General features: G+C 68.5%; 232 protein-coding genes, 4 tRNA genes and 1 other RNA gene (2 of these 237 only partly in view). 121 read left to right on the forward strand and 116 right to left on the reverse strand.

Annotated features, from left to right (window positions below; all coding sequences use genetic code 11):
* The 4 genes from OG579_RS13550 to OG579_RS13565 form a co-directional block, all read right to left on the reverse strand.
* Positions 1 to 65, reverse strand: the beginning of a protein-coding gene (locus OG579_RS13550; protein WP_045821104.1) for a CPBP family intramembrane glutamic endopeptidase. Its footprint begins 649 nt before the window's first position; 65 of the gene's 714 nt are visible here — the first part of the coding sequence; its start codon is at positions 63 to 65; its stop codon lies beyond the left edge, outside the window.
* A 4-nt stretch (positions 66 to 69) separates the two neighbouring features.
* Complete coding sequence (locus tag OG579_RS13555; protein ID WP_045821105.1) at positions 70 to 1230, reverse strand: NAD(P)H-binding protein; 1161 nt, start codon at positions 1228 to 1230, stop codon at positions 70 to 72.
* A gap of 96 nt (positions 1231 to 1326) precedes the next feature.
* Positions 1327 to 2391, reverse strand: a complete 1065-nt coding sequence (locus OG579_RS13560) for a magnesium transporter CorA family protein (protein ID WP_045821106.1) — start codon at positions 2389 to 2391, stop codon at positions 1327 to 1329.
* Positions 2392 to 2399: 8 nt separating this feature from the next.
* Entirely contained in the window at positions 2400 to 3494 is a 1095-nt protein-coding gene (locus tag OG579_RS13565; protein ID WP_328856347.1) for a D-alanine--D-alanine ligase family protein, read from the reverse strand.
* A 103-nt stretch (positions 3495 to 3597) separates the two neighbouring features.
* Between OG579_RS13565 and OG579_RS13570 the strand changes: the two genes are divergently transcribed.
* Genes OG579_RS13570 through OG579_RS13580 form a run of 3 tightly spaced genes read left to right on the forward strand, consistent with a single transcriptional unit; the run spans position 3598 to position 7327 of the window.
* The gene (locus tag OG579_RS13570; protein ID WP_328856348.1) at positions 3598 to 4929 is read left to right on the forward strand and encodes a UDP-N-acetylmuramoyl-tripeptide--D-alanyl-D-alanine ligase; all 1332 of its coding nucleotides are present in this window, start codon (positions 3598 to 3600) and stop codon (positions 4927 to 4929) included.
* Positions 4930 to 4955: 26 nt separating this feature from the next.
* Complete coding sequence (locus tag OG579_RS13575; protein ID WP_408068823.1) at positions 4956 to 6080, forward strand: acyltransferase family protein; 1125 nt, start codon at positions 4956 to 4958, stop codon at positions 6078 to 6080.
* Complete coding sequence (locus OG579_RS13580) at positions 6077 to 7327, forward strand: hypothetical protein (protein WP_408068678.1); 1251 nt, start codon at positions 6077 to 6079, stop codon at positions 7325 to 7327. The genes OG579_RS13575 and OG579_RS13580 overlap by 4 nt, the downstream gene beginning before the upstream one ends.
* Before the next feature lie 176 nt (positions 7328 to 7503).
* On the opposite strand, the gene OG579_RS13585 is transcribed toward OG579_RS13580, so the two are convergent.
* Both OG579_RS13585 and OG579_RS13590 read right to left on the reverse strand, forming a co-directional pair.
* Complete coding sequence (locus OG579_RS13585; protein ID WP_328856349.1) at positions 7504 to 8892, reverse strand: alpha/beta hydrolase; 1389 nt, start codon at positions 8890 to 8892, stop codon at positions 7504 to 7506.
* Positions 8893 to 9000: 108 nt separating this feature from the next.
* Positions 9001 to 9435 carry an acyl-CoA thioesterase gene (locus OG579_RS13590; RefSeq protein ID WP_238981127.1) on the reverse strand — a complete coding sequence of 145 codons (435 nt, stop codon included), beginning with the start codon at positions 9433 to 9435 and terminating at the stop codon, positions 9001 to 9003.
* A 228-nt stretch (positions 9436 to 9663) separates the two neighbouring features.
* Here OG579_RS13590 and OG579_RS13595 point away from each other — a divergent pair, with 228 nt between their 5' ends.
* Entirely contained in the window at positions 9664 to 10632 is a 969-nt protein-coding gene (locus OG579_RS13595) for an alpha/beta hydrolase (protein WP_045821151.1), read from the forward strand.
* 16 nt (positions 10633 to 10648) lie between these two features.
* Here the strand turns inward: OG579_RS13595 and OG579_RS13600 are convergent, their stop codons facing one another.
* Positions 10649 to 11140, reverse strand: a complete 492-nt coding sequence (locus OG579_RS13600; protein WP_328856350.1) for a MarR family winged helix-turn-helix transcriptional regulator — start codon at positions 11138 to 11140, stop codon at positions 10649 to 10651.
* Positions 11141 to 11259: 119 nt separating this feature from the next.
* On the opposite strand from OG579_RS13600, the gene OG579_RS13605 reads away from it, so the two are divergent.
* The gene (locus OG579_RS13605; protein WP_328856351.1) at positions 11260 to 12210 is read left to right on the forward strand and encodes an NADP-dependent oxidoreductase; all 951 of its coding nucleotides are present in this window, start codon (positions 11260 to 11262) and stop codon (positions 12208 to 12210) included.
* Positions 12211 to 12215: 5 nt separating this feature from the next.
* On the opposite strand, the gene OG579_RS13610 is transcribed toward OG579_RS13605, so the two are convergent.
* On the reverse strand, positions 12216 to 12425 hold the full coding sequence (locus OG579_RS13610) for a hypothetical protein (protein WP_328856352.1): 210 nt from the start codon (positions 12423 to 12425) through the stop codon (positions 12216 to 12218).
* 58 nt (positions 12426 to 12483) lie between these two features.
* Positions 12484 to 13566 carry a histidinol-phosphate transaminase gene (gene hisC / locus OG579_RS13615; protein ID WP_328856353.1) on the reverse strand — a complete coding sequence of 361 codons (1083 nt, stop codon included), beginning with the start codon at positions 13564 to 13566 and terminating at the stop codon, positions 12484 to 12486.
* A 101-nt stretch (positions 13567 to 13667) separates the two neighbouring features.
* Between hisC and OG579_RS13620 the strand changes: the two genes are divergently transcribed.
* Positions 13668 to 13759: transfer RNA gene (locus OG579_RS13620), tRNA-Ser, on the forward strand.
* Between the two features lie 46 nt (positions 13760 to 13805).
* A tRNA-Arg gene (locus OG579_RS13625) sits at positions 13806 to 13881 on the forward strand.
* A 28-nt stretch (positions 13882 to 13909) separates the two neighbouring features.
* Here the strand turns inward: OG579_RS13625 and OG579_RS13630 are convergent.
* Both OG579_RS13630 and OG579_RS13635 read right to left on the reverse strand, forming a co-directional pair.
* On the reverse strand, positions 13910 to 14986 hold the full coding sequence (locus OG579_RS13630) for a tyrosine-type recombinase/integrase (RefSeq protein ID WP_328856354.1): 1077 nt from the start codon (positions 14984 to 14986) through the stop codon (positions 13910 to 13912).
* Positions 14987 to 15095: 109 nt separating this feature from the next.
* Complete coding sequence (locus tag OG579_RS13635; RefSeq protein WP_328856355.1) at positions 15096 to 15734, reverse strand: hypothetical protein; 639 nt, start codon at positions 15732 to 15734, stop codon at positions 15096 to 15098.
* 110 nt (positions 15735 to 15844) lie between these two features.
* Between OG579_RS13635 and OG579_RS13640 the strand changes: the two genes are divergently transcribed.
* The 14 genes from OG579_RS13640 to OG579_RS13705 all read left to right on the forward strand — a co-directional run bounded on the left by OG579_RS13640 (position 15845) and on the right by OG579_RS13705 (position 24141).
* On the forward strand, positions 15845 to 16042 hold the full coding sequence (locus tag OG579_RS13640) for a helix-turn-helix domain-containing protein (RefSeq protein ID WP_328856356.1): 198 nt from the start codon (positions 15845 to 15847) through the stop codon (positions 16040 to 16042).
* A 500-nt stretch (positions 16043 to 16542) separates the two neighbouring features.
* Entirely contained in the window at positions 16543 to 17058 is a 516-nt protein-coding gene (locus OG579_RS13645) for a hypothetical protein (protein WP_328856357.1), read from the forward strand.
* 84 nt (positions 17059 to 17142) lie between these two features.
* Entirely contained in the window at positions 17143 to 17562 is a 420-nt protein-coding gene (locus OG579_RS13650; RefSeq protein ID WP_328856358.1) for a helix-turn-helix domain-containing protein, read from the forward strand.
* Positions 17563 to 18002: 440 nt separating this feature from the next.
* Positions 18003 to 18380 carry a hypothetical protein gene (locus OG579_RS13655; RefSeq protein WP_328856359.1) on the forward strand — a complete coding sequence of 126 codons (378 nt, stop codon included), beginning with the start codon at positions 18003 to 18005 and terminating at the stop codon, positions 18378 to 18380.
* The gene (locus OG579_RS13660; RefSeq protein ID WP_328856360.1) at positions 18377 to 18742 is read left to right on the forward strand and encodes a WhiB family transcriptional regulator; all 366 of its coding nucleotides are present in this window, start codon (positions 18377 to 18379) and stop codon (positions 18740 to 18742) included. The genes OG579_RS13655 and OG579_RS13660 overlap by 4 nt, the downstream gene beginning before the upstream one ends.
* Entirely contained in the window at positions 18739 to 19017 is a 279-nt protein-coding gene (locus OG579_RS13665) for a hypothetical protein (protein WP_328856361.1), read from the forward strand. The genes OG579_RS13660 and OG579_RS13665 overlap by 4 nt, the downstream gene beginning before the upstream one ends.
* Positions 19014 to 19409, forward strand: a complete 396-nt coding sequence (locus tag OG579_RS13670; RefSeq protein ID WP_328856362.1) for a helix-turn-helix domain-containing protein — start codon at positions 19014 to 19016, stop codon at positions 19407 to 19409. Before OG579_RS13665 ends, OG579_RS13670 begins: the two co-directional genes overlap by 4 nt.
* A 6-nt stretch (positions 19410 to 19415) precedes the next feature.
* Positions 19416 to 20018 (forward strand): hypothetical protein, encoded by a 603-nt coding sequence (locus OG579_RS13675; protein ID WP_328856363.1) that lies wholly within the window; start codon positions 19416 to 19418, stop codon positions 20016 to 20018.
* Positions 20015 to 20401: a DUF2190 domain-containing protein gene (locus tag OG579_RS13680; protein WP_328856364.1), complete on the forward strand. Its 387-nt coding sequence runs from the start codon at positions 20015 to 20017 to the stop codon at positions 20399 to 20401. Before OG579_RS13675 ends, OG579_RS13680 begins: the two co-directional genes overlap by 4 nt.
* A gap of 12 nt (positions 20402 to 20413) precedes the next feature.
* Positions 20414 to 21304, forward strand: coding sequence for a major capsid protein (locus OG579_RS13685; RefSeq protein WP_328856365.1), 891 nt, complete (start codon positions 20414 to 20416; stop codon positions 21302 to 21304).
* Between the two features lie 17 nt (positions 21305 to 21321).
* Positions 21322 to 21813 (forward strand): phage protease, encoded by a 492-nt coding sequence (locus OG579_RS13690; RefSeq protein ID WP_328856366.1) that lies wholly within the window; start codon positions 21322 to 21324, stop codon positions 21811 to 21813.
* Between the two features lie 323 nt (positions 21814 to 22136).
* On the forward strand, positions 22137 to 22805 hold the full coding sequence (locus OG579_RS13695) for a hypothetical protein (protein ID WP_328856367.1): 669 nt from the start codon (positions 22137 to 22139) through the stop codon (positions 22803 to 22805).
* On the forward strand, positions 22774 to 23919 hold the full coding sequence (locus OG579_RS13700; protein WP_328856368.1) for an XRE family transcriptional regulator: 1146 nt from the start codon (positions 22774 to 22776) through the stop codon (positions 23917 to 23919). The genes OG579_RS13695 and OG579_RS13700 overlap by 32 nt, the downstream gene beginning before the upstream one ends.
* A 15-nt stretch (positions 23920 to 23934) precedes the next feature.
* Positions 23935 to 24141: a hypothetical protein gene (locus OG579_RS13705; RefSeq protein WP_328856369.1), complete on the forward strand. Its 207-nt coding sequence runs from the start codon at positions 23935 to 23937 to the stop codon at positions 24139 to 24141.
* A gap of 247 nt (positions 24142 to 24388) precedes the next feature.
* Here the strand turns inward: OG579_RS13705 and OG579_RS13710 are convergent, their stop codons facing one another.
* Positions 24389 to 25321: an aldo/keto reductase gene (locus OG579_RS13710; RefSeq protein WP_328856370.1), complete on the reverse strand. Its 933-nt coding sequence runs from the start codon at positions 25319 to 25321 to the stop codon at positions 24389 to 24391.
* Positions 25322 to 25340: 19 nt separating this feature from the next.
* On the reverse strand, positions 25341 to 26528 hold the full coding sequence (locus tag OG579_RS13715; RefSeq protein ID WP_328856371.1) for an FAD-dependent monooxygenase: 1188 nt from the start codon (positions 26526 to 26528) through the stop codon (positions 25341 to 25343).
* A gap of 101 nt (positions 26529 to 26629) precedes the next feature.
* Here OG579_RS13715 and OG579_RS13720 point away from each other — a divergent pair, with 101 nt between their 5' ends.
* Positions 26630 to 27199, forward strand: a complete 570-nt coding sequence (locus OG579_RS13720; RefSeq protein WP_328856372.1) for a TetR/AcrR family transcriptional regulator — start codon at positions 26630 to 26632, stop codon at positions 27197 to 27199.
* Positions 27200 to 27218: 19 nt separating this feature from the next.
* Here the strand turns inward: OG579_RS13720 and OG579_RS13725 are convergent, their stop codons facing one another.
* The 6 genes from OG579_RS13725 to OG579_RS13750 form a co-directional block, all read right to left on the reverse strand.
* A complete protein-coding gene (locus OG579_RS13725; RefSeq protein ID WP_328856373.1) occupies positions 27219 to 28448 on the reverse strand; it encodes a hypothetical protein in 1230 nt (409 codons plus the stop codon).
* Between the two features lie 81 nt (positions 28449 to 28529).
* Positions 28530 to 30575, reverse strand: coding sequence for a hypothetical protein (locus OG579_RS13730; protein WP_328856374.1), 2046 nt, complete (start codon positions 30573 to 30575; stop codon positions 28530 to 28532).
* Between the two features lie 41 nt (positions 30576 to 30616).
* Positions 30617 to 31858, reverse strand: a complete 1242-nt coding sequence (locus tag OG579_RS13735) for an ATP-grasp domain-containing protein (protein ID WP_328856375.1) — start codon at positions 31856 to 31858, stop codon at positions 30617 to 30619.
* A gap of 128 nt (positions 31859 to 31986) precedes the next feature.
* A complete protein-coding gene (locus tag OG579_RS13740) occupies positions 31987 to 32718 on the reverse strand; it encodes an NADPH-dependent F420 reductase (protein ID WP_328859243.1) in 732 nt (243 codons plus the stop codon).
* Positions 32719 to 32783: 65 nt separating this feature from the next.
* Positions 32784 to 33857, reverse strand: coding sequence for a hypothetical protein (locus tag OG579_RS13745; protein ID WP_328856376.1), 1074 nt, complete (start codon positions 33855 to 33857; stop codon positions 32784 to 32786).
* 73 nt (positions 33858 to 33930) lie between these two features.
* Positions 33931 to 35022 carry an SLAC1 family transporter gene (locus OG579_RS13750; protein ID WP_328856377.1) on the reverse strand — a complete coding sequence of 364 codons (1092 nt, stop codon included), beginning with the start codon at positions 35020 to 35022 and terminating at the stop codon, positions 33931 to 33933.
* Positions 35023 to 35127: 105 nt separating this feature from the next.
* On the opposite strand from OG579_RS13750, the gene OG579_RS13755 reads away from it, so the two are divergent.
* On the forward strand, positions 35128 to 36057 hold the full coding sequence (locus tag OG579_RS13755) for a LysR family transcriptional regulator (RefSeq protein WP_328856378.1): 930 nt from the start codon (positions 35128 to 35130) through the stop codon (positions 36055 to 36057).
* Here the strand turns inward: OG579_RS13755 and OG579_RS13760 are convergent.
* The 16 genes from OG579_RS13760 to OG579_RS13835 form a co-directional block, all read right to left on the reverse strand.
* A complete protein-coding gene (locus OG579_RS13760; RefSeq protein WP_328856379.1) occupies positions 36020 to 36646 on the reverse strand; it encodes a TetR/AcrR family transcriptional regulator in 627 nt (208 codons plus the stop codon). The genes OG579_RS13755 and OG579_RS13760 overlap by 38 nt on opposite strands.
* A gap of 99 nt (positions 36647 to 36745) precedes the next feature.
* Positions 36746 to 37081 carry a hypothetical protein gene (locus tag OG579_RS13765; RefSeq protein ID WP_328856380.1) on the reverse strand — a complete coding sequence of 112 codons (336 nt, stop codon included), beginning with the start codon at positions 37079 to 37081 and terminating at the stop codon, positions 36746 to 36748.
* Positions 37078 to 37395: a hypothetical protein gene (locus tag OG579_RS13770; protein WP_328856381.1), complete on the reverse strand. Its 318-nt coding sequence runs from the start codon at positions 37393 to 37395 to the stop codon at positions 37078 to 37080. The genes OG579_RS13765 and OG579_RS13770 overlap by 4 nt, the downstream gene beginning before the upstream one ends.
* Positions 37396 to 37580: 185 nt before the next feature.
* Positions 37581 to 38237: a TetR/AcrR family transcriptional regulator gene (locus OG579_RS13775; RefSeq protein WP_328856382.1), complete on the reverse strand. Its 657-nt coding sequence runs from the start codon at positions 38235 to 38237 to the stop codon at positions 37581 to 37583.
* Between the two features lie 90 nt (positions 38238 to 38327).
* On the reverse strand, positions 38328 to 39170 hold the full coding sequence (locus tag OG579_RS13780; protein ID WP_328856383.1) for an SDR family NAD(P)-dependent oxidoreductase: 843 nt from the start codon (positions 39168 to 39170) through the stop codon (positions 38328 to 38330).
* Between the two features lie 57 nt (positions 39171 to 39227).
* The gene (locus OG579_RS13785) at positions 39228 to 40367 is read right to left on the reverse strand and encodes a CaiB/BaiF CoA transferase family protein (protein ID WP_328856384.1); all 1140 of its coding nucleotides are present in this window, start codon (positions 40365 to 40367) and stop codon (positions 39228 to 39230) included.
* A complete protein-coding gene (locus OG579_RS13790; RefSeq protein WP_328856385.1) occupies positions 40364 to 41422 on the reverse strand; it encodes a phosphotransferase family protein in 1059 nt (352 codons plus the stop codon). Before OG579_RS13790 ends, OG579_RS13785 begins: the two co-directional genes overlap by 4 nt.
* Positions 41413 to 42168 (reverse strand): SDR family NAD(P)-dependent oxidoreductase, encoded by a 756-nt coding sequence (locus OG579_RS13795; RefSeq protein ID WP_328856386.1) that lies wholly within the window; start codon positions 42166 to 42168, stop codon positions 41413 to 41415. The genes OG579_RS13790 and OG579_RS13795 overlap by 10 nt, the downstream gene beginning before the upstream one ends.
* A complete protein-coding gene (locus tag OG579_RS13800) occupies positions 42165 to 43334 on the reverse strand; it encodes a 3-oxoacyl-ACP synthase III family protein (RefSeq protein ID WP_328856387.1) in 1170 nt (389 codons plus the stop codon). Before OG579_RS13800 ends, OG579_RS13795 begins: the two co-directional genes overlap by 4 nt.
* Before the next feature lie 77 nt (positions 43335 to 43411).
* A complete protein-coding gene (locus OG579_RS13805) occupies positions 43412 to 43621 on the reverse strand; it encodes a hypothetical protein (protein ID WP_328856388.1) in 210 nt (69 codons plus the stop codon).
* 170 nt (positions 43622 to 43791) lie between these two features.
* Positions 43792 to 44955: a GGDEF domain-containing protein gene (locus OG579_RS13810; RefSeq protein WP_328856389.1), complete on the reverse strand. Its 1164-nt coding sequence runs from the start codon at positions 44953 to 44955 to the stop codon at positions 43792 to 43794.
* 57 nt (positions 44956 to 45012) lie between these two features.
* Entirely contained in the window at positions 45013 to 46014 is a 1002-nt protein-coding gene (locus tag OG579_RS13815; protein WP_328856390.1) for an alpha/beta hydrolase, read from the reverse strand.
* A gap of 13 nt (positions 46015 to 46027) precedes the next feature.
* A complete protein-coding gene (locus tag OG579_RS13820) occupies positions 46028 to 46423 on the reverse strand; it encodes a hypothetical protein (RefSeq protein ID WP_328856391.1) in 396 nt (131 codons plus the stop codon).
* A gap of 105 nt (positions 46424 to 46528) precedes the next feature.
* Positions 46529 to 47845 carry a lipase family protein gene (locus OG579_RS13825; RefSeq protein ID WP_328856392.1) on the reverse strand — a complete coding sequence of 439 codons (1317 nt, stop codon included), beginning with the start codon at positions 47843 to 47845 and terminating at the stop codon, positions 46529 to 46531.
* A gap of 250 nt (positions 47846 to 48095) precedes the next feature.
* On the reverse strand, positions 48096 to 48830 hold the full coding sequence (locus OG579_RS13830) for a TetR/AcrR family transcriptional regulator (RefSeq protein WP_328856393.1): 735 nt from the start codon (positions 48828 to 48830) through the stop codon (positions 48096 to 48098).
* Entirely contained in the window at positions 48739 to 50475 is a 1737-nt protein-coding gene (locus OG579_RS13835) for a phytoene desaturase family protein (protein ID WP_328856394.1), read from the reverse strand. The genes OG579_RS13830 and OG579_RS13835 overlap by 92 nt, the downstream gene beginning before the upstream one ends.
* Before the next feature lie 77 nt (positions 50476 to 50552).
* On the opposite strand from OG579_RS13835, the gene OG579_RS13840 reads away from it, so the two are divergent.
* Positions 50553 to 51218, forward strand: a complete 666-nt coding sequence (locus tag OG579_RS13840; protein WP_328856395.1) for a TetR/AcrR family transcriptional regulator — start codon at positions 50553 to 50555, stop codon at positions 51216 to 51218.
* Positions 51219 to 51229: 11 nt separating this feature from the next.
* Here the strand turns inward: OG579_RS13840 and OG579_RS13845 are convergent, their stop codons facing one another.
* Positions 51230 to 52240, reverse strand: coding sequence for a poly(ethylene terephthalate) hydrolase family protein (locus OG579_RS13845; protein ID WP_328856396.1), 1011 nt, complete (start codon positions 52238 to 52240; stop codon positions 51230 to 51232).
* Between the two features lie 31 nt (positions 52241 to 52271).
* Complete coding sequence (locus OG579_RS13850; RefSeq protein WP_328856397.1) at positions 52272 to 53864, reverse strand: hypothetical protein; 1593 nt, start codon at positions 53862 to 53864, stop codon at positions 52272 to 52274.
* Between the two features lie 216 nt (positions 53865 to 54080).
* Here OG579_RS13850 and OG579_RS13855 point away from each other — a divergent pair, with 216 nt between their 5' ends.
* Positions 54081 to 54803: a TetR/AcrR family transcriptional regulator gene (locus OG579_RS13855; protein WP_328856398.1), complete on the forward strand. Its 723-nt coding sequence runs from the start codon at positions 54081 to 54083 to the stop codon at positions 54801 to 54803.
* Between the two features lie 12 nt (positions 54804 to 54815).
* On the opposite strand, the gene OG579_RS13860 is transcribed toward OG579_RS13855, so the two are convergent.
* On the reverse strand, positions 54816 to 55547 hold the full coding sequence (locus tag OG579_RS13860) for a YqjF family protein (RefSeq protein ID WP_328856399.1): 732 nt from the start codon (positions 55545 to 55547) through the stop codon (positions 54816 to 54818).
* 188 nt (positions 55548 to 55735) lie between these two features.
* On the opposite strand from OG579_RS13860, the gene OG579_RS13865 reads away from it, so the two are divergent.
* The 4 genes from OG579_RS13865 (at position 55736) to OG579_RS13880 (ending at position 60498) form a co-directional block, all read left to right on the forward strand.
* Positions 55736 to 57439 carry an FAD-dependent oxidoreductase gene (locus OG579_RS13865; RefSeq protein ID WP_328856400.1) on the forward strand — a complete coding sequence of 568 codons (1704 nt, stop codon included), beginning with the start codon at positions 55736 to 55738 and terminating at the stop codon, positions 57437 to 57439.
* 57 nt (positions 57440 to 57496) lie between these two features.
* Positions 57497 to 58915 carry an ATP-binding protein gene (locus OG579_RS13870; protein WP_328856401.1) on the forward strand — a complete coding sequence of 473 codons (1419 nt, stop codon included), beginning with the start codon at positions 57497 to 57499 and terminating at the stop codon, positions 58913 to 58915.
* Positions 58916 to 58924: 9 nt separating this feature from the next.
* Entirely contained in the window at positions 58925 to 59743 is an 819-nt protein-coding gene (locus OG579_RS13875; protein ID WP_328856402.1) for a class I SAM-dependent methyltransferase, read from the forward strand.
* 71 nt (positions 59744 to 59814) lie between these two features.
* The gene (locus tag OG579_RS13880) at positions 59815 to 60498 is read left to right on the forward strand and encodes a putative glycolipid-binding domain-containing protein (protein ID WP_408068679.1); all 684 of its coding nucleotides are present in this window, start codon (positions 59815 to 59817) and stop codon (positions 60496 to 60498) included.
* On the opposite strand, the gene OG579_RS13885 is transcribed toward OG579_RS13880, so the two are convergent.
* Positions 60471 to 61499: a prephenate dehydrogenase gene (locus OG579_RS13885; protein WP_328856403.1), complete on the reverse strand. Its 1029-nt coding sequence runs from the start codon at positions 61497 to 61499 to the stop codon at positions 60471 to 60473. The genes OG579_RS13880 and OG579_RS13885 overlap by 28 nt on opposite strands.
* A 104-nt stretch (positions 61500 to 61603) precedes the next feature.
* On the opposite strand from OG579_RS13885, the gene OG579_RS13890 reads away from it, so the two are divergent.
* From OG579_RS13890 to OG579_RS13910, 5 genes are all read left to right on the forward strand, one after another.
* The gene (locus tag OG579_RS13890) at positions 61604 to 62113 is read left to right on the forward strand and encodes a tRNA adenosine deaminase-associated protein (protein WP_045824805.1); all 510 of its coding nucleotides are present in this window, start codon (positions 61604 to 61606) and stop codon (positions 62111 to 62113) included.
* A gap of 37 nt (positions 62114 to 62150) precedes the next feature.
* A complete protein-coding gene (locus OG579_RS13895) occupies positions 62151 to 62612 on the forward strand; it encodes a nucleoside deaminase (RefSeq protein ID WP_328856404.1) in 462 nt (153 codons plus the stop codon).
* Positions 62613 to 62739: 127 nt separating this feature from the next.
* Positions 62740 to 62949 (forward strand): CsbD family protein, encoded by a 210-nt coding sequence (locus OG579_RS13900; protein ID WP_045824786.1) that lies wholly within the window; start codon positions 62740 to 62742, stop codon positions 62947 to 62949.
* Between the two features lie 71 nt (positions 62950 to 63020).
* Positions 63021 to 63111, forward strand: a tRNA-Ser gene (locus tag OG579_RS13905).
* A 68-nt stretch (positions 63112 to 63179) separates the two neighbouring features.
* Positions 63180 to 64574, forward strand: coding sequence for a wax ester/triacylglycerol synthase domain-containing protein (locus OG579_RS13910; RefSeq protein WP_328856405.1), 1395 nt, complete (start codon positions 63180 to 63182; stop codon positions 64572 to 64574).
* A 67-nt stretch (positions 64575 to 64641) separates the two neighbouring features.
* On the opposite strand, the gene OG579_RS13915 is transcribed toward OG579_RS13910, so the two are convergent.
* Complete coding sequence (locus tag OG579_RS13915; RefSeq protein WP_328856406.1) at positions 64642 to 65157, reverse strand: hypothetical protein; 516 nt, start codon at positions 65155 to 65157, stop codon at positions 64642 to 64644.
* Between the two features lie 128 nt (positions 65158 to 65285).
* Between OG579_RS13915 and OG579_RS13920 the strand changes: the two genes are divergently transcribed.
* The 4 genes from OG579_RS13920 (at position 65286) to tgt (ending at position 70252) form a co-directional block, all read left to right on the forward strand.
* A complete protein-coding gene (locus OG579_RS13920; protein ID WP_328856407.1) occupies positions 65286 to 65897 on the forward strand; it encodes a TetR/AcrR family transcriptional regulator in 612 nt (203 codons plus the stop codon).
* Positions 65898 to 65972: 75 nt separating this feature from the next.
* Positions 65973 to 68330: an MMPL family transporter gene (locus OG579_RS13925; protein ID WP_328856408.1), complete on the forward strand. Its 2358-nt coding sequence runs from the start codon at positions 65973 to 65975 to the stop codon at positions 68328 to 68330.
* Positions 68331 to 68440: 110 nt separating this feature from the next.
* A complete protein-coding gene (locus tag OG579_RS13930; protein ID WP_328856409.1) occupies positions 68441 to 68920 on the forward strand; it encodes a cupin domain-containing protein in 480 nt (159 codons plus the stop codon).
* Between the two features lie 42 nt (positions 68921 to 68962).
* Positions 68963 to 70252: a tRNA guanosine(34) transglycosylase Tgt gene (tgt, locus tag OG579_RS13935; protein ID WP_408068680.1), complete on the forward strand. Its 1290-nt coding sequence runs from the start codon at positions 68963 to 68965 to the stop codon at positions 70250 to 70252.
* A 31-nt stretch (positions 70253 to 70283) separates the two neighbouring features.
* Here the strand turns inward: tgt and OG579_RS13940 are convergent, their stop codons facing one another.
* From OG579_RS13940 to OG579_RS13955, 4 genes are all read right to left on the reverse strand, one after another.
* Positions 70284 to 71003 carry an RDD family protein gene (locus OG579_RS13940; RefSeq protein WP_328856410.1) on the reverse strand — a complete coding sequence of 240 codons (720 nt, stop codon included), beginning with the start codon at positions 71001 to 71003 and terminating at the stop codon, positions 70284 to 70286.
* A 131-nt stretch (positions 71004 to 71134) separates the two neighbouring features.
* The gene (gene gluQRS, locus OG579_RS13945) at positions 71135 to 72052 is read right to left on the reverse strand and encodes a tRNA glutamyl-Q(34) synthetase GluQRS (RefSeq protein WP_328856411.1); all 918 of its coding nucleotides are present in this window, start codon (positions 72050 to 72052) and stop codon (positions 71135 to 71137) included.
* Positions 72049 to 72465 (reverse strand): NUDIX hydrolase, encoded by a 417-nt coding sequence (locus tag OG579_RS13950; protein WP_328856412.1) that lies wholly within the window; start codon positions 72463 to 72465, stop codon positions 72049 to 72051. Before OG579_RS13950 ends, gluQRS begins: the two co-directional genes overlap by 4 nt.
* Positions 72466 to 72724: 259 nt before the next feature.
* Positions 72725 to 74206: a DUF222 domain-containing protein gene (locus tag OG579_RS13955; protein ID WP_328856413.1), complete on the reverse strand. Its 1482-nt coding sequence runs from the start codon at positions 74204 to 74206 to the stop codon at positions 72725 to 72727.
* Positions 74207 to 74588: 382 nt separating this feature from the next.
* Here OG579_RS13955 and OG579_RS13960 point away from each other — a divergent pair, with 382 nt between their 5' ends.
* Together OG579_RS13960 and OG579_RS13965 are read left to right on the forward strand one after the other, a co-directional pair.
* Positions 74589 to 75632: an ATP-dependent DNA ligase gene (locus tag OG579_RS13960; protein ID WP_328856414.1), complete on the forward strand. Its 1044-nt coding sequence runs from the start codon at positions 74589 to 74591 to the stop codon at positions 75630 to 75632.
* A complete protein-coding gene (locus OG579_RS13965; protein ID WP_328856415.1) occupies positions 75632 to 76711 on the forward strand; it encodes a DNA polymerase domain-containing protein in 1080 nt (359 codons plus the stop codon). Before OG579_RS13960 ends, OG579_RS13965 begins: the two co-directional genes overlap by 1 nt.
* Positions 76712 to 76719: 8 nt before the next feature.
* Here OG579_RS13965 and OG579_RS13970 read toward each other — a convergent pair whose 3' ends face one another.
* The 13 genes from OG579_RS13970 to OG579_RS14030 all read right to left on the reverse strand — a co-directional run bounded on the left by OG579_RS13970 (position 76720) and on the right by OG579_RS14030 (position 92504).
* Positions 76720 to 77316 (reverse strand): Rv1733c family protein, encoded by a 597-nt coding sequence (locus OG579_RS13970; protein ID WP_328856416.1) that lies wholly within the window; start codon positions 77314 to 77316, stop codon positions 76720 to 76722.
* 89 nt (positions 77317 to 77405) lie between these two features.
* Positions 77406 to 78686 (reverse strand): glycosyltransferase, encoded by a 1281-nt coding sequence (locus OG579_RS13975; RefSeq protein WP_328856417.1) that lies wholly within the window; start codon positions 78684 to 78686, stop codon positions 77406 to 77408.
* A gap of 45 nt (positions 78687 to 78731) precedes the next feature.
* The gene (locus OG579_RS13980) at positions 78732 to 79760 is read right to left on the reverse strand and encodes a poly(ethylene terephthalate) hydrolase family protein (protein WP_328856418.1); all 1029 of its coding nucleotides are present in this window, start codon (positions 79758 to 79760) and stop codon (positions 78732 to 78734) included.
* A 183-nt stretch (positions 79761 to 79943) separates the two neighbouring features.
* A complete protein-coding gene (locus OG579_RS13985) occupies positions 79944 to 80696 on the reverse strand; it encodes an isocitrate lyase/PEP mutase family protein (protein ID WP_328856419.1) in 753 nt (250 codons plus the stop codon).
* Positions 80697 to 80780: 84 nt separating this feature from the next.
* Positions 80781 to 81950: an acyl-CoA dehydrogenase family protein gene (locus OG579_RS13990; RefSeq protein ID WP_328859246.1), complete on the reverse strand. Its 1170-nt coding sequence runs from the start codon at positions 81948 to 81950 to the stop codon at positions 80781 to 80783.
* 2 nt (positions 81951 to 81952) lie between these two features.
* Positions 81953 to 84001: an acetyl/propionyl/methylcrotonyl-CoA carboxylase subunit alpha gene (locus OG579_RS13995; protein WP_328856420.1), complete on the reverse strand. Its 2049-nt coding sequence runs from the start codon at positions 83999 to 84001 to the stop codon at positions 81953 to 81955.
* Positions 84002 to 84005: 4 nt separating this feature from the next.
* Positions 84006 to 85631 carry a carboxyl transferase domain-containing protein gene (locus OG579_RS14000; RefSeq protein ID WP_328856421.1) on the reverse strand — a complete coding sequence of 542 codons (1626 nt, stop codon included), beginning with the start codon at positions 85629 to 85631 and terminating at the stop codon, positions 84006 to 84008.
* A gap of 102 nt (positions 85632 to 85733) precedes the next feature.
* Entirely contained in the window at positions 85734 to 86246 is a 513-nt protein-coding gene (locus OG579_RS14005; protein ID WP_328856422.1) for a DUF6764 family protein, read from the reverse strand.
* 141 nt (positions 86247 to 86387) lie between these two features.
* Entirely contained in the window at positions 86388 to 86957 is a 570-nt protein-coding gene (locus tag OG579_RS14010; protein WP_328856423.1) for an RNA polymerase sigma factor, read from the reverse strand.
* Between the two features lie 3 nt (positions 86958 to 86960).
* Positions 86961 to 87380 (reverse strand): hypothetical protein, encoded by a 420-nt coding sequence (locus OG579_RS14015; protein ID WP_328856424.1) that lies wholly within the window; start codon positions 87378 to 87380, stop codon positions 86961 to 86963.
* Positions 87377 to 89188: an Hsp70 family protein gene (locus OG579_RS14020; RefSeq protein ID WP_328856425.1), complete on the reverse strand. Its 1812-nt coding sequence runs from the start codon at positions 89186 to 89188 to the stop codon at positions 87377 to 87379. The genes OG579_RS14015 and OG579_RS14020 overlap by 4 nt, the downstream gene beginning before the upstream one ends.
* 59 nt (positions 89189 to 89247) lie before the next feature.
* A complete protein-coding gene (locus OG579_RS14025) occupies positions 89248 to 90693 on the reverse strand; it encodes a dynamin family protein (protein ID WP_328856426.1) in 1446 nt (481 codons plus the stop codon).
* Positions 90690 to 92504: a dynamin family protein gene (locus OG579_RS14030; RefSeq protein WP_328856427.1), complete on the reverse strand. Its 1815-nt coding sequence runs from the start codon at positions 92502 to 92504 to the stop codon at positions 90690 to 90692. The genes OG579_RS14025 and OG579_RS14030 overlap by 4 nt, the downstream gene beginning before the upstream one ends.
* A gap of 84 nt (positions 92505 to 92588) precedes the next feature.
* Between OG579_RS14030 and OG579_RS14035 the strand changes: the two genes are divergently transcribed.
* On the forward strand, positions 92589 to 93839 hold the full coding sequence (locus OG579_RS14035; RefSeq protein WP_328856428.1) for a DUF7373 family lipoprotein: 1251 nt from the start codon (positions 92589 to 92591) through the stop codon (positions 93837 to 93839).
* Positions 93840 to 93891: 52 nt separating this feature from the next.
* Here OG579_RS14035 and OG579_RS14040 read toward each other — a convergent pair whose 3' ends face one another.
* The gene (locus OG579_RS14040; RefSeq protein ID WP_328856429.1) at positions 93892 to 94761 is read right to left on the reverse strand and encodes a hypothetical protein; all 870 of its coding nucleotides are present in this window, start codon (positions 94759 to 94761) and stop codon (positions 93892 to 93894) included.
* A gap of 166 nt (positions 94762 to 94927) precedes the next feature.
* Between OG579_RS14040 and OG579_RS14045 the strand changes: the two genes are divergently transcribed.
* Positions 94928 to 95380, forward strand: coding sequence for a MaoC/PaaZ C-terminal domain-containing protein (locus tag OG579_RS14045; protein ID WP_328856430.1), 453 nt, complete (start codon positions 94928 to 94930; stop codon positions 95378 to 95380).
* On the opposite strand, the gene OG579_RS14050 is transcribed toward OG579_RS14045, so the two are convergent.
* Positions 95367 to 95903 (reverse strand): DinB family protein, encoded by a 537-nt coding sequence (locus tag OG579_RS14050; protein ID WP_328856431.1) that lies wholly within the window; start codon positions 95901 to 95903, stop codon positions 95367 to 95369. The genes OG579_RS14045 and OG579_RS14050 overlap by 14 nt on opposite strands.
* A gap of 91 nt (positions 95904 to 95994) precedes the next feature.
* Positions 95995 to 96609 (reverse strand): class I SAM-dependent methyltransferase, encoded by a 615-nt coding sequence (locus OG579_RS14055; protein WP_328856432.1) that lies wholly within the window; start codon positions 96607 to 96609, stop codon positions 95995 to 95997.
* Positions 96610 to 96652: 43 nt separating this feature from the next.
* Here OG579_RS14055 and OG579_RS14060 point away from each other — a divergent pair, with 43 nt between their 5' ends.
* Positions 96653 to 97024, forward strand: coding sequence for a winged helix-turn-helix transcriptional regulator (locus OG579_RS14060; protein WP_328856433.1), 372 nt, complete (start codon positions 96653 to 96655; stop codon positions 97022 to 97024).
* Positions 97025 to 97047: 23 nt separating this feature from the next.
* Here the strand turns inward: OG579_RS14060 and OG579_RS14065 are convergent, their stop codons facing one another.
* The 3 genes from OG579_RS14065 to OG579_RS14075 all read right to left on the reverse strand — a co-directional run bounded on the left by OG579_RS14065 (position 97048) and on the right by OG579_RS14075 (position 101309).
* Positions 97048 to 97314, reverse strand: coding sequence for a hypothetical protein (locus OG579_RS14065; protein WP_328856434.1), 267 nt, complete (start codon positions 97312 to 97314; stop codon positions 97048 to 97050).
* A gap of 90 nt (positions 97315 to 97404) precedes the next feature.
* Positions 97405 to 99900, reverse strand: a complete 2496-nt coding sequence (locus tag OG579_RS14070) for a polynucleotide kinase-phosphatase (protein ID WP_328856435.1) — start codon at positions 99898 to 99900, stop codon at positions 97405 to 97407.
* A complete protein-coding gene (locus OG579_RS14075; RefSeq protein ID WP_328856436.1) occupies positions 99897 to 101309 on the reverse strand; it encodes a 3' terminal RNA ribose 2'-O-methyltransferase Hen1 in 1413 nt (470 codons plus the stop codon). The genes OG579_RS14070 and OG579_RS14075 overlap by 4 nt, the downstream gene beginning before the upstream one ends.
* Before the next feature lie 68 nt (positions 101310 to 101377).
* Between OG579_RS14075 and OG579_RS14080 the strand changes: the two genes are divergently transcribed.
* Positions 101378 to 101782, forward strand: coding sequence for an NUDIX hydrolase (locus tag OG579_RS14080; protein WP_328856437.1), 405 nt, complete (start codon positions 101378 to 101380; stop codon positions 101780 to 101782).
* Between the two features lie 137 nt (positions 101783 to 101919).
* Positions 101920 to 102351, forward strand: coding sequence for a DUF3761 domain-containing protein (locus OG579_RS14085; protein WP_328856438.1), 432 nt, complete (start codon positions 101920 to 101922; stop codon positions 102349 to 102351).
* A gap of 23 nt (positions 102352 to 102374) precedes the next feature.
* On the opposite strand, the gene OG579_RS14090 is transcribed toward OG579_RS14085, so the two are convergent.
* Positions 102375 to 102463, reverse strand: a tRNA-Ser gene (locus tag OG579_RS14090).
* 96 nt (positions 102464 to 102559) lie between these two features.
* On the opposite strand from OG579_RS14090, the gene ffs reads away from it, so the two are divergent.
* The 5 genes from ffs to OG579_RS14115 all read left to right on the forward strand — a co-directional run bounded on the left by ffs (position 102560) and on the right by OG579_RS14115 (position 108928).
* Positions 102560 to 102654, forward strand: an RNA gene (gene ffs, locus OG579_RS14095) — signal recognition particle sRNA small type.
* 60 nt (positions 102655 to 102714) lie between these two features.
* Entirely contained in the window at positions 102715 to 104010 is a 1296-nt protein-coding gene (locus OG579_RS14100; protein WP_328856439.1) for an aminotransferase class I/II-fold pyridoxal phosphate-dependent enzyme, read from the forward strand.
* Position 104011: 1 nt separating this feature from the next.
* A complete protein-coding gene (locus OG579_RS14105) occupies positions 104012 to 105292 on the forward strand; it encodes a glycosyltransferase 87 family protein (RefSeq protein ID WP_328856440.1) in 1281 nt (426 codons plus the stop codon).
* Positions 105293 to 105386: 94 nt separating this feature from the next.
* On the forward strand, positions 105387 to 106712 hold the full coding sequence (locus tag OG579_RS14110; RefSeq protein ID WP_328856441.1) for a glycosyltransferase 87 family protein: 1326 nt from the start codon (positions 105387 to 105389) through the stop codon (positions 106710 to 106712).
* Positions 106713 to 106732: 20 nt separating this feature from the next.
* Positions 106733 to 108928, forward strand: coding sequence for a DNA polymerase III subunit gamma and tau (locus tag OG579_RS14115; protein ID WP_328856442.1), 2196 nt, complete (start codon positions 106733 to 106735; stop codon positions 108926 to 108928).
* A 180-nt stretch (positions 108929 to 109108) separates the two neighbouring features.
* Here OG579_RS14115 and OG579_RS14120 read toward each other — a convergent pair whose 3' ends face one another.
* Together OG579_RS14120 and OG579_RS14125 are read right to left on the reverse strand one after the other, a co-directional pair.
* Positions 109109 to 110374, reverse strand: a complete 1266-nt coding sequence (locus tag OG579_RS14120) for a class I SAM-dependent methyltransferase (RefSeq protein ID WP_328856443.1) — start codon at positions 110372 to 110374, stop codon at positions 109109 to 109111.
* 59 nt (positions 110375 to 110433) lie between these two features.
* The gene (locus OG579_RS14125; protein WP_328859247.1) at positions 110434 to 111855 is read right to left on the reverse strand and encodes an FAD-binding oxidoreductase; all 1422 of its coding nucleotides are present in this window, start codon (positions 111853 to 111855) and stop codon (positions 110434 to 110436) included.
* Positions 111856 to 112036: 181 nt separating this feature from the next.
* On the opposite strand from OG579_RS14125, the gene OG579_RS14130 reads away from it, so the two are divergent.
* The 7 genes from OG579_RS14130 (at position 112037) to OG579_RS14160 (ending at position 116019) form a co-directional block, all read left to right on the forward strand.
* Complete coding sequence (locus OG579_RS14130) at positions 112037 to 112540, forward strand: OsmC family protein (protein WP_045824704.1); 504 nt, start codon at positions 112037 to 112039, stop codon at positions 112538 to 112540.
* A gap of 67 nt (positions 112541 to 112607) precedes the next feature.
* Positions 112608 to 113048, forward strand: a complete 441-nt coding sequence (locus tag OG579_RS14135) for an SRPBCC family protein (protein WP_055785105.1) — start codon at positions 112608 to 112610, stop codon at positions 113046 to 113048.
* A 40-nt stretch (positions 113049 to 113088) separates the two neighbouring features.
* Positions 113089 to 114009 carry a pseudouridine synthase gene (locus OG579_RS14140; RefSeq protein WP_328856444.1) on the forward strand — a complete coding sequence of 307 codons (921 nt, stop codon included), beginning with the start codon at positions 113089 to 113091 and terminating at the stop codon, positions 114007 to 114009.
* 110 nt (positions 114010 to 114119) lie between these two features.
* On the forward strand, positions 114120 to 114455 hold the full coding sequence (locus tag OG579_RS14145) for a hypothetical protein (RefSeq protein ID WP_045824699.1): 336 nt from the start codon (positions 114120 to 114122) through the stop codon (positions 114453 to 114455).
* Positions 114456 to 114504: 49 nt separating this feature from the next.
* Positions 114505 to 114840, forward strand: coding sequence for a YbaB/EbfC family nucleoid-associated protein (locus tag OG579_RS14150; protein ID WP_045824761.1), 336 nt, complete (start codon positions 114505 to 114507; stop codon positions 114838 to 114840).
* 7 nt (positions 114841 to 114847) lie between these two features.
* On the forward strand, positions 114848 to 115459 hold the full coding sequence (gene recR / locus OG579_RS14155; RefSeq protein WP_328856445.1) for a recombination mediator RecR: 612 nt from the start codon (positions 114848 to 114850) through the stop codon (positions 115457 to 115459).
* Between the two features lie 8 nt (positions 115460 to 115467).
* On the forward strand, positions 115468 to 116019 hold the full coding sequence (locus tag OG579_RS14160; RefSeq protein ID WP_328856446.1) for a uridine kinase family protein: 552 nt from the start codon (positions 115468 to 115470) through the stop codon (positions 116017 to 116019).
* Between the two features lie 34 nt (positions 116020 to 116053).
* Here OG579_RS14160 and OG579_RS14165 read toward each other — a convergent pair whose 3' ends face one another.
* The 3 genes from OG579_RS14165 to OG579_RS14175 are packed head-to-tail and all read right to left on the reverse strand — an operon-like array spanning position 116054 to position 118960.
* Positions 116054 to 116779 (reverse strand): type 1 glutamine amidotransferase, encoded by a 726-nt coding sequence (locus OG579_RS14165; RefSeq protein WP_328856447.1) that lies wholly within the window; start codon positions 116777 to 116779, stop codon positions 116054 to 116056.
* Positions 116772 to 117938 carry a Mur ligase family protein gene (locus OG579_RS14170; protein WP_328856448.1) on the reverse strand — a complete coding sequence of 389 codons (1167 nt, stop codon included), beginning with the start codon at positions 117936 to 117938 and terminating at the stop codon, positions 116772 to 116774. Before OG579_RS14170 ends, OG579_RS14165 begins: the two co-directional genes overlap by 8 nt.
* Positions 117935 to 118960: an EamA family transporter gene (locus OG579_RS14175; protein ID WP_328856449.1), complete on the reverse strand. Its 1026-nt coding sequence runs from the start codon at positions 118958 to 118960 to the stop codon at positions 117935 to 117937. The genes OG579_RS14170 and OG579_RS14175 overlap by 4 nt, the downstream gene beginning before the upstream one ends.
* Before the next feature lie 73 nt (positions 118961 to 119033).
* On the opposite strand from OG579_RS14175, the gene OG579_RS14180 reads away from it, so the two are divergent.
* Positions 119034 to 119924 carry a LysR family transcriptional regulator gene (locus OG579_RS14180; protein ID WP_328856450.1) on the forward strand — a complete coding sequence of 297 codons (891 nt, stop codon included), beginning with the start codon at positions 119034 to 119036 and terminating at the stop codon, positions 119922 to 119924.
* A 76-nt stretch (positions 119925 to 120000) separates the two neighbouring features.
* Here OG579_RS14180 and OG579_RS14185 read toward each other — a convergent pair whose 3' ends face one another.
* The 6 genes from OG579_RS14185 to OG579_RS14210 form a co-directional block, all read right to left on the reverse strand.
* Positions 120001 to 120981 carry an NADPH:quinone reductase gene (locus OG579_RS14185; RefSeq protein ID WP_328856451.1) on the reverse strand — a complete coding sequence of 327 codons (981 nt, stop codon included), beginning with the start codon at positions 120979 to 120981 and terminating at the stop codon, positions 120001 to 120003.
* A 90-nt stretch (positions 120982 to 121071) separates the two neighbouring features.
* Positions 121072 to 122553, reverse strand: a complete 1482-nt coding sequence (locus OG579_RS14190) for a flavin-containing monooxygenase (RefSeq protein WP_328856452.1) — start codon at positions 122551 to 122553, stop codon at positions 121072 to 121074.
* A gap of 165 nt (positions 122554 to 122718) precedes the next feature.
* Entirely contained in the window at positions 122719 to 124581 is a 1863-nt protein-coding gene (gene leuA / locus OG579_RS14195) for a 2-isopropylmalate synthase (protein WP_328856453.1), read from the reverse strand.
* Between the two features lie 186 nt (positions 124582 to 124767).
* Positions 124768 to 126387 carry an FUSC family protein gene (locus OG579_RS14200; RefSeq protein ID WP_328856454.1) on the reverse strand — a complete coding sequence of 540 codons (1620 nt, stop codon included), beginning with the start codon at positions 126385 to 126387 and terminating at the stop codon, positions 124768 to 124770.
* Positions 126384 to 126944 (reverse strand): nitroreductase family protein, encoded by a 561-nt coding sequence (locus OG579_RS14205; protein ID WP_045824756.1) that lies wholly within the window; start codon positions 126942 to 126944, stop codon positions 126384 to 126386. Before OG579_RS14205 ends, OG579_RS14200 begins: the two co-directional genes overlap by 4 nt.
* Before the next feature lie 38 nt (positions 126945 to 126982).
* The gene (locus tag OG579_RS14210; protein WP_328856455.1) at positions 126983 to 128500 is read right to left on the reverse strand and encodes an MFS transporter; all 1518 of its coding nucleotides are present in this window, start codon (positions 128498 to 128500) and stop codon (positions 126983 to 126985) included.
* Between the two features lie 153 nt (positions 128501 to 128653).
* Here OG579_RS14210 and OG579_RS14215 point away from each other — a divergent pair, with 153 nt between their 5' ends.
* The 3 genes from OG579_RS14215 (at position 128654) to OG579_RS14225 (ending at position 130199) form a co-directional block, all read left to right on the forward strand.
* Positions 128654 to 129382 carry a TetR/AcrR family transcriptional regulator gene (locus tag OG579_RS14215; protein ID WP_328856456.1) on the forward strand — a complete coding sequence of 243 codons (729 nt, stop codon included), beginning with the start codon at positions 128654 to 128656 and terminating at the stop codon, positions 129380 to 129382.
* A 73-nt stretch (positions 129383 to 129455) separates the two neighbouring features.
* Complete coding sequence (locus OG579_RS14220) at positions 129456 to 129710, forward strand: hypothetical protein (protein WP_328856457.1); 255 nt, start codon at positions 129456 to 129458, stop codon at positions 129708 to 129710.
* An 84-nt stretch (positions 129711 to 129794) separates the two neighbouring features.
* Positions 129795 to 130199 carry an SRPBCC family protein gene (locus OG579_RS14225; protein WP_328856458.1) on the forward strand — a complete coding sequence of 135 codons (405 nt, stop codon included), beginning with the start codon at positions 129795 to 129797 and terminating at the stop codon, positions 130197 to 130199.
* A 29-nt stretch (positions 130200 to 130228) separates the two neighbouring features.
* Here the strand turns inward: OG579_RS14225 and OG579_RS14230 are convergent, their stop codons facing one another.
* Positions 130229 to 131581, reverse strand: a complete 1353-nt coding sequence (locus OG579_RS14230) for a hypothetical protein (protein WP_408068681.1) — start codon at positions 131579 to 131581, stop codon at positions 130229 to 130231.
* 138 nt (positions 131582 to 131719) lie between these two features.
* Here OG579_RS14230 and OG579_RS14235 point away from each other — a divergent pair, with 138 nt between their 5' ends.
* The 3 genes from OG579_RS14235 to OG579_RS14245 are packed head-to-tail and all read left to right on the forward strand — an operon-like array spanning position 131720 to position 134705.
* Positions 131720 to 132985 (forward strand): aspartate kinase, encoded by a 1266-nt coding sequence (locus OG579_RS14235; protein WP_045824686.1) that lies wholly within the window; start codon positions 131720 to 131722, stop codon positions 132983 to 132985.
* Positions 132986 to 133018: 33 nt separating this feature from the next.
* A complete protein-coding gene (locus tag OG579_RS14240; protein ID WP_328856459.1) occupies positions 133019 to 134041 on the forward strand; it encodes an aspartate-semialdehyde dehydrogenase in 1023 nt (340 codons plus the stop codon).
* Between the two features lie 25 nt (positions 134042 to 134066).
* Complete coding sequence (locus OG579_RS14245) at positions 134067 to 134705, forward strand: hypothetical protein (RefSeq protein WP_328856460.1); 639 nt, start codon at positions 134067 to 134069, stop codon at positions 134703 to 134705.
* An 11-nt stretch (positions 134706 to 134716) separates the two neighbouring features.
* Here OG579_RS14245 and OG579_RS14250 read toward each other — a convergent pair whose 3' ends face one another.
* Positions 134717 to 136018 carry an amidohydrolase family protein gene (locus OG579_RS14250; RefSeq protein WP_328856461.1) on the reverse strand — a complete coding sequence of 434 codons (1302 nt, stop codon included), beginning with the start codon at positions 136016 to 136018 and terminating at the stop codon, positions 134717 to 134719.
* Complete coding sequence (locus OG579_RS14255; RefSeq protein WP_328859249.1) at positions 136015 to 136986, reverse strand: isopenicillin N synthase family dioxygenase; 972 nt, start codon at positions 136984 to 136986, stop codon at positions 136015 to 136017. Before OG579_RS14255 ends, OG579_RS14250 begins: the two co-directional genes overlap by 4 nt.
* Positions 136987 to 137364: 378 nt before the next feature.
* Here OG579_RS14255 and OG579_RS14260 point away from each other — a divergent pair, with 378 nt between their 5' ends.
* The 4 genes from OG579_RS14260 (at position 137365) to crcB (ending at position 140235) form a co-directional block, all read left to right on the forward strand.
* Complete coding sequence (locus OG579_RS14260) at positions 137365 to 138840, forward strand: catalase (protein ID WP_328856462.1); 1476 nt, start codon at positions 137365 to 137367, stop codon at positions 138838 to 138840.
* A 119-nt stretch (positions 138841 to 138959) separates the two neighbouring features.
* Positions 138960 to 139391: an organic hydroperoxide resistance protein gene (locus OG579_RS14265; protein WP_045824682.1), complete on the forward strand. Its 432-nt coding sequence runs from the start codon at positions 138960 to 138962 to the stop codon at positions 139389 to 139391.
* A gap of 41 nt (positions 139392 to 139432) precedes the next feature.
* Complete coding sequence (locus tag OG579_RS14270; RefSeq protein ID WP_328856463.1) at positions 139433 to 139867, forward strand: fluoride efflux transporter FluC; 435 nt, start codon at positions 139433 to 139435, stop codon at positions 139865 to 139867.
* Positions 139864 to 140235, forward strand: coding sequence for a fluoride efflux transporter CrcB (gene crcB, locus OG579_RS14275; RefSeq protein WP_328856464.1), 372 nt, complete (start codon positions 139864 to 139866; stop codon positions 140233 to 140235). The genes OG579_RS14270 and crcB overlap by 4 nt, the downstream gene beginning before the upstream one ends.
* Positions 140236 to 140250: 15 nt before the next feature.
* Here the strand turns inward: crcB and OG579_RS14280 are convergent, their stop codons facing one another.
* Together OG579_RS14280 and OG579_RS14285 are read right to left on the reverse strand one after the other, a co-directional pair.
* On the reverse strand, positions 140251 to 140523 hold the full coding sequence (locus tag OG579_RS14280; protein WP_045824679.1) for a hypothetical protein: 273 nt from the start codon (positions 140521 to 140523) through the stop codon (positions 140251 to 140253).
* Complete coding sequence (locus tag OG579_RS14285; RefSeq protein ID WP_328856465.1) at positions 140520 to 140816, reverse strand: hypothetical protein; 297 nt, start codon at positions 140814 to 140816, stop codon at positions 140520 to 140522. Before OG579_RS14285 ends, OG579_RS14280 begins: the two co-directional genes overlap by 4 nt.
* A gap of 275 nt (positions 140817 to 141091) precedes the next feature.
* On the opposite strand from OG579_RS14285, the gene OG579_RS14290 reads away from it, so the two are divergent.
* On the forward strand, positions 141092 to 142456 hold the full coding sequence (locus OG579_RS14290) for an aminotransferase class I/II-fold pyridoxal phosphate-dependent enzyme (protein WP_328856466.1): 1365 nt from the start codon (positions 141092 to 141094) through the stop codon (positions 142454 to 142456).
* Here the strand turns inward: OG579_RS14290 and OG579_RS14295 are convergent, their stop codons facing one another.
* From OG579_RS14295 to OG579_RS14305, 3 genes are read right to left on the reverse strand one after another with little or no spacing between them, the layout of a single operon-like run.
* Positions 142457 to 143467 (reverse strand): LLM class flavin-dependent oxidoreductase, encoded by a 1011-nt coding sequence (locus OG579_RS14295; protein ID WP_328856467.1) that lies wholly within the window; start codon positions 143465 to 143467, stop codon positions 142457 to 142459.
* Positions 143464 to 144765, reverse strand: a complete 1302-nt coding sequence (locus OG579_RS14300; RefSeq protein ID WP_328856468.1) for an NtaA/DmoA family FMN-dependent monooxygenase — start codon at positions 144763 to 144765, stop codon at positions 143464 to 143466. Before OG579_RS14300 ends, OG579_RS14295 begins: the two co-directional genes overlap by 4 nt.
* Before the next feature lie 35 nt (positions 144766 to 144800).
* The gene (locus OG579_RS14305; protein ID WP_328856469.1) at positions 144801 to 145709 is read right to left on the reverse strand and encodes a sulfurtransferase; all 909 of its coding nucleotides are present in this window, start codon (positions 145707 to 145709) and stop codon (positions 144801 to 144803) included.
* Between the two features lie 179 nt (positions 145710 to 145888).
* On the opposite strand from OG579_RS14305, the gene OG579_RS14310 reads away from it, so the two are divergent.
* The 7 genes from OG579_RS14310 to OG579_RS14340 all read left to right on the forward strand — a co-directional run bounded on the left by OG579_RS14310 (position 145889) and on the right by OG579_RS14340 (position 153819).
* A complete protein-coding gene (locus OG579_RS14310) occupies positions 145889 to 146788 on the forward strand; it encodes a sulfurtransferase (protein WP_328856470.1) in 900 nt (299 codons plus the stop codon).
* Between the two features lie 101 nt (positions 146789 to 146889).
* Positions 146890 to 147801 carry an ABC transporter permease gene (locus OG579_RS14315; protein WP_328856471.1) on the forward strand — a complete coding sequence of 304 codons (912 nt, stop codon included), beginning with the start codon at positions 146890 to 146892 and terminating at the stop codon, positions 147799 to 147801.
* 47 nt (positions 147802 to 147848) lie between these two features.
* Entirely contained in the window at positions 147849 to 148652 is an 804-nt protein-coding gene (locus OG579_RS14320; RefSeq protein ID WP_328856472.1) for an ABC transporter permease, read from the forward strand.
* Positions 148649 to 150241, forward strand: coding sequence for an ABC transporter ATP-binding protein (locus OG579_RS14325; RefSeq protein WP_328856473.1), 1593 nt, complete (start codon positions 148649 to 148651; stop codon positions 150239 to 150241). The genes OG579_RS14320 and OG579_RS14325 overlap by 4 nt, the downstream gene beginning before the upstream one ends.
* A gap of 64 nt (positions 150242 to 150305) precedes the next feature.
* Positions 150306 to 152030: an ABC transporter substrate-binding protein gene (locus tag OG579_RS14330; RefSeq protein WP_328856474.1), complete on the forward strand. Its 1725-nt coding sequence runs from the start codon at positions 150306 to 150308 to the stop codon at positions 152028 to 152030.
* Positions 152031 to 152131: 101 nt separating this feature from the next.
* Entirely contained in the window at positions 152132 to 153121 is a 990-nt protein-coding gene (locus OG579_RS14335; protein WP_328856475.1) for a ScbA/BarX family gamma-butyrolactone biosynthesis protein, read from the forward strand.
* Entirely contained in the window at positions 153118 to 153819 is a 702-nt protein-coding gene (locus OG579_RS14340; protein WP_328856476.1) for an HAD family hydrolase, read from the forward strand. Before OG579_RS14335 ends, OG579_RS14340 begins: the two co-directional genes overlap by 4 nt.
* Before the next feature lie 15 nt (positions 153820 to 153834).
* Here the strand turns inward: OG579_RS14340 and OG579_RS14345 are convergent, their stop codons facing one another.
* Positions 153835 to 155277 (reverse strand): FAD-dependent monooxygenase, encoded by a 1443-nt coding sequence (locus OG579_RS14345; protein WP_328856477.1) that lies wholly within the window; start codon positions 155275 to 155277, stop codon positions 153835 to 153837.
* Positions 155278 to 155379: 102 nt separating this feature from the next.
* On the opposite strand from OG579_RS14345, the gene OG579_RS14350 reads away from it, so the two are divergent.
* Positions 155380 to 156753 (forward strand): MFS transporter, encoded by a 1374-nt coding sequence (locus OG579_RS14350; RefSeq protein WP_328856478.1) that lies wholly within the window; start codon positions 155380 to 155382, stop codon positions 156751 to 156753.
* Positions 156750 to 157967 carry a cytochrome P450 gene (locus OG579_RS14355; protein ID WP_328856479.1) on the forward strand — a complete coding sequence of 406 codons (1218 nt, stop codon included), beginning with the start codon at positions 156750 to 156752 and terminating at the stop codon, positions 157965 to 157967. The genes OG579_RS14350 and OG579_RS14355 overlap by 4 nt, the downstream gene beginning before the upstream one ends.
* 100 nt (positions 157968 to 158067) lie before the next feature.
* On the opposite strand, the gene OG579_RS14360 is transcribed toward OG579_RS14355, so the two are convergent.
* From OG579_RS14360 to OG579_RS14375, 4 genes are all read right to left on the reverse strand, one after another.
* A complete protein-coding gene (locus OG579_RS14360) occupies positions 158068 to 158403 on the reverse strand; it encodes an ArsR/SmtB family transcription factor (protein ID WP_328856480.1) in 336 nt (111 codons plus the stop codon).
* An 80-nt stretch (positions 158404 to 158483) separates the two neighbouring features.
* Positions 158484 to 159233 (reverse strand): AIM24 family protein, encoded by a 750-nt coding sequence (locus OG579_RS14365; RefSeq protein WP_328856481.1) that lies wholly within the window; start codon positions 159231 to 159233, stop codon positions 158484 to 158486.
* A gap of 10 nt (positions 159234 to 159243) precedes the next feature.
* On the reverse strand, positions 159244 to 159936 hold the full coding sequence (locus OG579_RS14370) for an AIM24 family protein (protein ID WP_328856482.1): 693 nt from the start codon (positions 159934 to 159936) through the stop codon (positions 159244 to 159246).
* Between the two features lie 5 nt (positions 159937 to 159941).
* Positions 159942 to 160565, reverse strand: a complete 624-nt coding sequence (locus tag OG579_RS14375; RefSeq protein WP_328856483.1) for an AIM24 family protein — start codon at positions 160563 to 160565, stop codon at positions 159942 to 159944.
* Between the two features lie 157 nt (positions 160566 to 160722).
* On the opposite strand from OG579_RS14375, the gene OG579_RS14380 reads away from it, so the two are divergent.
* Positions 160723 to 161265: a hypothetical protein gene (locus OG579_RS14380; protein WP_328856484.1), complete on the forward strand. Its 543-nt coding sequence runs from the start codon at positions 160723 to 160725 to the stop codon at positions 161263 to 161265.
* A gap of 19 nt (positions 161266 to 161284) precedes the next feature.
* On the opposite strand, the gene OG579_RS14385 is transcribed toward OG579_RS14380, so the two are convergent.
* Positions 161285 to 162247, reverse strand: a complete 963-nt coding sequence (locus OG579_RS14385; protein WP_328856485.1) for a GlxA family transcriptional regulator — start codon at positions 162245 to 162247, stop codon at positions 161285 to 161287.
* Positions 162248 to 162330: 83 nt separating this feature from the next.
* Here OG579_RS14385 and OG579_RS14390 point away from each other — a divergent pair, with 83 nt between their 5' ends.
* Positions 162331 to 162495 carry a hypothetical protein gene (locus tag OG579_RS14390; RefSeq protein ID WP_328856486.1) on the forward strand — a complete coding sequence of 55 codons (165 nt, stop codon included), beginning with the start codon at positions 162331 to 162333 and terminating at the stop codon, positions 162493 to 162495.
* Positions 162496 to 162593: 98 nt separating this feature from the next.
* On the opposite strand, the gene OG579_RS14395 is transcribed toward OG579_RS14390, so the two are convergent.
* The 3 genes from OG579_RS14395 to OG579_RS14405 all read right to left on the reverse strand — a co-directional run bounded on the left by OG579_RS14395 (position 162594) and on the right by OG579_RS14405 (position 164228).
* Positions 162594 to 163070, reverse strand: a complete 477-nt coding sequence (locus OG579_RS14395; RefSeq protein WP_328856487.1) for an NUDIX hydrolase — start codon at positions 163068 to 163070, stop codon at positions 162594 to 162596.
* Between the two features lie 12 nt (positions 163071 to 163082).
* Positions 163083 to 163499, reverse strand: a complete 417-nt coding sequence (locus tag OG579_RS14400; RefSeq protein WP_328856488.1) for a hypothetical protein — start codon at positions 163497 to 163499, stop codon at positions 163083 to 163085.
* A 78-nt stretch (positions 163500 to 163577) separates the two neighbouring features.
* Positions 163578 to 164228 carry a TetR/AcrR family transcriptional regulator gene (locus OG579_RS14405; protein WP_328856489.1) on the reverse strand — a complete coding sequence of 217 codons (651 nt, stop codon included), beginning with the start codon at positions 164226 to 164228 and terminating at the stop codon, positions 163578 to 163580.
* Between the two features lie 126 nt (positions 164229 to 164354).
* Here OG579_RS14405 and OG579_RS14410 point away from each other — a divergent pair, with 126 nt between their 5' ends.
* Positions 164355 to 165476 (forward strand): MBL fold metallo-hydrolase, encoded by a 1122-nt coding sequence (locus OG579_RS14410; protein WP_328856490.1) that lies wholly within the window; start codon positions 164355 to 164357, stop codon positions 165474 to 165476.
* Between the two features lie 9 nt (positions 165477 to 165485).
* Here OG579_RS14410 and OG579_RS14415 read toward each other — a convergent pair whose 3' ends face one another.
* Positions 165486 to 167093 carry a GMC oxidoreductase gene (locus OG579_RS14415; protein WP_328856491.1) on the reverse strand — a complete coding sequence of 536 codons (1608 nt, stop codon included), beginning with the start codon at positions 167091 to 167093 and terminating at the stop codon, positions 165486 to 165488.
* A 73-nt stretch (positions 167094 to 167166) separates the two neighbouring features.
* Entirely contained in the window at positions 167167 to 167709 is a 543-nt protein-coding gene (locus OG579_RS14420) for a TetR/AcrR family transcriptional regulator (protein WP_328856492.1), read from the reverse strand.
* Between the two features lie 183 nt (positions 167710 to 167892).
* On the opposite strand from OG579_RS14420, the gene OG579_RS14425 reads away from it, so the two are divergent.
* From OG579_RS14425 to OG579_RS14435, 3 genes are read left to right on the forward strand one after another with little or no spacing between them, the layout of a single operon-like run.
* Positions 167893 to 168147 carry a hypothetical protein gene (locus OG579_RS14425; RefSeq protein WP_045824669.1) on the forward strand — a complete coding sequence of 85 codons (255 nt, stop codon included), beginning with the start codon at positions 167893 to 167895 and terminating at the stop codon, positions 168145 to 168147.
* 13 nt (positions 168148 to 168160) lie between these two features.
* The gene (locus OG579_RS14430; RefSeq protein WP_328856493.1) at positions 168161 to 169378 is read left to right on the forward strand and encodes a cupin domain-containing protein; all 1218 of its coding nucleotides are present in this window, start codon (positions 168161 to 168163) and stop codon (positions 169376 to 169378) included.
* A 44-nt stretch (positions 169379 to 169422) separates the two neighbouring features.
* Positions 169423 to 170304 carry a sucrase ferredoxin gene (locus tag OG579_RS14435; RefSeq protein WP_045824751.1) on the forward strand — a complete coding sequence of 294 codons (882 nt, stop codon included), beginning with the start codon at positions 169423 to 169425 and terminating at the stop codon, positions 170302 to 170304.
* 24 nt (positions 170305 to 170328) lie between these two features.
* Here the strand turns inward: OG579_RS14435 and OG579_RS14440 are convergent, their stop codons facing one another.
* Positions 170329 to 171105, reverse strand: a complete 777-nt coding sequence (locus tag OG579_RS14440; RefSeq protein WP_328856494.1) for an alpha/beta fold hydrolase — start codon at positions 171103 to 171105, stop codon at positions 170329 to 170331.
* Positions 171098 to 172597, reverse strand: coding sequence for a bifunctional phosphatase PAP2/diacylglycerol kinase family protein (locus tag OG579_RS14445; RefSeq protein ID WP_328856495.1), 1500 nt, complete (start codon positions 172595 to 172597; stop codon positions 171098 to 171100). Before OG579_RS14445 ends, OG579_RS14440 begins: the two co-directional genes overlap by 8 nt.
* 351 nt (positions 172598 to 172948) lie before the next feature.
* Here OG579_RS14445 and OG579_RS14450 point away from each other — a divergent pair, with 351 nt between their 5' ends.
* From OG579_RS14450 to OG579_RS14480, 7 genes are all read left to right on the forward strand, one after another.
* Positions 172949 to 174046, forward strand: coding sequence for a ferredoxin reductase (locus OG579_RS14450; RefSeq protein WP_328856496.1), 1098 nt, complete (start codon positions 172949 to 172951; stop codon positions 174044 to 174046).
* A gap of 88 nt (positions 174047 to 174134) precedes the next feature.
* On the forward strand, positions 174135 to 175538 hold the full coding sequence (locus OG579_RS14455; protein WP_328856497.1) for a fatty acid desaturase family protein: 1404 nt from the start codon (positions 174135 to 174137) through the stop codon (positions 175536 to 175538).
* A gap of 247 nt (positions 175539 to 175785) precedes the next feature.
* Positions 175786 to 176709, forward strand: a complete 924-nt coding sequence (locus tag OG579_RS14460; protein ID WP_045824750.1) for an AurF N-oxygenase family protein — start codon at positions 175786 to 175788, stop codon at positions 176707 to 176709.
* Positions 176709 to 178289 (forward strand): 4Fe-4S binding protein, encoded by a 1581-nt coding sequence (locus OG579_RS14465; protein ID WP_328856498.1) that lies wholly within the window; start codon positions 176709 to 176711, stop codon positions 178287 to 178289. The genes OG579_RS14460 and OG579_RS14465 overlap by 1 nt, the downstream gene beginning before the upstream one ends.
* A gap of 148 nt (positions 178290 to 178437) precedes the next feature.
* A complete protein-coding gene (locus tag OG579_RS14470; RefSeq protein ID WP_160298562.1) occupies positions 178438 to 178575 on the forward strand; it encodes a hypothetical protein in 138 nt (45 codons plus the stop codon).
* 126 nt (positions 178576 to 178701) lie between these two features.
* Positions 178702 to 179172 carry a MarR family winged helix-turn-helix transcriptional regulator gene (locus OG579_RS14475; protein ID WP_328856499.1) on the forward strand — a complete coding sequence of 157 codons (471 nt, stop codon included), beginning with the start codon at positions 178702 to 178704 and terminating at the stop codon, positions 179170 to 179172.
* Entirely contained in the window at positions 179169 to 179615 is a 447-nt protein-coding gene (locus tag OG579_RS14480; protein ID WP_328856500.1) for a DUF5313 family protein, read from the forward strand. The genes OG579_RS14475 and OG579_RS14480 overlap by 4 nt, the downstream gene beginning before the upstream one ends.
* Before the next feature lie 2 nt (positions 179616 to 179617).
* Here the strand turns inward: OG579_RS14480 and OG579_RS14485 are convergent, their stop codons facing one another.
* Together OG579_RS14485 and OG579_RS14490 are read right to left on the reverse strand one after the other, a co-directional pair.
* Positions 179618 to 180154, reverse strand: coding sequence for an SRPBCC family protein (locus OG579_RS14485; RefSeq protein ID WP_328856501.1), 537 nt, complete (start codon positions 180152 to 180154; stop codon positions 179618 to 179620).
* 28 nt (positions 180155 to 180182) lie between these two features.
* The gene (locus OG579_RS14490) at positions 180183 to 181466 is read right to left on the reverse strand and encodes a diguanylate cyclase domain-containing protein (protein WP_328856502.1); all 1284 of its coding nucleotides are present in this window, start codon (positions 181464 to 181466) and stop codon (positions 180183 to 180185) included.
* Positions 181467 to 181704: 238 nt separating this feature from the next.
* Here OG579_RS14490 and OG579_RS14495 point away from each other — a divergent pair, with 238 nt between their 5' ends.
* Positions 181705 to 182883 (forward strand): beta-ketoacyl synthase N-terminal-like domain-containing protein, encoded by a 1179-nt coding sequence (locus tag OG579_RS14495; RefSeq protein WP_328856503.1) that lies wholly within the window; start codon positions 181705 to 181707, stop codon positions 182881 to 182883.
* 241 nt (positions 182884 to 183124) lie between these two features.
* On the forward strand, positions 183125 to 184282 hold the full coding sequence (locus OG579_RS14500; RefSeq protein WP_055785230.1) for an esterase/lipase family protein: 1158 nt from the start codon (positions 183125 to 183127) through the stop codon (positions 184280 to 184282).
* Positions 184283 to 184359: 77 nt separating this feature from the next.
* Here OG579_RS14500 and OG579_RS14505 read toward each other — a convergent pair whose 3' ends face one another.
* The 5 genes from OG579_RS14505 to OG579_RS14525 all read right to left on the reverse strand — a co-directional run bounded on the left by OG579_RS14505 (position 184360) and on the right by OG579_RS14525 (position 189223).
* The gene (locus OG579_RS14505) at positions 184360 to 185403 is read right to left on the reverse strand and encodes a glycine betaine ABC transporter substrate-binding protein (protein WP_328856504.1); all 1044 of its coding nucleotides are present in this window, start codon (positions 185401 to 185403) and stop codon (positions 184360 to 184362) included.
* Positions 185400 to 186137 carry an ABC transporter permease gene (locus OG579_RS14510; RefSeq protein ID WP_328856505.1) on the reverse strand — a complete coding sequence of 246 codons (738 nt, stop codon included), beginning with the start codon at positions 186135 to 186137 and terminating at the stop codon, positions 185400 to 185402. Before OG579_RS14510 ends, OG579_RS14505 begins: the two co-directional genes overlap by 4 nt.
* The gene (locus OG579_RS14515) at positions 186134 to 187351 is read right to left on the reverse strand and encodes an ABC transporter ATP-binding protein (RefSeq protein ID WP_328856506.1); all 1218 of its coding nucleotides are present in this window, start codon (positions 187349 to 187351) and stop codon (positions 186134 to 186136) included. Before OG579_RS14515 ends, OG579_RS14510 begins: the two co-directional genes overlap by 4 nt.
* Positions 187348 to 187998 (reverse strand): ABC transporter permease, encoded by a 651-nt coding sequence (locus tag OG579_RS14520; RefSeq protein ID WP_328856507.1) that lies wholly within the window; start codon positions 187996 to 187998, stop codon positions 187348 to 187350. The genes OG579_RS14515 and OG579_RS14520 overlap by 4 nt, the downstream gene beginning before the upstream one ends.
* 298 nt (positions 187999 to 188296) lie before the next feature.
* A complete protein-coding gene (locus OG579_RS14525) occupies positions 188297 to 189223 on the reverse strand; it encodes an alpha/beta hydrolase (protein ID WP_328856508.1) in 927 nt (308 codons plus the stop codon).
* 82 nt (positions 189224 to 189305) lie between these two features.
* Here OG579_RS14525 and OG579_RS14530 point away from each other — a divergent pair, with 82 nt between their 5' ends.
* Complete coding sequence (locus tag OG579_RS14530) at positions 189306 to 189836, forward strand: TetR/AcrR family transcriptional regulator (protein WP_328856509.1); 531 nt, start codon at positions 189306 to 189308, stop codon at positions 189834 to 189836.
* Here the strand turns inward: OG579_RS14530 and OG579_RS14535 are convergent.
* The 3 genes from OG579_RS14535 to OG579_RS14545 form a co-directional block, all read right to left on the reverse strand.
* The gene (locus OG579_RS14535) at positions 189826 to 190620 is read right to left on the reverse strand and encodes a UbiA family prenyltransferase (RefSeq protein WP_328856510.1); all 795 of its coding nucleotides are present in this window, start codon (positions 190618 to 190620) and stop codon (positions 189826 to 189828) included. The genes OG579_RS14530 and OG579_RS14535 overlap by 11 nt on opposite strands.
* A 73-nt stretch (positions 190621 to 190693) precedes the next feature.
* The gene (locus tag OG579_RS14540; RefSeq protein WP_328856511.1) at positions 190694 to 192157 is read right to left on the reverse strand and encodes a DUF222 domain-containing protein; all 1464 of its coding nucleotides are present in this window, start codon (positions 192155 to 192157) and stop codon (positions 190694 to 190696) included.
* 374 nt (positions 192158 to 192531) lie between these two features.
* Positions 192532 to 193764 carry a multidrug effflux MFS transporter gene (locus OG579_RS14545; RefSeq protein WP_328856512.1) on the reverse strand — a complete coding sequence of 411 codons (1233 nt, stop codon included), beginning with the start codon at positions 193762 to 193764 and terminating at the stop codon, positions 192532 to 192534.
* Positions 193765 to 193887: 123 nt separating this feature from the next.
* Here OG579_RS14545 and OG579_RS14550 point away from each other — a divergent pair, with 123 nt between their 5' ends.
* The 3 genes from OG579_RS14550 to OG579_RS14560 all read left to right on the forward strand — a co-directional run bounded on the left by OG579_RS14550 (position 193888) and on the right by OG579_RS14560 (position 195911).
* Positions 193888 to 194166 carry a YrhK family protein gene (locus OG579_RS14550; RefSeq protein ID WP_328856513.1) on the forward strand — a complete coding sequence of 93 codons (279 nt, stop codon included), beginning with the start codon at positions 193888 to 193890 and terminating at the stop codon, positions 194164 to 194166.
* Positions 194167 to 194286: 120 nt separating this feature from the next.
* On the forward strand, positions 194287 to 194694 hold the full coding sequence (locus OG579_RS14555; RefSeq protein WP_328856514.1) for a YciI family protein: 408 nt from the start codon (positions 194287 to 194289) through the stop codon (positions 194692 to 194694).
* A 53-nt stretch (positions 194695 to 194747) separates the two neighbouring features.
* Positions 194748 to 195911 (forward strand): RNA polymerase sigma factor, encoded by a 1164-nt coding sequence (locus OG579_RS14560; protein WP_328856515.1) that lies wholly within the window; start codon positions 194748 to 194750, stop codon positions 195909 to 195911.
* A gap of 11 nt (positions 195912 to 195922) precedes the next feature.
* Here the strand turns inward: OG579_RS14560 and OG579_RS14565 are convergent, their stop codons facing one another.
* Complete coding sequence (locus OG579_RS14565; RefSeq protein ID WP_328856516.1) at positions 195923 to 196159, reverse strand: hypothetical protein; 237 nt, start codon at positions 196157 to 196159, stop codon at positions 195923 to 195925.
* A 208-nt stretch (positions 196160 to 196367) separates the two neighbouring features.
* Between OG579_RS14565 and OG579_RS14570 the strand changes: the two genes are divergently transcribed.
* The 8 genes from OG579_RS14570 to OG579_RS14605 all read left to right on the forward strand — a co-directional run bounded on the left by OG579_RS14570 (position 196368) and on the right by OG579_RS14605 (position 201851).
* A complete protein-coding gene (locus tag OG579_RS14570; RefSeq protein WP_045824648.1) occupies positions 196368 to 196934 on the forward strand; it encodes an RNA polymerase sigma factor in 567 nt (188 codons plus the stop codon).
* Positions 196931 to 197416 (forward strand): hypothetical protein, encoded by a 486-nt coding sequence (locus OG579_RS14575; protein ID WP_328856517.1) that lies wholly within the window; start codon positions 196931 to 196933, stop codon positions 197414 to 197416. The genes OG579_RS14570 and OG579_RS14575 overlap by 4 nt, the downstream gene beginning before the upstream one ends.
* Positions 197413 to 198273: a GAF and ANTAR domain-containing protein gene (locus OG579_RS14580; protein ID WP_328856518.1), complete on the forward strand. Its 861-nt coding sequence runs from the start codon at positions 197413 to 197415 to the stop codon at positions 198271 to 198273. The genes OG579_RS14575 and OG579_RS14580 overlap by 4 nt, the downstream gene beginning before the upstream one ends.
* 95 nt (positions 198274 to 198368) lie before the next feature.
* Entirely contained in the window at positions 198369 to 198539 is a 171-nt protein-coding gene (locus OG579_RS14585; RefSeq protein WP_045824645.1) for a CsbD family protein, read from the forward strand.
* Between the two features lie 322 nt (positions 198540 to 198861).
* On the forward strand, positions 198862 to 199569 hold the full coding sequence (locus tag OG579_RS14590) for an aquaporin (protein ID WP_045824644.1): 708 nt from the start codon (positions 198862 to 198864) through the stop codon (positions 199567 to 199569).
* A gap of 43 nt (positions 199570 to 199612) precedes the next feature.
* Positions 199613 to 199864 carry a LapA family protein gene (locus tag OG579_RS14595; RefSeq protein ID WP_328856519.1) on the forward strand — a complete coding sequence of 84 codons (252 nt, stop codon included), beginning with the start codon at positions 199613 to 199615 and terminating at the stop codon, positions 199862 to 199864.
* A gap of 4 nt (positions 199865 to 199868) precedes the next feature.
* Positions 199869 to 200708 (forward strand): hypothetical protein, encoded by an 840-nt coding sequence (locus OG579_RS14600; protein WP_328856520.1) that lies wholly within the window; start codon positions 199869 to 199871, stop codon positions 200706 to 200708.
* 69 nt (positions 200709 to 200777) lie between these two features.
* Positions 200778 to 201851, forward strand: a complete 1074-nt coding sequence (locus OG579_RS14605; RefSeq protein WP_328856521.1) for an SDR family oxidoreductase — start codon at positions 200778 to 200780, stop codon at positions 201849 to 201851.
* Here OG579_RS14605 and OG579_RS14610 read toward each other — a convergent pair.
* Positions 201841 to 202500, reverse strand: a complete 660-nt coding sequence (locus tag OG579_RS14610) for a TetR/AcrR family transcriptional regulator (protein ID WP_328856522.1) — start codon at positions 202498 to 202500, stop codon at positions 201841 to 201843. The two genes, OG579_RS14605 and OG579_RS14610, sit on opposite strands and share 11 nt — an antisense overlap.
* Positions 202501 to 202571: 71 nt before the next feature.
* Between OG579_RS14610 and OG579_RS14615 the strand changes: the two genes are divergently transcribed.
* Both OG579_RS14615 and OG579_RS14620 read left to right on the forward strand, forming a co-directional pair.
* Positions 202572 to 204023, forward strand: coding sequence for an MFS transporter (locus tag OG579_RS14615; protein ID WP_328856523.1), 1452 nt, complete (start codon positions 202572 to 202574; stop codon positions 204021 to 204023).
* 95 nt (positions 204024 to 204118) lie between these two features.
* A complete protein-coding gene (locus OG579_RS14620; protein ID WP_328856524.1) occupies positions 204119 to 204532 on the forward strand; it encodes a VOC family protein in 414 nt (137 codons plus the stop codon).
* Positions 204533 to 204547: 15 nt separating this feature from the next.
* On the opposite strand, the gene OG579_RS14625 is transcribed toward OG579_RS14620, so the two are convergent.
* From OG579_RS14625 to OG579_RS14640, 4 genes are all read right to left on the reverse strand, one after another.
* Positions 204548 to 205531: an ornithine cyclodeaminase family protein gene (locus tag OG579_RS14625; RefSeq protein ID WP_328856525.1), complete on the reverse strand. Its 984-nt coding sequence runs from the start codon at positions 205529 to 205531 to the stop codon at positions 204548 to 204550.
* A gap of 2 nt (positions 205532 to 205533) precedes the next feature.
* Positions 205534 to 206451: an ABC transporter substrate-binding protein gene (locus OG579_RS14630; RefSeq protein ID WP_055785292.1), complete on the reverse strand. Its 918-nt coding sequence runs from the start codon at positions 206449 to 206451 to the stop codon at positions 205534 to 205536.
* Positions 206452 to 206520: 69 nt separating this feature from the next.
* Positions 206521 to 208005 (reverse strand): MFS transporter, encoded by a 1485-nt coding sequence (locus OG579_RS14635; protein WP_328856526.1) that lies wholly within the window; start codon positions 208003 to 208005, stop codon positions 206521 to 206523.
* Between the two features lie 175 nt (positions 208006 to 208180).
* Complete coding sequence (locus OG579_RS14640) at positions 208181 to 208810, reverse strand: GntR family transcriptional regulator (protein WP_328856527.1); 630 nt, start codon at positions 208808 to 208810, stop codon at positions 208181 to 208183.
* A gap of 130 nt (positions 208811 to 208940) precedes the next feature.
* Between OG579_RS14640 and OG579_RS14645 the strand changes: the two genes are divergently transcribed.
* The 5 genes from OG579_RS14645 to OG579_RS14665 all read left to right on the forward strand — a co-directional run bounded on the left by OG579_RS14645 (position 208941) and on the right by OG579_RS14665 (position 215183).
* The gene (locus OG579_RS14645; protein WP_328856528.1) at positions 208941 to 211475 is read left to right on the forward strand and encodes an alpha/beta fold hydrolase; all 2535 of its coding nucleotides are present in this window, start codon (positions 208941 to 208943) and stop codon (positions 211473 to 211475) included.
* Positions 211472 to 212425: an ABC transporter permease gene (locus OG579_RS14650; RefSeq protein ID WP_328856529.1), complete on the forward strand. Its 954-nt coding sequence runs from the start codon at positions 211472 to 211474 to the stop codon at positions 212423 to 212425. The genes OG579_RS14645 and OG579_RS14650 overlap by 4 nt, the downstream gene beginning before the upstream one ends.
* Positions 212426 to 212600: 175 nt before the next feature.
* The gene (locus tag OG579_RS14655; RefSeq protein ID WP_328856530.1) at positions 212601 to 213179 is read left to right on the forward strand and encodes a TetR/AcrR family transcriptional regulator; all 579 of its coding nucleotides are present in this window, start codon (positions 212601 to 212603) and stop codon (positions 213177 to 213179) included.
* Positions 213180 to 213181: 2 nt separating this feature from the next.
* Positions 213182 to 214354, forward strand: coding sequence for an NADH:flavin oxidoreductase (locus OG579_RS14660; RefSeq protein ID WP_328856531.1), 1173 nt, complete (start codon positions 213182 to 213184; stop codon positions 214352 to 214354).
* 7 nt (positions 214355 to 214361) lie between these two features.
* Positions 214362 to 215183, forward strand: a complete 822-nt coding sequence (locus OG579_RS14665; protein WP_328856532.1) for an SDR family NAD(P)-dependent oxidoreductase — start codon at positions 214362 to 214364, stop codon at positions 215181 to 215183.
* On the opposite strand, the gene OG579_RS14670 is transcribed toward OG579_RS14665, so the two are convergent.
* The gene (locus OG579_RS14670) at positions 215171 to 216022 is read right to left on the reverse strand and encodes a 3-hydroxybutyryl-CoA dehydrogenase (RefSeq protein WP_328856533.1); all 852 of its coding nucleotides are present in this window, start codon (positions 216020 to 216022) and stop codon (positions 215171 to 215173) included. The genes OG579_RS14665 and OG579_RS14670 overlap by 13 nt on opposite strands.
* Positions 216023 to 216235: 213 nt before the next feature.
* Between OG579_RS14670 and arr the strand changes: the two genes are divergently transcribed.
* A complete protein-coding gene (gene arr / locus OG579_RS14675; RefSeq protein ID WP_328856534.1) occupies positions 216236 to 216661 on the forward strand; it encodes an NAD(+)--rifampin ADP-ribosyltransferase in 426 nt (141 codons plus the stop codon).
* A gap of 33 nt (positions 216662 to 216694) precedes the next feature.
* Here arr and OG579_RS14680 read toward each other — a convergent pair whose 3' ends face one another.
* The gene (locus OG579_RS14680; protein WP_045824633.1) at positions 216695 to 216901 is read right to left on the reverse strand and encodes a three-helix bundle dimerization domain-containing protein; all 207 of its coding nucleotides are present in this window, start codon (positions 216899 to 216901) and stop codon (positions 216695 to 216697) included.
* A 116-nt stretch (positions 216902 to 217017) separates the two neighbouring features.
* Between OG579_RS14680 and OG579_RS14685 the strand changes: the two genes are divergently transcribed.
* The 5 genes from OG579_RS14685 to OG579_RS14705 all read left to right on the forward strand — a co-directional run bounded on the left by OG579_RS14685 (position 217018) and on the right by OG579_RS14705 (position 220935).
* Entirely contained in the window at positions 217018 to 217800 is a 783-nt protein-coding gene (locus OG579_RS14685) for a hypothetical protein (RefSeq protein ID WP_328856535.1), read from the forward strand.
* Positions 217797 to 218528, forward strand: a complete 732-nt coding sequence (locus OG579_RS14690; RefSeq protein ID WP_328856536.1) for a molybdopterin-dependent oxidoreductase — start codon at positions 217797 to 217799, stop codon at positions 218526 to 218528. The genes OG579_RS14685 and OG579_RS14690 overlap by 4 nt, the downstream gene beginning before the upstream one ends.
* Positions 218525 to 218989: a hypothetical protein gene (locus OG579_RS14695; protein WP_328856537.1), complete on the forward strand. Its 465-nt coding sequence runs from the start codon at positions 218525 to 218527 to the stop codon at positions 218987 to 218989. Before OG579_RS14690 ends, OG579_RS14695 begins: the two co-directional genes overlap by 4 nt.
* Before the next feature lie 419 nt (positions 218990 to 219408).
* Entirely contained in the window at positions 219409 to 220110 is a 702-nt protein-coding gene (locus OG579_RS14700; protein ID WP_328856538.1) for a hypothetical protein, read from the forward strand.
* Positions 220111 to 220218: 108 nt separating this feature from the next.
* Positions 220219 to 220935, forward strand: a complete 717-nt coding sequence (locus tag OG579_RS14705; RefSeq protein WP_328856539.1) for a GNAT family N-acetyltransferase — start codon at positions 220219 to 220221, stop codon at positions 220933 to 220935.
* Here OG579_RS14705 and OG579_RS14710 read toward each other — a convergent pair.
* Positions 220893 to 221642 (reverse strand): helix-turn-helix domain-containing protein, encoded by a 750-nt coding sequence (locus tag OG579_RS14710; RefSeq protein WP_328856540.1) that lies wholly within the window; start codon positions 221640 to 221642, stop codon positions 220893 to 220895. The genes OG579_RS14705 and OG579_RS14710 overlap by 43 nt on opposite strands.
* A 66-nt stretch (positions 221643 to 221708) precedes the next feature.
* Here OG579_RS14710 and OG579_RS14715 point away from each other — a divergent pair, with 66 nt between their 5' ends.
* Both OG579_RS14715 and OG579_RS14720 read left to right on the forward strand, forming a co-directional pair.
* On the forward strand, positions 221709 to 223172 hold the full coding sequence (locus OG579_RS14715) for a CoA transferase (protein ID WP_328856541.1): 1464 nt from the start codon (positions 221709 to 221711) through the stop codon (positions 223170 to 223172).
* Between the two features lie 94 nt (positions 223173 to 223266).
* Positions 223267 to 223845: an LGFP repeat-containing protein gene (locus OG579_RS14720; RefSeq protein ID WP_328856542.1), complete on the forward strand. Its 579-nt coding sequence runs from the start codon at positions 223267 to 223269 to the stop codon at positions 223843 to 223845.
* A gap of 93 nt (positions 223846 to 223938) precedes the next feature.
* Here the strand turns inward: OG579_RS14720 and OG579_RS14725 are convergent, their stop codons facing one another.
* Positions 223939 to 226263: a transketolase-like TK C-terminal-containing protein gene (locus tag OG579_RS14725; RefSeq protein WP_408068682.1), complete on the reverse strand. Its 2325-nt coding sequence runs from the start codon at positions 226261 to 226263 to the stop codon at positions 223939 to 223941.
* Between the two features lie 131 nt (positions 226264 to 226394).
* Between OG579_RS14725 and OG579_RS14730 the strand changes: the two genes are divergently transcribed.
* Positions 226395 to 226710 carry the 5' portion of an Lrp/AsnC family transcriptional regulator gene (locus OG579_RS14730; RefSeq protein ID WP_328856543.1) on the forward strand. It continues 170 nt past the right edge of the window, so the window shows 316 of its 486 coding nt (coding positions 1–316); its start codon is at positions 226395 to 226397; the stop codon falls past the right edge of the window.

Consider the following 226710-nt stretch of genomic DNA (forward strand, 5'->3'; position numbering starts at 1 on the left):
CTGGGCTCGCGGTGCAACACCGCGCCCCGCAGCTCGTCCCAACCCTGAGTGACCATCGTCGTCATCGTGTCACCGTCCTACGCGCGGCGCGATCTTGTGGAAGGACGACAGCGCGAGATCCACGCCGGTGCGGACCGCGCCGGCCGCCGTTCCGTTGGACAACACGAGACCGGCCCCGAGCTTCTCGACGTGGTCCCATCCGCCCGAGCCGATCAGGGTCGCCGCGACGCGACGCACCCGGAGCAGGTCGCCGCCGGCCCACACGGGGTCGGAGTCGGCCAGGTGGTGGATGTCGGTGAGCTTGTTGACCGGCAACGCCGGTCCGCTCTCCACGGATCGTTCGACCGCCTCGGTCACGGTGAGCAGACCGCCGGGCGGGTCGGGCACGATCGACCGGATGCGGTCCTCGGAGGCGTACATCGGGTAGTCCAGCGACGCGACGAGGTCGGCGGTCAGGCCGGTCGGGACGGGCACCAGCGAACTGCTGACGAGTGACGCCAGCCCGGTGCCGAATCCGCGCAGCGGCAACGGGATACGACGCCGGTGCGCCGCGGCCAGGTAGGCGAACAGCAGCTCGCGATAGCTCGACTTGTTGGCCCCGGCGACGTCGTAATCGCCGGCGGGCAGGGTGTCGGGATCGGCTGCGGCGACGAGGTAGTAGCAGATGTCGCGGACCGAGATCGGGTCCATCTTGTTGTCGGCCCAGGCCGGCAGCGGGATGACCGGCAGGCGGTCGGCGAGGTAGCGGACGAGCTCGAAGGAGGTCGACCCGGCGCCGACCACGACCGCCGCGCGCAGCCACACCAGTTCCGGACCGTCGTCGACGCGCAGATGATCGGCGACCTCGGCACGGCTCTCGAGGTGCTCGGAGAGCTTCTCGCCGTCGGGTACGAAACCGCCGAGGTAGACGATGCGCGAGACGCCGGCGTCGCGAGCGGCCTCGGCGACGTTGCGGGCCGACGCGTTGTCGGTGCTGCGGAAATCGGACTGACCGATCGCGTGGACGAGGTAGTAGACGACGTCGACGTGGCCGATGGCGCCGAAGGCGGTGGCCGCGGCGGTCCGGTCGGTGGCGTCGAGGGCGACCGGCAACACGTCGTCGTACCAGCCGAACGCGGCGAGGCCGTCGGGCTTACGGGACGCCGCGACCACCTCGTGCCCCGCGGAGAGCAGTTCGGTGATCAGTCGTGACCCCACGTAGCCGGTTGCACCGGTGACCAGTACTCGCATGCCTCCACGGTACGGACCGGTACGTCCGGATCCAGTGTGAGATACCGCTCCGCCTGAAGCGGAATGTTCGCGGTGAGGGTGGGGGTGACGTGCGGTTCAGAGCCAGTCGCGGCGTTTGAACAAGACGTAGAGGACCACCATCGCGGTGAGCAGCAGCACGACACTCGTGACGAAACCGGCGGTGTGCTCGAAACCGGGGAAGGGCACGTTCTGGCCGTAGAAACCGGTGATGGCCGTCGGCACGGCGATGATCGCCGCCCACCCGGTGAGCTTCTTCATCACCGTGTTCAGCCGCGCGTCCTGCAGCGACAGGTTCGTCTCGAACACGGTGGTCACCATGTCGCGCAGCGATTCGGTCCACTCCGTCGCCCGCAGCACGTGGTCGTAGAGGTCGGTGAACTCGGCGTCGAGCCGGTCGGACGAGCCGAGGGCGTCGCGCCGACGCTGGATCAGCGACACCACCTCCCGCATGGGCAGCACCACCCGGCGCAGCGCCACCAGGTTCTTGCGCAGCAGGTAGGTGCGACGTTGCAGCGATCGCGACCCCGTCGAGTCGTCGAACAACATGCTCTCGAGATCCTCGATCGCGTCGTCGAGTTGCTGCACGGCCTCGAAGTGACCGTCGACGACGACGTCGAGGAGTCCGTGCAGCAGCGACCCGACCCCGCGCTCGAGACCCCCGATCTCGTCCCACCGCGCCACCACGTCGTCCATGTCGAACACCGCCGAACGATCGTCGGCCGCGTCGCGTCCCGCGGTGAGACGGACGGTGATGAGCGCGTTGCCGACGAGGAACATCGAGATCCGTTGCACCTTCAGTGCGTTCTCGGCGAACTCGACGTCGAGCTCGGAGTCCGGCGCGGCGGCCGCGCCGTCGAACGCCACCGCGTACACGGTGATGAACGTGTGGTGCGCGTAGCCGGTGGCCTTGACCCGCTCCGAGGCCGCGAGGGCATCCTCGACCGCCCAGCGGTTGAGGTCGAGTTCATCGGCGAGCGCGCTCAGGGTCTCGTGGGACGGGTCGACGAGGTCGGCCCAGATCATGGTCGAGGGGTCGTCGATGCAGTCCGACACCTTCGCCAACTCGAAACCGTCGACGGGCTCGCCGTCGCGCCAGATCTGTCCGCGTACCTGCGGTCCGCTCGTACCGTTGTCGACCACGTGCGGCGTCAGTGGGAGGTCGAGAAACCGGACCGACGGCGGTGGCGGGCCAGCGCCAGGTCGACCAGTCGGTCGATGAGGTCCCGGTACGGCAGGTCGGTCGCCTCCCACATCTTCGGGTACATCGACGACGGCGTGAAACCGGGAATCGTGTTGACCTCGTTGAGAAGCCAGCCGCGCCCGTCCTCCTCGTAGAAGAAGTCGGCGCGCGCCATCCCCGAGCAGCGCATCGCGGTGAACGCGGAGACGGCCAGAGCGCGGACCTCCGCGATCTCGTCGTCGGTCAGCTTCGCCGGGATCTGCAGTCCCGCAGTGCCGTTGAGGTACTTGTCGGCATAGTCGTAGAACTCGGCACCGGGGAGCACCTCGCCGGGTAGCGATGCCTCGGGTGCTTCGTTGCCCAGCACCGCGACCTCGATCTCCCGTCCGGTGACGGCCTCCTCGAGGACGACGACCTCGTCGTAGGTCAACGCCAGATCGATCGCCGCGGTCAGCTCGGCGGCGTCGTGTGCCTTCGAGATCCCCACCGAGGAACCGAGATTGGCGGGCTTGACGAACAGCGGCGCGCGGAGTTCGGCGATCGCTCGGGCCTCGAGCTCGGCGCGGTCACCGACGCCGTCGCGGTACTCCAGCCACCGGCATTGCGGGATCCCCGCCTGCGCCGTGACGACCTTGGCCATCGCCTTGTCCATGCACACCGCCGACGACAGCACCCCGCTGCCGACGTAGGGCACACCGGCGAGTTCCAACATGCCCTGTACGGTCCCGTCCTCGCCGTGGGGTCCGTGCAGCAGCGGCAGCACGACCACCGGGAGATCGCCCTCGCTGACGGCGGCCAGCGGTTGCAGCGCCGTGCCGACCGGCTCGAGGTGATCGGGCAGCGCGCGCTGCTCGGCCATGGCGGCGATGGCGGCGTCGTTGCGGGTCCAGACCCCTTCGCGGGTGATCCCGATGGGAACGATGTCGAAGCGGTCGCGATCGGCGGCGGCGAGGACGTGCGCGGCCGTGACACACGACACGTCGTGTTCGGCCGAGACTCCGCCGAACAGGACCACCAGGCGGTGACGATCAGGCGATCCGCCGGTGGTGGCGGGGGTCAGCATGCCCTCACCATACGGTTGCCCACCCGTCGGTCGCGAGAGACGTGCCCGGCACCGGCGAACGGGTTCGGCAGGGGGCAGCGCTGCCGCGGAGTAGTTTCGATGCGTGCAATTCACAGCAACGGAGGTGGCCGCGGCGACCGGTGGTCGCCTGATCGGCCCCGACACGACGGTGTCGGGCGCAGGCATCGACTCGCGCACCATCACCGCCGGTCAGCTGTTCGTGCCCATCGTGGCCGCACGAGACGGCCACGAGTTCATCGGCACCGCGGTGGCCGCGGGTGCGAGCGTGACCCTGGCCTCGACCCCGGTCGACGTCCCGGGGGTGACCGTCGTCGAGGTCGACGACACCGCGACGGCGCTCGCCCGCCTCGGCACGGCGGCCCGTGACCGTGTCACCGGCCCTGTCATCGGCGTCACCGGGTCGGTCGGCAAGACCTCGACGAAGGACCTCCTGGCGCGCGTCCTGTCGACGGGTCTGCGGACCGCGGCCAACGAGCGCTCGTTCAACAACGAGCTCGGCCTGCCGCTGACCCTGTTCAACGCCCCCGATGACACCGAGGCCGTCGTGGTGGAGATGGGTGCGCGCGGCGTCGGCCACATCGCGACACTCTGCGAGATCGCCCATCCGACGATCGGGGTCGTGACCCGGGTCGACGGCGTGCATCTCGAACTGTTCGGCGACATCGCCTCGATCGTGCAGGCCAAGGGCGAGCTCATCGCGTCGCTCCCCGACGACGGTCTCGCCGTGCTCAACGCCGATCAGGCGGAGGTGGTGTCGATGGCGGCACGCACCTCGGCGCGGGTCATCGCCTACGGGTCGGCGCCCACCGCCGATGTCCGCGCCACCGACATCCGTGTCGACGCCGAACTCCGACCCACCTTCGTGCTGCACACCCCGTGGGGGTCGATCGAGGTGTCGATGCAGGCGCGCGGCCGTCACCAGGTCCACAACGCGCTCGCCGCGGCGGCGGTCGCCGGCGGGATCGGGCTCGGTGTCGATCGCATCGCCGAGGGCCTGTCGGGTGCGGCGATCTCCGGTCTGCGCATGGAACTGTCGCGCACCGACTCCGGTGTGCAGATCCTCAACGACTCCTACAACGCCAACCCGACGTCGATGGTCGCCGCACTGGAGGCGCTCGCCGGGCTGACGGGCAACCGCAAGCTCGCCGTCCTGGGTGTCATGGCCGAGCTCGGCGGCACCGCGCGCGCCGAGCACCTCGCGATCAGTGACCGCGCCGCCGAACTGGGGATCGACGTGATCGCCGTCGACGCGCCGGATTACGGTCCGCGCGCCACCCATGTCGCCGACATCGACGACGCCGTGCTGGCCCTCGGCGATCTCGGGGACGGGGACGCGGTCCTGGTGAAGGGCAGTCGGGTCGCCGCGCTCGAACGGGTGGCGCAGGCCCTGCTCACGACCACGGGCGCGCACTGAGCGAGACGGCGAACGCCACACCGGCGCTGCGCCTCTCGTCGTCGCTCACCGGGATCCGCGGTGTCGCGGCGCTTCTGGTGTGCGCCTCGCACGCGGCCTTCTGGACCGGCCACTACACCGACGACCTGCCGGGTCGGATCCTCGCGCGCCTCGAGATCGGCGTGCCGATCTTCTTCACGCTGTCGGGGTTCCTGCTGTTCCGCCCGTGGATCTCGGGTCTCGCCCAGGGCACCGGCTCACCGTCGCTGCGGCGCTACGCCGATCACCGGGTGCGCCGCATCCTGCCCGCCTACTGGGTCACCGTGCTCGTGGTCTACGCCGTCTACGCGTGGTTCCGCACCGACGACTCCGAGTTCGGCCGGGGCGTCGGCGGCCTGGTCCGCAACCTGACACTCACCCAGATCTACGGCTTCGGACACCTGCACACCGCACTCACGCAGATGTGGAGTCTCGCGGTGGAGGTCGTGTTCTACCTCGCGCTGCCCGCCATCGGGTGGGTGATCACCGCGATCGTCTGCCGCCGGCGGTGGCGCCCCGACCTGGTGCTGGTCAGCCTGGTGGCGCTGCTGACGATCTCGCCGCTGTGGGCGCTGGCGACCCACAGCGGGTCGGGCATCGATCCGACGGCGCGGCTGTGGCCACCGGCCTTCCTCAGCTGGTTCGTCGGTGGGATGATCCTGGCCGTCGCGGTGCAGGTGTCGGTGCGCGCCAACCCGACGCTCCTCGTGCTGATCGCCGTGCTGCTCTTCCAACTCAGCTGCGCCGGTTTCGCCGGCGAACCCACCATCACCCCGACGACGATGTCGGCCACCGTCATCAAGCTCATGCTCTACCTGGGCGCCGCGATGTGCCTCGTCGGCGCGCTCGTCCTCGGGCCACCGGGCTCGTGGATCGACCGCCTGCTGTCGCGGCCGATGATCGTGTGGCTCGGTGAGATCTCCTACGAGTTCTTCCTCACCCACCTCCTCGTGCTGGAGATCGTGATGGACATCCTCGACTACCGCACCTTCACCGGGTCGACGATCGGCGTGTTCGTGGTGACGACGGTCATCACCGCCCCGATCGCGTGGGCGCTGCATCGCGTGACGTCGGTCATCTGGCGTCGTCCCAGCGGTCGAGAGCGCGTCCGATCCGTACCATCGACGGTGTGACCAGCCCCGATCGCGACACCCCGGACCGGCCCGAGGCCGCTCGTGCCGCCACCCCCGGGGTCGACGCCGCCGCGATCCGACGCTGGTGCGAGCGCTCGATCATCCCGGGCCCGCATCCCGAACTGTCCGACTCCGCCGCCGTCATCATCGCCTCCGGTCACCTCACCGAACCCGCCCGGGCGATCATGACCCGCCGCATGTCCTCCGGTCTCCCGATCCCCACGGCGCAGGCCGTTCTCGGGGACGGTCGCGGCGGCTTCGGTGAACTGCGCCGGATGCACCGCACCGTCAACGCCATCGAGGCCCAGCTCGGCAACCCGATGATCCCGGGCATGGTGGCGCCGGTGCTGCGGAGTCGTCGCAACACGTTCGTGCGTCGGCTCGACGACGCCCGCAAATCTCTCGTCAACGGCAAGGGCATCTTCTCGACCAGCATCCGTGGGATCCGGCGCGAACGCCGCGAGGGTGTCCACCTCGAACTCGCCGACCGCGAGCGATTGTTCCTGGGACTCACCTACACCCCGACACCCAACGTCGATTCCGGCGGCTACGTCCGTCGCGCCGGAACCGCCGCGATCGACCGGGTCGCCGGGATGGTCGGATCCGCCGCTGCGCGAGCAGGACTCGAGCGCGGCCATCGATGGGTCGCCGAGCTCGTCGGGGACACCGACACCTTCACCACCTCCGACGACGCCCGCTTCGTCGACGGCTACGAGACGATCCTGTTCGCCGCCGGTTCGTTCTACGACCGGGTGATGCATTGTCCGGCATGGCATTCCGAACACTTCGAGATCCAGCGCACCGCTGTCGACCTGCACGCCGAACTCGCCGACATCGCCGCCGACGTGATCGCATTGCGCACCATCCGCATCGATCTCGACGCCAGTCGGCGCGCGGCCGGGTTCGACGCCGACTTCACCTCGCACATCGACGGACGCGAGGGCGCGCTGCGGCCGGTGTGGGGTGAACTCGTCGAGCGGGTCGCCGCACTGGCGTCGGTGGCCGAGGTGGTCGAGTCGGCGGCGGTGGAGCTGCGGGTGCTCGCGGAGTTCGCGCACACGGCCACCATCGACGACCGCATCGACCGTCTCGTCGCCCGCTCGGGTGACCGGGAGATCTCCGTCGACAACACCAAGCGACTCACCGAGCAGGTGCGCTCCGGCGAGGAACAGCTGCGCATCTACCGGGACGTGTTGCAGGGCAACATCCTCCGCCTGTCCTCGACCGAGGGGCCCAAGCCCCGCTGACCCTCGGGCACCCCACCCCGTCAGTTGGGCACGTAACTCCCTCAGTTGGGCACGTAACTCCCGCAGTTGGGCACGTAACTCCCGCAGTTGGGCAGTTGGCCGAGCACGTGGGGCGCGGGTGCCCAACTGCGGTCGTTACGTGCCCAACTGCGGTCGTTACGTGCCCAACTGGCGTGTCAGGAGGCCTCGACACCGATCTGGTGGGAGATCCACGGCAGGGTGTCCTGGAGCGCGCCCGCGGCGAACTGCCATGAGTGCCGGCCGGGCCGGGTGTCGATGGTGCAGGTGATGTCGACCTCGCGGTTGTCGGCGCACAACGTCGCCGCGGCCTGCGACTGATCGTTGGTCCCCCCGTCACCGCGCCCGCCGAGACCGGCACCCGCGCCGCCCTGCTGCCCACCGGGGGCATGCTTCCCGCCGCCGTGGAACGCGTGGTTGCCGCGCCACCGCGGCATCCCTTTCTGGTCGGCCTCCTCGTACCGTGCCGAGACCCCGACGTACGGCCCGTGACGCGCCATCACCGTCGTCGGGTCGAACGACGCTGCCGCCGAGGCATTCCCGCCGAACAGTCGCTGCACGCTCTGGGCCGCGGTGCCCGCCACAGGCGCCGCGTCACCCGCGATGTCGACATAGCTCGAGAAGAGATCGGGGTGCATCACGGTCAGATCGACCGAGCACGTACCGCCCATCGACCATCCGACGATGCCCCACTGCGCCGCCGTCGACGCGGTGTGGAACTGCGAGATCACGGCCGGGCGGACCTCGTCGGTCAGATGGGTCGCGACGTTGCCGCGTGGACCGTTCACACACTCGGTGTCGTTGTTGAACGAGCCCCCGGCGTCGACGAACGCGAGCACCGGTGCCTCACCGCCGTGCTTCGCCGCGTAGGTGTCGGCGATCGAGATGGCGTCGCCGGTGCGGATCCAGTCCGACGGGGTGTTGAACTCGCCGGCGATCATCATCACCACGGGCAAGGCGGGCGGAGTCGCTCCGCGGAACCACGCGGGCGGCAGGTAGACGTACTCGGTGCGATGCGCGAAGTGGCTGATCGAGTCGGTGGTCGTCATCGGGACGACCGCACCCTTCGTGCGCGCGGTGGAGCGCAGTGACGGCAGGGCGGACGCCGACACCTGATCGGGCAGGGGTCCGGCGGTGATCGCACCCCAGGCGGCCGACAGCGTCGGGTAGTAGCCCACCCACTGGTTGAGGATGACCGAGGTCGTGAGGACGGTCAGCAGCACCGCCACCAGCGTCACGCCACGTCGCCACCACCGCGCGGTCGTGAAACCCAGGACGAGTACCGCGAGCGCACCGATACTCAGGCCCACCCACACCCACAGCTGCCAGGGGGCGGGGTCGGTCGCGAGGCCCTCGGAGTCGAAATAGAGGTGCACGGCCCACGCGCCGCCCACGGCAACGACGACGGCGATCGGGAACCAGAGGAGGCGCCAGCGGCGGGTCCTCCATCCGACGGCGACGACGAGGACGACGGCGGCGAGAATCTGCAGCGTGAGCGGGAACCACCCGTCGAGCAGGGACACACCCTGGTGTGGCGACACAGGCACGACACCGATTGTGCCCGCGTAATCGGTTGCGGGACTGTGAGTTTCCTGGGAACCGAAAGCGGACGGAACGGCGGAAAACGGACGAAGCGGCGAGTGTGGAGCAGGTGTTCAGGCGGGCCGCGACCACGCCGACAGGTGGCCCTTCTCCTCGCTGGTGAGGCGTCGCAGGGTGTGGTTCTCGATGTCGACGACGGCCATCTGCGTCGTGGCGGTGCACGCCGGTGCGGAGCCGGCGGGGTTCGCCGCCGCGCGGATCTCGTAGCCGATCTCGAAGTCGACCGACCGGTACCGGTCGATCCACATCCCGATGCGCAACGGACCGTCCCGATGCGTGAGGCGGCGATGGAACCGGACGCCGACGGTCACGATCATCGCGCTGGTGATCAGGGGTCGGTACTCCGCGCCCGCGCTGAGAAGCCACGCCACCCGCGCCTCCTCCATCAGGGTGACCAGGCGGGCGTCGTTGATCGCGCCCGTGCTGTCGGCGTCGGACCACCGGACCCCGACCGTGGCCTCGAAGGCGAACGCGTCGGGTTCGAGCACGGTGGGCGCCTCCGTTGCGTCGTGGTGGCCCAATCGTGACCGACCTGAAGTATGCCGATCCACGATAGATCGCTGTTCGGCGTCGGATCGCTCGGTACTCTCGCTGTAGTGAAGTGCGGCTCGAGGTCGCGTCGGGGGAGGTGATCGGCCGTGAGGGGTTCTCAGATGTCACGACATGGTGTGGGTGTGCGTGCTCGGGGGTTGCTCCGTGCCGCCGCCCCGATCCTGATGGCGGCCGGACTGCTCGCGGGGTCCGGCGTGCTCGTCGGGCCGATCGCGTCCGCGGCCCCCGCTGCGCCCGCCCCGACCGTGGCGACCCTCGACACCGTCACCAAGGTCACGCCCCGGCATCTCGACCTCACCGTCGATTCCCCGGCCATGCGCGGCAAGGTCAGCGTCTCGGTGCTGCTGCCCCGCGACACGTCGGTCTCGCGGTCGACGGTCTACATGCTCGACGGTGCCGGCGCGACCGGCGCGGTCAGCGACTGGATCACCAAGGGCAACGCGGTGAAGTTCTTCGAGGACAAGAACGTCAACGTGGTGCTGCCGTCGGGCGGCAAGGGCTCGTTCTACACCGATTGGGACCGCAAGGACCCCGTGGTCGGCCAGCCGATGTGGGAGACGTTCCTGACCGAGGAGCTCCCCCCGCTGATCGACCGGTACTACAACGGCAACGGCCGCAACGCGATCGTCGGTCTGTCGATGGGCGGCCAGGCCGCCCTCGCCCTCACCTTCCGCCACCCGAACCTCTACACCGGTGCCGCGTCGCTCAGCGGCTGCCCGCCGGTCAGCGGCCTGCTCAACGAGGCCTACGTCCGCGCCACGGTCGCACGCGACGGCGGCGACGCCACCAACATGTGGGGCCCGATCCAGGGGCCGAACTGGGCCGCACACGATCCGAGCCTGCACCTCGACAAGTTGCGCGGGAAGAACCTCTACATCTCGGCCGGGTCGGGGGCCATCGGACCGCTCGACTTCACCGCCCCGCTCGATCCGGGGATGTCGCGCCAGCAGCAGCTGTTCGCCGCATCGGGCCTCGAGAGCGGCGCCTACCGGTGCTCGCTGGAGTTCGCGGTCACCCTGCGCGCCAACAACGTCCCCGCGACGGAGAGCTTCCCGCTGATCGGCACCCACTCCTGGGCGTATTGGTCGCGTGACCTGCCCGAACTGTGGCCCACCATCGCCCGGGGGCTCTAGCCCGACGCACTCCCGCTCATCGTCGACGCGCGGCCGATCGTGGCGGCGCGGAGCGCATGTGCGCCCGCACGGGCGACAGCAACGCGGCCAACGCCTCCGGGGCGTCGGTCGACATCGGTCCGAAGAGCTGATCCCGCAGCACCGCGGTGTGCCCGGGGAGCACCGCGGCCAGGCGGTCGCGGCCACTCTCGGTGATGGTCACCGTGACTCCTCGTTCGTCGTCGGCCGAGGGTGCGCGGGTGACCAGGCCCGCCTTCTCCAGCAGTCCCGCCTGGTAGGTCAACCCGCTGCGGCTGTACACGACGCCGTCGGCGAGATCGGTCATCCGTTCGCTGCCCGTCGGTGAGTTCAGCCCCAGGCGTGCCAGGAGCTGGAACTGCACGTAGCTGAGGTCGCCCGCGTCGCGGAGCTGCTGCTCCACCGCGTGTCGGAGCAGGCCGGCCACATCCATCAGCGCGAAGTAGGCCTCCAGCTGGGTCCGGTCGAGAGGTGCGGGGTGGTCGGACATGGATCGACCCTACGACGTGCTTCGCATTCGAAACACTTGCTTCGAATTCGTACTAGGTCTACCGTTCTCGATGTGCTTCGAATTCGCAGCACATCGAGAACGTCAGAGAGGTCGAGACCATGAAGGCACTGCGATTCCACGAGTACGGGAGCCCCGACACCCTGCGGTACGAGGAGGTCGACCGGCCGGAGCCCGCCGAGGGCCAGGTGCGGATCCGCGTCGCCGCGACGTCGTTCAACAGCGTCGACGGCACCATCCGTGCGGGCGCCATGCAGGGGCCGATCCCGGTCGACCTCCCGCAAGTTCCCGGCCTCGACGTCGCCGGTGTCGTCGACGCCCTCGGGGACGGCGCGGACCGGTTCGCCGTCGGTGACCGGGTGATCGGGTTCCTGCCGTTCGCCCCCGACGGTGCATCGGCCGAGTACGTCGTCGCCGCGGTCGACGGGCTCACGCCCGCGCCGACGTCCATCCCTCTCGCCGACGCGGCCGCACTCCCGCTGGTGAGTCTCACGGCCTGGCAGGCACTGTTCGAGCACGCCGGACTACGTGCGGGACAACGGATCCTGGTCAACGGAGCCGGTGGCGCTGTCGGCGGCTATGCGGTGCAGTTGGCTGCCGCCGCCGGCGCACACGTCATCGCCACCGCGGGTCCGTCGAGCCGTGCGCGGGTCACGGCCGCCGGCGCCCACGAGATCGTCGACCACACCGCGACCGATCTGCTCGACGCGGTGACCGAGCCGGTCGATGTCCTGCTGAACCTGGCGGCGATCGACCCCGACCGTCTCACCGCGCTCGCCGCCCTGGTCGGTGACGGCGGTGTCGTGGTCAACACGACCGTGTGGATGCCCGCCCCGGCCGATGCCGCCCGCGGTGTCCGAGGCGTCGACATGTACGTGCGCAGCGACGCCGCACAGCTGGCCGAGCTCGCCACCCGGGTCGATCGGGGTGAACTGACCGTCGATGTCGCAGAACGGGTCTCGCTCACGGGAGTGATCGACGTCCACGCCCGCGCGGCGCGGGGTCAGATCTCCGGCAAGATCGTCGTGGTCGTCGACGACACGGTCGGGTGAGGCGGTCAGCGGGCGTCGCGGCGGGTGGCCAGCAGGTGGACCGCGACGCCGACGATCGGCACGAGCCAGATCAGGGCGAGTCGCTGTCGTCGCGGTCGCGATGCCACCTCGCGACTCACGAGATCGAACGTGACGTAGACGGCCATCGCGATCCACGCCAGCGTCACCGCCGCGAGCGCGAGCCAGCCGGCGACCTCGAGGTAGTGCGGGAACATGTTGCACCCGCGGGTCCGCGCACACTGGGCGAACCCGAGGCCGTCGGCGCGGGGTGCGTCAGCGATGCTCGCCCGCCCTGCGCTCGCGAGCCCAGTTCTCGGCGAACGCGAGGAACACGTCGGTCTCGGCCGCCTCGGTGACCGTGACCCGCACACCGTCGCCGGCGAACGGGCGGATCACGACGCCGTGGTCGATGCTCGCGGCGGCGAAATCGAGGGCATCGGCGCCCAGGTCGATCCACACGAAGTTCGCCTGAGAGTCGGCGACCCGGTAGCCGAGGTCGCGCAGACAAGTGGTCACGCGGTCACGCTCGGCGACGACCGCCTCGGTCCGGGCGAGCAACTCGTCGTCGGCGGCCAGGCAGGCGACGGCCGCGGCCTGCGCGAGCGTGTTGACGCTGAACGGCACGTGCACGCGACGGAGGCCGTCGATGACGGTCGGGTCGGCGATCGCGTACCCGACGCGCAGGCCCGCCAGCCCGTAGGCCTTCGAGAAGGTCCGCAGGACGACCAGATTCGGGTAGCGGCGGTGCAGCTCGATCGCGTCGTAGCTCTGCGCCTGCGAGGGCTGCACGTACTCGATGTAGGCCTCGTCGAGGGCGACCACGATCTCCGGCGGCACGCGGTCGAGGAAGTCGACCAGGTCGTCGGCGGTGACGATGGTGCCGGTCGGGTTGTTGGGGTTGCAGACGAAGATCAGGCGGGTGCGCTCGGTGATCGCCTCGGCCATCGCGGCGAGGTCGTAGGTGTGGTCCCCGGTGAGCGGGATCTGGACCGGTGTCGCGCCGGCGACACGGGTCGCGAGCGGATAGGTCTCGAACGACCGCCAGCCGAACAGCACCTCGTCGCCGGGTGTCGTGGTGATGGTGATGAGGTTCTGGCACAGGCTGACCGAGCCGCAGCCGGTCTGGATGTTGTCGGGCGTCACACCCAGCTTCTTGGCGAGGGCCTCGGTGAGCTCGACCATCCCGTTGTCGGGATAGCGGTTGAGCGAGGCTGCGGCGTCGGCGATGGCCGCGGCGACGCTGGGCAGCGGCCCGAAGGTGACCTCGTTGCTCGCGAGCTTGACCGATCCGGGGAAGGTCTTGCCCGGCACGTACGCGGGCACGGTGGCCAGATCGGGACGGATTCGTGGTGTCACGTGCTCAAATCTAGGCGGCATATCGCCACGTCACCAACCGGTTTGCTCCGCAAGTCAACCCGTGTGTAACCTTTGCGTTCGGCAGTTCGCAAGGACTCGCTGGAGGCGTGCCAGAGCGGCCGAATGGGATTCACTGCTAATGAATTGTCCCGCTAAAACGGGACCGGAGGTTCAAATCCTCTCGCCTCCGCCACGGCATCGGCCCCTCGCGGGGCCGGACCGCCACAACTGAAAAGCACGCGCCCGTAGCTCAACGGATAGAGCACTTGACTACGGATCAAGAGGTTAGGGGTTCGAATCCCTTCGGGCGCACCATCATTGCAGGTAATCGGCACTTTCCGCCTCACGCGGAAGGTGCCGATTCTCGTTGGCCCACCCGAAACCCACCCGAAACCGGTGCGAGCGCGTCGAGCGCCGATCGGAGATCGGGCGCCTGGGCCGCGCGCTCGACGTAGTGCTCGCGAGTGACGCGGCTGCCAGAGTGCCCGAGCTGGGCGGCCGCTGCCTCGATGTCGACCTCGCGCTCGATCGTTGTCGCGGTCGTCTTCCGCAAGGTGTGCGGCGTGACCCACTCGAACTCGTCACCCCGGGCGTCGCGCAGCTGTCGGCGGACGTTGTGCGTCGAGCGCACGCCCCCGGTGCGGGAGGGGAACAGCAGGTCGTCGTCGGTCGGGATGTCGCGCGCGATCTGCCGGCGAATGGCGACCGCGGCGAAGTGGGGGAGCACCACCGTCCGGTGCGACGTCGATGTCTTACCGAAGGCCTGGCGATGGCTGCCCACCACGGTCCCGGTGAACGTCAGGGTCGGCGGCGACGCCGCGAGGTCAACGTCACCACGACGGATCGCTAGCACCTCGCCGATGCGGCCACCGGTGCCGAGCATGACGTCGAACAGGTCGGGCATGTCCGCCGAACGCGGCGGGCCGAAGTGGTTTCCACCCGACCACGCGGCCACGTTCTGCCGAAGCTGCGCGAGCTCGGCGAGATCGAGCGCCCGGACCGGCACGCGCTCCCCGCGTGGTGTCGTCCGAGACGTCGTATCGCGCACCGGGTTGCCCTTGATCGCGTCGTGGCGCGCGGCAAGTCCCAGCATCGCGCTGAGACACACACGGCACCGCTTCGCGATCGCCACGCCGTCGACACTGGCAAGGAACCGCTCCAACGTCCCCACGGAGGTCTCACGTACCCGGACGCCACCGAGGGCCGGCCGGATGTGTCGGTCGACCGCCGACCGGTACAGCGAGATCGTCTGGTCCGTGTGCCGCCCGCCGGCATCAAGAGACGACAGCCATAGGTCTGCCACGGCTGCCAGAGTCGTGTCGGGCGTGATCTCGTCGGCGGCTCCCGCGCGCGACCGATCTCGAAGCGCGGTGACGAGCTTCCGCTCGGCGGCCGCGCCAGTGCGGTCGAAACGCTCCACGGTGCGGGTGACGCCATCGAAGTCGCGGTACTTCGCTCGAGCGCGCCACTGGCCGGCGCCGAGCTCGGCTCGGGTCACCCTGCCCCAGGTGCCCAGGGGGAGCGGCGGCCTAGGCATCGTCGGGTCCCGCTCCAAGGTCGAAGAGCGCGGCCGTATCAGCGTCGAAACGGCTCTGCCAGGCGTCGTGCAACTCGCGCAATTCTCGCTCCCTCGGCGAGCCGGGTGTGAGTGATTCGAGACGCGTGCGTGCCGCGTTGATGGCCCGCGCCGCAGCGTCGATGCGCTCGCGCAACTCGAAGATCGTTCGCGCGCGCACGACGGGTTCCGCGTTGGCGGCGAAGACGTCGCGCTGTCGTCCCCACTCCCGAAAGTGTTCCAGCCCGTCCTGACCGACGATTCGAGTTCCCGGCCGCTCTGCGAGAACGTCCTCGCCCGAGATCCACCGCAGCGCAACGACAGAGCGGACGGCCTGTCTGGGCAAGATCTCGACGTCCCCGTCGGGCAGGTCGGCAACTAGCAGCCCGACCGGAGGGACTTCTAGGGCGGCGGCCAGAAGAAGAAGGTCGGTAACGGGCAACGCTTTTCGCTTCCCGGTCTCAAGCTCCGAGATGGTGGCCTTCGAGATCCGGCGCCCGAGTGCATATGTGCGGTCCGACAACCACTGCACCGACCGGGGCTCCCTCGCTTGCCTGACGGCCCGTCCGACACGTGCGGTGAGCGTGTCCGCCCACGAGACGTCGTTCGACATGGCGATCAACCTACAAGTTCTTGACCGGAATAGCGATCGTCAGATAGAACTGATCGCAGCGCCGATCAATATCGGCGATTCGATCGAGAATACGAACAGTAGGGCACAACATGACGCCAGATGAGATCGCTGCACTCGGGGTATCGACGGACCTAACCACCGCGGCCCAGGCTCTCGGGATCGGCAAGAGCACGGCATACGCCGCCGCTCGGAGTGGAACGTTCCCCGTCCGAGTTCTTCGGGTGGGCTCGCGTTATGTCGTGCCCACGGCCGACCTTCGCGCTGCTCTGGGTATCGGCGCGGCGTAATGGCCGACGATGCGGCGCTGGAGTCGCACACAGACGCCGGCCTCGGCGCCGAGGGGCCCGCGATCCACCGCTTCACCCGCGCCGTCGAGCGAGCCAAGGCCTGCGCCCTGGCCGATCACCACGCCGGCCGGTGCGCCAACAGCGAGTGGTCGTGCTCGCACTGTGAGGCCGAAGACCTGCGCGGTGATCAAAGAAAACCCCCGGTGCCGGGTGCAACCGGCCCGAGGGCGATGTCAGTTCCAACCAGTTGAAGAGGAAAGAGACAAGCAAATGATATCCACACACACCGACAACCCACCAGCGCTGGCAGTCCGCGGTGTCCGCCAGGCGGATATCAGCTGTGGCGCGGCCGATGGGGTCGATCAGACCTACCCCATCGTTGAGGCGTTGTTGAATGACGACCTCCGACGCGACATCGTCCTCGACCGCCTCGCTGGCGTCCGGCCGGAGTGCCTGGGTGATCTGCTCGAGCTGGCCGACCGCGTGATCGAGGTGGTGGCATGAATCGCAGCGAAGAAGGGGCCGCGCCGTCGGTGCGGATCGTGGGCGCAACCAATGAGCAGCTGATCGACAGCCTTCCAGCGCTGGGTGAGGAACGGAGTTACACAGTCACCGCAACGTGTCTCGGACACCGCACGACTGAAATCGATGGCGCGGAGGCCGTAGTCGCCGACATGCGGCAGACGTCCGTTGTCGAGAAGCCCTCTCAGTCGTCGTCACCGGTCCCGGGAAGCAACCACCGATGCGGGTTCGGTTGGTGTCTCACGACTGACCCGAACGACCCGGAGCATTGGTGGTGCAGCGAGCCCACAGACGCGACGCTGTCGTCGCGCTACGCGGCAAATCAGGCCTGTGCCGGCGTCGCCGCCACCGTCGGCGACGAAGTCGCGGTATGGGTTCAGCTGACCGGCGGAGTGAAACCCGTCGACGTGGACATCTACATGACGGTGGCCGAGGCGGCCCAGTTCGCCGAGGCGTTTGCAACGGCGCTTGCGCAGGCCCGTGAGGTTGCCTGAATCCTGTGACCGATCAACTGTTTCGCAGAGACCCGGCGCGCACCTTCGCGCGCCGGGTCTCGGTGGCGTCCGGACAGTGCGCCGATGTCTGACGCGGATGCCGTGGCCGCCGCGGAGTGCTCGTCGCCGCGCATTCTCCTGGCTGCTGCGCGATTCGAGTGGGAGCGCGTGGTGCGTGCGGCTGACCTACCTACGTCGGTGAAGTGCATTGCGCTGATTCTCGCGACGTATGCGAGCAAGGACGGCGAGAATGTCCGGCCGTCGGTGGCGACGGTCGCAGACCACATGCGCACCAGTGAGCGCACGGTCAATCGCGCCATGGTGACCCTGCGAGAGGCCGGTCTCATCGAGCGCGTCCGCCGCGGCAACCGATGGGCAGATTCGTCGGCACACCGGACGGATCTGCACCGCCTCACGATCCCGGAGGGCGTGTTATTCATGCCGGAATTGATCGAGCGATCAACGCCCGAGCATGCAAGTCCAGGTGACATCCGTGTCGTTTAGACAAGCGCTCCCTGGCCAATCTCCAAGCGACAGCAGTGTCGTCCAGACTTCCTCGCTGCCCTCAAGTCCAAACGACATCTGTGACAGTCCAAGCGACATCTGTGACATGTCTAAGCGACATTTTCGGCAAGTCCAAGCGACACCGGTGTCGCGCAACCAGAACAGATCAACCACAGATCAGCTGACCAGACCATCGTGGTTGCGTTCAAACGCAACTCACGACCGCGCGTGCGAGCGTCCCAGGAGTACCCCATGACTCGACGGTTGGATCGGACGGGCGAACCCGTTTCTGACGACGAGGGTGCGCGTCCGGTGCACGACCCTCGGTGCAACGGCGGGTGGCTCACGCCCGCCGACTCCACCGCGCCACTTCCGTGCCTGCAGTGCAAGCCGCACCTCCGACGGCTGGCCGATGTCAACGACTTCGGGAAGGGGCGATGATGGCCCGCACGAACCGCGAAACTCGCCCAGGCGACGACGAGCTCCGGTTTCTCGATCCGACGACTCGCCGCCCGCTCGACGACGTCGGGCTCCCCGGGTCCGATCTCGCCGAGACCGTCGACGCCGACGGCTCGGTCGTGTTGTGGATCGTCGACCGCGACCGGATCTACGACCGCGGCGTCGACCTCGGCGACGAACAACCGCCGCACGACCTCACCGGCGCGCTACCGGCGCCGTGGCGGTCCGGGAGCGCCCCGAAACCCACTGCGCCGGTCTGTGGGGCGCCCACGGCCACGGGCAAGGCGTGCGGGATCCGAGTCGCGGGCGGCGCCCGCTGCCACCACCATCGAGCCGCCGCGCCGAAAGAGTCCCGATGACACCGCAGAATGCCAACGCTGACTGGATCTCACTGCTCGCCCGCATTTTCGACGAGCTGCCCGCGTTGCCCGGAGCGGCGTGCGCCGGCCGACCGGATCTATTCGACCCCGCCGACACTCGAGAGACCGCCGAGTCCGTCGCCAGCCGATACCGCGCCGCCGCCGCGGTCTGCGCGTCATGTCCCGCGCTGACGCAGTGCCGCGCCTGGGCAGACTCGCTGAATCGACACCGCCGACCTGCCGGCGTCGTCGGCGGCCGCATCCCGGACCCAGGTCCGCCAGCAGGTCGTCGACCAACCCGAGAAACCTTTTCAGGGTCAACCGTGAAAAGTCCGGCGGCCGACGAGGGAGCTGTGGCATGACTGACTCCGACCAGACCCCCGGTCCACTCCGGTCGACTGGACGTGCGGCGCGCGTTGAGGCCGCCTTCATCCGTCAGGTGATCGCGGCCCGGGAGGCCGACGCCCTCGCACACCGGGAGGCGATCTGCGATCTCGTGGCAGAGGACCCGACGTTCGCCGACATCGCCGGCCTCGTCTGGTCGGTGGTCGGCGATCTGCCAACTCGAGCCAATGACGAGCCGGAGGCGCTGCGCGAACGACTGGTGAAGCTGTACGTGGCGGGGGAGGAGCGGTGAGCGAGCGCGTGTCGGGCGTGCTGCTCGACGACAGCGACGTCCGCACGACTCACCAGGCCCTGCAGGTGTTCTCAACGCTCCTCGAGCAGAACGGTCAGCGTCCCACGGCCCGATTGACAGCTCTGATCGCCAAATATGGCGCGTACGCCAGTCAGATAGGCCCAAACGCCAGTCGAAACGCCAGAAATGTTGCTCAACAGCCGGATTCGGTCAACTCTGAGGCCTATGCAGTCATCGACACGGCCGAAGCGGCCCGGATCCTCGGTATCTCGCCGAATGGTGTCCGCGACCGTGCGCGCCGGGGCTCGATACCGGCTCGACGTGCCGGCGGCCGGTGGATATATCCAGCCGCGACCATCATCGACCTCGCCGAGCGTCGCAATGGGCGGTAGGTGAGCATGACCGACCTTAAGACCATCCGCGGTGTCGAGATCTTGAAGACCGGCACCTGGGATGCCTCGACGGGGCCGTGGACCGTCACCCGTGAACAGCTGCGCTCAGCGGTCGACGCCCACGCTGCCGGGGTGATCCGACGCCCGGTCATCAAACTGGGCCACGACGACCCACGGTTCGACGGCGGACCATCGTTCGGCTACCTCGACAACCTCCGCCTCGCCGACGGCGGGAAGACGCTCGTCGCCGACATGTGCTCGGTCCCGGCGTGGTTGGCCAAGGCGATTCCGTCGCACTACCCCGACAGGTCAGTCGAAGGCATGCAAGACCTCAAGACTCTGTACCCCGATCGGAAGATCGACGCACACGCCGACGTCAAAGACACCCAGGGAACGACTTGGCCGCTGGTCATCACGGGTGTCGCGCTGCTCGGCGCAACCGCGCCAGCAGTCACGACACTCGAGTCCCTCCAGCAGCTCGTCGCCGCCAAGAGCGTCACCATCGCCGCATCGTTCGGCACCACCACAACCGGACGGCCCCGCGACCGCGCAGTCACCGTCGCGGCGGCTCGTCGCCGCCGCACATACCGAAAGGTCACCCTCACATGAGCACCGTCATCACGACCAACGTCGGGGTCTACGCCCCCGGCGCCGACGTCACCGCCCAGGCGGCAACCCCCGTCGTCGCCCGCACCTTCGTCGCGATCGTCGCCGACCGACCCGCCGGCGGCAACATCCAGGTGGGACCCGCCGCCGCGGCCGGGCGCACCTGCGGAGTCGCACGCAACGACGCCACGGCCGGCGGACTCACCGTCCTCGCCCGCGGCAACTCCCGCGTCGTCCGAGTGACGACATCCGGAGCGGTCGCCGCATTCGCAGAGGTCCAGGTCGGCACCGGCGGAACCGCGATCACCAAGACCAGCGGCGTCGCCGTCGGCTACGCCCTCACATCCGCCGCGTCGGGCACCGACGCCGAGATCAGCCTCTACTGACAGGAGCACGACATGCCCACCAGCGCACTGCTACCCACCCTCAGTGGCCGCAACCTCACCGTCGACGCCGCACTCAAGCAGCCATCGGTCATCCGCAACCGCATCGCGAAACTCGCTGACGCGCAGATCATTCTGGACAAGCTCTACCACGGCCTCGGCGGCCAGGTGCAAGGCGGCGGGATCCTCTACTCGGTGGTCAAGGCCAGCGACTTCTACACCTCCGACGTCGAGCAGCGCGCACCCGGCGGCGAATACAAGGTCGTCGAAGGTGTCGACCCCGACCCCAAGCTCGCGACCGTCGCCGACTGGGGCGGCCGTTTCCAGGTGACCGACGAGCAGCGCACCCGCAACGACGTGTCCTACCTCGACCAGCAGACGACCCAGCTCGCCAACACCATCACGCGCAAGCTCGACGTGGCCGCCATCGCCAACGTCGAGGCGGCGATCGCGGCCGACGCGGCCAACGCGGTCACCGGCCACAACTGGTCGACCACGGTCACCGTCGGCCCGCTCGACCAGATCACCCCGTCGGCGTCGCGACCCACCGCCGACATCTCCGCCGCGCAGCTCGCCGCGGACCTCCAGGAACTCGGCGTGCACCACAACCTGCTCGTCGTCCACCCCAACCAGGCCCACGCGCTGCGCACCGCCTACGGCGACAACCTCGACAACATGCTCACCTCGGCCGGCGTCGAGCTGTTCTCCAACCCGCGGATGACCGCAGGCGTCGCCTACGTCTGCGAGAAGGGCGAGGTCGGCACCGTCGGCTTCGAAGTCGCACTGACCGTCGAGAGCTACCCCGACCGCTCGACCCGCTCAACGTGGGTGCAGGCCTTCGCCGTTCCCGCCTTCGCCGTCGAGCGCCCGTTCGCCCTCAAGCGCCTCTCCGGCCTCGCCGGCTGACCGAAAGGACTCACACCATGCCTCTCACCCTCACCGACGACCAGAGCGCGCAGCTACTCGACCTGATCGGCCTGCCCGCCGACACCACCGACGTCGACACCATCCTGGCGACCGTCACCGACCTCGTAGCGGCCGAACAGGGCGCAACCGACGGCCAGAACGACCAGAAACCGTCCACCGTGGCCGCTGCAGCCCGCAGGATCGGCCTCGAGACCGTCGACACCGACACCTTGGCGTCGCTACGCTCCCAGGCGGCCGAAGCGGGCACCCTCAAGGCCGCCGCGGCGCGCCGCGGCGTCGAGCAGAGCGTCGACTCCGCGATCAAGGCCGGCAAAATCCCGCCATCGCGACGCGATCACTGGGTCGGACTGGTCACCGCCGACGCCGAACTCGGCAAGGTTCTCGCCAGCATGCCCGACAACGTCGTCCCCCTCGTCGAGATCGGCCACGGCCTCAACTCCAACGGCACGCAGCCCGACGAGCAGGACGACGCGGGCTGGTTCCGCTGAGACTGTCGACGACAGCAGCGTGAGCGCGCGCGGACCACGGTGAGGCTTTGCCCCTTTCCCCTGACCGTCCGGTCCGACGCCGCGCCACCGTCGTCGACGGGGACCCCGGTGCCGGCGTCGGCACCCAGCGCCGGGGTCCCCACCCCCGCCCGAATTCATAGAGGGGGGCCGCCCCCGAAGTGACCTGCCTGGTCACTTCTTTTTTTCGAGGGGGCCGCGTTTTTCTCGACAATTGGGCGCGCCGAGCGTCGGTTTGACCTCGTGATGTTCCGGTTTCATGCAAGAATATGAGGGCACCTATTCGCAGACCCCGAAAGCAGCACATGACCCTCGCCGATCCCGATCACGGACCCGTCATCATCCCGCCGGAAGAAGCGGAGGAGTACCTGGCGAAGATGGACATCTCCGTCTCCGACATTCTGGCCGCGATCGAGAACGGCGAGACGGCTGCCGGCAACATCACCAACTTTCACCCGGTGACCGCCGCGGGTCTCGTCCGGTGGATCGAGGTTGTTGGCCGACTTCGCGAGGGCTTGGCAGAACACGGATCGTGGACCGAGAGCAACCCTCGGAACCGGCCGGTCTCGAAGCACACGAAATACGGATACTCGCTGTCGCCGATCGGCGGGAACGAAGCCACCGGCGTCATCGACCACCCCAGCGGGCCGCTCGCGGCTCGCAAGAAGGGGGTGGCGACAGCCGAGGCGGTGAATGCCGGCCACCAGGCGCTGATCCGAGTCGAAACGCTGCGACCGAACACAAAGTCGACCCCGGGAACTCGTCCGCCGAGCGGTAGCTGGTTCCTGCTCTATCACCGAGCCGAAGGGGAGGCGCGGCTGGAAGTTTCGCTGCCGATAGGGTTCGAGGGTGGCCAGTTCACCGGCTGGCAGGTGCGCGTGATCCTGGACAGCTGGAAGCCGCGGGACGTGACTCGTAATCCGCTCGACGTGGGAGGCCAGGATGTCGACTTCCAGGTCGACGAGGTTGGATAACGGCTACCTGTCGCCGGAACGAATCCAGGTTGCGCGGATGCGGCGGGGCTGGACAAAGACTGAGCTTGCTCACGAGTTGAAGGTCACGCCTCGGACCATCACCAAGTACGAGACCGAAGGTGCGCCAACGCGATCGGCCGAAGCGCTCGGTCGGGCACTGGGCTTTCCCACCGGATACTTCGCGCGGGAGCAGACCACGTCGTTCGACGTCGCGGAGGTGAACTTTCGGGCAGCTCGAAAGGCATCGGGACGCCAGCGACAGGCGGCCGTCGCGGCCGGGATTTCCGGGGTCGAGATCGACCACTGGATTTCGGAACGCTTCGCCCTGCCGCCGATCGACCTGCCGATGCTGGTCGGAGAACGCCCGAGAGGCGCCGCTCGACTGCTGCGGGGAATCTGGGGCTTGGGGACCAAACCGCTTCCCAACCTCGTGCAACTGGCCGAGTCGCGTGGCGTCAGGGTGTACAGCCTGCCCCCGTTCGCCGACGCGGTCGATGCGTACTCCATCTGGTCGGGGGGCGTGCCGTACGTGTTCCTGGCACGCCACAAAACGCCGGAGCGCACCCGCTTCGACCTCGCCCACGAACTTGGGCACCTGGTGCTTCACGAGAGCGAGCCCGCGGACACGACGGCCCAGGAGCGCGAAGCCGACGAGTTCGCGTCCGAGTTTCTGATGCCGGCGGCCAGTGTCGTCGAGTACCTGCCGCGCAACCCGACGCTGGCCCAGCTGATGGCGGTCCGGGACACGTTCAAGGTGTCAGCGATGGCAATCGCGTTTGCTGCAAATCGGGCAGGCCGGTACACCGAATGGGCCTACCGCCAGACGTGCATCGAGTTGTCGCAGCGTGGCTATCGATCAGGCGAGCCGGGAGGTATGCGTCACCACGAGATGTCGCGGGTCTTCCCTCAGGTGCTCAGCAGTGGTCGCAGTTCGGCGGTCACGGCCCAGATGATTGCCGAGGCCCTGGACCTCCCACTGGCGGACCTCCACGCCTTGACGTTCGGTGCGGAATTGAGACCCGCGCAGGAACTGGAGGCGATCGCGTCCGTTCCGCAGCCCCGTCAGGCGCCGCCCGACCAGGCCGACGGCCACCGCCACCTGCGCGCTCTCTAGACATCTGGGGGAACGGTGAAGCGCTACGTAATCGACGTCGTTCGAGACGGGGATCTCTTTGTGATCCGCGTCCCCGAGCTCGACGGCACGCATGGACTCGTGGGCGAAGCGATCACCCAGGCCCGCCGCGTCGGCGACGTCGAGATGGAGGCCCGCGACTACATCTGCACGGTGACGGGCGAGGAGCCATCACGGGTAACGATCCGCGAACGGCTCGTCTGATCGATCGATGGCCCACCTTTTACCCACCCGAAATGGCTGGAATGAAGTGGTCGACGCCGGACTATGGGATACGCCCGCGTGCCGTTGACCTGGTAGAACGGTTGATTTTACAACTGGACGGAATCGCGGACACGTCCCTACTAACTCAAGAGGTTAGGGGTTCGAATCCCTTCGGGCGCACTCTCACGATGAACCCGCCGACGCACTCAGCGTCGGCGGGTTCGTTCGTCTCCGGGCGCTCGCGCGGTCAGGGGAGTGTGTGTCCGGCCGCGCGGAAGATCCGGTACCACTCCTCGCGCGTGAGGACGATGTCCGAACCGGCGGCGGCCTCCGACACACGGCTCGGAGTGGTGGTGCCGAGCACCACCTGGATGGTCGCCGGATGCCGCGTGAGCCAGGCCGTAGCGATGCCGGTCGGTGTCACACCGTGCTCGGCCGCGAGGTCGTCGAGGACATCGTTGAGTTCCGGATAGTTCTCACGGTCGCCGACGAACACCCCGCGTCCGGCCACGCCGGACTGGAACGGCGACCACGCCTGCAGCGTGATGCCGTGGACGCGGGAGAAGTCGAGCAGCCCGTTGTCGCGACTCACCGACTGCTCGAGGTCTCCGATGTTCGCCGCGACGCCGGCGGCGATCAGAGGCGCGTGGGTGACGCTCACCTGGACCTGGTTCACCACGAGGGGCTGGGTCACCGCTGTCCGGAGGAGCTCGATCTGGCCCGGCGTGTGATTGGAGACGCCGAACGCGCGCACCTTGCCCGCCGCCTGCAGGGTGTCGAAGGCGGCGGCGACCTCCTCGGGCTCCACGAGGGTGTCGGGGCGATGCAGGAGCAACAGGTCGAGGTGGTCGGTGCGCAGCGCGTCGAGGGACTCGTCGACGGTGTCGAGGATGTGGCGCGTCGAGAAGTCGTAGAACCCGTCGCGGATGCCGACCTTGCTCTGCAGCAGCACACGTTCGCGCTGTGCGGCCGTGAACGACACCGCCGCGCCGAACCTGCGCTCGCATGCGTGCCGCTCGCTGCCGTAGATGTCGGCGTGGTCGAAGACGGTGACACCGTCGTCGAGCGCCGCCTCGACCAGAGTGCGGATCTCCTCGTCGTCGAGGGACTCGATGCGCATCAGTCCGAGGACGATGCGCGATGCGGGCTGGGGAACGGTGGCGATGTCGACGTACTTCATGCCTCCACTATCGGCGCCGTCACCGTCGCGCGGTGGCCGATCCTGGTCCTGCTGCGGCGATGGCCTGCTCGGCGACGTTCTCCGCGTCGTGGGTGTTGATGTCGATGCGGGCGACGATGGCTCCGATCCGCTCGGCCTGTTCGAGACCGGACAGCCCGGTCGACCGATAGGTGCGACCCGCCTCGCGGGCGCTCTCGCGGACCAGTCGGGTGCGATCGCGTCGCAGATCCTCGTAGACCCGCAATCGCTCCGGGACGTCGCTTGCAGCGCAGTCGCGCAGGACGACGACGAGTGTCGCCGCGTCCTCGATGGCCTGATTCGCGCCCTGTCCCAGATGCGGGGTGACCGCGTGCGCGGAATCGCCCAGGAGTGCGATCCGATCGGTGGACCATCGCGCGAGGGGTTCGCGGTCGTAGATCCCCCAGCGGAACGTCGTGTCCATCGCGGCGATGATGTCGAGCACGCGCTGATCCCATCCGGCGTAGGAGGCGGCGAGTTCATCGACGTCACCGGGCGCAGTCCAGGACTCGGCGACGTCAAGGTTGCTCGGCGCGAAGGCCACCACGTTCAGCAGTGAACCGGCCGAGACGGGGTAGACGAGGAAGCTGCGCTGCGGGCCGAGCCACATGGAGCACGTGTTCATGTCGATGATGTGCTCGACGCGCTCGGCCGGGATGAGCGCCCGGTAGGCCATCACGCCCTCGCTGACGGGCTCTGCGGGCGCACTCACCAGTCCCTGCAGGCGGGAGTGGATGCCGTCCGCTCCGATCACCAGGTCGGCCTCGGCCACGGTGCCGTCGGCGAACTCCACCGCGACACCGTCGCCGTGCTCGGTGACCGCGGCGACCTCGTGGCCCAGCCGGAGCGCATCGGCCGGAAGGGCCTCGGACAGCACCCGTTGAAAGTCGCCCCGATGCAGGAACAGGGTGTGCTCGGGGTCGCCGAACGACAGCTCCGACGGCTCGCCAGCGATCGGCTGACCCTTCCAGGTGCGAAACGCGTACTGCGAGAACCTGCCCGCGACATCCCTGAGCCGCTCGCCGAGACCGAGACCGTCCAGGATCCGAGAACCGTTGGTGGCGATGGACACGCCGGCACCGAGCGCTCTCAGTTCCGACGCCTGCTCGTACACGACGGCGTCGATCCCCTCGGCGCGCAGTGCGATGGCCGTGCTCAGTCCTCCGATGCCGGCTCCGACAACCGCCACGCGGAGTGTTGGGTCTCGTCTCACGATCTGACCTCCTCGATGATATCTGTACCGATCGGCACATCTTTGACGGTAGGCGTACCGATCGATACATTCAAGCAATGCCCCGAATGCCCGATCTGGACAAGCGCGCCGCACTGCTCCGATCGGTCGTGGCCTATCTGGAGGACAACGGGGTGAGCGACCTGTCGTTGGCGCCGATGGCCGAGGCGCTGGGTACGAGCAAGCGAATGCTGTTGTACTACTTCGGGGATCGTGGCGGGCTGCTCGCGCAGGCGTTGGACGCGGCTCGCCCCGACGCGGGCGGTATCTTCGCCGACGTCACCACCGACGCCGAGTTCGTCGACGCCGCGAGGACGCTGTGGCGCGCCATCTCGCGGGGCGAGCAACGCCGCAGCGTCACGGTGATGCTGCAGGTGCTCAGTCTGGCGAGCACCGATCCCGACACCTACCAGCAGTACGCGCGCATGACGGTCGAGGTGATGCTGGACCCGATCACCGCGGCGTTGACATCGCTGGGACATCCACGCAGTGATGCGAGAGCCCGTGCGACGCTGGTCGTCTCCGGGTTGCGGGGACTCTGCCAGGACGTTCTCGTGACCGGACAGCGCGCCCGCATCGACGCGGCCGCCGAACTCGTCATCGCCGCCGCCGTCGCCGCGCCGCGGTGAGGGTCGCAGTCGTCGGGGCTCACCGGGTCAGGTAGACGCCCCACCCCGACGGGGTGATCGGGGTGTAGCACAGGCGGGCTCCGGTCTCGCGACAGCTCGTCAGGCCGGACAGGTCGGCGGGATCGGGATGGGCCGACAGGTAGAGCGCGGCCAGCACACCCAGGATCCCGAGTATCAGGCAGCCGACGGCGACGCCCCGACCGGCTCGACCACCGGATCGACTGGCGGCGGCGGCGAGCAGGACGATCACGATCGCCACGGGTGTCACGAGATGACGCTGTCCCGCGAGCGCGCCGGACACGAAGATCGTGCCGTAGGCGTAGCACGCGGCCCCGGTCAGCGCCAGCAGCGAGAACCAGGGGGCGACCGCATCCCACCGCAGCACCGCCATGGTCACGACGAACGCCGCCACCAGCCACACGGAGGTGACGACGGTCGGCAGCAGCGGTCCGCCGTCGGGGTGGAACAGACTGCTGAACCCGAAGAGCCAGCCACCCGCGACGCGTTCGACCACCGCACGCACGGCGAGCTCCACCGACCCGCCGCCCGGGGTTGTCCGCGACGACGACGCGTAGATGATGGCCTGTATCACCGCTCCGGCGATCGCCACCGCGGCGACGACCGCGGACTGCGCCGATCGACCCACACGCCACCACCGGTGGATGATCACCGGGAGCAGGAGCACGACGACCGGGCCGCTCGTCGCCAAGAGGGCGACGACGACGACCTCGACCACCCGGCCCACCTGCGAGGCCGGATCGTCGCACAGGGCGATGAGGAACAGGCCCACGCCGCCCACGAAGATCAGGTTGGCGATGTTGCCGTAGACCTCGCTGAGGACAGGGGACACGCACAACAGGACGAACGCGACCGCACGGGCCCGTGGGGTCGGCAACAGCCACGAGAGTCGTTCGGAGAGCACGATCGAGAACAGTCCGAGCGCCACGACCACGGCGGTGACCGCGTACAGCAGCGGGACGACCGTGAAGGGCAGGGGCGCATACAGCAGCGCGATCAGTCGAGGGATCACATGCAGGTAACCCGCATAGGGCGTGAGCAGGACGTCGAGACCACCACGGCTGATCTGTTCGGAGAAGAACTGCGCCCCGTCCTCGGCCCAGAACGCCGGGTGGACGATGCGGGCGATCCCTCGCCCCACGAACAGGACCACGCCCGCGAGGACGAGCATCTGCGCCGCACGCCCGGTGCGGACGGTGTCGTGACGGCTACCGGTGTCGATCGCGTGCATGACCGACGTCTACCCGAACCGATGCGCCGACACCGGTATTCGTCGCAGATTCATGCGATCAGAGGGCGCCCGACCGCGGTGTCATGAGCCCGATCGGGACCGGTCGGGCATGCGATCGGCACCCCAGCTGCGTTCGATGAAGCCGACGATGCGGTCGATGTCCTCGCTGGGCACGTTGTGCGGCTCACCGTTCTCCAGCGGATCGGCGTGGAAGATGTAGAGCCGCGAGGCGAACTGGTCGAACGGGAGCGATCCCTCGCCGTGGCGCTCGCCGTTGCCCGCGGTGCCCACCACGACACCGTCGCCCCAGTCCTGGCCGCTGTCGTTGTTGGGGTTGAAGAAGTACACCCGCATCACGCCGTCCGGGTCGGCCGCCACGCGCAGGATGGTGATCGCATGCCAGCCCACGTAGCGGGCGGCGCTGTCGGTCACCGCGACCCCCGCCGGCTGCGGGTGGATCAGCGGCTGATCACCGTTGTAGGCCGGGTGGTACGAGGCGTGGAACTGCCGCAGGAACCCGTCGAGGTCGGTGAGCTTGCCGGTCTCGACGTCGACGTCGATGTGGAAGTCGCGTGCCGACCACCAGCCGTGGAACTCCGGGTTCACCCAGCGGTGCGGGTCGCCCGGCCGTCCCGCGCACTGGCGGACCATCTCGGCGTAGATGCGGTCGAGGTAGGGAACCAGCAGCAGCGACACGGGGTCGAGGTCGATGGGGTCGCTCGTGGCCACGCCGCTCACGCTGTCGGTCGACGACAGTGCCTTGCCCTCGAAGTGCATGACGATCTCGTCGTCGCGGGCGGCCCACACCACCATCTGCAGCAGGTAGTCGGGATCGTTGTAGGCCCACATCGACAGGGCACGCGCCGACTGACAGGTCGGGTTGTCGCCCTGCCCGACACCGAGCGGTTGGCCCAGCATCGACAACAGCCCGCCGAGCAGGCGCGCCTCGGGACTCGGGGTCGAGCCGAACGCCGCGTGCAGTCGCTCGGATGCCTTGTCCGACAGCGTCAGTGCTATCTGGCGCCATAGCGACGGCACGATCGGCGGCTGGTGCAGGATGCCGCGGTCGAGCATCAGTGCGAGCCCGTAGAGGCACTGTGCGGTCTCGGGATGCACGGCCTCGATGATCAGCCGCGACACCAGTTCGGGGTACCGCTGCAGCGAGGTGCGCCCCACCTCCGACAACCCCAACGCCTCGGGCAGGAGGTGGGCGTTGTTCTCGGTGAGGTGGCGCACGAGGGTGGCGTGGTACGGCGACACCAGCCCGGTGTCGTGCATGGCCCGCGCGAAACCGCCTGCCTCGAACTGCAATCCACCCGCGTCCATCACCTCCAGGCGCGAGCGGTAGACCTCGACACCGGGGTCCTCGCGACACGCGTCGGTGGTGCCGAACAGCGCGGTGATCAACCGGTCGAGCCCCTGTCCGGACGCCCCGAGATCGACCGAGGGGTCGTCGCGGTAGATCGCGATGCGGGTGACGATCGCCTTCACCTGGTCGACCTGGATGGGGCGTTGGCGCAGGATCCGCCAGATCTCGTCGACGAGTTCGTCGAGCACGCTGTCGTAGCCGATCTGCTCGGCGACATAACCGAACAGATCGCGGATGACGTACGCCGTCTTGCCCAGGCGGACGCGCTCGGCCTCCGACGGCGGCGTGAACAGCACCTCGAGGTTCATCGCCAGCACCTGCGACAGGAACCGCTTCGCGTCGTCGGGATCGATGGCGGGATGGGTGTGTTCACCCGCTGCGATCGCCACCAGGCGCAGCTCACTTGTCGCCTCGAGGGTGACGATGTCGTCCTGCCCGCTGCGCAGGCTGGTGCCCACGAACCCCGGGACGAGGATGTCGGGGTGGGCCCAGTCGGTGCCCGCGAACAGTCCGGCGTCGTCGAGCGCGCCGGCCCGCTCGCGGATGGCCGCGCAGCCGCCTTTCTGGCCGAGCACCCGGTGGACCGCGTCCAGGACACGGCGAACCTTGGTGTTCTTGGTGAACTCCGGGGCGTCGCGCAGCGCGGCGGTCGCATGGTCGAGTTGCGCGAGCCGCGAGGTCAGAGCCGGGTCGACCACCGGTGCCGAGGCGTCGTCGGAGCCTGACCCGTCACCGGCGGTGCCGGGATCGGGGTCCATCGACTGAGTCGGTCCGCTGTGGTCGTTCCCGAGTTCCTGCCTCACACGTAGAAGTCCAGTTCTTCCTGTTGTTTGAGCAGGTCCCGCATCCGGTACGGGTCCTCACCGAAGAAGTACAGCAGACCCCAGTGCGTCCCGAACGCGGTGCGCTTGGTGACGGTCTCCTCCAGGGGCGGAGCGAGATCGTTCGTCTCGTAGTAGTCGTCCTCGGCGGTGACCTCGGGGATCTGCAGGTTGCTTACCACGCGACGTCGCGGATACACACCGAAACACCCGGCGACACCGCTCGCGTCGACGACCTCCTTCGGGAAGAACGCGTCGATCTCCTCCTCGGTGGTCTTCGGGTCGAACGCGAGAGCAAGCCCCTGGTAGGCGTTGAAGCCGTAGGCCCGCTCGAGCAGCTCGAACACCTTGAAGCCCGGCGGCCGGTAGGCGACCTCGCCGAAGTACATCTCGCCGTCGCTGGTCACGAAGTACTCCGGGTGCACGAAACCGAACTCGATGTCGAAGGTCTTGATGAGCTTCTCGATCTGCGCGGTGATCGCGGGCCGGTACTTCTCGAGCTCCGGGGTGGCCGGCACGAACACCGAGTACCCCAGCGTCACGTACTCGGAGATGTTGAGGAACTTGATCTTGCCGTTGTGGATCCACGCCTCGACCGCGAACTCCCAGCCGTCGAGGTGGGATTCCATCAGCACCGGGAACTCCTCGTCCGGGATGGAGTCGACCTCGTCGGGGGTACGGATCACGCGGTGCCCCAGGCAGCCTGCCTTGTCGAACGCCTTGAGGTGGATCGGGTCGTTCGGGTCGCCGTCGAGTTTGAGCAGCGTCTGGTTCACACGTCGGAGGAAGCGGATCACGTCCTCACGGTCGTGGGCCTCCTCGAAGATGCCGACCCGGATACCGCCGAGCTGTGCGCGGCGCTTCATCAAGGCCTTGTCGCGCAACAACATCGCCTGGCCGAACAGGCGGGGGTTGTTCAGCAGAACGGAATTGATGGCGCCCGCCCACTCGACGGTCTCCTCGTAGAGCGGGATCGCGACGTCGACGCCCATGTCGCGCAACGTCTCGGCGATCTCGAGTGAGCGGTCGTTCAGTCGCTCGAAGTTCCAGGGCAGGAACGGGATGTCGTGGGTGGTGCAGTACTCCTGCGCCCATTCGGGGGCGACGACGACGTATCGGCGATCGAATGCCTCGAGGGCTTCGACGGCGGCGAGACTCCATCCGAGGAGTGCCACGTACCCCTTCTCGGGGTCTTTCGGCAGCTTCGCGGGCTGCGACATAGAGATCCTTCCTTCGCGTTGAACGGTCGGAGATGATCGACGTCAACGGTACAGATGCGCTCCCGCCGTCCCTCGGGCCCACCTCGATGACGGTGGACCGCGCTCCAACCATGCTGTACGACAGTCGGTTACGTCGCCTTCCACTCGTCGGTGCGCTCGGGGTTCGCCTCGGCGAGCGCCTTGCGTGCGTCGTCGGGGCCGAAGTCCTTGCCGTAGACCGGCTGGCCGGGCTGTTGACGCCACGAATCGGCGATGCTGCCCGCGTCGACGGGGTCGAATCCGAGATCGTCCACGAGGTCGGACACGATCTTCTTCGCATCGGCGTCGTCACCGGCGATGGGCAGGGCGATGCGGCCATCGGTGCCTGCGGGCACACCCTTCGAGCCCAGGTGCTTCCAGTAGATGCCGTTGAACACCTTCACCACCGGTTCGCCGATCTGCTCGGCCACCCAGGCGCTCTCGGTCTGGCCGTCCTCGATCGCGGCGATCAGCCCGTCGCGCTGCTGCGGGTAGTAGTTGTTCGTCTCGATGATCGGCGCACCCGGCTTGCGGGCGGAGAACAGGTCATCGGCCAGATCGGGCACGTTCTTCTGCGGGATCGACAGGATCACCAGGTCGGCGTCCTCGGCGGCGTCGCGTGCCCACACCGCGTGGGCACCGGTCTCCTCGGCCAGCTCGGTGAGGGCCTGCTGATCAGGGGCGTGGGGGTCGCGGGAGTTGGACACCGAGACCTGATGTCCCAGGTCACGCAGTCGGCGGGTGAGTGTTCCCCCGATGAATCCTGCGCCGATGATGCCGATCTTCATGTGTCTTCTCCTCGGTCTGCGGTGCCGGGCTCGCGCCGGGCTCGGAAGGTGCAGCCACCGCGCGGTCCGCGATATTCCGGACCGACCGTCCGATGATCGACGGCCACGGGGAGATGTGATCAGTCACCCAGACGGGTCAGCGTGGTGCGCCGGGACACCGATCCGGTACATCCGGTGAGGTAGGTGGTGGTGCCCGGTCCGCTCACCGAGGTGAAGGGACGAGGCGCGTTCGCCGGTGGGACGACACGTTCGGAGGCGCGGGCGACAGCGGTGGCACCGTTCGTACACGTGACCGGAACTCCGGTGGTGGTGCGCTCGAATCCGCGTGAGCGGTACGACAGGGCGGAGAGGTACTGACCGCCGGTCGAGTACAGGGCGATGATGCAGCGGCTGCCGTCGCGGAGACAGACCGGCGCGAGCCTCGCCTCACCGCTCGTCGGCGGGAAGCGGCGGGCGAGGCTCGCCGGACGCGCCGAGACCGTTGTCTGCGCCACCTCGTAGCGGCCCCGCAGGCCTGCGCCCGGGATGTCGGTGCGAGCCGCGACGACCGGCGTTCGCGGCAACGGAGCAGTCCCTGCGGGAAGGTCACCGACGCGGTGCAGACGGATCCGGGAACGGACGAGTTGCGCGCAGCTGCCGCCCTGGTAGGTGTCGACGATTCCGTCGAGGTCGGTGATCTGCTGTGCCGATGACGACGCCGTCGCGCGGAACTCGCTCTGCTGCATACCCACCCACGGCTCGGTCACCGCCGCCGACGTGCCTGCGGGCGTGCAGGTGCGGGTGACGGTCTCGGTGACGCGACTCCACTCGTCGCCCTCGTGGACGAACACCATCCGCCGACGGTTGAGGTTGCTCGCCGAGGGCGCGGTCGCGGCGGCGACGGTGACGCAGCCGTCGCCGGGACCGTCACACCGGGTCTGCACGATCCAGCGTCGCGTGGTCGGTTGGGCTTCGGGCTCGCCCGCGGCGGGACGCCGACCGTTGATCCGGTAGGTGGTGAGGAGCGTCTCGTAGACGCCGCTGAATCCGGCCGGGTTGCTCGGGGTGGTCGACGAGCTGCTCGCTGCGGCGGCATCGGGCGCAGAGGGCGCCGCGGCGTCGCCGCATCCGGCCAGGCCGATGACGCCGGCGCAGATGACGAGCAGGGTCAGTGCCCGTGCCGCGGTTCGGGGACGTCTCGCGGCGATCGGCACGTGGCGACTCTATGGGCCGGTGGGGATCCGGCGCGCGGGAACCCGTGCTTATGCGGTCGGTCGAACGACGATGTCAGGCCGCTGCGGGCAGATCACCGCGCATCACGGCGGCCCCGGTGCGGGTCGCGACCACCGCCCACGCGACGAACAGAGCCGCGAACCCGGCGACCGCGATGCCGTCGACAGCGACGGAGCCGGTGGCCTTCCCGAGCGCACTCGCACCGGTGACGCAGGTGCCGATCGGGAAGGTGAAGCTCCACCACGTCATCGAGAAGGGGAGTCCGCGCCGCGCCGCGCGTGCGGTGACCGTGATCGCGACGGCGATGGTGGCGGCGGCCAGACCGGCGAAGACGATTCCGACGCCGACCCCGAGGGAGTGCAGACCGGTGCTGCCGCTCGCCGCACCGAGGGCGACCGAGGCGGTGATCGACTGGCCCATCATGCCGAGCGGGATCCACGCGGTCGGCGCTGCGCCACCCACGGGCGCCCCGGTACGCAGCATGCGACGGAACACGGCCACGGCGGTGGCGCCGCCGGCGACCAGCGCGGTGGCGAACATGACGGCAGCGGTCGCGAGGATCAGGTGGGCGACGGCGTCGTTCGCGATGTGTGTGGCGAGGAGCGCGCCGGTCGAGGCCGAGACCGTCGGCGCGACCACCGACATCATCCGCGTCGGCGCAGCCGGACCTCCCCGGTCGGGGCGGCGCAGCGAGCCGACACCGACGACGATCAGCGTCACGACGCCCACTGCGGTCCCCGCCGCCCACAGCGCGGCGTCGGTGAGGAGCGCGGTGGTCGCTCCGACGATCGGTGCGGCGTAGAGGAGCGTTCCCGCGCCGACGGTCATCGCCGCCATGGCCGGAGCCCCGTAGAAGTGCGCCATGGTCGCGTGACGGGCGTAGGCGCGCGCGGCGTCGCGATGGCGGTGCCAATGCAGTGCGAACGCGACCGTGACGGCGACGAACACCAGGACCGACGCCGCCCACAGCGCGGTCCCGAGCAGCCGGAGGCCGTGACCGCCGACGGGCAGCTGCGCGGCCGCCACCGCGACGATGCCGGTACCCATCACGGTCGTGAACCAGTTGGGGGTGATGTGTGCGAGCCGTGCCGTGGTCGGCGCAGGCGCAGTCGGGGATGCGGTGCGCGTGGTCATCGATGCGGTCATGTCCTCACGATCGCCGAGCACGGTGTTCGCGGGTAGACGTCACGATCTTGTAGGGCTACAAGCGCAGGTTGTAACCCCTCGCTCGGGGTTGTAGCGTCGGCGCTCATGGTGGTGCCCGTGCACGTCCCGGAGTTGGCGACACTCGACGTCCTCGTCACCGTCGCCCGCGCCGGCAGCATGAACGCCGCCGCCGGGAAACTCGGGATGAGTCAGCAGGCGGTGAGCGCACGTGTGCACGCGGCCGAACGCGAGACCGGGATGGCGGTGTTCCGCCGCTCGGCCACCGGCGTGGAGCCGACCACCGAGGGTGTCGTGATCCTCGAATGGGCCGCGGCCGTCCTTGATCAGGCCCAACGGTTCTCGGCCGGCGTCGACAGCCTGCTGGGGCAACGCTCGGCGACCCTGACCGTCGCGGCGTCGATGACGATTGCCGAATACCTCATGCCCGAATGGGTGGTGGCACTGCGCGATGCGCATCCCGAGGTGAAGGTCCGTGTGTGGCCCATGAACAGCACGGAGGTGCGCGCCCGGGTGGTGGCCGGGGAGTGCGCCGTGGGTTTCGTGGAGGACGGCGGCGTGCAGGGTGGCGTGACGGCGCGTGTCGTCGACCACGACGAGCTCCTCCTCGTGGTGCCATCGGACCACGCCTGGGCGCGTAAGGGGCGTGTCGCTCCGTCGACCGTGGCGCGAACGGCGTTGGTGCAGCGCGAATCCGGCTCGGGGACCCGGGTGGTGTTCACCGACGCGATGACCGCCGCCGGACACCCACCGGCAGAACCGATGCTCGAACTCAACTCGGTGTCGGCGGTACGGGCGGCCATGCTCAGCGCGGGGTCGCCTGCGGTGCTGTCGTCGCTGTCGGTGCGCGACGACCTCCGGCGCGGCACGCTCGCCGCCGTCGCCATCGACGGGGTCACGATGCCGCGACAGCTTCGAGCGATCTGGGATCGCGATCGCGGGTTACGCGGTCCCGCACGCGATCTCGTCGATCACGCCATCAAGGGCAGAGGTGTGTACCCGACGCCGACTTCTTAGACGATGACGCTGGCCCACTCGGACCCCGTACGTCGCCGAATGTGACACCGAGGTAGGCGATCATCGCCGCGGTGTAGAGGCCGTCATCGGAATGCTCCACCGCGGTGGTCATCGCGATCGACTCGAGCTCGGCCATCGCGCCTCTTGCGGTGCGCCGGGTCTCGGTGGAATGACCACTCGCGTGAAGGCCTGCCGACACGATTCGACTCATCGCCGACCGCGACCGGTGGAAGGGGACGCCGTAAATCCCGGATCGGGCGGCCTCGATGTGTAGCTCGTGTCGTACGAGGACGTGAGAACGATCCGCGAAGACGGCGCGTAAGCCCGCCTCGATTCCCCGTCGACCGGTGGTTGTCACCCGCTCCGCCAGCGTCTCGACTCGACTGACATGGGCGTCGAACGCCTCCTCGATCAGCCCGGCCCGCCCCGCGAAATAGTAGGAGATCAGCGGTATCGACAGGCCCGCCTCCCGGGCCACACCGCGCACGGTGACCGCGTTCGCGCCGTCCCGGGCGATTAATCGTTGCGCTGCGCCCAGCAAAGTCTCGCGACCCTGGCCGCGGGGCGCTCTCTTGCTGTCAATGGTCACGGTCCGCCTCGTGATCGAAAGGGTGGGGTGCGGCCTGCGACCGCGTAGCTGGTGACGTCGTGCCCACGAAGGGAAATGCCTTCTGCGAAGTGGCCGACGCTATTCGGCGTCGGGTGGGACGAGTTGATCGGTGTCGGCGAACACCAGGGCACCCTCGACGGTCTGGACGGCCCACCGCCGCGCGGGCTCAGATATGGTCGTGTCGTTGGCAGTGACGGCGTGCGCGCGGAAGTCACCGAAGTCGTGCACCACCACGCCCGGGACCGCACGGTCGGAGCCGGGGTGCACGATGACGTCCACACCGACCGCAGGTGCCCACGCGCCCGCGTCGGCCGTCTGCGGTTCGGCCGCGTCGGGTTCGGACCCCGCGGGTTCAGACTTGTCGGCCGGCGCCGGTTCGGTGCCGGCTGACGGGGTGTTGTTCTCGCCGATCATCGTGGTGACTCAGCGGCGTTAGCGGGCCACGGCATGCGCATCATTCGTCGGGCCTCGGCCAGGATCCGGGTTTGCTCGTCCGAGGAGAGTGCGGTGGCCCGCACCGCTTCACGGTCGGCTGCAGCGCTCCTGAGTTGGTGTCCGAATTGAGCCGGGGTCAAACCGAAGGTCACGAATATCTCGTAGCTGTCCGCGCCGCCGTAGGGCAGCCAACGTAGAGCGAATCGCAGGGTCTCGATCGCGGAGACGCTCTCGCCGCCCTCATGGGTGGTCATCGAGTGGGTCGAAGCCAACGATCCCGGTCGTTGCTGCATCTTCTACTCCTTGCCGGGCGTCGCCGTCGGGGGTGTGAGGTGGGTGGCGATGAGCCGGTTTCCTCCACCTCACCGGGCAGGTCGTTGTTCGCGCGAGATCCCACAGCAGTAACGGTCGTGATCAAGATCCCGACACCACTCTAACTTAGACGCCCCCGTTTCACATTGCGGGAGAGTGGTGGCGACTAGCGGTGACGGAGATGCCGCGCGGGATCGACGAACCCGGCGATCATCGCCTGCAGGACGTCCACGAGAGTGGACACCGGGGGCCGTGGTGAGCAATACAGCCACTCGCGTGCCATCGAGTCGATCGCGCCGATGATCGCGGTGGCGGCCATACCGGGGGCGCCGGGAAGCGCGCCCGGCCCGTTCAGCACGGCGATGATGCGTTCGATCACCGGCACCCATGTCGCACGCCGTTCCCTGCAGTGGGCCTCGACCCGTTCGCTCACACCGAAGATCTCCACGTACGACAAACGCACGCGCGACGGGCTGCTCATAATCGCATCGAGGTAGGCGGAGAACAGGTCTGCGCCGGAGGATCGTGCACCCGGTGTCATCTCGGACAGTTGTCGGCGGACGGCATCCTCGGCACTCTGTTGGACGGAGTCGTAGGCCGCGATGAGTGCGTCCTCCCGGTTCGCGAACTCCTCGTAGAACTGCCGCCGCGACAAGCCTGCCGTAGCGCAGATCGAGGTTACCGAGGCGTTGCTGTAGCCGCCGCTGGTGCCGAACACGTCGATCGCCGCGGCGACGAACCGTTCACGGCGTTCGGCGCGCCGGTCGGACACCTTTACCCCGCCATAGGTCCGCCCGTTGGGTGCTGTCGCGTCGTCGGTCACCGTGACAGTGTCCATGACGCCGGCCGTCGAGTGGCGACATGCTGCCGGCCACGCCGTCAGGGCTGTGCGCGCGGGCTCATCCGGACTCGTTCACCGCGACGTCGGCGCTGTTCCGGGGTCGGTACGGACGAGCCGCCGCATCGCAGGGTGATGGATCACCGCTCGTCCGTACAGTGACGACGATCCGCGGCTGCCGAGCAGAACAGCGCCCATCCACGAGGGCGCGAACACCGATGAACTCCGTCGTTCGATACCTCGTACGATCGCCCCGCCCGCTTCGCCAACCGGCACGGGACGTCGCACGCGAGCGGGCAGCGAGTCCCAGACGTCGCCGACGTGGCCGATTGCCGAATGGGCCATCGGGGTGTCGATGACACCGAAGTACGCGACCCCGACATCGACGCCGGTGGCGGACAGTTCCAGCCGCAGGCTCCGTGCGAAACCGTCTACGGCGTGCTTGCTGGCGACGTACGAGGCGATCATCGGGGTGGGGACGAGGCCCGCCAGCGACGACACGCACAGGGCGTACCCGTTGGTTTCGTGGAGGTGTGGCAGCGCCGCGTGGATGGTGTGAAAGACGCCGGCGACGTTGACATCGAGCAATCGGCGGAACTGGGCGGACGTGGTCTCGGCGACCGATGTGGCCGGGTCCATCACGCCGGCATTGGCGACGACCGCGTCGAGACGGCCGAACGTGCGGGCGGCCGAGTCCAGCGCGTCGGTGGTCGCGTCCGGGTCTGTCACGTCGGCGACGTGGCAGTATGCCGCGGCGCCGAGTTCGGTCGCCAGGGTCTCGACGTTGCCTGGTACGCGATCAATGAGGGCGACCCGTGCGCCGCGGGCGACGAGCCTGCGCGCCACGTCTGCGCCGATGCCCTGTCCTGCGCCGGTGATGCCGACGACGGAACCGTCGATTCGATGAGATTTGAACATGTCATTCCCTTGTTTGGTCGTGGTGGTGCCCGCTTCGACACCACCGGGTCGTTCTCGTCAGAGGTCGGTGGGCCACCCGTGGGCGAACTCGTCGTTGTGCTCGCCGATCGCGGGCGCGTGACGGCGAAGCGGGAACGTGACACCGTCGATGAGCGGAGCGGCGTCGAGGTAGGTGAAGGGGCCGGCAACGGGATGGACGTCCTCGCCGAACACGTGTCGGTGCAGCAACTGTGGGTCGTCGACCAGTTGCTGCCATTCGGTATGGGCAGGCCCGATCGACAGGCGGTGGTCGATCGCGAGATCCAACCACTCGTCCTGTGTCCGCGACCGGAAGCACCGGGTGAGAACCGATCTCAGGGCCTCGTCGTCGGGTGGGGGGTCGAGGAGCGCGTTCAGTGAGCAGAACGTGTTCCACTGGCCGTCGTCGAGGGCGGCGAAAGCCACCGCCTTGCCGTCGGACGTCTCGTAGACGTTGTACCGGGCGCCGGCTGTGCCGCCGTCGAGGGCGGGCAGGCCCACGTCGTCGCCGAACCGGTGGCGGTTCGCGGCGTAAACCACCGGCAGGACCGAATGCGAGAGGAGTGCGTCGGCGCCCGCGGCATCGATGACGCACCCGCCGCCACCCCGTGTGTGGCGAGCCCAGAGGGCCGCAAGCGCGGTGAGTGCCACCTGGCCACCGAGGGCGGCCGCGCTGTCACCGCCGCGGCCCGACACCGATGCGCCCGCCGGAGGGGCGGATTCGTCCACCGACAGTGCACCGGCGTGCGCACTCATGTGCAGACCGTGCGCGGGGATGACGGCGTAGGGGCCAGTGGCCCCGAATCCGCTGACGCGACAGTGGATCAGGTGAGGGTTGCAGCAACGCAACGCCTCTGGCGTGAGCCCGGCACGTGCGAGCGTTCGCGGAGCGTTGCCGTCGATGAGGATGTCGGCGGCTGAAATGATGTCCAGCGCCTGACGCAGGCAGGAGGGATCGAACAGGTCGATCGCCACCGACCTCTTGTTGCGATTCATCTGGAGATGGGCGGGGCTGTATCCGGGCTGAATCTGACCTAGGACCCACCTCAGCAGATCTCCTCGGGGTGGTTCAAGCTTGACGACGTCCGCGCCGAGGTCGGCGAGCTTCATGCCGACGGCCGCACCGGCGAGCAGCGGGGCCGACTCGACGACCTTGACCCCAGCTAGCGGCGGTATCATCCGGCGTCCGTCAATCGCAGGCCGTGGGCCACAACCGTGTCCACGAGACGCGCGAACCCCTGTGCTCGATCGTGCTGTCCCTGTCTGTGAGCACGGGCCACGCGAACCTCTACTGCCAGAGCCAGACGAGCCATCCCAAGACCCTGAAAGAAGGGGAGGTCCCTACACGAGCGCCCGGTGATCGCTTGATAGGCATCATCGATGAAGTCACGCGGCGGAAGTGCACGGAGGCTGTCGGGATCACCGGCGCCGAGCGCGAAGGCGGCAAGCAACGGGTCCATGTCGGCGGTTGCCCAACGAGCGCTCAGATATCCGAGGTCGACCATCGTGGCCCCGACGGTCGCGGTTTCCCAGTCCAGGACACACGACACGGTCGGGGTGCGCTCGTCGTGGATCATGACGTTCATCGCCGAGTAGTCACCGTGCATCAGGCCGCAGTGCCACCGCGCCGGGCGGTGGTCGGACAGGGTTGCCAACAGCCGTGTCAGGTGGTCGACGTCGCGTACCGAATGGTGGTCGAGCATGGCCCGCCCCTTCTCGAACTGCCGGTCGAGGAACTCGGCGGCGGACGCGCGGGGTCGGTCGAGAACTGGTGCGGTGACCGCGGTGTCGTGGATGTCGGCCAGGGTTTCGACGAGCGACCAGGCCAGCTTCTCCCCGCTACCGGGGTTTGTGATGGCGGCGGGCAACGGCCCCACGAGGGTGTGACCGTGGACCCAGTCACAGACGAGGAGGTCACGGTCGATGGGGCAGCCCGGCGACGCGGCGCACAATACCGGCGACGGATGGGGGACGGGACTCCCCGACAGTCCCTGAAGCACAGAGAATTCGCGCGACAGGTCGTATCCGCCGGACGAATCACGTAGGGGTGCCACGCGCATCGCCCAGACGTGAGAGGACGTACGCACCCGGAACACCAGATGACTGTTCCCCGCCTGCTGAGGGTAGGGCGCGATGGTCAGCGGGCCAGAATGCGGTGGAAGCGCACCGTCGAGCCAATCGGCGAGCTCCGTGAGTTCGGCGTCAGACAGTGTGCGGGCCGGAGTCATCGACATTGGAAACCGCCGTCGAGCCGGACGGTCTGACCCGTCATCCAGCCAGCCTGCTCCGAGAGTAGATAGCTCACCTGGGCGGCGACATCCTCTGCGCGACCGGTCCGGCCCACCGCCGACTGCATCGCGTAGAGATCGCGGACCCCGGCATCGGTCACGGCCGCTGCCGCCGGGGTGTCGACAAGGCCCAATTGCACAGTGTTGCAGGTAATCCCTCGGTGTCCGAGCTCCCGAGAGGCTGTTCTGATCAGTGCCTCGGCTGCTGCCTTGCTCGCGGCGTAGGCGCCCGATCCCGGTAGTCCCAGCACGGAGTTCACCGACGACAGTGCGACGATCCGGCCGTCGTCGACCATGTGTCGGCCGCACTGATCGATCAGCCGCAGCAGAGCGTGGGTGTTGACATCGAACGATCGCAGATAGTCGGAGTGCAGATCATCCGCCAGCCTGCCCACGCGCGCGAAAGTGAAGTGGGCAGCACAATGCACGAGACCGGCCATCGGTGTCGGGATCGTGGCCCGCGCGTGCTCGACAACGAATTCCGCGGAGCCGGGGTCGGCCAGGTCGGCCGCGACGACGGTTGTCTGTGCGCCCAGCTCCTGGCATTCGCGCGCAGTCTCGGCTGCGCGGGCGTCGCGGGTGCGGACGACCAGCGTGACGTCCCACCCCGTGCCTGCCACGCGGCGACAGATCTCCGCGCCGAGGGTCCCGGACGCGCCGGTGACCAGTACGTGGCGTCTTTCACTTCTCACGTCCACCTCATCACCACCACGGCACCGTTGAGCCCGGCACCCGCGGTCACCAGAACGACGATGTCCCCCGAGGTGAGTTCGTCGGCAGACATTCCGACCCCGATGGGGAGCGATGCCGATGCGGTGTTGCCCACATGGCGTCCCGATATCGGTACCTGTTCCGGTGACAGTCCCAGAATCGACGCCAGCCCCTCGACCATTCGCACGTTGCCCTGGTGCACGAACAGGCGATCGACGTCGGCGATGTGAAGTCCGGCATCGGCCAGGGTCTGCTCGATGAATGCCGGTAGTCGTGTCGCGAAGAGGTTCGCGACCTCCTGTCCCCGCATCTGTAGCGGTTCGACCGCGGTCGAGCCCTGGATCGTCCGGTCGGTGTACAGGGAGCTGGTCAACTCGCTGTGGGTGAACATTTGCCACGCCAAGATCCCGTGGCCCGTCGGAACGGGTCCCAGGAGAAACGCCCCGGCACCGTCACCGAACAGTGGAGCAATGCGCTTGTCGTGTCGGTCGGCGTAAAAGGCCGCGCGGTTGGCGCCGATCACAAGCGTGGTGTCGGCGAAACCCGCCCGTGAGTAACTGAGTCCCGTGATCATGCCCTGCGCGAACCCGGCGCAGGCGCCGTCGACACTCAACGCGGGTGTGAGCCCGAAATGGAGTGCGGCGTGGACGTCGAAGGCGGGGGCGGGAACAACCCTGTCGCCTCCCGTGACGGCAACGATCAGCAGACCCGGTTGGAACGAACGGCCTGACCGCACAGACGCATCGTCGAGCGCCTGCGCGCCTGCGGTCGCCGCCATGTCGGCGACCGTGTCCGACGATGGCAGTCGCCGACGCTCGACGACCCCGATTCTCCGTTCGATCCAATCGACATCGGCTCCGCAATCAGCCGCGATCTCGGCGTTGGACACGATCGTGTCGGGCAGACACATCCCCACACCGAGGACCCCGTACCCACCAAGACCGCTCGCCCCCCCGGTGCGCGCAGTGGCTTCCACGACATCGACGTCGGTTTGCTGTGTAGTCATATCTGTTGTGTCCCAATTCGTTCGGGGACCATTGGTCCGTTGACGTTGAGCCGCGCTGACGCTCGGTGGGTCCCCTGCGGGATCGTGATCGACAGATGAGAGGCGGCTTGGGCGCGTCGTCGACCAGGCGACGTCTTTCAAGTGAGACTGTAGCGACTCACTTTGCACTCCGTGACGGAAACCGGTATTTCCGCGTACCGGAAGCGTGAGTCTGGTTGTCAGTCGACGTAGGTCCCTTCGATCTGCCGCCAGTGGAGGTCGATGTCCGATTCGTCGACGCCGTGCGCGGCGAGATACCCGCGGTGTAGATGACGTGCCTGCTCGTACGTGTCGGGCCGGATGGCTGCCATCGCCACGACGACGGCGTTGAGAACGGCTGCGCGGCTGGTCGTGTCGGCCGTAGGTCGGGTCGGTGGTGACATCGTCATCGTGCTCCTGACGGCCGTCCGGCCGGGCGCCGTACGGATCGATCGTGAATACGCGCTCGCGCGCACGTGGAAGCCCGCCGGGTGATGACAGACTTGCCGGACAGGTGCCCGGGAGATCTGAGACTAGCTCGTTTATCTTTGATGCGCCGGGCGGCGACACCGGCTCGACGTCACAGGCTCGTCATCACCGATCGCGATACCGTGTTCCCGCCCGACTGCTTCGCTACGTAAAGCGCGCGGTCGGCGTGGTGCAGGATCTGGGAGAGTTGGTGGCCGAGAGTGTGCGGATCGAGGAGGTGTCGAGGAACCGTCACCGTGCCCACACTGGCAGTGACCCCCCACGGCGCGCCGATCCGATGGACGGCGGTGCGGATCTCCTCTCCCACATCCGGTATGCGCGGGGTGGACAACAGCGCAGCCACGGCATATTCGTCGCCGCCGAGTCGGCAGTGCAGATCTGCGGAGGCGCTGCGTCGGACGGCTGTGGCCACGTCGCTCAGCAGGCGATCACCGGCGAGGTGACCGTGCCGGTCGTTCACCGCTTTGAAGGAGTCGAGATCGAAGACGGTCACCGCGACGATGTCGCGGTCGGCCGAAGAGTTGATGAGCTCGGCGCGAAACGCCTCCGTGAGTCCGCGTCGGTTGAGGAGGCGGGTGAGCGGATCGATGGAAGCCTCGGCGGCGTCGGTGCGGAGCAGCCACAGACCGATGTGCGACGCGACCGGGATGGCGATGAGGATCGTCATCGCCATCGCGCCCTTCGCGATCACGAGGGCGACATCCGGCTGTGGTCCTGTCACCAGAGGGAGCAGCACCGCTGCGCACGCCGCCACCGACCACGTCGCATGGACAGCGATCACGGCCGGTCCGTGGAAGAACGTCACGTACAGGCCCGGGATGAGCATCATCAGCGTTCCGCTCAGTCCCGCGAGCGGGTTGGCATCGACGTAGGCTGCGGCCGCGAGGCCGATGTCGGCGCAGCCCACGAAGGCCAGGGACATTCGCTGCGACAACCAGGCCCAGAAGGCCCATCGCACGGCCCACATGGCCGCGAGGCAGGCTGAGGTGGCCGTGACACACGTGCCCGCTGCGGTGTCGGGGCCGGCCGGCGACACCAGCATGGCAATCGCGGAGATCGCCATCGAGGCGGCGAACGCCGCGATCAGGAGCCTGACGACCGTTGCCAAACCGCGCTTCTCGAGAAAAGTACGCATCCAGAGGTGGTCGACGGGAGCTGTCCACCATCGCCCCGCGAGATCGATCAGCCGGCATATACCCGCTCCGAATGTCGGCGTTCGTGCTCCGCCCGCTCCGACAGCGTCGGGGGGCGACACGTGCGCCTCGTGGGCGCACGCATCGTGCACATGTCCGTCTTGATGGAGCATCGACGGTCACCCGATGGACGTCGGCAGGGTCCGTTCGAGGAATGCGACGTAGTCGGCGGATGCGCGCCGAAAGGCCTCGCCGAGATAGATCTCGAAATGTCCTACGGGGTAGCGCCGGATAGTCGCCCGCGGTGCAGTGGCAGCGAAGGCGAGAGTGGGACCGGGAGGCGCGACGGAGTCCTTGTCGCACACCGCGAAGAAGATGGGTGACGTCACCGCCGCCGCGGCTGCTCCAGGGGTGTAGAAGGGGATTCGCGCCGCGATCCGGGCGGGAACCGCGTTGACGAACGCGACGCCGGGTGGAACGAGAGCGAAGTATCCGCGTTTGACGTCGGGGGCGTTCATGAGAGCGACGTCTCCGGGATCGCCTGCCAGTGGGATCATCACCGGCTTCGCGGAAGATCCGGTGGCGGCGAGGTCTTGCGCGGCCAGTGCGCCGGCACCCACGGCGGCGGCGCCGAGGGTCAATGTCGATGCGGCGCCGGTGGTGAACGGACACTGGCTGATGACCGCGGCGATCCGCCGGTCGGACTTCGCCACCTCCAGGACGTGCCCACCGGAGAAGCTCGTGCCGAACACCGCAATCCGATCAGGGTCGACGTCGGGTAGCTGTCGGGCGTACCCGATCGCCGCATGCCAGTCGCCGAGCTGCCGATCGATGTCGAGGAGTTGGCGGGGTGTTCCGCCACTGGCACCGAAATGACGGTAATCAAATGCCAGCGCAACGTAGCCGGCTTCGGCGAATCGCTGTGCGTAGGCGTCGAGCCGCATCTCCTTGAGACATCCGAGGCCGTGCCCGAGAACCACCGCGGGTCCCCGCCGGCGGATCGGACCGGCTGGACGGTACAGCCACGCCGCGCAGCGGTCACCCCCCGACGCGAAGGTGACGTCGACTCGCGTCACCGAGCCCGACGCCCGAGGCAGCGCGAATCCCGTTGCGGAGGTCGACAGCACGGCGGCAGAAGCACCGATACCGGTGAGGAATGTCCGGCGGGACACCGAGAACATGGCGGGCTCCGTCCTACAGTTCGTTTGTGCGTGGATGTACCGCTTCTCGTCGCGACACCGTGGCGCGATTCGATGGCGCCCCGCCGGCCTCCGGCCATCGCTGAGCGGCTACCGCGCCCATGCTGGACGCCCCCAACGCGACCGACAACCCGATCGCTGCGGTCACCGGGGACAATTCCTTGCGCGCCGTCGCAACGAGGACAGCGATCGCATCGGCAATGTCCACCGCAGAATTGATCAGGAGCAGTCGCCGTGGATTCTCGAAGTCATCGATGGTGAACAGCTGATGAGCGAGGACGGCGTTCCGGATACCGAACATGCGAAACGTGGTGCTCGATGCGCTGTCGACCACGGGAATTCGGAATGCCCGCAGTGCGCGCTCCGGTGCGAGGATTGCCGCGGCGGCCATGGCCGTGCGTCCGATCACCAGCGCTCGGAGCGCGATCGGCACGGGTCGGTTCGGCGTCGGGATGCTCATGCTGTTCTCCGTGATCTCATGGGTTGAAGGTTGTGATCAGCCGGTCAGGCCGAACATCGCACGCACAGACTGCTCGAGCGTGCGCAACGTCGAGCCTGGTGAGGTCGTCACCAGACTGGGGACTGTCGCGATGTCGCACACAGAGGTTCGCGGCGGGCTGGCGGAGCGGGATTGCCGATCCAGCCAGTCCAGACTCGCAGGCAGACCGGTGAGAGCTGTCGTGACGTGGAGGCCCAGGGCCTCCCGGCGCTCGGTGATCTGCGCTCCTCGAGCGCACTCGGAGGTGATGTACCGATCGACGCCTGAAACAGGGACCACCTCATCGGCCACAGCGTGATAAATGAAGCGGGGCACCGTGGTCGGATCGCCGCCGAGTTGTGCCTGCTGGCGCGCGGAGCGGATGACAGGGTCTCGCCAGACCGTTCGGAACGGTCGGTTGAAGAGGGGGCCATATGACTGGCCGATCGAGAGGAGTGTGTTCGACACGGCACACCCACGGGACAGGCGAGCGAACGCGGCACGACCCGCAGGGGTGAGGTAGCGATCGAGTCGCTCCGACAGCCGGGGATAGGAATGTCGAAGGCCGGCGATGACGAAGAGTCCAATCCCCGCCTCGAGCGAGCCGTCGAGATGCTCCGGCACGGCTCCGATGTCGACCGGGGTGCCCCCCATCGCGGCACCGACGAGATTGATCTCAGGTGCGTAGCGAGGCTGGACCTGCGCCGCCCAACCCGTCGCCAGGGCGCCGCCCGAGTACCCAGCAACCCCCACGGCGGAGCTCGATGACAGTCCCGTGGGGGAGAATCGCGTGGCCGCACGGATTCCGTCGAGGACGGCGTACCCCGGCTCGCGTGGCGCTGTGAACCTCGAGTTCTGACCCTCGTGGTCGGGGATGGCAACAGTCCATCCACGGTTCAGGGCGGCCGCTACCAACACCAACGATGCCGACGCCGGGAGCACGCCGTCGAGATCGGCTCCGGTGGAGAGGTTTCGCGATGGTGCGCACTGGGGCGCGGTCGCATCCTCGAACAGTTGGTAGGACAGGAGCCTCGATGTCGAGCGGCTCGGCGGAGGCGCGAGAACCGTGGTTACCGTGGCCGTGGGTCGGCCGCTTTCGTCAGATGTGCGGTAGAGCAACTGCCACGCGCGCACCCCGATCGGGAGAGGAAGTCCGATGGTCGCGACGGTGGTCGCCCGAAACTTGAGGACTGTCCCGGGGGCTGTCGTCTCGAACCCGGCGGGTGGGGAGTAGAAGCTGGGTGACGGCGGCGAGGCTTCTGCTGCGGCCTGGGTCGCCACGAGCCCGCCGAACACCACTGCGAAAGTCGCGATGAGCGTTGTCAGCTGCGTCACCGCGCGACGCAGGCCCCGCCTGACGGGCACGCTGGCTGTGGGAGGCGGCGTGCGTCGATGCGCTGCTGTCGGCTGATGGTCCCGGTATCGAGTCATCGTGTCATCCCGTCTTTGTCATCTTTGTGTTCGGTTGGCTCGTGCTCGAGGTGATCGAGTGCTGTCATAAGCTGGCCTCGGAGAGTGGGCCAATCTGTTTGCAGTGGCGCGCATCCCGGAATGGAACCGAGAATCACCGATCCACGCACAGCGGCTATGGCGGCGGCGACGAGTCCTGCGAATCCGGGGGCCCGTGCGAAGTCGGGCAGTAGGAGTCGACACCCTGGATCGCACTCGCCAGGGCGAGATCGATCGCCGGCCTCACGGTGTGCGCCAGATTCTCGTCGGTTCGCGCAGCGACGAGCAGGTCGATGACGGCGTAGGACAGCGGATGGTTGTGGGCCTCCCAGATCCGGTCGAGAAGGACGAGCGCGGTCTCGCGTTGGCTCATCGTCGCAATCGGTGTGGACAGGGCGTGCGTGGTCACCCGCTCGAACAATTGCCCGACCGCCGCGGTGACCAGGGCCGCCTTCGACGGAAAGTGGTGCTGCTGGGCGCCGAGGCTCAACCCGGCTCGCTCGCACACTCCGCGCCTGGTCAGCGAGGCGTAACCCGTTTCGACGAGAGTCGCGAAGGCGGCGTCCATGAGGGCGTTTCGGGTTGACGAGGTGCGCTCCGCCTGAGTGCGGGAACCACGACTCACTGCATCGGTAGAACAGGTTCTCAACCAAAAAAAGTGCGTTTGACTTGTAAACTCTGGGACCGCCCATGTCCGATCGTTCTCAGTCGCGGTCGCTGGGGTGCAGCAGGGCTGTAAGCCAGGGCACGACGACGTCGACACGGCTGATGCCGGGGCTTCAGTGACTGGCACGGAGGGCGTCGGCGCTGACCGACGATACGTCGATCTTCTCGCCTCGGTGGATGGACGCGCCCGCGCGGACCTCGGCATTCAGATCTCTACCGACGATGATCCCCGCCGCGATCTGACCACTGACCATCGCGCCCTGGGTCGCGGGGCCAGATGGCGTGCTGGTGCCGACGAGATAGAGCCCTTGTATGGATGTGGCGGGGCCTGGTCGCATGGGTCCCATCTGCGTCGGTGTGTAGGCGAGACCGAAGGGCGCTCCTCCCGTGTTGCCGACATAGCGTTCCTGCGTGGCGGGCGTGCCCAGTTCCGAGATCAGCACCCGCGACGACGATCCCGGGATCGCCTGTTCCATTCGCTCGAGCATCCCGTCGAGGACTATCTCCTTGACGCGCTGGTACTGCTTGTTTCGCTTGTATTCGCGATCGGCCACGTCGTAGCCGTCGAACCCCCAGAGGTCGGGACGGTACGGCGCCAGCGTCTGTACCTCGACTGTTCCGTGGCCGAGCGGCGCAGCCCGTCGGTAGTCGGGATCGCGTCGAGATGACGACTGGACGAACATCGGTTGCGAGCGGGCGAAGTCTCGCGCCCAGGCCTCGCCATCGCGGTGGCCTTTACCTCCGGCCGTTCGCTCGCCGAACCGCTTCAAGGACATGAGCGAGTCGGCGACGCTGAGGTCGGGTATCGCGAAGTAGTTGGTGTTCGGGATGTCGGACAGATCCATCGCGACGCCGAAGAACCCGTTGATCAGCGGTTTCGACATGGTCCACGATCGCGATCTCAGTCGGAGTCGCCTCGACAGGTTCTCGGTCCCGACCAGGTCTCGGAAGGTCCGCACCGGGTCGAGGTCGGAGACCACTATCGGCGCATCGAGATGCCGCCCTCCCGTGAGCTCGACGCCAATCACCGAGCCCCCTTCCGTGCGGATACGGGCGACTGTGGTGTTCGTGCTGATCTCGCCGCCGTTGGCACGGATGACGGCGGCGAAACCGGCTGCGAGCGTCTGACCGCCGCCGCGTGGGTAATATGCGCCGCCCCCCACGTAGTTCTGAAGGAAGATCGCGTGCCCAAGGGTGCTCAGGGTCTCCGGCGTCGATGCCAACGCGCCGTTCTGCACCGACATCGCCAAGATCGTGCGCGGACTCAGCCCGCACCTCACGAGAAGCGCCACATACGGGAGGAAGGCGTACGGTGCGGCCCAGCCGGCGCGGCCCATGGCGGCTGCGAACCGTCCATACGACTGAGTGTCCCTGGTTCGGTCGAGTGACTCTCCTAGCTTGCGGAGGACGCCCACCGCGCGCCGTATACCGGCGCGGTCCTCGGGAAAGGCGCCCTCCAGATTGATCAGGTATCGGTCCCAGTCCGCGGGTGTTCGAACCTCGAGTCCCGGCGCGATGACGGTGTCGAAGCGTGTGGGATCGAGGGGTAGCCAGCCGATCGCCTCGTCGAGACCCAGCCCACGAAGGAGTCGCGGTACCTCGCCTTCGGGACCACAATCGCCGACATAGTGCACACCGCAGTCGAATTCCCATTCGTTGTCGCGGCGGAAGACATGGGAGCTGCCCCCGAGGATTGAGTACCTTTCCACGAGGAGCGTCTTGTGTCCGAGCGCTGCGAGGTGGGCTGCGGCGCTGCAACCGCCCAGGCCCCCTCCGACGACGATCGCGTCGAACGATCGGTTGCCTCCGGCTCCGTGCGCGCGGACCGAAATCACGTCATCGTGCGGCATAAACCCACCTAATCGTCGTTGAACTATCCTCAAACTTGAATCAAGTTCATAGTTGAAGTCGCTGCTATTGTGTCCGCATGCCGACCACCCGTCAACCCTCCGAACGCATGGTGAGACGCCGAGAGCGCACGCGGACGCTGATCCTCGATCGGGCCGAGGAACGGTTCACCGACAGCTACGCGGCCGTGCGCGTCGACGAGATCGCCGCTGCGGCAGATGTGTCCGTCGGATCCATCTACACCCACTTCGGCAACAAGGACGGTCTGTTTCTCGCGGTAGCCGAACGTGCGCTCGACCAGATCATCGAGCGGTTGGCGGTCGCCTACGAGGAAGCCGCCACCCCGCTTGACCAGATGATCCGAACCGGTGAGGTGTGTCTGGACCTGCTCCTCGAGCGTCCGTTCCTCATCCGGTTCATGATGGGTGAGGCGATGAGCGCCGTGAACACCGAAGTCCAGGAGCGGATCCGACAACGCGTGTTCGTCATGTACGACGGCTTCGCCGATATCATCAGGCGCGCGGTAGCCGAGGGTGAGATCTTCGCGGTCGATCCGGACCTCCTCGCCCGATATCTCGTCGGTTCGTGGAACGGCGTTCTCGCCCTGACAGTGATCGAGCCGGACGTCTTGGTCTCGAACGCAGAGACGTTGCGCAAGATGATCTCTCAGGCGACACGAATCCTCGTCGCAGGCCTGGTGCGTCCCGACGACCCGCGAGTTCTCTGGTCTGGCGAGTATCACTGACCGAACTGCTGCTAGCGGAGTGCGGTCGACGCGCGGTTGCGCAATGCGTACTGCAAGCCGGGATCGTGACCGAGCCCCCATCGCGGTCCGATGAAGGCGCGTCCGGCGACCGGGTCATCGCGCAACGTATGGTCGAACCACCCGAGCATGATCGGCGCCAATGGATTGTGGGCCGGGTCGTCGACCGGGGTCACGTGTCCGGTCCCGCGCGCACACAGCAGGTAGGCGGGCAACCGGGTGTTCATCTCGAACTGTGTCCACCGCACCCAGAGATAGTGCGGCACCACGAAATCGTTGTAACCACTGAGGTACAGGGTCGGCACCTGGGCGAGTGCGCCGATCGCGAGTGGTCCGGGTTCGACCGCCAGTGCACTGCGCACGACGAGAGCCGGATCGATCTGCTTCCAGACGTTCGCGGGCAGACTCGTGGCCTGTTGTGTGGCCTGACCGCCCGCGGAGTGTCCTGCCACGGCGACGCGCCCGAGGTCGACGCGTCCGTGAAGCGGGTTCCGTCGATCGGCGTTTGCCCGCGAAACGGCCGATGCGGCCATGAACGGTAGGTATCCCAGCGAATTGATGTAGTCGTAGGACACCGCAACCACGTATCCATTGCTGGCCAGCATCTTGGCGGTTCGGTCGTAATTGCCCGGCTCGGAGAGGATACCTCCGGTCCAGAGGATGACCGGCAGCTTCTCGAAGCGAGGCGCGTCGGCCGGGTAGTACAGCGCGACACCGGACGGGGCTTCTAGGCCGCCGGGAAAGGTGCGCGAACAGGTGAGATCGGAGTGGTTGTTGCCGATGCCGATCGCAATCCCGTTGCTGATCAAACCGTAGAGCGAGGTGCACGCACCCACATCGAGGGTCTGCGCGGTTCGGTACGGACCGGTGAGGGACGACCCGGTCGATGCGCTGACGGCCGGGGTCGGCGGTGTGGGTGCGGCAGACGCGACACCGGCGGTGAGGCCGAGTGCGAGGAGGAACACGGTGACGGTGGTGACCACGGTGGGACGGACGTTGCGCATGGCAACCTTTCGACGGGAATGGACGCGTTTGTCAGATCGGCAGTGTGGGACGACCGATGTGTTCGGCGGACATCGTCTCGAGTGCGTTGAGGGCGTTCGAGAACGTCGCGATCTGTCCGGCCATCAGGTTCTTGTCGAGCTTCGAGATCGCGCCGTCGGCCGGTGCCGCAGTGAGGTAGGACTGCGACGGGATCAGTGACATCGTCGCGATACCACTCTTGTAGAACGGCGCCCCTTCGCCGAAGTACAAGGCGGGCAATGGGTCGCAGGTCACGGTGCGGACGTTGGTGGTTCCTCTCGCGCTGTTCAGGTAGACCGAGCGGACCGCGGGTGTGGTGCAGTAGCACCAGCCGACCTCGTTGCGGCCGGTCGGCGCATATCGCACGTGTCGATCGTCATCGAGCCATTCGCGACACCCGAGGTGCTCGAGGGTGAGTGCGGCGACTGCTTTCTTGTGACCATGTCTGCCGTCCCACAATTCCGGATGCATCGCCATCCACCTGCTCGAGGCCTGCATGGTCCCGACCCCGTTGCCCACCTCGGTCTCGAACTGCGGGAGCTGGAAGTGGCCGGTGACGAACACGAAAACGAGCGTCCTGCGGCGTCGGCTCTGGGGGATCCTGGCGAACTGGGCGGCCAGTGAGAGCACCCCGATCCCGCCGTTCTCCTCGGCGACGTTGGGACCGTCGGTATGGGTGTTGATGATGACCGACTCCGTCGGATGTGTCCCGGGGAGCACCGCGTAGACGGTCTCTGTGCTCGCAGCCATCGCATGCCGTGCATGCATCACCAGTTTTGCTCGAGCGCCCCGGCGGGCGTCCGCGCGTACCTGCTCGGCGACACCCGGTCCCACCCACAAGGCGGGACATCCCTGGTAACCGGTGGTGAACGGTGCGTACTGATCGGCGGCGAGAGCTTCGCTGACACCGGTTCGGATGCAGATCACGCCGCGAACCCCCGCTGCCGCCGCGCCGGTGAGAGATGGGGCACCCACGGTGTCCGACACGCTGGGTAGGTAGGCGAGCGGGTTCGGCGCAGCCGAGTTCGCGGGATAGCGCCCCGAAGCGAGGTAACCGACCGTGATCGGCAACGGGAGGACCGGCACCTCGACGACCGCGATCTTTCCGCGGGCAGGTGACCATGCACCGAAGTGCCCGAGGACACCGAGGTAATGGAGGTCGCCGGTGATTCCCTCCGGGCCGGTGATGCCGGAGTAGGGAAAGTAGAACGCCACCGGTACGGGTCGGCCTGCGATCGAGAGTTCCCATCTGATGGGATCCCAACGGTCGAAGGTCAATCGATCATGTGCTGCCGAGAGGCCGATCCGGTCGAGGTCGTCAGCGATGGAGTCGATGAACTGCTGGTGCGCCGGGTTGCCGGTGAGACGAGGCCCCCGATCGGCCAGCTGCAGATTGCGTTCCCAGATATCCTCGGAGGTGAAGGCTCCGGCCCTGCGGTTGGGCGCGGCGCCTGCGATCCCCACTCGGCCGGACACCGCTGCCGCCGTCAGGCCTGCCCCGGTTGCCTGCAACAGGCGTCGCCGGCTGAGGACGCCGTGGTGGGGCGCCTCCACCGGCGGTGTCGACATCGACCGTTCGTGCATTCGCTTCAACTTCTCCCCCATCGCGGAACCGTTCGGCCTAACCCGTCACACCTGTGTCGCGGGTCACGTGCGTGGGCCGAATGTAAACCGTTCACACATCGGAATACAAGCCCGTACTTTTATCGACCCGACCCGACCCGACCTGCATGCGCGGCGGAGCCTGCGGTTCCTGGCATGCTGGTCGGCGTGGTCGGACAGCTCAGGAGACGACCCCGTACTCGTTGACGGAGGCAGTGCGTGGCCGTTCGTGGCATGGAGCCCGTTGGTGAACTGTCGGAGACACTTATGGCGACACCGGACGTCCGGATTCTTCCGGGGGTGTTCTTCGATCCACCCGGTTCATTGCCCAGGGGTCGGCATAACGTGCCGCGTGAGGTCGTCGCGGCCGCCCAGCGCGAACGGCTGATGATCGCCATCACCGAACTGATGGCCAGACAGGGGTACGGCGACGTCACCGTGACCGATGTGGTGCAGCGGGCGAAGGTGTCGCGGTCTGTCTTCTACGGATTCTTCGAGGACAAGCAGGCCTGCGCGCTGGCGAGTTACGACCGATTCATCGGTGTCCTGCTCGACAGTCTCGCCGGAGAACTCGATGCTGATCAGAACCTGCCCGAGTTCGTCGCCGCCGGGCTGCGCGCCTATCTTCGCCCGATCGGACGCGATCCGGTCGTGGGTCGTGCCTTTCAGGTGGAGATCGACGCGATGGGGGAACCCGCTCGACGTCGTCGGCGAGAGTCGTTGCAGCTCTTCGCTGATGCGCTCGCGACCCACCATGCCCGGATCGCCGTCACGGATCCGACCACCGAATGTCTCCCGCCGTCGGCATATCTCGGTGTGGTCTACGCAGTTCGCCAGCTGACCTCCGACGCGCTCGAAGTCGGGCAGACCGCAGGTTTGCTCGACCTGGTTCCCGAACTGTCCCAATGGATGTTGCGCATGCTGACCCGCGCGCCCGCGTGAGTATGCGTGGGTTTAGTCGGCGCGTGACGGTCGCCCGAACCGGGTGCGGACACCGGGCGAGTACAGCGCGCGCAGAGGTGCGCCGGCGGGCATGACCCCCGACGCGTCGAGCAGGTCGTCGTCGAGCTCGACGACCTCCGCGCCACGCAACGGCCATGCGTCGTGCTCGTTCGGTACCCACCAGGTGTGTCCGGCGACGCGTGTGTGTGCACCCCACCGCGCGGTGAGCCACGTCTCGAGGTCGGTCGGCGTCACCTCGTCCCCGACGTCGATGGTGAGTCGGCTGCGCAGACCACGCCGCGGCCACCGACGGGTGCTGTCGTAGGTGATGCGGTCACCGTCGCGGGTCATCCGCATCTTCGCCCAGGTGTAGGGGATGCCGAGCCCGACGCGGGTGGCGGGGACCACCGCGAGCCGTTCGGTCTCGAGCGATCGGAACAGGACGCCGTGCCGGCCGGCGTCGTCGACCGAGTACAGCCGGATGTTGGTCTCCAGGAACGACCCCAGATACGGGACGGGTGGTGTCGACGGGCCCAGCGCGATGGAGTTCATCACGAACGGCACCAGGGCCACCCAGGTCACGCCGTCGAACACGTCGGGACGGGTGCCCTCGGGGAACAGGTGGGCCACGTTCTCCGGTGCCACCGGCCAGTGCACGAAGGTGAGATCGTCCCACCGCTGATCGAGGAACACCGGTCGCCGGAGGTCGGGCGCGGTCACCGGGTAGCCCTCGAGCGTGCTCATGAATCCATCGTGGCACGCCCCCGGCAGACGCCCGATGTGCGTTCGGCCACCCTGCGACCACCGTGTTCGCCCTGCGCGAAGACCGGTCCGTGGCGTCCCATCACGCCCCGGATCGGCGCACAATGAGCGTCGTCGCGTCGCACGCGGTGTCGAGTGTGCGGCGGCCATCGACCCTCGAGAGGTCACCAGTGTCTGTTCCCGTCCCGAACGCCGCGCCCGCCAGGGCCGCCGATGCCAGCCAGGCGAAGCCGTCCATCCTGACCGTGGACGACGACCCGTCGGTGTCGCGTGCCGTCGCGCGGGATCTCCGTCGCCGCTACGGCGAGCGCTACCGCATCATCCGCGCCGAGTCGCCGGAGTCGGCACTGGAGGCGTTGCGGGAGATGACGTTGCGCGGCGAGGCGGTCGCACTGATCCTCGCCGACTACCGGATGCCGATGATGAGCGGCATCGAGTTCCTCGAGCAGGCGATGGACCTGTTCCCCATGGCGCGGCGGGTGCTGCTGACCGCCTACGCCGACACCGGCGCGGCGATCGACGCGATCAACCTCGTCGATCTCGACCACTATCTGCTCAAGCCGTGGGATCCGCCGGAGGAGAAGCTCTACCCGGTCGTCGATGCGCTCCTCGAGGCCTGGTCCACGACCGAGAACCGCCCCGCCACCGACACCCGCGTGATCGGACACCGATGGGATCCGCGGTCGTCGGAGGTGCGGGAGTTCCTGGCGCGCAACCAGTTGTCCTACCGGTGGTTCATGGCCGACGAGCCCGAGGGGGCCCGGTTGCTCAGTGCGGCCGGACTCGACGACACCGCGCTGCCGACGGTGATCTGCGCCGACGGGACCGCGCTGGTCACCCCGACCGACTCCGAACTCGCCGCACATCTGGGCCTGCAGACCGCTCCGTCGGGGGAGTTCTACGACCTGGTGGTCGTCGGCGGCGGACCCGCTGGGCTCGGCGCCGCGCTGTACGGCGCGTCCGAGGGCCTGCGGACGGTTCTCGTCGAGCGCACCGCGACCGGTGGCCAGGCCGGCCAGAGCTCACGCATCGAGAACTACCTCGGCTTCCCCGACGGGGTGTCGGGGGCGCAGCTCGCCGACCGGGCACGTCGGCAGGCGACCCGATTCGGGGCCGAGCTCATCACCACCCGCGACGTGGTGGCCCTGGAGACCAACGGATCCGCGCGCACCGTTCGCTTCGACGATGGCACGAGCGTCGACGCCCACACCGTGATCCTCGCGACCGGCGTCTCCTACCGGCAGCACGACGCCGACGGACTCGAGGCACTCACCGGCCGCGGCGTCTACTACGGGTCGGCGGTGACCGAGGCGGCACGCTGCGCCGATCAGGACGTCTACATCGTCGGCGGCGCCAACTCGGCCGGGCAGGGCGCGCTGTTCCTCGCTCGCAGCGCGCGGTCGGTGACCATCGTGGTGCGCGCGCCGTCGTTGGCGGCGTCGATGTCGCACTACCTCGTCGCGCAGATCGAGAAGACCCCCAACGTCCACGTGCGCACCTGCACCGAGGTCGTCGGGGTCGACGGGACCGACCACCTCGAGTCGATCCGGTTGCGCGACAACACCACCGGCGACGTCGAGTCGGTCGACGCCGGGTTCCTGTTCCTGTTCATCGGGGCCGCCCCGCGTACCGACTGGCTCGGCGGCCTGCTCGCGCGTGATCAGCACGGGTTCATCCTCTCCGGTCCCGACCTCCTCGACAGCGGGGCCGGACAGTGGCCGCTCGACCGCATGCCCCACCACCTCGAGACCAGCGTGCCCGGGGTCTACGCCGCCGGCGACGTGCGCTCGCAGTCGGCCAAGCGCGTCGCCTCGGCGGTGGGCGAGGGGGCGATGGCCGTCATGCTCGTGCACCGCTACATCGCCAACCCCTGACCCGCGCCGGCCCCGTCCCACCCGAACCCGACACCCTCTCGAAGAAATCAGACGACCATGACACCCACCACGTGCAGTCCCGACGAACTGCGGACGCTCTTCCTGTTCGAGAAACTCGATCAGTCACAGCTCGAGACCCTGTGCGAGAACGGTCATGTCGAGCTCCTCGAGCCGGGTCCGGTGTACGCCGAGGGGGACGACGCCACGTGCTTCTACGTGCTCATCTCCGGTGAGATGGTGATGAGCAAGCTGTCCGGTGGTGAGGACATCGAGATCAGTCGCACCTCGCAGCCGGGCGTGTATTCCGGTGCGTGGCAGGCATATCTGGGTGAGCGAGCGGCGCAGACGTACCCGGCGTCGGCGCGGGTACTCGTGCCGTCGCGATTCTTCGTCCTCGACGCCGACGTGTTCGGCCGGCTGGTCCGCGAGTGGTTCCCGATGGCCGTCCACCTGCTGGAGGGACTCTTCTTCGGCAACCAGAACTCGCGACAGATCATGGATCAGCGGGAGCGGCTCCTCGCGCTCGGCTCGCTGTCGGCGGGTCTGACCCACGAGCTCAACAACCCCGCCGCGGCCGCCGTCCGTGCGACGGCGAGCCTGCGGGACCGGGTGTCGCACATGCGCCGCAAGCTCGGCATGATCGCCTCGGGCACCTACGACCACGAGACGATGGCCAGTCTCATCCGGTTGCAGGACGAGGCGGCCGAGCTCGTCGCCAAGGCGCCGACGCTCTCGCCGATGGAGGCCGCCGACCGCGAGGACGAGCTCGCCGACTGGTTCGACGCCCGCGGCGTGGCCGGTGGCTGGGATCTCGCGCCGACCTTCGTCGCCGCCGGGATGGACGTCGCCTGGCTGGACAAGGTCCGTGCGGGCGTCGACGACGACGGCCTCCTCGAGAGCGCGATCCGGTGGCTGAACTACACCATCGAGACCGAACTGCTGATGAACGAGATCGCCGACTCCACCACCCGGGTGTCGACCCTGGTCGACGCGGCGAAGCAGTACTCGCAGATGGATCGCGCCCCCTACCAGCGGGCCGACCTGCGCGAGCTGCTCGACAGCACCCTGGTGATGCTGGGGCGCAAGATCGGTGACCTCACGGTCGTCAAGGAGTACGACCCCACGCTCCCGGCGATCCCGATGTACGCCGCGGAGCTCAACCAGGTGTGGACCAACCTCATCGACAACGCGGTGGCCGCCATGGACGGTGCGGGCACCCTCACCGTCCGTACGCGACGCGAGGGCGACACCGCGCTCGTCCAGATCGGTGACACCGGGCCGGGCATCGCCGCCGACATCCGCGACCGCATCTTCGAACCGTTCTTCACCACCAAGCCGGTGGGGCAGGGCACCGGGCTCGGTCTCGACATCTCCTGGCGGATCGTGGTGAAGAAGCACAAGGGCAGCCTGCGGGTGGAATCGGAGCCCGGTGCCACCACGTTCGAGGTGCGCATACCGATCGAACCGCGCGACTAGGGTGGGTCCATGGCGGCCGACGGTGGTACCGGTGACGGGGCAACACAGCAGATGTGGGCGCGGGGACGGTACGAGGCGGTCGGCGAACGGATAGCCGGTGTCGCCGCCGAACTCGTCGCGACGGTCGACGATCTCCGTCCGCTGCAGGGCCGCGACGTCATCGACCTCGCATGTGGCACCGGTTCGGTCGCGCTGGCCGCCGCACGTGTCGGGGCCCGCGTCACCGGCGTGGACATCACCGCCGATCTCCTCGGCCTGGCCGCGGCGAAAGCTGATGTCGCGCAATCGGAACCGATCACCTGGGTGCGTGCCGACGCCTCGGCGACGGGGCTGCCCGACGACTCCGCCGACGTGATCCTGTCGAGCATGGGCATCATCTTCGTGGAGCCCGAGTCGCAGGTCGCCGAGATCGCCCGCCTGCTCCGCGCCGACGGCACACTCGGTTTCACCTCGTGGGTACGTGCCGCGCACAACCCCTTCTACGACCCCATCGTGTCGGTGCTCGGTCGGCCGCGTCCCGCGGGAGCCGACCACTCGCCCGACGACTGGGGCGTGCCCGACACCATCCACGCCCGGCTCGCGGGCGACTTCGACACCGTCGAGATCGACCATCGCGTCCACACGTGGCGCTTCGGCACCCTCGAGACCGCGTTGCACTTCATCTCCGAGGAGTCGCCGATGCATGTCGATGTGCTGCACCGGGTCAGCGAGATGCAGCACGACCGGTTGATGTCGGCGTTCGAGGTGGCTCTCGCGCCCCACACCGACGCCGACGGCGCCATCGCCTTCGACTCGCCCTACGTGGTGGTCACCGCCCGTCGCCGCTGAGTGCGCGGCCCGGCGCGATGGGTTCGGCCGACGGTTGTTCGTGAGCGGCCTCGGTCGCCTACCGTAGAGGCGTGAGTTCTCCACAGGTTTCCCCGACATCGGGATCCGCGCCTGCAGCCCCGGGTGCGACCGACCGCGATGTGCCCGTGCACGACGCCCAGCGTGACGTGACCGAGGTGTCGTCGTCCGCCGACGACTTCAAGAAGGTCTTCACCTGGCGCGGCGTCGACGCGACCCGGCTCGAGCAGGTCCGCGTACAGGTGACCGGTCTGCGCGTGAAGGCCTTCGGACAGGTCATCGGCGCGGCCACCGACACCCACGAGGCGTTCTCGGCGACCTACGACCTGCTCACCAACGACGCGGGTGTCACCCGACGGCTGTCGGTGCACCTGGCCAGGGCGGGCGGCGAGACGCAGATCTCGATCACCCGCGACGGCGAGAACAACTGGTTGGTGCAGACCCCGCAGGGCACCGAGCGCAGCGACTTCGGTGGAGCGCAGGACGTCGATCTGGTGCTGAGCCCGTTCTTCAACGCCCTGCCGATCCGCCGCCTCGACCTGCATCGCAACCCGACGCAGATCCAGGTCCCGGTCGTCTACCTCTACCTCCCCGAGGGCTCGGTCGCCCCGGCGACGGTGAGCTACGACTCGTCCGCCGACGGGATCGCCGTGCAGTCACCGGTGGGTTCGTCGTCCATCACCACCGACGACAGCGGTTTCGTCCGGGACTACGAGGGACTCGCCGAGCGGATCTGAGTCCGCGACTCGGTGGTCCACACGCGGCCGAGGTGGGCCTGACGGCGTAGTTCCGCCGCCCATCCCGACTCGCCCACCGTCACGCCCGTGATCGGCTGCGCCGGTGCCGAGGTCATCGCCTCCCAGCGGGTGCGGACGCGGTGACCGTCGGCGACGACGAGTTCGACCGAACCGGTGTCGCGCAGGTCGTCGCGTGCACGGGTCAGGCGGTCGAGGGCCTCGTCCATCGCGCCCAACAGCGCTGTCGTGTTGGCCTCGAGCATCGCCCGCTGCAACGGCACCGCGGTACCCGCGACCCGCGTGCCGTCGCGGAAGCTGCCCGCGGCCAGGCGCAGGGCGAGTTGTCCGTCGCCCCCGGCGACCGCCGCGGTGATCGCCGCGGTCACGTGCGGCAGATGCGAGATCGCCGCGACGACACGGTCGTGTTCGTCGGTCTCCACCGGGACCACGACCGCTCCCACCGACAGGGCGAGGTCGGCGACGGCGGTCCAGATGGACGGGTCGACGCCGTCGTCGGCCGCGACCACCCAGCTCGCCCCGGCGAACAGCCCGGGGTCGGTGGCCGCCCAGCCCGACTGCGACGTACCGGCCATCGGGTGCCCACCGACCCATCGCGTCGACAGCCCGGCTCGCGACACCGACTGTGCCACGGCCTGTTTGACGCTGATCACATCGGTGATCGCGCACTCCGGCGCCCATCGTGCGATGGCGTCGAGAACCGGGTCGACCGCGGTCACCGGCACCGCGACCACGATCAGCGCGTCGGTCGCGGCGGCGCGGCGCAGCGTGCGTTCGAGGTCGTCGTCGGCGTCATATCCCGCCGCGGTGGCCTCGGCGACCGTCGCCGTGGATCGGTTGTGGCCGAACGCGGTGCGCCCCGAGTCGGCCACCGCCCGCAGCAGCGAGCCGCCGATGAGGCCGAGGCCCAGCACGCACAGAGGTGCGGTGGCCCTCGACGTGTCCGGGGATGCGGCGGTGCGCGATGGGGTGTCGGCCGACATGCCCTCAGCGTGGCACATCGTGTCGCACCTGCGGAAAGAGTCCTGCAGGTGCCGCCAGGGCCATCGCTTGGGATAACTCCGACGGTGCGACTACGGTGTCGCACATGGCTGCTGCGAGTTCGGACGATCTGGATGGTTTCGCCGTCGCAGTGGTTCGCGAAGAGGGCAAGTGGACCGTCTCCGCGATGGACAACGCAGCGCTGAGCAGCCTCGATGACGCCGAGAAATCGCTCAAGCAGATGCGCAGCGCCGGAGCGGTCTTCGGTCTGCTCGATGTCGACGACGAGTTCTTCGTGGTGATCCGGCCGGCCCCGTCGGGTTCGCGGTTGCTGGTCTCCGACGCGACCGCCGCCATCGACTACGACATCGCCGCCGACGTCCTCGACGCCATCAACATCGACGTCCCCGACATCGATTCCGACGACCTCGACGACGTCGAGCCGTGGGAGGAGGGCGACCTCGGGGTGCTCGCCGACCTCGGTCTGCCGGACTCGGTGATGAGCGTGATCGTCGGGGACACCGACCTCTACGCCGACGAGCAGATCGGGATGATCGCCGCACGTCTCGGCTTCGCCGACGAACTCGGTCGGGTCCTCGACAAGCTCGGCCACTGACCCGACGCGGAGCCCACGCGATGAGGCCGACCGATCCATGACACCGAGCGATGCGGACCTGATGGCCGTGGCGCTGGAGGCTGCGACATCGTCGGGTGTGGACGACGTCCCGGTGGGGGCCGTCGTGTTCGATGCCGATCTGCGCGAGATCGCCCGCAGTGGCAACGTCCGGGAACGGGACGGTGACCCGACCGCCCACGCCGAGATCCGCGCGCTGCAGGCTGCGGCGGCCGTCCACGGGGACGGATGGCGACTCGAGGACTGCACCCTGGTCGTCACCCTCGAACCCTGCGTGATGTGTGCCGGTGCGATCACCTCGGCGCGGATCGGCCGACTCGTCTTCGGTGCCTGGGAACCGAAGACCGGCGCGGTGGGCTCGCTCTGGGATCTCGTCCGCGATCGACGCCTCACCCACCGACCGCAGGTCCGGGCGGGTGTCCGCGAAGCCGAGTGCGCCGCGCTGCTCCACGAGTTCTTCCGGGCGCACCGATCCGGGTGATCGCATCATGGCCGCGTCGCGAACGGCGTGGCACGGTGGAGGAGGGTCGCGCGTCGACCCCGAGGGTTGTGGCGGTAGGAGAACCGCCGAAGCAGAGGCCCCCGCACGCTCGACGAAGGGATGAACCATGGGCATCACCGACGACGCCAAGAACAAGGCCGAAGAACTCAAGGGACGCGGCAAGGAAGCCGCCGGCAGCGTGACCGGCGACGACGAGCTGAAGGCCGAGGGCAAGGGCGACCAGGCCTCCGCCGACACCAAGCAGAAGATCGCCGACGCCGCCGATGCGGTCAAGGGCAAGATCGACGACGTCAAGGACAAGCTCACCGGCAAGTGACCCCGCCGGCACTGCATGGCCCCTGAGCAGCGGATTTAGGCTCACCGGGGTCCTGCGGTAGTGTCTTCGGCGGTGGCGTGTCCGAGCGGCCGAAGGTGCAGCACTCGAAATGCTGTGTGCGGTAACCCCGTACCGGGGGTTCAAATCCCCCCGCCACCGCCACCAGATCCCCCGTTCGCGCGATGCGCGGGCGGGGGATTTGTCGTGAGGGGCCGCCGTATGGTGGTTCGATGGCGGTTGTTGTAGATCCTAAAGATTCACTTTTCTGGTTTGGAACCTCCGATGCGATGCCCACGGACCAGTACTTCCTGCTCGCCTTCGCGACTGCAGGACCTGCCGCCGCTCCCGCGTGGGAGGACCTGGTCGAGGTCATCGCCGGTCGGTCCGCCGCGATCCCTGCGCTGAACAAGCGGCTCGCCGAGAGTCCGGCCGGCATCGACTATCCGCGGTGGGTGCACCACGCCGCCGACATGGGCGAGTGCGTGCACCGGCTCGTCGACGAGGGCTCGACGTCCTCGACACCGGAGGCGACCCGTCAGTGGTCGACATGTGTCGACCGGGTCGAGGAACTCCTCGCGTCGACCCTGGACGCGACCCGCACCCCGTGGCAGCTCCACATCGCCCCCGACGTCGTCGGCGTGCCGGACGTCGACGGTCGCGCCACGATCGTGTTCGTGCGGTTCAGCCACGTGTTGACCGATGGACTCGGCGGCGCCGCGTTGTTGCGAGCCCTCTTCGGTCGGACGCCGAACCCCGCGGACGCCGAGGTCGCCGCCGCCTCCGAGCCCCACGAACCCGGCGCGGTGGGGTGGCGACTGCGTGACTTCGGCCGGGCGTTGGGGCGTCTCGTGCGTCTGCCGTCGGCACTGGTGGCGACCGCCGTCGCGGGACGCCGTTCGGCGCGACCGTCGGACGGGGCGGATCGACCGACCGCGCCCTTGCGCCGCGCATCGATCAACACCTGCGGTGCCGGGGTTCGCGATGTGACCGTTCTACCGATCCCTCGCCGCATCTCGGCGTCGCAACGGTTCACGGTCACCCAGATCGCGTTGTGCGCCGCGTCGCTCGCCACCGAACGCCTGCTGATCCGCCGCGGCGAGGCGCCCGATTCCCTCGCCGCCGCTGTGCCGGTCGCGGTGCGTGAGAGCGTGCAGTGGGTGGGGGCCAACAGATTTGCCACGGCGGTGGTCGGACTCGGGGTCGCATCGTCCACGGCGCTCGATCGCGCCGAGACGATCCGGTCGTCGCTCGCCACCGAACGCCGACGCCTGGTCAGCCGTGACGCCATCACGATGATGCGGCTCGTCGAATCCGTTCCCAGGCCGATTCTCTCGAGGTATCTACGTCGCGGACCCGGGATGCGGACGGAATTCGTCCCCGCACACATGTCGGTGACGAGTGTGAACTGCGGTGTCGCCGACATGGAGTTGTCGGGAGGGCCGGCGGTCATGGTGGCCGGATTCCCGTGTCTGTCGCCCGACATCGGTATCGGCCTCGGCATCTACGGACTGGGGACCACGGTGACCCTCGGGGTGCTCACGTCACCCGACGCGGTGCCCGATGCCGACGAGTACGCGGATCTGCTGCGGGCAGCACTCGACGAACTGGCAGTGACCATCGCCTGACGTGGCGGTCGGCTCGCGCGGAACCTCCCGGATCTGATGCCCCGCAGCTGACGCCCCAGAACAGACGTCACTGGGGGATGAAGCCGAACGACGATTCGCCGCGGGTGCAGCGGGCGAGGACACCGGTGGTCTGCGACGGGCCGCAGGACCAGCCGTCGACGGTGCGGTTGCGCCCGGTGGAGATCGTCGGGCCGTAGGCGCGGGCGACCGGCATCACGGTGGCGCAGTCGACCGAACCGCCCGGGAAGATCACGACCCGCAACGCGCCCTCGGGTCCGTTGGCGGTGTCGCACCGCGTGCCGGAGATGGACGGCGCCGCCTTCGACGGCGGGACAGAGGTGGCCGCGGGCAGTCGGGGGCCGGGGACCGCCGCCGCGCTCGGATCGGTGGTGGTGGGCGCGTCCGGGTCGACCGCTGCTCCCGAGGCGTCTGATCCCGAGGTGGCCGCCCCCGAGGGGTTCGGCGCCGCGGCCGTCGAGGAGCTGTCGGCGGTGGTGTCGCCGGAGTCGCCGCACGCGGCGAGACCCAGGGTGGCGGTCGCGACGGCGATCATGACGGCCGCCCGGACTCGATGCATCAGCATGGTTGTCACCGTATCGAACGGCGTGGGTGCGACCCCGGTCACTTCTCGGCGGCGCAGTGACCGATCACGCAAAAGTGCGTACGTCGGAAAAATTGCAGAATTACGCAAGTTCGGTCATGATCGACGGCATGACCTCGGGACTTCGGGAGACGAAGAAGGCGGCGACGCGGCAGGCGCTCGCCGTCGCCGTGCTGCGTCTGTCAGAGGCGGAGGGTTTCGACAGCGTCTCGGTGGAGGCGGTCGCCGCCGAGGTCGGCGTCTCGCCGCGCACGTTCCACAACTACTTCGCGGGCAAGGAAGACGCGCTGCGTTTCTACCTGAGCGAGGTCATCGATCGGATCTTCACCGCGCTGGAGGCGCGTCCCGGAGACGAGGGGTTCTGGGACTCGGCCGCTGCGGCGTTCATCGAGGTGATCTGCGACCGCGACGGCGACGCCCGGGCGCTCGCGCACCTGATGACCCTGATGGACACCGAACCGTCCATCGCGATGAAGAAGAGCCGTGACGGCGGGATCGACCCGATCGTCGCGCGGTTCGAGGCGCTGTGCGAGCAGCGGTCCATCGGCCCCGGTGGACTGACCTACGCACGACTCGTCCTGGGGTGCGCCGCGGTCGGTATCCGTGTCGCCCTCGAGGACCACCTCGACGGCGAGGTGGCGCCGGAGGCGCTGCGCGCGACGCTGCAGCGCACCTTCGAACAGATCCGCACCGGGATGGCCGCGCCGCTACCCGATCCCTGATTCCTCGAGCACCGACCAGGACGCCCGAAACCGACTCACCACCAACGACATCCGTCGTCGAACAGGAAAGAATCCATGGCCACATACTTGTACCGCATCGGCAAGTGGGCGTTCACGAACAAATTCAAGGTCATCGGCATCTGGATGCTGATCCTGGTCGGCATGGGCGTGGCGGGATCGACTCTCGCCGGCCCGTCGAGTTCGAGCTTCTCCATCCCCGGCATCCCGTCGGAGAAGGCTCAGGACAGCCTGGTCTCGAGCTTCCCCGAGAAGCCGAAGTTCTCGCAGGACATCAGCATCAAGTACGTGCTGAAGGCGCCGGAGGGCAAGACCCTGCTGGACTACCAGCCCGCCATCGACGCGATGGTCACCTCGATGAAGCAGTTCGACGGCGTCAAGGCGCCCGACTCCATCGTCAACCCCTTCAGCCCCGAGGCGTTCGGGACGCCGAGCGATCCGGGCAAGGTGGTCCAGACCTCCGTCGACTTCCAGAAGGACACCTTCGGCAAGTCCGACGCGCAGGCGCGAGCCGACGCCGCCGCATCGTCGCCGATCAACGCGAACGCGACCGTGGCGCAGCTCGGCGCCTCCTACACCGCGACCCAGGCGACCGACGTCTCCGCCAAGGCGCATGACCAGCAGACCGCCGTCGCCGACGCGGCCCGCAACGCCGGCCTGACCGTCGAGATGAGCGGCACCGCGCTGCCGCAGCCGGCCATCGGTGTCACCTCCGAGCTCATCGGTGTCGGCGTGGCCGTCGTCGTCCTCATCATCACGTTCGGGTCGTTCGTGGCGTGGGGCATGCCGATCCTGACCGCTCTGGTCGGACTCGTCATCGGCCTCATGGGCGTCAGCGCCGCGTCGGGATTCTTCAGCCTCAGCGAGGAGACCCCGATTCTCGCGACGATGATCGGCCTCGCGGTCGGCATCGACTACGCGCTGTTCATCGTCTCCCGCTATCGACACGAGCTCCTGCAGTCGAAGACCCGAGCCGAGGCCGCGGGACGCGCGGTCGGCACGGCGGGATCGGCGGTCGTGTTCGCCGGCTTGACGGTGATCATCGCCCTGTCGGCGCTGTCGATCGTCAACATCCCGTTCCTCACCGCCATGGGCCTCGCGGCCGCGGTCACGGTGCTCGTCGCCGTCCTCGTCGCGCTCACCCTGTTGCCCGCGGTGCTCGGATTGTTCGGGGGCAAGGCGTTCGCCGGCTCCATCGGGTTCCTCAACGCACCCGACACGCGTGCGTCGGCGGGCTCGACCACGCCGCGCGTGTCGAACGGTTCGCGGTTCGTCAACCAGATCGTGAAGCACCCGGCCGTGGCCCTCGTGCTCGGTGTCGTGGTCCTCGGTGTGATCGCCGCGCCGATGGTCGGTCTGAAGCTGGCGCTGCCCAACGACGGCACCTCCGATCCGTCGACGTCGCCCCGCAAGGCCTACGACCTCGTGGCCGAGGGCTTCGGTCCCGGCCAGAACGGTCCGCTGGTCGTGGTGGCGAACGCCTCGGGGGTGTCGGATCCGAACGCCCGCAACGCCGCGTTCAACAATGTCGTCACGAAGATCAAGCAGCTGCCCGACGTGAAGACCGCGCTGGTGAGCCCCGGCGATGTGAACAAGGCCGGCGATGCCGCGGTGATCACGGTGCTGCCCAACAGCGGCCCGAGCTCGAGCGACACCCAGCAGTTGGTGAAGGACCTGCGGTCGGCGGAGTCGGGCATCACCCGGGCCGACGGTGTCACCTACGGGGTGACCGGTCAGACCGCCATCGAAAGTGATGTGTCCGACCGACTCTCGCAGTCGCTCATCCCGTATCTCGCGGTGGTCGTGGGTCTCGCCTTCATCCTGCTGATGCTGGTGTTCCGCTCGATCCTGGTCCCGCTCACCGCGGCGCTCGGATTCCTGCTCAGCATCATCGCCACCTTCGGCGCCACGGTCGCCATCTTCCAGAACGGCGACCTGGGACTCATCGGCAACCCGCAACCGATCGTGAGCTTCCTGCCGATCTTCCTCATCGGCATCGTGTTCGGCCTCGCGATGGACTATCAGGTGTTCCTGGTGACCCGGATGCGCGAGGAGTACGTCCACGGCGCCTCGGCGAGGGACGCGATCAAGAAGGGCTTCGGTCACAGCGCCCGGGTGGTCGCCGCGGCGGCGACGATCATGATCTCGGTGTTCGCGGCCTTCATGCTGCAGGACAACTCGCTGATCAAGTCGATGGGCTTCGCCCTCGCCGCAGCGGTCTTCTTCGACGCCTTCATCATCCGCATGATCGTCATCCCGGCCGCGCTCGCGCTGCTCGGTGACAAGGCGTGGTGGCTGCCGAAGTGGCTCGACCGAATCCTGCCGAATGTCGATGTCGAAGGCGAGAAGCTGGGCGAGTACCTCGCCCAGACGACACCGGACGGCGGCCGGCACCGCGAGAAGGTCGGCGTCTGACCCCAGACGTGGACATGCCCTCGCGGTGAGCTCGGGGGACGGCGACGATGGCAGCGAGAAATCGCGGCGATCGTCGCCGTTGTCGTCGCCGCGGCGTCTAGTCTGGCCCGATGACAGTGACCCGCATCACATCGGTGTCCCGCCGGCTCGGCATCGCGGCGGCCGCCGCCCTGGTCGCACTCGCCGTTCCCGTCACCACCGCGCACGCCACACCCAGTTCGGGCATCAGTGCAGTCGAACTGGCCCGGGCCGACATCCCCGCCGGCCTCCTGCCGTTCATCACCGGGCCGGGGAAGGCGACGGTCCGCGAGATCACGATCGCGCCGGGCGGCACCACGGGATGGCACTTCCACGACGGTCGACTGATCGGGATCGTCAAACAGGGCACGCTCACCCACCCGGGAGCCGACTGCAAGCCGGTCGTCTACCGCCAGGGCCAGCTGATCGTCGAACCCGAGGGCGAGAAGAACACCCACGTGGGGCGCAACCTGACGTCGTCGCCGGTGGTGCTCGACGTGCTGTACCTGCTGCCCGCGGGCAAGCCCTTCTTCGAGGACGCCCCCGCGCCCCCGTGTGACGCCCCGCGGTAGGAGGAGGTACGCGGCTGTGTCGGTCTGGGATGATCGGGAGTCGTGACCGACCCCGACACCCCCGATCCCGACACCACCGACCGCAGCGCCACCACCCCCGACCACAGCTTCGTGTTCGGCACGGAGCTCGCGGGGACCCTCGGTCGCACCGGGGTCATCCGCACCCCGCACGGTGACATCCGCACGCCGGCGTTCATCCCGGTCGGCACCAAGGCGACGGTGAAGACCGTGGTGCCCGAGGCCGTGGCCGATCTCGGTGCGCAGGCGGTGCTGGCCAACGCGTATCACCTCTATCTGCAGCCGGGACCCGAGATCGTGGACGCCGCAGGTGGATTGGGTCGGTTCATGAACTGGCCCGGTCCCACCTACACCGACAGTGGCGGGTTCCAGGTGATGTCGCTGGGCGTGGGGTTCAAGAAGGTCATCTCGATGGAGGTGCGGGAGACCGAGAACGACGACGTCATCGCGCCGGGCAAGGAGCGACTCGCCCGCGTCGACGACGACGGCGTCACCTTCAAATCCCATCTCGACGGCACCACCCATCGGTTCAGTCCGGAGGTGTCGATGCAGATCCAGCACCAGCTGGGTGCCGACATCATCTTCGCCTTCGACGAGCTGACCACGCTGATGAACACCCGCGCGTACCAGGTGGATTCACTCGAACGCACCCGCCTGTGGGCCATCCGATGCCTCGATGAACACAACCGCCTGACCCGCGAACGGCACGACCGGCCGCTGCAGTCGCTGTGGGGCGTGGTGCAGGGCGCGCAGTACGAGGACCTGCGGCGCGCGGCAGCGCGCGGACTGATGGAGGCGAGCCGACGAGACCAGGATTCCGGAGGACGCGGTTTCGGCGGATACGGCATCGGAGGAGCGCTGGAGAAGGAGAATCTGGGACAGATCGTCGGGTGGGTCAACGACGAACTGCCCAGGGACACGGCCAAACACCTCTTGGGGATCAGCGAACCCGACGACATCTTCACCGCCATCGAGAACGGCATCGACACCTTCGACTGTGTGTCGCCGTCGCGGGTGGCGCGCAACGGGGCGATCTACTCGTTCGACGGTCGCTACAACATCACCAACAGCCGCTTCCGCGCCGACTTCTCGCCGATGGAACCCGAACTGGAGAACTATTCGACGCAGTACAGCCGCGCCTACATCCACCACCTGTTCAAGGCCAAGGAGGGACTGGCCTCGACGCTGTGCACCATCCACAACGAGCATTTCATCGTCACGCTGGTGGACCGCGCGCGCCAGGCCATCGAGGACGGCAACTACATCGAGTACCGCGACGCGTTCCTGGCGCGCTATTACGCGGGCAGTCGGTGAGACTGCCCGCGTGACAGCGGCGTTCGAATGATCAGACGCGCACGACGCGGGTGCCGCCCGCGAACTTGTCGTGCAGTCCCTGCTTGTTGGGGTCGTTGCTGATGGTCACGCCGATGGCGATGACCAGACCCAGCGTCACCAGTCCGACGAGCGCGGGCAGGATGAAGAGGAAGTTCAGCAGCGCGGTCAGCACCGAGAGCAGCATCCAGATGTTGCGCTTGAACGCGACCTCCTGGGTCGGGATGTTGCCGTCGGGTCCGACGGTGCGCAGCTTCAACAACTGCTTGCCGAGGGTCGCGCCCTTCCGGGACTCGAAGTACGTGAAGTACAGGATCGCCGCGAAGCTGAGGATCACCGACACGATGTAGTACACGGCGTTACCCGCGACGACGCCGACGATGCCCTCGACGATGGCGACCGGGATCGCGACGATGATGCCGTCGATGATGCGCGCACCCAGGCGGACACCGGCCCCGGCCGGTTGGCCCGAGGTCGAGTAGATGCCCTGCTCGCCGTACTGCTGCTGGCCCACCGGCGGCGGGGGCGGGTACTGCCCGGGCGGCGGGTACGAACCCTCGGCGCCACCCTTGGACAGGTCAGGAGCCGGGTACTGCGGTTGGCCGTACTGGGGCTGACCGTATTGCGGCTGGCCGTACTGAGGTTGTCCGTACTGGGGTTGCCCGGGTTGGGGCGACCCGTACTGAGGATCCTGACCCTCCGGATTCTGGCCCGGGTACTGGGGTCCGGTCATGTGACGTCCTCTCGTTTCGGCGCGTGCCGGGGTGTGGTCCGCGTGGCCGCCAGTCTAAATCAGAACCAATCGGACACCGAGGAAATCACCGACGACGAGGAGGTTCGCGATCGCACGTCGATGATCGTCGATCACCAGAGATCGTCGGGATCGAGAATCCACGGGCCGTTCGGGAGGCGTGCAGGATCGAATCGGCGGAGAACGTCGTTCGCGGTGAGGTTTTCGCCGACGGTCCCGAGGTTCAGCGACGACGCCAGCAACGACAGCAGCCGTGTGTCGTCGACGCCGACCATGGCGAGGTCGGCGCGTGTGACGGCGCCGTCACGCTTGGCCAGGCGCGACCCGGAGGTGTTGAGCACGAGGGGCACGTGCGCGTACTGCGGGACGGGCACCCCGATCAGTGTGGCGAGGTAGGCCTGCCGTGGGGCCGAGGTCAGCAGGTCGTCGGCGCGGACCACCTGGTCGACCCCTTCGGCGCCGTCGTCGATCACGACGGCGAGGTTGTAGGCGGCGGTCCCGTCGCCGCGTCGGAGGACGAAGTCGTCGACGGCGCCGGTGAACTCGCCACAGAGGGTGTCGGTGATCGTGAAAGAATCTGTGTCGCTTTTCAATCGGATGGCCGGATCCCGTCCCGCGGCGCGTCGGGCGGCGCGGTCCGCCTCGCCGAGGTCACGGCAGGTGCCGGGATAGGAACCCGGCGGGGCGTGGGGTGCGGTGGTCGCGGCGTGGATCTCGCGGCGGCTGCAGAAGCACTCGAACGTCCGGCCGGCGGCGGTCAGGTCGTCGATCACGGCGTCGTAGATGTGGGTGCGTCGCGACTGCACGGTCGGCTCGTCGTCCCACTCGATCCCGAGTGCGCAGAGGTCGCCGAGTTGGGCGTCGGCGACGCCGTCGCGGGAACGCTCGTCGAGGTCCTCGATGCGGAGGACGAAGCGGCGCTCGGTGCTGCGGGCGAACAACCACGCGAGCAGCGCCGTGCGGAGGTTTCCGATGTGGAGATCGCCCGAGGGTGACGGCGCGTATCGGCCCGCTCCGGGTGTCTGGATCATCGTGCGACTCGGTGGACGAGCTCGGCGGGCACGAGACGGGCGGAGGTGTCAGTGGGGTGCCACCAGAACGCGATCTCGTGGGGGGCGTCGAGGATCGGGAAGCGATCGCGGTCGACGGGGGCATCGTGGAGCTCGGTGTCGAAGACGAACACGATCTCGTGGCCGGTCTCGCCGTCGGCGGTGAAGAGGTTCTCGAAGACCTCGAGGAGTGTCGCGGACGCGACGGTGACGCCGAGCTCTTCGGCGATCTCCCGGTCGAGTGCGGCGCGCGCGGACTCGCCGAACTCGATGCCGCCGCCGAGTGGGCGGACCCGCGGGTCGTCGGTTCCGATCCCGTGGCCGGTGACAAGGAGGGCGCCGTCGGATGGTCGCCGGATCAATGCCAGCACGATCGGCCGGATCGAGTTCGCCATGACATCGAGCCTAACCGCGCCGCCGACCGCGCCAACTGTCTGGAAAAACGTACGGTCGCGGAAGTCGAGGCTGAGTGTGTGGAAAGTCCAGTCGAGTGTGCTGACCGCGTCGCGTGAGTCGACAGTCCAGTCGGGTGGTTGGGCTGAGTGTGTGGAAAGTTCAGTCGAGTGTGCTCGCCGCCTCGCGTGAGTCGACAGTCGTACAGCGCACACTCGACGACGACTTTCCGCACAGTCAGCGGCGGTAGAACGCAACCAGCTACGAGGCAGCGAGGTACAGCGGAGCCCGCGGCCAGGTGAGGTCGAAGCTCCGAGCCGGCGGCGGTTCACTCCGCTCGGGGCACGGTGGATCGCCTTCTCGGGAATGTCGTTGTAGCAGTTCGTCGATCCGGTGCAACTGATTGGCGCGAAGCTTCTCCGGTGGGTCGGTGTTACGACGCCACCCGTAGCGGCCCTTGTCGGGGCCGTCGGTGATCTTCTCGGTCGACCATTGATGGGACTCGGATCCGACAGCCCGATTGTGGCGGCCACAGGCGGGTGCCATGTGCGGCGAGTCGGTGAGTCCTCCATCGGCCCAATCAGCCTCCGCGTGGTGCATTTCGGTGAGCGCGAACGGAGTCGTGCAGTCGTCTTTGCTGCATCCCTTGTACTGCGAGAAGGCCATCAACCGTTGCGCTTGCGACGCGAGCCGGCGGCCGCGGCCGAAGAACAAGGGTTCACCGGTGACATCGCTGAAGACGGCGAGGTGGGGTTGTGCATCGGCAGCGAGTTTGATCACGTCGCTGATCGGGAGGTCGGAACCGGCGGCGGTGCGTGCGAAGCCTGCATGCTCACGGAGTTGTGCGTCGGTGATGGACACGATGATCTGGGGCGGCAACCCTCGATGCGACCCACCTAGGAGGCCACCGTTGACGGCGGCATCGAGCAGGGCGGTGAAGGCGTCGTGGTTGCGTTGGCTCTGGCTGCGGTAGTCCCGGTCAGCTGCGTCTTTGAGCAGTTCCGGGTCGGCATCGCCGTGATCACCCTTCGGTGACTGGTCGTCGTCGGGATTGTTCATCCCGGGCGCGGCCCACTTGGCGAGCACGACGTCGAACAGGGCCCGCGTGATCGGATCGAGTGTGGCGGTGAGTGTCGACATCAACTGGCTGTCTTGGCAGCCGAGGTTCAGTTTCCGGTTGCGTGCGCGATCGCGGTCGTCGGTGAGAATGCCGTCCGGATCAAGATGCGCCAGGATCCGCACGCCGGCAGCGGTGATCTCTTTGGGCGTGAGTGTGGTTGCGAATTCGGCCAGGACTTCCTCTGCCCGCGCCCGCTGTTCCACGCCGACGGCCGAGGGGATCTTCTTCATCACGTCGAGAACCGCGTGGACGTGGTCGAGCCCGATCGTTCCGGCGGCCAACTCGCGAGCGGTGTTCGGGCAGACCGGCGGCAGTTCCTCGCCGGTCATCGCGTGCATCGGTTCCAGCGCCTGGACCGCCTGCAACCGTTTCTTGGGATGCGTGATCCGTAGTTTGGTCTGCAGGAACTCGGTGACGGTCACGCATCCCACGGTCCGGTGGGCGTCGCGGTCGGAGACCTCGAGGATGCGCTGGTTGCCGATGGATTCCATTCGGCGGATGGTGTGTTCGTGGCGGATCGCCAGCTCGGCGACGGTCTCCCCGTCGCACGCTGTGGAGTCGGATGCAGCGATCTTGTTCAAGATCTGTTCCAGGGCAGCGTAATCCGCTACGAGATCGCTCACGGTGACGCTCCTCCCCAGGTGTGACTGTACGTCTATTCTAGCACGCGTGTTCGAAGGGTGGGAGGTTGATTATCGTGAATAGTGTTGAACGTGAGCGCATTTCGGGTGGGTGGTTGAGTTCTACTGCCGCTGACGGTGCGGAAGCCGACCGTCGAGTGTGCGTTGTTTCGTCGTCGTCTCGCGTGACGCTGTCAGCACACTCGACGACCGTTTCCACACAGTCAGCACGAGCGGCACACTCGACGGCCGTTTCCACGCGGTCAGCATCTCTGGCGCGCGTCGCGTAGTCGGCATCCTCGGCTCGCGGCGCGCTGTCAGCGCACTCACCACCTACTGGCGCCTTCTGCAGCGTCGGGGGTGGGGAGGGTGAGACCATGGGGTCGTGGACCTTCCCGTCATGCCACCCGTCGCGCCGATGCTGGCCAAGGCGGTCACCGCGGTGCCCGCTCAGCCCGACGACGGCATCGCCTGGTCGCACGAGCCCAAGTGGGACGGGTTCCGGGCTCTGATCTTTCGCGACGGCGACGAGGTGGTGATGGGCTCCCGCAGCGGGAAGGACCTCGCCCGCTACTTCCCCGAACTCGTCGAGGCGGCCCGCGCCGAACTCCCGAATCGGGTCGTCGTCGACGGTGAGATCGGTGTGCAGGCCGAGATCGGCGGCGTCCGCCGGCTCGACTGGGACTCGCTGAGTCAACGCATCCACCCCGCCGATTCGCGGGTGCAGATGCTCGCCGACACCACCCCGGCGATGTTCATCGGATTCGACGCCCTCGCCCTCGGCGACCGCGACCTCACCGGCGAACCCTTCCGGGTGCGGCGCGATGCGCTCACCGAGGCGATACCGGGTGCGGGGCTCCTCCGGGTCAGCCGCGTGACCACCGATTCGCAGACCGCGATCGACTGGTTCAGCGCCTTCGAGGGCGCCGGACTCGACGGGGTCGTCAGCAAACGCATCGAGGGTGCCTACGTCGGCGGTAAGCGCGAGATGCTGAAGGTCAAGCACAAACGCACGGCCGACTGCGTGGTCATCGGCTACCGGGTTCACAAGAGCGGCACCGGCGTCGGATCGATGTTGCTCGGTCTCTACCAGGACGGGCAGCTGCGCAGCGTCGGCGGATCGAGTGCGTTCACCGACGCCAAACGCATCGAGCTGCAGGAGCAGTTCGAGCCCATGCGGCTCGACCCGGACCACACCGCGCGGGGCGAGCCGAACCGCTGGAACTCCGCCGGCACGGGCGAGTGGATCCCGATCCGCCCCGAGCTGGTGGTCGAGGTCGGCTACGACCAGATGGAGAAGGAGCGGTTTCGTCACACCGTGAAATTCCAGCGGTGGCGACCCGACCGCGACCCCGAGAGCTGCGGGTACGACCAGCTCGAGGTCCCGCTCACCTATGACCTGCACGATGTGCTGGAAGGGTCCGACTGATGGCGAAGACTCCTGCGGCGATGGTGGCCGTCGGCGACCGCGAGGTGCGCGTCTCGAGCCCCGACCGCGTCGTCTACGAGGCGACCGATCGCACTCCCGACATCAGCAAACTCGAGGTGTGCGAGTACTTCGCCACCGTCGGCGACGCCCTCATGGCGGCCATCGGCGAACGACCGACCGCCATGGAACGGTGGCCCGACGGGTGGCGTGAAGGCATGCGCCTGGCCACGGGCCCGCAGGATCGCGAGGGCGACGGTTTCTATCAGAAGCGACTTCCCAAGGGTGCACCCGATTTCGTCGACACCGTGTCGATCGCGTTCCCGAGCGGACGCAAGGCCGACGAGCTCTGCCCCACCGAGCCCGCGTCGTTGGTGTGGGCGGCCCAGATGGGCGCCCTGACCTTTCACCCCTGGCCGGTGCGCCGCCCCGACGTGGACCATCCCGACGAACTCCGCATCGATCTCGATCCGCAGCCGGGCACGTCGTTCTCCGACGCCCAGCGGGTCGCCGATGTGCTGAGGGAGCTGCTGGCCGAACACGGTCTGCGGGGCTTCCCCAAGACCAGCGGTAACCGGGGCGTCCACATCTACGTACGCATCGAGCCGCGGTGGACCTTCGACGAGGTACGCCACGCGGCGATCGGACTGGGCCGCGAACTCGAGCGCCGCGACGACGGTGTGACGACCGCATGGTGGAAGGAGGAACGCGGCACCCGCCTGTTCCTCGACTACAACCAGAACCTGCGCGATCGGACCATCGCCAGTGCATGGAGCCTGCGGGCGCAGCCCGGGGCGCCGGTGAGCACACCGGTCACCTGGGAGCGGCTCGCCGAGGTCACCGACCCGAGGGACTTCAATCTCACGACCGTCCCCGACTACCTGGCCGACGGCGATCCGTGGTCGGAGATCGACTCCCAGGCGTACTCGATCGAGCCCCTGCTCGAACTGTGGGAGACGTTGCCCGGCGGCGAACTCAATTTCCCGCCGGACTACCCCAAGCAGAAGGGCGAGCCCCCGCGGGTGCAGCCGAGCAAGAAGGTGGAGTCGCACTGGGACTCCGACGGCAACAGGCTGGAGTGACGCCGCGATCACTCCGGGGCGAAGAACCTCGCGATGGCGTTGTCCCACATGATTTCCCGCTTCCGGTCGCAATGCGTGCGGATCCAGTTCTGCAACGCCAGCAGCGTCGCGATCACCAGGCCGATGAGCACGATCACCACGGCGACCGCCGTCACGCCGGCGTCGGCGCGCAACGGCATCGGGGGCGTGGGGCGACCGTCCTGATCGACGGTGAGCAGCAATGAGCTGCCGGCGGCGGTGCCGGGCGGGACGGTGATGACACCGGATTTCGCGGCGCCCTTGTAGGTCCAGTGCGCGGGCACCTTGTTCGACTCGTCGGATCCGATGGTCGAGGTGATCGGGGTGACCGCCGCTGAACTGAGGTCGGTCGTCGCACTCACGGTGTCGATGCGCTTCTGCGGCGGGTCGTCCTGGTGCGAACTCCAGATGAGGATGCCGGGCACGATCGCCAGCGGCAGCAGGATCATGCCGACGAGGACCAGCAGCCGGTGCATCCGGCGTTCGGTGATGTCGATCTCGCGCTCGAGCGGGTTCGCGCCACGGTGGTGCCGGGCGTTCGCGCGGCGCATCGCACGCCGGGCGTCGGATCGCCGCTCACCGGACATCGGTCGCTCCTGGGTCGGGGTCGTGCGCTCGTGGGGATTCGCGCCTGTGGTCGCCGGATGATCCGGGCGGCCACAACCGCAGTTGCCGTTCACAGCATATTCGACGCGGTGGTCCCCGCGGATGTGGTCGGTTCAGCCCGGGTGAAAACCGTCCCGACCGATCCGGTGCCGCTGTGCAGCGTCTTCTCGATGCATGTCGCGGCGCGATCGGCCGATCCCTGTGCCGGTGCGATGGCGGCGATCCGTCGAGCCCGGTCACCGCACCCGAGGGCGGTCGACACCGCATCGCGGAGAGATCGAGCCGTCATGCTGCGTGGGTCGATGCGGATCCCCGAACCGGCCGCGTCCACCCGTGCGGCGACATCGCGCTGATCGCGTCCGAACGGCGCGATCACCATCGGGATGCCGCGAGCCAGTGCCTTCTGCGTGATGCCCATCCCGCCGTGACTGATCACCACCGATGCCCGGTCGAGTACCTGTTCGTGGGGCAGGAAACGCACCACGGTGGCGTCGGGTCCGGCGACGAACTGATCGGGGTCGAGCGCGCCGGTGGTGACGACCGCGTGCATCCCGGTCCCGGCGAGGGCCTCGAGCGCGGTGGTGGCCAGCGTCTGGTCGGCCTGCAGCTCGGTGGAGCACGTCACCAGGGCGATGGGGCCGTCGATCGCGTCGATGCGGGGGTCTCGGTTGCCGGGCGGGGCCCACAGCGATGGTCCGACCATCGTCACGGTGGGAGGCCAGTCGACGCGAGGGCGCTCGAGGGGCGCGCCGCACAGGCTCAGGACCAGAGGCGCCCGACGGATGACCCCGTCGCAGTGTCGGAGCTCGGGGAGGCCGAACCCGCGTCGTGCGCGGTTGAACTTCCGTCGGAAGGTGAGATCCCAGATGCTCTGCGCCGCACGGGCGATGACCGCGTCCCGCAGGTGCGGTAGTCGTCCGTCGCGAGGCGTGAGCCCCAACCCGATCGGCGGCCCGTCGGTGGTGAACAGCGGTAGGAAGGTCGCGCTCCAGATGGCCCACGGAAGGCCCGACGCCTCGGCCGCGCACTGGGCGCCGGTGGCCACCACGTCGGTGAGGATCATGTCGGGGTGATGGTCGGCCACAGCGGCGGTGAGGTGGGTGAACTCGGCGTCGATCCGCGACAGCAGTCGGTCGGTCAGCGAGTTCGGTGTCCGCGTGTCGTCGCCCCGCCAGTCGCCCGGTAGCGCCTCGTCGATCTCGGGCGGCAGCGGCGAGGCCGACAGTCCCAGGCCGCGCAGCATCGGCACCTCGTCGGCGATGGTGATCATGTGGATGTCGTGCCCGCGGTCGCGGAGCTCCAGAAGCGTCTCGACGATCGGGTACATCACGCCGCGTGCGGGCGAGGTCATGACCAGGATGCGGGGCAAGGTGTGTCCTCCGGTCGGCGGGGATGGTCAGCGTGTGCAGGCCAGTGAGCGCGCCGCGGCGTTGCGAACGGACACGGCGAGAACAGGATCGGTGAGAACCGGAGGGTCGGCGCCGACGAAGGCACGGCAGTAGGTGCCGCTGCCCGCGACGAACTCCAGGAACGCCAACCCGATACGGGTCAGCGGGTAGTCGGCCACCGGATCGACCGCGGCGAGGTGGGGAGCGCCGCGCGCCACGGTGAACCACGTCGGCGCGGTCAGGCGATCGACGATGACGGGGCGCAGCAGGTTCGGCGACGCGGTGCGGTCGTCGGTGCCGGTGGTGATCAGCGTCGGTGTGCGCGATGGTCCGGGCAGGGTGTAGATGTCGGGCGCCATCGCGAGGACCCCGACCACCCGGACGCCGGGCGGGACGGTGAGAGGGAGGCGATCGGTGACGACCTGCGGAGGGGGAGACGCGATGAGGCTCGCGGACTCGAGCGCCTTGGTGGCACCGGCGGAATGGCCGGCGAGGATGACCCGTGACGGGTCGATCCGGCCGTACAGCGGCGAGCGAGGGTCGTTGGCGGCGGCGAGCGCACGCCGGATGCCGGTGAACACGCTCTCGGGGGCGATCTCCCGGGCGTTGTAGGCCACCGCGACGACGAACCCGTGACTCGCCCAGTGGGTCACCATACGGACGAAGTAACCGGGGTTGGCGCCGCTGCCGCCGACGAACACGACGAGCGGGCGGCGACCGGGCGCACCGTCGGGTGCGTAGACGTCGACACCGTTGTCGGGGCCGGAGCCGATCGGTGCGGCGGAGGTACACAGCAGAGGCGCCCGGGCTCCCTGGTCGCGGACGCTGCGGATCTGCTCGGCGGCACCGGGACCTCGGCAGGGAGCAACCTGCGCGGTCGTGGTTACCCGGAAGGGCCCGGGTTCGGACAGATCAGGGGTGGCGCCGACCGAGGATTGCGCGACCGCGGGCTGCGCCGAACTGACCCCCGGTACGGCGGTGGCCACCATGGCGGCAGCAGCGAACACAGCCAGTACCGACGCAACGATTCTGATCACGCGAATCCCCGAGATTCTTTGATGAACTGAACAGCGACTTTCGCGAAAGACTACGGTCGCTCGTCCGGTCGGGGTATTCGAGAGGTGGCGGAACGGCTGTCAGAAAAGCCACACGGTCTCCGACGCGCGGAAACGGCAGGCGCGTGTTACCACGCCTGCCGTTTCCACGTCATCGACGGACGATCACTTCCAGCGAGCGAGGATCTCGTTCGAGCGCTCGGCGAGAACCGCCTGCCAGATCGGACCGAAGCTGACGCGACCCACGCCGAGTCCGGCGAGCGTCGCCTTGTCGCTGTTCACCGGGTGGCCGATGGCGTTGACCGGCAGCGGCAGCTCGGAGGTCAGACGCTTCTGGACGTCGTCGCTGTGGAAGCCGACCGGATACAGCACGTCGGCGCCGGCCTCGGCGGCCAGCTTCAGGCGGGAGATCGCGCGGTCCACGCGGTCGGACTCGTCGCCGATCTCCTTCACGAACAGATCGGTGCGGGCGTTGATGACGACATGGACGTCGGTCGCATCCGACGCCGCTCGCAGAGCGCCGACGAAATCAGCGTGCTCCTGCGCGTCGCGCAGTCGACCGCCCTCGCTGTGCACGGTGTCCTCGATGTTGAGGCCCACGGCCCCGGCGTCGATGAGTCCCTCGATCAGACGCTTCGGATCCTCGCCGTAGCCCGATTCGATGTCGACCGAGATCGGCACGTCGACCGCGGCGGTGATCTGCTTGATGCGGGTCAGCACCTCGTCGAAGGTGAGTCCCTCGTTGTCGGACTTGCCGATCGAGTCGGAGATCGGGTGGCTGCCCACGGTCAGCGCGGTGAAGCCGGCCGAGACGGCGAGGTTCGCGGTCCAGGCGTCCCACACGGTCGGCAGGATCACCGGGTCACCGGGCTTGTGCAGTTCGAGAAGTGTCGTGGCCTTGCTGCTCAGATTCGTCATGCCAACGTCAACGTCGTCGCTCCGTGCCTATTTCCGGTCGTCCCACGATGTGAGAACGACCGTTCTCCCGCTCCGGCGTGCTCCCTACAGACCGAGACTGCGGGCGATGAGCATCAGCTGTACCTCGGTGGTGCCCTCACCGATCTCGAGGATCTTGCTGTCGCGGTAGTGACGGGCGACGGTGTACTCGTTCATGTAGCCGTAGCCGCCGTGCACCTGGGTGCCGTCGCGCGAGTTGTCCATCGCGGCCTCCGAGGCGACCATCTTCGCGATCGACGCCTGGGTCTTGAACGGCTTGCCGGCCAGCATCAACGCGGCGGCGTCGTAGTAGGCGGTGCGCGCCGCGTAGGCGCGTGCCTCCATGCGGGCGATGGTGAACGCGATCGACTGGTTGTCGCCGATGGGTCGCCCGAACGCCGACCGTTCCTTCGCGTACCGCACACACTCGTCGACACACCCCTGCGCGACCCCGACGGCCAGCGCCGCGATGGCGATACGACCCTCGTCGAGGATGCGGAGGAAGTTGGCATAGCCGCGGCCCTGCTCGCCGAGCAGGTTGGTGCGCGGCACCCGCACGTCGTCGAAGGTGAGCGGGTGGGTGTCCGAGGCGTTCCACCCGACCTTGTCGTACGACGGGCCCGCGGTGAAGCCGGCCGACGACGTGGGAACGATGATCGACGAGATCTGCTTGTGGCCGGCGGCGTCGACCCCGGTGACCGCGGCCACGGTGACGAGCTCGGTGATGTCGGTGCCGGAGTTGGTGATGAACTGCTTGGAGCCGTTGATGACCCACTCGTCGCCGTCGAGGACGGCGGTGGTCTTCGTCGCGCCTGCGTCACTGCCGCCGCCCGCCTCGGTGAGGCCGAACGCGCCGAGTGCCTGCCCACTCGTCAAGCGCGGCAACCACTCCTGCTTCTGTTCCTCGGTCCCGAAGCTGTAGATCGGCATGGCGCCCAACGAGACGCCGGCCTCCAGGGTGATGGCGACGCTCTGGTCGACCTTCCCGAGCTCCTCGAGTGCGAGGCACAACGCGAAGTAGTCGCCGCCCATGCCGCCGTACTCCTCGGGGAACGGCAGGCCGAACAGGCCCATCTCCGCCATCCCCGCGACGACCTCGTACGGAAACGATCGCTCCGCATCGTGTTTCGCCGACACCGGGGCCACCACCGACCGGGCGAAGTCGGCCACCGTCGCCTTGAGGTCGCGATAGTCCTCCGGCAGGTTCGCCGTCGAGATCGATTCCGAGCTGGTCATGGTCATGCTGTTTCCCCTGGTGTCGTTCCCGTGGATGTCTCGGTGTCGGTGGGTGTCTCGGTGTCGGTCGGGATCACGCGGGCGAGGAGTTCGCCCACTCCCACCTGATCGCCGACCGCGGCCGACAGTTCGACCCGACCGTCGAGCGGTGCGCTCAGTGCGTGTTCCATCTTCATGGCCTCGACGATGACGACCACCGTCCCCGCGGTCACCTCGTCACCGTCGGCGACGCCGACCGCGATGACCGACCCCGGCATGGGGCTCCGGAGGTCGGCGTCGGTCGCCGCGTCGGTGCCGGCGCGTGTGGCGCCCGCCGGGATCTGCGACACCGACCACGTGCCCCCGGTGCGGTACACCCAGATGTCGTTGCCGCGCTGAGCAACTCGATAGCGTCGCCGCGTGCCGTCGGTGGTGATCACGACACCCTCGTCGGTCACGGCGACCGATACGTGCAGCGCGGCGGCGTCGTCGAGCGAGACCCGCGCGTCGTCGGGTGTCCCGGTCACCGACACCACCCGGATGTCGGGCCCGGCCTGTAGGCGGACGACGGTCGCCGCGGCGGGTCGTGAGGCCCGCCAGCCCGTGGGTCGTGACCACGGACCGGAGTCGGCGTCGCGCCAGCGTGCCGCCCATCCGGCGACGGCGGCGGCGATGACCGCGTCGTCGGGGATGACGGGAGCGACGATGGTCTCGACGAGTCGGTCGAGGAAGCCGGTGTCGAGGCGGCCGGCGAGCACGTCGTCCTCGGCGAGAACGGTGCGCAGGAAGTCGATGTTGGTGCCCACACCGAGCACCCCGGTCGCGGCCAACGCGGTGTCGAGCCGCGCGAGGGCGGAGGCGCGGTCGGGCCCGTGGGCGATCACCTTCGACAGCATCGGGTCGTAGTGACTGCTGACCACGGTGCCGGTGACGAGGCCGGAATCGACGCGGATGCCGGTGCCCCGGGGCTCGACCAGGTCGATCACCGTGCCGCCGGTCGGGATGAAGCCGCGCGCGGGGTCCTCGGCGTAGACGCGGGCCTCGATCGCGTGTCCGGTCATCGTCACGTCGTCCTGCGCGATGGCGAGCTTCTCGCCCCGGGCGACGCGGATCTGCCACTCCACCAGATCGATCCCGGTCACCAGTTCGGTCACCGGATGCTCGACCTGCAGCCGTGTGTTCATCTCCATGAAAAAGAACTCGTCGGGTCGGTCGGCGGAGACGATGAACTCGACCGTCCCGGCGCCCCGGTAACCGACGCTGCGCGCGGTGTCGCAGGCGGCGGCCCCGATGCGTGCTCGGGTCGCCTCGTCGAGCAGGGGCGAGGGAGCCTCCTCGATCACCTTCTGGTGACGACGCTGCAGGCTGCATTCCCGCTCGCCGAGGTGGATGACACCACCGTGGGCGTCGGCGAGTACCTGCACCTCGATGTGCCTCGGCGACAACACGAATCGCTCGAGGAACAGGGTGTCGTCGCCGAAGGACGAGGCGGCCTCGCGGCGGGCACCGGCGAGCGCGGCGGGAAGGGCCGACGGTTCGGTGACGACGCGCATCCCCTTGCCGCCGCCACCGGCCGACGGTTTGACGAGCACCGGATAGCCGATGTCGCGTGCGGCCTCCACGAGGTCGTCGTCGGTGAGTCCGGGGCGGGCGATGCCGGGGACGACGGGGACGTCGTGGGCCGAGACGGTGTTCTTGGCGGTGATCTTGTCGCTCATCACCGTCATGGCCTCGGGCGTCGGGCCGATGAAGACGATGCCGGCCGCCTCGCAGGCGGTCGCGAACGCGCTGTTCTCCGACAGGAATCCGTACCCCGGGTGGATGGCGTCGGCGCCGGTGGCGACGGCCGCGGCGATCACCTTGTCGATGTCGAGGTAACTCTCGCGGGCGGGGGCGGGACCGATGCCGACGGCGTCGTCGGCGACCGTGACGTGCAGGGCGTCGGCGTCGGCGTCGCTGAACACGGCGATGGAGCGGATACCCATCGCGCGCAGGGTCCGCATCACGCGCACGGCGATCTCGCCGCGGTTGGCGACGAGCACCGAGGAGATCGGGATCACGTTGTCTGTCATGAGGTCACATCCGGAAGACGCCGTAGGAGACCGGTTCCAGGGGTGCGTTCGCGCACGCCGCCAGGGCCAGTCCGAGGATGCTGCGGGTGTCGGCGGGGTCGATGATCCCGTCGTCCCACAACCGGGCGGTGGAGTAATACGGGTTGCCCTGGTGCTCGTACTGCTCGCGGATCGGCGCTTTGAAGGCCTCGACCTCCTCGTCGGACCACGGCTTTCCGGCGGCATCGAGTTGGTCACCGCGCACCGTCGACAGCACCGATGCCGCCTGCTCGCCACCCATCACCGAGATGCGCGCGTTCGGCCACATCCAGAGAAAGCGTGGGGAATACGCCCGCCCGCACATCGAGTAGTTGCCCGCACCGTAGGACCCGCCGATGACGACGGTGAGCTTCGGGACGCGGGCGCAGGCGACGGCGGTGACCATCTTCGCGCCGTGCTTGGCGATACCGCCGGCCTCGTAGTCGCGTCCCACCATGAACCCGGAGATGTTCTGCAGGAACAGCAGGGGGATGCTCCGCTTGTCGCACAGCTCGATGAAATGCGCGCCCTTCATGGCCGATTCGCCGAACAACACCCCGTTGTTGGCGACGATGCCCACGGGATGGCCCTCGATGTGGGCGAAGCCGGTGACGAGGGTGGTGCCGTAACCGGCCTTGAACTCGTCGAACTCGCCTGTCGTGGAATCGGTCCCGTCCGCTTCGGCGCCGACGTCGACTAGCCGCGAGATCACCTCGCGCACGTCGTAGGGGGTGCGCAGATCCGTGGGGACGACGTCGTACAGGTCGTGCTGATCGGTTGCGGCGGGGCGGGGTTCGCGCACCGGCCAGGGGGACTCGCTCCGTGGGCCCAGTGTGGAGACGATGCGTCGGACCCGGTGCAGCGCGTCGGCGTCGTCGTCGGCGAGATGATCGGTCACCCCCGACACCGTCGAGTGCAGCACCCCACCACCGAGTTCCTCGGCCGTGACGACCTCGCCGGTCGCGGCCTTCACCAGCGGCGGGCCGCCGAGGAAGATCGTGCCCTGATCGCGGACGATCACGCATTCGTCGCTCATGGCGGGCACATACGCACCGCCGGCGGTGCACGAGCCGAGAACGGCTGCGATCTGCGCGATCCCGCGCGCGCTCATCGTCGCCTGGTTGAAGAAGATGCGGCCGAAATGTTCGCGGTCGGGGAACACCTCGTCCTGCTTCGGGAGGAAGGCGCCGCCGGAGTCGACGAGGTAGATGCACGGGAGGTTGTTGTGCAGGGCCACCTCCTGCGCGCGGAGGTGCTTCTTCACGCTCATCGGGTAGTAGGTGCCGCCCTTGACCGTGGCGTCGTTGGCCACGATGACGCATTCCCGGCCCGACACCCGGCCGATGCCGGTGATGACCCCGGCGCCGGGGCACTCGTCGTGGCCGGCGGCGTCGAGATAGATCCCGGTACCGGCCAGGGCGGACAGCTCGAGGAAGGGGCTGCCGGGATCGAGCAGGGTGTCGACGCGATCGCGGGGGAGCAGCTTGCCGCGTGCGACGTGTCGTTCACGCGACGAGGCCGACCCGCCGAACGCGGCTGCGGCCACGCGCTCGGACAGGTCGGCCACGAGGCTCTCGTGATCGGCCCGGTTACGCGCTCGATCGAACACCATCAGCAGACACTCCGGGGGCAACTGGGTTAATGACGACTAACTCAGTTCGGAGGGTACGGCGCGGTGACGGCGGTGTCCAGTACGCAACCGGGTTCGATCGGGTCAGCGATTGCCGAGCGGGATCTCGCCGTTGCCCAGGTTCAGGCATCCCGAGAACGTCTGGAAGTCGCCCGCGAACCCGATCCCGCCGGTGCAGGTCGCTCCCGAGCGGCCGGTGACCGTGACGGTCGCCCCCGGGCCGGCGATGCCGATGGCGAGACCGGGCTTGATGCCGGTCAGGTTCGTGACGGCGCCGGGTCCGCTCGCGATGGCCGCGGGAGCGGCGAAGTTCTGGGCCTGCGAGGTGGCCTTGCCACCGCCGAGACCGATGGCCAACGACAGCCCGTTCCGACCACCGTCGGCGCTCGCCGCGCCCTGGGTGTCGCCGATGGCGGCCGACGTCCCGGTGACCGTCGAGGTCGCGGTGCAGTTCGGGGTGGTCGCGGTCTGACCGGGCAGCGCCGGGCAGGCCAGCGGCGCCGCGGCAGCCGGTGCCGCGCCGAGAGCGATGCCCGCGCCGGCGAGCAGGGTGAAGGCGCCGAGAGCGCTGACGCGGCGGATGGATGTGGTCGACATGAGTCCTCCTTCGATGGCGGTCCCACCGATGGTCACCACCCCCGGAAACGTGTACGACGCGCCATCGTGTCGATTCGGTCACGGGACGGTCACGCCGCGGTGTCGAGCCCCCTGGTCAATTCCGCGCCGCCGGGAAGGACGTCATTCGGAGGCGAGGTCGTATCCGCGCAGGGTGGTGGCGAGCTGACTGCGTGCGCGATTGAGTCGCGATTTCACCGTCTGCACGCCGACGCCGGTGTGTTCGGCGATGTCGGCGTAGCTGAGATCGCCGAACTCCCGCAGCACGAGCGCGGTGCGGAAGTCGTCGGGCAGCTCGGCGAGAGCCGACCGGAGCTGGTCCCGCTCGGCGACGTGCTCGTCGAAACGCGACGCGGTGTCATCGGTGAGGACGACCGGCTGATCGGTGTCGGTGAAGTCGACGGTGTCGGTGCGCGGCTTGCGTCGACGCACGACGGCAAGTGCGCAATTCGCGGTGACCCGGTGCAGCCAGGTGGTGAACTTCGCCTCGCCGCGGAATCGATCGAGGTGTTGCCACGTCGAGATCAGCGTCTCCTGGAAGGCGTCCTCGGCGTCGTGGTTGTTGCCGGTGACGTTGAGGCACACCGCCCATACCCGGTTGCGGTGCAACGACATGAGTTCGCCGAATGCCTGCTGGTCGCCGCCGCGCGCACGCAACAGCAGTTCTGGCTCGGCCGCTCCGGAACCGGTCATCCGCTACACGTGCCAGTCGCTGCCGTGCGATCCCGGATCGTGCGAACCGGGATCGTGTCCACCGTCGTGGCCGGAGTCGTCGTGGCCCCTGTCGTCGTGGCCCCAGTCGCCGTGCCCACCGTCCTCGTGACCGGGATCCAGATGCACGTGATCGGCGTCGTGGGACGCCGTGTCGTGCGGGTAGGCCTCGTGATGGGCGGCGTGATCGGTGACGACGGCGTCGTCGGTGTCGGGAACGGTGCCGTGGTCGTCCATGATCGGCACGTTCGCCGCGTCGACGGGAGGGGTGTCGGGGTCCAGCGCCACTGCCAGCGCCGTCGTCCAGAGGTGTTCGGGCACCGCGTAATCGGCGTCTGGATCCAGTCCGAGGGCCGTCAACACCGACTGCCCGTCGTCCGCGTCGGGTCCGAGTTCCTCGGTCATGAGATCAACTCCGATCGGGTCAGGAAGGTCTTCGCCTCGTTCGTGCCCACGACCCCGCTGATGAAGGCTCGGATGTAGGAACTCGAACTGGCATAGGTGATCTCGGCGGTGCTGCCGGGCGCCTGCTGGATGCCGGCCGCCGCGGTGCGCGCGGTGTTCTCCACCACGGTGCTGGTGCCGCCGGTGTCTCCCCGCCGGATCCGGACCACGTCGGTGCGGGCCTGGGTGCGGTCGGCGGAGACGGTGATGCGAGCACCCGTGGTGAGCAGGCCGGTCACCAGACCGCTGTCGGTGGATATCGCGCACGTGATCTGCGGGATCCCCGACGGTCCATCGGTCGCCTGCTCGCATCCGGTCAGCGCGCTCGCCAGCTTGTCGGGCAGCCGCGCCACGATCCCCTCCGGTGTGGTCTCGCGCAGTCCGGTCATCGCGACCGATCCCGTCGAATCGGCCGCTGCGTTCGGCGCGGAATCGTCGGAGCCGCCCGAGGTGAGGACGACGACGACCGCGACGACGGCCGCCACCATCACCAGCGCACCGCCGGCCAGCAGCGCGCGCCGGCCGCGGCGCGGGGATGCACTGGCCGGCGCCACGGTGCGACCCGATGTCGGCGTCGGCCGGGTCGCGGCCGTGTCGGGGCTGATCGCAGCGGTGGGGCCGGTGGGAACCGCTTTCCACTGCGACATGAGCTCTGCGGCGTCGGGGAGCACGGTCTGCCGGGGGCGATCGGCGATGACCGCGGCGAGAGCGCCCTGCGCAACCACGGTCTTGGGATCGTCGAGGGTGGCGACGGGGCCCAGGGTCTGCAGGGTGCGCTGCACGAGCGGGATGCGTGATGTGCCGCCGGTGAGGTAGAGCGCGGTCAGCTGGTCACGCGATCGGATGCCGGCGTCGTTGAGCACGGCGCGCGTGAGTGCCGCGGCCGCGTCCAACGGGGCGGCGATGAGCTCGTCGAACTCGTCCCGGGTGATCTGCAGGGTCTCGTGGAATCCGCCTCCGGCGGCGGTGATGGTGGCCGACGGCGCCTCGGACAGCAGTTCTTTGGCACGACGGATCGACTCGTCGAGCTGGTGACGGACACCCGCCGGGGCCGTGCGCCGGAGATAGTGCGCCAGATCGGGATTGCGTGCCTCGAGTTGGTGGTCGACCCATCGCCGTATCAGTGCGTCGAAGTTCTTGCCGCCCAACCCGTTGTCGCCCCGTGCGGCGATCACCGAGAACCCGCCGTCGGTGTCGCGCACGAGGACCGCGACGTCGAGGGTGCCGCCGCCGAAGTCGAAGACCGCGATCGTGGCACCCACGTTGAGATCGGTACCGCGTGCGTAATGCGCTGCGGCGGCGCGGGGCTCGGAGATGGTCGTGATGGCCGCGGGGTTCATCCCGGCCCAACCCGCGGCGTCGAGGAGCACGCGGACCTGCGCCGGCGACCATGCCTCGGGGTGGGTGAGCACCAGGTGCGCCGGCATCCGCCCCGCGTGGGCGGCGGCGGCGCGCGAGAACACGGTGCGCAACACCGCGCCGATGGGCAGTGAGGTCCCGATCAGATGCCCGTTGACCGCAATCGACTCCTGGCCCACCAGTCGTTTCGGGGCGGGGATGAAGGCGGCCGGGTTGCGCTGGGCCTCGTTGACGGCGTGATCGCCCACCGCGATGCGGTCCGGCGCGTCGACGAACACCCCCGACGACATCAGGTTGCCCGCGTGCGACAGCGCCAGCGACTCGATCGCGCCGCTCACCGCGGCGGAGTGCGCCGCGGCGGTGTTCGACGTGCCGAAGTCGACGCTGAGGATCCACTCCGCCGATGCCATGGAGGGATCATCCCCGACCGGTCGACTCCACGTCACCCCGCCGTCGGACCACGGCGCCGTCACGGTGCCAACCGCCCGGTCGCAGCGAGCGCGGAGTAGGCCCGCACCACGTCGACCACAGCGGCGTCCTCCGCTGCGGTCGCGGTCGACAGGGCGTGGGCCTGCGTGTCGGCGAGCCGGATTCGCGCCCGCTCGCGCACCTGATCGAGGGTGGCGTCGAGAGGAAGTCCGACGCACTGGGCCCCGGTGCGGCCGGTCAACAGTGTGCGGAGGTCGTCGGCGATCGCGGCGAACGGGTCGGCGGCGAGCAGTCGCTGCAGATCGGCGAGCAGCGCGACCCGCAGCATCGACGGATCGCTACGGACCCCGTAGGCAATGGCGCGGATGTGGTCGCGCGCCGGATGGCTGTAGGCCAGTGCATCGATGCGATCGAGCACCCGGCGGGCGCGGTTCAGCGACGCGAACTCGCCCAGCGATGTGCGCAGGACCTGCTGCAGCAGCGTGATCCCGGAACGCGCGACCAGCCATTCGTTGAGGGCGGCGGCACCCCGCGCAGCGACCGTCCGACCGTTGATCACCCCGTACTCGCCGAGCAGGTCGAGCAGTCGATCGCGGGTCGCGGCGTCGATGACGCCGGGCGCGTCGGACTCGAGGTGGTCGACGAGGTCGAGGGGTCCCCACGACGCCAGCGACGCGAGCGCCCGCGCGTCGGCCTCCACCAACGCGCCGGTGTGACTCGTCTGCGCCATCAGGCCCGAGATCGGCACCACCGTCGAGACGGTGTCGGCCAGCTGTCGTGCCAGGGTGCGTGCGTGGTCGGTGGCGTGCTCGAGCGGGTCGCGCCGACCCAGCGCGCCTTCGCCGAATCCGTCGGCACGCGACAGCACGCCGAGAGTGTTCAGCGGCGAGAGCGGCAGTTGTCGCAGGAACGCCAATTCGTCTGCGCGAGGCGCGGAGTCGAACAGGAAGACCGCGGCGTCGGCATCGACCGACGCCGTCCGTGTCTGTTCGAACCCGTCGATGAGAACGCGGCGGGTCGCGGTCTCGTTGCCCGTGGTGAGTGTCGCGAGCCCGGGGGTGTCGATGAACGTGAGGTCGCGGATCGCCGCCGACGGCAGCCACCGATGAAGGTAGGCGATCTGCTCATCGGGTAGGGGGAGTCCGGCGGGGGAGGTCGGCGTCCCGCTGTCCAAGGCGACGGGGTGTCGTGCCCCGTCGAGGGCGACGACCTCCGCGCGTGAGGGTGCGCCGTCGGAGTAGATGGTCACCACCCGGGTGGCCTCGAGTGCCGCGGTCTCTGCGACGGGCGCACCGATGAGGGCGTTGACGAGGGTGGACTTGCCGGCCTTGAGCCGCCCGACGACGACCAGCCGCGGAGGGGCCCACAGCGTCGCGCCGATCTGGTTGGCGTGGGCCACGAGGTCGCCACCGAGGCCGGCGAGCGCCCGCAGTCCGTTGTCGAGCGCGACGTGGACCGGATCGGGATGGGGCGCAGGAGCATTCACGGCGTCACCTGCACGGACACGCGGGCGAGCATCGACTCCGTCTCGGCCAACCGCTTGGCGATGACCGAGCGGTTGGTGTCGAGGCGGGCGAGGTCCTTCTCGCGACGTGTCGCATCGGAGGTGGCGGCGTCGCGCGCGACACCGATCTGCCGTTGGAGGTCCTCGATCGCGGTGCGCAGGTGCTCGCGGTACCGGATCACGATCTCCGGCCGGGCCTGGGCGATGGCGAGCTCGAGGAGTCGGGCGGTGACGGTCTTGGTGGTGGCCAACGTCTCCCGCAGCCACGACAGCAGGTTCGTCTTGCCGGTGCGCATCGCACGGAAGCCGAGATTGACTCCCACCCAGACGGTTCCGACGATCGCACCCACGCCGAGCGCGGTGGACAGGCCGATCACCCCGCCGATCATCGACGAGCCCATGATGCCCATGTTGAGAAGCGTCGGGTCGAACAGGCCGTGACGACGGCTGCCCACCGGCTGGGCCTCGATGCGCGGACCCTGCAGCGATTCGACGATGCGGCCGCAGATCTGCTCCCACACCACGTCGGAGTCGAACCGGGGCGCGACGATCGTGGAGTAGAGCTGTTCGAGGAACTGCGCCATGGTGACCGCGAGCGCGCGCTCGAGCTCGTCCTGCATGTCGGCGGTGAACTTCTGCGGGCTGCGCCGCAACACCTCCATCCCGCTCTTGTTGATGCGGGTGGTCCAGCGCGCGCGGATCTCGTCGAGACGCCGATCGCTGTCGTCGATGGCCTGCTGTCGCAGCTGGGTGAGGTCACGGGCGAGGTACTGCTCCCATTCCCGACTGCGGTCCTTGAGCGTCTCGAGGGCGTCGAGTTGTGCGGTGAGGTCGGGGAGCGTGGTCCCGCGGCCGGCGACCGCGGCGTACTCGGCGTCGACGCGACGCGCGACGGCGAGCAGTCCTTCCCTGGTGGTACGCAACGCATCTGCGGCGGGAAGCCCCTGTGCCGCGTCGAGGCGGTGCATGATCTCAGCCCGCAGATCGATGATGCCCGAGGTCATCTCGGCGCGGTCACGCTCTCCACCGGGTGGCAGATCGGCGGCGAGCACCGCGCGCAGGCTCGACACCCCGATGACGGGTATGTCGCGCTGCAGATGCGTGGTGAGCAGCCGCCGGTTGTCGGCGACGATGGCCTTCCAGCGTCGAATGTTCTTGTCGGTCTTGGTCACCGCGACCACGAGGGCGTCGACCGAGGCGCCGGCCTCCCGGATGAAGTCCATCTCCGGCGCGGTCAGCGGACTCGACGCGTCGCACACGATCACCACCACGCACGCCTGCTGGGCGCTCTGGACCGCCAGCGCGGCCATCGCCGGGTCGAGACCGCCGACGCCGGGGGTGTCGACGATGGTGACCCCGGGCATCGCGGTCTCGGTGACGGGGATGCTCGCGCGGGTGGGTAGCGACTCGACGTGTGGATCACGCACCTGACGCCCACCGACGGTCACCCAGTCGGGGAGGGCGGTCAGCGGGATCTGCTCCGAGCGGTCGGGGAACAGCAGGGTCGCGGTGCCGTCGAGGGGCGGGTCGTCGGTGGGGGCGACACCGATAGCCACCGTGGTCGTGACGTCGACACCCACCGGTGACAGGTCACGCCGGCCGACCAGCGCGTTGACCAGCGAACTCTTGCCGCGCTTGACCTCTCCGACGACCACCACGGTGCGGGCCTGGCCGTCACGAGCGGCCTTACGCGCCGCGAGGTCGGCGACGTCGTCCATCTTGTATGCGCGCAGCACCGTTGCCGCGGCGGCGAGCACCGAGTCGGTCTGTGCGCGCAGGTCAGAAGGTGTCACCTGCGTCGATCGTGCATCTGTATCGCTCATGACCACGTTTCCGAATCTGGTTAACTGGGCCCGATCCCAGCAGGAGGAGACCACATGCGGTCGAGAGTAGTTCTCGCCGGCGCTGCCGCCGTACTCATCGCGACCACGGTGACGGGGTGCGCCACCTCCGTCGACGGACAGGCCACCCCCGCCTCGCAGACGCTGTCGCCGGGCGAGGTCGATCTCGCCGCTCTCGACCCGGGCAGCTATCAGACGACCCCGTCGCCGGCCTTCGGCATGGCCACCGGTGCTCAGATCGTCGAGTACGAGGGCCAGCGCATGGCGGAGTTCGTCTACACGCCCTCGGAGATCGATCCCGAGTTCACCGACGTCAAGAACCCGACGTCGATCATCCGCAGTCGCGCGAACCTCACCAACGTGGTGGGGCGCGACGCCGCGTTCGTCCCCGCGAACGACCGTCTGGTGGCCGGATTCGTCACCTCGGCCGGCACCCCGCAGCTGCGGCTGAGCGATCCGACCCGCGGGATGCAGCTGATGGTGGTGCGCTACACCGATTCCGCGACGGCGGCGGGCGCGGCGCGGTCGATGTTCGACGCCATGGTGCGACAGAACAAGTCGATCCCCGTGCCGCTGGCCGGTCTGGCCACCACTCTGGCGGCACGTACCGACGCCGGCGGAAGTGCCGCGGTACCCATCGCGCCGACGCTCGCGACCTTCACGCCCTTCAAGGACTATGTGATCTACGCCTGGGCCAGTGCTCCCGCGGGACAGGAGAAGCGGAGTGAGGACACCGTGCGAACGGTGCTCACCCGCGAACCGGGTCTGCTGAACGGTTTCCCCGCCACCCCCACGAAGGCGCAGAACGGGGGGAAGCCGGTCGAGGTCGCTGTCGATCAAGATCAGATCCTTCTCTATGCACTGCCGAACAAGGATGCGAACGCGGTCAACGGATCTGACCGTGCGGTCTACGGACCGCGGGGGATGGCGCACATCGCGTCGTCCCCGTCGACGATGCTTTCGACGCTCACCGCGGCGCAGTCGACACACAATGCGGTGTGGGACACCACGGTCTACCGCGCCGCGACCGGGACCGGTGCGACGTCGATCATGAACGACCTGGTGAACGCCGATGTCCAGAACGGGGCGACCAAGGTCGACTCCCCGAAGGGCCTGCCCATCGCTTCGTGCGTTTCGCGCGACACCGACACCGGCCAGGAGAACTCGTGTTTCGTGACGGTGGGGCGGTATGTCGGCGAGGCCGACGATCGTGATCCGACCGCAGTCGCGCAGAAGATCTCCGCCCAGTACCTCATCCTCACCCGGGCCGATCAGACCGCCAACTGATCGATCCGGGCCGGGTGGCAGAGCAGCCGCCCTGCCACCCGGCCATCCGCTCTCAGTGCCCGTGGTACGAGGAGTCCGAGGCGGAGTGCGACGACGACGGGTCCTCGATGAAGGGCACCGAGGTGTGCATCGCGCTCGTCGAGTCGACGTGGCCGTCGTAGTCGGAGTCGACCTCGCAGGTGTCGAGCGTTCCGTCGTGGTCGGTGTCGCGCATCAGCATGTCGATCCGACCGTCGTGGTTGGTGTCGAACGCCATCACGTCGACCTTGCCGTCGTGATCGGTGTCCTTCTGACCCATGTCGATCTTGCCGTCACCGTCGGTGTCGGCCAACATCACGTCGGCGCCGTGGGAATCGGTGCTCCAGCGCATCCCCGACGTCGCCGACGCACCGGTTGAGGACGAGTCCGACCCGTAGCTGTCGCTGCCGGCCGATCCCGAGTGGACCGACCCGTAGGTGTCGCTGCTGCTGCTCGAGGAGCTGTCGTCGTCGGAGTAGCGGCTCGACGAGCTGGTACCCGAGTAGGGGCTGGTCGACTCGCTGCTCGACGAGCTGCCGTAGGTCGAGGAGCTGTCGGTGGTGGACGAGCTGCCGTAGGTCGAGGTGCTGTCCGAGGAGGGCGTGCTCGCCGAGGAGCCGGAGAACGAGTGTGCGGTGGCCGCACCCGACGGGGTCCCGGTGGCGTCGGCGTAACCGTCGTGGTCGGTGTCGATCGAGCGGGCGTCGTAGCGTCCGTCGCCGTTCGTGTCGGTGTCGGTGACGTCGGAACGTCCGTCGCCGTTGTTGTCGACGAGGCGGACATCGGCGCGGCCGTCGAAGTCGGTGTCCTTCTCCTCTACGTCGGCGCGGCCGTCTCCGTCGGTGTCGACGAGGTAGACGTCGTTGGTGCCGTCGTGGTTCGTGTCGCTCTGGCTGACCTTCATGGTGGTTCTCCTCGATGCTCGTTGTGGCTGTTCTTGTCGGTCACAGCATTGGATGCGGCGGGATCACGGGAAAGTTCCCGACAATCGAAAAGTTTTTTCGCGACCTCGTGACCTGCGGTGACCGGCCCGATGATCGGCGCCAGCGGCCACTTGGCAGTATCGGGACATGACGGAGCTCATCCACGCCGACGAACTCGAGGTCGGCTCGGTGTGGCCGTTGGGGAGTTACACCCCGACCGAGGCCGAGATCATCGAGTTCGCGCGTCAGTGGGATCCGCAGCGGTTCCACACCGATCCGGCCTACGCGGCCGCCCACTTCTTCGGGGGCATCATCGCCAGCGGTATCCACACGATGGCGATCTTCCAGCGGCTCGCGGTGCCGGCTGTTTTCGATCGATGGGCCACGATCGCGGGCCGAGGGATGGAGGACGTCCGGTTGCTGCGGCCGGTGCGGCCGGACGAGGAGTTGACGGGATCGATCACGGTCGACGCCGTCGACCTGCACCGGCCCGACCGGGCGACGGTGTCGCTGACCGGCCGGCTCGACTCACCCGACGGCGCGGTGCTCACCATGGCGCTGGAGATCGCCGCCCGCCGACGGGCGGCTACCGACGGTTGACGCGTTCGCCGGTGACGTCGACGAGGTGATGCACCGGGTCGTGGATGAAGTACCGCGCGAGGGTCTCGACGGTGAACACGCTGCCGTCACTGCGCCGACCGGTGCGCATGCGCGCGGTGGGGGGCACCGCCCGGAAGTCCCGCGCGAGAGCGAGGCCGGCGTCACGCAGTTCGGCGAGGACCACGGCGGGATCCTGCTCGCCGTACCTCTCGGCGATCGCCGTCGCATCCTGATCCCAGTTGTCGAACAGTGGATCGGTCTGCGCGAGCATCATGTCGAGACGAACGCCGAATATCCGGAAGACGTCGCGGACATGCGCCGCGTACTCCAGGGGCGACCACGTGTGGTCGTCCGGGCGCAGCGCGGGATCGGCGACGTCGAGCGCCCGTGGCCATCGGTCGACGTTGTCCTCGGTGAGGTCGGCGACGGTGTCGAACTCGATCCGTGAGGCGTCGAGACCGCAGGCCGGACAGGCCCTCTCCAGCACCCAGGTCCAGTTCGCGGTGTCGGGCACGATCGGCATGACCGAACGGTAGCGAGGTCCCGGTCGTACCGCCGGTCTCGCTACCGGCTTTGGCGCGAATTGTGCGGAGAGCGGCAGGATCTCGGTGCTGTCACCCGGCGTCGCGGCGGCAGGCGATGACGGCTCCGTGCGGCCGCTGCCCGGCGGCCTCCCGGACATGGGTCTCGATCACGTCGAATCCCGCCTCCGCCAGCAGGTCGGCGAGCCATGAGACGGGCCACCGGTACGCGGTGATCACCGTGTGGGCGAACGGCTCGACCACCGTGTCAGCCGCGAAGTGTCCGATCAGCAGGCCTCCGCCGGGTGCGATCACGCGTCCGAGCTCGGTCAGGGTCCGTCGCACCGCGGCGGGATCGAGATGGATCAGGGAGTACCAGGCGAACACGGCCCCGATCGACGCCGCCGGGAGCTCGAGGGATTCGAGGTCGCCCTGGGCGACATCGAGGTGCGGGTGGTGCGCTCGCGCATGCTCGACGAACTCCGTCACCGGGTCGACACCACTGACGTCGCAACCACTTTCGTGGAGGAAACCCGTCCACTGACCGGGGCCACAACCGACGTCGAGCACCCGGCCTGACGTCGACGACGCCCACAGGCGCACCAGTTCGCGATCGAGTGGGTGGGTCGCAGCGATCGATCCGAACCGATGGATGTACTCGCCTGCCCAGTGCGCGTACGCGATACGAGTCGACTCGGTGTCACCCACCGTTCGACCGTACCGCCAGGGTTGTCGACCTAGGCTGGTCGACATGCGACGAGCCGATGCCACCCCGCGGCCCGGTCGCCCGGTGCGCGGATCCACCAGCGGCCGCCCGATCATGGCGCTCCTCGATCTCCTGGGGCGTCGGGCGACGCTGGGGATCCTGTGGGCGCTCGCCGAGGGGCCCGCGTCGTTCCGGGCACTCCAGGAGCGCGCCGGTGGGGTCGCCGCGAGCACGCTGAACGCGCGGCTGGCCGAACTGCGCGACGTGGGACTCGTCGAACGGACCGATGCGGGGTATGCGCTCACCGACGACGCGAGCGCGCTCATCGAGGCGGGTGCCCCGTTGGTGGGGTGGGCCGACGACTGGGCCGCGCGCATCACCGACCGGACGGCTTGTCCCGACGGCGAATCACGATGAGACGAGACGAGAACGAACAGATCTCAGCGTGACCGGACGGCCTGGGCGCCGAGGAACGCGACGTACGCGCCGAGTCCGACCCATCCGAACGTACGTGTCGCGGGGATCGCGATCGCCGTCCCGACCACGGTCTCGGTGATGCCGTTGCGGGTGATCCAGGTGTCGGTGTCATCGGGGAAGGCCTGCGCGGTGATGCCGGCGAAAGCCTGCGGCACGATGAAGTGGGCCACGCCGGTGGCCGCGAGGCCTGCGCCGACGACGGTGGCGGCGGTGACGGGTCGATCCGACATGGCAGAACTCCTCGGGTGGTGGCGACGGTGTCCGGAGTGCCAGTCAATCGCACGGCCGCTCTCGAATCAAGAGCGGCCGTTCCCCAGGTCTCACAGCCGCGGGTCGACGGGCTCCGATTCCATGGCGAGGAGTCCGAACACGCACTGGTGGATGCGCCACAGCGGCTCGCCCTCGGTGGCGCGGCGCAGGGCCTCGAGCCCGAGGGCGTACTCGCGCAGGGCCATCGACCGCTTCTGTCCGAGGTTGCGTCGGCGCAGCCCCTCGAGCGTGGACGGGGTGGTGTAGTCGGCGCCGTAGATGATGCGCAGGTACTCACGGCCGCGCACCTTCAGTCCCGGCTGCACGAGGCCCTTCGGTCCGCGCCCGACATTGGCGAGCGGCTTGACCACCATCCCCTCACCGCCGGCACCGGTGAGCTCCTCCCACCACGCGATGCCCTGCGCCCGCGACGACGCGTCACCGGTGTCCACCACGCAGCGACGCGTCGTGCGGAACAGCTCCGGCGCGGCGTCGACGAGACGGTCGGCGATCGCGAGATGCCAACCGTGGTCGCGGGTCTCGTAGGTGGCGCCGTCGCTCGCGAGGACCTGGAAGGGTGCGATCGCGATCCCCAGCGGCGAGTCGATCGGCGCGACGTGGCGGCGGTAGGCGTCGACGAACCGGTCGGCGTCGGCGGCACGTGACCGCGTCCGCGTCAGCAGGTCGCTCACCGCGAGACCCCGATCGGCCGCCGTCTGGAGGACGGAGACGGCGGCGGGCAGCGCCGTCGTCGCCGCGGCACCGACGCGGGCGTACTGGTCGCGGACCAGTGCCTCGGCCTTCACCGTCCACGGCAGGATCTCGGTGTCGATCAGCAGCCACGTGGCACCGAGCTCGGCGAACACCCCGGCCATCTCGGCCGCACGTGCGACCGCCGCGAGAACCGCGGCCTGGGTGTCGGTGTCGAAGAACGCGCGACCGGTACGGGTGTGGATGACGCCCGTGCCGTCGACCGACACCCGCACCACCGCCCGCGATCCCATGTGCTTCTCCTCGCAGATCACCTGCGACACCGCGTTCTTCGCGAAGAAGTCGAACGCCTCGTCGGGGTGTTCCAGCAGTCCGTCACGCGACGAGCTGTCGACCGGTGACATCGTCGGCGGCAGGTACACGAGTTCCGACGGTGCGACGGCGAAGCGGCTCATCACCTCCAACGCGCCGGCCGCGTTCTCCGCGCGCAGCGAGATCCGACCCATGTACGCGGTGTCGATGACCCGCGGGCCGAGGACGTCGGTGAGCGCCAGCACCTGTGGGTCCCGTTCGGGAGGGGCAGGCGGCCGCACCGGCTCGTAGTAGGTGGCGGCCGCGGGCACCGAGACGACCTCCCGTTCGGGATAGCGCAGCGCCGTGAGGCTGCCGCCGAACACGCAGCCGGTGTCGAGGCACAGGGTGTTGTTCACCCACTCGGTGGTCGGAACCGGTGTGTGGCCGTAGAGAACCGTCGCCGCGCCGCGGTAGTCGTCGGCCCACGGGTAACGGACGGGCAGTCCGAACTCGTCGGTCTCACCGCTGGTGTCGCCGTACAGCGCGAAGGCGCGCACCCGACCCGACGCGCGTCCGTGGTATTTCTCCTTCAGGCCGGCGTGGGCGACGACGAGTCGACCCCCGTCGAGGACATAGTGCGCCACGAGACCGTCGCAGAACTCCCGGACCGCGGCGGTGAACTCGGCCCCGGCGGCCGACAGCTCGTCGAGTGTTCCCTGCAGCCCGTGGCTCGGGGCCACATCCTTGCGGCTCAGCGCGCGAACGAGTTTGGCCTCGTGGTTGCCCGACACGCACAGTGCGTTGCCCGACGCGACCATCCCCATCGCCAGGCGGAGCACGCCCACCGAGTCGGGACCGCGGTCGACGAGATCACCGACGAACACCACGCGGCGCCGGTCGGTGTGGGAGGCGTCGACCGGCTGACCGTCGGCGTCCTCGATGACGATGTATCCCAGGCGCATCAACAGCTCTCGTAGTTCGCCGAGGCAGCCGTGGACGTCGCCGATCACGTCGAACGGCCCGTGGTCGTCACTGCGGTCGTTGAACAGCCGCGTCCGTGTGAACGACACCTGCGCCACGGCCTCGACGGAATCGAGCACGTGGACCGTGCGGAACCCCTCACGCTTGAGGCTGCGCAGCGAGCGGCGCAGCTGGTCGTGCTGTCGCTTCACCACGTGCGACCCGAAGGTCCGGTCCGGGCGTGATGCGTTGCGCTCGACGGCGAGCGACACCGGGAGGTCGAGGACGATCGCGACCGGGAGCACGTCGTGTTCTTTCGCCAGCGCCAGCAGGGACTTCCGCGACGACGCCTGTACATTCGTCGCGTCGATCACGGTGAGCAGCCCACGGCTCAGGCGCTTTCCGGCGATGTACTCCAGCACGTCGAAGGCGTCGCCGGTGGCGCCCTGGTCGTTGGCGTCGTCGGAGACCATCGCGCGACAGTCGTCGCTCGATATGACCTCGGTGGTCGCGAAGTGCTCGGCGGCGAAGGTCGACTTGCCCGACCCGCTGGTGCCGATGAGGAGAATCAGGGACAGACGCGGTATGGCCAACTCGGTCATGACGCATCCTCCAGTTGCTCGCGAACTCGGAAAACAGCCATCTGCGTGGGCGATCCGACGATCTCGTCCACCTCGCCCACCGTCTGGAGACCCACCGAGTAGCCGTACCGTTCGGCCGTTGCCGCAGTCCATGCGGCGAACTCCGCGCGCGTCCACTCGAACCGGTGGTCGGTGTGACGGAACGCGCCGGGTGCCAGCCCGGGATAGCGGACGTTGTACTCGGCGTTGGGCGTGGTGACCACGACCGCGCGCGGCCGCATCGCCCCGAACACGGCTGCCTCGACGGTCGGGAGTCGTTCGATGTCGATGTGTTCGATCACCTCCATCAGCACCGCGACGTCCATTCCCTCGAGTCGGTCGTCGGTGTACATCAGCGACGACAGCAGTAGTTGCAGTCGCTCCGACTGCCGTTCGGTCATGCGATCGGTGTGCAACCGGGTGGCGGCGGTCGACAGTGCCGAATCCGACACCTCTGTGCCGACCACCGACGTCACGCCACGAATCTCGAGCAGCGACGCCAGCAATGCACCCTGACCGCACCCGAGGTCGACCACCGAAGAAGGCTGTAGCTCCCGCACCGCCTGCAGGACCGAGTCGTGCCGGTCACGTACCAGCGGCCGGACGGTGGTGACCACCTCCTCGGCGACCGCATCGTCGGCCGGTCGGTCGTCGAGTTCGACGAGTCGTTGTATGGCAGCCTCTTTCAGCCCGCGCTGCCGCGCGAGATAGCGGTGCGTGATGAGGTCCCGTTCGGGATGCGTGGCCAACCACGAGCCGCCCGTGCGGATCAGCTTGTCGATCTCTCTCTCTCCGACCCAGTAGTGCTTCGCGTCGTCGAGGACGGGTAGCAGGACATACAGGTGCCCCAGAGCATCGGTCAGGCGCTGGGTTCCATGAAGGGTGAGCGACACGAACGGCGCAGCGCCCCACTCGGGTCGGGTGGCGTCGAGCACGACCGGGGTCGCGGCCACCGTCCACCCCAACGGGGCGAACAGCCGTTGCACCAGTTCGGGATCCCCCGGAACCGCGGGCAGGGTGATCTCGAGATCGGCGGCGCGGTCCACGAGCTGCTCGTGGCCGGGACACCGTCCGTTCAGCGCCGACCGGAACACCTTTCCCATGGCGACGGCGAGCAGCGACGACGCCACGTACGGGCGGTCGTTGATGTACTGCCCGAGGGCGAAACCGTCTCGTGCGCCGGAGCGCCCGCGGACGAGTGCGACGGGATCGACCTCGAGCAGCAACGCGACGGTGCAGATGTCCTCGGTGACCTCGGGGTAGAAGACCTGCGCTGTCCCGCCGTAGACGTCGAACGACTGCACCCGGTCGGGGTGCTTGTGCAGCAGAAAACCGATGTCACTCGGGACATCGAACGCCGGGGAGCGTCGCGCCGAGATGGTCAAGAACATCGGGCCAGTGTGCCGCACCGGACTGCTCGGCCACCTCCGGTTTTCGGCGCCCGAACTAGTCTCACGATGTGACGGAGCGGCTGATCGTGGTGAGTGCGGTGGTGATCCGCGACGTCGAGGGGCGGGTGCTGACCGTCCGCAAGCGCGGGACGTCGCGGTTCATGCTGCCGGGCGGCAAACCCGAGCCCGGGGAGTCGGCGGCGCAGGCCGCGATCCGCGAGGTGCACGAGGAGGTCGGTGCCGTCCTCGATCCGGCGCAGCTCACGTCTCTCGGCGTCCACGCGACCCCCGCCGCCAACGAGGACGGGTACACCCTGCGCGCATCGGTCTTCGAACATCCCTGGCTGGACATCCCCGGGGCGGCCGCGGAGATCGACGAGGTGCGCTGGTTGGCGCCGGTCGAGGGAGACCGCCCCGACATCGCGCCGCTGCTCACCCAGGCGGTGTTCCCGCTGCTCTCGCGTGGCGCCTGATCGTCCTCGCCGTACACAACCATCACCGGTGATCATCGGTGGGTGCGTGGTGTCCGCGCCGCCCGGTATCGGTGATGGTTGTGTCGGTGTAGGCCGATCGGATGAGTTCGGCGCGTCTCGAAGTGGTCGGTCGAACCATGTCTGAGAATCGCGTGATGCGGACGATGACGATGCGGCGCGTGATCGCGGCGACTGCTGCCACGGGGGCGCTGACGCTGGCGATGTTCACCGGGTCGATGGCGACCGGCGGGGCCGTCGCCCAGGCCGATCCCGGGCCCGTGCACACCGTGAGCGACGGTTGTGGATCGGGCTATTACGAGAACTCCCGAGGGTCCTGTATCCCCGAACCCGATTCCACGCCGACCGGTATCCGCTGCAAAGACGGGACCTACAGCCACGCCGCGACGCGGCAGGGTGCGTGCTCGAACCACGGCGGGATCGACAACGGATCGGGTGCGGGCGCAGCGGGCGGCGACCCGACCGCGATCATTCTCGGCAGTTTCGCGATCGGTGGACTCGCGCTGGGCAGTGCAGCCCTCGGGCCACTTCTCCTGTTCGGGAGCAGCTGACGCGCGGTGTACGTGTCGATCGATGGCGGAGGATAGGGGATTCGAACCCCTGAGGGCTGTTAACCCAACCCGCGTTCCAGGCGAGCGCCATAGGCCACTAGGCGAATCCTCCAGTGCTGCGATAGTAGCCGCGGCGGGGATGACCACCAAAAAGGCCCTGGTCGTGGCAAGGGTTGGAGTCGCCGCCACCCCACCGTCTACACTCGACCTCGGATCCCGCGCGGCGTGCATCCTGTGAACTCCCCCAGGGCCGGAAGGCAGCAAGGGTCAACGGGCTCTCTCGGGTGCGCGGGATCCTCTTTTTATGTGTCCACCACGGCGCGGTGGTGTCGGACCTGAAGAGATCGTCTGCGAAAGGCCAGCGTGAACTACCACTCGATGAGTGCCGCCGAACTGGGTTCCACCCGCGACGAGCTGGCCGGACTCTACGAGACGCTGCAGGCCGCGGGGCTGAAACTCGATCTCACCCGGGGCAAACCGTCGCCCGATCAGCTCGACCTCTCCAACGGACTGCTGTCGCTGCCGGGTGACACCCACACCGACCCCTCGGGCACCGACTGTCGCAACTACGGCGGTACCGCCGGTCTGCCCGGTCTGCGGGAGATCTTCGGCGAACTGTTGGCCGTGCCGTCGAAGCAGCTGATCGCGGCGAACAACTCGAGCCTCGAGATCATGTACGACCTGACCGTGTTCGCGATGCTGCACGGCACCCCCGATTCGGACGGTCCCTGGGGTCGCGACCCGGTGAAATTCCTGTGCCCCGCGCCCGGATACGACCGGCACTTCGCCATCTGCGAGAGCCTCGGCATCGAGATGGTGACCGTCGAGATGCTGCCCAACGGTCCCGACGTCGACGCGTGCGCGGCGCTGGTCGCGGACGATCCCACGATCAAGGGACTGTGGGCGGTGCCCACGTTCTCCAACCCCACCGGTGTCACCTTCAGCGAGGACGTGGTGCGCGGCCTGATGGCGATGCCCGCCGCGGCGCCCGATTTCCGTGTGTACTGGGACAACGCCTACGCCGTGCACACGCTCACCGAGGATTTCCCGCCGCCGGTGCCGATCCTGGAGATCGCCGCGCAGGAGGGCAACCCGAACCGGCCCTACGTCCTCGGCTCGACGTCGAAGATCACCTTCGCCGGCAGCGGGGTGTCGTTCTTCGGGTCGTCGGAGTCGAACATCGCGTGGCACCAGAAGCATGTCGGCATCAGCTCCATCGGCCCCGACAAGGTGAACCAGCTCCGTCACCTGATGTTCTTCGGAGACGCCGACGGTGTGCGCGCCCACATGGCGAAGCATCGAGAGTTGTTGGCGCCCAAGTTCGCACTGGTCGCGAAGATCCTCTCCGATCGTCTCGGCGACTCCAAGGTCGCGTCGTGGACCGAGCCCGACGGCGGCTACTTCGTCAGCCTCGACGTCATCGACGGCACCGCCGCGCGTGTGATCGAACTGGCCAAGGAGGCCGGTATCGCGCTGACCGCGGCCGGCTCCACCTACCCGTACAAGCGCGATCCCTACGACCGCAACATCCGCCTGGCGCCCACCTTCCCCGGCACCGAGGAACTGGCCACGGCGATGGACGGCGTCGCGACGTGTGTGTTGCTCGCCGCGGCCGACAAGCTGCTCGCGGTGGGTGCGGTTCCCGACCCGAAGTCCTGAGGTGATCGCGCGCCGGACGCTGATCGTCGCCGGGTTCGGTGCCCTCGGCGTCCTCGCCGTCTACGTCCAGCATCTGATCATCGGATACGACGTCCCGTTCTGGGGACTGTTCGACAACCAACTCGACCTCGACGTCTACCGCGCCGGGGCCCGCACCGTCCTCGACGGCGGTCGCCTCTACGACGCGAAGCTGCTGGGTCAGATGGACTACACCTACGCGCCGGTGTCGGTGGTGGTGTTCACCCCGTTCGCATGGATGTCGTTCCTCGCCGCGCGCATCGTGTGGACCGCCGCGATCTTCGTCGCCCTCTACTTCGTGATCACACTGTCGTTCCGGGCGCTGGGCCGGCCGATCACCCCGCGCCTGCGGGTGATCGCGGTGTCGTTGGTGCTGGTGGCGGCATTGCTGGAACCGGTCCGCAGCACCATCTGGTTCGGCCAGGTCAACATCTTCCTGATGGCGGTCATCCTGTGGGATCTGCTGCGGGCCGATCGCTCGCGCCTGCACGGGATCGGCACCGGAATCGCCGCCGGCGTGAAACTGACCCCGCTGATCTTCGTGCTCTACCTGCTGGTGCAGCGCCGATGGCGGGCCGCGATCGGCGTGATCGCCGGATTCGTGGGGACGATCGTGGCCGCGTTCGTGGTGTTGCCCGGGGACTCGTGGCAGTACTGGACGGGGACGTTCTTCGACTCGAATCGTGTCGGGGTGCCCGACACCGTCGGCAACCAGTCGATCCGAGGGGCCCTGGCCAACTACTTCCGCACCGACAGCCCCTCGACCGGCGCCTGGTTGGTGCTCGCGCTGCTCGCGATGGGGCTGGGGTTGTGGGCAGCGGTCGTCGCCCATCGACACGGCCAGGAGCTGTTGGCGTTGACGCTGGTGGGGATGACGTCGTGCGCGGTGTCGCCCATGTCGTGGGGCCACCACTGGGTGTGGGTGGTCCCGCTCGGGGTGATCCTCGTGCACCACGCGCTGGCGGCGCGCACCCGGCTGATCGCGATCGCGGCGACGACGGCCGCCGTCGCCCTGCTGCTGGTGACGTTCGCGTGGCGGACGGTGATCGACGGCCCGATGACCTTCGTCGGCGAGACCCACCCCGACGCCCGCTACACCGGCCTGTTCTTCAAGCACGGCATCGAGTGGCTCCGATGGTTCACCCTCGATCCGTACAACTGGGTGTTCGTCGCCGCCGCGGTGACGACATTGGTGATCCTGGTCCCCGCACGAATGTCCGTGTTCGATTCCCGAGCGCTCGCCGAGGATGGCTATCATTCCTGACGATCGATGACACCGTGTGTCGATCGAGTCCAGGAGTACAACAGTGGCCGCGGGAGCGACGTCGTCTGACGGTGGCGAGATGATGGGGCGCGAGGTGACCGGGAGAACCCTCCCGCGACACCCCGCCCTCTACGCGATCCCCGTGGCCCTCGCCGCCATCGCCCTGTACCTGCAATACGCGTACATCCCCTTCCGCGCGCATGTCTTCGGGCTCTTCCAGAACCAGGCGGACCTGCGGGTCTACCGAGCCGGTGCCCAGCACCTGCTCCACGGTCAGCCGATCTACGACCGGCCGGTGCTGGGACATTTCGACTACACCTACACACCGTTCTCCACCGTGGTGATGCAGCCGCTCGCCTGGGTGAGCAAGGACGTCGCCGTCGCGGCGTGGTCGGCCCTCATCGTGGTGGCGCTGTTCTATGTGGTGGTCGCGAGCTTTCGGGCGCTGGGATACCGCCTCGACGCGCGCCTGGTGGTGGTGGCGACGTCGCTGGTCGCGATCGCGCTGCTGCTCGAGCCGGTGCGCACCACCATCTGGTACGGCCAGATCAACGTCTTCCTGATGGCGATCGTGATGTGGGATCTGTTGCGTCCGTCGGGAAGTCGACTCCGCGGTGTCGGGGTCGGGATCGCCGCCGGCATCAAGCTGACCCCCGCGTTCTTCGTGTTCTTCCTCGCCCTCACGCGTTCGTGGCGGGCGGTCGCGGTGGCCGCGGCCACGGGCGTCGCGACCGTGGTGGTGGGGGTGGTGTTGATCCCGAAGCAGTCGTGGATGTTCTGGACCGACAAGGTCTTCGACTCCCAGCGCGTCGGCGACGTCCGTAACCCGGCGAACCAGTCGCTGCGCGGCGCGATCGCGCACATCTTCGAGACCCGTGAACCGAACACGGCGGTGTGGCTGCTGGCCGTCGTCGTCGTCGCCGCCCTCGGGCTGGGCGCGGCGATGGTGGCGCATCGCCATGGCAACGACGTCCTCGCGTTGTCGTTGACGGGTATGACGACGACGGCGGTGTCGCCGTTCTCCTGGGGTCACCACTGGGTGTGGTTCGTGCCCCTGCTGGTGGTGACCGTCGATCTCGTCCTGCGGGCGTGGACTCGCGCGTCCCATGTGCAGGCCGTCGCCCTGACCGCGCTGCCGGTGGCACTCGTGCTCTCGACGTTCGTGTGGAAGTTCTTCCTGCCCGACGGCGCCGTGGGGTTGCGACCGTTCTACGGGATCGGTCTGTTCATGAATCCCGTCCCCGCGTGGTTCCGCTGGTTCGGCGCGCAGCCGTACCTGTGGGTCCTGCTGATCACGGCGATCGGGACGCTCGGCGCGTACCTCGTCGGGGCACGTCGAGCGGCGCCGCGCGGGGCGATCGGCGACAGTGCCGACGAGCCTGTGGACAGTGCCGTCGGTGGGCGCTCGGCGCGTCGGTAGGCGCCGGTAGTCTTTCTCGCGTGGCCCTGTACCGGACGTATCGACCAGCTACGTTTGCCGACGTCGTCGGTCAAGAACACGTCACCGAGCCGCTGTGCCGGGCACTCGATTCCGGCCGCATCAACCACGCCTACCTGTTCTCGGGTCCGCGCGGCTGCGGCAAGACGTCGTCGGCACGCATCCTCGCCCGGTCGCTGAACTGCGTCGAAGGCCCCACCTCGACGCCGTGTGGCGTGTGCGACTCCTGCGTGGCGCTGGCGCCCGGCGGTCCCGGCAACCTCGACGTGATGGAACTGGACGCGGCCAGCCACGGCAACGTCGACGACACCCGAGAGCTCCGCGACCGAGCCTCCTACACCCCGGCGTCATCGCGGTACCGGGTGTTCATCATCGACGAGGCACACATGGTCTCGAGCGCGGGCTTCAACGCGCTGCTGAAGGTGGTGGAGGAGCCGCCAGAGCACCTCATCTTCATCTTCGCGACCACCGAGCCCGAGAAGGTGCTGCAGACCATCCGGTCGCGTACCCACCACTACCCGTTCCGGCTGCTCGCGCCCGCGGTGATGCGCGGCCTGCTCGAGTCGATCTGCGCCAAGGAGAACGTCACCGTGGCGCCGCCGGTGTTCCCACTGGTGATCCGCGCGGGTGGTGGCTCGCCACGCGACTCGCTGAGTGTTCTCGACCAGTTGCTGGCCGGCGCCGGACCCGAGGGCGTGACCTACGAGCGGGCGCTGGCGTTGCTCGGCGTCACCGACGTCGCGCTGATCGACGACTCCGTCGACGCGTTGGCCGAGTCGAACGGCGCCGCACTGTTCGGTGCGGTCGAGCGGCTGGTCGACGCCGGTCACGATCCGCGTCGGTTCGCCGTCGACCTGCTCGAACGGTTCCGCGACCTCATCCTCCTGCAGGCCGTGCCCGACGCGGTGGAGCGCGGACTCGTCGAGGTCCCCGAGGACCAGGTCGAGCACATGCGTGCCGAGGTCGAGCGCATCGGCCCCGCCACGCTGACCCGCTTCGCCGAGACGGTGCACGCGGCGCTGGGAGAGATGCGCGGCACCACCTCGCCGCGCCTGCTGCTCGAGGTGATGTGCGCGCGCATGCTGCTGCCCTCGGCGTCGGATGCGGAATCGGCTGTGCTGCAACGGATCGAACGTATCGAGGCGCAGCTCGCCGGAGGCGCACCCGCGGTCACGGCCCAGATCGGCGCAGCGGCACCCGCGGTGGTGCCCGGACCCGCCGGACCGCCTGCCGCGCCCGCCGACACCGACGCGGGGTCGAAGTTCGTGCGTCCCTCGCAACGTCGGGAGACCGAGCCCGAATCGCGGCCCGAGCCCGAACCGGCGCCTCCGGTCACCTCGCCGGCACCCGTCGTCGAACCGGTCGCGGCGGTTCCCGAACCCGCCGCCCCCGAGATCGTCCCGGAGCCCGAGGCCGTCACGGAGCCCGAGCCGGTGGAACCGGAGCCCGAGCCCCCCGTCGCCGAGCCTGCAGCCGTCGAGCCCGAGCCCGAGCCGGAGGTCGTCGAGCCCGCGCCGGCCGCCGAGGTCGAGCCCGAACCGGTCGAGCCCGAACCCGAACCGGAACCGGTGGAGCCCGAGCCCGCCGCAGCCGAGCCCGGCCCACCCGCGGCGGCCGGGGTCGACGTCGAGACCGTGCGCGCGAAGTGGGCCGATGTACGCGCGAAGATCGGTGAGCGCGACAAGATCATCCAGGTGATGCTGTCGGCCGCGACCGTGCGCGCGGTCGAGGGATCGACCCTCGTGATCAGCCACGACGCGGCGCCGTTGGTCGCGCGGCTCTCCGAACCCCGCGGTCAGACGGTGATCAGCGCCGCGATGGGCGACGTGTTCGGCGGCGAGTGGTCCATGCGCTGCGTCCACATGGCCAACGACGCGGCGTCGGCGACCACGGTGAACGATCCGACGGGTCCCGGCCGCAAGGGCGCAACGGCGGAGAAGACGACCTACACGCGTCGTGGCGGCCGCAGTGGGGCGAACGCGGCGGCCGCGGGGTCATCGGACGAACCGCCGCCGCCCGAGGAACCATCCCCGGAACCTGCGCCACCCGTCGCCGACGAAGACCTCACCGACGCCGATCGCGACGAGATGATCGCCGACGCCCGCGACAGCGATCCCGATCCGCGCATGGATCCCGAGCAGGTCGCCATGGCTCTGCTCGTCTCCGAACTCGGCGCCCGCCCCATCGACGGCACCTGACCCGCCAGTTGGGCATGTAACGACCGCAGTTGGGCACGTAATGCCCGCGGTTGGGCACGTGACGAGCCCGACCGAACGACATCGCAAACGGCGATGCCCAACTGCGGGATTTACCTGCCCAACTGCGGGAACTATCTGCCCAACTGCGGGGTTTATGTGCCCAACTGCGGGGGTGTCAGATCAGGCGTTCCACCAGGGGCGCAGGGGGAGGCCGTTGCCGCCGTTCTCGTCGAGCTTCACTGCGAGCACCTGGTGCAGCTGGATGATGTTGCGCTCGAAGCCGACCCGGCAGGCGGCCATGTACAGACCCCACAGGCGGGCGGTCGATTCACCGACCTCGGCGACGGCGTCGTCCCAGTTGGCCACGAGGTTCCGGTTCCAGTCGCGCAGCGTCATCGCGTAGTGCTCGCGCAGGTTCTCCTCGTGGACCACCTCGAGCCCGGCGTCCTGCATGGCCGCGATGATGGTGCCCGATCCGGTCAACTCCCCGTCGGGGAACACGTAGCGGTCGATGAACGCGCCCGCCTTGTGCTTGCCCTTGTTGTCGGGCCGGGTGATCGAGTGGTTCAGCATCAACCCGCCCGGCTTGCACTTGTCGCGCATGAAACCGAAGTACGACGGGTAGTTCGCCACACCGATGTGCTCGGTGAGTCCGATGGACGAGACCGCGTCGAACCCGGTCTCGGTGACATCGCGGTAGTCGCTGAACCGGACCTCGGCGAACTCCGCGAGCCCCTCCTCGGCGATCGCCTTCTGGGCCCAGTCGGCCTGTTCGGCCGACAGCGTCGCACCGATCGCGTACACACCCTGGCGCGCGGCGTAACGCACCATTCCGCCCCAGCCGCAACCGATGTCGAGCAACCGGTCGCCCGGCTTCAGGCCCAGCTTGTCGAACACAAGGCGGTACTTGTTGTCCTGAGCGGTCTCCAGGCTCGCGTCGCGGTCGGGGAAGCAGGCGCACGTGTAGGTCATCGACGGTCCGAGAACCCACTCGTAGAACGTGTTCGACACGTCGTAGTGGTGGTGGATCGCCTCGGCGTCACGAGTTCGGCTGTGCCGCAACCCTTCGGCGATACGACGCCACCTCGGCTGCGCCTCCTGGGCGGGCGGGGTGATCGGCTTGAAGTGCTCGAGCCCGAGCGACCGGGTGATGTTGGCCAGCGTGATCGCGTTGGGTCGCGCGAAACTGACGTTCGCCGAGAGCGCCTTGAGCGCATCGTAGGGATCGCCGGGCGGGCTGCCCTTGAGGTTCAGATCGCCGGAGATGTAGGCCCGTGCCATCCCGAGGTCACCCGGTGCGGTGACCAGATACGTCGTGCCACGCGGGGTCACGAGATCGAGGCCGTACTCGGCGTCGACAGGCCCGGCGGAGCTGCCGTCGTACGCGGTGACCCGCACCTTGAGGTCACCGCCGGCGATCGCCTCGACGATCTCGGCGAGCGACATCTTGGGCGCTGAGATGATCGACGGTGAACCGCCTCGGGTGGATGTTCCGTGATTCGCCATCATTGACGCTTCACCGCCTTCGCATAGAGATCCAGGAAACGAGCTCCCGGGTCGAACTGTTTCTTCAGACGCCGCATCGCGTCTCCGCCGTACAACTCGTCGAACTGGTCCTCGTCGTAGAACGCGTCCGAATACAGGGACTTGTGGCCGTCGAGCTCGGAGACCTTTGCCTCGATCAGCCGGTTGGCCCGTCCCTCGACCGCGCCCTCCTGGATCGGCACCGCCGACCAGAACCCGACGTTGACGTAGGTGCGGTTCGGCTCCAGGGGGTACAGCGGCCACGGCCTGTCGCCACTCGACCCGCTCGCGTCGTCCGCGCCGCTTGCTTCGCATCCGGCGCGTAACCGCAACGGGCACAGCCAGATCGGTTCGATCGGGATGGTCTCGAGGAACCATTCGATGAACTCGGTGGTCCGCTCGATGGGCACCTCGATGTCCTGCACGACGCGCTCGTTCGGAGGCTCACCCTTGCGGGCGTTGAGTCGGTCGGCGATGTCGTAACGGTGGTCGAGGGCGATCAGCTTCCAGTAGAAACTGCTGCGCAACAACTTCTTCGGCCAGAATCGACGGATCTTCGGGTTCTGCGCGCCGAACGCGCGCGAGCACCAGAACCAGTCGGTGTCCCACCGCCACAGGTAGTCGTGGATCGTCAGCCGGTCGCGGATCGGCGTCGAGGTCGTCGCGTGCTGGATGGAGCGGTAGTAGATGTCGGACCCGGTGTAGTCGCTGACCGGACCCTCGACCGCGCTGCGACGACCGAGCGTGAGGTACGCCTCGGTGGCGGTGAACACGACACCGTCGAGGTAGTCGACGGTCTCGCCGTCGTGGCTGCCGTCGGTGATGATGCGGTCCATCGTGTCCTGCAGCGTCGCGATGTCGGTGAAGCGCAGATGGCGCAGCTTCACGAACGGGTCGACGCGCTCGAGTTCGATCCGCAGCCGCGTGCTGTAGCCCAACGTCCCGTAGGAGTTGGGGAAGCCGTGGAAGAGGTCGGCGTTCTCATTGGTGGGGCTCGCGGTGACGATGTCCCCCGAGCCGGTGAGGATGTCCATCTCGAGCACCGACTCGTGCGGGAGCCCATTACGGAACGACGTGCTCTCGATACCGAGCCCGGTGACCGCCCCGCCGAGGGTGATGGTCTTGAGCTGGGGCACCACCAGCGGTGCGAGACCGTAGGGGAGGGTCGCGTCGACGAGGTTCTCGTAGGTGCACATACCGGCGACGTCGGCGGTCATCGCATCGGGATCGACCGAGATCACGCGGTCCAGACCGGAGACGTCGAGACCCGGGTAGGGGTTCTTCGCGCGACGGCGGAAGAGGTTGGAGGTCTTCTTCGCCAGCCGGACGGTGGCGTGGTCGGGGATCGCGCGGTAGCTCGCGAGAAGCGTCTCGACTCCGCGGGCGAAGGCGTCGGCCCCCATCTCGCGGTCGTTCGACCCCGCCTGCGACCGGCGTCGCCTCACCACCTCGCCCGATCCCGTCGCTGTGTCTGAAGTCATCTCGATGAGAGTAGGACTCCGCTCTCGGCCCCGCCAACCAGCCACCGGACACGACCTCATGGCGCGTGGATGAACACCACCCGACCCGTGCCACGATGGATGCATGGACGCCACCGCACTGCGCGAACTGCAGAAGCCGCTCAAGGACCAGTACAAGGAACAGCCCGAGGCCGCGCTCGCGCCGTTGCACGCCGTCGGGACGTTCACCGACGGCGACATCACGTGCACCGTCGACACCTGGGCCGGGCCCATCACCGCCGGACTGCACCCCACCACCGGCGGCGACGGCAGCGAGGCCTGCTCGGGCGACATGCTGCTGCAGGCACTCGTGGCCTGCGCCGGGGTGACGTTCCGTTCGGTCGCGACGGCGATGTCGCTCGACATCCGCAACGCACAGGTGCGCGCCGACGGCGCGTTCGACGCCCGCGGCACCCTCGGCATCGACCGCGACGTGCCCGTCGGGATGACCGACATCTCCCTGACCTTCACCTTCGACACCGACGCCGACGACGCCAAGGTCGCGAAGCTCCTCGAACTTACCGAGCGCTACTGCGTGGTCGCCCGCACCCTCGCGGGGTCGGCGCCGGTGGCGATCAGGAGGGGCTGACCACCGGTAATCTGTTCGGCACGACACGGCCTGCCCTCCCGGCGGGCCCCGCACCGAGGAGATTTTCGTGGCCCAGGTTTCGGCGACACAGTCGATCGACATCAACGCAGCACCCGACGCGGTGCTCTCGGCGCTGTCGGATTACACCGTGGTGCGTCCGCAGATCCTGCCCGAGCAGTACCTCGACTACCAGGTGGTCAGCGGGAAGTCGGGCGCGGGCACCGTCGCGCAGTGGACGCTGCAGGCGACGAAGAAGCGCTCGCGGAACGTGAAGGCGACGGTCACGGCCGACGCGAACTCCATCACCGAGACCGACGCGAACTCGACGATGGTCACCACCTACACCGTCACCCCGGCGGGTTCGGGTTCGAAGGTCTCGACCACCACGCAGTGGCAGGGCGCCGGCGGCATCGGCGGCTTCTTCGAGAAGACCTTCGCCCCCAAGGGGCTGAACCGCATCCAGTCGGCGTTGCTGGGCAACCTGAAGACGCGGCTCGAGACCTCGTGACCCCTTTTCGGTCGCGCTGAGTCGAACGACGAGCCGACCGATGGGACGCCGCCGCCGAGCGCACCCGCTGCCGCCGCGGGACGGTGTCGACGCCACGCGCGTGGTGGTCCGCGACCCCGCCCTCGCTCTCCTCGACGTACTCCGTGCGGCACCCGCGTTCGCCGGCGTCGACGATGCGGCCCTGCTCGAGCGTTTCGCGGCCGGCGAGGTCGTCGATTCGACCGGCATCGCGCTGACCCCGACGACTCGATGCCGCGCGGGTCGGCCGGTGTACCTCTACCGGGATCTCCCCGCCGAGGTCGAGATCGGGTTCACGATGCCGATCCTGCACCGCGACGACGACATCGTGGTGGTCGACAAACCGCACTTCCTCTCGACCATGCCCCGCGGCGCGCATGTCACGCAGACCGCATTGGTCCGTCTGCGCCGCCACCTCGGCGTCGATGCGGTGAGTCCGGCCCATCGGCTCGACCGGCTGACCGCCGGCGTGCTGCTGTTCACCCTCCGACCCGAGGTGCGGGGCGCCTACCAGCGCTTGTTCGCCGAACGGCAGGTGCGCAAGGTGTATCGCGCGGTCGCACCAGCGCCGCGGGTGTCGATGCCGATTGAGGTCGCCGATCGCATCGTCAAGGACGCGACCGACCTGCGGGCACGCGTCGTCGCGGGTGCGGTGAATGCGCGCACCCGCGTCGAGGTGGTCGGGGAATCCGGCACCGACGGACTCGCCGAGTACCGGCTGACTCCGATCACGGGCCGCACCCATCAACTCCGCTTGCACATGGCCGGTCTCGGGACACCGATCGTCGGCGATCCTCTCTACCCCGAGATCGACGACGACCTCGCTGCCCGCCCCGACCGCGGCGACTTCTCCCGACCGCTACGGCTGGTGGCGGCCGAGTTGACCTTCGACGATCCGCTCACCGGCCGTACCCGCACCTTCACCACCGACCGCCGGCCCTGACCGACACCACCGCACCCCGCACCACCGCAGTTGGGCCGTCGTTTCCGCCCGGTGGGCCCTCGTTCGCATCGGGTGGGCCGTCGTGACGCAGCGGGTGCGACGATGGTCCGATGATCGTCGCGTCGTACGACCGCATCGCCGATCTGGCGTTCGAGGCCGTCATCTTTCTCGACACCGAGAGCAGCGACTGCTTCCAGATCCAACGTGACCTTCTGACCCAGGTCACGACGACGGCGCCGACGTACCAGGTCAGCACCGGTATGAGCGCGCCGGTCCCCGACGGCATCACGCAGTGGCGACGGGTCGGCGACCGGTTCGAGTTCGCGCTCACCGCCCGCGCGTCACGGATCTTCGGCGGCACCGACGTCCTGTCGTTCGACGCCGAGGCCGCCGACGGCGTGACCCTCGACGAGATCGCCGAGCACGTCGAGCGTCTGCTGCGCTGACTTGGGCGGCGCGCCCACTACGCTGGACTCCGTGGATCCCGAGAACCCGATGGCAGGACTGTTGGCGCAGGCACAGAAGATGCAGGAGCAGCTTCTGGCCGCGCAGAACCAGATCGCGGAGACCGAGCTGACCGGCACGGCCGGTGGCGGCCTGGTCACCGTGACCGGAAGCGGTACCGGCGACGTGACCGGCGTGACGATCGACCCGAAGGTGATCGACGTCGACGACGTCGAGACACTGCAGGATCTCATCGTCGGCGCGCTGGCCGACCTCGCGAGCAAGCGCGACGCCCTGGCGTCGCAGACCATGGGCCCCCTGGCCGGCGGCCTCGGCGGACTGGGTGGCGGGCTGCCCGGATTCGGCGGCCCCGGCCTGGGTCAGTGACACCCCCGTGTACGAGGGACCGATCCAGGATCTGATCGACGAGCTGGCCAAGCTCCCCGGTCTGGGACCCAAAGGCGCACAGCGTATTGCGTTCCACCTGCTCGGCTCCGAGAACGAGGAGTTCGACCGGTTGATCGCCGCTCTCGGACACGTCCGCGACGACGTCACCTTCTGCGCCGAATGCGGCAATGTCTCCGCCGACAAACTGTGTCGCATCTGCTCCGACGCCCGCCGCGACACCACGAAGATCTGCGTGGTCGAGGAACCCAAGGACGTGCAGGCCATCGAGCGCACGAAGGAGTTCAAGGGGCGCTACCACGTGCTCGGCGGCGCCCTCGACCCGCTCGGCGGCATCGGTCCCGACCAGCTGCGGATCCGAGAACTGCTGCGGCGCCTCGGTAATCAGGCCGACGGTGTCGACGTCACCGAGGTGATCGTCGCGACCGACCCGAACACCGAGGGCGAGGCCACCGCGACCTATCTCGTGCGGATGCTCAAGGACTTCCCGGGCCTGTCGGTCACCCGACTGGCCTCCGGTCTGCCCATGGGCGGCGACCTCGAATTCGCCGACGAACTCACCCTCGGGCGCGCCATGTCGGGCCGCCGTGTTCTCACCTAGTCGCCGCCGTGTCGTCTCCTGATCTCGATTCCCGTTCGGTGGCATCGGATCTCGCCGACGAGCTCCGATCGGGCATCGTGGTGATCGACGGGCCGTCGGGCGCCGGAAAGTCGTCGTTCGCCGATCAGCTGATGAGTGCGCTGGGCGAGCGCAGGCGCGGTGCGGTCCTCATCCGCACCGACGAGTTCGCCACGTGGGATGACCCGGTGGGCTGGTGGCCGGAGCTCGAACACGAGGTGCTGCAGGCGTATACGCGCCGACACGACTACCGGCACCGACCGCGGGTGTGGCGTGGCGACACCGCCGAGCCGGGTCCACGCGTGTGGATCCGGTGGGAACCGCTCCTCGTCATCGAGGGGGTGTCGAGTGCCCGGAACGCGATGGCCGATCGAGCCGACCACGCGCTGTGGCTCGACGGCCCCACCGCCCCGGAACGACTCGAGCGCGCGGTCGCCCGCGACGGCGAGAGCGCGCGGGAGCACCTGCGACGCTGGCAGGACTTCGAGGCCGGCTGGTTCGCCGTCGACCGCACCCGCGAGCGGTGTCGGGTGATCGGCTGACCCGGTCGAGTTCCTCGAGCGTCGAACTCCTCAGCTACCGCTTCGCCGCGGCGATCCGTTCACGGCGCAGCTGGTCGATCTCCGGCAGGTCGAGCGGTGCCAGTGTCGCGCCACCCATGGCCCGCGACAACAGGTGGTCGGCGAGCTCGGGATTGCGGGCGAGCACCGGACCGTGGAGGTACGTGCCGATCACCGACCCGGTGACAGCGCCGTCGGCTCGATCCCCGGCGCGATTGCCGTGACCGGAGTCGACGCGGGCCAGCGGAACCGAGTCGGCACCGAGAATCGTTCCACCGCGGTGGTTCTCGAATCCCGTGAGTTGCTGTGTGAGGCCTGCGAGGGTGGGGCTGGTGACCAGCTCGCCGATGCTGCGGGTCGTCTGCGGTGTGGTGGTGAGATCGAGCATCGAGATGCCCTCGACCCGCTCGCCTGCCGAGGTCTCGTACCAGTGACCCAGAACCTGGATGGCGGCGCAGATCGCCAACACGGGCGCTCCCTTGGCGGCGGCCTTCTGTAAACCGGGGTAGCGCAGGAGATGTCGGGTGGCGAGACGCTGCGCGTAGTCCTCGGCCCCGCCGAGTGTGTAGACGTCGAGCGACTCGGGGACGGGGTCGTCGAGGGTGATCTGGACGATCTCGGCGTCGATGCCGCGCATCCGTGCGCGCTGCCGGAGGATGAGGGCGTTGCCGCCGTCACCGTAGGTGCCCATCACGTCGGGCAACACCAAACCGATTCGGAGTGTCGAGGTCTGGTCAGCCACGGCGGGTCCCCTCCGAGCGTTCGATCCGGTCGATGGCGACGCCGAGGTCACGGAACGCGGTGTAGTTGGCGAGGACGTCCACCCGGCCGGGAGGGCACGAGGCGATGGCCACCAACGGATCGGGGATGGTCTGGTGCTCGGCTCCGGCGTAGATGAGGCGCACCCCGAGATCGGAGGCCCGTTCTCCCGCGGCGACGACCGTCGTGTTCTCGAAGTGCTCGAAACGCACGTCCCAGAGCCACGAGAGGTCCTCGCCGTCGGGCACCTGGCCGTTAACGGCGATCACCAGTCCGGCGGCGTCGGGATCGATCATCGACAGCGCCTCCTGCCATCCGGCGGGGTTCTTGGCGAGCAGCAGACGCACCGAGTGCGGGCCGACGGTGCGCACCCCGTACCGCCCGGCGACCTCGCCGACACCGGACACCGCGGCAACCGCGGCGTGGGGGTCGGCGCCCATGGCCACCGCTGCGGCGACGGCCTGGGTCGCGTTGCCGCGGTTGGCCTTTCCGGGCAACGTGAGGGTCATCGGTGCGGTGAAGCCGTCGGGGCCGTGGATGGAGTCGTCGTCGAACCACCACGAGGGCGTGGGGCGCCGGAAGTCGGTTCCGCTGCTGTGCCAGTCGTCGCCGGAACGGATGATCGGTTCGCCCGAGCGCGGGCAGCTCACGGAGTCGTTGGCCCATCCGGCGCCGGCCGCGACCCACACCACGTTCGCCGCGTCGTACGCCGCGGAGGCGACGAGCACGTCGTCGCAGTTGGCGATCACCGTCATGTCGGGGTGTCTGGCGATGCCCTCGCGCAGCCTGCGCTCGATGATGTTGATCTCGCCCACGCGGTCGAGCTGATCGCGTGAGAGATTCAGCAGCACAAGCACGTCGGGATCGACCGCGTCGGACACGTGGGGCACGTGCAGCTCGTCGACCTCGATCGCCGCGTACGGCGCGTCGCGTCCGAGGGTGAGCGCGGCGATGATGCCGGCGTCCATGTTCGCGCCGTCGGCCTGACTGATCACGCCACCGAGACCGGCGAGGGCCGCGGCGGTCATCTTCGTCGTCGTGGACTTGCCGTTGGTGCCGGTGATGAGCGCGGTGGCCTTGCCGCCCGCGAGACGACCCATGATCGAGGGGTCGATCTTCGCGGCGATGAGACCACCGATCATGGAGCCTTTGCCGCGACCGGTTCTCTGGGAGGCCCAGCGAGCTCCTGCGGCCGCCGCGAGCGCCGTCCGGGTACGAATCGGGAGGCGCGCCCGGCGTTGCGTGGGGGCGTCGGACATGCCGATGAGTCTGTCACAGGGACCGCTCTGCCCGCCGCGCCCATCATCCCGCCGAGGCAGCCGATGATGACCACCGCGGCCCCGATGAGCTGCAGCGCAGACGGGTCCTCACCGAGCACGAGCCACGAGGCGGTGATCCCCACCACGGGCACCAGCAGCGAGAACGGCGCCACCGTGCTCGCCGGGTGCTTGCTCATCAGATAGGTCCACAGTCCCGACCCGGCGACGGTCCCCAGCACGATCACGTAGGCGAGTCCACCGAGCGCGATCAGACCCTCGTGCGTGAACGCGGTCGACAGTGCGTCGACTCCCGCCGAGGGGCCCTCGATCACCAGGCTCACGAGGTAGAGCGGGATCGGCGGGATCACGCACATCCACAGCGTGAGCCGCATGGGGTTGTCGGGCTTGGCCATGCGGCTGCCGAGATTGCCGAACGCCCACCCCAGTCCCGCGATCAGCGTGAGGAGCATCGGGAGCACGCCGATCCCGGCGCCGGCCTCGGCCCGGTCGATCCCGATCAGGATCATGCCGCCGATCGCGACACCGATGCCGATCACCTGTCGCAGCGTCATCCGCTCGCCGAGCAGCAGCACGCCGAGGACGACGGTGAACGGTGCCGACGACTGCAGCACCAGTGACGCGAGTCCGGTCGGCATGCCGGTCGCCAACGCCAGGAACAGGAACGCGAACTGGATGATCCCGAACCCGGTTCCGTAGAGCAGGAGCCAGCGCACGGGGACGTTCGGGAAGGGCACGAACAGGATCACCGGGACGGCCATCACGGCGAAGCGCAGCGCGGCGAAGAAGAACGGCGGAAAGTGTTCGAGGCCCGCGTGGATCGCGATGAAGTTCAGGCCCCACAGCACGACGACGGTCAGCCCGATCAGACGGTGGCGAGTGCTCATGTGGACAACGATGGGTGAGGCGCCCGCTTCAGGACAATCGAATTGTTGTGCACGGTCGTTGTAGATTTCCTACATGGATGTCCATCGCTTGCGGCTGCTCAGGGAGTTCGCCGACCGGGGCAGTGTGGGTGCCGTCGCCGATGCGATGCGCCTCACCCCCTCGGCGGTGTCGCAGCAGCTGAAGGTGCTGGCTCGCGAGGCGGGTATCGAGCTCCTCGAGCAGCAGGGGCGGGGTCTGCGGCTCACCGACGCGGGCCGTGCGCTGGTGCTGCGCGCCGACGAGGTGATCGCGTCCGTCGACCGGGCCGTCGAGGAGATGGCCGCCCGTTCTCGCACCACCGTCGGCACGGTGCGGCTCGCGATGTTCCCCTCGGCCGCGGCGCTGCTGCTGCCAGGTCTGCTCTCGGCGACGAGGGCGTCGGGGATCGACCTCGTGGCCGCCGATGTCGACGTGCCCTACGGCTCGGCGCCCGATGCGCTGGCCGACCACGATCTCGTGCTCACCCACCGTGACGAACGCGCGCCGTCGATCACGTCGCCCCGCGTTCGCTCCGCCGTGGTGATGCGTGAGCCCGTCGACCTCGTCGTGCCGCCCGACCACCGGCTCTCCGAGCAGGAATCGGTGAGTCTCGATGACCTCGACGACGAGGAGTGGATCAGCGTGCGCGGTGGGTTCCCGGTCGATGACGTGCTGCTGTCCCTCGCGACGGTGACCGGTGTCGCACCCCGGGTCGTGCACCGCATCAACGACTTCGCGGTCATCGAGGCCATGGTGGCCGCCGGCCACGGCATCGCCCTCATGCCCCGTCACGCGGTGCGGCATACGCAGGTACATCGGCTGGTGCTCGCGGGCGTGCGCGCGGCCCGAGTCTACGAGATCCTGCATCGCCCGTCGGCGCTCGACCGTCGGGTCAACGCTGCTGTGGCCGAGGGCATCCGCCGATTGTGCGCCGACATCGAGTGACACCGACACCGGCAGCGGCGTCACGAGGACGCGGTCGCTCACGCAACCCGTGCCTCGTACCGCCATGGTGGTGCGCTCAGGCGTCGATGGTCAGGACCACCCTGCCCGTCGGCCGTCCGTGCTCGACGAGGTCGTGTGCGGCCGCGATCTCGTCCAGTGGGAACTCGTCGATGACCGGCACCAGGTCACTGTTCTCGGCGGCGGCCGCGGTGAGATCCCGGGCGGCCGCGAGCTTCGCCTCCGGCGGGAAGTCGTCGCTGCCGAGCAACCGGATCGACACGTTGGCGAACAGCAACGGCCAGAGCGGGAGTGTGGGGCGTGCCTCGGGGCTTCCGTAGACGGCGATGACGGCGTTGTTCGCGACGACCTCGGTGTCGAGTTCGATGTTCGCCGAGAAGGCGACCTCGATGATGCGGTCGACACCGTCCGGTGCGACCGCGCGTATCCGCTCGACGGCGTCGGACTCCAGCGACACGACGTAGTCGGCCACCGATGCGGGGACCCGCGCGATGTCGGTGTCGCGGCGGACAGTCCCGACGACGGTGGCGCCGCCGCGGCGTGCGAGCTGCGCGGCCAGGGACCCCACCGCCCCGAGCACGCCGTGGACCAGCACCGTCTTTCCCTCCACCGGCCCGTCGGCGAACACCGCGCGGTGCCCGGTGATGCCGGGGATACCCAATGACGCACCCACCGAGTCGCTCACCGCCGGTGGCAGGTCCACTGCGAGATCGCTCGGCACCACCGTGCTCTGTGCGGCGGTTCCGAGAGGTCGATAGGACTGTGCGCCGTAGGTCCACACCCTGGTGCCGACTCGCGCCGGGTCGACACCGGGTCCCGTGGCATCGATCACGCCGGCACCGTCGCTGTGCGGCACGACGCGGTCGAACGCCATCGGCGAATCGAGCCATGCCTGGCGCTTCTTCACGTCGCCGGGGTTCACACCCGAACGGGTCAGCCGTACGCGGACCTCTCCGTCACCCGGCTCGCTCTCGGCGATCTCGCCGATCTGCAGGACCTCGGTGGCCGGACCCTGCCGGTCGTAGAACGCTGCGCGCATGCTCTTGCCTCTCGTGTGGTGGTCCCTCACTCAAGACATCGGGGCCTCCGACCATTCCCGCCGGAGCGGATCCCGACGCGGCTGGCGGAGTCAGCTGAACTGATAGTCGCTGACAGGGAACGTCGATGCCGCGTGGAGGCTGTTCGACGTCGAGGTCGGACGCAGCAGCGCCGCCTCGCCGTGCTGATTGAAGTAGTAACTCCGCGAGGTGGAGCACTGGCCTCCGTAGAAGACCGAGTCGCCGAGCTTCTCGGTGACGTCGTCGAGGAAGGCGGAGTTGGCGTCGTCGGTCACCTCGAAGGTGGCCGCGCCACGCCGCGACAGCTCGCCGAGCAGACGTCGCATGTGGGCCATCTGCGATTCGATCGTCGTGAAGTAGGACAGCCCGCTGTAGGAGTACGGACTGTTCAGGCTCAGCAGGTTCGGGAACCTCGGGATCGTGATGCCCTCGTACGCCTGGAACCGGTGTTCACGCCACCACGCACCGAGGTCGCGCCCCTCGCGTCCGATGATCTGCAACGCAGGGAAATTGGTGTCCCAGAGGTTGAAACCGGTCGCCAGCACGAGCGTGTCGATCGGCGTGCGCGTGCCGTCGGCGGTGATCACCGCGTCGCTCTCGAAGCGTTCGATCGACGATGTCTGCAGCCGGGTGTTCGGGCGGTTGAACGTGCGGAAGTACTTGTTGGAGAACGTCGGTCGCTTGCAGCCGAAGTCGTAGTGCGGGGTGAGGGCCTTCCTCGTCGCGCGCTTGCGGACCGAGACCCGCAGGTGTGCCCGCGCGGCGGCGGCGGCGATCTTGTTGACGATCTTGGCCTGCCGGAAGTGCAGGACACCCACCACCATGATCCCCTCGAGGATCGCGTTGTTGACCGATCGTGCCGCCCGCTGGGTGCGCGGCACACGGGCGAACAGCCGCTGCACGACCGGCGGGATGGCGAAGTCGATCTTCGGCACCACCCAGATGGGGGTGCGCTGGAACACCGTGAGAGCGGTTGCACGCGCGGCGATCTCGGGGATCAGTTGGACTGCCGTGGCACCCGTGCCGATGATCGCGGCACGCTCACCGGTGAAGTCGTGGGCGTCATCCCATCGGGTGGTGTGGATGATCGTGCCCGCGAAGGTGTCGATACCCGGGAAGTCGGGCGTGTGGGGTTGGGACAGGAATCCGGTGGCGGTCACGAGGAAGCGTCCGGTGAGGGTCTCGCCCGCGTCGGTGGTCACGGTCCAGTGGTGTTCACGGTCATCCCAGTCGGCGCGCTGCACACTGACCCCGAAACGCATCGAGCGCCGCAGGTCGTAGGTGTCGGCGATGTGTTCGGCGTACTTCTTCAGCTCGGCGCCGGGTGCGAACAGTCGCGACCAGTGGGGGTTCGGGGCGAACGAGTACGAGTAGGTCACCGAGGCGATGTCGACGGCGAGCCCGGGATAGTGGTTGACGTGCCACGTGCCGCCGAGGTCGTCCTCGCGGTCGAGGATCGACAGACGCTCGTACCCCAGTTCGCGGAGTGCGATCGCGGCACCCATACCGCCGAAGCCTGCGCCGACGATGATCGCGTCGAACTGTGGTGTCATCGTCGACCCCTTGGTTAGCTGTGACCGCTCGTCACACGTATCCGTGGAGTGTGGTCCATCCTCGCGTCGACGTCAAGGGTGGCCATCGTGGCGTGCCCGCCGCGAACTGACGAACCCGCCTCAGGCACGAGGCGGGTTCGTCAGTTCGGAGCGGGTCGGCGCGGGCTAGGGCGCCCAGGTGCGCGGGGCGGGGCCTGCGGCGACGTCGTCGCCCTGTCCCGACCCGAACCGCTTGCGGTGGTTGCGGTTGACCGCCGAGACGACCGCGCGCAGCGTCGCGGTGGTGATCGAGGTGGCGATGCCGACGCCCCACACGACCTCGCCGTCGATCTCGGTCTCCACGTAGCTGGCCGCGCTGGCGTCGAAGCCCGCGGTCATCGCGTGCTCGCTGTAGTCGAGGATCCGGATGTTGAACCCGACGGTGCCCAGGGCATCGACGAACGCCGCGAGCGGCCCGTTGCCCCGGCCGGCGATCTCCTTCTCGACGCCGTCGACCTTGACCACGGCACTGATGCGGTCCTCGCCGTCGTCGGTCTCGGCGGCGTCGACGCGCTGGCTGATGCGCTCCAGCGGTCGCAGCGGGTGCAGGTACTCGTCGGCGAAGACGTCCCACATCTCCTTGGGCGAGACCTCGCCGCCCTCGCCGTCGGTGATCTTCTGGATCTCACGACTGAACTCGATCTGCAGTCGCCGCGGCATGGCCAGGCCGTGGTCGGACTTCATGATGTAGGCGACGCCGCCCTTGCCCGACTGGCTGTTGACGCGGATCACGGCCTCGTAGTTGCGGCCGACGTCCTTGGGGTCGATGGGCAGGTACGGAACCTGCCAGTAGAGGTCGTCGATGTCGGAATCGGCGGCGTCGGCGTCGACCTTCATCTGGTCGAGCCCCTTGTTGATCGCGTCCTGGTGGCTGCCCGAGAACGCGGTGTAGACGAGATCGCCGCCGTAGGGGTGGCGCTCGGGGACGCCGAGCTGGTTGCAGTACTCCACGGTCCGACGGATCTCGTCGATGTCGGAGAAGCTGATCTGCGGGTCGACGCCGCGGCTGAACAGGTTCATCCCGAGGGTCACCAGGCACACGTTGCCGGTGCGCTCCCCGTTGCCGAACAGGCAGCCCTCGATGCGGTCGGCGCCCGCCTGGTAGCCGAGTTCTGCTGCGGCAACGGCCGTTCCGCGATCGTTGTGCGGGTGCAGGCTCAGGATCACCGAGTCGCGACGGGCCAGGTTGCGGTGCATCCACTCGATGGAGTCGGCGTACACGTTCGGCGTCGCCATCTCGACGGTGGCCGGCAGGTTCAGGATGATCGGGTCGGCCGGGGTGGGCGCGATGATCTCGGTGACCGCGTCGCACACCTCTTTGGCGTAACTGAGCTCGGTCCCGGTGTACGACTCCGGGGAGTACTCGTAGCGCCAGTGGGTGTCGGGGTACTTCTGCTCCTCCGACTTCACCTTGCGGGCGGCATCGGTGGCGATCTTGGTGATCGCGGCCTTGTCGGCGCGGAACACGACACGGCGCTGCAGGATCGAGGTCGAGTTGTAGAAGTGCACGATCACCCGGTTCGCGCCGCGGCAGGCGTCGAAGGTGCGCTCGATGAGTTCGTCACGGCACTGGGTGAGGACCTGGATGGTGACGTCGTCGGGGATGGCTCCGTCGGTGATGATCTCGCGGACGAAGTCGTAGTCGGTCTGGCTGGCCGAGGGGAAGCCGACCTCGATCTCCTTGTAGCCCATGCGGACCAGCAGGTCGAACATCCGGCGCTTGCGCGCCGGGCTCATCGGGTCGATCAGCGCCTGGTTGCCGTCGCGCAGATCGACCGCGCACCACGCGGGGGCGCGGTCGATGATCCGGTCGGGCCAGGTGCGGTCGGCCAGCGTGATGGCCTCGACCTCGTCGGCGAAGGGCTTGTACCGATGCGACGGCATCGCCGAGGCGCGCTGGGTGTTCCAGCTCGGTTGATCAGAGGGGACGGGGCCGCCGGGCGAGACGATGCGGCTGGCTCCGGAACGAAAACTGTCTGCTGCAGGCATGGGAGGTCATTTCTCCGTGGTCGTGGATGAAGTGACCGGCGCAGGATCGACCCCCGCGACGGGGAGCCGGTCTGATCAGACCCCGCCGCGGCACCCGAGAAGGAGGCTGCGCCGCATGGTGGCAGACGATACCCCCGCCCCCGTGATGGGCCAAACAGTCGTCCCCGAGGGCTGATCCTCGAGAGTTCACCCGACCGCGGCCGCACGGGCTCGGAGGTCGGAGACCACGTCCGCGCCGAGCGGACGGTCGCGCGGAGCAGTCCAGCACGCGGCGAGAAGGTCGTGGCCGAGGTGACGCAGGTGTACGTGGGAGGGCCAGTCGGTGTGGGCCCAGCGGGGCTCGTCGACCGCGCTTTCGGTGGCCGCGAGCTCGGCTTCCATCAGCGCCCACTGCACATCCCGGCGGCCCGCCCGCGCGGTGTCGGTGTGCGGTGAGGTGACGGCGACGTCGTCGAGCAGGCGTCGCATGTTCCCCACCGCGGCCGACCGGGACCACCGCGTGGTGCGTCGATGTGCGCCGGGGCTCACGACCCACAACGCGGCGACCGCGACGGCCACGCCCAGCGCCGTCTCGATGATCCGGTCGCCCGCGATCACCGCGAGGCCCGCTGTCGTCGGCGACATCAGCAGGGCGAGGGGTGTGATGGCGAGGACGGCGAGTCCGTAGTTGCTCACCACGCTGATCTCGATGGTGAAGGTGAGGACGGTCAGGATCGCGACGAGCGCCACACTGCCCGGTTCGAGGAGGTGCACCACCGCGAACAGGCCCACGCCGACAACGGTTCCGGCGAGTCGATGGGCGCCGCGCAACACGCCGCGGATGCGGTCGGGCCCGAGCTGCAGAACCAGGACGACCGCGGCGATCGCCCAGTCCGGTCGACTCAACCCGGCCGCGACCGAGATCAGCCCGACGACGGTGGCCGCGACGACCACCCGGACGGTCGCGACCGTGGCGTGGCTGTTCGGATGCGCGGCGGCCCGGAGTCGTTGTCCCACCGACGGGCGCGGCAGCGGTGCGGTCGAGAGGGTCTCGTCGTCGGTGGCGCCGTGGAGTCGATGGTGCGATTGCCAGAGTCGCTGCGCCAGGGCGCCGTCGGTCTGTGCGGCGTCGTGCAACACGCTCCAGGCGTGCAGGAGTTGCCCCGACGCACCCTGCCGCAGAGCCGATTCCGGCGGGGCGTCGGTCGCGAGGTAGTCGTCGATCGCGGCGACGGCCGCGCTCACCGACGACTCCTCGGGTCGTGAGCGGTGCACCAGCGCCGGGGCCATCCCGGCGACCATCGAGCCGACGGTCCCGGCCGCGGTACACGCGACGACGACCCACGGGTTCACACCGTGCTGGGTCACCGTCGCGGAGATCCCGCCGGTCAGCACGAAGAACAGCGGACCGGGCGGACCGATCCGCAGGGCGTTGCCCACGAACACCGCGACCCCGGCGATGACGACCGACGCCATCACCAGTCCCGACCGCACCGCGGCCGAGGCGTCGAGGTCGGCGAGGTGGCCGAGGGACCCCATCACTGCGACCGAGGCCACCAGCGCCGCCGCGGCGATGCCGATGACCCGCCATCGGATCCGGAAGGGACGGTTCTCGCCGTAGAGCACCGCGAACGAACCGAGCGCGGCGAACAGCGCGTTGTGACCGAGTCCTCCGATCAGCAGGACGACGGCCGGCAGCGCGAACGCGGCCGCGGCCCGTACCGCGGCCGGCCAGCGCGTGCCGAACCCCGACACCCCGAAGAACAGCGCCCGCAACGACGGCCGCGGGGGCGGCGGATGGTGTGCCGAGCCGTCGTCGGAACTCATCCGCCGAAGGGGTGGCCCCAGCGCTCGGCGAACGCGATCTCCCCCAGAGGCCGTCGTGTGCGCTCGCGTGCGTCCTTCTCGGCGATCTTCGGCTCCAGCGTGGCCGGGTCGGCGAGGGTCCCGACCGCGAGCAGCACCAGTGGCCGCTCACCCGCGGGGATCTCGAAGCGCTCGATGGTCGCGGGGACCTCGAAACCGGCCATGGGGTGACCCACGTACCCGAGATCGACGGCCTGCAGGATCATCTGGGCGGTCGCGAGACCGAGATCGACGGCACCGTAGGTGGTCGCGTTCGCGTCGGTGGCGTCGTCGCGGGTGGTGAGCAGGATCAACGCCGACGCCGCGCTCGCCCAGGCGTTCCCGCGGCTGAGCACCTCGGTCAGCGTGGTGAACGTCGCATCGCCGCGCACTCCCACCACGAACCGCACGGGTTGCGTCGACCCCCAGGTCGGCGCCCAGCGCCCCGCCTCCAGGATCGAGGTGAGGTGATCGGCGGGAATGGTGGCCGAGGCGTCGAGGCCTCGTGCGCTCCATCGCTTCTCGAAGAGTTCGTGCACGGTTGTCGTCCCTCCCTGCGCCCGCTGTGCGGGCACCATCAGCGCGCTTGTCGGCGGCGCAGCACGACCGCGATCACCGCGGCCATCACCACCAGTATTCCTGCGCTGGTGCCCACGGCGACATGCAGCCCGTCGACGAAGGCGGTCCGGGCGGTCTGCGCCAGATCGCCACCCTGGTCGGACCCCAGTTGTGTTGCGTGCCGCAGGGTCTCACCGAGCGTGTCCGAGAAGTCGCGTCCGTCGGAATTGCCGCGGAACACCAGCGTCGCCAGCGAACCGATGAGGGCGAGGCCGAGCGAGGTGCCCAGCTCGAAGCTCGTCTCGCTGATCCCCGACGCCGCGCCCGCGCGCTCGGGCGGGGCCGAGGCCACCGCGACCTCCGACACCAGGCTGAAGACGATGCCGTAACCGACGCCGGCGACGGTGGTCGCCGCGAGGTAGATCCACAACGGCGTGTCGGTGCCCAGGCCCAGCAACCCGAGGTTGCCGACCGCGGCGAACAGCAACGCCGTCACGAAGGCCCCGCGAGTGCCGAGCAACGAGCTGATCCGCGACGCCCCCAGCGAGAACACCGCGACGGCGACGGCCATCGGGACACCCGCCAGAGCGGCGGCCAACACATCGCGGCCCAGGACCGACTGCAGGTAGATGCCGGTCAGGTACGACAGCGCGCCGAGGGTCATCATGCACGTCAACGCGGCCATGATCGCCGAGGTGAACGCGGGGAGACGGAACAGGTTGATCTGCAGCAGAGGGTGTTTCGCGCTGCGCTGCTGCCGGATGAACGCCACGATCGCGACCACACCGATGACCGCGGAGACGATCCCCACGGCATCGACACCGTCGGCGGCGAGATGCTTGATCGCGTAGACCAGCGGCAGGATGCCGAGCAGCGACAGCACGACACCGAGGACGTCGAACGGATCGGTGGTACCCGAACGGTATTCGGGGACGAACCGCGGTGCCAGCACCAGCAGCACCAGCAGGATCGGGACGTTGAGAAGGAAGATCGAACCCCACCAGAAATGGTGCAGCACCACGCCGCCGATGACCGGGCCCACGGCCGAGCCGCCGGCGAAGCATGCGGTCCACACGCCGATGGCCAGCGAGCGGTGGCGCAGGTTGGGGAACATGTTGCTGATCAGCGACAGGCTCGCCGGCAGCAGGGTCGCACCACCGACGCCCATCAGCGCGCGCGCGCCGATGAGCACCTCGGGGTTCGGCGCGAAGGCCGCGATCACCGACGCCAGGCCGAACAGCGTCGCGCCCGACAGCAGGATCTTGCGGCGCCCGAAGCGGTCACCGATGTTGCCCATCGTGATGAGGAGGCCGGCGATGAGGAAGCCGTAGATGTCGACGATCCACAGCTGCTCGGCCGCCGTCGGCTCGAGCTGATCGGTGATGGTCGGGATGGCGAGGTAGAGGACCGAGAAGTCCATGGCGACCAGCAGGACCGGCAGCGACATGATGGCGAGGCCCAGCCAGGCACGGGGGTCGGTGCGCGGTTGCGTCCCTCGCGGGTCGGCGCCTCCTGTTGTCTGCGCGATCGTGCTCATGCTGCTGTCCTCCTCTGCTGACTCGACTGTCGACACCGATGCGCGTACGGCGTACGCGGATGGTTTGCTCCGGCAAAGATACCCAGTTGGGTACGCTGTACGCAAATGAATTATGTGGTGCTCTGCGCCACCGCCGACGGGAGGTGATGTGCGGTGACCGAATCGACGGGGACGACGCGCCTGACCCGGTCGGCGATCGTCGAGGCCGCGATCGATCTCGCCGACGCCGAGGGCTTCGCGGCGGTCACCATGCGCAAGATCGCCGACCGTCTCGGGGTGGGCGCGATGTCGCTCTACCGCCACGTCGCCGACAAGGACGCGCTGCTCATGGCCATGACCGAGGAGGTCGGCCGGCGATTCCCCTACCCACACGAGATGGCGCGCACCGACGGGCGCGGCGACGAGCTCAGCGACGATCTCGCCGTCGTCGGTCACCGCACGTGGCGTGAGTGCGTGCAGGTCGCCGTCGAGATCGACTGGGCGCTCTACCAGCGTCACCCGTGGGTCGTGCTGGCCTACTCGTCACCGCGGCACAGCATGGGCGCGTCGAGTCTGGGGTGTCTGGACTGGATGATGGCCGGCTTCTCCCAGCTCGGCGTCGACCGCGTGACGTCGGCCGAGATGACCCTGACCCTCTGGAGCTACATCCAGGGAGTCGCGCTGGCCGACGTCAGCGACCAGCTGCTGCGGACCAACCCCGAGCAGGTCTCCACCCGCAGCGGCCTCGACGACGTGCTCGACGGCGACGAGGCCGAACCGCCGCCGCCCCGTGTGGCGGCCCTGCGCGGCGTCGGCCGCGAGCGCCGACTGACCGATTCGCGGCGCCGGCTCGACCACGGCGTCGAGCTGCTCTGCGTGGGGTTCGAGGCCGCCGCACGCTGACTGGCGGGATCTTTACGAAGAGTGTCGCAGCTGCCACTGTTGGCAGGATCGTTGTGCCCGCAGAGTCAGTGCCATGACCTTCACGCTGATCCTGATCCTGGCCCCTGCTCTCGTCCTGGCGCTGGCCGTCGCCGATCGTCGCAGTCGTCGCGAGGCGGGGCTGCCCACCCTCGACTCCTACGCCGGTGTCCTCACCGACCTCGGTCCCGATGCCGACGGCATCCGTGACGAGGTGACCATCCGCGCCGCCCGCGATCGACTCGCCGCGCACGAGCGGTCGGGGGCCGACACCGGCTTCCCCGGCCCGCGGTGGCTCGGGGTGCGGTGAGCCCCGCGGGTGTGACCCGGACAGCCGTGACCCGGACCGTCATGCCCCCGGCACACTCCGGCGTCGGCACCTACTGTCGGGACCATGCGACTGGGACTGCGACACGCGATGCCATCGGTCGAACTGACCATCGACACACCCGCCGCCGCGGTGTGGGACGTCATCACCGATCTGACGGCCTGGCCGGAGTGGGGGCCGTCGGTGACGGGGGCGCAACTCGACACCCCCGGCGGGCTCGAGGCAGGAGCGCGCGGCAAGGTGTGGACCCCGGTGGGGGTGCCGTTGCCGTTCACCATCACCGAGTTCGTCGAGGGCCGGGCGTGGGCGTGGCGGGTGGCCGGGGTCCCCGCGACGCGTCACGAGGTGATCCCGCGCGGCGAGGAGCGGTGCGTGCTGAGTTTCGGTGTGCCCCTGTGGGCTCCGGCCTACCTGACGATCATGGCGATCGCGCTGCCGCGGATCGAGAAGCTGGCGCTCGCTCGCGCCTGACCTACCCGGGCCCGATCGGCCCCGCGCGCTCAGATCGCGTGCGGGTAGACCGTCAGCATGTGGGCGCCGAACCACGAGCTCAGCGTCACCACCGTGGCGAGCACCCACAGCTGGGTGAACGGGCGGGCGCGGGACAGTGCGATCGCCGACGGGATCAGCATCACGAAGGCGGGCAACAACAGTCGCGGTCGGCTCATCATCAAACCGCTCGAGGCGACGATCGACACGATCACCAGCGTCCCGTACAGCAGCACCGGCCACGGCAACCGTTCCCACACGCAGACCGCGACGAGTGCGATGGTGGCCACCATGATCCATGCGGTCGCGACCACGGCGACCTCGTCGGCGTTGACGAGCGAGTAGTTGACGAACTGCCAGGCGGCCTTGCCCCAGTCGATCTCGGTGCCCCACCCCTGGGTCTGGATGGTGAACCATCCGGTGGGACTGCCGGTCTGGTGCCACACCACGCCGAGGTAGCCGAGATAGCCCAGCGGGCTGAGGATCACCGCGAGCCACGCACGTGGTCCGTCGCGACGGGCGAGCAGCGCCGCCAGCATCACCACGCCGACCAGCACCACGGCCGTGGGGCGGGTGAGTCCGGCGAGCATCGTCATGGTCCCGGCGAGCAGCCACCGGCGTTCGAGGACACCGACGAGCGCCCACACCGCGAGCGCGCAGAACAGGGCCTCGGTGTACGCCATCGACAGCACGATGCCCATCGGTGCCGCGGCGAACAGCACCACCAGGATCAGCCCGACTCGGCGCGGGACCACCCGCGACGTCGGCGCGTCGGTGGAGTCGGTGGTCGAGTTGAGGAACATCGAGACGCGCGAGGTGATCCGCAGGTTGTCGGTGAACCAGCCCGACCCGCCGCGCGGCCGGTCGCCCATCAGGCGACAGCACAGCGCACCGAGGCGCGCGACGCCGACCGCGGCGATGCAGCCGACCACGATGTTGACCGCCATCGCGGCACCGAACGTGGTGACGCCGGGCAGTTTCGCGACCGCACCGACGAGCATCGGGTACCCGGGGAAGAAGGCGTAGGGGGTGTTGGCGTCGCGATAGCCGTGGGCGTCGGCCTGCGTGAACGGCACACCGCCGTATCCATGCTCGGCGATGGCCAACATCCAGCGGCCGTCCCAGGACGAGAGGAAGTAGCCGACCGAGCCACCTCGCAGATCGGCGAAGCGGGCGAGCGTCAGCAGCCCGATCGCCCGGATCGCGAGATAGATCGCGATCGGCGCCAGCCAGTCCTGATGTCGGCCGGCCCATCCGGGCTCGACCGGCGACCCGGTGTCGGTCGACGTGGGCTCGAGGGCGTCGGTGCTCGACCCGGGACGGTCGGTCGCCGTCGGGGTGCTCGCCGAGGGGGTTCCTGCCACGACAGAGATCGTAAGCCCCGCGATCGAACCGATCCGGCCAGGTCACCGCTCGAATCGGTCATGGCGCAGGTCGGCCGGTAGGGTATGGCGAGTCTCAGATGGCGGTACACAGACGAGGACAGGTGGAGGTAGGCCGGCGTGGCGCTCGTGGTGCAGAAGTACGGCGGATCGTCGGTCGCATCGGCCGAACGCATCCGTCGCGTGGCCGAGCGGATCGTCGCCACCAAGAAGCAGGGGAACGACGTCGTCGTCGTGTGTTCGGCGATGGGCGACACCACCGACGAGCTGCTCGACCTCGCCGAGCAGGTGTGCCCCTCGCCGCCCGCCCGCGAGATGGACATGCTGCTCACCTCCGGTGAGCGCATCTCCAACGCGTTGGTCGCGATGGCGATCAGCTCGATGGGCGCTCAGGCGCAGTCGTTCACCGGATCGCAGGCCGGCGTGATCACGACGAGCAGCCACGGCAAGGCCAAGATCATCGACGTCAACCCCGGCCGCGTCCGCAGCGCGCTCGACGAGGGCAAGATCGTCCTCGTCGCCGGCTTCCAGGGCGTCTCGCAGGACACCAAGGACGTGACCACCCTCGGTCGCGGCGGCTCGGACACCACCGCCGTCGCGCTGGCCGCTGCGCTGAACGCCGACGTGTGCGAGATCTACACCGACGTCGACGGCATCTACTCCGCCGATCCGCGCATCGTCCCCGACGCACGCCACCTCGCGACCGTCTCCTTCGAGGAGATGCTCGAGATGGCCGCGTGCGGCGCCAAGGTCCTGATGCTGCGATGCGTGGAATACGCACGCCGATACAACGTTCCCGTACACGTTCGCTCGTCGTACACGACCAAGCCCGGCACCATCGTGTCCGGTTCGATGGAGGACATCGCAGTGGAAGACGCAATTCTCACCGGAGTCGCACACGATCGCAGCGAGGCCAAGATCACCGTGGTGGGGCTCGACGACAAGCCCGGCTACGCCGCCCGGGTGTTCCGTGCCGTCGCCGACGCCGAGATCAACATCGACATGGTGTTGCAGAACGTCTCGAAGGTCGACACCGGCAAGACCGACATCACCTTCACCCTGCCGAAGGAACTGGGGCCGGTCGCGGTCGACAAGCTGATGAAGCTCAAGGGCGAGATCGGGTTCTCGGAGATCCTGTTCGACGACCACATCGGCAAGGTGTCGCTGGTGGGTGCCGGCATGAAGAGCCACCCCGGTGTCACGGCGACCTTCTGTGAGGCGCTGAGCCAGGCCGGCATCAACATCGAACTCATCTCCACCTCGGAGATCCGGATCTCGGTGCTGTGCCGCGACACCGAGCTCGACGACGCCGTACGCGCGATCCACTCCGCGTTCGATCTCGGTGGCGACGAGGTCGCGACCGTGCACGCCGGAACAGGACGGTGACCCGATGACACGAGCGGAGCGAGGAGAGAGTTCGTGACGAATATCGGAGTCGTCGGCGCGACCGGACAGGTCGGTGCCGTCATGCGGACCCTGCTCGCCGAGCGGGAGTTCCCCGCCGACGAGGTGCGGTTCTTCGCGTCGTCGCGGTCGGCGGGCAAGAAGCTGCCGTGGCTCGACGGTGAGATCACCGTGGAGGACGCGGCGACCGCCGATCCCTCGGGCCTCGACATCGCGTTGTTCTCCGCCGGCGCGACGATGTCGCGGGAGCAGGCGCCGCGGTTCGCCGCCGCGGGGGTCACCGTGATCGACAACTCCTCTGCGTGGCGCAAGGACGCGGACGTCCCGCTGATCGTCTCCGAGGTCAACGGCCACCTGGCCGCGAACCCGCCCAAGGGCATCATCGCCAACCCGAACTGCACCACGATGGCCGCGATGCCGGTGCTCAAGCCGCTGCACGCCGAGGCCGGTCTGCGTCGGCTCATCATCTCGAGCTACCAGGCGGTCTCGGGGAGCGGCCTCGCCGGTGTCGAGGAGCTCGCCGGGCAGCTGCGTGCCGGGATCGATGGTGTCGAGGGGCTGGTGCACGACGGGTCCGCGGTCACCGGTCCGGATCCGGTCAAGTACGTCGCCCCCATCGCCTACAACGTGATCCCGTTGGCCGGGTCGATCGTCGACGACGGATCGTTCGAGACCGACGAGGACCAGAAGCTGCGCAACGAGTCGCGCAAGATCCTCGATCTGCCCGGGCTGTTGGTCAGTGGCACGTGTGTGCGCGTGCCCGTGTTCACCGGCCACTCGCTGTCGATCAACGCCGAGTTCGACCGGCCGTTGTCGCCTGCGCGTGCGCGCGAGATCCTGGCCGACGCCGCCGGCGTGCGACTGGTCGACGTGCCGACCCCGCGTGACGCGGCCGGCATCGACGAATCGCTGGTCGGACGGATCCGTGTCGACGAGGGCGTACCCGACGGACGCGGCCTGTCGCTGTTCGTCGCCGGCGACAACCTGCGCAAGGGTGCCGCGCTGAACACCATCCAGATCGCCGAACTGCTCGTCTGATCGGTCGGGTGCCACACTGGAGTGCGTGAGCACTCCGCAGGACCCCGAGCCCATTCCCAGCCTCGCCGAGCTCGACGCCATGGACATGGCCGAGATCGCGGCCGGTCGGACGTCGGCCGACAAGGATCTGCGCACCGACGACATCGGACCACCGCCACGCGCGCTGCAGCACGCGTTCGTGCTGTGGGTGGGCGGCGCCGTCGCGGCTCTCATCAGCGCGGCGTACGGGCTGATCAACCTCGGGACCATCTCCGATGCCCTGCGTGGGCGGCTGGAGGAGGGCATTGCGACCGACCCCCGTGAGTCGGCGCCGGCCACGCAGGTCGATTCGCTGTCCTCGACGTACCCGGTGATCATGCTGATCGCCATCGTGGTGCTGCTCGCCATCCAGTACCCGCTGCTGACCGCCATCGCGCGTCACCACAGCCGCAACTGCCGCAGCTTCTACGTCACCGCCGTCGTGTTGATGCTGTTGTGCATCCCGGTCGGCATCGACCTGCTCTTCGACTACCCCGAGGTCTCGCCGGTGATGACGGTGGTCGCGTGGGTGCAGTTCGCGTTGCTCCTGCTCTCGGCGCTGTTCACGCTGCGTCGCAGCGTCAATCAGTGGCTCCCCGAGCCCATGCGACTGCGTCCGGGACAGATGCGGTCCCGTCGCGGCTGAGCCCGTGGTCGCTACAGTGCCGCGATCTGCGCGGTGAGTGCGGACTCGTCGACGCGGGTGCTGTGGCCGTCGGCGATCACCACCTCACCGTTCACGAGCACGGTGTCGACGATCGACGGGCTCCCGGTGGTGAGGATCGACGCACCGGGGTCGCTGACCGGCAGCGTCGCGAAGTCCCGGTCGAAGCGGATGACGGTCAGGTCGGCGGGCGCGCCCACCGTGACCCCGCCGACCACCTCGGGCAGCCCCATGGTCGGGTTGACGCCGCCACACGCCATGTCGATCATCTCGCCGAAGCCGAGCAGATCGGCCCTCTTGTGGGTGGCCCGCTGCAGGTAGGCGGCGATCCGGAACGACTCGAGCATGTTCTGGGTGTCATTGCTGGCGGCGCCGTCGACGCCCAGTCCCACACGCAGTCCCTCGGCGAGCATCGCCGGGACCGGTGCCACACCGCTGCCCAGCCGCATGTTCGACAGCGGGTTGTGCGAGACGCCGACGCCGTGCGCGCGCAACGTCTCGCGATCCTGGGCCGAGACCTCCACGCAGTGCACGGCGAGCAACCGGTCCCACAGGAAATCCGACGTCGCGAGGTAGTCGAGCGCGCCGACGCCGGCGTGCTCGCGACACATCGCGTCGTCCGTCGGCGTCTCCGCGAGGTGTATCGACACCGTCATCGATCGCGCCTGGGCGTACCCGCGGACCGCGGCCATCCCGTCGGGCGTCAGCGAGCGGGGGTTGGGCACCGCGAGTCCGACGGTGATCGTCGAGCCCGCGACCGCCTGGCGCATCTGGTCGACGTGGGAGAACACCTCGTCGAGCGGTTGCATCAGCGACGGCTCGAAACCCCACCGGCGGGTCGCATCCGCGCGGTCGGCGATCCCGCGCCCCACCACGGCCCGCACACCGGTGTCGCGCAGACCCCGGATCACTGCGTCGTGCACGTCGGGCGAAGGGTGCGGCCACATGTGTTCGAGCAGGGTGGTGGTTCCCGAACGAAGTCCCTCGAGCGACGCCGACACCGCTGCGAGATAGGCGCGCTCGGGCGTGATCGCCGTCGACCGCCGACCCACCTCCAGCAGCCACGAGAGCAGTGGTGTGCACTCGGCGACGCCCCGCATCAGCGACTGCTGGAGGTGGGTGTGGGTGTTGACGAAGCCGGGGATGACGTGGCCTCCGGGCGCGGTCGCACGAACGCCCTCACCGGTCCCCGCGGGCACGATCGCGGTCACCACGCCGTCGTCGATGACGATGTCGCGGTGACTGTCCCACCCGCCGCCGCAGTACACCGACGCGTCGGGCACGAGAATGCTCATCGGCGTGCGAAGTTGGCGGCGATGCGCTGCTGCAGGTAGTCGTGGGCGGTGATCGGCGGGTACTTCCCACCGGGCCCCTCGATCACGACGTCGCGGTTGGCCTGCGCGAAGAACGCGATGGTGTGGCGTGCTCCCCGATACTCGTCGCGTCGCGGCGAGCGCACGCGGTGGAAGTTCGACGGCAAGCGGTCGTCGGACCAGCGCATCAGCATGTCGCCGATGTTGCAGGTGATCGCGTCGTCGGACGGTTCCACCGAGGTCCAGGCCTGCTCGTCGCTCTCGGCGCCGGGGAGCACCTGCAGGCCGCCCTGACCGGATCTCTGGAACAGCAGTGTCAGTGCGTCGAAGTCGGTGTGTGCGCCGGCCCGCCAGAGGTCGGGCCGGTCGAGGAGGTCGTCGTCGAACGGGTAGTAGTGCAGCAGCCGCAGAGTGCTCTGGTAGTCGGTACTCGCCGGATCGTGTGCCCGCGTGAAGAAGTCACGATCAAAACCGAGGGCAGGGGCGAAGCACCCGAGCACCCGCATCGCGATCTCCCAGCACCGTCGTTCGAAGCCCTCGACGAGATCCCGGAAGCCCTCGAGCTCGGTGTCGCTCGGCCAGAGGCCGTCCATGCGGGGCCGCGTGACCTGGAACGACTCCTTCTGATCGGGCGTTCCGACCGACGGGCGAACCTGCGACGAGTACTCCCACCCGGCGTTGGTGCCCGGGCGCAACGGATAGCGCTCCTTCACCGCGGTGGGCAGGGCGAAGAATCGCTCCGATGCCGCGAAGACGCGGTCGAGGGTGTCGGCGTCGATCCCGTGGTCGACGATCTGGAAGAACCCGATGTCGGTTGCCGCGGTCCACAACTCGGCGGCGATCGCGTCGTGTCGCGTGTCGAGATCACGCAGACTGATGCGTCGGATCTCTCGGCGGGTGGTCTCGGTTCCGACGCCGCCCATGCGCTTCTCGCGCAGGAGTTCGGTCATCGGTGCCCGTGGGCTCGCGTTCCGTGTGGTGTCGTCCTGGGTGGTGTCGTTCACGGGTGTGATCTCTCTTCGACGTGAGGGCGGATGCGCTTTTCGACGCGGCGTGAAGAGTGAGAACACCGCGGACGCGAACACCGGGACTGCCCGGTGCTACACACGACCTCTGCGCACAGACGCTAGAACACCGGCGGGGACCGCGCCACTCGAACATGGCCGGGAGGCCGCCGGGCGGAACTCTCATCCCCCCAGCTGTCTGGATCCGTTCCAGATGATGCCGTAGCGTTGGTCCCATCTCCGGCCGTGAACGAATGCAGCCCGACCGACAAGCGCGACTCTTCGAGCCCTGGCGAGCCGCACGGCACCACTAGGAGACCATCGATGACCCAGAACGCCTCCACCCCGCGCACCACCTCCAACACCGGCATCCCGGTCGCGAGCGACGATCAGTCGCTGACCGCCGGCCCGCAGGGACCGATCCTGCTGCACGACCACTACCTCATCGAGAAGATGGCGCAGTTCAACCGCGAGCGCGTGCCGGAGCGCGTCGTGCACGCCAAGGGCGGCGGCGCCTTCGGTGAACTCGAGATCACCCACGACATCTCGAAATACACGAAAGCTGCTGTGTTGCACCAGGGCACGAAGACCGAAGCGCTGGCGCGTTTCTCGACCGTCGCCGGTGAGCAGGGCAGTCCTGACACCTGGCGTGACCCGCGCGGCTTCGCGTTGAAGTTCTACACCACCGAGGGCAACTGGGATCTGGTCGGGAACAACACCCCTGTCTTCTTCGTCAAGGACCCCATCAAGTTCCAGGACTTCATCCGGTCGCAGAAGCGTCTGCCCGGCTCGGCCCTGCGTGACCACAACATGCAGTGGGACTTCTGGACCCTGAGCCCGGAAAGCGCACACCAGGTGACCTGGTTGATGGGTGACCGCGGCATCCCGAAGACGTGGCGCAACATGGACGGCTTCGGATCGCACACCTACCAGACGGTCAACGAAGCGGGAGAACGCTTCTGGGTGAAGTTCCACTTCAAGACCGACCAGGGCATCGACTTCCTCACCCAGGACGAGGCGGACACCCTCGCCGGCAGCAGCCCCGATCACCACCGTCAGGATCTCTACGAGACCATCGATTCCGGTGACTTCCCGAGCTGGACCTTCAAGATCCAGGTCATGCCGGTCGACGAGGCCGAGGGCTACAAGTTCAACCCGTTCGACCTCACCAAGGTCTGGTCGCAGAAGGACTACCCGCTGATCGAGGTCGGCAAGCTCACGCTGAACCGCAATCCGCGGAACTTCTTCAACGACATCGAGCAGTCGTCGTTCGAGCCGTCGAATGTCGTTCCGGGCATCGGCTTCTCGCCGGACAAGATGCTGCTGGGTCGGGTGTTCAGCTACGCCGACGCCCACCGCTACCGCATCGGCACCAACTACTCGCAGCTGCCGGTGAACTACGCGAAGAACGCGGAGATCAACACCTACTCCAAGGAGGGGGCGATGTCGTACCGCTCCAACGGACCCGAGGTCCCGGTGTACGCCCCCAACTCCTACGGCGGACCGCACGCCTCCGAGCAGGCCGCCGGCGACGAGGGCCTGTGGAGCTTCGACGGCGACGCGCTGCGTACCGGCTACGTCGAGCACCCCGAGGACGGTGACTTCGTGCAGGCGGGCCAGCTCGTCCGCGAGGTGATGGACGACGACGCACGCGATCGGCTCGTCGACAACATCGTCGGCCACGTCCTCGACGGTGTTAAGGAGCCCGTGCTCAGCCGCGTGTTCGAGTACTGGACCAACGTCGATCCCGACCTGGGCAAGAAGGTCGAGGCCGGGGTCCGCGAGGGCGCCCAGGGCTGATCTGCACCGACACCACACCCAACGGCCCCACGGAACAATCCGTTCCGCGGGGCCGTTGTGCTCGGCGTACGTGTTCTGTGGTTCACGTACCCCAACTGTCCCTTCAGGAAGAGGAGCTCATGAGCATCGACACCGTCTACACGATCACGTCCAAGGCCACCGGCGGCGGACGCGACGGACAGGTCTACTCCGACACCGGTCAGATCGATCTCGATCTGCGCCCGCCGAAGGAGATGGGCGGTAGCGGTGAGGGCAGCAACCCCGAGGAGCTGTTCTCGGCCGGTTACGCCGCATGCTTCCTCGGCGCCCTGCGCGCCACAGCCGAGCAGTCCGGTGTGAAGCCCCCGGAGGGCACCGAGGTCAAGGTCACGATCGGTATCGGCAAGGATTCCTCCGATGGTGGATTCGGCCTCACCGCCGCGATCGACGTCACGCTGCCCGGTCTGGACCAGGAGACCGCCGACAAGGTCGCCGAGACCGCACATTCGTTCTGCCCGTACTCCAAGGCGACCAAGGGCAACATCGAGCAGACGGTCACCGCGCACGTCTGATCCGCCTGTCGGAGCCCGAGAGGCGGTTGTAGCGTGAGCGCGTGACCGATCCCGACACGCCGGCCCCGATCCCACTGCATCGCCAGGTGCGCGCGATGCTCGTGGTGTTCGGCGGCGGGCTGGTCGGGACCGCGCTCCGCTACGCCGCCGAGCAGCTCGATCCGGCGACGTCAGGGCACTGGCCGTGGGCCACGTTCGTCGTGAACCTCGTCGGCGCAACGATTCTCGGGTCCTTGGTCGGCTGGCTGACGGTGTCGGGTCCCGACACCGGTGTGCGCCAGCGGATCCGGCTTCTCGTCGGCGTCGGCTTCTGCGGCTCCCTGACCACCTACAGCGCTTTCGCCCTGGAATCGGACCGGCTGCTCGCCGGCGCCGGCCGAGTCGTGGGTATCGCCTACGTCGCGACGACCGTCATCGTCGGGATCATCTGCGCCGCACTCGGTTTCATTGCTTCGCGATCGGTGATGACGCGGTGATCGCGGTCCTCGTCACCCTCGCGGGCGCACTCGGGGCGGTGGCCCGCTTCGCCGCCGACGGCGAGTTGCGCCACCGTTTCGGGTGGTCGACGCCGTGGCAGACCACCATCATCAACGTCACGGGATCGTTCGCGCTCGGTGTGATCGCCGGCCTGGTGACCGGCGCCGGGGTCGATGCCGACTGGCAGGCGGTGATCGGCACCGGCTTCTGCGGTGGTTACACCACCTTCAGCACCGCCAGCGTGGAGACCGTGACGCTGCTGCGATCCGGTCGCGCCGGCGCCGGGATCGGTTATGCGGCACTGTCGTTGATGCTGTCGCTGGCGTCGTGCGCCGCCGGCCTCGGCATCGTCTACGCGCTCGGCTGAGCGACGATAGACGTGTCAGAAATTCTCGACGTCGCCCAGCGACTCGAGTGGTTCGTCGTCGGCACTGCGGCCCAGATAGGCGGCCAGGACCACGAGCAGCACGATGACGACCAAAGCTGCGACGACACCGATCGTCGACAGCAGACCCATGAGCGGCAGCGCGGTCACGACCGCGCCGATGAGCGTGCCCAGGATGACGGCGACGAGAACGCCCTCGATGGCCAGGGTCAGCCAGTCGCGGCTGCGCTCGTCGGGGCCGACCCCCATGGGTGCGGAGCCCGTGCTCACAGTGCCCCGGTGGCTGCGGAGGCGGCCAGGATCACGATGGTCGCGATGACCAGGGCAGCGAGCATGACGACGCCTCCGTGCTCGCCGAGGAGCAGACTCTCCGGCGGACCGGGCAGCGCGTCGGCGATGTCGCCGAGCAGGTTCTCCGCCTTGTCGGCGACATCGGCGAGAACCGAATCCGACGCGGTGTCCGCATCGGCGAGGGAAGAGGCCGCGAAGGTGGCCGGGCTGGTGACCGCGGGCTCGACGCCTGCGGGCTGGGGGATGTGGTGCTCGAGAATGTTCTGGTCCATGGCGGGCCTTTCGAACAACGCGCGGTCAGGCGCGGGTGACGCGACGACCCATTTCTTTGATCGCTATGAAAAGGACGCTATACCGTTACCTGCCCGAACAGAGAATCCCTGAACGCATCGGTATCCATTCGAGAACATCGGTAACGGATCGATAACGCCCCCGGGGCAGAGGGGGCGTGCTCACACCGCCGGGGCGGAACACACAACGCGTTGTGTTATCGCTCAGCTGTGTGCAAAAAGCTGACCGCGTGACCGCACGAGTTCATACTGGAGTGGTGAAGGCAGCAGGTGCGGCGACAGCCACCGACGACGACGTTCTCCGTTCCGCGCTGGCCGCCCATCACGCGCACAGCGCCGATCAGATCGAGTCGGTGGTCGCCGATCTGATCCGAGAGGGTGCGCTCGCGGCGGGAACCCGTCTGCCCACGATCCGCGACCTCGCCCACGGCTCCGATCTGAGCACCCGCGCCATCGTCTCGGCGTGGAGTTCCCTGCGCGGCGACGGACTGATCGAGACCAACCGTCGCGGCGGCACCGTCGTGGTCGACACCGCGAATTCGGCGCGTCCCGGGTGGGCCGACCGGGACCTGCTCACCGGCAGCCCCGATTACGCGCTGCAACCCGATCTGGCCGACGCGATGTTGGCGGGCGTGCGCTCGGATCACCTCAACCGGCCCCGTCGCGACTACATCACCGATCGCCTGCGCGAGGCGGTGGTCCACACCTGGCCGTTCGCGGCCGAGTCGTTCGTCGCTGCCGGCGGCGGCTCGGAGGGTCTGCTCCTCGCGGTCGAGGCGGCGGCGTCGCCCGGTGAGCTGGTCGCCGTCGAGGAGCCGGTGATCCCCGGGTTCCTCGACACCCTCGAGGACGTCGGCTACCGCGTGGTCGGGATCCGGGCGGACGAGGACGGCGTCTGTGCCCGCTCGCTCGCCGAGGTGCTGGCCCTGCAGCCTGCGGTCATCGTCCTGCAGCCCGAGGGCGCCTATTCCGCCGACGGGACGCTGAGCGCCTCCCGGACCGACGAGATCGCCGAGGTGCTCGCCGCCGCCGACACCCGTCCGTGGATCGTCGAGGACGACGCGGTCGGCCCGCTCGCCGACGAGCAGGCGCCGTCACTCGGTGCTCGCTTCCCCGATCAGACCGTGCGCGTACGCAGCTACTGCAAGGCCTACGGGATGGACATCAAGACCTGCGTTATCGGCGGCAGCGCGCACCTCATCGACCGCGCGATCCGGTTGCGTGTGCACGGTATCGCCGCCAACAGTCGCATCCTGCAGAACGCGCTGGCGCATCTCGTCACCGACGCGGCCGCCGACGCGGTCGTCGACACCGCACGCACGCGGTACGCCGGCCGCCGCAACGCGCTGCGCAGCGCGCTGGCCGACCGGGGGGTGACCGCGCACGCCGGACCCAACAGCCTGGTGGTGTGGGTGGAGGTCCGCGACGAGACCGGCGCACTGCTCGAACTCGCCCGCCGCGGTATCAACGTCGGCTCCGGCGCACGCTCGTACGTGGCCGGCGGCGGCGGGCTGCTCCGCATCGCGGTGCCGCAGCTGCCCGACGCCCCCGCAGCCGTCGCCGAACTCGCCGACGCGGTCGCCGGCGCGGCCGGCGTGGTGCACCGGGAGTTCCTCGACTGATCAGCGGATCACGACGGCGGGCGCGGTGAGCGCGGGCGCGATCTCACCCGCGATCGCCTCCAGGCAGCCGACGAAGTGGTCGTGGTGGAGGGCGAGCGGCACCGAGAACAACAGGTCGCTGGCCCGGTGCGTCGCCCCGGAATCGTGTGCTGTGTCCACGATCCGGGCGGTCGAACCGTGGTGGACGTGGACCTCACGCAGATAGCGATCCGGATCGGTCGCCGCCGGGGTCGAGGCGTAGTAGCCGGGGCTGATCTGCCGGTCGGTGGTCAGCAGACGACGAGCGTCGCCGGGGAGGACGCCGATCGTGGTGCCGATCCGCGGCGGTGCCCCACGACCGGCGTCGGCGTGGGCGTCGAGATAGGTGTCGATCAACTGCTCGACGCCCGAACCGCGTCGGGCCTCGGAATTGGCGTGGGGGAGCAGGCCGTCGCCGACCGACCCCGCGCGCCGCGCGGTGTCGGAGTCACCCGTCGACTGCCATATCCGTCCACGGAGCGGGGTCGGGTCGGGCTGCATGACGACCGCGTCGGCGACAGTGCCCGTACCCGTCAGCCGATGGATCCGGTCGAGGTGCGTGCGGTAGAGGTGCTCGCGATCGGCACCGCTCAGCCCGAAGCCGGTGTAGGTGCTCGCCGAGAGCCCGAAGCCGAGGCCTTTGCCGACGCCGAACTCGACCCGTCCGTCACTCAGGTGATCGGTGACGGCCGCGTCCTCCACCAGGCGTACCGGGTTCTCGAACGGCAGGGCCACCACACCGGTCCCGAGGCGAAGTCGCGTGGTGTGTTGCGCGATCGCGGAGAGGACGGGGAACAGGCTGGGCACGGCGGCGTGATGTGCGCCGAAATGACGGGCGGCCACCCAGATCGTGTCGAACCCCAGACGCTCGGCGGCCACTGCGATCTCGATCACGCGGCGATACACCGCCACGGTCGGCTCCCCCATGCGGACCTGGAGGAACAACGAGTACCGCCGGGGGTACCCGCCGGGGTCGATCGCCGAAGTGGTCACAGGCCGTAGTGTCCGCGCAGGGTGGACGCGGTGTACTCGGCGCGGAAGAGGCCGCGGCGCACCAGGATCGGCATGACCGTGTCGACGAACGTGTCGAGTCCGGCGGGCAGTTCGTCGACCATCACGTTGAAGCCGTCGCAGGCGCCCGAACGGAACCAGGTCTCGATGGTGTCGGCCACCTGCTCGGGTGCGCCGACCACCGTGGCGTGTCCGCTCCCTGAGGCCAGAAGTCTTGCGGCGCCTCGCGTGTCGAGACCTCGGCGCCGGACGAACTCGAGGAAGACCGCCCGTTGTCCGCGTGCGCTGTCGGTGGCCTCCTCGGGCGGTACGAGGTCCCACGGGATGGGGGAGTCGAGTGCCAGCGCGTCGGGATCGACGCCGAGGCGAGCGGCCAGGTTGACGATCTGCACGTGATCGGGGATGAGATCGGCGAGCTCGTCCTGTCGTCGGCGCGCCGCCGATTCGGTGTCGGCGAGGATGACGATGAGCCCGGGGAGGAGTTTGACCGAGTCGGGGTCGCGCCCGGCGCGTGCGGCGATCTGCCGGACCTCGTCGCGGCGGGTACGCGCGGAGTCGGCATCGACATGGGCGGTGTAGATCGCATCGGAGGTGCGCGCACCCAACTCGACGCCGTGCGCCGAGGCGCCGGCCTGGATCAGGATCGGCCGTCCGTGCTCGAGTGGCGGTGCCTTGAGGGGGCCTGCGACGCGGAAGTGTTTGCCGTCGTGGTTGATCGGATGGATTCCGCGGGCGTCGAGGTAGTGCCCGGTCGCCCTGTCGGCGATGACCGAGGAGGGCGACCACGAATCCCACAGAGCGGTCACCACGTCGATGAACTCCGCTGCCCTCTCGTACCGGTCGGCCTTGGGCAGCGCCTGTTCGAACGAGTGGTTGCGGGCGGCGGCGTCGCCGCCGGTGACCACGAGGTTCCATCCCGCCCGCCCACCGGACACCGCGGCCAGACTCGCGAACTGCCGTGCCAGGTTGTAGGGGTCGTTGTACGAGGTCGTCGCGGTCACGATCAGACCGATGTTCTCGGTCGCCGCCGAGATCACCGACTGCGCCACGATCGGGTCGAGGAGTCGGCTCGGCGCGTTCCACTCCTTGGTCTGCAGGTCGGGTGAATCGGCGAGGAACAGTGCGTCGAACCGCCCGCGCTCGGCGATGCGTGCGACCTCGAGGTAATGCTCGATGGTGACGAAATGTCCTGCGGGGCTCTCCGTGCGGCGCCATGGGCTCCCGATGGTGCCGCCGGGGATCAGGTTGGCGTTGAGAATGACGTGCCGTGGTTCGTTCATCGGGATCTCTCGTCGGTGGCGGGACGATGCGGGCGTCAGGCGATGTCGGCGGTCGGCCGAGGGGTGATCGCGGATCCGACGGTGAGACGCGCCGGATCGGAGATCCACTGCGACAGCGACCCCGGGTAGAGGGCCGCGGAGACCCCGAGGGTGGCCAACACCAGGACCTGGAGAGCGGCGGCGACGCCGCTCGAACAGTAGGTGGCCGCGACCACGTCCGCATGCTCTGCGCCGGGCGACGCGCGACGCAGGTCGACGCCGAGCGAACGGTAGCGCGCGGCGAGCTCGTCCGCCGGTCGCAGGCGGCCATGGTCGTCGAAGTCGTCGAAGACCGGTGCGCTGATCGCCCCGGGGATGTGTGCTGCGCCGCCCTCGCGTCCCGCGAAGTGCTCGGCCGGACGGGCGTCGAGCAGCACCGCTCGTCGGGTGACCTCGACGATGTCGTCGATCTCCACCACCGGCAGTCCGCCCGGCCGTGGTCGGATGGCTCGTGACGCGCCGAGGACGGGTCGGGGTGCGGTCCGGGGTCCCCGCGCGATGTCCCCGCCGGCATCGATCCAGGAGCGCAGCCCGCCGTCGAGCAGTCGAACGTCGCGCACGCCGGCCCACCGCAGCACCCACCAGGCCCGCGCCGCTGCGGCCGAGGTCGAGTCGTCGTGGACGACCACGGGTGTCGCGGGCGTGATGCCCCACCGGCGCAGCGACGCGCGGAGCTGGTCGATCTCGGGCAGCGGCCGCGCGCCGGACCGGGGCCCGACGGTCCCGGAGAGGTCGACGTCGAGGTCGACGAAGCGGGCGGTCGGGATGTGTCCGCGCAGGTGGGCGTCGTGATCGGGACGACCGAGGGCATCGACGCGCACGTCGAGGATCACTGTCGACTCCATGGTCGGGCGGTGTCGGAGAGCGACGGCCGACACCAGGTGTTCTGCGCGTGAACCGGTCATGGGTGGGGGTCCGTCCTCGTGGTCGGCGGTGAACTCTGCACGAAGTTATGTTTCCGCGCGAATTGGGAACATAGTTCCGCGCGCCGTGATTTTTGTTCTCACGATTCGGGCATGTCTCCGCATACATTCCTTCCCGAGACGAACGACCCACCCCGGACACCGAGAAGGGAGCAGTGCCGATGACCTCTGTGAGCACCACGACGATCGTCGACGTCGCATGGCTCCGCGACGCGATCTCGGCCTCGCCCTCGGACGTGGCCGTCATCGAGGTCACCGGCGACGAGTCGCACGACGGTGGCGCCGGGGTCATCCCCGGATCCCGATCGATCCACTGGAAGCCGCTCCTGTGGCACGACACCCGACGCGAACTGGCCACCGCCCGGACACTGGCGGGGCGATTGCGGGACCTCGGTGTCGGCGCCGACACCGAGGTGGTGCTCGCCGGCGCGCCGACCCAGTTCGCCGCCTACGCGATCTGGGTGGCCACCGTCGCCGGTGTCGCGGACCGGCTGCACTACCTCGACGGCGGGCTCGCCGCCTGGTCCGCAGCAGGATTCGGTGAAACCTCACGCGCTGTCCTCCCGGCGGCATCGACCCCGCCGGCATCGACCCCGCCGGTATCGACCCTGCCGGCACCGACACGTCCGACACCGTCGCACCCCCGACCATCGGTGGTGATCGATCGGGCCGGTGTCGAGAACGCGATCGGGTCGGCGTCGACCGGGATCGTCGATCTCCGCTCACCGCAGGAGTTCTCGGGGCAGCGCGTGTCACCCGAGACCGAGATCATCGACCATGGGGCGCAGCGGCACGGTCGGATCCCCGGGGCGCGCGCGCTGCACGTCGCCGAACTGCTCGATGACGACACGCGGATCCTGCCCGTGGACCAGCTGCGCGAACGTGTGCGCGCCGCCGATCTCGACTCTGCCACCGACCTGGTCTTCTACTGCCGGTTGTCCCACCGGGCGGCGTTGGGCTGGTTGATCTTCGACGAGGTGCTCGGCGACAGCCGGGTTCGTGTCTACGACGGGTCGTGGACCGAGTGGGGGAGCGTCGTGGGCGCTCCGATCGAGCTGTGACCGCCACGATCACCCCGGCCGGTCCCGCGGCGTCACCCGAGTCGACCCGGCCGGTGTCGGCAGTCGTTCAATCCGGGCGGGGTGGCGCGCTCTTGCGCCGGGTGGCCTCCACCGTCGCCTCGGCGGTCGGCATGCTCTGGGCCGCGATGACCCTGGCGTTCCTCGCGATTCATCTCGCTCCCGGCGACGCCGTCTCGGCCGTCATGGGCGAGGCGAGCAACCCCGACCTACGTGCGAAGGTCGAACAGGACTGGGGACTCGATCAACCGTTGATCGTGCAGTACGGTCGGTACCTCGGCAAGCTTCTTCGCGGCGACCTCGGCTACTCCTATGTGCGCGGAGAATCGGTGTCCGACATCGTGTTCGGCGACCAGATGATCTCGACCGCGAAGCTCGCGGGCGTCGCGCTGGTGATCGTTGTCGTCGTGGCGCCGCTGCTTGCCGTGCTGACCGCGGGACGCCGGGGCCCGGTCGCGGCAGGGGTCAGCGGCCTCGAGCTGGGTGTGGCCTCCGCCCCCACGTTCTGGGTCGGCCTCGTCCTCATCTGGGTGTTCGCGTTCACGCTGCGGGTGCTCCCCGTCACCTCGGGCACCGAACTGCAACGCCTGGTGCTCCCCGGACTCACCCTCGCGCTCCCCATCGCCGCCGTTCTGGCGCAGGTGATGCGCGGTGGTATCGAACGCGCACTGGAGCAGCCGTTCGCGGTGTCCGCCCGTGCACGCGGCATCGGCGCACTGCGGCTGACCGCCGGACACGGCCTGCGGCACTCGTTGATCCCCGCGGCCACGCTCGCCGGCTGGGCGGTCAGCAGTCTGCTCACCGGGACCGTCGTGGTCGAGGAGGTGTTCGGACGCGCCGGACTCGGCAGCGCCACCGTCGAGGCCGTCACCTACAAGGATCTCCCGGTCGTGCTGGCGGTCGCTCTGCTCACCGCGACGGTGTATCTCGTCGTGACCGTCGTCGTCGACCTCGCCTACCTCTGGATCGACCCACGTCTGCGGGAGGCCCGATGACGTCGGTATCCGTTGTGTCCTCCCGGTTTCGGCCGACGACTCGACCCGTGCCCGTCGGGCTCACGGTGGCCGGGGTCTTCCTCGTGCTGGTCGTGGTCGCCGTCGCGTGGCCCGGACTGTTCGCGCCCACCGACCCGCTGCGGATCGACCTGACGATCGCGCACTCCGCGCCGTCGCTGCACCACCCGTTCGGCACCGATCAGCTCGGTCGCGACGTGTGGACGCGGGTGGTGCACGGTGCGCGCCTGTCGGTCTTCATCGGTGTGTCCGCGACGCTGCTCGCCGTCGCCGTCGGTGTTCCCCTGGGCCTGCTCGCGGGTCTGGGCAACCGCGGTGTCGACACGGTGCTGTCGCGGTTCTTCGACCTCATCGGCGCGTTCCCCGAGATCCTGCTGGCACTGGTGCTCATCACGCTGACCGGGACCGGCACCACCAACCTGATCCTGGCCATCGGTATCGCGTCGTCGCCGCGGTTCGCCCGCGTCATGCGCGCCGAGACGCGCGGTGTCGCCGGAACCGGATACGTGACCCACGCGCGGCTGACCAGCCGGACACATCGCCACATCGTGGGTCGCCACATCCTGCCCAACGCCGTCACCACGCTGCCGGTCCTCATCACCCTGGGCCTGGGTACCTCGATCCTCGGGGCCGCTGCCCTGAGCTTCCTCGGCTTCGGTCCGCAGCCGCCCACGCCCGAGTGGGGGTCGATGCTGGCCGAGGCCCGCGACGATCTGCGCATCGCGTGGTGGTCGGTCTTCTTCCCGGGCCTGGCGATCACCGCGACCGTCATCGCGAGCACCGTGGTCGGGCGTGCCACCGCCCGCCGCTTCGAGCACCGGGACCCACGATGAGCACGACCACCGCGGTGAGCGCCGCGCCGCAGACCCCGTCGGTCGCCGACGCAGACACCCTCGTCCGGATCGAGAACCTGCGCATCGCCTTCGGCGACACCGAGGTCGTGCACGGCGTCGACCTCTCGGTCCGTCGCGGCGAGGTCCTCGCCATCGTGGGCGAGTCCGGATCGGGGAAGTCGGTGACGACGCGCAGCCTGGTGGGTCTCGCCGGTGTCGGCGCACGGATCGCCGCCGACCGGTTCGAGATCCTGGGCGAGAACGCACTCGACCGTAGCGAGAGGAGGTGGCGATCGGTGCGCGGCCGTCGCGTCGGACTCGTGTTGCAAGACGCGCTGACGGCCCTGGATCCGTTGCGCACCATCGGCGCCGAGGTCACCGAGGCGCTCGTCGACGTCCCGCGGCGCGAGCGCACCGACCGCGTCGAGGCGCTGCTGACCTCGGTGGGGATCCCCGATCCGGAGGTCAAGCGGCGACAACGCTCGTTCCAGCTCTCCGGTGGGCAACGACAGCGCGCCCTCATCGCCTCGGCGCTCGCGGGCGACCCCGACCTCATCATCGCCGACGAACCCACCACCGCACTCGACGTCACCGTGCAGGCGCAGGTTCTCGACCTGGTGGTCGCCCAGGCCCGAGCCGGACGCGCGGTCATCCTGGTCAGTCACGACCTCGCCGTGGTCTCTGCGATCGCCGACCGCGTGATCGTCATGCACGACGGGCACATCGTGGAGCAAGGCCCGGTCCGGACCGTGATCGATGCGCCCGCTGCCGATCACACGCGAGCACTGATCGCCGCGGTACCGCGCGGCACCGCCCGCCCGCCGCTCGCCGACGCCCCGGACGCGGTGCCGGTGTTCTCCGCGAACGGCCTGCGCAAGACCTACCGGGTGCTGCGGTGCCCGGTGGTCGCGGTCGACGACGTGTCGTTCGACGTCGCCGAGAACGAGGTGGTCGGGGTGGTCGGCGAGTCGGGTTCGGGGAAGTCGACCGTCGCCGAGCTCGTGACCGGGTTGCTCACCCCAGACGCCGGCGAGATGTGGCTGCACGGCGCGCCCCACACGGCCGCGAACCGTCGCGCCGGTGCGATAGGCCTCGTCGCGCAGGATTCGGTCGCATCCTTCGACCCCCGCTACACCGTCGACCGGATCGTCGCCGAGAGCGTGGCGACCGTCCGACCCGACCGTGACGACCGATCGGCACGCGTTCGCGAACTCCTCGACGCGGTGCACCTGCCCTCGTCGGCGGCGCACAGGCATCCGCGAGAGCTGTCCGGCGGACAGCGCCAGCGCGTCAACATCGCTCGCGCCCTGGGATCGTCACCGCGACTGCTGGTGTGCGACGAGCCGGTCTCGGCGCTCGACATCTCGGTGCAGGCCCAGATCCTCGACCTGCTGCGAGAACTCACCGAGAACACCGACATCGGTGTCGTGTTCATCTCTCACGACCTGTCGGTGGTCCGGCAGCTCTGCCACCGACTCGTCGTCCTCGACCGCGGCCGTGTCGCCGAACAGGGTTCCGCAGCAGCGGTGTTCGCGAACCCGCGGTCGTCGTGTACGCGACGACTGCTCGACGCCGTCCCCACGCTCTGACCACAGCTGTACCGCTCGACGTCCGAACGCCTCGCACCACCCCGACCAGACAGGTGACCCGACCGTGTTGACCACCCTCCTCCGTGCACACCGCGCAACCGCCACGATCCTCGTGGCGTTGTTCGTCATCGTCGCGGGCAGCGCGTGCGCATCCGATCCCGAACCCGGCAGCGGCGGCGGTGCACCCTCGGGCACCCCGACCTCCGGAGGGACCTTCACGATCGCGCTCGACCAGTACCCCTCCCGTGGTCTGAACCCGCACTACGGCTCGGCATTCGACGCCTCCCAGATCCTGCGCAACACCTACGACAGCCTGATCTCCGAGGACGCACAGGAGAACTTCCACCCCTGGCTGGCGAAATCGTGGACGGTCTCCCCCGACGGCAAGACCTACGACTTCACCCTGCGCGACGGCGTCACCTTCTCCAACGGCGAGAAGCTCGACGCCGCCGCGGTCAAGACCACACTCGACAAGCTCCGCGACCCCGACTACCCCTCGTGGACCACCCTGGGGATCCTGCAGTACTCCAGCGTCACCGGCGTCGATGTCGTGTCGCCGGAACAGGTTCGCATCACGCTGTCGTCGCCCCGCGCCGACTTCCTGTCCACGCTGGCCGGATTGAGCGGCGCCATCGTCGCCCCCAGCACACTGCAGGCCGACAAGACCACGTTGACCAGCGGTGCCGACCTCATCGGATCGGGCCCGTTCATCATCGACCGCACCATCCAGGGCCAGGAGATCCGCTTCCGCAAGAACCCGGCCTACCGGTGGGGTCCGGCGACCGCGCGGCACCAGGGTGCGGCCTACGTGGACTCGCTCGTGGTCAAGTACGTCCCCGAGGGTTCGACGCGGGCCGGACTGCTGCGCAGCGGTGAGGTCGACGCGATCTCGACGGTGAAGGCCACCGACATCGGACTGTTCCGGGGCGTGGCGAACTTCCAGTACGACCAGGTCGGCTCGGCCGCATCGCCCACGGTGATCATGCTGAACACCACCCAGGGTGCGACCAGAGATCCGAGGGTGCGCAACGCGATCGCCCGTGGCGTCGACCTGTCGGCCGTGATCAAGTCCGTCACCCGCGACACCCAGCAGCGTGCCTGGAGTCTGATCTCGCCCGACAGCAAGTACTTCGAGGCGAAGTACGACAACGCCACCCCGGTGGATCTGCAGGCGGCGCGTGACGAGCTGACCCAGGCCGGGTGGGCCGGCAAGCCGGGTCAGGAGTTCCGGACCGACGCGGCCGGTCAGCCGCTGAGGATCCGCCTGCTCGCGACCACACCCACCTACCCGCTCGACGACGTCCTCAAGGCCTGGCAGGCCGAACTGCGCCAGAACCTCGGCGTCGACGTGGGCCTGCAGTACGTGGAGAACGCGCAGGTCTACGACCTCCTCGCGAAGAACGACTACGAGGCGTTCCCCCGCCAGGTCGGCGGCCTGGACCTGTCCCTACAACTCAACCGGGCATTCGGCTCCACCACAACGGATCTGAAGTACGGACAGATCGACGGCATCACCATCGGCTCGATCGTCGCGGGCTCCAAGCTGCGCGATCCGCAAGTAGACAAGTGGCTCGTCGAGGCGACCCAGGCCACCGACCCCGCCACACGCACGTCGCTGTTCGATCGGGTCGTCGGTCGCGTCCTCGGCGCGAACATCGCGATCCCGCTCTTCACCGACCGCAACAGCGTCGCCGCGTCGTCGAAGGTGTTCAACCTGCCGTCGGTGTTCGACGCCCCACGCAACATCGCCAACGGATGGTCCTACGACATCGCCGTCCGGGCCTCCTGACCACTCGTTGCCTCTCGACCCGGCGACGAGGCCGGGCGCATCACCCATCTCGACCGCACGACGCACCACCGTCCGTTCGCACCAGCAAGGAAGGCATCACCGTGTCCGTCACCACCGCAGAACTGTCCTTCGACCGCAACATCCCCCGGGGAATCGTCCACCGCGAGTCCATCGCCGAGGTGTTCCTCACCGACGCCCACCGCACTGTGGACGGCGCGGCGTTCGCCGCGCAGCTGCCGCGCAACCACTCGTACTTCAGCGATCACCGCGGCACCGCCGCGAGCTACGACGCACTGCTGTTGGTGGAGGTGTTCCGTCAGGTCGCGATCTACTACGCCCACACGTTCCTCGACGTCCCTCGAACCGAGAAGTTCATCTTCGGCGCAGCTGATTTCGAGATCCTGAACGAGCGCACCCTGCGGATCGGGGCCTGCCCCGGGCATTGCATCGTCGAGGCACACGTGGTCCACGAGAAGGTCCGCGACGGCCAGGTCATCGGCCTCACGCTCGAGATGGTCGCGTCCATCGAGGGAACCGTCGCGGCCCGAGAGGCGATGACCTACCAGTGGATGCCGAGCCCGGTGTGGAAGCGGATCCGTGACCGCGGTCGTGAGTCGCTGGGTCTGCCCGCGCAGCACGTCATCCCGGAGGCGACCCATGTCGCGCGGATGCGACCCGGGTCGGTGGGCCGGCACAACCCGCGCAACGCGATCCTCGCCAACCCGGAGCTGGTGGGCGACGAGCTCTCGACGCTCACGATCATCGACACCAATCATCCGTCCCTCTTCGACCACGCCCTCGACCACGTCCCGGGCATGCTCGTGTTCGAGGCGGCCCGTCAGATCGCGATGGCCTCGGCGAACGCCACCCTCGGACTCGACACGAACCGGATGGTGATGCACCGGCTCCACATGGAGTTCACGAAGTTCGGCGAGTTCGAGCGGGACACCCATTCCCGCGCCACCGTTCGCCCCGACGGCGAGGGCGGTGCGCTCGCCGACGTCCACCTCGATCAGGACGGTGACGTGATCGCCCAGGGCTGGGTCCACCTGAAGCTCCTGCCGGTCGACATCTACACCATGGTCGCGTGAGCGCGGCCGCGGATCGGACCACACCGGGTGGACGAACCCCCTTCGTGTGGTTCGACTTCGGAGGCGTGCTGTCGCCGCCGCTGGACGAGCTGTTCGAACGGTACGAGCAGAACACCGGTATCCCGGTCGCGGTGCTGCAGCGCGCGATCGCGACGGTGGGGGCCCAGTACGGCCTCCCGCCGCTCGCACCGATCGAGCTGGCGCTCCTCGACGAACGCAGCTGGGTCGGTCGGCTCCACGACGTGATCCGGACAGAGCGGCCCGATCTCGATCTCAGCCGCAGCGAACCGGATTTCGGCAGGCAGTGGTTCGCCGGACACCGGGTGAACTCCGGTGTCCGGGACCTGGCGCTGGAGCTGATCGGCGACGGTGTGCGCGTGGGCATCCTGAGCAACAACGTCGTCGAATGGGAGCCCTACTGGCGTCCGATGGTCGGGCTCGACGACGTGGTGACCGATCTGGTCGACTCGTGCCGCGTCGGCGTGCGCAAACCGGATCCGGAGATCTTCACCCTCGCCGCACGACGCAACGACGTCGATCCGCGCGACTGCATCCTGGTCGACGACCTCGCCGAGAACTGCCGCGCGGCGGTCGACACCGGCTGGACCGCGATCCGATTCGTCGACACGACGTCGGCGGTCGAGGCGGTCCGCACCGCGGTGGCGGCGCACGCGGCGGCCGTGGACCCGGTCGGCTGATCCGCGACCATGTCGTCAGTGCGTCGCCGCGAGGTAGCCGTCGGGTCGGATGAGGGCCGACACCCACGGCTGCTCGGGGGTGACCTTCCCGTGGACCACGGTCACCTCCGGGTGTCTCGATCCGGCGGTCCCGATCGCGCCGGGCAGCGGGGTCGCGCTGTCCGGCGCGATGCCCACGAACGTTCCCCGGGTGAGCAGTTCGGCCAATGTGGTGACCGTGCCGTCGTCGGCGGTGATCACCAGGTCGGTCTGGAAGCCCGGTTGGAACTGTCCGCTGATCACGTCGGCGAGGGCGTCGTGCAGTCCGGGAACCGACAGCATCGCGACCACCGCGTCGCGCAGGTCGGTCGACCCGGGGTTCATCATCCGCGACTGCACCACGGTGTTGGCCACCACGACCTCTGCCACATGGACGCGCTCGCGCGACCACTCGTCGAGGACCGACGGGTCCGCGGTGTCGTCGACGACGGCCGCGAGCCGCCATCCGAGGGTGAAGGCGTCCTGCATGCCGGTGTTGAGTCCCTGTCCGCCCAAGGGGTAGTGGACATGCGCGGCGTCGCCGATGAGCATCATCCGGCCGTCGCGCATCCGTGTGCGGTGACGGCCGTGATCGCTGAACCGCGTCAGGTGCGAGATCTCGTCGAGTTCCGGCGGAGCTCCGAGCACGGCGCCGAGGCGTTGCAGGTACTCCTGCGGGTCCGGGGTGTCGCGTACCGCCAGCGGCCCGGAGAAGTCCATCGCGATGATCCGCGCCTTGCCACCGGGATTCGGGTTGTGCAGGGTCCATCCGGTGGACGTCGCGTTCCACCCCGGCGGCGGCCCCGGGTGGTCCGCGCGCGCCAGTCCGGCGAGCGCGTTCATCGTCGCCGGGTAGGTGTGGGTGCCGAAATCGCCATGTTCGGCGACCACGCTGCGTGCACCGTCCGCCCCGATCACCCAGCGCGCGTCGACCGCTTCGACGCCATCGGGTGCCGCCGTGGCGAGGTCGAGCCGGAAACGCTCTCCCATGTCGGTGATCTCACGAACCGTGTGGCCGCGCAGCACCGTCGCACCCAGGCCGCGAGCGCGGTGTTCGAACGCCGCCTCCAGGCGCGCCTGAGGGATACCCGCGATCGGGGCGGGCTCGACGGCGGGCGCGGTGATGGTGAGGACGGGCTGGGCGGCGAACTGGAAGGGCGTCGACACCAATCGTCCCTCGCCGCGGGCGATCTCGTCCGGTCGACGCGATGGGATGTACCCGCGCCGCGCGAGGTGCGACAGGGAACGGGCGTGCACTGTTCCCGCCCGCGGGCGTTCGTCGGTCTCGGTCCGGATCTCGATGACGACCGTGTCGACGCCGAGCAGGGCGAGTTCGGCGGCCATGGCCATGCCGACCGGCCCACCTCCGACGATCGCGACCTCCGTGCGGTGTGTCTGCGTGCCCATGCCCAGCCTTTCGCGCTCATCAACGAGCAGCATCGTACCTACGATGGTTATAGTACCTACCGCAAGCATGGTGGGCGCGCCGACCGCGAACTCGTCCGGTCGCGCCACACCGATCCGCCGACCGAAGGGTTCTTCATGACCGACACGAGCACGGCCGAATCGGCGCAGCAGGCCGTTGCGCCACCGAGCAGGTGGACGTTGCCGATCGTCCTGGCAGCACAATTCGTCACACCGACCGCGATCGCCGGCACGGCGATCGCACTCCCGCACATCTCCACCGACCTCGGTTCGAACCCGACCGCACTGCAGTGGGTGGTCAACGGGTTCAACGTCGCGTTCGCGCTCGCGACCCTCGTCTGGGGAACCCTCAGTGACCGCATCGGGCACCGGCAGACCTTCGCCCTCGGCGCGATCGCGGTGACGCTCGGCAGCGTGGTCAGCGCGATCGCCCCGAACCTGCTCGTGCTCGACATCGCCCGCGTGATCGCCGGTGTCGGGGCCGCGGCCATCCTCACCGGCTCGAGCTCGTTGATCTCCAGTGCGTACGAGGGCAGCCGTCGCACACACGCGTTTGCGATCTTCGGGACGGTCAACGGACTCGGACTCGCTTTGGGCCCCACCATCTCCGGTGCACTGGTCTCACTCGTCGACTGGCGCGGGGTGTTCGTCGTCCACGCGGTCATCCTCGCCGCGGCCGCGGTCGGATCCCGTCTTCTCCCGGCGGTGCAGCCCGCGGCCGGTCCGCGTGGGCCGATCCTCGACCTGAGCCTCCTGCGCAACCGTGAGTTCCTCGCGATGTGCCTCGTCCCCGTGGCCGGCTCCATCGGGTTCGTGACGCTGCTGACCTACCTGCCCTCGGCGTTCAGCGGTATCAAGAACCTCGGCGCCGGTGACGCGGGATTGCTGATGCTCGCCATGACGATCCCCGTCCTCGTGACCCCGCTCCTCATCGCTCAGGCGGTCACCCGGTTCCGTGGGCTCACCGTCGGCGTCGTGGTGCTGCTCAGTCTGGGTGCGCTGCTCCTCGGCAACGCCGGCATCCTGCTCCTGTCGCAGGGCAACTCGTTCGTGTGGGTGCTTGTGCCCATGGTCCTGTTGGGGCTCGGATTCGGCCTGCCCATCGGGCTGGTCGACGGCCACGCCCTGTCTGTGGTCCCCGAGGAACGGACCGGCACCGCCGCGGGTCTGTTGAACTTCTTCCGCATCGGGAGCGAGGCCGTCTTCGTCGCCGGCTACGCCCTCGTGCTGTCGGCGGTCGTCGGGTCGAAGCTGAGCGGATCCGCCGCCGACGACACCGCTGCCGGTCAGTTCGGGCACCCCGACGTCTATCGGAATGCCTTCGTCACCACGGTGATCGTCCTCATCGCACTGCTCGCGGTGGTCACCGTCGCGATCGTCGCCGTCCGCCGCCGTTCGTCGGCGGCCGCGCCCGGCTCCACATCCCCCGAGAACGACGCGCCGGCCGATCGGTCGGCGTCCACCGCAGAGAAAGAAGGAACCCCGGCATGACCGCATCCACCTCGCCGACGGCCGTCCGCGTCGACCTCCGGGACCTGCCCGGACTCCAACCGCCGTCGATGATCACCGCGATCGACGAGCCGTCGCGAGGTGGACTGCCCCAGGTCCGACTGCCGAGCGGACACCTCGCGGTGCACCTGACGTCCTACCGCGACGTGCACACCGTCCTCACCGACATCAGCTTCGCGCGGGCGCGCACCAACACCGACGACGGCCCCTCGTTTCTCCCGACGATCATGCCGACCGAGATGCTCCTCAATCTCGACCACCCCGATCACGGACGACTGAAGGGATTCGTCGGGTCGGCCTACAGCGCCGCGTCGGTGGCTCGGCGCGCGCAGAGTGTGCACGGGGTCCTCGACGTCGCGCTCGCCGACCTGTCCCGCGACCGCGACCGCGGCACCGCCGATCTGATGGCGACCCTGCTCGACCCGTTGACCATCGGCTTCAACGCCGCGCAGCTGGGGATACCGGCGGGGGACGTGCCGTTCTTCCGCGCACTCTCGCGGGAGATGCAGATCGCGAGCGACGCCGACGTTCCCGCCCTGCTCGAGAGTTTCTGGACGCTCTACCGCTACATCGAGGACCTGGTGTCGGGCCGACGCCCCGTCGGCGAGGGGCTCATCGCCGACCTGCTCGCCGGTCGGGACTCGATCTCGCCGCCGGTCACCGACGGCGAGTACGCAGCCATCCTGTTGGGCTCCATCGTGGGCGGCGATCAGAACGTGTTGTCGGTGATCGGCAAGATCGCCTATGTCGTCCTCGCCCGCCCGGAACTGTGGAACCATCTCGTCGACAATCCCGACACCATCCCGACGGTGACCGAGGAGCTCCTGCGTCTGCTGCCGCTGGGCCGGATCTCGACCTTCCCGCGTGTGGCGACCCGCGATGTCCCCGTCGAGCACGGGGTGATCCTCGAGGGGGACGTCGTCTACGCCGATGCGCACCAGGCGAATCGGGATCCCGCCGTCTACCCGGACCCGTGGGTCGTCGACACCGCCCGCGAGGGCCGCAGGCACCTGCAGTTCGGCTACGGCATGCACCACTGCATGGGTGCGGCCCAGGCGCGGATGGAGATCATCGAGGTGCTGGGTCGTCTCGTCACCGACCTGCCGGGCCTCGCCCTCACCGTGGATCCGGCCGAGATCGCCTGGGACACGGGAATCCTCGTGCACCGACCGATCGGACTGCCCGTCACCTGGTGACGCGCCGCGCGATCGACCCCGCGTCGAACGCACGAACCCGCGTCGTGCATGACGCGGGTTCGTCGGTTCGGTGCGGATTCGGCTGCGGGTCCGGTGCCGATCAGGCGACCCGGGCGCGAGTGGCGGCGTCGGCGGCGAGGACCGAGTCGAGGAGGCCGGGAAACACCCGGTCGATGTCGTCGCGGCGCAGACGCGTCATGCGTCCATTACCGACGTCGCGCTGCCAGATGAGCCCTGCGGTGCGCAGCACGCGGAAGTGATGCGTGCGCGTCGACGGAGCCCAGGGCAGCCCGAACACGCTGCAGAACTGTTCGGATCCCTGCGGTTCGGCGGCGAGCTGCGCGATCACACTGCGGCGGTTGTCGTCGGCCAGCGCATGCAGGACGGCCGACAGGTCGAACTCGTCGATGTCGGGATGCCCGTCGTCGTCGGCCACGGCCACTGCCTCTCGCTGGGGAACGAACCTACTACGAACATAGTAGCCAGCCGCGTCGGAACGTGTCGTGGCCCAGACGCTCACTGCTGGCTGATGTGCGCCTGCGCCGTGGCCATGATCCGGCGGATGCCGCCCTGCGACAGCGCGGGGATCTGGGTCTCGATGGTGCGGACCACGTCGGCGTCGTCGCGGACCTTCTCGCTCGACTGGATGAGAACCGTTCCCGCGCTGGTGAAGTCGAACTGCTGCTCCTCGCCGCTGCCCGCCCCCATCATGGCCGCGCCGGCGGCCATGAAGCCGTTCACCCAGTTCTGGTCGTAGTGGTGACTCGGTGACGGGCAGTCGGCCCAGCCGACGAGGGACTGCGGATCGACGCGCACCGGTGGCTCGGCGAACATCACCGGCCCGTTCGAGGACGCGAGGAACTTCCCTGTCCCGATGAGGGTGAGGTAGCCGGGCACGATCGACTGGTTGAGCTGCAGACCCGGCTCGAAGGCGAGCAGGTTCGCCGCGCGCACGGTGAGATTCCCGTCGTCGAGGTCGAAGGAGTTGATGTCGAATCCACGATCACCGATGATCAACGTCCCCTGGCCCTCGGCGACGACGAAGTTGCCCATGTACATCGGTGCGCTGATCGTTCCCGCGATCGAGGCGAGCAGTCCCGACTGCAGGCCCTGCATCAATGTCCGGAACTGCATCTGCCCGTAATAGGCGATCATGGCGCCCTTCGACATGATCCAGGGCTTGTCGAGGGTGATGTAGTACGCGTAGGAGTTGTGCGGCACGTTGTCGTCTCCCACCAGGACCGCGGGATTCAGGATGTCGCTCACAGCGTGTCCCTCACAGTTTCTGCTCCGATGCCTGCACGAACACGATGCCGTCGCCGGTGCAGTGCAGCTGCATGGCCTCGCCTGCGCCGCGACCGACCGCATCTCGCCAGCTCAGCGCCGACTTCAGCTGTGTCTGAACGTGTCCCAGCGTTCCCACGAACGCCTGCGGGTCGACGACCACGGGTTCACCACCCACACGCAGCTCCATCACCTCGCCATGCGCGAGCAACACCACCGCGCCCTGTCCCTGCAACTGCGTGGTCATCAACCCATTGCCGGTGAGGGCTCCGGTCGCGGCGCCGCGCAGGGCGTTGCGCAGGCCGCCACCGCCACCGCCGGACTGGGACTGCATCGTCACCACCGATGCCTGCATGCCCGCGGTGTGGCCGAGCAGTCGGGAGGCGTCGGCGGTCACCGTGCCGCCCTGGGGCAGATCGACGATGTGGACGGCGAGGCCGGCGAACCCGTAGTGCACGACCCCTGCTCCCTGCGCCAGCATCGTCTTCTCGTGCTCACCGGCCATCATCCGACCCGCCACCCCGGTCATCGCACCGAGGCCCGCGCCGCCGGCGCCGGGGATCATGTGGGGCGAGAACATCACCTGGCCGGTGTAGAAGAGCATGGCGCCCTTGCGGGCGATCACGCCTCCGGCTCGGGCGATGTCGACCGAGACGACCTTGCTGTTGACCTTCTCGAAGACCATGGCGTTCACCGTTCCGCGGGTTGGATCGAGACGACACCCTGCCCCTGCCACCGCAGGGAGAAGGCCTCACCGCCACCGGCGCCGACCATGTCGCGCCAGCTCACGTCGGTGACGAACGACTGCTGCAGTTGACCTTTCGCCGACACGAAGGCGTCGGGGTCGACCACCAGGGGCAGGTTCGGGTTGACCTCGAGGTGAATCAGGGGGCCGCCCGACGACAGCAGGGCCACCTGACCGGTGCCGGTGACCGTGGTGGTGAAGAGCCCCTGGCCGCTGCTCATGCCCCCGAGGCCGGCGAAGGTGACGTTGGTCTGCAGCGCGCCCGCCATCGCCAGGAGTTGCTGCGACTCGACCTGCAGCGTCTCGTTGTTCAGTTGCAGCACGCTCACGTACTGACCGTTCACGGCGAGGTGGACGACCCCGGAACCGGTGGCCTCCATCAACGACAGGCTCTCGCCGGTCGCGCGCTGCTTGAGCCCGGCGAGCACACCCGAACCGCCGCCGAAGCCCGCGGATTTGAACGCGACCGTGCCCTGGTAGGACACCATCGATCCCGATATCGCCCGGATCGAGGTGTTGTTGAGGCGCGCGGCGACGATGCGCGCGGAGTGTTCGACCAGTTCAGCCATCGGTGCTCCTCGGGGACGGACGCCCGATGCGCCTCCGGCCGGTACGACCGGGCGCACGTTCGGCGCAATCGTAGGGCGCGGCGCGTGACAACGGGCGGTCAAACGGACAATTCGCTGCCGGCCGCCGCGGCCGTGGGTGGGCGGTAGCGTGGCGGCCGTGGACAGCTCTGTGGTGGCGGCGTTCGGACTCGTGGCGGCGATCGCGGCGGTCATCGCCTACGCCCACCACCGGCGGCGCGAGGGTGACCACCTCGGTCGCGACGCCGCCCTCGCCGCCTCGTTGCGCGCACTCGCCGACGGGGACCCGGTGCGGTTGGCGGCCGTCGACGAGTTCGAGACGACGATCTATCGTCGACTGTTCGCGGCGTCGACCACCGCGCCACGATTGGTGGCGACCGCCTGGTCCCTGGGTGGGCTGGTCCTGTCGCTCGCCGCAGCCCTCGTCACCGAACCGGGGTCGGGTGCGCTCGTCGACGTGGCGTTCTACCTCGCGCTCGCCGCGGCCGTCGGCTTCGGGGTGGCGGTGATCGTGCATGCGGTGCGGGCTGTCCTCGCCGCCACCGTGATCCCCCGCATCGCCTTCGACGACATCGTCGAGCCGACCCCGGTGAACACCGACGCCACGAACACCGACGCCACGAACACCGATGGCGCGAGCACCGAGGCCACCGACATCGGGGACCCGTCCCCGAAGCCCTGAGACGGGTTGCGTGCGAGCGTCAGTCGGTCGTGACCGCGCACCCGAAACGTCGGCGATAGGCGGTGGGGGACACGCCGACGACGGCCGAGAAGTGGTGTCGCAGCAGTGTTGCCGAGCCGAAGCCGGCGCGTTCGGCGACCTCCTCGATCCCGATGTCGGTCGCCTCCAGCATGTTCTGCGCGTGCAGCACCCGTTGCTCGGTCAGCCATCGATGGGGAGTGGTGCCGACCTCGTCGACGAACCGACGGGCGAACGTCCGCGCGGACATGTGCGAGCGCGCCGCGAGGGCGGGCACCGAGATGTCGTCGGCCAGGTTCTCGAGCATCCAGGCGAGCACCGCACCGAATCCGTCCTCCGAACAGTCCGGGACCGGCGCAGACACGAACTGTCGCTGTCCGCCATCGCGGTGGGGCGGCACCACCATGCGCCGGGCGATGGCGTTGGCCACCACGGGCCCGTGTTCCTGCCGGACGATGTGCAGGCATGCGTCGATTCCTGCGGCGGTGCCCGCGCTGGTGACGATCGGGAACTCGTCGACGAACAGGACATCGGTGTCGACGACGGTGTTCGGGTATCGCGCGGTCAACTTCTCGCCGTGACGCCAGTGCGTGGTGCAGCGTTTCCCGTCGAGGAGTCCGGTGGCCGCGATCGTGAAGGCGCCGGTGCACACCGACAGGAGACGACCACCGCGGGCGGCGACGGTGCGCAGCACGTCGAGGACCTCGGGGAGCGGGTCGCCGTCGCTCGGGCCACCGGGGATCGCGACGAGGTCGGCGTCGAGGGCGGCCGACAGCGGTAGGGGCGCGATGATCGACCCCCCGCTGCCGCTCGAGAGCGGGACGTTCGTCGTCGGGGAGCAGATGAGCAGCTCGAACGGGGGCACACCGTCATCGGTGCGGTCGAGTCCGAAGACCTCGTGCACCACCCCGTACTCGAAGAGTGCGACGGGTTCCTGCACGATCACGGCGACTGTTCGCAGCATGACGACCAGTGTGGCAGAAATTTTGTGAACATCGGCAATTCTGCCGCTGGTGGCACGATATGTGCGAGAACACACTTTCTGACATGACTCTCGCAGTGATCCTCGTGCCCGTCCTCGTCGTCGCTTTCGTCGCGATCTATCGCAACCAGCGCGACACCGCCCACCTGAACCGGGTGCCGTTCTCCAGCGGCCCCGACGCCGCACGCATCCACGCCGAACTGCTCATGCTGACCGAACATCGAGGATGATCCGGGCGCCGAGCCCGGTGCCGCGCGGACGTCGGCCACGTGCGGGTCGTCGCAGATTTGTTCGCGACTGCCTGGGGAAGCGCCGATCATCTCGGCTCTCAGGCGCGGCGTTCGCCGTCGATCAGCTCCACCATCGAGTTCTCAGCCTTCGCTGCCAGCGCAGCGCGGACTCGTCGGGCGAGGCGATGCAGCGCGAAGTCAGCCAGCTCGTCGGCCCCGACGAATGCGTAGTCCGACAGCTCGGATGCGTTGAGCTGCATAGTGGACGGTTCCTCGATGCCGCCCAGGTCGTACACGAACATGATCGAGTCGCCGCGCGGCAGTGGATCCTGCTGGTGGTCGATGACCAGCAGCCGACCCGGCTCCACAACTGTGAGGCCGAGTTCCTCTCGAACCTCCCGTACGCACGCAGCGGGTGCGCTTTCGCCTGCCTCGACCGCGCCACCCGGGATCTCCCAGCCTGGCTTGTACGTGGGCTTGACCATCAGCGCATCCCCGACGAAGTTCGTGATCAGCGCGCCGGCGCCGAGCCGACGCTTGGCGAGCGATTCGTAGAACTGGCTGCTCTGTGTCATCAGCTCACCTTCCTAGTCGCGACGCCCTGCCCATAGGCGCCGTGCCGTATCGCAGATGTCGGTGATCGACGCGTCGCCCTCGTGCACGTTTTCCATGAACATGTGCATCTGCAAGGCCGGTCCGTACACCCCGGTCGTCTGAACTTGATCGCGGGTGACCGGCTGGATCACGTAGTGCACGTGGCCCGGCACGGCGCCGGAGTGAGACCACAATGTGTTGTACACCTGTTCGGCCGGGATGAGTTCGGCGGCGAGTTGCGAACACTGTCGGAGGAGGGGGCCCAGCTCGTCGGTCTCGCCATCGTTGAGATCAGCGACCGCGGTGACGTGGCGTCGTGGTTTCAGGATGAGCGTTCCGAGCCCCAGCGGACCCAGGCAGTGCTCGATTACCCAGTTCTCGGTCGCGGCGATTCGACCGCCCGGCGGCATCGACGGGTCTGCGATGAGACTGCACGCAAGACAGTTGTCGGTCACGGGCGAATCCTCGTGGTCGCGGTCGGACGTGGGTCAGTCGGGGACGAAGTCGTCGAACGTCGCCGCGAACAGGCGGACGCAGACCGCCAGGATGTGATCGGGGTCGGTCGACCCGTTGCCGAGCACCCAGTCGACGAGCAGCTGGTTGACCGCACCCACCAGGCCGACCGCGACGAGGTGGAACTCGTGAGTGGTCTCCCCGAGACCTGCGTGGGCGGCGCCCGCCGCGACGATGACGTCTGCGAAGTCGTGGATGACCCGGTAGCGGCGCGCCTCCAGCGCGGGGCTGACGCCGACGACTTCGAGCAACATGATCCGAGCGCGTCGCGCATCCTCGGTGAGGCAGTCGACGAACTCTCCGAGCGCGATGCGGGCCAGGTCGGCGATGGTGGTGCCGCCATCGGCGATGGAGGCCTCTGTCCGGCCGCGGACCACGTCGACCACGGAGTCGTAGACCCCGAGCAGCAGGCTCTCGCGATCGTCGAAGGACTCGTAGAAGTAGCGCTGTGTGAGTCCGGCGCGTTCACAGACCTGCTTCACCGAGGTCCGCTGGTAGCCGTCGGTGCCGAAGCACTCGAGTCCGGCGTCGAGCAGCTGCTCACGCCGTGCCGCCTGCCGGGCCGCCGGATCCTGGCCGCCGTAGCGACGGCCCGTCGTCTGCTCACTCGTCGCGCCCGGCCTCATCGCAGACCAGACTAGTCGGCCCGGGGTCGACGATCGTGTTCGGAGGATCGTTGTGGGCAATCGGGAACGAGCGCGTGTCAGATGATGTATTCTCGCCGGACGACCCGATGACGAGGAGCAGCCGGCATGACCACCTTCGAGGCACCGACCCACGCCGCACCCATCGACGATCGGGTGATCCGACCGATTCCCGAGTTCGAGGGCGTCCACGACATCTGGCCGCGCGGCAAGCGTCTCGACGCCGTCCGCGCAGCGGCACAGGCCTACCGCGAGCGGTTCATCGCCCAGGGACAGGTCCGCGCGATCAAGAGCTTCGACATCGCCGCGGCGCCCTATCCGCAGCGGTTCGCCTTCCAGGGCTACTCGGTGGGCCCCAACCCGATGATCTCGATCATCAACCGGATGTTCGTCGTCCAGTTCGAGGGTTTCGACGGAGAACTCAAGACGCTGGTGTGGGAGCCCACGGTCGCGGCGGGCTCCGCCGAGGCGCCGTTCTACGCCAAACTGGAGTCGATGGCCGGGAAGTTCCTGTCGCACAAAGTGTTCACGAAGTATTACAACGACCCGCAGAGTGTGTTGCCCCGGTGCGGACTGAGCAACGACGACGTCGACTTCCTCAGTTTCGACCACCTGCACGTCCAGGACGTACGAATGATCCTCGGCAGCACCTCGGTCATTCCCGGTGAATCCGCGCCCCGGGAGCCGTTGTTCCCCAACGCCGAACTCCTTGTCCACCGCAAGGAACTCGGCACGTTCGAGGCGCCGCATCCGTTGCAGTGGTCGTGGTATGTCGCCGACGGGATGGACGGTGTGCCGATGGATCGGGTGCGGGTGTTCGACGGTGACGTCGAACTCGGTGTCGGGGTGAGCCTGCTGTGGACGCCCGGTCACACCGACGGCAACCACTCGCTGGTGGTCAACACCCCCGACGGCGTCTGGGTGTCGTCGGAGAACGGGATGGCCGCCGACAGTTGGCAACCCGAGCTGTCGAAGATCCCCGGCGTGCGGCGGCAGGCGGCGTTCTACAACCGCGAGGTCGTCCTCAACGCCAACACGATGGAGGACTCGCTCGACCAGTACGACTCCATGGTGAAAGAGAAGACGATGGCGTCGCCGTCGCCGAAGGACCCGCGGTGGCTGCAGATCATCGCGTCCTCGGAGTGTGCCTCGTGGAAGCGCCAGTGGCCGGTGGTGCCGACGTATTCGCACGGCGGACTCGACTACGGGACCATCGAGCGTCGGCGGTGACCACTCGGGTCAGATGATCGTCCCGACGTCGTTCGCCACCAGGTTGTCCAGTGCGCGTTCGGCGATCGCGGCGATCGTCATCGACGGGTTGCACGCCGCACAGTTGCCGGGCATCAACGCACCGTCGAGGACGTAGAGGCCCTTCTGTCCGCGGACGCGGCCGTCGAGGTCGCACACCGTCCCCATCGACGCACCGCCCAACGGGTGCCACGTGTTCGGGAAGATGCCCGTGGTGTCGGTGAGGTTGTCGCCCCGGGCGATCTTCCGCACGGTGGGACCGATGCGCGTGTTCTGGATGTGGGCGTCGCCGTCGGCCGGCCACCGCAGGATCGCGTCGTCGGCGCGGGAGTCGTAGGTGAAGTGGCCGCGGCCCTCGCTGACGCCGTAGCCGACCATCATCGTCGTGCGCGAGTCGATCCCCGCCACCGACGGGATCGATGCCTGGATCACCGTGATGGCCTCGGTCGGCCGTGACCAGTCGAGCGAGCCGTAGACGACCGGACCACCCTGTACCGCACCGAAATCCTCGGTGGCGCTGGTCCATGAGTAGATGCGGTCGGCGTTGCTTCCCCATCCGCGCCCCAGTCCGTCGGGCATGTCGGTGATCTGGTCCTTGGCCGCGGCACGCATCAGCAGACGAGTCGTGTTCATCGTGCCCGCGGCCATCACCAACGTGGGGGTGGTGATGATCTTGTTCTCCAGCACCCGGCCCGCGGTGTCGGTGCGGTCGACGTGGACCTCCCACTGCCCGTTGCGGGTACGGAACACCTCGCGCACCTCGTGGCGCACCGCGACCGTCACGCGACCGGTCGCCTCCGCCTGCTTGATGTAGGTGACGTCGACGCTGTGTTTGCCGCCGTTGTTGACCCCGATGCTGCCCGCACTGTTCGTGTACGAGGGGGTCATCTCCCCGCGCAGCTCGCGCAACGCGTAGGTCCAGTCGATCGGCATCGGGATCTTCGAGACCGGGAGTCCCGCCGCCCGTGCGCGTTTCGCGAACACGCGAGGTGCGTGGTACGGCGGGCTGTCGACGAGGGCATCGGGCGCGGTCTCGAGCTGGAGCATCCGGGCGACGCGTGGGTAGTGCGTGCGCGCCAGGCGTGCGTAGTCGAGCTGCTCGGGGAACTGTGTGAGGAAGACGTCCTCGGCCGGTTGCAGCGTCATGCCCTGATAGATGAGGGAACCGCCGCCCACCCCCGCCGCGCAGATCGCGGTCATGTTCTCGCCGACGACGGCGTCGAGCAGACCGGTGTAGGGCTCGAAGCCGACCGGCTTCCCGAACAACTGCGGGGCGCCGCGGTGCCACAGGATCCGCTTGTCGGGCGCCGTGGCGAGTGGGAACGTCTTCGCGTTCGGACCCGTGGGCCAGCGGTTGCCCCGTTCGAGAACCAGGACGGGGACCCCCGCCTGGGCCAGACGCAGAGCGGTGACGCCACCGCCGAATCCCGAGCCGACGACGACGACGCGGTGGCTCTCGCGCGTGAGGCGGACGCTTGCGGGTGCCGGCCCGCGGTGGCCCTGTGGTGTCTGAGCCTGCGCCACAACGGGTGCGGCGAGCGCGGCGACACCTGCGGCGGCGGTACCTGCGAGAAACGAGCGGCGACTGACGTCGGCCATGTGGGATCCCCCGATGGATCGGCGATGCGATGACGTCCTGAAACTAGACAGTCGGCGCAGAAAGTGTCAAGAACTAACCGAGGGACGGACCGAGCCAGCGTGTCAAAAACGTGCGGAGGTCCTCGTCGGAGCGGCCCGTCGGGTCGTCGAAGAGGATGACCGAGAGACCGAGGAGCACGGCCATCTCGACGATGTCGTCGATGCGCGGGGCGAGCTGGGGGAAGCGATCGGCCATGGGGGACAGCATCTCCCGCGCCACCGGGCGCGCGCGGTCGAGCATGCCGGAATCGAAGAGAGGGTTGAGGGATTCGCCGCGCAACAGGGTGGCCAGGACCGGGTGTCGGTAGAGCACCGCCCGGCCGGCGACGATGAACTCCACGAGGTACTCGGTGGGCCCCTCGGCGGTGTCGACACCCGACCGCATCTCCTCCGTCGCCGCCATCGTCACGCTGATGATGGCCTGCGACACCATGTCCTCGCGGCTGCCGAAGATCGAGTAGATCGTCTGCCGCGACACCCCGGCCCGCGACGCCACGGCCGCGATGCTGGCCGCGGCGAACCCGCCCTCGTCGACCAGTTCGAGGGCCGCGTCGATGACCTTCTGTCGGGACCGCATGACCCCAGTATCCCGGGTGGATGTACGGATCCGGCGCATGCGTGTACCACCATCGGCGCCGCGTCACACACATCGGAACCGGTCGGATCGGAGGTGTCCGAGAGGCCCACGAGCCGAGTCGCTCTGGTGGTAGACAGGAGGAGTTGGACCACACACCAGCTCACGTGCGACGAAAGGCAGATCATGGCGCTCGACGACGATGACATCACCACCTCCACCGGTGGCGGAGAAGGCCCCGCTGACGGCGGTTCGAACCCCGGCGGCCACGACGGTGGTGCCGACGGCACCGCGGGTGCCGGCGAGGGCCCGGCCGACGGTGGCTCGAACCCGGATGGTCACGACGGTGGTGCCGACGGCACCGCGGGTGCGGGCGAGGGTCCGGCCGACGGTGGCTCGAACCCCGGCGGCCACGACGGTGGCGCCGACGGCACGGCCTGACCGACAACCGACGATGCTGAGCCGTTGCATCTCAGTCGATCTGGGAACCTTCCAGCGCGAGTACTGGGGTCGTAGGCCACTGCTCAGCACCTCGACGACGCTGCCCCGCGACTTCGGTGATCTCCTCTCGGCCTCCGCGGTCGACGAGTTGCTCTCCGAGCGCGGGGTACGCGCGCCGTTCATCCGGATGGCGCGCAACGGTTCCCTGTTGTCCCGGGACGAGTTCCTGGGGCCGGCCGGAGTCGGGGCCGAGATCGGCGATCAGGTCGACTCGGCAAAGGCGTTGGCGCAGTTCGCCGATGGGGCGTCCATCGTGCTACAGGGGCTACACCGCCTGTGGCCCCCGGTCATCGAGTTCGTCCGTCGCCTCGTCGACGATCTCGGGCATCCCGTGCAGGCCAACGCCTACATAACCCCTCCCGGCAGCCAGGGCTTCGACTCCCACCACGACGTGCACGACGTCTTCGTGCTGCAGGTCGCCGGCCACAAGCACTGGACGGTCCACGAACCGGTCGTGACCAGTCCGCTGCCCACCGATGCGTGGACCGGTCATCGCGACGCCATCGCCCGGCGCGTCACCGAGACCCCCGTCATCGACACCGATCTCGCCCCCGGCGACGCCCTGTACCTGCCGCGGGGGTGGCTGCACTCGGCGCGGACCACCGACGAGACCGCCATCCACCTGACCATCGGCGTCCCCGCACTCACACGGGTCGACGTCGTGCGCGCTGCGGTCGACCGCGTCGCCGGCGCGGTGACCGACCTGCGGACCTCGCTGCCCGTCGGCATCGACCCGACCGACCACGACGCGATCGCCGCCCACGCGACGAAGGCGTTGCTGGCGTTCGCCGACGAGATCCGCGACCGCGCCGACGAGTGGGGATCAGCGGTCGCCACCGACCTCTCCGAGGTCTTCGCGAGCCGCACCCGTCCCGCCGCGGTGCGGCCCCTGGCCACCCTCGACGCGATCGCCGCCGCGGGATCGGTGCGCGTGCGCTGGCGCCACGGACTCATCGGGTCCGTCGTCGACGACCCGGTCGCCGGACGCGTCCACGTGCAGCTGTCCGACCGTGCCATCTCCTTCCCCGACTTCTGCGCGCCGGCTCTCCGTCATCTCCGTTCGGCCGAGAGTACGGACGCGGCAAGCCTTCCTGGCCTCGACACCGCCGACGCGACCGTGGTGATCCGACGCCTTCTGCGGGAGGCCGTCGTGGTCCCGGCGGGGGTGTGACCTCGCCGAGCGCCCGCCCGAGCGTGATCGCCGGCGAGCGGGGCATGCCGCTGCCCCCCTGTAGCGACAGGTCGCTGGCGGCCGACGAACCGCTCTTCGCCACGGCGTCTCTCGGACACGACTGGCTGCTGCTGGAGGTGGCCGGGCCGTGGGGACACTCGGCGTTCCTGCAGTCGCCGCGCATCCTCGACCCCGCACTCGGGCGGGCGATCGTCCGTCGCGCCGAGGCGGCCTCGATGCGCATCGTCGCGATCCGCCGCCCGGGGCGTCGCGCCGAGACGCCGCGCTGGCGGTGGTTCATCGCGCAGACGAGACCGGTCGGATCGGTGATGTACGGCGGCGAGGTCTCCGGGCCGGAGGACTATCTGGATCTGCCCCTCGACGGCTCGGCCGGATCGATCGTGGACGGCCCGCTCGCGGCGGTGTGCGCCCACGGCAAACACGACCGGTGTTGCGCGGTGCGCGGTCGGGCCGCGACGGCCGATCTGGCCGCCGCGAACCCCGACATCACCTGGGAGTGCTCGCATCTGGGAGGCGACCGGTTCGCCGCGACGATGATCGTGCTGCCCGACGGGTTGAGCTACGGGCGCGTCGATTCCGGGGACGTGGTCGACCTGATGGGCCGACACGCCCAGGGGCGCGTCGCCGCCGACCTGCTGCGCGGCCGGACGTGTGTGCCGCATGTGGTGCAGGCCGCGCAGCACTTCGCTCGCGAACACACCGGAGACGATCGCATCGAGGCGTTCGCGCCGATCGACGTGCTCGACGACGGGGAGAGCGCGCGCGTCGTCCTCGACGCCGGCGATGGTCGGCGTGCAGAGGTGACCCTGCGGGTCTCGGCGTCGCCGCCGCTGCTGTCCACGTGCGACGCGACGATCCCCGGCAGCGTCCGACGATTCGCCCTGGACCGCATCGACTTTCCTTGACCGATCGGCTCCTGTTCGGATCGCTCAGCGGCCGAGGAACTCGGTGACGGCAGGGCCGGCCTCGTGGTGGCATTCCTCGAAGTAGGCGTGACGCGCTCCGGTGAACACCCGCACGGTCGCGTCGGCGATGCGATCGGCGAGGAGTGCGGCGTTGCCGACCGGGGCCATCCGGTCGTCGCTGCCGTGCAGGACCAGGGTCGGTGCTGTGATGTCGCCGAGGGCATCCCACGCGTCATGGTTGTTGCTCGCCTGCAGGTGTCGGTGTCGTGCGTGGTTCGTCATCGTCGGGTCGCCGAGGGTGCGGTAGGGGCCGGGGTGCGCGGCGCGCCACCGCGGTGTGTACATCAGGTCGGTGAGCACCTCCTGCGAGCGGTCGTGCGCCAACGCGCGGCGGACCTCGGCGCTGCGGGGGACGCCGTGGGCGTCACCCGGTGTGGTGCATCCCAGGATCAGATGGGTGACCCGCTGCGGGTGGTTCGCGGCGACCCACTGTGCGACGCGACCGCCCATCGACGTCCCGTACACGGCCGCGTCCGCGATACCGAGGTCGTCGAGCACCGCGACGGCATCGTCGGCGAACATCGTTGTCGAGTAGGACATCTCGGGAGAGTCGCTGCCGCCGGTCCCGCGGTAGTCGACGGCGACGGTGGTGCGGCCGACGCCGAGGTCCTCGCGCACACCGTCCCACCAGGTGTGGTCGTTGGACTGTCCGGCCAGCAGGAGGAGTGCGGGTCCGCGGCCACGGACCGAGACGGCCAGCCGCGTCCCGTCGGCGGCGACGACCGAGTGGTTCTCACTCACGTTCGAAACTCCCGAACACCACCAGACCCTCGTGGTCGACGGTGAACGACGCCGTCGTGCACCGGGTTCGGATCTCGCCGTCGAGTGCGATCGTGGTGGGCCCGTCGAGCGAGGTCACCGTGAAATCGGTGACCCGCAGCTCGCGGTACAGACTGGACCGCGCGAGCTGACCGGTGAGGACCGAGAACATGATGCGGCTCTTCGCGAACCGCCGGTCGACCTCGAGGATGCGGACGTCGAGGAGTCCGTCGTCCATCCGTGGTCGATGCGCCGGCGCGAACCCCGGGGTCTCGTAGACCGACGTCCCCAGGAAGAACAGCGACGTGGTGACGGTGGTGTCCCCGTTGCCGGTGTCCCGGTACCGCAACCGCACCGGCCGCTCGCGGCGCAGCGTGTGCAGCATCGCGTACACGCTGGCGATCGGCTTGCCCAGCGTCTTCTCGTATCGCTCGCGAAACCGCACGAACTGCGGATAGGCGCCGATGTTCGCGTTGTTGATGAACGCCTTCTCGCCGTTGAGCAGCGCGAGGTCGACCCGCGCCGCGCGGCCCTTGCGGATCGCGTCGACGGTGTCGGCGACCGTGGCGCACCCGATGTCCTTGGCGAAGTGGTTGAAGGTACCCGCGGGGAACACCGCCAGCGGCAGCCCGGCGAGGCGGGCGATGTCGGCCGCGGCGGCGACGGTCCCGTCACCGCCACCCACGGCGAGGACCTCGGCGCGCTCGGCGGCGGCGCGCAACAACTCGGTGGTGTCGTCACCCTCGCCGCAGGTCACGATCTCCGCGGCGGGCAGATGGGCGCGGATCTCGTCGATGATCCGTTCGCCGCTGCCGCTTCCCGAGTTCGGGTTGATGACCAGCACCACCCCGTCGCCGTCGCTGCGCTCACGGGTGGGCACCCACCGAGGGGCGTGATCGACCGGGCGGTACACCGACATCGGCGGGAACACCCGCCCGATGACCAGCGCGATGGAGGCGCCCATACCGAACCCGACGACGACGTCGGCGGGGTAGTGAGCGCCCGTGGCGACGCGGGAGACGCCGACGAGCGCGGCCAACGGTGCGAACGCGGCGCCGAACTTCCGGTTCTCCAGCCCGACCCCCACCGCGAAGGCTGCTGCACTCGCCGAGTGTCCCGAGGGCATCGACGTCGACGACGGCGTGCGGACCACCCGGGCCAGGGGGACCGCGTCGGGGATCGGTCGCCGTCGCGACCAGACCCGTTTCGCGACCTGGTTGGTGACGATGCTGCTGACGGCGAGGCTGGTGACGCCGCGTGCCGCTCCCCGCTGGGCCGACGCCGACCGCGAGGCGACGAGTCCCACCGCGATGGCGAACCACAGCCGCGAATAGTTCGCCGCGTTGGTGAGTCGCGGCATCGTCGCGTCGAGCAGAGGACTGTCCGATCGTGCGACCGCGTCGTAGACGGCGCGATCGACGGCACCGAGGGCGACCCCGATGCGCCTGCGCCGGCGGTGGTGCCCGGTTCTCATGTCGCCAGTCTGCCCCAGGCCGACGGCCGCACTCGACTGACCAGGCACGGAACAGAGCGAGTGTTCGGTCGCTTGTCGCTCGACACACATCGCCGATCGTTGATCTGGAGCGCGTCACCACGGATCGAGGGGACCGTGACCTGACGGTGACCTTGCACCCGAGTGCATTGTCTGTTCTGTGATCGCAAGCGTGCGCGCCGCGCCCTGAGGCAACGTAGTGTTGGCCGGAGAGACCCGGATCACACTCGCTGAACGCCAGGCGTGGGGGTAACCGGGGGTGCGGACAGCAGCCGTCTCGATCGAGAACCTTGTGAGGTCACGTGTCACCTATGAATCCCAGCGGGCGTCTCGATGGCTGAACGCGGCGCCACACCCCAGGTATCGCCTCTGCGCAGGGGGTTCCTGAAGGGAATCCGGGCGCTGTTCAGCCCGCTCGAACCCGATGACTACATCGAGCTGATCAATCCCCTGTGGACCACCAAGGAGTTGCGTGGCCGCGTCGAGGAGGTCAGTCCCGAGGGCACCGACGCCTCGACGGTGTGGATCCGGCCCGGCTACGAGTGGCCCGGCCACGCACCCGGCCAGTACGTCCGTCTCGGACTGGTCATCGACGGCAAGTTCCACTGGCGTGCCTACTCGCTGACCTCGGACCCCGAGCCCCGTGACGGATTGATCAGCGTCTCGCCGAAGCTCGTCGAGGAGGGAACCGTCTCGCCGTACCTGGTGCGTGCGATCCGCCCCGGTGAGATCGTCCGCCTCAGCGACGTCGAGGGCACGTTCCTGCTGCCCGATCCGCTGCCCGAGAAGATGCTGTTCATCAGTGCCGGCAGCGGCATCACGCCGATCATGAGCATGATGCGCGCGCTCGATCATCGCGACGAGATGAACGACGTCGTCGCGATCCACTCGATCCACCGTCGCGAGCAGACGATGTTCCTGTCCGAACTCGAGCGGTTCGACAAGGCGCACGACGGTTTCACGTTGAACCTGCGGGTGACCGGCGACGAGGGTCGCATGAAGCCCGAGGACCTCGACCAGTTGTGCCCCGACTGGCGTGAGCGCACGACGATGGCGTCGGGACCGGCCGAGTTGCTCGACGATCTCGTCGAGCACTACAAGGCCAACGACATCGGCGACCAGATCCTGCTCGAACGATTCCAACCCACCTTCGGTGCAGACCCCGGTGAAGGTGAGGGCGGCCACGTCACGATGCTCAAGAGTGACAGTGACTTCGAGTGTGAGCCAGGCGTTCCCATCTTGCAGGCAGGCGAGGAGGCGGGGCTGGAGCTCAAGTACGGGTGCCGGATCGGCATCTGTCACACGTGTACGGGTGTGTTGAAGAAGGGACAGATCCGTGATCTGCGCACCGGAGACGTCTCCTCACCCGAGGGGCAGTCGATCCGCATCTGCGTGAACAGCGCCGAGGGCGACGTGGAAGTGGATCTGTAACCCACGGACCCGGCTTCACCACACCCCACGCGGCAGGCAACACCAGCGATTCGCAGCGCACCACAGCGATCCATCAGGGAGGACAAGCATGACCACCACCGAACGACGCAACCCCACCGGGAACCCGATCGCCCATCTCGACGCCGAGACGATCGAGCGCCTGGGCAAGGAGTTCGACGCGATCCACGACGAGGTCTACAGCGACCTCGGCGACAAGGACCGCAACTACATCAAGTCCGTGATCGCCGCACAGCGTCAGCTCGTCGCGCTCGGCCGCGTGATCCTGCTCAACTCGCGGTCGAAGCCCGCCTGGTTCGCCGGCACGGCGGCCCTCGGCGCGGCCAAGATCCTCGAGAACATGGAGATCGGCCACAACGTCATGCACGGCCAGTGGGACTGGATGAACGACCCCAACATCCACTCGTCGGTGTGGGACTGGGACACCGCATCGACCGCCGAGTCGTGGAAGCACTCGCACAACTACGTGCACCACACCTTCACCAACATCCGCGGCAAGGACAAGGATCTCGGCTACGAGATCATGCGGATCGACCCGCATCAGCCGTGGAACCCCGTGTACCTCGCGCAGCCGTTCTACAACCTGCTGCTCATCGCCTTCTTCGAATGGGGCGTGGCGCTGCACGACCTGGACCTCGAGGCGATGCGACGGGGCGACAAGTCGCCGGCCGCGGTCCTCAAGGACCTCCGCGGCAGTGCGTACAAGATGCGTCGCCAGATCGTGAAGGACTACATCGGCTGGCCCGCCATCAGTGCCGGCGCGTTCGCGCTGGCCGGAATCGCCACCGGCGGCCGGGTCCACCAGTCGAAGGGCTCGCGGCTGGGCAAGCAGATCCGCAAGCTCAACGGCAAGCAGGCGAAGTCGATCGCATCGGTCGCCGACCGTGTGCTGCCGGGTGTCGAGGACACGTTCGTCGCGACCTTCTGGGCGAACTTCACCGCCAACATCATCCGCAACGTGTGGTCGAACGCGATCATCTTCTGCGGACACTTCCCCGACCAGGCCTACACCTTCAGCCAGGAGGAGGCGGCCGACGAGAGTCGTGGCGCCTGGTACGCCCGTCAGCTCGTGGGCGCGGCCAACATCGACGGCAGCCCGCTGTTCCACATCGCCAGCGGCAACCTGAGCTACCAGGTGGAGCACCACCTCTACCCCGACATGCCGAGCTCGCGGTACTCGCAGATCGCCCCCAAGGTGAAGGACATCTGCGAGCGCTACGACCTGCCGTACAACACCGGACCGTTCTTCTCCCAGTGGGGACAGGTGCAGCGCACCATCCTGCGGCTGGCGTTCCCCGGCGGCAAGGTGCGACCCAAGCCCGGCCCGTACCACCGCCCGGCACACTCGGGTTCCGACGTCCGTGACAGCGAGGCCGCTCGCTTCCGCGGCCGCCTGCCCTCCGATCATCCCGACGCGGGCCCGGAGCACGGCGGCGACAACGGCGTGCGCGTCTCGATGCCCCCGAGGGAGTGACACCCGAGGGCAAGACAGCTCGCGACTGACGTCGCACGGTCCTCGTCGACCGGCCTGAACTGCGCAGATCGTCCCCGTGGAGGGGCGGTGGACATCGCGTCCATCGCGTCACCCCACGGGGACGTTCTGCGTTCGGGGCCCGCCGCAGAGGGTTTACAGGTGTACTCCGAACACGTATCGTGACAACGAGCGTTGACTACAACGCTCATTGACTACAACACCAGTTGTCACGATGGAGGGACGCGAGATGACGATCACCGTCGAGAGCACCGGTACGGACGAGACCCGTCGCGATCAGGGGTCGAACGAGGTCTCCGACCGGCTGATCGCGTCCGCCGCACGGATGTCGCGCAACGCGATGACCGAGATCGACTGGAACGAGCCCCTCGATCCGACCAAGTACGGCTGCAGCCCGGAATGGTCGTCGCTGTACGGCACCGACATGTGGGACGAGCTGACCGAAGAACAGCGCATCGAGCTCACCCGCCACGAGTTCGCCTCGATCTCCACCAACGGCATCTGGTTCGAGATGATCCTGCAGGAGATGGTCATCCGCGATCAGTACCTCGGCGAGTACCACTCGCCCGAGTTCCAGTGGTCGCTCGTCGAGATCGCCGACGAGTGCCGTCACTCGCTGATGTTCGCCAAGGGCGCCGACGTCATGGTGGGTACCTCCTACCGGCCGTCGAAGTTCGTCGGTTGGGCCGGCAAGGCGTTCATGGCGCTGGCGAAGAACGAGGTGGCCTACAGCGCCATCCTCGTCGCCGAGGAGGTCCTCGACGTCTTCCAGCGCGGCTGCATGAACGACGACCGCGTGCTGCCGCTGGTGCGCACGGTCAACGAGATCCATGTGCTCGAGGAGTCGCGCCACATGAAGTTCGCGCGCGAAGAGGTGCGCGAGTCGATGGAGGGTGTCGGCTGGTTCCGTCGCCAGCTCAGCGCGCTCATCATCGCGATCGCCGGCTTCCTCATCGTGACCAGCCTGCACTCGCCGCACCTGTACACGAACGCCGGACTGGACAGCAAGCGTGCGATGGCGGTCAAGAAGAACAACCGCCACTTCCAGTCGATGATGCGCGAGAGCTGCGTGCACCTGATGGAGTTCCTCGACAGCGTCGGTCTGCTCACGCGTCCGGCTGCACGGTGGTACCGCAGGGCGAATCTTCTCTGATGGCGTTCGCGATCACCCAGTCGTGTTGCAGCGACGCCGGGTGCGTGTCGGTCTGCCCGGTCAACTGCATCCACCCCGCGCCGGGCGAGCCGGGTTTCGGGACCGCGGACATCCTGCACATCGATCCCGACACCTGCATCGACTGTGGTGCGTGTTCGGACGCGTGCCCGGTCGACGCGATCTTCCCCGTAGACCGCCTCGGACCGCGTGATCTGCACTTTGCTGAGGTGAACGCGGCCTACTACCGCGACCGCGAGGTCTCCCAGGACCAGAAGCCCACCGAATACGTGCCGCTGCTGCGTCTGCCCGAGGGCATGAAGGTGGCGCTGGTCGGCACCGGCCCCTCGGCCGGGTACGCGCTGCGAACGCTGCTGATGCGCACCGCCGTGGAGGTCACGGTGATCGACAAGCTGCCCACGCCGGGCGGACTCGTGCGCTCGGGTGTGGCGCCCGATCACCCGGCGACGAAGAACATCACCCGCGGGTTCGATCTGCACCTGCGCGATCCCCGCGTGACGGTGCTCGGCGGTGTCGAGGTCGGTCGCGACGTCTCGCCGCAGGATCTCGCCGACCACTTCGACGCGGTCTTCTACGCCATCGGGGCGTCGGAGCCCCGCCGTCTCGGCATCCCCGGTGAGGACCTGCCCGGCAGCACCTCGGCGAGTGCGGCGGTCGCCTGGTACAACGGCATCCCCGACGCACCGAACCCGTTGCAGCCGGCCGATATCGGGCGCACCGTCATCGTCGGCACCGGCAACGTGGCCCTCGACATCGTGCGCCTGTTCCACACCGATCTCGCCGATCTCGGCCGCACCGACATCGCCGATCGGGCCCTGGATTTCTTCGAGGCCCACCGCACCCACGAGGTGGTCCTACTGGGCCGCCGTGGTCGCGACACCGGCGCCCACACGCCCGCCGAGTACACCGCCCTGGTGAACACCCCCGGGGTCGAGATCATCACCGTCGACGCGTCGGATCAGGATGCGATCACCGTCACCGCCGAGGTGGACGGCGCGTACAAGCGGATCGTCTTCCTGTACGACTCCACGCCGCTGGAGGTGCTGGGTGACGACCGCGTCCGCGCCGTCCGTGTGCGCACCGGCGACGTGGTGCGCGACGTCCCCGCCGACAACCTCATCTCCTCCATCGGTTACCGCACCCGGCCGATCCCCGGGCTCCCGTTCGACGACGCAGCGGGCCGGATCCCCAACGAGGCCGGTCGGATCTCCGACGCCTCGGTCGAGGTGGCCGGCTCGTACGTGGTCGGCTGGGCCAAACGTGGCCCCACCGGCGGGATCGGCGCCAACCGCGCCGACGCCGAGGAGACGGTGCAGGCCTTCATCGCCGACGCGGCGGCAGGGCGACTGGCGACCCGCCCGCACGCCATGGGCGACTTCGACACGTTCCTCCGTCGACGCGGCGTGGCGCCGGTGCGGGCCCGCGGGATCGCCACCATCGATCGCGTCGAACGGCGTCGAGGGACCAGCGCGGGCCGTCCCCGCGTGAAGCTCACCAGCGAGACCGAACTGCGGCAGACCGCGCGGCCTCGGCGTCGCCGGATCTTCCGCTCCGGCGACTGACGGCGGTCACGTGTCGCGGTCGGCGGTGACCCGCGACTCGGCCCGCGACGCACAGCGACGCACGTCACTTCGCACCGGTCGACGAGGTGTCGCCGACTTTCCCTGTGCGCTGGCTCTTTTCGGTTCTATCCTGGGAAACAGAACGAACGTGCCAGTCGAGGCGTTCGCCGACGAGAAAGGAGAGGCCATGCTCATCACCATGTTCGTGCTCGGCACCGTCGCGGTCTCGGGAATCCTGCTGTGGGGCGGAAACGACCTCGATTTCAGCGCCCGTACCCGCTCATAGAACCTGCAGATCGCTCGCGATCTCTGATCGCCCACCGGATCCCGCCGTCGACGCCGACGGCGGGATCCGTCGTTGGCCGACCGAGTGGATAGATAGTACGCGATTCAATCGTGTACGATCTAATTCATGACCGATGCGCACGCCGCCGACGACCTGCTCCGGCTCGACCGGCAGGTGTGTTTCGCCCTGGCCGTCACCAACCGCACCGTGTTGACCATCTACCGGCCCCTGCTCGAACCGCTGGGGCTGACCCATCCGCAGTACCTGGTGATGCTGGCGCTGTGGGAGTCCTCGCCGCGCAGCGTGCGCGCCATCGGGGAGGTGCTCATGCTCGATTCCGCGACACTGTCCCCGCTGCTCAAACGACTCGAGACGGCCGGACTCGTCACCCGCGAGCGGTCGAGTGCCGATGAGCGTCAGCTCGACGTCGCCCTCACGGACGCCGGCACGGCCCTGCGCACCAGGGCTCTCGACATCCCACCGGCCGTGGTCGACACCCTCGGGGTGTCCCTGGCCGATCTCGAGGACCTGCGAGAGGTCCTGTGGAGGATCAACGCGGCGGCCCGGGCGGCCGCAGAAAAGGAGAGCCGGCGATGAGCGGATCGACACGGGCGCGCACACGACCGACGGTGTGGCAGTGGATCGGATACGCGTTCGGACGCACCCTCGACGCCGATCTCCGCGACTGGGTGCGCCGAGATCTGTTGGGACGCAACTTCTATGTGCGACACCTCGTGCGGGGAATGGTGCCGTTCCTGCCGATCTTCGCGGTGTTCATGATGTTCCCCGGACCATGGTGGCTCCGCGCGCAGATGGTCGCTCTCGCAGCGGTTCTCGGGTTGATCTACTGCGCGGCCTACATGGACCAGAACCGCAGGCACCGTCTCGGCAGGCACGGGCTCGACCCCGATCTGCTGCCGGAGAGCCGTCGCCGGCAGGCGGTGGCCGACCGTGCCGCGTACGAGGCGATCTACGGTCGGACGACGACGGTCACCCGACGCGCGCTCGATCCGACCGCTCACGAACGGCTGGAGCGCTGACCTCAGTCCGTCGGGGTCGCGCAGGGATAGCCGCGGAGCACCGTGCGCGCGAGGATGCCCAGTGTCGCGGTGAGCGATTCGGGCCGGATCACCGGGAAGATGCCCTTCGCACGCCACTCCGGGTGGATGTCGGACCAGTCGTAGAACGATGTGACCCGTGTGCCGTCGCCCTCAGGTCGCAGCCGGTAGCCGTACACGTGGCCGATGGGCGGGCGCATGCGGCCGAGGATCGTCCAGGAGATCTCGCGATCACGCTCGAACGACGCGATCGTCACGGTCACGTCGTACTCACCCATCGGGATGTCGCCGAGGGCCTCGCGGTCCATGTGCACGACGAACGTGTCGCCCACCGCCCGCACCCGGTCACCGTCGGCTCCCATCAGCATCCCCGATCCGTCGATCGCGACGTGTCCCTGCGGATCGCTGAGCACGGCGAACACCGCTGCGGGTGATGCGGCGATCACGCGAGACACCTCGATGCGTGTCGCGGACGGATCGGTGGCGTCGACCGACGGGGTCGAGGACTCGGTGGGGGGCACCCGACGAGCCTACGACCCGCCGACGGACTCAGCGAGTGCGCTCGGAGGAGAAACGGACCGTGCGGTTCCCGCCCGCCTCCTTCGCGGCGTACATGGCCATGTCCGCGTCGCGGAGGAGGTCGTCGATGGTGCGGGTGTCGCCCTGCGGCACCACCACGTGGCCGATGCTCGCACCGACTCCCATCGTCCAACCGTCGAGTTCGAGGGGGCGCGACAGCGTGTGGTGGACGGCGTCGGAGACCTCGTCGGTGTCGGCGCTCGGCCCGGCGAGCAGTACGACGAACTCGTCTCCGCCGACCCGACCGACCTGGCACCCGTCCGGCACGACCGCGCGGAGTCGTCGCGCCACCTCGCGCAGCACGGCGTCGCCGACGCTGTGGCCGAAGGAGTCGTTGATCGTCTTGAGATTGTCGAGATCGACGTAGAGCACCGCGATCGGCCCGCGTTCGGTCGACGCCATGGTCTCGGTCAGCACCGACACCAGGTGCAGGCGGTTGGGGAGATCGGTCAGTGAGTCATGGGTGGCCTGGTAGGCGAGTTGGGCGGCGGCAATGCGCTCGGCGGTGATGTCGGTGAACGACGCGACGAGGTGCGACAGCGGGTGGTCGTCGATCAGCGCCGAGGTTCCGCGCAGCCACACCTGGGTGCCGTCGGGGCGGGTGACGCCGAGCAGGAAACGGGTGGGGCGACCGGTACGCGACGTGGTGACGTGGGGGAGGTCTGCGTGGGCCACGGGGCGACCGTCGGTGTCGACGACGGTGATGGCGCGCACCAACTCTCGCGGCAGGTCCCGACCGACCACGGCCGCCGCATCGACGCCGAGCGCACTCGCCGCGGCGGCGTTGATCGACTGCACGATGCCGTCGGGATCCTGCACGATGACACCTTCGGCGAGGGTGGAGACCACACTGGCGAACTGATGCTCGGCCACCGCCGCGGCACGTTCGGCGGCGCGTTGCGCGGAGAGGTCGCGGAGGACCGCGAGGTAGGCGGGGCGACCCTCCCAGAGGGTGAGCACCGAGCGGGATTCCACCGGCGTCTGGCGGCCCCCGATACAGCGCAGGGTCATCTCGGTCGGTGTGGACGGCACGCCCTCGACCTCGAGACTGCGGATACGTTCCCGGAGCGCCACCAGTGAGCCCTGGTCGACGAACTCCGAGAACAGGTGGCCGACGACCTGATCGGGGGAGTGTGCACCGACGAGGCGCAGTGCCGCGGGATTCACGAACACCAGTCGGCGTCCCTCGTGCACGACGATCGCGTCGGGGCTGTGATCGATCAGGATCTTGTAGTGACGGTCCGGGTCGGTCAACCTGTGCCTCCCCGTCGCGCCACACTCATCTGGTGTCGGGGTCCGGACACCCGACCGGCGAAGTCTAACGGACCATCAATACGCGATGAAAGCACTCGAAAAATGTGCAGGGAACGCAACCGCGTAGTGGTGATGTCGAATTGTTGATGCCTTCTTTTGTGTTGTCGGCCCATGTGTATCTCAATGGTTGGTGGGGAATGTCTTTTCCCGATCTCGCGACGACGAAAGGTGCACCGAAATGATCTCGAACAATGGCGCGGACAATGCGGACATCGTCGGCGTAGGGGCCGTCACCGGATACGGGTGGGGCACCGACGCGCTCTGGAGCGGGGTGTCGGGTGGGAAACCGGCCGCCGTCCTCCACCAGGGGGCGGCGTACGCCGACGGCGACGGCATCTGGCTCGCGAAGGTGCCTGATGGCGGCGACCCAGCTGACGGTCGCAGCCGGTTCTCCCAGGCCATGCGCTTCGCGGCGCGGGAGGCGATCGACGATGCGCACGCCCGCGGGTGGAACGCGGGGCGCCGCGTGGGGTTGTTGCACGGCGTGGTCCTCGGCGACACCGAGGACTGGCGGTCGTTCCATCTCGACGACCACGGTCACCGGCGCATCCGCGACTTCATGGGACTGCTGCCCTCGACGCCCATATCGACTCTGATGCAGGAATTCGGGTTCCACGGTCCCGCGATGAATGTGTCGGCCACATGCAGCTCGGGAAATGTCGCACTCATCACCGCGAAGATGTGGCTCGATGCGGGCATCGTCGACGACGTCGTGTGCGTCGCCACCGATCTGTCGCTCACCCCCGAGAATGTCGATCACTTCGTGCGGCTCGGAGCGGGTGTCGTCGACACCGAACCGCTCGACGCCTGCCGTCCGTTTCAGGAGGGCAGCCGCGGATTCGCGATGGGGGAGGCGTCGATCGGGTTCGTCGTGAGCAGGCGCGGCCGCGCGCGCGGCTACCTCGGAGTCCTGGGGGGCGCGATGTCGCACGACGGGTTCCACGTGGCGTCGGTGGCGCCCGATCATCGGGAGATCATGCGGTGTGTCGCCGACGCCCTCGACGATGCCGGCGTCGCCGCGCGGGATGTGCGGTACCTCAACGCGCACGGCCCCGGCACCGCGCAGTGCGACGCGGCCGAGACCGCGATCCTCGGGGAGATGTTCGCCGAGTCGCGCCCCGCGGTCTACTCGATGAAGCCGCTGACCGGGCACTGCCAGGGTGCGGCGGCCGCGGTCGAGATCGCTGCGGCCGCGCTGGGGTCCGAGCACGGCGTGGTCCCGGCGCCCCCACAGGTCGCCGCGGCGCATCCGCAGCTCCTCGACGGCGCGACGCCCATGGTCGACGGGATCACGGTGAAGCCCTCGCTGGGCATGGGCGGACACAACTCGGTCACGGTGCTCGCGCCGGTCGGGTGAGGGCGTGACCCCGATGACGGGCCCAGTGGTGACCTCCTCCAACAGGCGTTGAGGAATACGCGCGAACAGGGTCCCTGCGTCGTGACTGTTCACAGTGACCCAGGTCACGCGTTACCGAAAACGAACGTACCTCGGTGAATGTGCCCGACGGAGGCCCTTGTCGTGGATATCTTTCGCCCGGCGTACGAACAGGGGGCATTCGGCTTCCGCGGCGCCGGAAGAGATCCCTGAAAGGGCACACATGAAGACCACTCGTGGACTCCAGCGCCTCGCGATCGGCTGCGTGTCGATCGCGGCTGTGGCGGGACTCGGTGCAGGCCTGGCCGGTCCGGCCACCGCGGCGCCGTCGGTGCAGCAACTGACCGACACCATCAAGCAGGGGGCCAAGAAGCCGACGAAGGCGGCTCCGAAGGTTCAGCTCCAACAACAGAACGGAACGGCCAACCGTTCCATCACCACCAACGCCGTGGCCGGTCCTTTCACCGTGCCCGACGGCACCGGCAGCACCGCCTCGGACACCTCAGGGGTGGGGCCGCAGCAGACCAACTTCGGCAACGCCTTCGGTTACGCCATCCTGAATCCCAACGCCGCGCCCCCCGGCGCCAACGACTTCGGCTGCAAGCCCAAGTCGGGTCAGCGCCCGGTCGTCCTGCTCCACGGCACGTGGGAGAACGCCTACGACAACTTCGCGCGGATCTCCCCGGATCTGAAGGCGGCGGGCTACTGCACCTTCACGTTCAACTACGGCAAGCTCAACATCACCAACGGCGGTGGCGTGATCTCCCTGATCCCCGGGACCAACGGCACCGGTGACATCCCGACCTCGGCCGGCCAGGTCGCGACCTTCGTCAACCGCGTTCTCGCGGCGACCGGTGCGTCGAAGGTCGACATCGTCGGGCACTCGCAGGGCGGTGTCCTCGCGCGTCAGTACCTGAAGTTCAACGGCGGTGCGAGCAAGGTGCAGAAGCTGATCACCCTCGGTGCCACCAACCACGGCACCACGCTGTTGGGCATCGGGTCACTCGGCCGCAGCATCAACAACCTGGGCATCGACATCCTCGGGTTCGCGCAGCTCCCCGTGGGTATCTCCGGTATCCAGCAGGTCGTCGGCTCGAACTTCATCAACAACGTCAACGCCGGTGGCGACACCCTGCCCGGGATCGACTACACGATCATCCGGACCACCTACGACGAGGTGACCACCCCGTCTGAGTCGACGTTCCTCACCGCCGGCCCCGGCGCGACGGTCAAGAACATCACGCTGCAGGATGGGTGCCCGATCGACCTGTCCGATCATCTCTCGATGAGCTACTCGACGAGGGCGATCTCGATCATCAAGAACGCGCTCAACCCGGCCAGCCCGGTGGTGTGCGCCAAGAGTGGTCCGCTGGTCAACTGACACAGCACTTCTCGACAGCAGCCGGGCGTCGGACGCGTACTGCGTCCGGCGCCCGGTTCGTCATGTGACCGGTGAGGTCACTTCACGAGTCCGGTGCTCTTGAGCCAGTCCCAGGCGACGTCGGCGGGATCCTGGCCGTCGATGTCGACGCGGCCGTTGAGATCCTGCATGAGATCGTCGGTGAGCCGCTTCGAGATGTTCGCGATCAGCGGGGCCAGCTGCGGGTACTCCTTGATGATCGACGAACGCACCACGGCGGTCCCGCTGTAGGGCAGGAAGAACTTCCGGTCATCGGTGAGCACGGTGAGATCCAGGTTCTTCACGCGGCCGTCGGTGGTGTAGACCTCGCCGAAGTTGCACGGAGCACTCTTCGCGGTGGAGGTGTAGATGACACCGGCGTCCATGCGCGTGACGTTGGCCGCCGGGACACCGTCCGGTGTGCCGTAGGGGATCCCGTACTTCTTCAGCATCGGCAGGAATCCGTCGGAGCGCGAGAAGAACTCGTCGTCGACGCAGAAGGTGCGGTCGGCCACGGGGAGTTTCGCGACCTCCGACAGCGACGTCACCTTCAGGCGCTGCGCGGTGGGGCCCGAGGCGGCGAACGCGTAGGTGTCGTTGAAGTTCGACGGCGGCAACCACACCAGGTTGTTGGTGGACTTCTCGATGTCGCGGACCTTCTCCCACAGCAGGGTCGGGTCGGCGATGGTCTCGGTCTGGTTGTGGTAGGTGACCCATCCGGTTCCGGTGTACTCCCACAGGATGTCGGCGTCGCCGTTGAGCTGCGCCTGCCGCGAGGACGCCGAACCGGGGGCGCCGGTGAGGTCGGTGACCTTCGCGCCGGCCGACGACAGGTACGACGCGGTGATCTTGCCGAGGAGGACGCCCTCGGTGAAGCTCTTCGACGTCACGGTGAGTTTGGCACCCTCGAGCGGCTTCGCTCCGTCGGCGAGGCTGCCGGTGGTGAACGTGCCCGACGAACTGACCAGGCCGCAGCCGGCGACGGTCAGAGCCGTCGCCGCGAGAACGACGAGTGCGGCGCGAAACCGTCTGCGCGGGCCGCGGGCCCGGGATGTGCGCTGTGTTGCGGAGGTGTTCGGGGTCATGGGGGTGTTCGGGGTCATGCGAGTCCTCGTGGTGTCGCGACCAGCTCGACGAGGCGGCCGAGCCAATCGATCGTCATGGCGAGCAGGCCCACCAGGATGGCCCCGGAGACGAGCAGTTTCGGCAGGAACAGGGTGACGCCGGTGGTGATCAGGGTGCCGAGACTCGGCGCGCCGATGAACGTGCTGAGCGTGGCCGTACCGACCAGGATGACGAGCGCGGTGCGGACGCCGTTGAGGATGACCGGCACGGCCAGCGGCAGTTCGACCTGCACGAGGGTGCGCAGGCCCGAGTATCCGATGCCGCGTGACGCCTCGATGGTGCGCTGATCGACCTGCCGCAGACCGATGATCGTGTTCTGCAGGATCGGCAGGATCGCGTAGACCACGAGGCCGAGAACCGCGGTCCGGAACCCCGTCCCGAGCCAGAAGGTGAACAGCACGATGAGACCGACGGCGGGTGCGGCCTGACCGATGTTGGCGATGTTGACCACGAACGGGCTGACACGCCTGGCCTTCTCGCGGGTCAGCAGGATGCCCAGCGGGATCGCGATGACCACCACCCAGGCCGTGGAGATGAGGGTGAGCTCGATGTGGTCGAGGATCGTCGACCTCAGCGTCGACCATGCGAGCGACGCCTGCTCGGTGGTGCTGAAGGTCGTCGACCGGTACCAGATGATGTAGCCGACCAGCACCACGATGATGATGAGCGGCTCGAACCAGACGTCGGTCGGGATGCGGCGCAGGCGCTTCACGACGCCGCGCCGTCCTCGTGATCGGCGTAGGTGTCGGTGTCGGTGTCCGCGCGGGCGTCGGCGAGCTGGTTGCGGATCACGTCCATCACCACCGCGATGGTGAGCGTCCCCTGCACCGCTCCGCGGCCGTCGGTGACGAGGACGCCGCCCTGGCTCGCGGCGAGCATCGAGTCGAGCGCGTCGTTGAGGGTCGCCGACCGGGCGACGACCGGCAGACGGTTGTCGATGTAGTCGGAGACGACGTCCTTGGTGAGCAGTTCGTCGATCGAGGGCCACGAGCGCGGGGTGCCGTCGTCGTTGACCACGACCACCCAGGTGTGACCCTCGGCGCGGGCCTGGTTCACGACCTCCTGTGTCGACTGCCCGACCCGCGCCCGCAGCACCGGGTTGTGCGGCACGTCGCGCACGCGAGACAGGGTGAGGTGGGCGAGGGTGGCGCCGGACCCGACGAACTCCTCGACAAACGGTGTCGCCGGGCTGGCGAGGATCTCCTCGGGCGTCGCGTACTGCTCGATATGACCGCCCTCGGAGAAGATGCAGACCTTGTCGCCGAGCTTGGTCGCCTCCTCGAAATCGTGGGTGACGATGGCGATGGTCTTGCCCAGCTCGTGCTGGATCGCGATGAGGCTGTCCTGCAAGCGAACCCGGGTGATGGGGTCGACGGCGCCGAACGGCTCGTCCATCAGGAGGACCGGCGGGTCGGCGGCCAGCGCACGGGCCACGCCCACACGCTGCTGCTGGCCACCGGACATGTCCTTGGGCAGACGGTCGGCGAAGACGTCGGCGTCGAGGCCGACGAGGTCGAGCAGGTAGTCGGTGCGCTCGGCGATCCGCTTCTTGTCCCACCCGAGGACTCGCGGCAGCGCGCCGATGTTCTTCTTCACCGACCAGTGCGGGAAGAGACCGCCGGACTGGATGACGTAGCCGATGGACTGGCGCAGCTTGTCGGGGTTCTCGCCGGTGACGTCGCGCTCGTCGAGGAGGATGCGGCCCGCGGTCGGCTCGATCAGCCGGTTGATCATCTTCAGCGTCGTGGTCTTGCCGCAGCCCGAGGGGCCGACGAACGCGACGATGTCACCGGCGGCGATCTCGAGGTCGAGTTTCTTCACCGCGGGTGTCGCCGTGCCGCGGTACTGCTTGACGACACCGTCGAGGCGGATCGGTACCCCGGTGACCGTCCGCGACGGGTCGCTGCCGGCGGAGGTTGCTGTCATGAGAGTCCCTTTGCGATCGTGAGGCGCCCGAGCAGCACCAGCAGGGCGTCGAACACCAGGGCGATGACGACGATGAGAACCGTTCCGGTGAGGGCCATCTCGAGGGCGTTGGCGCCGCCGAGTCGGGCCAGACCGTTGAAGATCAACGAGCCGAGTCCGGGACCGAGAACATAGGCGACGATCGCGGCGACACCGACGATCATCTGGGTGGACACGCGGATGCCGATGAGGATGATCGGCCACGCGATGGGGAGTTCGACGGTGAACAGGATCCGCCAGCGCGACAACCCGATTCCCTGCGCCGATTCGATCACCGTCTCCGGCACCGACCGCAGACCGACGATGGCGTTGCCGATCACGGGCAACGCGGCGAAGAACGCCAGCATGAAGAACGACGGCAGCACACCGAGTCCCAGCGGGACGATCAGCAGCGCGAGCAGCGCCAGCGACGGGATGGTGAGCGCGACACGGCTCGTGGTCAGGGTGAGCGCGGAGACGAACGGCAGGCGGTAGACGAGCACCGCGATGACGACCGCGATGACGGAACCGACGACCAGCGTCTGCAACGCGAGCGACGCGTGTTGATAGGTGAGGAAGGTGAGGAGCTCACCTCGGCCTCGTAGATAACCCCAAAGATCCACTGGCATCCCATCGTTCGTGCGACCGCAGCGCGTGCCGCGTCCGACGGGGTCGTCGGACGCGGTGGGGAGCCGTGGGCGAGTTGCGCAAACGGTAACCGACGACGCCGGGTTCACGGGGGTGCTTCCGCTGCCTCCGGTCGCGGATCGGGCCGGGTGGTGTGCGAGAACCGGTGTCGTCACCAGCGGTGATCGGAACACGTCACCGCAGGTCAACAATTTCGATCACGCAGAGTCGAAATCCGTTGTGCGGGTGCCGGGGGCTTCAGCAGTCCCGAATATAGCAGCGCTCACTCGCCGCGGGAGCTCATTCGGCGGGCGCCACGGTGCGCAGGAACGCGAGCTGGTCGGTGACGACCGACGGGAACAACGGTTCGACGTAGGGGTCGAAATGACCTCCGTCGTAGGTCAGCACGGTGGCGTCGGGGATCGCACGGGCGGCTCGCGTCGCGGCGGCCGCGGGGGCGATGGTGTCGCCTTCGGCCACCTGGATGAGAGCCGGGCATCGAACCCGAGAGGCCGACCGCGCCGGCGAGTAGAGGCCGATGCGCAGCGCGATGCGGGCGGCGACGGTTTCCGGATGATCGCCGCGGCGCAGCCCCGATTCGATGACGAGGCGCTCGAAGGCCTCCTCTGCGCCCGGTGCGGTCATCACCGCGGCCGATCCCTCGGGTCCGATCGACGCGACATAGCGAGGGGCCCGGTGCAGCACCGCGGCGACGGTGTCGGCGACGGCGGCGGGCGCGATCCGCAGGGCTCGTCGGATTCCGGTGGCGCGCACCGCGGCGGGTCCGCTCACGTGCGGCACCTGGGCGATGATCGCCGCGAGTCGCTCACCGGAGCCGGCGGTGGTGATCACGTGGCCGCCGGCGAACGAGGTGCCCCACGCGACGACGGCGTCGGGGTCGGCGACGTCGATCGTGCGCGCGAAGGCGATCGCCGAGCGCCAGTCGGCGAGCTGTGAGGGAACGTCGAGGAGCTGGCGTGGCTCACCCTCACTGTCACCGAAGTAGCGGTAGTCGAACAGCATCACGACGTAGCCGGCGGCGGCGAAGACCTCGGCGTAGGCGGGCAGACGCAGCGCGCGGACACCGCCGAACCCGTGGCCCATCACGATGACCGGCTTCCGGCTCTCCGGTGAGGCGGTGCTGGGTCGGTAGACGGTGGCCGCGCAGGTCACGCCTTCGGAGGCGAAGGTCTCCTCGACTCGGGTGTACTCGATCTCGGTGGGCACGGCGTTGCCTCTCGCTCTGTTCTTGAATGCAGTTCAAGGAAAGCTACCCGGTTCTTGATCGACGATCAAGTAAGCTCGACCGATGCCTGCCAACCGTCGACCCCGCGCCCGTGCGGAGAAGCGCGACGAGATCGTCGCGGCGGCACGGGCACTGTTCGTCGCCGACGGCTACGAGGTCACCGCGGTGAGCCGGATCGCCGCCGAGGCCGGTGTCACCACCAACACGGTCTACTGGTACTTCGCCGACAAGGATCACCTTCTGGTCGCGGTGCTCGAGCAGCTCCTGGCCGAGGCGCTCACCCGGTACGAGTCGGTGGTCACGCAGCCGCTGTCGGAGAAGATCCTGTTCGCCGTCGGGGAGTTGTCCTCGATGCACGCGCTGGTCGACACGGTGCATTCACGGCGTGCGTCGTCGCCGGTGATCGACGAGTGGCACACCGGGTTCCACGATCTCGCCGATGCGCTGACACGGGCCGATCTCCCGGGGGAGAACGCCGAGGCGGCGAGCGCGATCATCGCGTTCGTGGTGGAGGGTCTGCTCACGCACCCCGGCGACGAGGCCGGTCGGCGCGCGATCGTCGAACTGTTGGTCTCGCGGCTGGTCAGCGGATGACGATGATCGCGAGATCGATCCCGGCGATCAGCATCGTGGCGTAGAACGGCGCGCGGCCCGGTGCGCGTGTGCAGACCGCGGCCACCACCACGACGACGCCGAGCACCACCCACTGCCACGAGCCGCGCTGCGTGGCGACGACCCCGATCACGGTGGCGCCGACGAGAAGCGCGGCCGCGATCGCAGGGATTCTCCTGTGGCCCAGTCGATGCGGGAGTCCACTCATCCCGGTCACGGCGTCATCGTCGAGATCGGGGAACACGTTGAGGAGGTGTGCACCGACGCCGAGCAGCGCGGCCATCGCCACCACCCATGCCGGTGGCAGGTCGCCGGTTCGGGATGCGAGGCCGACCGCGATCGGTACCGATCCGAAGGCGAGCAGGTAGGGCACCCACGAGAAGATCGTCCGCTTCACGCCGAGGTTGTAGGCCAGGGCCGCCCCGACGCCGGCGACGAGGTGCACCGTGCCCGCCGCGACGCCGCACAGCAGCGACGCGACGATGCACACCACTGCGGCGACGATCGTCGCGGTCACGACGGCCTGGCGCGTGACGGTCCCGACGACGAGTGGTTTGTCGGTGCGGTGCACGGCCATGTCGGTGTCGCGGTCGATCAGATCGTTGGTCCACCCCACCACGAGTTGGCCGCTGAGCACTGCCACGGCGAGGGCCACCACGATCGCCGGCGCGACGTCGCCGGTGGCCGCGAGAATCGTCGACAGGGTGGTGACCGCCAGCGCGGGCGGCAGGTGCCCGGCCCTGGCGAGGGCGACGACGTTCACCATCTGCGCAGTGGGCGACGGTGGACCGGTGTCATCGCCCGACCGTATCCTGCGTCGCCGACCGTGGCGGGTCGTCTCAGAAGGGCGGCAGTTCGTCGTTGGCGGGGTCAGTGGCTCGGGCCTGTTCCTGGGTTTCGCGGGTGCGGCGGTTGTGTTCGCGTTCTGCTTGTCGGCGGGCGTGTTTGTCTGCCAGGCGTGGTCGGCGTCTGGTGGGTGCTGGCTCTGGGTTGCCCGGTGGTGTTGTGTCGGCGGGTGGTGCGTTCTGGGGTGCGGTGAAGCGGATGTCTTTCAATGCAGGGAACAGGTCAGTGCCGTCGAATGCCGGCCCGGCCACGGTGAGGCCTTCGGGGGTGATGATCACCGACTCGATGCGGCCGTCGCGGCCGACGGTCTGATCATCGAGGAACGCGGTGTGGGTTTTCAGGTTGTGGTGGAACCGGCACTTGGATCCGGTGTTGCCCGGGCAGGTCTGGCCGCCGTCGGCGGGATGGTCGTGGTCGTACTCGCGGACATGGTCGATGTCGCACACCCAGGCCGCGCGTTCGCAGCCGGCGACGTCGCAGTACAACGACCGGGCCCGCACCACGGTGTCCAACGCCGTCGACGGCCGATACGGATCACCCGGCGTGTGCGGAGCGAGCGGAGCATCGCGGTGCCCGATCGGGGCGACGGTCACACCGGGTTCGGTGAGCAGTTCGTCGAGATGGGCTGGGGAGATGACGCCGTACCCGTCGAGGAAACACGGCGTCTCCCCGTCACCGGCAACCGTCTCCAAGTCACAGATCACGTGCAGCGTCATGCTGCTGCCGGTTCCCGGCATCGTGCGCGGTGCGGGGGCGGCATCGTCGATGGTGGGTGCGTCGCAGTCGTCGCTGCCGCACTGGAATTCCCACGCCACCCCCATGACGAGACAAAAATGGGCATCCGACTTCCGGGCGGCGAGAGTGCGCCCGTCGTCCTTACACACCGCGCGTGCCAGGGCATCGACCCGTCGGGATATCGCGATGGCTTTCTCGGCGGTGGAGGTGGCCTCCACGCGTGCCATGCCGTCGGCGAGGCGTTCGGTCCAGAATCCCCGCGCATCGACCGCAGCCTTGCGGCGCGCCCGCACGGCATCGGGATCGACGCGGTAGACGCTGCGGTCGACCATGTCCCGGATCCGCGACGCCGACCACGATCCCCGTCGCCGCAACGCGGCAGCGATCTCGGTGTCGACAATCTGCTGCGCGTCACGGTCGGTGACGAGGTCGGTGCGTTCGACGATCACCCGCACATACCGCGGTGCGAGCTGCCCGTCGCGCAGACACTCGGCGACCTTCGGGAGCCGGTCACGTAACGCGACGGCGGTGTCGACGATCCGCTCCGCCGCGCCCTGGGAGATGGAGTGGGTGACCGCGATCCGTGCCGCGCACTGCATCGTCGCGTCGAACGTCCGGCGATCCGACGCCTCATGGGGAACCACCAGTTGGCGGTGTAGTTCACCGGCGTCGCGGTACCGCATCCACTCCAGGAACGCTTGACCGGCGGCGGCGTGAACCATGTTCCCCAACAACGCGTTCACCGACGCAGCAACGTGATCGGTGAGCAATCCCACCGACCCCGCATCCACCCCAGCCCAAGCTGTGACAACGGGGGTGGACGCGCCTTCGCTCCGAGCCTCGCTGCGCTCGATTCTCACTCGCCGCAACCCCGCGTCAGCCATACAAGAAGCCTAGAACAGGGGTACGACAATGCCCCGTGGTGAAACTCGTGGGCTGTGAACAGACCGTTCCTGTGGATGCCCGATGCCAGGACGATGCTGTGCGCGTTGCAGTTTTGACTGCTTCGAGAAGTGCGACCCCGCCGATCGCCAAGCCGCAGCGGACATGTCTGAGCTCGCCCTCTGCGGAGCAGCGATGACTTCGGTGCGGGAGGTCAGTCGGACGGCCGGCCGGCGACCACGAAGGCGGCGAGGGCGATGAGAGCGCAGGTGACCATCACGATCGCCAGCGGGAGGGGATCGTTCTCGCCACCGAGACTGACCAGGGGCGACACCGCGGCGCCGAGCCCGAACTGCAAAGCGCCCAACAATGCTGACCCCGAGCCCGATGCGCGCGGGACCGCCTGCAGGGCCGCGGCCGTGGCGTTGCCGAGTACCAGTCCGAGGCCGGACACGGCGACGAAGATGGGGATCGGGATGAGCCAGTGCGGTGCACCCGTCACCACGACGATGAGCAGGGCGGCGGTCGCCGCGCCGACGACCGAGAGTCCGAGGCCGAGCATCCCCCTGATCGACCGGCTCGCGGACAGTCGTGCCGCCACGCTGCCGACGATGACGAGACCGGCGGCGTTCGCGCCGAACGACAGCCCGTACGCGATCTCGTTCATGCCGAGCAGCACCTGGTAGAGGAAGGGTGACGCGGCGATGTAGGCCATCATCACGGCGAAGCCGAATCCGTAGGCCCCGGTGTTGCCGAGGAATGCACGCGAGATCAGATCCTTTGCTGCCGAACCGTTCTCTGCGCGCTCTATGCGAGCCCGGCGTCGGCGCTCGGGTGTGTGCGTCTCGCGCACCACGGCGACGACCGCGACGAGCATGACCGCGGCGAGTGCGAAGACGACCCAGAGGACCCCGCGCCACCCGACGCCGCCGATGAGGAGGCTGCCGACGAACGGGGCGAGGATCGGTGCCACGCCGGTCACGAGCGTCATGATGCTGAACGCCCGGGCCGCTGCGGGCCCGGCGGCGAGGTCGCTGATGACCGCGCGCCCGATCACCATGCCGGCCGCGCCGGCCAGACCCTGGACGAAACGCGCGACGATGAGCAGTTCGATCGTCGGGGCCAGTGCGGCCAGCGCGCTGGCGATCACGCAGATCGCGGCGCCGCCGATCAGGGGACGCAGACGTCCGACCCGATCCGACAACGGTCCGAAGACGAGTTGCCCCACCGCGACACCCACGAGGAACGCGGTGAGGGTGAGCTGTACGGCGGTGGCGCCGGTCGCCAGATCGCCGGTCATCGTGGGGAACGCGGGCAGGTAGAGGTCGGTGGCGACTGGCGCGATCGCCGAGAGCGACGCGAGCACGATGAGCAGCAGGGTGCCGATGGGTGTGCGCTCGCCTCGGGCTCCGCCGTGGCGGGCCGCGGAACGGGACGTGGTCGTCATGTGTGCCTCCTGCCGGGTCGGTCTCGTCATGTCTACCACCCGAATCTCAACACCCGTTGAGTCGGGTGGTACCGACGTCTGGAATGCGGGCCACGCACCGACAGGCCGATGGAGGATGGGCTCATGAGCAACGAACTGACGTTCACCATCGGCCGCGAGGAACTCGTGATCCGTCAGCGGTGGGAGGTGGTCAGCATCGTCAACGACATCCTCGTGGCGATCTGGTTCATCGCCGGCAGCATCCTCTTCTTCGGCGAATCCACCACCTACGCCGGGACCTGGCTGTTCCTCGCGGGCAGTGTCGAGTTGCTGATCCGTCCCGTCATCCGGCTCGCGCGCCGCGTCCACCTGCAACGACTGAGTCCGACGGGCACCGCGGTCGACACCACGAACGACTACTGAGGTACCGGGTTCGACATCCGGCGATTATTTTCCTGCCCGGCGATGTCGAGAACCGTCGATCGGTTCCGTCCCTGTGTCGAGCGCGGCCAGAATGGGCCGCACCGCACCGAGGAGAACACCATGGCGAAGTACCTGCTGCTGAAGCACTACCGAGGAGCCCCCGCCCCGCGCAACGACGTGCCGATGGACCAGTGGACCGAGGACGAGATCTCGGCACACATGCAGTACATGAACGATTTCGCGGGCCGACTCGAGGACAGCGGCGAGTTCGTCGACGGTCAGGCCCTGGCCCCCGAGGGTGCGTGGGTCCGGTACGACGGCGAGGGGCGGCCGCCGGTGACCGATGGGCCGTTCGCGGAGACCAAGGACCTCATCGCGGGGTGGATGATCATCGACGTCGAGAACTGGGATCGCGCGGTCGCACTCGCCGGTGAGCTCTCGGCGGCACCGGGCCGTGGCGGGGAGCCGATCCACGAGTGGCTCGAGGTGCGGCCGTTCCTCACCGAGCCGCCTGCCGTCACGGAGTGACAAGTGGATGACGGTCATGGAGTGACGAGTGAATGACGGTCTCGGAGTGACACATGCCGCCTGACGCGGTCGACGCCGACCTCATCCGATCCCTCGTTCCGGGGGTGATCGAGGTCGTCGTCGCCCGCGGCGCCGACTTCGCCCGTGCCGAGGACGCGGTGCAGGACGCGCTCGTCGAGGCCCTTCGGATCTGGCCGGACGATCCGCCGCGCGAGCCGCGGGGTTGGCTGATCACGGTGGCGTGGCGCAAGTTCGTCGACGCCACACGCGCGGACTCGTCGCGGAGGCTGCGCGAGGAGCGGATGGAGGACGAGCCGTCGCCGGGGCCTGTTCCGTCCACCGACGACACCCTCGCGCTGTATCTCCTGTGCGCGCACCCGTCTCTCACGCCGGCATCGGCGGTCGCGCTGACGTTGCGTGCCGTCGGGGGACTGACGACGCGGCAGATCGCCGACGCCTATCTGGTGCCGGAAGCGACGATGGCGCAACGCATCAGCCGAGCCAAACGCACGATCGCCGGAGTCCGGTTCGACGCGCCGGGCGATGTGGCGACCGTGCTTCGGGTGCTCTACCTCGTCTTCAACGAGGGGTATTCGGGCGACGTCGATCTCGCGGCGGAGGCGATCCGGTTGACCCGCGCACTGCTCTCGGCGATCGACCACGAGGAGGTCGCCGGTCTGCTGGCGCTGATGCTGCTCCACCACGCACGGCGGGGGGCGCGACATGCGCCTGACGGATCCCTGGTGGCGCTGGACAAGCAGGACCGGAGTCTGTGGGACACAACGCTCATCGCCGAGGGTGTGTCGCTGCTGCAGGACGCCCTGGCCCGGGATCGACTGGGCGAGTACCAGGCCCAGGCCGCGATCGCGGCCTTGCACGCCGACGCGCCCTCGGCCGCCGAGACCGACTGGGTGCAGATCGTCGAGTGGTACGACGAGCTGATCGCCCTCACCGACAGCCCCGTGGCACGGCTCAACCGAGCCGTCGCGGTCGGCGAGGCCGACGGTGGCGCCGCGGGGCTCGCGGCGCTGGCCGATCTCGATCCGGCACTCCCGCGTCACACCGCCGTCGCCGCACACCTGCACGAGCGCGCCGGCGACGCGGTGAGAGCCGCGGAGCTGTACGCCCGCGCCGCATCGGCGGCGTCGAACCTGCTCGAACGCGACCACCTGACACGTCAGGCCGCTCGCCTCAACGCCGCCGCCCGGGAGCGCTGAACCGTCGGCGATCAGCGTTCGAGGATCTCCTCGATCGTCACGTCGACCCGTCCGCCGGTCACACGATGGACCGCGTCCTGCACGTTGTGCGCCGTGACGGTCGGATCGTGGCCATCGGTGACGGTCACGTGGACATCCGTGCCCTCGCGTTCGGTGTCGTCGGGGTTGTCGACTATCGCGACGACATCGTCGACGGCGAGGATCGCATCGACCACCGCGGCGTCGGTGTGGGCGCCTTCGGAGTACATGGTCAGGCCTCCTCGCAGGGATGTCGGGATCGCCCGACATGGGCGTAGTCGTCCACTCTCCTCCCCGTCGAATGCCGAGGTGGTGTGACAAACACCACGTCTGATCTCGACCCCTGTGGGAGCTGCGGCGCCGAACGACATAAAGTTGGTCTGCCTCTTCCACGTGATGGCTTGCCGAGCGGAGCCGTGGCTGTGAAGGGGTATTTCTGTGTGGGGAGACGACCAGGACGCTGTTGTCCTGACCGATCGCGAGCTCGTCGAGCACGCGCGCCTCGGCGATCGCGGCGCCTTCGACACCCTCGTCGACCGGTTCGGTCCACGTCTGCACGGCTTCGCGCGCCGCATGCTCGCCGACGAATGCACCGTGCAGGAGGTGGTGCAGGACTCCTTCGTCGCCGCATGGCGCGGACTCGACCACTTCCGTCATGACAGCTCGGTTCAGACATGGCTGTTCGCCATCTGCTCCCGCAAGATCGTCGACGCCTACCGCAAACGGTCGCCGGTTCCCATCGGCGATGACATCCTCGACCTCGGTGGACCCTCGACGCTGGGGCTGCCGCTCTCGGCGACCACCTCCGACGCGTTCGTCGACGCACTCGAGAAGGAGCTGTCGGTGTTGCCCCCACGCCAACGTGCCGCCTGGATCCTCCGCGAGGTCGAACAGATGCCCTTCGGCGACATCGGCGAGGTGCTGGGCGTGGCGTCGGCGGCGGCCCGCGGTCACTACGTCCGCGCCCGAACAGCCTTGCGCGGATCGATGAGGAGTTGGCAGTGAGCGCCGCACCCACCCCACCCCCCGACGACGACCTGATCTCCCGACAGCTCGTCGCCGATCTCCGCGATCGCGCCCAGGCGGGATGGGACGGCATCGCCGACGGCGTCCTCGACCGCGTGCGGACGACCGCGCGCAGCGGGCGTCTGCTGTCGCTCGGCACGCCCGCCGAGCAACGGCTCGGGGACCTCACCGTGCGCGAGCACGCGTTGCGCGCCGTGCTCGCACGCGCTCTGCGGGGTGACGCGCACCGGCCGTCGGCGGTCGATCTCGACATCGACGGCGGTCAGCTCACCGGCGTCCGGGTGGGCCTGCACGGCTCGGAACCCACCGACCTCGACGCCCTCGTGGCGCGGGTGCGCCGGCTCGTTCTCGACGTCGTGCGGGATGTGCTGGGCGAGGCCCGCCACGCCGTGCTGACCCAGTCGGTCGACGTCTCGGTGCGTCGCACCGACACCCCACCCGACGAGGAGGACTCGCGATGATCACCCCGATTTCCGGCGACGACCCGGCGTCGGACCCACGGACGAGCACGTCGTTGCTCGCCGCGACCCCCGACGGCGCCACCGACGAGGCCGTGGAGGTCGCGACCGCGGTCGCGACCTCGGACGCCACCCCGGCGACGCTCGCCACCATGCTCGTCGCCCTCGGCGGCAGCATCACCGACGAGGACGACCTGATCGTGTTGCTGCAGCGCGTCGTCGATGTGGCGCACGAGGCCATCGACGGTGCCACGTGCACCAGCATCACCATCGCCCTCGGCGGCCGCACCTACACCGCGGTGCACACCGATTCGCGGACCCTGCGGGTCGACCAGGAGCAGTACGACGCCGGTGACGGACCGTGTCTGCACGCGGCGCGCACCGGGGAGACCGTCCTGGTCGATGTCGACGCAGGCACCCAGCGGTGGCCTCAGTTCGCCGCGTCGGCGGCCGAGGAGAACATCCATTCCTTCCTCGCCGCGGCCCTCGCGGCGCAGGACCAACCCCTCGGCGCCCTGAATCTCTACGGTGCGGCGGCCGCGGCCTTCGACACCGTCGACGCCGACATCATCGAACTGCTGACGACCACGGTGTCCCGCGCCATCGGTGACTTCGCGCGCTTCAAGTCCGCGGTCGAGGTCGCCGACGCCTTGCGGGCCGCGCTCAGTTCGCGCGCGCCCATCGAGCAGGCCAAGGGCATGATCATGGGTCGCCACGGGGTGAGCGCCGAGCAGGCGTTCGCGATGCTGCGCGCGCAGTCGCAGAACACCAACCGCAGGGTGCGCGACATCGCCACCGAGATGATCGCCGGGCACACCGCGGTCCCCGCCGCCGACCCGCCCGCAGACACCGCTATGTGACCCACTTCACAAATCTTGTGCGTGCACAACGCCGGGCGCTCCCCGACTACATGCCTGTGACCCCAATCAGGGGCCCAGATGAAAGTGGGATTGCTATGGGAATCGTTGACAAGGCGAAGAACGCTGCAGAAGACGCCGTCGGCAAGGCCAAAGAGGTCATCGGGGACGTCACCGACAACAAGGACCTCGAGGCCGAGGGCAAGAAGGACCAGGGTTCGGCCGGCGTGAAGAAGGTCGGCGAGAACATCAAGGACACCTTCAAGTAACCGCTTCCGTGTCACCCGGTTCGCGATCGACGCGAACCGGGTGACCACCGCGGCCGCACAGGCCGCCCCGCGGGCGTGCGCACGACGCCGCCCCGTCACCGACGGGCCACTCGGTCCCGTCGCTCACCATTTCGCTGCACATCATCGGCCGCTGTCCCCTGGGCTTTCGGCCGGATGACGTGTGCGCAGAACACGTTCGGAGAGACACGATGAGTGAACACAGGAGCGTCGCGAGCCGTCTGTACGCCGGACTCGGCCGCGTCACATGGGGATTCGCCAAGAAGAAGTGGCACGAGCGCCGCGAGAACCGCTCGAAGCAGCGATGAGTGAGGTCTCGACCGCGCGCGCCGCCACCGCCGAGGGTATCGGAACCGGGCTGCTCGTCGTCGGTGGCGTGGGTACCGCGGTACTCGCCGGTGACAGCGTCGGGACGATCGGCATCGCGCTCGCCTTCGGCCTCACGCTGCTCGCCCTGGTGTTCGCGATCGGTCCCATCTCGGGCTGCCACGTGAACCCCGCGGTGACGCTGGGCGTCTTGCTCAGCCGGGGCATCGAACCGGCGCGCGCGGCCGTCTACGTCGTCGCGCAGGTCATCGGTGCCATCGCGGGCGCCGCGGTCGTGCTGGCCGTGGCATCGGGTCGTCCCGGTTACAGCCGCGCTGCGGATGGCCTGGGCACCAACGGCTTCGGCTCGGCATCGACCGGCGGATACGGGCTCGTGCCCGTCGCGATCATCGAGGTCGTCGCGACCGCGATCCTGGTGTTCGTGGTGCTGTCGGCGACGTCGCGCACCGCGTCCGCCCCGCACGCCGCGGGAGTGCCCATCGGCCTCACGCTCACCGTGCTCCATCTCGTCGCCATCGGCATCGACTCCACGTCGGTCAACCCGGCGCGGTCCATCGGTCCCGCTGTCCTCACCGGACACCTCGCGCTGTCCCAGCTCTGGGTGTTCATCGTCTTCCCGCTCGTCGGCGCCGTGATCGCGGCGTCGGTGCACCGGCTGCTCGTCACACCGGCCCGCGCGGCCTGATCACTCCACACCACCTGCTCCACCCTCCCGAAAGGAACCGTCCATGACCACCTCCACTCCCGCGAAGCGTTCCGGCACCAGCGTTGTCACGAAGATCTCGCTCGTCGTCGCGTTGGTCCTCGTCATCGCCCTCGTGGTGTTCGTCCTGCAGAACACGGTGCACACGACCATCAAGTTCATCAGCTTCGACTTCGATCTCGGCGTGGGTGTCGCCATGCTCGGCGCCGCCGTCGTCGGTGCGGTCATCGCCCTCATCGTCAGTGCAGCGGTGCGGGTTCGTCTCGCGGTCAAGTGATCTCGTGAAAGACCTGACCGACGCCGAGGTCGCCGCGATCCTGCACCGGGCCACCGGCATGATCGCGCCCGTCCTCGACGTCCTCGAGAACAGCCATCCGTTCGGCGAGGACCGTGCCGAGGCCGCGGCGGCACACGACACCGACGGCGCCGCGACCGACGGCGACGCCTCGACCGACGGCGATGAGGTGGCCGACGGCGACGAGGACTCGTTCTCCGACAGGGCGGTGGCGAAAGTCGCCGACTCCCTGGCATGGGTGACCAACGCGGCCTCTGCTCCGGGGTCGCCGAAGTGGGAGGCGCTCGACACCGACGAACGCACCGACTGGTGGGTCGACCGGGTCGGGTCGCTGACCGCGGTACTCGTCGCCTACCCGGGCGTGTTCGGCGCGGCGGCCGACCGTCTACCGATCCAGGACGTGCTCGGGTTCACCCAGCAGGCGTTCGTCCTGTGCGCCGTCGCCCGCGTGCACGGTGTCACCGACCGCACGCGGCAGACCGACCTGCTCGCCGCCGTGCTCTGTGGCCGGACGATCACATCGGCCACACTGCTCGAACCCTCCACCGCCGGCGACATCGAGCCGCTCCCGGCCGACGAGGACGGCCATTCGGTCGCACGGTCGGCACGCGCGGTCGTGAAGCGGATCTGGTCGACCGCGCAGCTCCTGCGCAAGGTCGCCGGTGAGGCGAAGCGGCGTCCACGCCCGTCGCGTCTGTGGCGGACGTTGAGCGCGGTCCCCGTGGTGGGGGCCGCCGCCGACTACGTCGGGGAACGGTCGGCGCTGAAGGATGCGGTCGCATCGGGCGTGGAGTGGCTCCGGACCGACAAGCCCACCGTCGCCTGACTGCGGCGGCTCCGCGCTGGTCACAGCCGTGATGGAACAAAGTGACCGGCCGGGCGTGCTGCACTGGTCATGAGTGAACACACCCCAGGAGTCGCGCTCGTGGTGGGCGCGACCGGCATCTCCGGTCAGGCCATCAGTCGCCAACTCGTCGACGAGGGCTGGACGACCTACGGCTTGTCCCGCCACGAGACGTTGCCGGTCGAGGGCGTGACCCCCATCGCGGCCGACCTCCTCGACGTCGATGACCTCACCGCGAAGCTGCGCGACATCGAACCCGAGGTGGTGTTCCTGGTCGCGTGGATGAAGAAGGACACCGAGGCCGAGAACATCGAGGTCAACTCGCTGCTTCTACGCAACGTGTTCGCGGCGTTGGAGGGGTCGTCGGTGCGGCACGTGTCATTGATGACCGGACTCAAGCACTACCTCGGCCCCTTCGAGGACTACGGAACAGCGGTGATGGCCGAGACGCCGTTCCACGAGTCCGAGCCCCGACTCGACAACGAGAACTTCTACTACGCACAGGAAGACGAGCTGTTCGCCGCCGCCGAGCGCATGGGGTTCACGTGGAGCGTGCACCGGGCCCACACCATCTTCGGGTTCGCGGTCGGCAACGCGATGAACATGGCGCTGACATTGTCGGTGTACGCCACCCTGTGCAAGCAGAACAACCGACCGTTCGTGTTCCCCGGGTCGAAGACCCAGTGGGACGGCCTCACCGACGTGACCGACGTCGGTCTGTTGGCAGAGCAGATGATCTGGGCCGCAACACATGACGCGGGGGCGAACGAACCCTTCAACGTCGCCAACGGTGACGTGTTCCGCTGGCGGTGGCTGTGGCCCCAGATCGCGGAACTGTTCGATGTGGAGCCCGTCGGTTTCGACTCCGAACCGCAGCCGCTCGATGACCGCATGGGCTCCGCCGCCGCCGAGTGGGCCGAGATCGCGAAGGCCCACGACCTCGTCGAGTCCGACGTCGACCGTCTCGCCTCGTGGTGGCACACCGACAGCGACCTCGGCCGCGACATCGAGTGCCTCACCGACATGACCAAGAGCCGTCAGGCCGGATTCCTCGGATTCCGCTCCACCCCGCAGAGTTTCGCCGACGCCGTCGCCCGCTACCGAGAGGCCCGCATCATCCCGTGACGTCGGTCCGGGTGATCGACGCTGCGATCTCGGTGAGCATCGAGCGCAAGTGGGGTGAGTCGGTGACGTCGAAGGCGTTGTCGGGCAACGCCGAATGCAGCGACACGACCCCGACCATCATGGCGAAGAGCAGTGCCCCGCGCAGGCGGGCCTCGTCGCCGGGTACGTCCCCGCCGCCCGTGTCGCCGCTCGCGATGTCGCCGGCGAACCGTTCGATCACCGCGTCGAGTGTCCGTCGGCGCAGCTTCGCCGTCGCCTCGTCTCCCGCGGCGTCGCGGAGAAGGAGAACCAGGGGGTTCTCGTGTCCGAACTCGGGCCACGCGTCGGGCCGCATGCCGGCGAGCAGCTCGTCGACGACCGTCTCGGGGCGGGCCGCACCGACGGTGGGGCGGCCGTCGAACACGAGCGCGGTCTCGGCCAGCACCGCGGCCAGGAGGCCGTCCTTCGACCCGAAGTAGCGGTTGATCAGGGACACGTTGGCGCCGGCGTCGGCGGCGATCTCACGCACGGTGGTCCGCTCGAAGCCGTAGACCGTGAACCGGCGCTTGGCTGCTTTGAGCAGGTCGGCGCGTGTGGCGTCGGCGTTGCGTTCGCGCCCCACGGCCTCGCCGGTGGGATCCGGGTGCTCCGACGGCTCATGTAAACGCATGTTGACCAGGATGCCACAGCGGTCTACCGTCACTGTGTAAACAAGCGTTTGCAGCGAGGGAGTGGGGCGACATGACGACAACGACAACGCAGGGCGAGGTGCACGCCGGATCGGGATGGAGGGCGAACCTCGAGATCATCGCGATCGGGCTCGGTGCTCTGATGGCGGCGCTCGCGCAGACCCTCGTGCTCCCGGTGCTGCCGACAATCTCCCGCGACATCGGGGCCTCGACCACCGAGGCGCAGTGGCTGCTCACCTCGACGCTGCTCGTCGGTGCGGCGGCGGTGCCGGTGATCGGCCGACTCGCCGACATGTACGGGCGTCGTCTGATGCTGATCGTCGCGCTCGGGGCGCTGCTGGTCGGCTCGGTGATCGACGCGCTGACCGACGACATCCGCGTGATGATCCTCGGTCGCGCGATCACCGGGCTGTCGAGCGCGGCCATCCCACTGGGCATCAGCCTGCTCTCGGCGGTGTTGCCCGAGGCGCGCAAGGGTTCCGCGGTCGCGCTGGTCAGCGCGATGCTGGGTGTCGGTGGCGCACTGGGTCTCCCGCTCGCGGGCATCGTCGCCGAGCACTTCGACTACCACGCGCTGTACTGGATCGGCGCGGTCGGCGCGCTCGCCAGCATCGCGCTGGTGCTCGCCGTGGTCGGGAACCCGCGCGGTGAACGCCCCGGGGCGATCGACGTGCCCGGCATCGTGCTCCTCGTCGGCGGTCTCGTCTGTCTGGTGTTGCCGCTGTCGCAGGGATCGTCGTGGGGCTGGGGTTCGTTCGCCACCATCGGCCTGCTCGTCGCCTCGGTGGTGCTGCTCGCGCTGCTCGTCGTCGTCGAGAAGCGGTCTCCTGATCCGCTCGTCGACATGCGTGCCCTGTCGAACCCTCCGGTCGCCATCACCAACGTCGCCTCGATCTTCGTGGGCTTCGCGCTGTTCGCCAGCTTCGTGGGTACCGCCAACTACGTGCAGGCGCCCGAGGCGACCGGATACGGTTTCGGATCGTCGGTGCTGGTCGCCGGACTGTGCCTCATGCCCAGCGGCATCCTGATGCTCCTGCTCGCCCCGGTCGCGGCTCGACTGATGGCGGCGTGGGGTCCCGGCAAGGTCCTGTTCGCCGGCGGACTCATCATCGCCGCCGGGCTCGTGGTGCGCATCGTGCTCACCGACTCGCTGTGGCAGATCATCCTCGGCAGCACCATCGTCGGCGCAGGTACCGGTATCGCCTACGCGTCACTGCCATCGCTGATCAACGTGCACACCCCTGCCGCGGACCTCGCGGCCGCCAACGGGATCAACACCCTCGCAAGGTCATTGGGCAGCACGCTGGCCAGTGCCGTCGGTGGCAGCCTCCTCGCCGCGATCACCGTGACCGTCGGCGGTGCGGCGTTGCCGTCGCTGGGCGGCTACCAGGTCCTGTTCACCATCTGCGCCGTGGCGGCCACCCTCGCCGCGCTCGCAGGTCTCGTGGTGTCGTCGCCGAAGCTCGCGACCCACGACCGCGAGGGCGTGCTCGAACCGGTGTAGCGGCACGGCGGAGCCTCGATCGAGGACCTTTCTTGTCCGCGATTGCTGCGACGGTGACGTACGTACTCGACCACCACCGCAGAAACGAGGACCTCATGCCCGATCGCTCCGGCTCCAGAATCGACCACCTGAACCTTGCCGTGCCGGATCTCGCTGCGGCGGTGGAGTTCTACGAACCCGTCCTGGCCTCGATCGGTATCAGCAAGATGCTGGTGATCCCCAGCGGGTACGAGGAGGGCAAACCCGGTATGACCGGGTTCGGCCTCGCCGATGTCAAGCCCTACTTCTGGCTCGTGGACGAGGGAGAGGTGGGTTCCAACATGCATCTCGCGTTCACCGTCGACACCCGCGCGCAGGTCGAGACCTTCTATCGGGCGGCTCTCGATGCCGGGGCGACGTCGTTGATCGCGCCGTCGGTACACGCCGAGTATCACGGTGACTACTACGGCGCGTTCGTCCTCGACCCACATGGCATCAACCTGGAAGCGGTGTGTCACCACCCGATCTGACAAGCAGTCGCGTCGTCAGGCGGACATGTCGATGTCGGTTCCGATGCCGGCGGCACGCGCCCGCCCGATCACCAGGGCCGCGGTGGCGAGGTCCTGCAGGCCGATTCCTGTCGAGTCGAACAGCGTGATCTCGTCGGCGTCTCGACGGCCGGGCGTGCGGCCGCTGATCACGTCACCGAGTTCGATGGCAATGTCGGCCTCGGTGATCGCGCCCTCGGCGATGGCGAGTAGCGCGTCGCCCGACTTGGCCAGCGCGGTGGCGCGGCTGTCGACGACGACGCGGGAGCGGGCCATAGCGGTGCCGTCCACCTCGCGTTCGTCGGGCCGAGGCGCCGCGCCGACGGCGTTGACGTGCATGCCCGGTCGAAGCGATTCCCCGAGAAGGATCGGGCTGACCGACGGGGTCAGCGTGCACACGATGTCGGATTGTGCGACAACATGATCAACGGATTCGGCGTGCATGACGGGGATTTTCAGGTCGGCAATCTTCTCGCCGAACGCCTCGACGGTCGAGCTCGATCGGGACCAGACCACGATGCGGTCGATGGGCCGGACCAGGGCAATGGCTCGGGTGTGCTCGACGGCGAGGTTGCCCGCTCCCACGAGGCCGAGGATGGAGGCGTCTGCGCGGGCGAGGTACTTGGTTGCGATCGCACTGGTGGCGGCGGTCCGCATCGCGGTGATCGCACGTCCGTCGATCAGCGCGACGCATTCGCCGGTGACCGTGGACGTGACGACGATCGTCGATCGTTGCCGAGGCCGGCCGTGCGCGGGATTGCCGGGGAGGTCCGAGAGAACCTTCACCGCAACGAGATCGGCGGATCGGAGCTCGGCGGCCATCCCGATCACCGCGCCGTCCTCGGGTGCGCCCATCGAGATCGGGCGGGGGTTCTGCGCGGCCCATGTGCTGAGGTCGGAATGGGCCTGCTCGACCGCGTCCAGTACTGCGACGCGGTCGAGCAGGGCGGCCACGTGGGAGTGCCGCAACACCAGGGTCATCTTCAGCCGACCGCTACCAGCTCGGCCGCGTCGACGATCCGGGTGTTCACCAGGTCCGCGAAGGCCGGTGCGGTGCGCACCATGCCCTCCTCGGCCAGGATGCGCATCCACCGATCGGTGGCGGGGCCGTCGATGACGACGGTGTCCCACGTGCGCGATTTCTGGATCCGCGCGCACGACGCCGCCAGGGTGGCGAGCGGCATGGACGGCCAGTGCTCGGCCAACAGCGGCTCGAGCTCGGTGACCGGTGCCTGTCGCACTGCCGCCATGCCGTCACTCAGAGCAGCGGTGAACGCGACGAGGCGATCGCTGAGCTCCTCGAAACGATCGGTGCGGCAGTAGTAGACGCTGTTCGGGCCGAGACCGCCGACCTCGGCGTACTCGACGGCGATGTGCCCGGTGCCCCGATCGTGCATGGACTGCGCGGTGGTGATGTCGAGGATGATCGCGTCGCCGAGACCGTCCTCGAACAACTCGACGAACATCGGGGTCGAGAGATCCCGCAGGAACACCGTCTCCGAGGAGTCGACGCCCGCCTCGCGCATCATCCCGGCGGTGATGGCGTACGGCGCGCTGCCGCCGATGCCGGGGGCGAGCACGGTCTTCCCGGTCAGCTGCGACCACTCGAATACCGTGGTCTGTTCCTCGCGGGTCACGAGCGCCTTGGGGAACTGGTGATTGAGCTGGGCGAAGACGGTCAGCTCCCGGGATGTGCCGTGGTACATGCCGGGGACCCAGATTCCGCCGAGGGCGACATCGGCTGCGCCGCTGGCGAGGTCGTCGAGGACTCCGGTCCAGGGGTCGCAGGCTTTCGCGTGGACCGTGAGGTCGCGGTCGGCGAAGAGGCCGGCGTGATCGGCGTAGTACTCGGGGAGGTAGTTGAGTCCGTGTGCGGTGGCGGAGATCGCTAGGTGCGACATTGCGTGTCTGCTTTCTGTGGTGATGAGGGGATCGAGTTCAGGGAGTGCGGGTTTCAGGCCAGGCCGGGTTCAGGCGGCGATCGGCATGTCGGCGGGGGCCTCAGTGGCGGCCTCCAGCGACTTGCCGAACGTCTCCGGTCCGAACTTGGCCGCGACCACCAGCAGGCCGTACATCGCGGCGATCATGAAGAACACCCCGGCGACACCGGCGATGTTGAAGAAGAACAGTGCGGCGAAGGGCATGACCGCGCCGGCGACGTTGCCGATCCCGTTGACCACCGAGGCACCCATGGCCCGGATGGAGGTGGGGAACAGCTCCGGCGTCCACACCGACAGCATCGTGTTGAGCAGCATGGTGAAGAACTGGAAGATGGCTCCCAGCACCAGGATCAGCAGCACGTTCTGGGCGAAGACCGCGAAGGCGATCGCGGCGATGCATCCGAGGACGGCAGCCGACATCACGGTGATGCGGCGGGGGACCCGACTCGCGAGGTAGCAGGCGGTGCAGGCTCCGAACAGGCTGCCGACGTTCATGATCATGGTGAACAGCAGCGAGTCCGAGAGCGAGTAGCCCCGCGAGACCAGCAGGATCGGCATGAGGAACAGCAGTGTCACCTGTGCACCGAAGGACATCCATGATGCCGAACCGATGGCTGCGGTACGACGCAGGTTGCGGCCCTTGAACACCTCGGCGTAGGAGGTCTTCACGTGCGGCAGTGCGTCCTCGGCGGTCACGAACTGCTTGGTCGGACCGGGGTTGCGCAGACCGGAGATCGAGCCGGAGGCAAGGCGGGTCAGCGAGCGGTTGGCCTCGTCGACACGGCCCTTCGACAGCAGGAACCGCGGTGACTCGGGCAGGTAGCGACGGAAGAACACGACGAGAACCGCAGGGACAGCGAGGATCACGTAGGTCCAGCGCCACGAGTGGTCGGCTCCGCCCAGCACTCCGCCGAGCGGACCGAGCACCAGCAGGAAGAAGCCGAAGGATGCGATGTTGCCGATGCCGCCGGAGGAGATGTTGAGCGTCGCGAGCAGTGAGCCGCGATGACGGGTGGCCACCACCTCCGCGAGGATCGCCAGGCCGACGGTGAACTCGCCGCCGAGGCCGATGCCGACGATGAAGCGGCTGGCCAGCAGCATCTCGTAATTGACTGCAGCGGCACTGATCAGGCCACCGAGGGTGTAGACGAGGAGGTTGAGGCTGAGTGCGACCCGCCGGCCCCAACGGTCGGCGATGTAGCCGCCGATCAGCCGGCCCACCAGGCCGCCGATGACCGTGGCGGTGTTGATCAGCGTGAGCTGCGCGTTGCCGATCCCGAGCGAGTCCTTGATGAGCGGGCCCATGGCGCCGGTCGAGTTCTGCTCGAGGCTGTCGAAGAACAGTCCGGCCATCAGCAGGAAGATGACCGCGGCCTGGACTCGGGTGAACCCGATCTTGTCGAGGGTTGCCGTCAGCCCCTGGGCCGGCGGGGTGTGGTCGGCGGGTGGGGTGGTGTCGGTCGAGGCGGGGGGCACGAGCGTGGCGGGCTCGGTGAGCGGTGCGGGGATGGACATGGCGACTTCTCCGGGGATGGGAGTATCTGGCACCGGAGATCTCGTGATCGGCGGCGAATCGCCTCGCTGCTCGGGGGCGACTGCCCAATTTGTATACAAACAGCGTGTCACCGGCGTTACCCTACGCTACGAACGTGTTAAACCAACGATATATCGCCCCAGTCGTATACGACTTCTAGCTTTCGAGACCGTCGCTGTCCGCCAAGCGCTCGTCTCGGCGCAGGTGCTCGTCCATCAGATAGCCCGCCTGCATCTCGGATCCACCGAGGATCGCCCGGGTCAGCGCGGCGTGGTCGTACTCCGAGGCCTCCGGGTCGTCGCCGAGTCCCCAGGCGACACGCCTGCTCACCGTCGCGAGCATCTCCCGCAGCTGGTCGTTGCCGGCGGCGATCGCCACCAGTTCGTGGAACGGGCGTCCGGCCGAACCGGCGTCCGGGCCGGGGGACCGCGTCGGGCGCGCATAGGCGGCGAGTTCGTCGGCGACCTCGCCTCCGCGCCTGACCGCGGCCAACCGTGCAGCGAGTACCTCGAGACCCCTCCGTACCTCCAGCAGTTCCCGGTTGTCCTTGCGCAACGACGTGGACACGGTCGCGCCGCGGTATCGGACGATCGTGACGAAACCCTCGCCCTCGAGCTGGCCGAGCGCCTCACGGACCGGTACGCGTGACACGCCGAACTGTTTGGCCAGTGCCTCCTCCACCAGACGCTCCCCGGCCGCCAGGCGGCCGGCCAGGATGTCCTCGCGGACGACACGGGCGATCACGTCGCCCGGTGACTCGTCGTCGCCGATGGTGTCGGGGTCCACGTCCCGGAGCGTAGTGGAGCGGCGTCCTCCTGCCCGACGGCATCGTCGCCCGATTGCGGGCATGATCGATGCGGACGACCTACGCGGGTCGCGGGCATCGAGGGAGAACAGCATCGGTAACAGTCGGACGGTGCGCGGGGGTCGTCGACTCTGGCTGATCGTGGCCGCGGTCGTGGTCGTCGTGCTGGCGGTGGTGATCGCCGTGATCGCGACCTCCGGTGGCGACGACCGTGCGGTGTCGGAACGGTCGATGACGATCGCCGGGGTCCCCGAGGGCACGACACCGGTCTCGCTCGACGCCTCGCTCTTCCTGCCCGCCACCCTGCCCGCCCCGGCGGTGATCCTCGCGCACGGCTTCGGGGGTTCGAAAGACGACCTGACGTCGGAGGCACGCACCCTCGCCGGTCGCGGCTACGTGGTGGTCGCGTATTCGGCGCGCGGTTTCGGCGCATCGGGCGGGCTCGTCCATCTCGACAGCCCCGACTACGAGATCGCCGACGCCCGGCGCATCATCGACCGCCTGGCGACCATGCCCGAGGTCGAGCGCGACGGACCGAACGATCCCCGGGTCGGCATCGCGGGCGGTTCCTACGGCGGTGGCGTCGCTCTGTTGGCTGCGGCCTACGACCGTCGGGTCGACGCCATCGCGGCCGACATCACCTGGAACGACCTGTCGCAGGCCCTCTTTCCGAACGGCGTGTTCAAACGCGCCTGGGCCGGTCAACTGTTCAGCCAGGCGGCGAACACCGCCACCGAGAACGGTTGCGGGAAGTTCGCGCCCGACGTGTGTGCGGCATACCAGGCGTCGGCGACGGCCGGGGCTCCCACCGCCGCACTGCAGACCCTGATGCGGGCATCGAGTCCGGCGTCGGTGCTGGGGCGCATCACGGCGCCGACCCTGCTCACCCAGGGGCAGCAGGACTCGCTGTTCCCCATCGACCAGGCCGTGCGCAACGCCACCGGGATCGCGGCGAACGGCACGCCGGTACGGATGCAGTGGCGGACCGGGGGACACGACCAACCCGGTGGCGACATCTCGTCGGCGGTGCAGTCGTGGTTCGCAACGGTGTTGCAGGACAAGCGGACCCCGCAGAGTGGCTTCTCCGCCGACGTTGCCGACGGCGCCCTGTCGGCGGACACCGGACGGTCCAAGGCGCGGCCGCTGAGCGCGGCGTCGTTGGACGCAGCACAGAAGACGCGGCAGATGCCGCTGCTCGGCGGCACGCAGCTCGTCAACGCCCCCGCCGGCGGCACCCCGACCGCCATCACCGCCGTGCCCGGCATCGGCAGCCTGCTGGCTACGGCCACCTCGGTCACGGGCGGGGTGTCGTTGTCGGCGCTTCCCGGTCAGGCCGGCGGCTTCGTCTCGGCGCCCCTGGCGTCGGACACGCTCGTGGGCGGATCGTCGACCGTGCGGTTGCGCGTCACGCCGCTGACCACCAGCGACGCAACGCTGTTCGTCTCCCTGGTCGATGTCGACACCGACGGCAAGCGGACCCAGCCGTCAGGTCTCGTGACGCCTGTACGGCTGACGGGACTCACCCCCGGACAACCCACGTCGGTCACGGTGAACCTGCCGACGGTCGTCCGAACGGTCGCCGCAGGACATCGTGTCGCGGTGCAGGTGTCGACGACCGACCTCGGGTTCGCCCTGCCGACCGACGCCCGGACGTACTCCATCGCACTCGATTCGCCGACGCTGTCGCTCACCACCCTCACCGGTGAGGCACGCTCGGCGCCGTTCCCGTGGGCCTGGCCGATCGCCGGAATCGTCGTGCTGCTGGCTCTCATCGCGGGGATCTCGTTCGCGGGTTGGCGTCGTGGTCGTACCGAGAGTGCCGACGTGCCGGCCGACGATGTGTCGCCGATCGTCGTCGAAGGCCTCGTGAAGGAGTACGGCGACTCCTATCGCGCCGTTGACGGGGTGTCGTTCAGCGTCGAGAAGGGTCAGGTGGTCGGACTGCTCGGCCCCAACGGCGCCGGCAAGACGACGGTCCTGCGCATGATGGTCGGACTCATCTCGCCCACGGCCGGATCGATCCGCCTGTTCGGTCGGCACGTCGGCCCCGGATCGGCCGTGCTGGCCCGCGTGGGCGCGTTCATCGAGGGTCCGGGACTCCTCCCGCACCTATCGGGTCGCGAGAACCTCGATCTCTACTGGGCAGCGACCGGACGCCCCCGCGCCGACGCCGATGTCGAGACCGCACTCGAGATCGCCGGTCTCGGAGCGTCGGTCGACCGCAAGGTCCGCAAGTACAGCCAGGGCATGCGCCAGCGTCTCGCCATCGCGCAGGCCATGCTCGGACTGCCGGAGCTGCTGATCCTCGACGAACCCACCAACGGTCTCGACCCGCCGCAGATCGCCGAGATGCGTGAGGTGATGCGGCGGTACGCCGCCACCGGACGCACGGTCGTGGTGTCGAGCCACCTGCTGTCGGAGGTCGAGCAGACCTGCAGCCACGTCGTGGTCATGCACAAGGGTCGACTCATCACCGCCGGGTCGGTGGAGGAACTCGCCGGTGCGGCCACCTCGACCCTCGCGGTCGCCGATGTGGCGGCAGCGCAACGGGTCCTGGCCGATGCCGGTATCGACGCCGACGTCGTCGAATCACGGAGGCACCTCGAAGAGGCCTTCCTCGACCTGATCGGAGAGGAGTCCTCGTGACCGCACCCTCATCTGACGACCCGACCGCCGCCACGCGGGTGGCCGCCACCCGCAAAGGGGTGCACGATCGTCTCGACTCCATCGGACCCGTCGCCCCGGTCGAGTTCCGCTCCCGCCGCACCCTGGGACTGCGTGTGGAAGCGGTGCGGCAGTTGCGTCGTCGCCGCACCCAGGTGGCCGCGCTGCTCGTGCTGATCCTGCCGCCCATCATCGCGATCGCGTTCTCCCTCAGCTCCGACGATCCGTCGACCGCGGGCGGCGACCAGGGTGGGCGTCAGACCTCGGCGCTCTACGGACTGGCCACCGCGGGTGGCGCGAACTTCGCCCTGTTCACCGAGTTCGCGGCGGGTTCGTTCCTCCTGACGGTGCTGGTCGCACTGTTCTGCGGTGACACCGTCGCCGGTGAGGCGGGCTGGGCGTCGTTGCGCTACCTGCTGGTGATCCCGGTCCGCCGCTCACATCTGTTGCGCCAGAAGCTGTTCATCGGTCTCGCGTCGAGCGCGATCGTGCTCATCCTGCTGCCGGTGTGGGCCTATGTGATCGGTGGGCTGTTCTTCGGCTGGGGCCCGGCGCAGTCGCCGCTCGGAGGAGACTTCACGAGTTCGGAGACGCTCCAACGGCTCGCGATCGTGGTCGGCTACACGCTGATCCAGTCGATGGTGGTCGCGGGTTTCGCGTTCCTGCTGAGCGTTCTCACCGACGCGCCGCTGGGCGCGGTCGGTGGCGCGACGATGCTGGTGATCCTGTCGAACATCCTCGACTCGATCTCCGCCCTCGACCCGTACCGCCAGTTCCTGCCCACGCACTACCAGTTCGCCTGGCTGGATGCGTTGGGCCCGAACGTGATCTGGGAGGACATGGCCCGTGGGGTCGGCATCTCACTGATCTACTCGTCGGTGTTGTTCGGCGCCGCCTGGTGGTGGTTCCACCGCAAGGACATCGTCAGCTGACCCAGTGGTCGGTACCGCTCGCTGCTGAAAACGTCCCCGAGACCGCTGCTCGAGGGGAATGTGCCCTCGGAGGTCGCTCAGGGGGCAGTTTTCAGCATGCCTTCGACGCCATCGCTGTTCCCATCAGTTCCAATCACTGATTGAACTAGTGATTGGAACGTGTTCTACTCAGGGCGTGGAACAGATCGAGGTCGACACCCGGGAACGACTGCTGGTGGCCGCCGAGTCGCTCCTGCTGCGGTCGGGGTACGACGCGGTGTCGGTGCGCGCGGTGTGCACCGAGGCCGGGATGAACGCCGCCGCGGTGCACTATCACTTCGGATCGAAGGAGCGACTCGTCGCCGCCCTCCTCGAGGCGCGGCTCGGACCGGCGTGGTTGGAGCCGGTCTCGCGGATGGACGCCGAGTCGCTCGGGGTACGTGAGATCGTCGACGGCGTCGTCGCGCCGTTGGTCACCATGGCCGACGACCCCGCGGGTCGGCTGTACCTCCATCTTCTGGCCCGCGTCGTGCTCGGGCGCCGCGAGATGGCCTGGACCGGAAGGTGGTTCACCCTCGACCCCTTCGTGGAGATGCTGCGCCACAACGTCTCCGGGCTGTCGGTGTCCGAGGCGAGGCAACGGTGGGCCCTGGCGTTCGAGCTGATCCTGGGGCAGTTCGGTGACCCGCTCGCCGGCGACCGTGTGCTGTCGGCGCGACAGGTCGAGGCCCTGTGCCGGTTCGTGTCCGCAGGTCTGTCCGAGGAGGGCGAGTGACGATGAGTGACATCTTCGAACCGGCGAGGCTGGGGCCGATCACGCTGCGCAACAGGGTCATCAAGTCGGCCACATTCGAGGGGCGCACACCGGATGCGTTGGTCACCGACGACCTCATCGAGTACCACCGTGCCCCCGCCGCCGGTGGGGTGGGGATGACCACGGTCGCCTACTGTGCCGTCGCGCCGGGCGGTCGCACCGATCGACACCAGATCTGGATGCGCCCCGACGCCGTGCCCGGGTTGCGACGACTCGCCGACGCAGTTCATGCCGAAGGTGCCGCGGTCAGCGCGCAGATCGGCCACGCCGGCCCCGTCGCGAACGCGGCGTCGAACCGGTCTCCGGCGCTCGCCCCCACGCGGTTGTTCAGCCCCCTGAGCATGAAGATGATGCACCGCCCCGACGCCGCGGCACTCCGCGAGGTGGTGCAGGCGCACGCCGACGCCGCCGGCTACGCCGAGCAGGCGGGCTTCGACGCCGTCGAGATCCATTTCGGCCACAACTATCTCGTGAGCGCGTTCTTCAGTCCGCTCCTCAACCGACGCCGCGACGAGTACGGCGGCTCGCTGCGCAACCGAGCCCGGCTGGCCCGCGACATCGCGATGGCAGTGCGTGACCGGGTCGGCGATCGCCTCGCGGTGACCGCCAAACTCAACATGGACGACGGTGTCGCGCCGGGCCTGCACATCGAGGAGAGTCTGCAGATCGGTCGCTGGCTGCAGGATGACGACGCCCTCGACGCACTCGAATTGACCGCGGGTAGCTCGCTTCTCAACCCGATGTACCTGTTCCGCGGCGACGCCCCGCGGCGCAGCTTCGCCCGGGCGTTCCCGCCACCGCTGGGGTGGGGGATGCGGTTGGCCGGCCCGTTCCTCCGGGCCTACCCCTATCAGGAGGCGTTCCTGCTCGACATGGCGCGGCAGTTCCGGCAGGAACTCACCATGCCCCTGATCCTGCTCGGCGGCATCACGTCGCGGGAGACGATGGATCTCGCACGCAGCGAGGGTTTCGAGTTCGTCGCGATGGCACGGGCTCTGCTCCGCCAACCAGATCTCATCAACCGGATCCAGGCGAACGACCGGCCGCGGTCACTCTGCACACACTGCAACGAGTGCATGCCGACCATCTACAGCCGAACCCACTGCGTGCTGACCCGCGACCGGGTCGCCGGATGAGTGCTCGGTGACCCCGACGGTTCTCATCACCGGAGCCGGCGGCGGACTCGGAGGCGCCGCGGCCACACTGTTCGCGCATCGAGGGTGGCGCGTGCTCGCCGCCGATCTGCGACCACCGCCCCCGGCGGAGCGCATCGTACAGATCGAGATCGACGTCACCCGAAACGATTCCGTCGAGGCTGCACTGCAGATCGCCCGGCACGAAGCGGCCGACGGCCTCGATGCCGTGGTCACCTTTGCGGGTGTGATGCGCGTCGGATCCGTCGCCGAGATCGACGAGGGTGAACTGACCGGGCTGCTCGAGGTGAATCTGCTCGGTACCTACCGTGTGGTGAAAGCGGCTCTGCCGCAGGTGATCGACGCGGGTGGACGTGTCATCACCATCAGTTCCGAGACCGGCTGGCAGAGCGCATTGATGCTCAACGGGCCGTATGCGATCACCAAGCACGCCGTGGAGGCATACTCCGACGCACTACGGCGCGAGCTGATGTTCCTCGGCATCCCGGTGAGCACGATCCGCCCCGGACCGTTCCGCACCGACATGGTCGACGGCATCGGCCGAGCCTTTGACCATGCCCGCGACACCTCGACGCACTTCGGTGAGCTGATCGACCGGGTCGGCCACCTCGCGGTACGCGAGCAGGAACGCGCCCACGACCCCCGGCTGCTGGCCGAGGTGGTGTGGCGCGCGGCCACCGTGAAGCGACCCCGCACGCACTACTCCGTCCGTGCCGATCTCCGACGCAGCGTCCTGCATCACCTGCCGGCGCCAGTCGTCGACCGAATCCTGTTGCAGATCTTCCGATCTGCTCGCGTTCAGCGCGAGTAGTCGTAGAAACCCCGGCCCGACTTCTTGCCGAGGAACCCGGCGTCGACCATGCGGCGCAACAACGGCGGCGCGGCCAGGTGGGGTTCGGCGAACTCCGCGTACAGCGACTCGGAGACGTCGAGGATCACGTCGAGACCCACGGTGTCGCAGAGGGCCAGCGGACCCATCGGATGCGCGCACCCGTTCACCATGCCGGTGTCGATGTCCTCCTTCGTGGCGTATCCGCTCTCGCACATGCGGATCGCCGACAGGAGGTAGGGCACCAGCAGTGCGTTGACCACGAATCCACCGCGGTCGCCGGCAGCGATGGTGCGCTTGCCGAGATGGTCTCGCGCATAGGTGGTGACGGTCTCGACGGCGTGCTCGGAGCTCACGAGGCTGGAGATGATCTCCACCAGGGGCATCACGGGGACGGGGTTGAAGAAGTGCACTCCGACCACGCGGCTCGGGTCGGCGACGTCCTTGGCGACCCGGATGATGGGGATGGACGAGGTGTTGGTGGCCAGGATCGCCTCGGGTGACGTCGCCTTGTCGAGATCGGCGAAGAATCCGATCTTCAGCGATTCGATCTCGGGAAGTGCCTCGATGACCAGTTCGCGATCGCCGAGATCGGTGATCGAGGTGGTGGTGCGCAACCGGCCGAGGGCGGCGCCGGAGTCGTCGTCGCTGAGCTTGCCCGACTTGACCGCGCGGGCCAGTGACTTCTCGATACGCGCCGTCGCGGCGTCGGCGGCGGCCTGGTCGCGCTCCAGGACGATGACCTCGTCACCTGCGCGTACGGCGACCTCGGCGATACCGGCGCCCATCGTTCCGCCGCCGACCACTCCCAGCAATGTCATGGCTGTCCTTCGTCTCATCGAATCGTGCAACGCCCGGCGCGAACGCCGGCAACTGATGATGACAACCTATCGGGCGCCGCATCACCGCGACGCACACGACCGTTGCTTCCAGGATAGGTCGGGGAGGGGGTCTTGCGGCAAGACCCCGGTGGCGGTGCACCATCGTCGTGCTCGCGTCCGGACCCGGCGCGGCGGGACGAGGGGAGTTCGCGCATGGTGCAGGTACCGACACCGTTCGTGGTGCACGAATCAGGTGGGTGGCTGCACGGGACCAAGGCCGATCTGGCGGTGGGGGACCGGCTGGTGCCAGGCCACCGCTCGAACTTCCGCGAACGGCCGCTCCGGCACGTCTACATGACGAGAACGCTCGACGCCGCGGTGTGGGGAGCGGAGATGGCCGTCGGCGACGGACCGGGCCGGATCTACCTCGTTGAGCCGACCGGCGCGGTGGAGGACGACCCGAACGTGACCGACAAGAAGTTCCCGGGCAACCCGACCCAGTCGTTCCGCACCCTCGAACCCGTCACGGTCGTCGGTGAGCTCACCGACTGGGTCGGCCACCCACCCGAACGTATCCAGGCCATGCGCGACGGCCTGGCCAGCCTGCAGCGCGAGAACCGCGCGGTGATCATCGACTGACGCCGGCCGCTCGAGGACAGAGTGTTCGTCAGTTCAGTCGACGGATTCACGGTCGAGGTCCCGCAGTGCCCGGCGCTCCACGAGCAGGGGAACGAAGTCCCGGATGCGGTTCTGTTCGAGTTCTCGATAGGCCTTGTCGACAACATCGGCCACACGCTCGCGAGGTAGTTCTCGGCTCGCGGCGATGCGGTCGATGACCATGTCGATCTGTTGGCGTTCTTCTGCACCGTCAGTCGTCATGCCCTCAACGGTACGCGGAGCGTGTCGAGCGATCGGTCGACAGAGAAACCGGCCGTGACCGCGTGCCGATCCGTCGCTCGACCAAGCCGACGGGGCCGCGGGTACGAATGCCCTGGGTGAGCGACACCGACGACACCGACAGCGCCGACGTCGGTGGCCGCGCGCTCGACGACCGTGCCGCCACGCCGAGGCCCACCGGCCATGCGGGCCGCCGGTTGGCCGCCGCCACGGCTCTGGTGCGTCGCATCATGGGCGAGACGACATCGGAGGTGCCGGTCCCGCGCAGAGGCGCTGTGCGCGAGCGCATTCGAGAGATGTTCGCGGTGCTCTACGCGATCGGGTTCACCTCCGGCGATCCGGCCGACGAGGACACCTCGTTGCGGAGTCCGCGGATCACGGCCCGCGTGGGCGCGTTGCTCGGCCTGTGCGTGGCCATATGTCTGGCCACGGGAATGATCAGCCATTGGATCCAGCATCCGCCGAGCTGGTTCTGGTTCCCTTCCGATCCACCGTGGCTGTACCGGTTCAGCCAGGGACTCCACGTCATCACCGGCACCGCAGCAATCCCGCTGCTGCTCGTCAAGCTCCAGCTGGTGTACCCACGCCTGTTCGCGCGGCCGGTCATCGGGTCGCCGCTGCGCGCGGTGGAGCGGCTGTCGATCGCGGTGCTGGTGAGTTCGATGATCTTCCAGTTGTTCACCGGACTGATGAACACCGCGCAGTTCTATCCGTGGAAATTCTTTTTCACCACAACCCATTACGCGATGTCGTTCGTCGTCGTCGCCGCGCTCATGGTCCACATCGCCGTCAAGCTCCCGATCATCCAGGCGGCATTTCGATCGCCACTCGAGGCGACCGAGGCCATCGACAACGAGCCCCTCGATCGGACCGCGCGATGACGACACCGCCACCGATCGGTCCCGAACGCGATGCCATCGTCGACGACCACGGAACCGACGATCCGCCCGCGGTCCCCAGGGACCCGCCGCCGTCGGTCTACGCGCGATTCGTCGACCCGACGACACGCGGAGCCCCCGGTGCAGTGACCCGGCGCGCGATCCTGCGCGGCGCCGTCGCCGCAGCCGGACTCGCCGTACTCGCGTTCGCCGGGCAGACGGTGCCGTTCCTCAAATGGATCTCGTTCCTCGCACCCCGTTCCGGCGACGGACCTCAGGGCGTACCGATCAACCGCACCGCGGCGGCAGCGGGAGTCACCATGGCCGCACAGTCGCGCGGATACACCTTCACCGTGACCGCGGGAGGACGAATGAAGGTTCTGACCCTCGACCAGTTGCGCGAGATGCCCCAGCACGACAGCGATCTCCCGATCGCGTGCGTCGAGGGCTGGAGCGCTCAGGCGACGTGGCGTGGGGTACGAGTGCGTGATCTCGTGGAACTCGTCGGCGGTGATCTCGATCGCGACGTGAGATTCGTGTCGCTGGAACGCGGGCTCTATGCCGTCAGCGTTCTGCCCGCGAACTTCGTCCGGAACCCGTCGTCGCTGGTCGCGCTCGAATTGCACGGTGAGACCTTGACCGTCGATCACGGGTATCCGTGTCGACTCATCACACCCAACCGGCCCGGGGTTCTGCAGACGAAGTGGCTGGCACGAATGGAGGTGCTGTGACCACACGGTTGATCAGGGCCTTGCTGATCGTCGGGGCGGTACCGGTCGCCTGGTACGGGTTGTCGTTGATCTGGGTGATGTCGCCTGCCGACATCATGTCGATCGTCGTGTGGCTGATCGCCGGCCTCATCGTGCACGACGCGGTGTTCGCGCCCCTGTGTATCGCCACCGGTCACGCAGCGAAGAATATTTTGCCGCAACGATGGTGGGCACCTGTGCTGGCCGGAGGGTCGGCGACCGTCCTGCTCGTCCTGCTGGCACTGCCGGTCATCCTGCCGCGCCCTGAGGGAAAGGCTGCACCGGGAGGAAACGAGAGCCTCACCATCCTGGATCGGCCCTACGGTCTCGGTCTGACCCTTGCCGTGCTGGTCATCTGGGCCCTCGTCGTCGTGATGGCGGTGCGCAACCGGCATGCCCGGTCACATCCACACGACGACGTCGCTGGTGTCCACGGCGCCTGACCGCACCGCGCCGGACTGCCCACAAGGGTGTCCGGGCGAACCACGACAACACCGTGTCCGCCCGGGCACCCATGTGATCAGTCCGACCGGTCCGGCGAGCGCCACTCATATCTCGTTGAAACGCAACAAATTTCTGATCGTCATCTGATCGGCACGTCACCGATCGTCATGAGGTCGTTCGTTGCCGGAACCGGCATGGATGGGTCGCGGTCCGCAGGTGCGGGGATAAATCGGTCACACCACCGTGTCTGCGGAAAAATTCAAACTTCTTGCCATCGAGACCAAGCCGAACCGCCAGGCGTGCCGAATGCCCTGTGTACACACTCTGATGGCCAAGCGGTCGTCGCCGAAACAGTGTGTCGCCAGCGTCGCCACGAAATACGTTGCGAACGAACACTTTCATGAACGGATATACACCCATGATGCTCAAGTCCCGCAAGATCGTGGTCGCCGCGGCGATCGCTGCCATCGCTGTTCTTCCGGCGGCTGCCTGCTCGAGTGACGACTCGTCGGATTCGGCGTCGTCGTCGACCGCGGCCACCTCCTCGGCGGCCCCCTCGGCGGCCGAGTCGAGCGCTCCGGCCCCCGTCGCCACCATCCCGACCCTCACCGGTCGCGACACGGCCGTCGCCCTGGACACCGGGTTCACCGACGCGCTCACCGCACTCAAGCTCACCCCGGGTGTCGTCGGTGGCGCGAAGCTCGAGAACGGCTCGCTGGTGTTCCCGATCACCGGTGGAAACGTCACGTACTACACCCCCGGATCGATCCAGCCGTACGTCCAGGGCAAGATCGAGCACGCCGGCGCCGGCTTCTCCCTCACCGCAGGGCAGACCGTTGTCGACATCACGAACCTGACCATCGACCCGGGCACCTCGAAGCTCATGGCCGACGTCGCCGTGAACGGTCAGGTCGCCGCCACCCAGGCGATCGTCTTCGATCTCGACGGCAGCACGCTCAAGCCGCTGCAGAGCAACCCCGACGGCACCGCGGTTCTCGAGGGCACCCGCGTCCTGATCTCGGACACCGCGGCCGGCCTGCTCAACAAGACCTTCAACACCGACGCCGTCAAGGCCGGTCTGCTGGTCGGAATCGCGAAGATCACCGTCAACACCAAGTGATCTCGCTTCTCTGAGCGATCTATTTCCCGCAGCGGCGGTCGTCGGCATCATGTCGGCGACCGCCGCTGTGTTTGTCCAGGGCGCGCGCCATCAGCAACACTGGTCTTCGTGTACACGTCCGGCCTCGAGGCCCTCGATCTCCCGGTCATGGGGTCGCTGCGCGGTCACCACGCCCACCTCGCCCGGGCAGTGGGCAGTGCAGTGGGTTTCGCTCCCGGGGTGTGCAGCTTCGTCGCCGTCGATGCCTCGGATCCCCGGCGGTGGGACGACCTGGCCGCACTGCTCGGACCAGGCGGTTTCGCCGACATGTTCAGTGCTCCCGACCGCCCACCCGCGGACTGGGAGCAGGTGTTCGGTCTCGACGGTCTGCAGATGGTGCACGACGGCTCGTTGCCGGCGGTTTCCTCGACCGAGTCGGTCGTCACCCTCGGCCCCGACGACCTTCCCGACATCCTCGATCTGGTGGAACGCACCCGGCCCGGGCCTTTCGGCCCCCGCACGCCCGAACTGGGTGTCTATCTGGGCATCCGAGATCAGGGAGAACTCGTGGCGATGGTGGGCCATCGTCTCCGCCCGCCCGGATGGACCGAGATCAGCGCCGTCTGTACCGCACCCGAAGCCCGAGGGCGCGGACTCGCCGCACACCTGCTCGCCGAACAGATCCGACTCATCAACGCCACCGGTGACCGTCCGTTCCTCCATGTGGCGCAGAGCAACTCGGCCGCCATCTCGGTCTACGAACGTCTCGGCTTCCGAGCCCGATCAGCCGTGTCGTTCCGCGGCTATCGCGTCCCGGGGACCTCGGAGGTGTCCGCGCCGCGCTGATCGATCTCTGCCCGGAGTGTCTGCGCGGCACGTTCGAGAACCGGAACCCGTCCGCCCCGCGGCGCACGCCGTGCGGTGACCATGAGCGCGATGTCGGGTTGCGTGGTGGGTAGCGCGACCGCCGCGATGTCGGGGTCGGCGAGTCCGTCGCTGCGGGCGATCCGATGGCGCCGGATCAGCGGCAGCTCCGTGGCGAACGCCCGTGCGGCGACGGGATCGGCCACCGCGAGTTCGCCGAGGATGCGACGTCGTACCGGCTCGTCGCACAGTGCGAGCAGCAACCGACCCGCCGCGGTGCGCAGCGTCGGGCGCGGGCGGTGATCGTCGGCCACCACCTGCAGTCGCGTCGGCGCCCGTGGGCCGGCGTGGTCGAGATAGAACACCTCGCGCCCCACCAGGGCGGCGAGCGTGACCGGTGCCTGTACGAGTCGACTCAGCCGGACGAGGTCGTCGTAGTCGACACCCGCCGTCGACGGCGCACCGGCGACGACGGTGAGGACGTGCATCCGGAGGCCCGTGCGGTAGCGCGAGTCGACGACCCGCAGATAGCCGAGCACGCACAGCTCCCGGACCAGATCCTGGGTGGAGCTCACCGGTGCGCCGATGACGCGGGCGAGGTCGGTCAACGTCGGTGCCGTCGCGGATCGGGCCACGTGGTCGAGAAGGCGATCAGCGCGGGCCAGCGAGCGGTGTCCGGTCGAGGTCACGGTCCATAGCCTACGGATATCCGTAAGGCCGGGAGCCGCGCGTGTCGTCCGACGACCGTGGACGTCATGAACGCCGACACCGCAACCCCACAATCGTCCACTGCCGACACAGCCTCCCGCCGACCACTCGGCGCGCCGTCGACAGCAGCGATCATCGACAGCCTCACCGCATTGTTCGGGCCCGACGACGAGCAGATCCGTTCGTACGCATCGGTGATCGGCGGCGATCCGTTGACACCGTCGCCACACCGCCTCGCCGATGCGACCTCCGCCGCGATCGCCGCGTTCGGGATCCAGGTCGCCGCGGTGGCCGAATCCGCCGGCGCAGATCCGCAGACGATCACCGTGCGCGCCGTCGATGCGATCGACCAACTGCGCGCCTCCTACCTGACCATCGTGTCCGGGGTGCCCGCCCCTCACCTGATCGAAGACCCTCGCGCATTGGGCAACAACGACTTCTATCGCTGCCACGACGACCGGTGGATCTTCCTCATCACCACCTACGCCGGACTGCGCGATGCCGTGTGCAAAGTGCTCAACTGCCCGCCCTTCCCGGATCGGATCGCCGAGGCCGCTGCCCACTGGGACGCCGTGGCACTGGAGACCGCGGTGTGTGCGGCGGGCGGCGTGGCGGCGGTCGTGCGCACCGCGGCGCAGTGGCGTGCCCACGAGGTGGGGATCGACCTGCTCGCGCGTGACATCGTCGAGATCGACCGCATCGGTGACGGTCCGCAGACCGATCTGCCGGCGGCCGCCTCCTGGCCACCCCTGGGCGGTGTCCGGGTCACCGACCTCACCCACGTGATCGCCGGACCGGTGTCGACGCGGCTGCTGGCCACCTTCGGCGCCGACGTCCTGCACGTCTCGCGGCCCGACAACTCCGACCCGAACGCAATGGTGGTCATGACGGGTGGCGGCAAGCGCAATGCTTTCGCCGATCTGCGCGACGATCACCAGCGGGCCGCGTTCAGCGAGGTGTGCGCCGGCTCCGACGTCGTGGTGAACTCCTACCGCGGTATCGCCGAGCGGGGATTCGGGGCGCACGACCTCGCAGCCCTGCGACCCGGTGTCGTGGTGTGCGAGTACCACTGCTGGGGCGCCGACGGTCCGTGGGCCGAGCGCGGCGGCTTCGATCAACTGGCATGCTCGGCAACCGGATTCGCCGGGTCGGAGGCCGTGAACGGCCGACCATCGTTGCCGCCCACCTATCTCCTCAACGATTACCTGGCGGCGTACCTCGGTGCCGCCGGGATGGTGGCCGCGCTGCGCCGTCGTGCCGCGGTGGGCGGATCCTGGCGCGTACGCATCAACCTCGCCCGCGTGTGCATGTGGGTACAGGATCTCGGCCTCTTCGCACGCGACGTCGTCGACGACATCCCGCGGCCCTCCGCCCCCACCATCGGACTGCAGACCGTCGACAGTCCGTTCGGCGTCATCACCGAGCCCGGTCTGCCGTTGTCGTTCGACGGCGTCCCGACCCCGGTGACGGGGGCACCCAGTCCGCTGGGCAGTTCGCCGCTGCGGTGGTAGCCGACTGCGCGCGTGACCGGTCGCCGTACTCCGATCGGACCACATGTTCGGCCAACCCCCCGATCATTTAGCGTCCTTATGTAAGGATTCGACAATGCAACTCAAGAAGCGTGCAACAGCCCTGACCGTGGCGGCGATGGCGGCCGTGCTGGTGGGCTCGGCGCAGACCGCCGCGATCGCCGGTGCCGACGAACAGATCGGCGAGTACAACGTCGGCGGACGCATCCTCGAGGCGTTCAAGGCCACCGGTGGCGTCGAGAAGTGGGGCGAACCCACGATGGACGAGGCCTTTGCCGCCGACAGAGGTCGCTTCCAGCGATTCGGCAAGGACACGTCGTTCTACTGGAAAGCCAACGTCAGCAACGGGATCGCGCACCCGATCAGCGACCCCATCCGCGCGAAGTGGGGCAGCCTCGGCTTCGAGCGCGGCGCACTGAAGTTCCCGACCTCCAACGAGATCGACGCCGCGGGCAAGGGGCGCAAGCAGTTGTTCCAGGGCGGAAACCTCTACACCAGCGAGAAGTCGGGCCAGCACCCCGTGTGGGGCGGCATCCTCGGCAAGTACGCCGCGGCCGGCGGCCCCGGCAAATTCGGGATGCCGACCAGTGACGAGTACCGGATCGGCCGCAACTACGCGCAGAACTTCGAGGGCGGACGCCTCGTCTGGCCGTGACCTGTTCGGGCATCACGTGCCCAACTGCGGTCCTTACGTGCCCAACCGCGGTCGTTACGTGCCCAACTGCGGTCGTTACGTGCCCAACTGCGGTCAGGCGGTGACGTCGAGGGCGGCGCGCACGATGCTGTCGGTGTCGATCCCGTGCAGTCGGTAGACGTCGTCGAGTGAACCGACCTGCCCGAAACTGCTGACGCCCAACGACACCGATGCGACCCGGTTGACACCGGCGAGGAACGCCAGGGTGTGGGGATGCCCGTCGAGGACGGTCACCATCGGGGTGGCGCGGTCGGCGGGGAGCACCTGATCGAGGATCCACGTCGGTGCCGATCCCTGACCGCGACGCGCCTGCAGTGCCTCGAACAGCAGTCCCGCACTCGTCACCACGAGGACGTCGGCCGCCACGCCCGCCTGCTCGAGTCGGTCGGCGGCGGCGAGCGCCTCGGGGACCACCGCGCCCATCGCCACCAGGGTGACCACCGGATTCGCCTGGCGCACCAGAGGGTAGCCCCCGGCGACGACCTGTCGGCGGCGTCGTTCCCGCGCCGCGGGATCATCGGGGACGTTCGCCAGCGACTGGTCGACCGGACGCGTCGACAACCGCAGGTACGCCGATGTGCCGTCCGGCCGACCGAGGCGCCCCATGCTGGCCAGCAACGTCCACTCGACGTCGATGCCGAACGCCGGCTCGTACGCGATGCACCCCGGCTGTTCGAGTCCGATCGATGGTGTCGTGATCGACTGGTGTGCACCGCCTTCGGCGGCGAGACTGACCCCCGAGGGTGTCCCGACGAGGATCGACTGCCCGCCGGCGTAGATGCCGTAGGACCAGGGCTCGAGGGCGCGCTCGACGAACGGGTCGTACATGACGCCGATCGGGAACAGTGGCTCACCCCACCGACTCCACGTCGCGCCCAGCTCGCCGATGAGACCGACGAGGTTCGTCTCGGCGATACCCAGTTCCATGTGCTGACCCGTCGGCTTCTCGCGCCAGTGCATGAGTGTCTCTGGATCGTCGTCGAACCAGTTGTGGCGCTCGGCCGCCGACCACACACCGACCTTGTTGACCCAGCCGGCGAGGTTGGTGGTGGAGCTGACGTCGGGGCTCACGGTGACGACCCGACGGGCGATGTCGGGGGCGCTGCGGTTGAGGTCGAGCAGGACTCGACCCAGGCCCGCCTGAGTGCTCGAGGTGCCCTTCGGGGTCCGTTTGCTGTCGATGGGCACCTCGAGGCGGGGTGCCGTCGGGACCGGATCGCGTCGGAGGCGCTGGGCGGTCGTCGCGCAGAGCTGTGCTGCGGCGCTCTCGTCGGGGAACCGTTCCCACGGGTGGCCGGGGTCACGCCCGAGTTCGGCGGCGAACGAGGCGAACTCGTCGACGGTGAGCAGCGATGAATGGTTCTGTGGGTGGCCCTCGGTGGGCAACCCGTAGCCCTTGATCGTGTAGGCGATGATCGCCGTGGGTCGGGTGTCGTCGATCTCTCGATATGCCCGGATCAGCGCCGACATGTCGTGACCGCCCAGGTTGCGGATCGCCGCGGCCAGGGTGGAGTCGTCCAGATCGGCGATGAGCGCGGCGATCGCGGACGCGCCGTCTCCGTCACCGGGAAGTCGGTTGCGCACCTCGTCGGGTGAACAGCGCAGCAGCCGTTGATATTCGGCGTTCGGCATACCGAGGATCCGCGCGCGCAACTCGATGCCGCCGTCGCGCGTGAACAGCGACTCCAGCAGGGCACCGAAGGTGACCGTGATGACCTGCCAGCCGGCGGCGGCGAACATCGCCTCCAGTCGACCGGCGGCGATCATGGGCACGACGCGGTCGAGCGACTGGCGGTTGAGGTCGATGATCCACACCACCTCACCGAGTTCGGCGACACCGGGATCGAGGATCGCCTCCCACACCGCCCCCTCGTCGAGCTCGGCGTCACCGACGAGGGAGTACTGACGTCCGCTGCTCGTCTGGCCGGTGGAGGTCTGGACGTAGCGCCGCGCCATCGCACCCCAGATCGGTGCGGTGGCACCGATTCCCACCGACCCCGTCGAGTAGTCGACGGTGTCGGGATCCTTTGACCGGCTCGGGTACGACTGCAGGCCACCGAACTCGCGCAGGGTGGTCAGGTACTTCTCCTCGAGGTCCCCGAGGAGGTAGTTGAGGCTGTGCAGGACAGGCGACGCGTGTGGTTTCACCGAGACGCGGTCGCCGGGCTGGAGCTGGTCGAACCACAGCGCCGTCATGATCGAGACCATCGACGCGCACGACGCCTGGTGGCCCCCGACCTTCAGGCCCGAGGGGTTGGGCCGCACCCGGTTGGCGTGATGGATGATCGCCGTCGAGAGCCACAACACCCGCTCACCGATCTCGTCGAGGACCTCCGGCGAGGCCTCGTGCATCGGGTCGGTGTGGCTGGGCGATGACATGGCGTACTCCTCGGCACTGGCGATCTGTACTCCAAACGGTGCTCTCGCTTGGCCGATTGCGCAACCACCCCTGTGTGGACTGCGCATAATGCACATATCGACGTCCCATCGCCCCGACAGAGGTGAGCACAATGACCCATCCGCGCAGTGTCGACTCCACCGACGCGCGATTGTTGATGGCGCTCAACGCCGAGCCGCGCGCGACCACTCTCGCGCTCGCCGAGCGCGCGCGCCTGTCCCGCAACACCGTGCAGTCACGACTGTCGAGGTTGGAGAAGGGGCATGCGCTGCGACCGTTCGAGCGGCGTGTCGACCCGGCCGCACTCGGGTACCCGGTGCGGGCGTTCATCATGACCAACCTCCGCCAGCGCGAACTCGACGCCGTCGGTGTCGCGCTCGCGCGGATCCCCGAGGTCGTCGAGGTACACGGGCTCAGCGGGGTGGCGG

It is taken from the genome of Williamsia herbipolensis, from assembly GCF_036153515.1.
GTDB lineage: Bacteria > Actinomycetota > Actinomycetes > Mycobacteriales > Mycobacteriaceae > Williamsia_A > Williamsia_A herbipolensis.

Coding starts and splice junctions, on each gene's coding strand:
- OG579_RS13555 (WP_045821105.1), bottom strand. CDS start 1,230: ATGCGAGTACTGGTCACCGGTGCAACCGGCTACGTGGGGTCACGACTG.
- OG579_RS13565 (WP_328856347.1), bottom strand. CDS start 3,494: ATGCTGACCCCCGCCACCACCGGCGGATCGCCTGATCGTCACCGCCTG.
- OG579_RS13595 (WP_045821151.1), top strand. CDS start 9,664: ATGGCGGCCGGACTGCTCGCGGGGTCCGGCGTGCTCGTCGGGCCGATC.
- OG579_RS13600 (WP_328856350.1), bottom strand. CDS start 11,140: ATGTCCGACCACCCCGCACCTCTCGACCGGACCCAGCTGGAGGCCTAC.
- OG579_RS13605 (WP_328856351.1), top strand. CDS start 11,260: ATGAAGGCACTGCGATTCCACGAGTACGGGAGCCCCGACACCCTGCGG.
- OG579_RS13610 (WP_328856352.1), bottom strand. CDS start 12,425: ATGTTCCCGCACTACCTCGAGGTCGCCGGCTGGCTCGCGCTCGCGGCG.
- OG579_RS13635 (WP_328856355.1), bottom strand. CDS start 15,734: ATGTCGAACGACGTCTCGTGGGCGGACACGCTCACCGCACGTGTCGGA.
- OG579_RS13640 (WP_328856356.1), top strand. CDS start 15,845: ATGACGCCAGATGAGATCGCTGCACTCGGGGTATCGACGGACCTAACC.
- OG579_RS13645 (WP_328856357.1), top strand. CDS start 16,543: ATGAATCGCAGCGAAGAAGGGGCCGCGCCGTCGGTGCGGATCGTGGGC.
- OG579_RS13650 (WP_328856358.1), top strand. CDS start 17,143: ATGTCTGACGCGGATGCCGTGGCCGCCGCGGAGTGCTCGTCGCCGCGC.
- OG579_RS13655 (WP_328856359.1), top strand. CDS start 18,003: ATGGCCCGCACGAACCGCGAAACTCGCCCAGGCGACGACGAGCTCCGG.
- OG579_RS13660 (WP_328856360.1), top strand. CDS start 18,377: ATGACACCGCAGAATGCCAACGCTGACTGGATCTCACTGCTCGCCCGC.
- OG579_RS13665 (WP_328856361.1), top strand. CDS start 18,739: ATGACTGACTCCGACCAGACCCCCGGTCCACTCCGGTCGACTGGACGT.
- OG579_RS13675 (WP_328856363.1), top strand. CDS start 19,416: ATGACCGACCTTAAGACCATCCGCGGTGTCGAGATCTTGAAGACCGGC.
- OG579_RS13680 (WP_328856364.1), top strand. CDS start 20,015: ATGAGCACCGTCATCACGACCAACGTCGGGGTCTACGCCCCCGGCGCC.
- OG579_RS13685 (WP_328856365.1), top strand. CDS start 20,414: ATGCCCACCAGCGCACTGCTACCCACCCTCAGTGGCCGCAACCTCACC.
- OG579_RS13690 (WP_328856366.1), top strand. CDS start 21,322: ATGCCTCTCACCCTCACCGACGACCAGAGCGCGCAGCTACTCGACCTG.
- OG579_RS13695 (WP_328856367.1), top strand. CDS start 22,137: ATGACCCTCGCCGATCCCGATCACGGACCCGTCATCATCCCGCCGGAA.
- OG579_RS13700 (WP_328856368.1), top strand. CDS start 22,774: ATGTCGACTTCCAGGTCGACGAGGTTGGATAACGGCTACCTGTCGCCG.
- OG579_RS13710 (WP_328856370.1), bottom strand. CDS start 25,321: ATGAAGTACGTCGACATCGCCACCGTTCCCCAGCCCGCATCGCGCATC.
- OG579_RS13720 (WP_328856372.1), top strand. CDS start 26,630: ATGCCCCGAATGCCCGATCTGGACAAGCGCGCCGCACTGCTCCGATCG.
- OG579_RS13725 (WP_328856373.1), bottom strand. CDS start 28,448: ATGCACGCGATCGACACCGGTAGCCGTCACGACACCGTCCGCACCGGG.
- OG579_RS13730 (WP_328856374.1), bottom strand. CDS start 30,575: ATGGACCCCGATCCCGGCACCGCCGGTGACGGGTCAGGCTCCGACGAC.
- OG579_RS13735 (WP_328856375.1), bottom strand. CDS start 31,858: ATGTCGCAGCCCGCGAAGCTGCCGAAAGACCCCGAGAAGGGGTACGTG.
- OG579_RS13750 (WP_328856377.1), bottom strand. CDS start 35,022: ATGACCGCATCGATGACCACGCGCACCGCATCCCCGACTGCGCCTGCG.
- OG579_RS13755 (WP_328856378.1), top strand. CDS start 35,128: ATGGTGGTGCCCGTGCACGTCCCGGAGTTGGCGACACTCGACGTCCTC.
- OG579_RS13765 (WP_328856380.1), bottom strand. CDS start 37,081: ATGATCGGCGAGAACAACACCCCGTCAGCCGGCACCGAACCGGCGCCG.
- OG579_RS13770 (WP_328856381.1), bottom strand. CDS start 37,395: ATGCAGCAACGACCGGGATCGTTGGCTTCGACCCACTCGATGACCACC.
- OG579_RS13780 (WP_328856383.1), bottom strand. CDS start 39,170: ATGTTCAAATCTCATCGAATCGACGGTTCCGTCGTCGGCATCACCGGC.
- OG579_RS13785 (WP_328856384.1), bottom strand. CDS start 40,367: ATGATACCGCCGCTAGCTGGGGTCAAGGTCGTCGAGTCGGCCCCGCTG.
- OG579_RS13790 (WP_328856385.1), bottom strand. CDS start 41,422: ATGTCGATGACTCCGGCCCGCACACTGTCTGACGCCGAACTCACGGAG.
- OG579_RS13805 (WP_328856388.1), bottom strand. CDS start 43,621: ATGACGATGTCACCACCGACCCGACCTACGGCCGACACGACCAGCCGC.
- OG579_RS13815 (WP_328856390.1), bottom strand. CDS start 46,014: ATGTTCTCGGTGTCCCGCCGGACATTCCTCACCGGTATCGGTGCTTCT.
- OG579_RS13820 (WP_328856391.1), bottom strand. CDS start 46,423: ATGGCCGCCGCGGCAATCCTCGCACCGGAGCGCGCACTGCGGGCATTC.
- OG579_RS13830 (WP_328856393.1), bottom strand. CDS start 48,830: ATGCCGAGGTCCGCGCGGGCGCGTCCATCCACCGAGGCGAGAAGATCG.
- OG579_RS13835 (WP_328856394.1), bottom strand. CDS start 50,475: ATGCCGCACGATGACGTGATTTCGGTCCGCGCGCACGGAGCCGGAGGC.
- OG579_RS13840 (WP_328856395.1), top strand. CDS start 50,553: ATGCCGACCACCCGTCAACCCTCCGAACGCATGGTGAGACGCCGAGAG.
- OG579_RS13845 (WP_328856396.1), bottom strand. CDS start 52,240: ATGCGCAACGTCCGTCCCACCGTGGTCACCACCGTCACCGTGTTCCTC.
- OG579_RS13850 (WP_328856397.1), bottom strand. CDS start 53,864: ATGGGGGAGAAGTTGAAGCGAATGCACGAACGGTCGATGTCGACACCG.
- OG579_RS13860 (WP_328856399.1), bottom strand. CDS start 55,547: ATGAGCACGCTCGAGGGCTACCCGGTGACCGCGCCCGACCTCCGGCGA.
- OG579_RS13870 (WP_328856401.1), top strand. CDS start 57,497: ATGACACCCACCACGTGCAGTCCCGACGAACTGCGGACGCTCTTCCTG.
- OG579_RS13875 (WP_328856402.1), top strand. CDS start 58,925: ATGGCGGCCGACGGTGGTACCGGTGACGGGGCAACACAGCAGATGTGG.
- OG579_RS13885 (WP_328856403.1), bottom strand. CDS start 61,499: ATGTCGGCCGACACCCCATCGCGCACCGCCGCATCCCCGGACACGTCG.
- OG579_RS13890 (WP_045824805.1), top strand. CDS start 61,604: ATGGCTGCTGCGAGTTCGGACGATCTGGATGGTTTCGCCGTCGCAGTG.
- OG579_RS13895 (WP_328856404.1), top strand. CDS start 62,151: ATGACACCGAGCGATGCGGACCTGATGGCCGTGGCGCTGGAGGCTGCG.
- OG579_RS13900 (WP_045824786.1), top strand. CDS start 62,740: ATGGGCATCACCGACGACGCCAAGAACAAGGCCGAAGAACTCAAGGGA.
- OG579_RS13910 (WP_328856405.1), top strand. CDS start 63,180: ATGGCGGTTGTTGTAGATCCTAAAGATTCACTTTTCTGGTTTGGAACC.
- OG579_RS13915 (WP_328856406.1), bottom strand. CDS start 65,157: ATGCTGATGCATCGAGTCCGGGCGGCCGTCATGATCGCCGTCGCGACC.
- OG579_RS13920 (WP_328856407.1), top strand. CDS start 65,286: ATGACCTCGGGACTTCGGGAGACGAAGAAGGCGGCGACGCGGCAGGCG.
- OG579_RS13925 (WP_328856408.1), top strand. CDS start 65,973: ATGGCCACATACTTGTACCGCATCGGCAAGTGGGCGTTCACGAACAAA.
- OG579_RS13930 (WP_328856409.1), top strand. CDS start 68,441: ATGACAGTGACCCGCATCACATCGGTGTCCCGCCGGCTCGGCATCGCG.
- OG579_RS13940 (WP_328856410.1), bottom strand. CDS start 71,003: ATGACCGGACCCCAGTACCCGGGCCAGAATCCGGAGGGTCAGGATCCT.
- gluQRS (WP_328856411.1), bottom strand. CDS start 72,052: ATGATCCAGACACCCGGAGCGGGCCGATACGCGCCGTCACCCTCGGGC.
- OG579_RS13950 (WP_328856412.1), bottom strand. CDS start 72,465: ATGGCGAACTCGATCCGGCCGATCGTGCTGGCATTGATCCGGCGACCA.
- OG579_RS13965 (WP_328856415.1), top strand. CDS start 75,632: ATGGCGAAGACTCCTGCGGCGATGGTGGCCGTCGGCGACCGCGAGGTG.
- OG579_RS13970 (WP_328856416.1), bottom strand. CDS start 77,316: ATGTCCGGTGAGCGGCGATCCGACGCCCGGCGTGCGATGCGCCGCGCG.
- OG579_RS13975 (WP_328856417.1), bottom strand. CDS start 78,686: ATGACCTCGCCCGCACGCGGCGTGATGTACCCGATCGTCGAGACGCTT.
- OG579_RS13985 (WP_328856419.1), bottom strand. CDS start 80,696: ATGACGAATCTGAGCAGCAAGGCCACGACACTTCTCGAACTGCACAAG.
- OG579_RS13990 (WP_328859246.1), bottom strand. CDS start 81,950: ATGACCAGCTCGGAATCGATCTCGACGGCGAACCTGCCGGAGGACTAT.
- OG579_RS13995 (WP_328856420.1), bottom strand. CDS start 84,001: ATGACAGACAACGTGATCCCGATCTCCTCGGTGCTCGTCGCCAACCGC.
- OG579_RS14000 (WP_328856421.1), bottom strand. CDS start 85,631: ATGGTGTTCGATCGAGCGCGTAACCGGGCCGATCACGAGAGCCTCGTG.
- OG579_RS14005 (WP_328856422.1), bottom strand. CDS start 86,246: ATGTCGACCACATCCATCCGCCGCGTCAGCGCTCTCGGCGCCTTCACC.
- OG579_RS14010 (WP_328856423.1), bottom strand. CDS start 86,957: ATGACCGGTTCCGGAGCGGCCGAGCCAGAACTGCTGTTGCGTGCGCGC.
- OG579_RS14015 (WP_328856424.1), bottom strand. CDS start 87,380: ATGACCGAGGAACTCGGACCCGACGCGGACGACGGGCAGTCGGTGTTG.
- OG579_RS14020 (WP_328856425.1), bottom strand. CDS start 89,188: ATGGCATCGGCGGAGTGGATCCTCAGCGTCGACTTCGGCACGTCGAAC.
- OG579_RS14035 (WP_328856428.1), top strand. CDS start 92,589: ATGCGGTCGAGAGTAGTTCTCGCCGGCGCTGCCGCCGTACTCATCGCG.
- OG579_RS14040 (WP_328856429.1), bottom strand. CDS start 94,761: ATGAAGGTCAGCCAGAGCGACACGAACCACGACGGCACCAACGACGTC.
- OG579_RS14045 (WP_328856430.1), top strand. CDS start 94,928: ATGACGGAGCTCATCCACGCCGACGAACTCGAGGTCGGCTCGGTGTGG.
- OG579_RS14050 (WP_328856431.1), bottom strand. CDS start 95,903: ATGCCGATCGTGCCCGACACCGCGAACTGGACCTGGGTGCTGGAGAGG.
- OG579_RS14060 (WP_328856433.1), top strand. CDS start 96,653: ATGCGACGAGCCGATGCCACCCCGCGGCCCGGTCGCCCGGTGCGCGGA.
- OG579_RS14065 (WP_328856434.1), bottom strand. CDS start 97,314: ATGTCGGATCGACCCGTCACCGCCGCCACCGTCGTCGGCGCAGGCCTC.
- OG579_RS14070 (WP_328856435.1), bottom strand. CDS start 99,900: ATGACCGAGTTGGCCATACCGCGTCTGTCCCTGATTCTCCTCATCGGC.
- OG579_RS14075 (WP_328856436.1), bottom strand. CDS start 101,309: ATGTTCTTGACCATCTCGGCGCGACGCTCCCCGGCGTTCGATGTCCCG.
- OG579_RS14085 (WP_328856438.1), top strand. CDS start 101,920: ATGTCTGAGAATCGCGTGATGCGGACGATGACGATGCGGCGCGTGATC.
- OG579_RS14120 (WP_328856443.1), bottom strand. CDS start 110,374: ATGTCGCTCGCCGAGATCGTCGAGGCGATCGCCGGCGGTGACCTCAAG.
- OG579_RS14125 (WP_328859247.1), bottom strand. CDS start 111,855: ATGGGGGCCGACGCCTTCGCCCGCGGAGTCGAGACGCTTCTCGCGAGC.
- OG579_RS14130 (WP_045824704.1), top strand. CDS start 112,037: ATGGACGCCACCGCACTGCGCGAACTGCAGAAGCCGCTCAAGGACCAG.
- OG579_RS14140 (WP_328856444.1), top strand. CDS start 113,089: ATGGGACGCCGCCGCCGAGCGCACCCGCTGCCGCCGCGGGACGGTGTC.
- OG579_RS14145 (WP_045824699.1), top strand. CDS start 114,120: ATGATCGTCGCGTCGTACGACCGCATCGCCGATCTGGCGTTCGAGGCC.
- OG579_RS14150 (WP_045824761.1), top strand. CDS start 114,505: ATGGCAGGACTGTTGGCGCAGGCACAGAAGATGCAGGAGCAGCTTCTG.
- OG579_RS14170 (WP_328856448.1), bottom strand. CDS start 117,938: ATGATCGGTGGTCTCATCGCCGCGAAGATCGACCCCTCGATCATGGGT.
- OG579_RS14175 (WP_328856449.1), bottom strand. CDS start 118,960: ATGAGCACTCGCCACCGTCTGATCGGGCTGACCGTCGTCGTGCTGTGG.
- OG579_RS14180 (WP_328856450.1), top strand. CDS start 119,034: ATGGATGTCCATCGCTTGCGGCTGCTCAGGGAGTTCGCCGACCGGGGC.
- OG579_RS14185 (WP_328856451.1), bottom strand. CDS start 120,981: ATGCGCGCAGCGTTCTACGACCGGCAGGGTCCGGCCACCGAGGTCCTG.
- OG579_RS14190 (WP_328856452.1), bottom strand. CDS start 122,553: ATGACACCACAGTTCGACGCGATCATCGTCGGCGCAGGCTTCGGCGGT.
- leuA (WP_328856453.1), bottom strand. CDS start 124,581: ATGCCTGCAGCAGACAGTTTTCGTTCCGGAGCCAGCCGCATCGTCTCG.
- OG579_RS14200 (WP_328856454.1), bottom strand. CDS start 126,387: ATGAGTTCCGACGACGGCTCGGCACACCATCCGCCGCCCCCGCGGCCG.
- OG579_RS14210 (WP_328856455.1), bottom strand. CDS start 128,500: ATGAGCACGATCGCGCAGACAACAGGAGGCGCCGACCCGCGAGGGACG.
- OG579_RS14220 (WP_328856457.1), top strand. CDS start 129,456: ATGACCTTCACGCTGATCCTGATCCTGGCCCCTGCTCTCGTCCTGGCG.
- OG579_RS14225 (WP_328856458.1), top strand. CDS start 129,795: ATGCGACTGGGACTGCGACACGCGATGCCATCGGTCGAACTGACCATC.
- OG579_RS14250 (WP_328856461.1), bottom strand. CDS start 136,018: ATGAGCATTCTCGTGCCCGACGCGTCGGTGTACTGCGGCGGCGGGTGG.
- OG579_RS14255 (WP_328859249.1), bottom strand. CDS start 136,986: ATGACCGAACTCCTGCGCGAGAAGCGCATGGGCGGCGTCGGAACCGAG.
- OG579_RS14260 (WP_328856462.1), top strand. CDS start 137,365: ATGACCCAGAACGCCTCCACCCCGCGCACCACCTCCAACACCGGCATC.
- OG579_RS14265 (WP_045824682.1), top strand. CDS start 138,960: ATGAGCATCGACACCGTCTACACGATCACGTCCAAGGCCACCGGCGGC.
- OG579_RS14285 (WP_328856465.1), bottom strand. CDS start 140,816: ATGGACCAGAACATTCTCGAGCACCACATCCCCCAGCCCGCAGGCGTC.
- OG579_RS14300 (WP_328856468.1), bottom strand. CDS start 144,765: ATGAACGAACCACGGCACGTCATTCTCAACGCCAACCTGATCCCCGGC.
- OG579_RS14305 (WP_328856469.1), bottom strand. CDS start 145,709: ATGACCGGTTCACGCGCAGAACACCTGGTGTCGGCCGTCGCTCTCCGA.
- OG579_RS14310 (WP_328856470.1), top strand. CDS start 145,889: ATGACCTCTGTGAGCACCACGACGATCGTCGACGTCGCATGGCTCCGC.
- OG579_RS14325 (WP_328856473.1), top strand. CDS start 148,649: ATGAGCACGACCACCGCGGTGAGCGCCGCGCCGCAGACCCCGTCGGTC.
- OG579_RS14345 (WP_328856477.1), bottom strand. CDS start 155,277: ATGCTGCTCGTTGATGAGCGCGAAAGGCTGGGCATGGGCACGCAGACA.
- OG579_RS14350 (WP_328856478.1), top strand. CDS start 155,380: ATGACCGACACGAGCACGGCCGAATCGGCGCAGCAGGCCGTTGCGCCA.
- OG579_RS14355 (WP_328856479.1), top strand. CDS start 156,750: ATGACCGCATCCACCTCGCCGACGGCCGTCCGCGTCGACCTCCGGGAC.
- OG579_RS14370 (WP_328856482.1), bottom strand. CDS start 159,936: ATGGTCTTCGAGAAGGTCAACAGCAAGGTCGTCTCGGTCGACATCGCC.
- OG579_RS14375 (WP_328856483.1), bottom strand. CDS start 160,565: ATGGCTGAACTGGTCGAACACTCCGCGCGCATCGTCGCCGCGCGCCTC.
- OG579_RS14385 (WP_328856485.1), bottom strand. CDS start 162,247: ATGCTGCGAACAGTCGCCGTGATCGTGCAGGAACCCGTCGCACTCTTC.
- OG579_RS14390 (WP_328856486.1), top strand. CDS start 162,331: ATGACTCTCGCAGTGATCCTCGTGCCCGTCCTCGTCGTCGCTTTCGTC.
- OG579_RS14395 (WP_328856487.1), bottom strand. CDS start 163,070: ATGACACAGAGCAGCCAGTTCTACGAATCGCTCGCCAAGCGTCGGCTC.
- OG579_RS14400 (WP_328856488.1), bottom strand. CDS start 163,499: ATGCCGCCGGGCGGTCGAATCGCCGCGACCGAGAACTGGGTAATCGAG.
- OG579_RS14405 (WP_328856489.1), bottom strand. CDS start 164,228: ATGAGGCCGGGCGCGACGAGTGAGCAGACGACGGGCCGTCGCTACGGC.
- OG579_RS14410 (WP_328856490.1), top strand. CDS start 164,355: ATGACCACCTTCGAGGCACCGACCCACGCCGCACCCATCGACGATCGG.
- OG579_RS14415 (WP_328856491.1), bottom strand. CDS start 167,093: ATGGCCGACGTCAGTCGCCGCTCGTTTCTCGCAGGTACCGCCGCCGCA.
- OG579_RS14420 (WP_328856492.1), bottom strand. CDS start 167,709: ATGCGGTCCCGACAGAAGGTCATCGACGCGGCCCTCGAACTGGTCGAC.
- OG579_RS14425 (WP_045824669.1), top strand. CDS start 167,893: ATGGCGCTCGACGACGATGACATCACCACCTCCACCGGTGGCGGAGAA.
- OG579_RS14430 (WP_328856493.1), top strand. CDS start 168,161: ATGCTGAGCCGTTGCATCTCAGTCGATCTGGGAACCTTCCAGCGCGAG.
- OG579_RS14435 (WP_045824751.1), top strand. CDS start 169,423: ATGCCGCTGCCCCCCTGTAGCGACAGGTCGCTGGCGGCCGACGAACCG.
- OG579_RS14445 (WP_328856495.1), bottom strand. CDS start 172,597: ATGAGAACCGGGCACCACCGCCGGCGCAGGCGCATCGGGGTCGCCCTC.
- OG579_RS14450 (WP_328856496.1), top strand. CDS start 172,949: ATGGCTGAACGCGGCGCCACACCCCAGGTATCGCCTCTGCGCAGGGGG.
- OG579_RS14455 (WP_328856497.1), top strand. CDS start 174,135: ATGACCACCACCGAACGACGCAACCCCACCGGGAACCCGATCGCCCAT.
- OG579_RS14460 (WP_045824750.1), top strand. CDS start 175,786: ATGACGATCACCGTCGAGAGCACCGGTACGGACGAGACCCGTCGCGAT.
- OG579_RS14465 (WP_328856498.1), top strand. CDS start 176,709: ATGGCGTTCGCGATCACCCAGTCGTGTTGCAGCGACGCCGGGTGCGTG.
- OG579_RS14475 (WP_328856499.1), top strand. CDS start 178,702: ATGACCGATGCGCACGCCGCCGACGACCTGCTCCGGCTCGACCGGCAG.
- OG579_RS14480 (WP_328856500.1), top strand. CDS start 179,169: ATGAGCGGATCGACACGGGCGCGCACACGACCGACGGTGTGGCAGTGG.
- OG579_RS14495 (WP_328856503.1), top strand. CDS start 181,705: ATGATCTCGAACAATGGCGCGGACAATGCGGACATCGTCGGCGTAGGG.
- OG579_RS14500 (WP_055785230.1), top strand. CDS start 183,125: ATGAAGACCACTCGTGGACTCCAGCGCCTCGCGATCGGCTGCGTGTCG.
- OG579_RS14505 (WP_328856504.1), bottom strand. CDS start 185,403: ATGACCCCGAACACCCCCATGACCCCGAACACCTCCGCAACACAGCGC.
- OG579_RS14515 (WP_328856506.1), bottom strand. CDS start 187,351: ATGACAGCAACCTCCGCCGGCAGCGACCCGTCGCGGACGGTCACCGGG.
- OG579_RS14520 (WP_328856507.1), bottom strand. CDS start 187,998: ATGCCAGTGGATCTTTGGGGTTATCTACGAGGCCGAGGTGAGCTCCTC.
- OG579_RS14530 (WP_328856509.1), top strand. CDS start 189,306: ATGCCTGCCAACCGTCGACCCCGCGCCCGTGCGGAGAAGCGCGACGAG.
- OG579_RS14535 (WP_328856510.1), bottom strand. CDS start 190,620: ATGGTGAACGTCGTCGCCCTCGCCAGGGCCGGGCACCTGCCGCCCGCG.
- OG579_RS14540 (WP_328856511.1), bottom strand. CDS start 192,157: ATGGTTCACGCCGCCGCCGGTCAAGCGTTCCTGGAGTGGATGCGGTAC.
- OG579_RS14545 (WP_328856512.1), bottom strand. CDS start 193,764: ATGACGACCACGTCCCGTTCCGCGGCCCGCCACGGCGGAGCCCGAGGC.
- OG579_RS14550 (WP_328856513.1), top strand. CDS start 193,888: ATGAGCAACGAACTGACGTTCACCATCGGCCGCGAGGAACTCGTGATC.
- OG579_RS14555 (WP_328856514.1), top strand. CDS start 194,287: ATGGCGAAGTACCTGCTGCTGAAGCACTACCGAGGAGCCCCCGCCCCG.
- OG579_RS14560 (WP_328856515.1), top strand. CDS start 194,748: ATGCCGCCTGACGCGGTCGACGCCGACCTCATCCGATCCCTCGTTCCG.
- OG579_RS14565 (WP_328856516.1), bottom strand. CDS start 196,159: ATGTACTCCGAAGGCGCCCACACCGACGCCGCGGTGGTCGATGCGATC.
- OG579_RS14580 (WP_328856518.1), top strand. CDS start 197,413: ATGATCACCCCGATTTCCGGCGACGACCCGGCGTCGGACCCACGGACG.
- OG579_RS14585 (WP_045824645.1), top strand. CDS start 198,369: ATGGGAATCGTTGACAAGGCGAAGAACGCTGCAGAAGACGCCGTCGGC.
- OG579_RS14590 (WP_045824644.1), top strand. CDS start 198,862: ATGAGTGAGGTCTCGACCGCGCGCGCCGCCACCGCCGAGGGTATCGGA.
- OG579_RS14595 (WP_328856519.1), top strand. CDS start 199,613: ATGACCACCTCCACTCCCGCGAAGCGTTCCGGCACCAGCGTTGTCACG.
- OG579_RS14605 (WP_328856521.1), top strand. CDS start 200,778: ATGAGTGAACACACCCCAGGAGTCGCGCTCGTGGTGGGCGCGACCGGC.
- OG579_RS14610 (WP_328856522.1), bottom strand. CDS start 202,500: ATGCGTTTACATGAGCCGTCGGAGCACCCGGATCCCACCGGCGAGGCC.
- OG579_RS14615 (WP_328856523.1), top strand. CDS start 202,572: ATGACGACAACGACAACGCAGGGCGAGGTGCACGCCGGATCGGGATGG.
- OG579_RS14620 (WP_328856524.1), top strand. CDS start 204,119: ATGCCCGATCGCTCCGGCTCCAGAATCGACCACCTGAACCTTGCCGTG.
- OG579_RS14625 (WP_328856525.1), bottom strand. CDS start 205,531: ATGACCCTGGTGTTGCGGCACTCCCACGTGGCCGCCCTGCTCGACCGC.
- OG579_RS14630 (WP_055785292.1), bottom strand. CDS start 206,451: ATGTCGCACCTAGCGATCTCCGCCACCGCACACGGACTCAACTACCTC.
- OG579_RS14635 (WP_328856526.1), bottom strand. CDS start 208,005: ATGTCCATCCCCGCACCGCTCACCGAGCCCGCCACGCTCGTGCCCCCC.
- OG579_RS14660 (WP_328856531.1), top strand. CDS start 213,182: ATGAGTGACATCTTCGAACCGGCGAGGCTGGGGCCGATCACGCTGCGC.
- OG579_RS14670 (WP_328856533.1), bottom strand. CDS start 216,022: ATGACATTGCTGGGAGTGGTCGGCGGCGGAACGATGGGCGCCGGTATC.
- arr (WP_328856534.1), top strand. CDS start 216,236: ATGGTGCAGGTACCGACACCGTTCGTGGTGCACGAATCAGGTGGGTGG.
- OG579_RS14680 (WP_045824633.1), bottom strand. CDS start 216,901: ATGACGACTGACGGTGCAGAAGAACGCCAACAGATCGACATGGTCATC.
- OG579_RS14690 (WP_328856536.1), top strand. CDS start 217,797: ATGACGACACCGCCACCGATCGGTCCCGAACGCGATGCCATCGTCGAC.
- OG579_RS14700 (WP_328856538.1), top strand. CDS start 219,409: ATGATGCTCAAGTCCCGCAAGATCGTGGTCGCCGCGGCGATCGCTGCC.
- OG579_RS14715 (WP_328856541.1), top strand. CDS start 221,709: ATGAACGCCGACACCGCAACCCCACAATCGTCCACTGCCGACACAGCC.
- OG579_RS14720 (WP_328856542.1), top strand. CDS start 223,267: ATGCAACTCAAGAAGCGTGCAACAGCCCTGACCGTGGCGGCGATGGCG.
- OG579_RS14725 (WP_408068682.1), bottom strand. CDS start 226,263: ATGTCATCGCCCAGCCACACCGACCCGATGCACGAGGCCTCGCCGGAG.